This window comes from Streptomyces sp. NPDC048171 (assembly GCF_043202655.1).
Lineage (GTDB): Bacteria > Actinomycetota > Actinomycetes > Streptomycetales > Streptomycetaceae > Streptomyces.
The window spans coordinates 374,682-601,480 of sequence record NZ_JBIDAU010000002.1; the positions used below are offsets into that span (position 1 = coordinate 374,682).

A 226,799-nucleotide genomic window follows, 5' to 3' on the forward strand; every position below is an offset into this window, starting at 1 on the left:
GAACGAGCCGCAGCTGGTCCCCTTGGTGAGGCAGTCCAGGGCGGCGTTGACCACCGACGGGGCCACGTAGCCGCCGCCCGCCGCACGGCTGGAGGCCGGGAGGCCGAGGCCCACCTGGGACGGGTCGAGGCCGTTCTCCAGCTGGATGCAGGCGAGCGCGGTGAGGAAGTCCACCGTGCCCTGGGCGTAGACCTTGCCGTCGCAGCCCAGCATCGTGCCGCTGTTGTAGTACTGCATGTTGACGACCGTGAGGATGTCCTTCACGTTCAGCGCCGTGCGGAAGTAGCCGCCCGAGGTGGACTGCATGTCGATCGTCTGCGGGGCCATCGTGAGGATCATGTCCGGGCCCGCCTTCGCCGACAGCGCGCGCAGGGCCTGCGTCATGTAGGTCGGGTTGAGGCCGTTCTCCAGGTCGATGTCGACGCCGTCGAAGCCGTACTCCTGCATCACGGCGTAGACCGAGTTCGCGAAGTTGGTCGCGGAGGCCGAGTCGTTCACCGAGACGGTGCCCTTCTCGCCGCCGACCGAGATGATGACCTTCTTCCCCGCGGCCTGCTTCGCGCGGACGTCCGCCTTGAACTGGTCGACCGTGTAGCCGCCGAGGCCGGCCGAGTCCAGGTTGAAGGTGACCGCGCCCGGCGTCGTGGTCGCGTCGGCGAAGGACACCGCGATGATGTCGTACGCGGCCGGCACGTCGGAGATCTTCTGGACCGCCGCCCCGTTGTTGAAGTTCTGCCAGTAGCCGGTCACCGCGTGCTTGGGCAGGTCGCCGCCGCCCCCGCCGCCCTGCTCCGTGGTCCGGGCCGTCACCGCCGCCGACTTCGCGGACTCACCGGCCGCGTTGACCGCCGTGACCTGGAAGGAGTACGACGTCGAGGCCGCGAGGCCGGTCACCGTGGCCGACGTGCCGGTCACCGCCGTCACCTTCGTACCGCCGCGGTAGACGTTGTACCCGGTGGCGCCCGACACCGCGTTCCAGGCCAGCGACGCCGTCGAGGACGTCGTACCGGAGACGCTCAGGCCGGCCGGGGTCGACGGGACGGTGGGCTCGGGGTCCGTGCCGCCGCCTCCGTCGGGGCCGAAGACGGAGAGGTCGTCGACGTGGTAGGCCGACTGCCCGTACCAGCCGTGCGTGTACACCGAGACCGAGGTGGTCGAGGAGCCGGTGGTGAAGGTCGTCGTCAGCTGCTTCCAGGAGGCCGAGTCCGGCGTCCAGGTGGACACGTCCGTCGTACCCGTGCCGGTCACGCCCAGGTAGGCGTAACCGCCCTGCACCCACGCGCTCATCTTGTACGTCGAGTTGGGCTTGACCGCGACGCTCTGCGAACAGCGTGCGTTGTCCTGCCCGGCCGGTGTGGCCTTCAGCGCGGCGGAGCCCGTGCGTGCGGGGGAGGAGACGGTCGTACCGCTGTTCGCGGAGCAGGTCCAGTTGGAGAGGCCGGCCTCGAAGCCCGCGTTCTTCGCGTTGTTGACGTCGGCGGCGGACGCCTGGCCGACGGCCGTGACCGAGAGGGCGAGCGCGGCGGTGACGGCTCCCGCCCAGAACTTCGTCCGTCTGCCGAGCCGTCTGCCGAGCTGTCTGCGTACGGGCTCCACTGGGGCCTCCGGTGGGGGAGTGGGGACGTTGACGTACAAGTTGGTCCAGACCAATTACGGTGTCAAGAGGTAGGTCCGGACCAGGTCCGTGGTCCAGTGGTTGACTCATGGAAATGCTCAACCTGCCCCGTTTTGAAGCGGCTTGTGCAACATAAGTTGTTCTACAGCTACACAAACGCTGTTCTCCGGTCACAGGCGCGTGGTTAGAGTGCTCACGTAGTCACGCAGTGAAGTCATCCGGGTCTGCCGGGGCACCGCCGACGGACCGATCGGGCAGGGGAGACGGGGAGCCGCGCGTGCCAACTGCCATTGCCGTGACCAGTGCCGACATGGCACTGCCGCCGCAGGACGAACGGACCCTGCCCGCGGTCGTGCTCCAGGACGTCGACCAGCGTCCCCTGGAGCACGTACTGGCCGAGTTCCAGTCCCTCCTCGATCAGTACGGGCACCTCATCGTGGTGTGCTCGCAGGCCGCCCCGGTGAGCGTGGAGCGACGGCTGCACACCGTCCGCGGCCTCCTGGAGAGCGATCGCATCGCCCTGTTCCGGCCGTCTCTGCCGCCGCTCGGACTCGCTGTGCTGGCCCGGCAGTTGCGCCAGCTGGCCTCCTGCGACCTCAGCCCCGGCGTACTCGCCTCGGCCGGCCGCCTCCTCACCCACTACATCCACGCCGGCGCCCTGCTCGGCTCCGTCGCCCGGCTCGACCACGTCCCGGTGGGCCTGAAGACGCACGCCAGGTCCTGGATGCCCGGCAGCCAGTTCGGGGTCGTGGCCCACCCCGTGCCCCAGCTCGTGCGGATCGGACCCGAAGCGGGCCTGGACGGCCCCGAGTTCGGCACCTGGCTGCTGGTCGCCAAAGGACAGCAGGGGCAGCAGCACCCGTCCGACTGGGTCACCGGCACCCTCGCCCCGTCCTGGCGCGTGCAGGGGCTGCGCGAGATGCCGCTGCCCGCCGAGTCGCCCGGCTGGTGGGGGACCGGCCGGCTGACCGAGTTCTGCGCCTACCTGCCCGACCTCTCGGTCCTCTACCAACTGGTCACCTCGGTGCGGCAGAGCGTCTGCCACTGGTGCGGCATCGACGTCATCGGCGACCGCTGCGTGTTCTGCTCGGCCACACCGCCCGTCTACGACGCCCCCGGCGGCAAGGCCCCGGGCCGCGGCGCCGACCCCGCCCTCGGCCACCGCCGCGATCCTGCCCTCGGCCGCCGCCGTGAGAGACGGGCTCTCACCGGGTAGGTCCCCAGCGCCCCCGTCCGCCCCGCCATCCGATCCGGTCCGACCGATTCCCCCAATGAGGTTGCACGGCTCATGAACTCCCGTCAGCGCCGCGGCATCATCCTGCTGATCCTGTCCGTCCTCTGCGCCCTGGGCGCGTTCGCCGGCGTGCTGTCCGTCGTGAACGACGTGAAGTCCAAGGTCGGACCGGAGGTCGCCGCCTACCGCCTCAAGTCGGACGTGGAGCCCTACACGCCGCTGAGCGAGGGGCAGTTCGAGGAGACCGAGATGCCGGAGCGCTGGCTGTCGAAGAACGCCGTCACCGACCTCGACCAGGTCCGCGGCAAGATCGCCGTGACGAGACTGAAGGCCGGGTCCCTGCTCCAGACCGACATGATCGTCGACCAGCCCGCCCTGCGGCCCGGGCAGCAGGAGGTCGCCATCATGATCGACGCGGCCACCGGAGTGGCCGGCAAGATCACGCCGGGCTCCGCCGTCAACGTGTACGCCACCTTCGAGGGCGAGCGCGAGGGCGACCCCGCCCAGTCGAAGATCATCGTCACCAACGCCAAGGTCATCGACGTCGGCGAACTCACCTCACTGGAACCCGACGAGAACAGCCGCGACCGGGAGCCCACCGACGCCGTCCCCATCACCTTCGCCTTGTCCACCATCGACGCCCAGCGCATCACCTACGCCGAGTCGTTCGCCCAGCGGGTCCGGCTCGCGCTGGTCGCGCCCGGCGGCGACACCACGGTCCCGGACAAGGACCGGACGTACGAACTCGCGAAGGACAAGTGAGAGCCCGTATGGCCACGAGGATCCTCCCCGCAGTCGGCGACGCGGACGCCGTACGGTCCCTCACCACCCTGCTCAGCCAGCTCCCGGACGCCGAACCGGTCGCCCCGGTGGCCGACTCCACCCAGCTCGTCGACACCCTCGCCCGCCTCGCCGCCGAGTCGGTCGACGAACTGCCCGAGGTCGTCGTCGTCCACGAGCGGATCGGCCCGGTGCCGGCCCTGGAGCTGATCCGCGAGGTCGCTCTCCGCTTCCCCGCCGTCGGCGTCATCCTCGTCACCTCCGACCCCGGCCCCGGCCTGTTCCAGGCCGCCATGGACTACGGCGCCCGCGGCCTGGTCGCCCTGCCGCTCGGCTACGAGGAACTCGCCACCCGCGTCCAGGCGGTGGCCCAGTGGTCGGTGGGCGTACGCCGGCACCTGGGCAGCGGCGGCGACGTGTTCACCGGCGCCGGCGGCACCGTCGTCACCGTCAGCGGCGCCAAGGGCGGCGTGGGCACCACCCTCACCGCCATCCAGCTGGCCCTGGCCGCGCAGGCGTCGGGCCACCCCACCGCGCTGCTCGACATGGACCTCCAGGCCGGCGACGTCGCCTCCTTCCTGGACGTCCAGTTCCGCCGCTCCGTGGCCGACCTCGCCGCCATCACCGACCTCTCCCCGCGGGTCCTGGCCGACGCCGTCTTCCGGCATGACAGCGGCCTCGCCCTGCTGCTGGCCCCCGGCGAGGGCGAACGCGGCGAGGAGGTCACCGACCGCGCCGCCCGCCAGATCGTCGGCGCACTGCGCCAGCGCTACGAGGTCGTCGTCATCGACTGCGGCGCCCAGCTCGGCGGGGCCGGGGCGGCCGCCGTGGAGATGGCCGACACCGCGCTCCTGGTCACCACGCCGGACGTGGTCGCCGTACGGGGAGCCAAACGGGCGGTGCGGATGTGGGACCGGCTCCAGATCCGCAAGGCCGAGGAGACGACCGTGGTCGTCAACCGGCACACGCGGGGTACCGAGATCCAGCCCCAGCTGATCCAGCGGATCACCGGCACCGCGATCGCGGGCACCGCCGTCCCCGCCAACTTCAAGGAACTCCAGGGCGCCGTGGACGCCGGCCGCGTCCACGCACTCGACTCCCGGAGCACGGTGAAGCAGGCCCTGTGGGCCCTCGCCGGTGAACTGGGCCTGGTCAGCGCACCCGAGGAAGCCCGCAAGAGCCACGGCCGCTTCCGCGGCGACCGGGGTTCGGCGAGCTTCCGGCGCCGGAAGGACGGGGCGGGATGAGCGGGTTACGGGACGGCTCGGGCCGATCGGCCGCATCGGGCGGAGCCGGGGACTCCGGCCAGGTGACCGTCGAGTTCCTCGGCATGATCCCGGCGATCGTCGCCACGCTGGTGGTGCTGTGGCAGCTCGTCCTCGTGGGATACACGTACACGCTCGCGGGGAATGCTGCGGACGAGGCGGTACGGGCGGCCACCGCGGCCGACCGGGGGGCGAGGCAGGGAGCCTGCCAGGACGCGGGCCGGGACAAGCTGCCGGGCGCGTGGGAGGGGGGCGCCGGAGTGGACTGCGGCACCGCGGGCGGCTATGTCACCGCCGACGTGCGCATCGAGGTCCCCATCCTCTTCCCGGGCACCGTCAGCTTCCCGTTCACCGTGCACGGGCACGCGGGGGCGGTCGAGGAGGAGGACGACTGAGATGGCGTACTCCAGGGGCCCGGGCGGCGGGCGACCGAGGGACCGGGGCCAGGCGGCCATCGAGTACCTCGGCTTCGTCCCGATCCTGATCATCGTCGGCATGGCCGTCGTACAGCTCGGCCTGATCGCCTACACCGCCCAGCAGGCGGGCACCGCGGCCCGCGCCGGGGCCCGCAGCGCCTCGCTCCAGGAGAGCGCCCAGGGCGCCTGCGCGGCGGCCGTGAGCAGTTGGCTGGCGGACGGCACCGACTGTCCGCCCTCGTACGGCGGTGACGAGGTGACGGTCACCGCCACCGTCGACATCCCCTCGATCGTCCCCGGTTGGGACTTCGACCCCGCCACCCGGACGGCCACCATGCCGCTGGACCACTGACCGAGGAGCCGAGGACGCATGAGCCTGCGCGCACGCATCCACTCGCCCGAGGAGCACGGCGGCCGGGGCGAGGACGGACACCTGGTCGCCTCCTACCGGGCTAAGCTCCTGGAGGAGATCGACCTCGCGGAGATGAGTTCCCTCGCGATGGCCGAACGCCGGGCCCGCCTGGAACGGGTCCTCGGCCACATCATCAGCCGCGAGGGCCCGGTCCTGTCCACGGTCGAACGCTCCCAGCTGATCCGCCGGGTGGTGGACGAGGCCCTCGGCCTCGGCATCCTGGAACCGCTCCTGGAGGACGCGTCCGTCACGGAGATCATGGTCAACGGCCCCGACGCGATCTTCGTGGAGCGCGGCGGCCGCGTGGAGCAATTGCCCCTCCGCTTCGCCTCCCACGACCAGCTGATGCAGACCATCGAGCGGATCGTCTCCACGGTCAACCGCCGCGTGGACGAGTCGAACCCCATGGTCGACGCCCGCCTCCCCTCCGGCGAGCGCGTCAACGTCATCATCCCCCCGCTCTCCCTCACCGGCGCCACCCTCACCATCCGCCGCTTCCCGCGCTCCTTCACCCTGCACGAGCTGATCGGCCTCGGCTCGCTCGACGAACACATGCTGTATCTGCTGGCCGGCCTCGTGCAGGCCCGCTTCAACATCATCGTCTCGGGCGCGACCGGCACCGGGAAGACGACGCTCCTGAACGCCCTCTCCGGCCTGATCCCAGAGTCCGACCGCATCATCACCATCGAGGACTCGGCGGAACTCCAGCTCCAGCAGGCCCACGTCATCCGCCTCGAGTCGCGCCCGCCCAACGTCGAGGGCCAGGGCCGCGTCACCATCCGCGACCTGGTCCGCAACTCCCTCCGTATGCGCCCCGACCGCATCGTCGTCGGCGAGGTCCGCGGCGGCGAGTCCCTGGACATGCTCCAGGCCATGTCGACGGGCCACGACGGCTCGCTCGCCACGGTCCACGCCAACAGCGCGGAGGACGCCCTGATGCGCCTCCAGACCCTGGCCTCGATGTCGGACGTGGAGATCCCGTTCGTCGCCCTGCACGACCAGATCAACAGCTCCGTCGACGTCGTCGTCCAGCTCACCCGCTTCGCCGACGGCGCCCGCCGCATCACCGAGATCGCCCTGCTGGCCAGCCACGGGGGCGAGCCGTACCGCCTGGCCACGGTCGCCCGCTTCAACGCCCGCCCGATGACCGCGGACGGCCGCGTGCACGGCGCGTACGAGTACTTCCCCCTCCCGCACCGCACCGCCGAGCGCCTCTACATGGCCAACCAGCCCGTCCCGCAGGCCTTCGGCGTCGCCCACTCCCTGGACCAGCTCACCACCCGAGAGGCCAGGTAGGACGCCCGATGGAACCAGGTATGACGCACACGACGAAACCAGCTAGGACCGCCCGATGAAACTGGAATCGCTCGTCACGCTCACCACCGGCATCACGCTGCTGACCTGCGTCCTGGCGGTCGTCGGCCTGCACTCCTACGCGGCCGGCCGGGCCCAGCGCGCGGCCCTGGTCGACCGCCTCGCGGCCACCGGGCAGATACCCGTCATCGGCCGGCGGCGCCGCTTCCCCACCCTGGACCGCCGCCTGCGCCGCACCAAGCTCGGCAGGAAGCTGGAACTGCGCCTGGCGGCCACCGGCCTGGACGTCACGCCCGGCGAGTTCTTCGCCTGCATGGTCGCGGCGGTCGCCGGCCTGTGGCTGGTGGGCCAGGCCGTCCTGGCCCCGTTCTTCGGCCCGCTCGCCGGACTCCTGGGCATCGGCGCCGCCGTGCAGTTCCTCAACTGGCAACGCCAGAAACGCATCGAGAAGTTCATCAACCAGCTCCCCGAACTCGCCCGCATCCTCGCCAACGCCACCCAGGCCGGCCTCGCCCTGCGCACCGCGATCGGCATGGCGGCGGAGGAACTGGAGGCTCCGGCCGGCGAGGAACTCGGCAAGGTCGCCGACCAACTCGCCATCGGCGCCTCGATGGACGACGCCCTCGGGGAACTCGCCGAGCGCCTCCCCTCCCGCGAACTCGTCGTCCTGGTCACCACGCTCGTCCTCTCCAACCGCGCGGGAGGCCAGGTGGTCAGCGCGCTGCGCAACCTCACGGAGACGCTGGAGGAGCGAAAGGAGACCCGGCGGGAGGTCCGTACCCAACTCTCCCAGGTCAACATGACCTCGTACGCCGTCCCCGTGCTGGGCGTCGGCTCGTTGTTCCTGATGAACGGCGTGAAGGACGGCGCCCTGGAACGCATGACGGGCTCGTCGGTGGGCCAGGCGGCAGTGATCATCGCCTTCGCCCTCTACGCCGTCGGCTTCATCCTCATCCGCCGCCTCTCCCGCATCGACGTCTGAGGGGAGCTGGAATGGGATCCGGAATCGAATGGCTCCTCGCCCTCCTCATGGGCGCCGCCGTGTGGGGCGCCTTCGCGGGCGTCCGCATGTACCGGGCGGAGGCGAAGCTCCCCGACGACCTCGCCCTCGCCCTGGAGGTCGGCTCCACCCGCACCGGCGCGGTGGACTCCCTCATCGACCGCATGGGCATGCGCTACGCCCCCGCCGTCCTGCGCCTGATGGGCCCCGCCCTGGTCGCCAAGTACCGCCGCAGGATCGACCTGGCGGGCAACCCCGGCGGCCTGACCATCGACCGCTACGCCGCCCGCCGCGCGGTCTACGGCTTCCTGGGCGCGCTGGGCTTCCTGGTCTTCCTCCTCCGCGGCCAGTTCGTGGTCGCCCTCCTCCTGCTGGCCTTCGGCGCGTTCTGGACGGAGGTCGGCATATGGTCGGCGATCCGCATCCGCAAGGACGTCATCGAGCGCACGCTCCCGGACTTCCTGGACGTACTCGCGGTCGTGGTGAGCGCGGGCCTCGGCTTCCGCCAGGCCCTGGACCGCGTGGCGATGCGCTATGAGGGCCCCTGGGCGGACGAACTCCGCATCACGCTCCGCCAGATGGACCTCGGCATGAGCCGCCGCCAGGCCTTCGCGGAGCTGCGCCGGCGCAACGACTCCGAACAGGTGGCGATGTTCGTGACGGCACTCCAGCAGGGCGAGGAACTGGGCGCCCCCATCGTCGAGACCCTGGTCTCCCTGGCCAAGGACATGCGCCGCACCGACGCCCAGAACGCCCGCCGCAAGGCCGCGCGGGCGGTGCCCAAGGCCACGATGATGATCACGACCTTCATGGTCCCGGCCACGATGATCCTCCTCGGCGCGGGCCTGATCCTGGGTTCGGGGACGGACTTCGGAACGATCACGGGCGAGTAGGGAGGGAGGAGGACGCCATGTCGAACACGCAGCCGGCGAAAGGGGGCGGCGTAAACCATCACGGTGCGACTGCACACGAAGCGATGACGTCAACAACCAATGATCTATGGCCCAGTCGGGCTACTTCCGTGCAATACCTTTCGCACTTGCAATCTGCTGTGGGAGAGTCGTTGTCTGGTACTCCCGACAGGTCGGGGTCCCAACGGAGCGCGAGGGGGGTGGAGTTCGTGGACGACACGGCACCCGGCACGACCGGCCGGCGGCCCACTCCCCACATCCGCCGCGCACCGGGGGCGACCTCGATGGACCGACCCACAGCAGCCGTCCACCCTGGAGGGGAACACCATGACCAACTGGCTCCACACCACAGCCGCCTACTTGCACTCCCGCGCCGCCGCCCGCAACGACAGGGGCCAGACGGCTGTGGAGTACCTGGGGATCATCGCGGTGGTGGTGGCGATCGTGTTGGCGATCACGGGGACGGATATCGGGCAGACGATCTTCGACGCGATCACATCGAAGATCGCCGAAGTCACCGGTGGCTGAGTCAACTCCGTAACCGCGGCGACACAGGGCAGGCGTTCCCCATCTACATCACGGTGGTGGGGGGCCTGCTCTTGCTCGCACTCGCGTACTTCGCGGTCGGACAAGCCGCGGCGACCCGAAGCGAGGCGCAGACGGCGGCAGATGCTGCCGCCCTGGCCGCGGCTCTGGAAACACGAGACCAGCTTGCCGGCCAGTGGCTCACGGACATCCTCGACCCCGACTCATGGCAGGCCATCTTCGACGGTGAGGCACCGGTGGCCAGCGGATGCTGGCGGGCACACGAACTCGCGGCCCGCAACGACGCGAGCGTGACATGCCGTCCGGACGGCCTGCTGGGTTACACCGTCGTCGCTGAAACCAATGAGACCGTCGGAGACAGCATCGTCCCGGGTACGGAGGAGCAGAAGGCCACGGAGTCTGCCACAGCTGTCATCGAGGCCCGATGCTCGTTCGAACTGCCCGCCGAGGACGCCGGTGACAAAACGCTGCCCAGCCTTTCGTGCGAGGGGGAGGAATGGGATCTGGACCCCGAGGATCTCGTGGATCTGCCGAAACCCGAGGATCTGTTCGACGTCCACCTGGCCGACTCATAGGCGAATGACGAGTGACTAAGGAATCAAGACATGAGCATTCGGATCACGAAGACGGCCCGTAGGGGGGCCCTCGTGGTGGCCGCCCTGGCCGGACTGACCCTCGGCGCTGTCGGCTGCGGCGGTGGTGGCGACGATGAGAAGCCGAAGGCTTCGGCGTCAGCCTCGAAGGAGGACGGGTCCGGACCGAGTGCCCAGGAGGGCGAATCGGAGGAGCCCTTGGCCGAGTTGCGCGGCAGCAACGGGCTGCTCCTGCAGATCACCTCCGCCGAGCGTGATTCAGGTGGCTTCGTGACGGTCAACGGCGAGCTGAAGAACGATGGTGACAAGAGCGTTGCGATTCCATCCGGTCTGAGCGGCAACGAGACCGAGATCATCAGAAACGGCAGGTCGCTCGGTGGCGCGACACTCGTCGATTCCAAGAGCAAGAAGCGGTACTACGTGCTGCGGGACACGGATGGTCGTCCGCTGACGACCACGGGCTTCTCGACGATCAAAGCCGGTGACCGCATGGCCGTATTCATGCAATTCCCAGCCCCGCCGACGGACACCACCGAAGTCACCTTCCAACTGCCGACCTTCGCCAGCGCGACCATCTCCCTCTCCGGGTGAGGCACACAATGACCCCAACCCCGCGCCTCACCCGCACCCTGGCCACCGTCACCCTCATGCTCGCCACGACTTTGTACGGCACGACGACCTCCCACGCCGACGACGACCCCAACGACCCCCCAGGTACCGAACCCTCCGCCTCCGCCCCCATGGACGTGGACCCCAACGACCCGGACCTGAAGCTCCCCGACGGGGCCACGCTGGCGCAGGCGAAGGTGCTGGACATCAAATCCGTCGTGGAGGAGCAGAGCGGCGACGAACGCCGCGAGGACACCAACACCAGCGTGACCCTCGCGCTCCAGGCGGAGGTCCTCTTCGGCAAGGACAGCGCGAAACTCGGCGCGGAGTCGAAGTCCCGTATCACCGGCATCGCCGAGGAGATCAAGACCCAGAACGCCACCCGAGTCCGAGTCTTCGGATTCACCGACAACCTCGGCTCCTCGGCCCACGGCGACGTCCTCTCCAAGAAGCGGGCCAACGCCGTACACGACGTCCTGTCCCAGACCCTGAACGACGCCGGCATCACGTACGAGGTCCGCGGCTACGGCGAGCAGTACCCCATCGCCGACAATTCGACCGAGGCCGGCCGCAAGAAGAACCGCAGGGTAGAGGTCTCCTTCCCCCGCACGGAGGGATGAGATCCCGATGCCGAACAGGGGATGGCCACTAGCCCTCACCGCCCTGACGACCCTCACGCTGACCGCCTGCACCTCTTCCGCGGAGCCCACCGCCACCCCGCCCGCGTCGACCCCCTCGCCCTCGCCCTCCCCCTCTCCCTCAGACGGCAACGACATCGCGGCCTGCACCGACGGCGACTGCGAGATCACGGTGACCAAGCCCGTGACGATCCGCCTGGCAGGCCCGGACGGCAGGCCGACAACGCTGTCGGTCACCGACGTGGGCCCGAACAAGATTGAGTACGAAGTGAAGTCGGGCAACGGCCGGTCGAAGGGCGGCGCGAGCGGCAAGGGCCAGGGCTGCCTCACGGTCCTGCGGGCGAACGGCAGCGGCAACTCCTGCGGCCCCCTCACGGACACCCGCCCGGCCGCACAGCAGGACGCGGTGGTCATCCAGGCAACGACGAGCGCGGACGGCACGGCGACCCTCCACGTGGTCTCCCCCTGAACCGGCCCTACCCCTCCCGTCCCCCCACATCCCCCAGGACCTCCACTCGCGCCCCCGCCCGCACCCCCCACCCGGCCATCACCCCGGCCTCGGCCTCCAGCACATGCCGGGAACGCACCCGGGGCATTCCAAGCCGGCCCGGCCGCATGGTGCGTACGGCGATGACGCGGAACCGCCGGTCGAGGTAGGCCACGTCGATGGGCATCCGCATCCGGAAGGTGTGCACGCCACTGGCGGGGGTGAGGAGCATCGCCCCGTCGAGGGAGTCCCGCCCCAGCAGCCCCCGGGCACGCGCACGGTACGACCGGGCGACCTCCAGCGGCACCCGCACTCCAGGGCTCCCATCCTCCCCCTCCACCACCAGCACACCCGTCCCGTCCCGCCACAGCCGCCGTCCCATCCCGACACGCCTCCCCGCCACGTCCTGAGCCTTTGCTGCTTCCTCTACGAAATGTTCTGGAACAACACGGGGACCCTGCAACCGGAGCGCGGACCCTCTCGTGTTACGGAACCGTTATGGCCGAAGAAGCCACACGTAAGGCTGATTTGGCCCCATAGGGCACCGTGGGCATACCGGTTTCGCCCTGGTGCCACCGGAGCCCGGTGGATAGCGTTGCTTCGCTGAAGAGAACCCTCGTCCCACCCAGGAGCCCACCGTGACTCGCCGCCGCCCCGCCCTACTCGCAGCGCTCACGCTGACCGCCGCTGCGGCCCTGACGCTGTCCGCATGCGGAGGCGACGACAACTCCTCCGACGAGAAGGACAAGATCGCGGGAGCGGACACCGGTGACTCGTCTCCCTCGGCCTCAGCCACCACGTCCGAACCGTCGACGGCAGACCGGCCGAAGATCGACCTGCCGTCGGACCTGTCCTACAAGTTCGAGTGGCCCAAGACGGGCGACAAGGACAAGGACGCGGTGCTCGCCGACAGTGAGCAGTCCATCAAGGCCGTGGACCTGGCCATCGTGAACCAGGACGCACTCGACAAGGCGTACCTGACCTACTACGAGGGTGAAGCGGCCGCATCCACGCAGGAGTTCATCCAGGCATACGTCAAGGAGAACGCGCGGGTAACGGGGGCCTACCGCTACTACGACGCTGTCGTGAATGTCCGCGCGAAGGACACGGCTTCGCTCGTGTACTGCGAAGACCAGAGCAGGGCCTATGACATGTATCTGAAGCCCAAGAAGGTGAACAAGACCCCAGTCACCAAGAACAGCTACGTGCTGTACAACACGCAGCTGGCCAGGAACGACAATGGAATCTGGGTCGTCGAGAAGATGCTTTCCCAGAGGGGGAGTGACAAGTGCCAGCCCTGAGCGCAGTCACCCGCACACTGGCCCTGCAGGTTGTGATCGGCGCAGTCGTCCTGTCGGCGGCAAGCCCGGCCGCGGCGGACAACGTGATCGGTGGCGGAGCACAGACGCCGGGTGCGGACGCTCACGGCGGCTCTGACGGCAAGGGCAACCTGTCGGCCACGGCCGGTGCCGTCGTCTTCGACCTTTCCAAGAACGGCTCCGGTCAGTCCGCGGGTCCCGTCGCCGCCGCCTCCAACTGGACGCCACCCGCTTGCTACTACGCCCCGAAGTACACCCCCGAGCAGCTTGAGAAGACCCTGGAGCCCATCTGGCAGGCCGAATCCACGGGCTACCAGTGGGACGCGGAGCAGCGTGACAGGTATGTGAACGGGAAGCCGTACAAGGACTTCAACAAGGACAAGGCCGGCGACGGCTACTGGTGGGATTCCTACGTCACTGCAGGGCGGGAGGGTGACCCGGGAGCGCTCGACTGCGAGGAAGACATCTTCTGGGTGGACACCAACGACGACCCGCCCGCGGACATCCCGCAGGCGATCACGCCCGAGATCCTCGCCCAGCTCGCCTACGCCGAGATACGCGTACCCACAACCGAAGTGGATCTCGCGCCCGCCAATGCCACCAAGGTCAATCTCCCGACCTGGGCCTGGCTGGATGCCGCGAAGTTCAAGCCCGTCTCGGTGACGGCCTCCGTTCCTCTGCTGGGCGTCCAGGCGACGACCACTGCCGAACCCGTGTCGGTGAAGATCGACCCGGGGACCGCCGACGCCCAGACCTACCCTGCCTCCGGCGTGTGCGAGCTGGCAGGCGACAGCATCGGCGAGCCCTATGCCAAGGGAAAGGCCGAGGAGACCCCACCGTGCGGAGTGAAGTATCTGCGTTCCTCCGGCGACGGGTCGTACCAGCTGAGGGCGACGGTCACCTGGAAGATCCACTGGACCGGCACGGGCGTGAACACTGAACAAACGCTTCCGGATGGCGAGTTCGGCGGAGATCAGGACGTGGTCGTCCAAGAGATCCAGGCCGTCAACCGCTGAAGCCAAGCCCCGTCCTAGTTCAGGGAGCCGAACGACCGTGATGCACCCCCGCGTGTCTCTGCCCGCATCGCTCGTGCTGACCGCGGTCTCCGCCTTGACCCTGTCGTCCTGCGGAACAGGAGACCGCTCCGACAGCAATGGCAAACCCGCGGCGGCGGACACGGTCGGCACCCCTTCTGCCTCACGCACCGCACCCGAGCCGTCCAGGATCGATCGTCCGCAGATCTCGCTCCCCGCCGACCTCTCCTACGCCTTCGACTGGCCGCGGACGGGAGACAAGGAGAAGGACGCCGTTCTTGCCGACAGCGAGCAGTCCATCAGGGCGGTGGACCTCGCCATCGTCAAACAGGACGCCCTCGACCCGGCATACCTGCACTACTACGAGGGTGAGGCCGCGGCCGGCACGGAGAAGTTCATCCAGACATACGTCGATCAAGAGGCGACGATCACGGGAAGCTACCGGTTCTACGACCCACGGTTGGCCGTCCGCGAGGACGGTACGGCCTCCTTCACGTATTGCGAGGATCAAGGGAGGGCATACGTGAAGTACCTCAGGGACAGTAGGATCCGGAAAACTGAGGTCACGGCGAAGAGCTATGTCGAATACCACACCTCTCTGAAGAGAGACACCGATGGAGTGTGGAAGGTTCAAGGTGTCTCCTCGAAGAGCGGCAGCGCGGCTTGTCAGCCATGACCTGTGCTGCGGAACCGTCAACCGGTGAGCGGCCGCGCTGATGTGGTCACCAGGGCGGTGTCGGACAACGAATTTCAGCCCGGATACCCCAGAGACCCGGTGGGCAGCTTTTGCTTCGCCGAAGAGAACCCTCGTCACAGGAGCCCACAGTGACTCGTCGTCGCCGCCCCGCCCGCCTCGCGGCGGTCACCCTGACCGCCGTTGCGGCCGTGGCACTGTCCGCATGCGGAGCTGGCAGTGGCAGCGCTTCGAATGAAAATGACAAGGTCTCAGGTGCTGACAACGCAAACGAGCCGTCTGCGCCACCGAGTGAGCCCGAGACGGCCGAGGCGCATCGACCGAAGATCGAGCTGCCGACCGATGTGACGTACAGGTTCGAGTGGGGCCAGAGCGGTGATCCGGCAGAGGATGCCGTGTTGCAGGACGCCGAGCAGCGCATCAGGGCCGTGGACATGGCCATTGCGCAGCAGGATCCGCTTCACGAGGCGTATCGCTACTATTCCGAAGGCGAAGCCGCCGCCGGCAGTCAGAAGTACATCCAGGAATTCGTTGATCACAAGGCGCGTACGACCGGTATGACTCGCTTCTACCGAGAAAACGTGCACGTGAAGAATGACGGCACCGCTTCACTTGCGTACTGCGAGGACCAGAGCCAGGCGTTCAACAAGTTCCTTGATACGGGGAAGACCGACGTCACATCGGCTGCGAAAGGCAGCTATGTCATGTACGCAGGTACTCTGCGCAAGAACAGCAAGGGCGTCTGGGTGACGGAACGACTGGCCTCCGAGCGGGGGAGTTCTAGGTGTCAGCCGTGAACCGAACAGGTCGCTGCGCGCTGCGGGGTGTGCGTGCGACGAGATGAGTGGCTGAAGAGAACCTCGTCCTACCAGGAGCCCCAACCGTGACTCGTCTGTCCATCCTGCCCGCAGCGCTCGTGCTGACCGCCGTTGTGGCCCTGACGCTGTCCGGATGCGGAGGTGAGGACAGCTCCTCCGATGGGGAGGGCAAGGGCCCGGGTGTAAGCGCGGGTGACGGACCGTCTGCCTCGACCAGTCCCAGCGATTCGATCGCAGAAGGCCGGCCGGAGATCGAATTTCCCTCAGATGCCAAGAACGTCTTCGAGGGCCAGAGGACAGGTGACTCCGCGAAGGATGCCGTGCTCGCCGACAACGCGTCCAGTATCAACGCGGTGGACGAAGCCATCTTCAAAGGGAGTGCCGAAACTAAGGCTCTCGGCTTCTACAACGTCGACACGGCACTGAGTTCGTCGATCGCCTATGTGCAGGGCTACATCGACGACAACGACACCTGGATCGGTGTGACGAGATACTTCGACCGGAAGGTCACGCTCAAGGGCACGGACAAGGCCTACGTGACCTATTGCTCCGATGAGAGCAAGTCCTACATCAAGAACAAGAAGAGCGGCAAGGTCGACAAGTCGCCCGCGTCCGCGGACAGCTTCGTGCTCTACAACACCGCCCTCACCAAGAACGCCGGCGGCGTATGGCAGACCACCGACATCTCGTCCAAGAGAGGCGACGCTGCGTGCCAGCCGTAAGGACGGCGTCGGTACCACCGGCTCTGCGAGAGCGTTGACTTCGTCCGCGTCGTCCAGGGGGTCCAAGCCGTCAACCGCTGATCGCCCTCCACCAGCCCGCAGTGCGGAATGTGAACCCTGCCGAGGGACCGCGTGGGGATGAGCGCTACGAAAGTCGGAGGACGTCGTTCCTCACATCGGTGCGGGTAGGCCGGTGAGAGGGGACGGGGTACGTGGCGGAGCGGCTGGCTGTCGATGGGGACGAGCTCGGGCGGTTCATGAAGTCGCTGAAGCGGTCGTCGAGCTCGCTCAGGGGTGTGCGCAAGGCGTTGTCCGACGCGACGATCGTCGGGCTCGGTACGGATGATCTCGACTCCGCGTGCGAGTCCTTCCAGGAGGACTGGAAGTACGGCTCCGAGGAGATCGGCAAGCAGACGGAGGACCTCGCCGAGATCATCGGCAAGAGCAAGGACAGCTACCTCGAGGTGGACAAGGCGCTCGAGGAGGCGGTGCGGGCGTCGCGCGACGGCAAGGGCGGTGGCGCGAAGTGAGCGCCACAGCCGGGAACGACCCGTACGGTGCCGCGCTCGATCCGCGGTCCCGGGCGGATCTGGACAAGCCGCAAGGGTTGAAGTCCGCGCCGCGCATGCCGAACCCGAGCTATCCGCATCTCGGGTTCAATCCGGTGCCGGGTGACACGGAGGCCGTGCGGGGGCTGGAGAAGAAGCTCAGCGGATGCGCCAAGGTTCTCCAAGAGGCGTACGACCTCGTCACCAAGCTCCTCGACGGCAGCTACTGGAAGGGCGACGCCGCCGTCGCCTTCCGCGAGCAGCTCGACGGCGGGCCCTTGCCGCTCAACCTCAAGAACGCGGCGCACTCCGTCCGCAAGGCGGCCCGGCAACTCGACCGCTGGGAAGGCGAACTCGGTGACTTCCAGCGGCGGGCCAGGAAGCTGGAGGAGGACGCGAGGGACGCTCGGGCGGAGGTGGAGCGGGCGCAGGGGCGCGTGGACAAGGTGGGTGACGATCCCGACCCGAAAGTCCTCACCCGTGCGAAGGGTGACCTGGACGATGCCCAGGCCGAGCTGAACAAGGTCATCGGTAAGGCGAAGAGGCTGGCCGGGGAGCACGAGGAGAAGGCCGGGTACCGGGCGCGCAAAATCCGTGACGCCACGAAGAAGCTGGTGCCGCATGAGCCCGGTTGGTTCGACGAGGCTCTGGACTGGCTGGGCGACAACCTGCCGGACATCCTCAGCTTCACGGCGGGGTTGGTGGGGGTGGCGGCGCTGCTGCTGGCGGGGCCGATGGGAATTGGGCTAACGGCAGTGGCGGCGTTGATGCTGTCGACATCAGGGATCAGTGCTGTCGCGCTTGCACTGCGTCTTGGTGACCCAGAAACACGGGCGTCACTGCTGGATGGCCTCACCAAAGGGGAACTTGACGCCGACTTTTGGAGCAATGCCGTCTCTGTGGGCGCAGATCTTGCTGGCGCGTTGCCGGGATTGGGAGCCGTGGCCAGGGGGAGCATCGAAGCCACGGATGCCATCCAGACGGGTTCCGTAGCACTTGGCTTCTGGCCGAAGGCATCGGCATACGGCGTGAAAACCTTGGATGAAGCAAAAGCCATCGTAGGTATTGAGAACCAATTACTTGCGCGTGCGGTGCGAGGGTTCAGTAACCCGGAGAAGGCCGCGCAATCCGTAGCGGCGGCCTCAGGTCTGGCCGGGGTCGGCACTGGTGGTATGGGCTTGTACAGCAAAGCAGTGGATGCTGACGACGATGGCATCAAGGATGGTGCTGTCGCGGGAATTGACGGAGCCCGTCTCGTTCTGGACAACGGCGGAATCGTGAGCCTTGTCCGTCATGTTTTTTGATGTCGCACAGGAAGAGTACCGACAGTGAACTGCGACGCGGCCGCCACTGCCTGGCATCACCTCCCCACCCGACAGGCGTGGCTTGCGCATATGTTCATGAACGTCCTCGGGTTAATGGGCTGGGCTGGTGGGTGGATCCTCCTTCTGGAGATCTCCATCCGCACACCCAACTGGGTCGTGTGGCTTTTTATGCCGTACTTCATCTATGGTCCGTACCGGATGCTGACTCAGTTCAAGTATTTCGCGGCAGGATTCCTGATGTTGCGCATTCTGCGAACGTATCATTGGGTGGTGATCGAGAATGTTCCGCGGGGGCTGAGCAGGAGATCCGAAGTGCGTAGTAAGCAATATGGTTGGTTTGAGTTTCCGAACCCGGCTCACCCAGAACAGAGGTTGCCTGTTGTGTTTCCTCGCCACTTTCGAAGGTGGTGGTGGGCTCGCCGCATGACCCCTCAAGCCAAGCCCAAGTTGAAAGCTGATATCGCAACCATCTGGTTCGCCGGTGATCCGCGATTCATCGGAGTAGTCGCTGCACCCACCCGGAAAGGTAACGCTCCTCGCCGCCTGCATGTCGTAGAGCAGCGAATCGCTGCACAGAGCGGATGGCGCTTCGCGGACTGGGGTGCCACGCCGGAAGACGTCGAGCGTGGACGGCGCGTCGGCGTATACCCGGTGAACCCAGGGTCCGTTGAGGGAGGCGTGTCGTGAAATCGGGCGCGATCGTCATCCACGAATCTGTCAAGGATCCCTACGCTGAACTCTGGTTCGCAGAACCGGCAGGATTCAACGCTCTGCCACTGGACGCACTGCTTCCCGAGCCGGGCACGGGGGTAGCGGAAAGTCTGCGTGCAGCCGTTGCTCCGTTGCTCGAATCGGCCGGTAGTGAGATTGTCCGGCAGGATTTCATCGCACAAGTAGCCTCAGGCCAGCAGCTACTCGCGGCTCTACGCGAGTTCGGAACGGTCCACTGTTCCGTCGGTCTGCACCGCGACGACATCGGTGGCAGGCCCCGTCCTCTGCTCTCCTTGTTCTCCATCACCTGGCACGCCACCGCGGCCGCCCCGCGAGCGGTGACCGCGGCCCGCGCCGTGACCGCATCCCTCGGGCACAGCCGCATCGAGTACGTCGACCTGCCCAGCGGCCCCGCCACCCTCAGTGAGACCACCGTGGGCGCCACCTCCGGCAGCGGTCTCCCCCAGCTCCCCCTTCTCCAAGTGCACGCACACCTCCCGCACCCCGACTGCAAGCGCATGGCCGTTCTCACCCTGGGCACCACGGCCCTCGCGCGTCGGGGTGAGTACCGGGCGATCCTGCGGCAGGTTGCCGAGACCGTCAGGTTTGCGGATCCGCTGGCGGTGGAGGCGTAATGCTGTTGTCCGGCGGGGCGGGGCGCGGGTAGGAAGAGGGGCATGACTGGACTCGGTGCCGTATTCCGCCCTCAGCTCGCCCCCGAGCGGCTGCGTTCCGTGGCTCGTGTCGCCGACGAGGCCGGGCTGGAGGAGCTGTGGCTCTGGGAGGACTGCTTCCGTGAGGGTGGGATCTCCACCCTCGCTGCCGCGCTCGCGTGGACCGAACGGGTCCGGGTCGGGGTCGGACTGCTCCCCGTACCCCTGCGCAACGTGGCCATCACCGCGATGGAGGCCGCCACCCTGCACCGGATGTTCCCCGGCCGGGCCGTTCTCGGCGTCGGGCACGGGGTGCAGGACTGGATGGGCCAGGTGGGGGCGCGGGTCGAGTCGCCCGTGACTCTGCTGCGCGAGTATCTGCTGGCTCTTCGGGGCCTGTTGGACGGACAGCGGGTGACGGCCGAAGGGCGCTACGTCCGGCTCGACGACGTCGCGCTCGACTGGCCGCCCGCCGGAGCCGTCGACGTGTTCGCCGGCGCCACCGGGCCCCGTTCGCTGCGGCTGGCCGGTGAAGCGGCCGACGGGACCGTGCTCACGGCGTCCACCCCGCCGGACGGGGTCCGACGGGCCCGGCGGCTCATCGACGAGGGGCGGGAGGCCGCCGGGCGGACGGACCCGCACACGGTCGTCGTCTATCTCCTCACGGCCACCGGGTCCGGCGCGGCCGAGCGGCTGCGGGCCGAACTCGTCGCCGAGGGCGACGCGGACGTGCCCGGTCTCGGGGTCGCGGGGGACGCGGGGGTCGTTGCCGAGGCCGTTGGGCGGTTGGCCGAGGCCGGGGCCGACACCGTGATCCTCCAGCCGACCGGGGACGAGCCCGACCCGGAGGCGTTCGTGCGGTTCGCCGCCGAGGAGGTCCGGCCCCTGGTGAAGTAGCCCGTCTCCTCCGCCTCGTCAGCCTCCTCCGGCTCCTCCGCCTCGTCCTCTCGAGCCGCCTGATCCTCCTGGTCTTCGTAACCCCTCAGCTCATTGAACGGATTCGCCCGCATGTCCTCCCAGCCTCGCCCCCGTACCTTCGACGAGCTCCTCGCCGAAGGCGCCTCCGTGTCCACCGAAGGATGGGACTTCTCCTGGTTCGAGGGGCGGGCCACCGAGGCGCGGCCGTCCTGGGGCTACGCGTCGTCCATGGCGGGGCGGCTGACCGGGGCCACCGCCGTGCTCGACGTGCAGACCGGGGGAGGGGAGGTACTGGACTTCGCCCACCAGAAGGGCGGGGGCGAGGGCCGGCCGCAGCTCGTCGTCGCCACCGAGGGCTGGGGGCCCAACGTCGCCAAGGCCACCCGGCTGCTCCGGCCGCGCGGTGTCCCCGTCGTGGCCTCGCCCGACGACGCGCCCCTGCCCTTCGCCGACGAGGCCTTCGATCTCGTCGTCAGCCGGCACCCGGTCCAGCCGCACTGGGACGAGATCGCCCGCGTACTCGCGCCCGGCGGCACGTACTTCGCCCAGCACGTCGGTCCCGCCAGCGTCTTCGAGCTGATCGAGTACTTTCTTGGGCCGCTGCCCCAGGAGAGCTACGGCCATCGCGACCCCGGGCGCGAGCGCGCCGACGCCGAGGCCGCCGGGCTCGAGGTCGTCGGTCTGCGGGCGGAGCGGCTGCGGATGGAGTTCCTCGATGTCGGAGCCGTCGTCCACTTCCTGCGCAAGGTCGTCTGGATGGTCCCCGGCTTCACCGTCGAGGAGTACCGCGACCGGCTGCGCGACCTGCACGAGCGCATCGAGGCCGAGGGGCCCTTCGTGGCGCACAGCGCGCGGCACCTCTTCGACCTGCGCAAGCCGCACGGCAGCTGAGTTCACCGGCGACGGCGGCGGAGCCGGAATTCACGCGTGCGCGCCCACCCGTACCTCTCCGATGACCAGCTCCGCCCGCGCCTCCAGGACCGCCCCCACCCGTTCCGCCCGCACCGCCAGTTCCCGTTCCTGCCGTGCCGTCAGGCGGCCGAGCGGTTCCACCGTGACCGTCGTCCGGCGGCCCCGGCGCAGCTGGTGCCAGACGCCCGCCGCGACGCCGTCGACCAGCAGTACGGGGAAGTTGCCGGCCTGCCCGCCCGCGAGTGCCCGCTCGTAGGCCGCGCCGGGGAAGAGCAGCTCCCGCGGCTGGGCGGCGATGAGGTACGCGTCGAAGTACGGGAGCAGGCGTACCCCGCGTACCAGGTCGTCCCGCTCCGGGGCGGCGGGGAAGCCGGTGTCGCCGGCGGCCACCCACGCCGGTGTCCCCTCGAAGTCGACCTCCTCGATCTCGCCCGCGCCGGCCAGCTCCTCGTACAGGCCCTTCGCCCAGGCGGGTGGCGCGGCCAGCCAGCGGGCGAAGTGCTGGGGTGTGGCGGGGCCGTACGCCCGCAGGTAGCGGCGGACCAGGAGACGTGTCGCCTCCTCGGGCGGGAGCGGGGTGAAGTGCGGTGGGCGGGTGTACGTCACCTTGCGGCCGCGGTTGGGGCCGAAGGAGAGGGCGCCGCAGTGGCCGGCCCGGTGCAGGACCTGGCGCCAGCGCGGCCACATGGTCTGGAACGCGGGCATCACCAGGTCGCCGGCCCAGGGGCCGGTGCGGGCGACGACCTCCTCGCCGAGTTCGTCGATGGTCAGGAAGCTGCCGTCGAGCGCGTCGCCGATCGCCGTCACGACCTGCTCGGCCTGGTCCTCGGTGAGGCGTACGCCGGGCGGGAAGGAGCCCGAGCCGTCGGGGATCGCGGGCAGCGCCGCGCACCACATCGGGAGGTCGCGGGCCGGGAGCAGGTGCACCGTGCCGCGCGGGCCGTGCGTCTTGATCAGTGACGGAGCCGTGCCGGGCGCGGTGGGTGAGGCGGGCGGCCACAAGGCGTTCCGTACGTCCACCCGGGTGATGTCCTCGGTCCGCAGACCGACCGACAGTTCGGCCGCGGACAGGACCTGGGCGTGGACGCCGAGCATCGCGGCGGCCACGTCGGCGGGCACGTCGGCGGCCGGGGTGCCCGTTCGGGCGGACTTGGCCAGGAACTGTCGTTCGAGGCGCCGTGCGCTCGCGGCGGCCCAAGTGATCCGCGTCGTCCTCGTCATGAGGTGACGTTAGGGGAGCGGTAGGACCGATCTCGTCCCAGTGGGCCGGGGTGGCCGGGGTGGGATGGGAGTTATCCGGGCGTATGGGGAGCGCCTTCGCAAAGGTCGTGGTGACCGGAGCCAGGGTACGAAATCACCCTCGGGTCCTCACAGAGGCTCCACATCGTTATTCATCGTTGTCCTCCGCGGGTCCGTTCCGTATGGGCGATCACGTAAATTCGAGCCAGGTAATTCGCGTGAGCAAAGCTGCGCGGGTGGCACCGCGCAGTGGAGGGGGCTGCGCGGTGCCGGGTCAAGCGGGCGTGCGCTCCACGCGTCACCCGGTCGGGGGATGGGGGGCGGCTTCGGGGCCGGCCTTCTCGTCACTCCACTCACCTGTGAATCAGCGGTGTATTCGCTGTGTATCCGGTGTGTGCCCGGGGAGCGGCCGTGTTTTGGCCATGATTCAGGGCGGAATGAGCGCTTCCGAGGGCATCTCGGCGTCGCGGGCCGACTCCGGAGAGTAGTTTTTGCACGCCGATGCACGCAGCATCACTTACAAAGGGTTATGGTGGAAACCCCCCCTCGGGCCGGTCCGTATCCCCCCCCACGGACCGGCCCGTTTTTTCTGCCCGGACGCAGGGCCCCCGGTGAGTGCCGCCCGGACGTCCTCCGAGAGGCCGCAGCGGGGCGTCGCGCGGTGCGCCCGTAACGAGGAGTTCACCGGTGCGCCCTCCTGGGCCGTGGCATGGCTGCGCTCGTTCCAGGGCATAAGGCAAGCAGGTCGACGCCCGAACCACGGGTGTCGGATCCTCAGCGGACGGCACGGAGCCGTCCGCCCGGGAGGCCCTTTGCACCAGCCCCACCGTGCGGTCACGGCACGGGAGACGCGGCGGAGGACCGGCCCACGGTCCGCGCCAGTGCAGGGCGGCCCCAAGGGTCTGCGTCCGCCAGGTCCTGGACCCGTCGGCTCATTCACGCCCTCCCGGCCCAGCGTCCACTCCGTCGCTCCCCGACCTCATCCGAGGGGGTACGTCCTTCCGTGGTGACCAGCACAAAGCGCCACAAGCCAGATCGGCGCACCTACGTTCTCGACACCAGCGTCCTGCTGGCCGACCCGAACGCTCTGCACCGCTTCGACGAGCACGAGGTCGTGCTCCCCATCGTCGTGGTCACGGAGCTGGAGGCCAAACGGCACCATCCCGAACTCGGCTACTTCGCCCGGCAGGCCCTGCGCCTGCTCGACGAGTTCCGGGTCCGGCACGGTCGCCTCGACGCCCCCATTCCGATCGGGGACCTCGGCGGCACCGTCCGTGTCGAGCTCAACCACTCGGACCCCAGCGTGCTGCCCAGCGGCTACCGCCTGGGGGACAACGACTCCCGCATCCTCGCGGTCGCCCGCAATCTGCAGGCGGAGGGGTTCGACGTCACCGTCGTGTCCAAGGATCTCCCGCTCAGGATCAAGGCGTCCTCCGTCGGTCTGCTCGCCGAGGAGTACCGCGCCGAGCTGGCCATCACGGACGCCTCCGGCTGGACCGGGATGTCCGAACTGACGCTGCCCGGCGAGCAGGTGGACATCCTCTTCGAGGAGGGGCACGTTTACGTCCCCGAGGCCACCGAGCTGCCCGTGCACACCGGTCTGACCATCCAGTCGGAGCGCGGCAAGGCCCTCGGCCGGGTCACGCCCGACGGCAACGTCCGGCTGGTGCGCGGCGACCGCGAGGCGTTCGGCATCAAGGGCCGCAGCGCCGAGCAGCGGATCGCGCTCGACCTGCTCCTCGACCCGGACGTCGGCATCGTGTCGATGGGCGGCCGGGCCGGCACCGGCAAGTCGGCGCTGGCGCTGTGCGCGGGCCTGGAGGCGGTCCTGGAGCGCCGGCAGCACCAGAAGGTGATGGTCTTCCGTCCCCTCTACGCGGTCGGCGGGCAGGAGCTGGGCTATCTGCCCGGGTCCGAGGCCGAGAAGATGAGCCCGTGGGCGCAGGCGGTCTTCGACACGCTGTCGGCGGTCACCAGCCGCGAGGTCATCGAGGAGGTCACCGCCCGCGGGATGCTGGAGGTCCTGCCGCTCACCCACATCCGCGGACGCTCCCTGCACGACGCGTTCGTCATCGTGGACGAGGCCCAGTCCCTGGAGCGGAACGTCCTGCTGACCGTGCTGTCCCGGGTCGGCGCCAATTCACGGGTCGTGCTGACCCACGACGTGGCCCAGCGGGACAACCTGCGGGTGGGGAGGTACGACGGAGTCGTCGCCGTGGTCGAGAAGCTGAAGGGGCATCCGCTCTTCGCGCACGTCACCCTGACGCGCTCCGAGAGGTCCCAGATCGCGGCGCTGGTGACCGAAATGCTGGAGGACGGTCACATCTGACCCGTCTCTGAACCATCCGCGAACTCCGACCCGTGACGGGTCGGTTGTCCGACAATCGGCGCCGTCCGGAAAGGCCAAGAGCCTAGCCGGGCGGCGCCGCGGCGTGTGTGCGTTTCCGGGAATCCCTTGGGCCAAACGAGATGTGAGCTTTCACACGCAGCACAGAATTGCCTCACCCCGTCGGGTTACGGCAGAGTCTCATTCCTGTCAGGCCCCGCATACGACACACCTGTACCCCCAGCGGTACGGCACCACAGAAGCACCAGCCTCAACTCCATAGCAGCGTCGTATGCCGCCCGAGCACCACACGGCGCTCTCCGCGAGGGGAGTTGTCCACCGGGCCCGTGCCTCCCGTGACCAGTAGTTGGGGAGGCCAGCGTCAGGGGCACGATTGCGTCCGCGAGGGTCACCGAAGCGGGCGATGCTGGAAGGAAACCGTGTGAGCCGGATCTCGGTCCGGGGATTCGCAGTGGCCTCGGCCACGGCGGTCACCGCTGTCGGAAGCGTCGTCGGAGTTGCCTCGGGCAGCACCGCGCAGAACAACGACGCGGAGGCGACGGCAGCCGGCACGACGCTGCTCGCGGACATCCCCATGGGTGAGCAGGCGCAGGTGCAGACCGCGTCCCTGACTCAGCAGGCCGACGTGCAGGCCATCGCCGCGGACGCGACCGCCAAGAAGGGCGCGGAGGAAGCCGCCCGCAAGGCAGCCGCCAAGACCGCCGTGGCCAAGCAGGAGAAGGCCAAGCAGGCTGCCGAGGAGGCCGCCAAGAAGCGCCAGGAGGAGAAGGAGGCGGCCAGTCGCGACGCCCAGCGCGACTCCACCAGCTTCGCCGTCCAGAGCTCCTACAGCACCGGCCAGATCCAGGCGATGGCCCGTCAGATGGTGCCCAGCGGCCAGTTCCAGTGCTTCAGCAACATCGTGGACCACGAGTCCAGCTGGAACTACCAGGCCGTCAACCCCTCCTCCGGTGCCTACGGTCTCTTCCAGGCCCTCCCCGCGGGCAAGTACTCCTCCGCGGGTGCCGACTGGCGCACCAACCCGGCCACCCAGATCAAGTGGGGCCTCAGCTACATGGACGGCCGCTACGGCAGCCCGTGTGAAGCCTGGGCCTTCTGGCAGGCCAACCACTGGTACTGAGCCCGCCGTCCGCCCGGCGCGGACACCGCTCAACCTCGCGCGGCCCCTCTCCGTCCTACGGTGAGGGGCTTTCGCGTTGCCGCCATGTACGGTCGGACCGGACGACTCCGGGGGGAGTGGTGGGGCAAGACGGGGGAAGAGGACGGATCATGTCGCGAGTGCCAGGGTGGCTCGGCCGGCTCGGCGCCGGACTGACGCAGATGAGCGGGCGGTTGGAGCAGCGCCGCCAGGAGGCGCGGCGGGACGCCGCCGACGACACCGGGGTGGGTGCCTCCGACCAGGGGCGCCCGACCCCCGAGGAAGCGGCGTACGAGTACGCCGCCACGCATCACGCGGTCGTGTTCCGTGACCGCCCCGACCCCGCGCAGGCCGTGCCCTGGGGCGTACGCGTCGCCGCCGAGGCCGGGTGGCGGCTGCTGGTGCTGGCCGGCACCGTGTGGGTGCTCATGCGGGTCATCAGCGCCGTACAGCTGGTGGTGCTGGCGTTCGTCGCCGCCCTGCTGATCACGGCGCTGCTCCAGCCGGCCGTGGCGTGGCTGCGCCGGCACGGGGTGCCGCGCGGGCCGGCCACCGCCCTGACCGCGATCCTCGGTTTCGTGGTGATGGGCCTGATCGGCTGGTTCGTCACCTGGCAGGTCATGGAGAACATCGACAATCTCTCCGACCAGGTCCAGGACGGCATCGACGAACTGCGCAACTGGCTGCTGAACAGCCCCTTCCACGTCACCGACAAACAGATCAACGAGATCGCCAAGAACCTGCGCGAGGCGGTCGGCGCCAACACCGACCAGATAACGTCCGCCGGTCTGGAGGGCGTCACGGTCGTCGTCGAGGCACTCACCGGCATCCTGCTGGCCGCCTTCTCGACGCTCTTCCTGCTCTACGACGGCAAGCGCATCTGGCAGTGGACGCTGAAGCTGGTGCCCGCGGCGGCCCGGCCGGGCGTCGCCGGTGCCGGTCCGCGCGCCTGGCGGACGCTGACGGCGTACGTGCGGGGCACGGTGATCGTGGCGCTGATCGACGCCATCTTCATCGGCCTCGGCATCTACTTCCTCGACGTGCCGATGGCCGTGCCGCTGGCCGTGTTCATCTTCCTGTTCGCCTTCATCCCGCTGGTCGGCGCGGTGGTGTCGGGCGCGCTCGCGGTCGTCGTGGCGCTGGTGACGCAGGGCGTGTTCGCGGCGGTGATGACCCTCGTGGTGGTGCTGGCGGTGCAGCAGATCGAGGGGCACATCCTCCAGCCGTTCATCCTCGGGCGCGCGGTGCGGGTCCACCCGCTGGCCGTGGTGCTGTCCGTGGCCGCCGGCGGCATGATCGCCGGCATCGGCGGCGCGGTGGTCGCCGTACCGCTGGTGGCGGTGACGAACACCGTCGTGGGCTATCTGCGGGCGTACTCCCGCGAGGCCGCCGTACGGCAGACGCCCAAGCCGCACGGGGCGACCGCCGTGGATGCCTCACCGGGGGCGGATCCGTCGCCGAAACCGCCGCCGCCGGAGGCGGAGCCGCAGGCGGACGCCTCCCCGGCGTAGGCCCCTGCGGCACGACGGTCCCGACGACGCGACGGGCCCCGCCCACCGGAAGGTGGACGGGGCCCGTCGTATGCGTGGAGCCCGGCGGGACTACTGGTCGGCCAGGGCCGCCTCGGCGTCCAGCGTGACGCCGACGGCCTCGATGACGGCGGCGATCTTGAACGCCTCCTGGACCGTCTCCCGGTCCACGCCCGCCTTGCGGAGTACCTGCTCGTGCGAGTCCAGGCACATGCCGCAGCCGTTGATGGCGGAGACCGCGAAGGACCACAGCTCGAAGTCGACCTTGTCGACGCCCGGGTTGCCGATGACGTTCATCCGCAGACCGGCGCGCAGGGTGCCGTACTCGTGGTCCGACAGCAGGTGCCGGGTGCGGTAGAAGACGTTGTTCATCGCCATCACGGCGGCGGCCGACTTGGCGGCCTTGTACGCCTCCGGCGTGAGGTTGGCCTTCGCCTCCGGCTCCAGCTCGCGCAGCACGATGGGGGAGCGCGAGGCGATGGCGGTCGCCAGCACGGTGCCCCACAGCTGCTGCGCCGGGAGGTCGGAGTTGCCGATGACCGAGCCCAGGTTGAGCTTGAGGTCCTTGGCGTAGTCCGGGACGGCGGACTTCAGGGAGTCGAGGGACACGTCAGATCACTCTCCCGAGAGCAGCGCGACCGGGTCGAGGGTCTCGTCGCCCTTGCTCCAGTTGCACGGGCAGAGCTCGTCGGTCTGCAGGGCGTCGAGGACCCGCAGGACCTCCTTGGGGTTACGGCCGACCGAGCCGGCGGTCACCATGGAGAACTGGATCTCGTTGTTCTGGTCCACGATGAACACGGCGCGCTTGGCGAAGCCGTCCTCGCCCTCGATGCCGAGGTCGCGCATCAGCTCGTGCTTGGAGTCCGCCATCATCGGGAAGGGCAGGTCACGCAGGTCGTCGTGGTCCTTGCGCCAGGCGTGGTGGACGAACTCGGAGTCGCCGGAGAAGCCGAGGACCTGGGCGTCGCGGTCGGCGAACTCGTCGTTCAGCTTGCCGAAGGCGGCGATCTCGGTCGGGCACACGAAGGTGAAGTCCTTGGGCCACGCGAAGATGACCTTCCACTGACCCTCGTAGGTCTTGTGGTTGATCTGCTGGAACTCCTCGCCCTTCTCCAGCGAGACGCAGGCGGTCAGATCGAACTCGGGGAACTTGTCACCGACAGTGAGCACGCGCTCTCCTTGCAGCGAGGAAACACCCGTTTTGCCGGTGTTTCCCATGGGTTGGACGTTCTTGATGTTGGCACAGGGTGCATTGATTAGTGAAATAGCTACACTCGGTCGAGTTGATCGGAGGTGGCTATTAGTGTCCGGTAAGAAGAGGCAGCCCAGCCTCGCCCAGCTGCGGGCTTTCGACGCGGTCGCGGAGCACCTGCATTTCCGAGACGCCGCGGCGGCGATCGGGATGAGCCAGCCCGCGCTCTCGGGCGCCGTCTCCGCGCTGGAGGAGGCACTGGGTGTCACCCTCCTGGAGCGCACGACGCGCAAGGTGCTGCTCTCCCCGGCCGGCGCCCGGCTCGCGGTGCGAACGAAGGCGGTCCTGGCGGAGGTCGGCGCGCTGCTCGAGGAAGCGGAGGCGGTACGGGCGCCCTTCACCGGCGCGCTGCGGCTCGGTGTCATCCCGACCGTGGCGCCGTACCTGCTGCCGACGGTGCTCCGCCTCGTCCACGACCGCTACCCCGACCTCGACCTCCAGGTCCACGAGGAGCAGACCTCGAGCCTCCTGGACGGCCTCACCACCGGCCGCCTCGACCTGCTGCTGCTCGCCGTCCCGCTCGGTGTGCCAGGGGTGACGGAACTCCCCCTCTTCGACGAGGACTTCGTACTCGTCACCCCGCTCGACCACCGGCTCGGCGGCCGGGAGGGGATCGACCGCTCGGTGCTGCGCGAGCTGAACCTGCTGCTCCTCGACGAGGGCCACTGCCTGCGCGACCAGGCGCTGGACATCTGCCGGGAGGCGGGCCGCGCGGGTGTCCCCGCGACGACCACGGCCGCCGGCCTGTCGACCCTGGTCCAGCTGGTGGCGGGCGGCCTCGGGGTCACCCTGCTGCCGCGCACCGCGGTCCGCGTGGAGACCTCCCGCTCCACCCAGCTCCTCACCGCCTCCTTCACCGACCCGGCCCCGACCCGCCGCATCGCCCTCGCCATGCGCACGGGCGCGGCCCGCAGTGCGGAGTACGAGGAGCTGGCGGCGGCGCTGAGGGAGGCGATGGGAGACCTGCCGGTCCGGACGGTGCACGACTGAGGGACCGCACGGCCACCCGGCGGGCGGTCGTGCGGTCCCTCAGTCGTGCACCGGAGGGGCTACTCCGTGCGCAGCCCTTCCGGCCGCATCAGCCGCAGCAGCGGAGGCAGGCTGCACAGCGTCACCGCCAGGACGACCGCCGCGCCGATGCCGGTCATGGACAGGACGCCGGTCCAGTCGACGCGGACCGGGGTGTCCGTCATCTTCAGGAGGACGGTGCCCAGGGTCAGGCCGACCACCGAGGCCAGCAGCAGGCCCAGCGCGATCGGGATCGCCGTCTGCCACAGCACCGACAGGCTCAGTGTGCGGCGCCGGGTGCCGAAGGCGACCAGGGCCGACAGGAGCCTCTTGCGCTCGCGCAACTGCTCCAGCTGCGAGATCAGCAGACTGGCACCGATCAGCGCCAGCACGCAGGTCGCCCCGACGAACAGCCCGGTGCGGATGGCGTCGAACCGGTCGGTGCGCTCCGTCGCGGACCACGTCACGGCGTCGGCCAGCGGGTGGACGGCCTCCGTGGTGTTGCGGACGTAGTCCTTCACGTCCGGCACCGACTCGTCGAGCCGGAGGTAGGCGTGCCCGTCGAGGGCGGGAGCCATCGCGGACGACATCGCCTTCGGCGTGAGCAGGAACCCGCCCCGGTCGGTCCCGGCCAGCAGCCCGAGGCGCGGCTTCGCCGTCTTCACGCCCTGCGGCACCGTCCAGGGGGCCTCCCGGCTTCTCGGGCCGCCTTCGTAGGACGGGTCGACGTACAGCTTCCGGCCCGCCACGGCCATCTGCGTGGGGTCCACGTCGCCGTCCCACTCGGCACCCCGGACGGCGAACACGTCCCCGTCCGCGCACGAGTCCAGCTTGGCGATCTCCCGCAGTGACGCGCAGGTGCCCACCGTCATCGTCGTGCCGTTCTCCGGGTCCCGGGCACGGTCGCCGACCCAGCCCTCGGAGTAGTCGAAGACCGCCTTCACGCCCTTGGTGTCCCGCAGCTTCTCGGCGGCCGGGGCCACCGGCACGTCGCTCGGCAGCTGCACCTCCATCTGCGCCAGCGACACGTCCTGCCCGGTGGGTTTGGTGTAGTCGCCGTCGACACCGGTGAACAGCATCTGCAGCGCGATCGCCCCGGCGACGGCCACCGCGATGCCGTTGACCATGCGGGCCGCCGTACCGCTGCTCATCTGCAGTCTGCGTACGGCCAGTTGCCAGGCCACCCCGCCGGCGCCGAGCCGCGCCACGACCCTCTCCACGATCCACGGCAGCAGCGCGGTCACACCGACCAGGAGCAGCACCACACCGCCGGTGACCATGTACTGGTTGAAGTCACCGCCGTCGCGCCCGTTGCCGATCATCGGGTAGAGCAGCGCCAGCCCGGCCAGCGGCAGCAGCAGCCGCCACCACAGCCGGCGCCGGGCCGGCCGCCCCGAGCGGACCACGCCGAGCGGTTCGATGACCACCCCGCGCAGCGCGAGCAGCGTCACCAGCACCGCCGCCGCCGGCACCGCGACCGCGACCAGCAGCGCCAGCACCGGAGACGGGTTCAGGTAGCTCGGGAACACGCTGATGTCGAACACCTCGGCCGAGCCCGCCAGCTGGCGCCCGACCAGGAAGAACGCGGCGCCGAAGACCAGCCCGAGCACCGCGCCCGCCAGGGCCTCGCCGGCGGCGATCCGCCGGGTCATGCGGCTGTCGGAACCCACCAGCCTGAGCGCGGCCAGCCGCCGGTCCCGCCGCTCGCCGCCGAATCGCACGGCCGCGGCGATGAACACGGCGACCGGCATCAGCAGCACCACGAAGACGACCAGGATCAGCAGCAGGAGTACCGGATCGGACTCCTCCTCGCCCGGATCCGGGTCCCCGAACCGGTCGATACGGGTGACCATGCTGCCGTCGATCCGCGGAGCGAGCCCGTCGCCGCCCCGGTAGAAGGCGAGTTCGCTCGAGCCGATCAGCCCGCTCTCCCCGATGGTGCCGACGATCCGGTCCGGCAGCCGCTCACGCAGCAGCGCGCCCGAGTCCGACTCCAGCAACTCCTTCAGCGCGGGGGAGACCGTCATCTCGCCGACCGCCGGGAACTTCTCCAGGCCCGGCGGCAGCGGAGCCCGCGGCCCCTCGGCCTCCAGTGCCCGGCCCCGCACGTTCTTGTCCCGGAAGTCGGTGTCGACGTCGGCGACCACGAGGGTGTCGTCGGCCTTCGGTATCCGCTCCAGGGAGAAGTTGAAGTCGGTTCGGTCGCTCTCCCGTTCGTGCCGGACCTCGAGCGCGTTCGGGACGGCGGTCGTCAGCAGGAGCAGCGCCACGCCGAGGCCGACGCCGACGGCCGTCAGCGCGGCCCGGGTCCACCCCTCGCGGCCGCCGGTGAAGGCGAAGCGGACGCCCAGCATGAGGTCCGCGGCCCACTGGCGCAGGTTCATACGACGCGCTCCATGTCCCGGGACTTGCCGTCCCGTACGACGATCTCGCGGTCGGAGTAGGCCGCCACCCGCGCCTCGTGCGTGACCAGGACCACGGCCGCGTTGGTGGAGCGCGCGGCGTCCGTGAGGAGTTCCATCACGCGCTCGCCGTTGAGGGAGTCCAGCGCGCCGGTCGGCTCGTCGGCGAAGAGCACGCGGGGGTTGGTGACCAGGGACCGCGCCACCGCGACCCGCTGGCCCTGGCCGCCGGAGACCTCGCCGGGCCGCTTCTTGCGCAGGTCGTCGACCTCCAGCCGCTCCATCCAGGACAGCGCGGCCCGCTCGGCCTCCTTGCGGGAGGTGCCGTTCAGACGCAGCGGGAGGGCGACGTTCTCGACGCAGGTCAGCTCCGGCACCAGCTGGCCGAACTGGAACACGAACCCGAACTCGGAGCGGCGCAGGGCGCTGCGCTCGGAGTCGCTCATGGCGGACAGCTCACGCGCGTTGTACGTGATGGTCCCCGAGTCGGGCGGCACGATGCCGGCGAGGCAGTGCAGCAGCGTCGACTTGCCGGAGCCGGAGGGACCCATCACGGCGACGACCTCGCCTGGGTGGATGGAGAACTCCGCGCCGTCGAGGGCGAGGGTGGGGCCGTACGCCTTGCGCAGCTGTTCGGCCGAGAGCAGGGAACCTGCGGGGGGAGTCATCGGGCCACCGCCTCACGGAGCTTGTCGAGTCGCGCCGCGGTCAGCTCCAGCCACCGCAGGTCGGCCTCCAGATGGAACAGGGCGTGGTCGCAGACGAGCTGGTCGGCGAGGTCGCCCTTGCGCTTGCGGTCGGTGAGGATGCGCATGCTGCGCAGGTGCTCCGACCGCTGGGTGTCGAGGATGTCGGCGGCGTCGCGGTGGGTGAGCAGCGCGAGGACGACCTTGGTGTACAGCGTCGACTGGAGGTACGGCTCGGGCTTCTCCGGCGTGGCGAGCCACTGCTGTACGTCGGTGATCCCCGCGTCGGTGATGGCGTACCGCTTGCGCTCGGGACCGTCGCCCGCCTCTATGCCGTCGACGACGACAAGGCCGTTCTTCAGCAGGCGGGACATCGTCGAATAGACCTGGCCGTAGTGGAGCGGCCGGTCGTGACCGAACTTCTCGTCGAAGGCGCGCTTCAGGTCGTAACCGTGGCGTGGCCCCGACTCCAGGAGTCCCAGAAGGGTGTGACCGATGGACATGCGGAGCACTCTACACACGGTGTATACGCCGCATGTATACGCCCTGTGCAGAGTTCGTGCCCGGGGGTACGGGACCGCAGGTCGGAGCCGATTGTCACGGTTCCGAAACGACGGAAGCCGCGCCTCCGCGAGGTGCGGGGCGCGGCTCTCCGTCGGGGTCGGTCACGCCTGCGGCGTGGGTCCGGGGCCGCCTCTCGGCGGGCGGCCCCTGCGTGGCAGCGGCCCCGTGTCGCCGGGCAGTCGGCCGGCCTCCGCCAGCGCCCTGCGCAGCAGGAACTCGATCTGGGCGTTGGCCGAGCGCAGGTCCTCGCCCGCCCAGCGGGCCAGCGCCTCGTACACCTGGGGGTCCAGCCGCAGCAGTACCTGCTTGCGCTGCTGCGGCCGGCGCTTCGGGGCGGGGCCCCCGGACGGGGGGCCCTCGGGCGGCGTGCCCTCGGACGGGGGCGTCACTGGTAGAGCGTCCCCGTGTTCAGGACCGGCTGGGCGGCGCGGTCCCCGCAGAGCACGACCATCAGGTTGGACACCATGGCGGCCTTCCGCTCGTCGTCCAGTTCCACGATGTCCTGCTCGCTGATCCGGGCGAGCGCGGCCTCGACCATGCCGACCGCGCCGTCCACGATCTGCCGCCGCGCCGCGACCACCGCGCCGGCCTGCTGCCGCTGGAGCATCGCCGAGGCGATCTCCGGCGCGTACGCGAGGTGCGTGAAGCGGGACTCGATGATCTGCACGCCGGCCGCCTCCACGCGCGCGTGCAACTCGACGGCGAGCTTCTCGGTGATTTCCTCCGCGTTGCCGCGCAGCGAGAGGCCGTCCTCCTCGTGGGCGTCGTACGGGTACTCGATGGCGATGTGCCGTACGGCCGCCTCGGTCTGGGTGGAGACGAACTCGATGTAGTCGTCCACCTCGAAGGTGGCCTGCGCGGTGTCCTCCACCCGCCACACCACGACCGCGGCCAGTTCGATCGGGTTGCCGTAGGCGTCGTTGACCTTCAGGACGGCCGTCTCGTGGTTGCGCACCCGGGTCGAGATCTTGGTGCGCGAGGTGAACGGGTTCACCCAGCGCAGGCCGTCCTGCCGGATCGTCCCGCGGTACCGGCCGAAGAGCTGCACCACGCGGGCCTCGCCCGGCGCGACCATGTTCAGCCCGCACATCGCGAGGAAGGCCGCGATGGCGACCACGATGCCTCCGATGATGAGCCCGGCCTTCCCGCCGGTGGCGGACACCGCCGTGGCGGAGGCGATCAGGCCGGCGCCGACGAGCAGCCCGACCAGCCCCAGCAGCAGCGCGAGGCCGCCGCCGATGCTGTGGGCCTGGGTCTCCCGTACGCGGGGTGCCGGCATCTCGGGCACATCCGCGGTGACCTGCGGGGCATCGTGCGTGGACATGGGTGGTCCCCCTTATCTTCGGTCTAGCTAAGTGATATCACTTTACATGAGAGCGGCAACCTTGAACCCCCTTCGTACGTCGGTTCCTAGGGAACGGGTGCTGATTCTCACGTCCGTACAAGGCCGGATCAGTAGGCGTTTGTCATATCTCCCGGTGTTAGCTTTCTGAGCTGACCTGAGCGACGAACCTGTGTGACGCGTGAGCGAGGCGTGCACACGGATGACCGAAGCGGAGCGGATCGGACCCATGGGACGAGCGGAAGAGAGAAAAGCGCGACAGCGCGGTGGCCGCCGCGCGGCGCCCAAAAACCGCCGTTCGTCGGGCGCGGGCGGGAAGAGCGGCATACGCCGCCTGTTCACCTGGAAGAAGATCGTCGGCACGTTCTTCGGCCTCTGCCTGCTCGGCATGGGCGCCTTCATCGTGCTGTACATGGTGATCGACATCCCCGAGGGCAACCCCGAGGCCGATCTCCAGAGCAACGTCTACAAGTACAGCGACGGCAGCGTCATGGCCCGCACGGGCGAGCGCAACCGCGAGATCGTGGACCTGGCCAAGGTGCCCAAGGACGTCCAGCGCAGCTTCGTCGCCGCCGAGAACAAGACCTTCTACAACGACGCGGGCGTCGACCTCAAGGGGACCACGCGTGGCGTGCTCAACACGCTCTCCGGCAAGGGCGCGCAGGGCGGCTCGACGATCACCCAGCAGTACGTCAAGAACTACTACCTGTCCCAGGAGCAGACCGTCTCCCGCAAGCTCAAGGAGCTGGTCATCTCCCTGAAGCTGGACCGGGAGAAGTCCAAGGACTACATCCTCGCCGGCTACATGAACACCAGCTACTACGGCCGCGGCGCCTACGGCATCCAGGCCGCCGCCCAGGCGTACTACCGGGTCGACGCCGAGGACCTGACGGTCGAGCAGGGCGCGTACCTCTCCGCGCTGCTCCAGGCCCCGAACCAGTACGACTGGGCGATCGCCAGCGAGACCGGCAAGAAGCTGGCCCAGGACCGCTGGAACTACGTGCTGGACAACATGGTCGAGCAGAAGTGGCTGGGTGCGAGCGAGCGCCAGGGCATGAAGTTCCCGGTGCCCAAGGAGCCCAAGGCCGCCGCCGGGATGGAGGGCCAGACCGGGTATCTGGTGGACGCGGCCAACTACACGCTCAAGAAGCAGCTCGTCGCCCAGGGCGCCGCCGAGGACATGGAACAGGCCAAGGCCCTGGTGGACCTCGGCGGTTACACGGTCACCCTCAACATCGACAAGAAGAAGCAGGCCGCGCTGGAGAAGTCGGTCAAGGCCAAGCTCACCAGCAAGCTCGACCCGAAGAAGCGCGACGTCGACGCCGACGTCCAGGCCGGCGCCGCGTCCGTCGACCCGAAGACGGGCGGGGTCCTGGCGATGTACGGCGGCGTGGACTACGTGAAGCACTACACGAACAACGCCACCCGCGACGACTACCAGCCCGCCTCCACCTTCAAGCCGGTGATCCTCGCCGCCGCCGTCGACCAGGACGCCGAGACCCAGGACGGCGTGCCGATCACGGCCAACACCATGTACGACGGCACCAGCAGGCGCCCCGTGATGGACGGCGACCAGAAGGTCGGCTTCGCGCCCCCCAACGAGGACGACGTCGACTACGGCGACATCGACGTCCAGGAGGCGATGAACAAGTCCGTCAACTCCGTCTTCGCCCAGATGGGCATCGACGTGAGCATGACGGAGGTGATGAAGGTCGCGGGCGAACTCGGCATGGACACCGAGGGCGAGCAGGCCGTGCCCGCCCAGACCCTGGGCAGTATGGGGGCGAGCCCCCTGGAGATGGCCGGCGTCTACGCCACCCTCGACAACCACGGCAAGAAGGTCACCCCGCAGATCGTCAAGTCGGTCGAGCACAAGGACCGCACCATCGAGATACCCGAGGCCATCGGCGAGCAGATCATCAGCAAGCAGGCCGCCGACACGGTGACCTCCGTGCTCACCGGCGTGGTCGACGACGGTACGGCCAAGACGTCCGTACGGGAGAACCCGCTGCGCGACGGCCAGCAGGTGGCCGGCAAGACCGGTACGTCCGACGACAACAAGTCGGCCTGGTTCACCGGCTTCACCCCCGGCCTGGTCACCTCGGTCGGTCTGTTCGGCGAGGACGCCAAGAGCCACGCCCAGGTCCCGATGTACAAGGCCGGCGGCGTCGACCACCGCGTCAACGGCGGTGGCTTCCCCGCGGAGATCTGGGCGGCGTACACCTTCGGCGTCATGGACGAGGTCACCAAGTTCAAGCTGGACACCAAGCAGGGCGCCGCGGTGAAGCCGAGCACCTCGCCGTCGGTCAGCCAGTCGCCGAGCCAGTCGCCGACGCAGGAGGAGACCCAGGAGGAGTCGCCCTCCCAGGAGCCGACGACCCAGGAGCCGTCGTCCGAGGCGCCGACGTCCGAGGCGCCCTCCCAGTCACCGTCCCAGTCGCCGTCGAACAGCCCGTCCACCGAACCGCCCACGGGCGGCGGCGGGACGACGGAGCCGGAGAACCCGCTCCTCCCCGACCGGGACCGGGAGTAGGGCCGGCGGCAGGTGCGGAGACACGCGAAGGGGCGCCCGGTGCTCACCGGTCGCCCCTTCGCCTACGTCTCAGCCCCGGTTCAGCTCGAACCAGACCACCTTGCCCGTGCTCAGCCGGGTCGCGCCCCAGCGCCGGGCCAGCCGGTTCACCAGGTACAGCCCCCGCCCGCCCTCGTCGGTGGCCCGCGCCTGCCGCAGCCGGGGCAGCTGGGGCACGTCGTCGCCGACCTCGCAGCGCAGCACGTCCGTACGCAGCAGCCGCAGGGTGACCGGCCGGGAGGCGTACCGCACGGCGTTGGTCACCACCTCGCTGACGAGCAGCTCCACGGCGTCCGTGAGGTCCTCCATGCCCCAGCGGGCCAGCGCGCGCCGAGCCAGCCGACGGGCCCGGCCGGGCGCCGCGTCCTCCGGGTCGAGGAACCAGTACGCCACGTCGCTGGGCGCGATGCCGTCGAAGCGGGCGGCGAGCAGCGCGATGTCGTCGTCCCGGTCGCCGGGCCCGAGCATGTCGAGCACCTCGTCGCACAGGGCTTCCAGGGGCGGCGGGTGGTCCGGGCCGGTGAGCTGCGCGGTCGCCGCGAGGCGCTCCCGCAGCTGCTCTATGCCGGTCCACACGTCCCGCAGCCGGGACTCGACCAGCCCGTCCGTGTAGAGGAGCAGGGTCGCGCCGGCGGGCGCGTCCAGCTCCACGGCCTCGAAGTCCACGCCGCCCACTCCGATGGGGGCGCCCGCCGGCACCCGCAGCACCTCGGCGTGGCCGCCCAGGTGCAGGAGCACGGGCGGCGGATGGCCGGCGTTGGCGACGGTGATGCGGTGCGACACCGGGTCGTACACCGCGTAGAGGCAGGTCGCCATGCGGTCGGTGCCCAGGCGCTGGGCCTGCTCGTCGAGGTGGTGCAGCACCTCCTGCGGGGGCAGGTCGAGCCCGGCCAGGGTCTGCGCGGTGGTCCGCAGCTGGCCCATGATGGCCGCCGACGTCATGGAGTGGCCCATCACGTCCCCGACGACCAGCGCGACCCGGCTGCCGGGCAGCGGGATGGCGTCGTACCAGTCGCCGCCGACCCGCGCGGTCTCGGCGGCCGGGAGGTAGCGGGAGGCCAGCCGCACGCCGGTGCAGCGCGGCAGGTTCTCCGGGAGCATCGTGCGCTGCAGCTCGTCGGCGATGTACGCCTCACGCCCGTACAGCACCGCCTTGTCGATGCCGAGGGCGCTGTGCGTGGCGAGCTGCGCGGCGACCAGCAGGTCGTCGGCCTCGAAGGCGACGCGCTCCGGGCCGCGCAGGAACAGGGCGGCACCGATCACGCGGCGCCGGCCGCGCAGCGGCGCGAGGATCGCCCGGCGGCCGTCGGGCACGGCGAACTCGCCTCCGTCGCCCAGCAGTTCAGGCAGCGCGGCGCGGGCGGCCGGGGTGTCCGTGAAGACCGGGCGGACCCCGCGCAGCACCTCGGCGAGCGCGCTGCCCGGCCGCACCTCGCACAGCTCGGAGCCGACCGCCTCCAGCTCGGAGGGTTCCGGCTGGGCGGCCGGGATGAAGCCGCCCTCGGTGTCCCGCTCGGCCGGTATCCGGTCGGTGCGCCGCAACCGCAGCACCAGCGGGCCGGTGGGGCGCTCGTCGCCGACCGGCAGCGGCTCGCGCAGGTAGACGAGGATCGCGTCGGCGAACGTCGGCACGGTGGCCCGGCACAGGCCCATCACGATCTCGTCCAGGTCCATGCCCCGGGCGATCCGCCGGGTCGCGGCTCCCACGAACCGCAGCCGGTCCCCGTCCCGCCGCATCGGCGTGGGCTGCCCGGGCGCGGTGGGCTGACCGGTCCGCCGCTCCGGCTCCGGTGCGGCCCGGCGGTCCGTACCGGGCGGCGGCGCGGGCGTGGACGGCACGCCGCCCGGCTGCACCGGGACGCCCTCGGCGACGGGCCGCGGGCGGTGCGTGTCGGGCTCGGCGGCCTGCTCGGCGCCCGGCTGGGCGTGCTCGTAGGCGCCGGGGGAGTCGGTGCCCGCCGTGGGCGGTGTCTCTCCCGCGCGTCCCTGTGCCGGTAATCCGGACCCGGAGGCGCGCGGCTCCACGGGGGTACGCATGAGCGCCCCGCGGGGATCCGTGGGGTCGGCGCCCGTCATCGGGCGGTCGAAGGAGGTCGGGTGCTCCGTCACGCGTGTCGAATCCATCCGTCCGGGACTGCGCGCGGCGCGTGCAGTTCGTCCCGCAGAAATCCCGATACCCGGAATACGTGCCCGAGGAACGGGGTTCCCGCGTGGTCAGAGGCTGTTGCTGTGTCACCGGCGGGCCGTCCGCGGCCCGTCTCCGTGTTGCCCTCGTACCCCTCGCTCACGTCCTGCCGCCCCTCGGTGACGATCGGTCAAGCACAGCGCACGCTCCGCCGGTTGCCGTTGCCGCGCTCCCTTGCGGAGGACGATCCTACGTTTCTTGCCCGGGGGCACTTCAAGGGTCTCACGAGGACACGTGCGCGGGCGTGCGATCCCAGTCCCCCGGCAGCGACGGTACCGCCCACGCCGGATCGGGGCGCCAGTCCTCCCAGCCGTCGGCGAACGGCGAGCCCCAGGCACGGATCTCCGCGACCGCGGCCCGGCCCGCCGCCCGCACCCGCTCGGCCTGCCCGGAGTCCATCAGCCGGTCCCGCAGGGCCTGCGCGAACTCGTCCTCGTCCCGCCAGTACCAGGTGCGGTCCGGGTGGACGGAGATGTCCAGGAAGTGGTCCTCGGAGTCGACACCGCCCTCCCAACGGGTCAGCGGCTCCTCCAGGTTCACGTACCAGTTCTTGAACCGCCAGCCCGGGTCCCAGAACAGCCACACCGACCAGGGCTCGCCGGGCCGCGCCAGCTTCAGCACCCCGGTGCCGAACCACCGGTCGCGCTGCACGGTGCGCGGCTTGGTGTAGCGCGAGGCCAGCGGCTCCAGGTGCACGGGCGTCCCGTCGGCCAGCACCGGCTTCACGCACTCGGTGCCGGGCGCCAGCCACACCGCGAGCAGGTCGGCGTCGTCCCGTACGACGGTGACGGGGCGCGCGATGTGGAAGCGCGGGCCGCCGTTCTCCCGGTACCGCCACAGGATGTGACTCCCGGGCTCCCAGAACTCCGCCGGGGCCGCCGCACCGCCCGCCTCCGTGGCCTCGCTCACCGCTTCACCGTCTGCCATGCACAGATATTAGGTGCCGTGGCCATCCGGCGCGCCGAAGATCGTGAGAGCGTCCGCGCGCACGACAGCGGCCGGGGCGCTCACGGGTCGCTACGGGGGCCGGCCCGCGGACGGGTCGTCACGGCTGGCCGGCCCGCGGACGGGTCGTCACGGCGGTCAGGTCACGGACGGGTCATCCGCAGCACGTCCAGCGCCTCGTCCAGCTGCTCGCCGGTGAGGTCGCCGCGCTCGACGTACCCGCCCTCCAGGACGACCTGACGGATCGTCTTCCGCTCGGCCAGCGCCTTCTTCGCGACCTTCGCCGCCTCCTCGTACCCGATGTACTTGTTGAGCGGCGTGACCACGGAGGGCGAGGACTCGGCGTACTCGCGCGCCCGGTCCCGGTGGGCGGTGACGCCGTCCACGGTCCGGTCGGCGAGCAGCCGCGAGACGTTGGCGAGCAGCCGCACCGACTCCAGTACGTTCTTGGCGATGACCGGCAGCATGACGTTCAGCTCGAAGTTGCCTGCCGCGCCCGCCGCCGCGACGGTCGCGTCGTTGCCGGTGACCTGGGCGGCGACCATGAGGACCGCCTCGGGGATCACCGGGTTGACCTTGCCGGGCATGATGGACGAGCCGGGCTGGAGGTCGGGCAGCGAGATCTCCGCCAGCCCCGTGCGCGGGCCGGACGCCATCCACCGCAGGTCGTTCGCGATCTTCGTCAGTCCGACGCCGATGGTCCGCAGCTGTCCGCTCGTCTCGACGATGCCGTCCCGGGCACCCTGTGCCTCGAAGTGGTCGCGCGCCTCCGTCAGCGGCAGCCCGGTCGCGCGGGCCACCTCCTCGATGACGGCGGCGGAGAAGCCGGGCGGGGTGTTGATGCCGGTGCCGACGGCGGTGCCGCCCAGCGGCAGTTCGGCGAGGCGGGGGAGCGAGGCGTTGAGCCGCTCGACGCCGTACCGCACCTGCGCCGCGTACCCGCCGAACTCCTGGCCCAGGGTGACCGGCGTCGCGTCCATCAGGTGCGTACGCCCGGACTTCACCACGTCGGCGAATTCCTCCGCCTTGCGCTCCAGGGCGTCCGCGAGGTGGTCGAGGGCCGGGATCAGGTCGCGGGTGACGGCGGCGGTGGCGGCGATGTGGATCGAGGACGGGAAGACGTCGTTGGACGACTGGGAGGCGTTGACGTGGTCGTTGGGGTGCACGTCGCGGCCGAGGCGTTCGGTGGCCAGGGTGGCGAGGACCTCGTTGGTGTTCATGTTGGACGAGGTGCCGGACCCCGTCTGGAACACGTCGACCGGGAAGTGCTCGTCCCACCTGCCCTCGGCGACCTCGCCGGCCGCCTCCTGGATCGCGGCGGCGACGTCCTTGTCCAGGACTCCCAGCTCGGCGTTGACCTTCGCCGCCGCGCCCTTGATCCGGGCCAGCGCCTCGATGTGGGCGCGCTCGATCCGCTGACCGGAGACCGGGAAGTTCTCGACGGCGCGCTGCGTCTGCGCCCGCCACTTGGCGTCGGCGGGGACGCGGAACTCGCCCATGGAGTCGTGCTCGATGCGGTAGTCGCTCATACCGGGTACAGCGTGCGGGGCGGTGCGGATGTTCCGGCACCGCCCCCGTTCGTGAGCGCCTAGGCGAGGCCGGGGCCCCGCACCGGGATGCTCGTGAACGTCGGCGCGGGCGCCGGGTCCTGGAAGAAGTCGTTGCCCTTGTCGTCCACCACGACGAACGCCGGGAAGTCCTCCACCTCGATCTTCCAGACCGCCTCCATGCCGAGCTCCTCGTACTCGACGACCTCGACCTTCTTGATGCAGTCCTGCGCGAGCCGCGCGGCCGGCCCGCCGATGGAGCCGAGGTAGAAGCCGCCGTGCGCGTCGCACGCGTCGGTGACCTGCTTGCTGCGGTTGCCCTTGGCGAGCATCACCTTGGAGCCGCCCGCCGCCTGGAACTGCTCGACGTAGGAGTCCATCCGCCCGGCGGTGGTCGGGCCGAAGGAGCCGGAGGCGTAGCCCTCGGGGGTCTTCGCCGGGCCCGCGTAGTACACCGGGTGGTCCTTCAGGTACTGCGGCATCTCCTCGCCCGCGTCCAGCCGCTCCTTGATCTTGGCGTGCGCGATGTCGCGGGCCACGACCAGGGGACCGGTCAGGGAGAGCCGGGTCTTGACCGGGTGCCTGGTCAGCTCGGCGAGGATGTCGTCCATGGGCCGGTTGAGGTCGATCTTGACGACGTCCCCCGCCTCGTCCAGCTGCTCGTCCGTCGTCTCCGGCAGGAAGCGCGCCGGGTCGGTCTCCAGCTGCTCCAGGAAGACGCCCTCGGCGGTGATCTTCGCGACGGCCTGCCGGTCCGCCGAGCACGACACGGCGATGGCGACCGGGCAGGAGGCGCCGTGCCGCGGCAGCCGCACCACGCGCACGTCGTGGCAGAAGTACTTGCCGCCGAACTGCGCGCCGATGCCGATCTTCTGCGTCAGCTCGAAGACCTTCTCCTCCAGGTCCTTGTCCCGGAAGCCGTGCCCGAGCGCCGAACCCTCGGCCGGGATCTCGTCCAGGTAGTGCGCGGAGGCGTACTTCGCGGTCTTCAGCGCGTACTCGGCCGACGTCCCGCCGACGACGATCGCCAGGTGGTACGGCGGGCAGGCGGCCGTACCGAGCGAGCGGATCTTCTCCTCCAGGAACTTCATCATGGAGGACTCGTTGAGGACGGCCTTCGTCTCCTGGTAGAGGAACGACTTGTTGGCCGAGCCGCCGCCCTTCGCCATGAACAGGAACTTGTAGGCGCCGCCGTCGGTCGCGTACAGCTCGATCTGGGCGGGGAGGTTGGAGCCGGTGTTCTTCTCCTCCCACATGGTGAGCGGGGCCATCTGGGAGTAGCGCAGGTTCAGGTTCTGGTAGGCGTCGTAGATGCCGCGGCTCAGGGCCGCCTCGTCGCCGCCCTCGGTGAGCACGTTCTGGCCGCGCTTGCCCATGACGATGGCCGTGCCGGTGTCCTGGCACATGGGCAGCACGCCCGCCGCCGCGATGTTCGCGTTCTTCAGGAGGTCCAGCGCGACGAACTTGTCGTTGCCCGAGGCCTCGGGGTCGTCGACGATGCGGCGCAGCTGCGCGAGGTGGGCGGGGCGCAGGTAGTGCTGGATGTCGTGGATGGCCTCCTCGGCCAGCTTGCGCAGCGCCTCCGGCTCCACCTTGAGGAAGGTCCGCCCGTCGGCCTCGAAGGTGGACACGCCCTCGGCGGTCACCAGCCGGTACGGAGTGGTGTCCTCACCCTGGGGAAGCAGGTCGGTGTACGCGAACTCAGGCATCTCGCCCATTCCTCACTAGACATCGCGCGCGGCTGGATTTCGCTGGATCTCTCAGCAACGACGGCTGGCCTCCGTTGGCAGCGCCAACCAGCGTAGGACCTGGCCGGCGGGCCCGGCTTGTGAGGTAAGGCTCAGTTCGCCGCGACAAGGTTGTCCACAGGGCTAGTCGCGATCTATCGCGTTTCGGTACGCTGCTGCCGTGGACCTTCAGAAGCACGCCCAGCCCGCACCGCGCACCTCTGACCTGCGCGCCTCGGACGCCGACCGCGACCGCGTCGCCGACATGCTCCGGGACGCCCTCGCGGAGGGGCGGCTCACCGCCGACGAGCACGCCGAGCGGGTCGAGGGCGTGCTGGCCGCCAAGACCGTGGGCGAGCTGGACGTCTTCGTGCGCGACCTGCCCGCCGCGCACCGCGACCGCCCGGCCGCCGCCCCGGCCCCCAACCGGCCGACCGCCGGTGCCATCCCGCCGGACGCCGACGAGAACGTGGTGGCGGTCTTCAGCAGCGCCGTCCGCAAGGGCCGCTGGCGGGCGAGCCGCCGCATCCACGCGTACGCGGTCTTCGGCAGCGTCGAGATAGACCTGAGCGAGGCCGTCTTCGAGTACCAGCAGGTCGTGATCAAGGCCTTCTCCGTCTTCGGCAGCGTCGAGGTCCGCGTCCCGGAGAACGTGTCGCTGCGCGGCACCGGCGGCGGCGTGCTCGGCAATTTCGAGGTGCACACCCTCGACTCCGACGAGCCCGAGGCCCCCGTCGTCTACGTGGACGGCTGGGCCGTGCTGGGCCATGTCGAGGCGCGTCCGAAGCGCGGCAAGGTCGTCGCGGACCTCCTGGACCGGGTGCACCGCAGGGTCGAGAAGGGTTTGCGCAAGCACCTCTAGCGCACCGGCGGCAGCCGTTGGGAACCCAGTGCATAGGCGCGCGCACAACGGGTAAGCCTTGACGCATCGTCTCTCGCTCGCGAAGCCGTCGTCAGGAGTAGACCGTGCTGCAACCGCCGCATTCGTCCCTGCAGGTAGCTGCCGTTCCGGCCCAGCGGGGGCCGGTGCGGGACAGGGACCAAGACGCTCCGTGGCACACCGAGGCGGTGTGCCGGCGCGACGAGGCCGGACTGTTCTTCGCCCCCTCCAAGGAACCGACCGCCGCCCGGCTCTCCCGCGAGGAGGCCGCCAAGCGCGTCTGCGCCCGCTGTCCGGTCATGGTCGAGTGCCGCGAGCACGCCCTCCTCCAGCCCGAGCCCTACGGCGTCTGGGGCGGCCTCACCGCCGCCGAACGCCGCGTGGTCCTGGCCAGGCGCCGCCGCCGCGAGGCCGAACTGAAGAAGCCCCCACGCACGTCGGCGGCCCCCATAGCCGCGGCGGGCTAGCCCGCACCACGCGAAAAGGCACCCTCTCCGCACAGAGGGTGCCTTTTTCACGCCGGGGGGCTCAGCGCCCCGAAGGGGCGCGGGGAACTGCGCGACCAGCCACACCCCACCCGCACCCGCCGACGGACAGGCGCCCCCACTTCGGAAGGCGCCCCCCGGACCGACGGAGTCACTTCGCCCGGTCGAAATCCACCGCGCTGTACGCCCGCAGCTTGCTCAGCCGGTGCTCGGAATCGATCCTCCGCACGGTCCCCGACTTGGACCGCATCACGATCGAGTCGGTCGTCGCCGTCTCCGACCGGTACCGCACTCCGCGCAGCAGTTCCCCGTCGGTGATGCCGGTCGCGACGAAGAAGACGTTGTCCCCGGAGACCAGGTCGTCGGTGGTCAGGACGCGGTCCAGGTCGTGCCCGGCACTGATCGCGCGCTGCCGCTCCTCGTCGTCCTTCGGCCACAGCTTGCCCTGGATGGTGCCGCCCAGGCACTTCACCGCGCAGGCCGAGATGATGCCCTCGGGGGTGCCGCCGACCCCGAGCAGCAGGTCGATGCCGGTGCCCTCGCGCAGCGCCAGGATGGAGCCGGCCACGTCGCCGTCGGAGATCAGCTTGATGCGGGCGCCGGTCTCCCGGACCGCCTTGATCAGGCCCTGGTGGCGGGGCCGGTCGAGGATGACGACGGTGACGTCCTCGGGGGTGCGCCGCTTGGCCTTGGCGATCCGGCGGATGTTCACGGACACCGGCGCGTTGATGTCGACGAAGTCCGCGGCCTCCGGGCCGGTGACCAGCTTGTCCATGTAGAAGACGGCGGACGGGTCGAACATGGAGCCGCGCTCGGCGGCGGCGAGCACCGCGATGGCGTTGGTCATGCCGTTGGCGGTCAGCGTGGTGCCGTCGATCGGGTCGACGGCGATGTCGACCTCGGCGCCGGTCCCGTCGCCCACCCGCTCCCCGTTGAAGAGCATCGGGGCCTCGTCCTTCTCGCCCTCACCGATGACGACGACGCCGTTCATCGAGACGGTGTGGACGAGGGTCCGCATGGCGCGCACGGCGGCACCGTCGGCGCCGTTCTTGTCACCGCGCCCGACCCAGCGGCCGGCGGCCATCGCCGCGGCCTCGGTGACCCGCACCAGTTCCATGGCGAGGTTGCGGTCGGGGGCCTCTGAGGGGACGTCCAGCTCGGACGGCAGATGATGCTCGGTCATCGGAGCGCACCTTTCTGATACGACGACGGCCGGATGAGGGTATGGCCATGACTCTATCGTCAGTCCGACAAAATGAGCAGGGGACCCCACGTTTGAGCGGATCAGGCACCTGCGACGATAGGGGGCGTGGCAGGTATGAAAGGCAAGCAGAAGTCGGCCCGGGACATGATTCTCTCCCTCGGGCTCATCGTCCTCGCGGCGGGCGTGATCTGGATCTTCATTCCGCACGACGACGGCGAACCGGACGTCAAGCGGGTCGACTACCGGGTGGAGCTGCTGACCGCGCAGCGCGCCGCGGCGTACCCGGTGGCGGCGCCCGAGGGTCTGTCCGAGGACTGGAAGCCGACCTCGGTCCGCTTCCAGGGCGACGACTTCGACGCCTGGCACCTGGGTTTCCATGCCCCGGACGGCGAGTACGTGGCGGTCGAGCAGTCCACGCAGAAGCCCGCCTCGTTCATCGAGGACGCCAGTCAGGGGTCGCGGGCCACCGAGCGGACCGAGGAGATCGGCGGCCGCACGTGGACCCGGTACACGGGTGGCCGGTACGACGCGCTGGTGCTGGAGGGTGACTCCGCCATGAAGGGCGCGACGACGGTCGTGGCCGGCACGGGGTCGTTCGAGCAGCTGGGGAAGATGGCGGCGGCGCTGAAGCTGGCGTGACCCCTCGCACGGCGAAGCCCCCGGCCGCTTGGCCGGGGGCTTCTTCATGTGTCCGTGCGGACCGTGCCGGGGGTCAGACCGTCGTGACGACCTGGTCGTAGGAGAGGCGCGGGGAGCGCGGGAACCAGGCGTCCGGGCCCGGGCGGCCGATGTTGACGACCATCAGCGGGGTGTGGTCGTCGTCCAGGAACTCCTTGCGGACGCCCTCGAAGTCCAGACCGGTCATGGGGCCGGCGGCCAGGCCCGCGGCGCGGACGCCGACGATGAAGTACGCGGCCTGGAGGGCGGAGTTCAGCAGGGCGGCACCCTCGCGCGCCGGGCGCTCGCTGAAGAAGGCGTCCTTGGCCTGCGGGAAGTGCGGGAAGAGGTGCGGCAGTTCGTCGTGGAACTCGTTGTCCGCCGAGAGGATCGCGACCAGCGGGGCGGCGGCGGTCTTGGGCCGGTTGCCCTCGGCCATGTGCTGGACGAGGCGCTCGCGGGCCTCGGCGGAGCGGACCAGCGTGATGCGCAGGGGGGACTGGTTGAAGGCGGTCGGGCCGTACTTGACCAGGTCGTAGATCGCCTGCACCTGCTCGTCGGTCACCGGCTCGTCGGTGAAGGTGTTCGCGGTGCGGGCCTCGCGGAACAGCAGGTCCTGAGCGGCGGGGTCAAGAACGAGAGACATGCGTGATCTTCCTCGATGGTGCGTCGGCTGCACGCCGGTGGGGCGCCGGGAGCCGTTGACGGGACCGACCGTACGGCAAAGAAGTTCAAGGTTCAACCAAAAGGGGAGTGCGGTGATCCGCTTCACATCGTCGGTGAAGGGGGAGTGGCGTGGATCACACCGCGTCGCCGGTTACTTGTCGCGGGCGCCGGGGTCGTAATGGGCGGTACACCGCCGCACACAGATGGGACCACTCGACATGACCGCCACCGTGAAGGGCCCGGCCTCCTACTTCCCCGCCATCGAGAAGAAGTACGGCCGTCCGGTCGCCGAGTGGAAGGAGCTCATCCGCTCCTCGCCGCTCACCAAGCACATGGAGCTGGTCGGCTGGCTCAAGACCGAGCACGGCCTGGGCCACGGCCACGCGAACGCGCTGGTCGCACACACGCTGGCAGAGGGCACGGCGAAGGAGGGCTAGCGGGCCCCGTCCCCCTCGTCGCCCTCGTCCTCCGAGCCCGCCTCCTCGGCCAGCGCCGCGTCCAGGCGGGCCCGGGCGCCGTCCAGCCGGCGGCGGCACACCTTCGCCAGCTCCTCGCCCCGCTCCCACAGGGCGAGGGACTCCTCCAGCGTCGTACCGCCGGCCTCCAGCCGCCGGACGACCTCGATCAGCTCGTCCCGCGCCTGCTCGTACCCGAGCGCCTCGGACATGGCCGTCGGCTGCTCCACCTCGCTGGTCATCCACCCACCCTATGCGTCGACTCGTACGGAGAAATCGCCCTCGGCGACACGCGCCCGCAGCGCCTCGCCCGGCTCCACCTCGCCGGGATCCCGGACGGCGTGTCCGTCCGCCCGCTGAAGCACGGCGTACCCCCGCTTGAGGGTCGCGGCGGGGGAGAGGGCCACCACGCGCGCGTGCGTGTGCGTCAACTCGGAGTCGGCCCGGTCGAGGTGGTGCCGCAACGAGCGGCGGCCCCGGTCCAGCAGGGCCGTCACCTGCTCGGCCCGCTCCTCGATCATCCGGTGCGGATCCTGTATCGACGGCCGGGCCAGCGCGTGGGCCAGCCCCCGCTCCTCCCGGTCCACGTAGGCCGCGACACACCGCCGCGCGCGGTCCCGCAGCTGCCGGACCCGCTCGTACTCCTCGCCGACGTCCGGCACGACCTTCTTCGCGGCGTCGGTCGGTGTGGAGGCGCGCAGGTCGGCGACGTGGTCGAGGAGTGGATTGTCCGGTTCGTGCCCGATCGCCGAGACGACCGGCGTGCGGCACGCGGCGACCGTACGCACCAGCTGCTCGTCGGAGAAGGGCAGCAGATCCTCGACGCTGCCGCCGCCGCGCGCGACGACGATCACGTCCACGTCGTCCCTCGCGTCCAGGTCCTTCACCGCCTGCACCACCTGCGCCACCGCGTGCACGCCCTGCACGGGGACGTTGCGCACCTCGAAGCGGACGGCCGGCCAGCGGTGCCTGGCGTTCTCCAGGACGTCCCGCTCGGCCGCCGAGGCGCGGCCGCACACGAGGCCGATCAACTGCGGCAGGAACGGCAGCGGCTTCTTCCGCTCCGGCGCGAAGAGCCCCTCCCGCGCGAGGGCCTTCTTCAGCTGCTCCAGCCGCGCCAGCAGCTCCCCGACACCCACGGGCTTGATCTCGGCGGCCCGCAGCGACAGCTGCCCGCGCGGTGCGTACCACTCCGGCTTGGCGTGCACCACCACCCGGGCGCCCTCGCCGACCACGTCCGCCACCGCGTCGAACACCTGCCGGTAGCAGGTGACGCTCACGGAGATGTCGTACGACGGGTCGCGCAGCGTCAGGAACACGACCCCCGCGCCCGGCCGCCGCGACAACTGCGTGATCTGCCCCTCGATCCAGACCGCGCCGAGCCGGTCGATCCACCCTCCGATCAGCCGTGACACCTCACCCACGGGCAGCGGGCTTTCGGGAGTGGAGTTGACAGCCATGCGCCCGAGCGTAACGGCCGGGTACGACATCCCTGCGGGGCTTGAGCGGCTGGGCCTCGGCACGCACGCGTGCCGGCCGGCGACGGAACCGTGCCTCACGCGCGGTGACCGCCGCCTACGTACGCGTCCGAGCACGCCGCCGCGCGGGCGGACGAGGTTCGGGTGGCGTGCCTGCGCACACGGCTCGGGTGGTGCGCGGTGCGTTCGGCGTGTCCGTGAGCCTGGGCCGGGGCGTGCCGGCCCGCAGCTCCGTCCGGCCCGTGTGCCCGGCGCGGCCTGGAGTGCCCGGCCTGGCCCGGAGTGCCCGGCGCGGCCTGCGTGCCCGGCCCGGAGTGCACGCACGCGCCTGCATCCGGTGCGCGTCGCGCGTGCCGACCGCCTTCGTCGTGGAGCGCACCCTCGTCGCGGGCGCCGCCCACCCCGGCCGCGGCGGGTCACGCCCCCGCCGCGCGCCTCCCGCGTGCCTGGGCCGCCAGGACCACCAGGCCCACCGCCAGCCAGATCGCCCCGACGACCTGCGCCGACCCCGACGCCTCCACGATCACGGCGACGGTGATCGCCGCGCCCAGGACCGGCACCACCAGGTGCTTCCACCAGTTCACCGGCGCGTCCCCGCGCCGCCGGACCACGAACCAGCCCACCACGCTCGCGTGCAGCAGCGTGAACGCGGTCAGCGCGCCGACGTCGACCACCGAGACCAGGTGGTCGAGGCCGTCGTCCCGGCGCGCCGCCCACACCGCCGCCGCCATCGTGATCACCGCCGAGACCAGGATCGCCACGCGCGGCACCCCGGAATCCGTCCGCGACAGCACCCCCGGCAGCCGCCGGTCGCGACCCATCGCGAACAGCAGCCGCCCGGCCGCCGCCTGCCCGGCCAGCGCCGCGAACGCCGCGCCGATCGCCTTGCTGACCGCGACCAGGTCGTGCAGCCACGTGCCGACCGACGCGTCCACGGCGTCGTAGAAGGCCGACCCCTGCCGCTCCGGCTCCGCCGCCAGCTGCGCCGACGACACCGGCTCCAGCAACGCCACCAGGTACGTCTGCGCGACGAACAGCACACCCGCCAGCGCCAGGCAGAACAGCAGGGCCCGCGCGACCTTCGCCGACCCGCCGGTGACCTCCTCCGCGAACGTCGCGATCGCGTCGAAGCCCAGGTACGACAGCACCGCCACCGACACCGCGCCGACCACCGCCGACAGCGCGAAGGCCCCCTGCGTGCCGTCCCCGGACAGTGGCGACAGCCAGTCGCGCGCGGCCCCGTCCTGCGCCAGGACCACGACCGCCGCCACCACGAACACCACCAGGACCACGATCTCCATGGCCAGCACCAGGAAGCCCACCCGGGCCGCCGCCCGTACCCCCCACAGGTTCAGCAGCGTCGTGACGATCACCGCGATCGCGGTCCACACCCACCGGGAGACCTCCGGGACCAGCGCCTCCATCGCGATCCCGGAGAACAGGTACGCCACCGCCGGGATGAGGACGTAGTCCAGCATCGCCATCCAGCCCGCGACGAACCCCGCCCCGTTGCCGAGCCCCACGCGCGCGTACGCGAACACCGACCCGGCCTGGGGGACCACCCGCACCATCTGCGCGTAGCTGAACGCGGTGAACGCCATGGCGATCGTGGCGACGACGTAGACCAGCGCCACCGCGCCGTGCGACTTGGCGTCCAGCGTGCCGAACACGCCGACCGGCGCCATGGGCGCGATGAACAGCAGGCCGTAGACGACCAGGTCCCTGAAGCCCAGACTGCGCCGCAGCTGGTGTTCCTCACCGGCCCCCGGGGCCGTCGTACCGGTCTCCGACATCGTGCCTCCGCCAGCGCCTCGGACTCCGTCCCGAACTCCGCCTCGAACCCCGCACAGAACTCCGACTCGGAACGTTCCCGTCAGTCTCCCCGGCAACGCCGTACCCACGCGATCTTTGACCCGCCGAACGCGGCCTTACGATGGGTGCCATGACTGCTTCGCCTGGCCGCCGTGTCCTGCTCGCCGCCCCCCGTGGCTACTGCGCGGGTGTGGACCGCGCCGTGATCGCCGTCGAGAAAGCCCTGGAGCAGTACGGGGCTCCGGTGTACGTCCGGCACGAGATCGTTCACAACAAGTACGTCGTCCAGACCCTGGAGAAGAAGGGCGCGATCTTCGTCGAGCAGACGGAGGAGGTCCCCGAGGGGAACATCGTGATGTTCTCCGCGCACGGCGTGGCGCCCGTCGTCCACGAGGAGGCCGAGCGCGGCCGGCTCGCCACCATCGACGCCACCTGCCCGCTCGTCACCAAGGTCCACAAGGAAGCCGTCCGCTTCGCCAACGACGACTACGACATCCTCCTGATCGGCCACGAGGGCCACGAGGAGGTCATCGGCACCTCCGGGGAGGCCCCCGACCACATCCAGCTCGTCGACGGCCCCGAGGACGTCGCGAAGGTCGAGGTCCGCGACCCCTCCAAGGTGGTGTGGCTCTCCCAGACGACCCTGTCCGTCGACGAGACCATGGAGACCGTCGACGCGCTCAAGGACAAGTTCCCGCAGCTCATCTCCCCGCCGAGCGACGACATCTGCTACGCCACGCAGAACCGCCAGCTCGCGGTCAAGCAGATGGGCGCCGAGGCCGACCTGGTGATCGTGGTCGGCTCGCGCAACTCCTCCAACTCCAAGCGGCTCGTCGAGGTCGCCAAGCAGGCGGGCGCCCGCGAGGCGTACCTCGTGGACTTCGCCGACGAGGCCGACGAGGCCTGGTTGGAGGGCGTGACCACGGTCGGCGTCACCTCCGGCGCGTCCGTCCCGGACATCCTGGTCGAGCAGGTCCTGGAGTGGCTGTCGCAGCGCGGCTTCGAGGACGTGGAGATCGTCAAGGCCGCCGAGGAGTCGATCACCTTCTCGCTGCCCAAGGAGCTCCGCCGCGACCTGCGCGAGGAGGCCGCGAGCCTGGTGGCGGAGCGGGGCGGCTCGGGTACCGCCGGGGCGTGACCGTCAGTCGCAGGCCGTAACGTGGGTGCCATGCAGATCTTCGGCGTGGACATCGGCGGATCCGGGATCAAGGGCGCTCCTGTGGACCTCGACAGGGGCGACCTGGCCCAGGAGCGCTGCAAGGTGCTGACTCCGCAACCGGCGGACCCGGACGGCGTGGCCGACGGGGTCAAGGGGGTCGTCGAGCACTTCGGCTGGACCGGCCCGGTCGGGCTCACCTTCCCGGGCGTGGTGACCGGCGGCGCCATGGTCCGCACCGCGGCCAACGTCGACAAGAGCTGGGTCGACACGGACGCGCGGAGCCTGTTCGCGGAGCGGCTGGGCGGGCTGGACGTGACGGTCGTCAACGACGCGGACGCGGCGGGCGTCGCCGAGATGAACTTCGGCGCCGGGCGCGGCCGGCAGGGCACGGTCATCCTGCTCACCTTCGGCACGGGCATCGGCAGTGCCGTCTTCCACGGCGGCGTCCTCGTCCCCAACACCGAGCTGGGGCACCTCGAGCTGGACGGCCACGACGCGGAGAAGCGGGCCTCCAGCAAGGTCAAGGAGGACCACGACATGTCGTGGGAGCACTGGGCCCACCGGGTGCGGAAGTACCTCGCCCACGTCGAGATGCTGTTCTCGCCGGAGCTGTTCATCATCGGCGGCGGGGTCAGCCGGAAGTCGCACAAGTTCCTGCACTACATCGAGGGCATCCAGGCGGAGATCGTCCCGGCCCAGCTCCAGAACAACGCGGGGATCGTCGGCGCGGCGATGCACGCGTCCCGCTGACCGCGGCCCTCGCGCCGTCCGCCGCGGGTCAGCCCGGCGGACGGTTCCGGGCGGCGGCCCGCCGGCGGCGCACCAGCCGGATCCTGCGGACGATCACCGTCGAACCCGCGACCAGCGTCCCGCCGTACAACCACCCGGCCTCGGTGGCCAGCGCGGTCACGATCCCCATCAGCCGTCCCCCGAGGCCGCCGTCCCCGCTCTCGGCCACGGTCACCAGCCCCACCGCGAAGGCGATCGGCACGACGACGGGGGCGGTCAGCAGGTCGCCGCGGCGCACCCAGACCGCGGTGAGCAGGCACACCGGCACGAACAGCACGCCGTAGACGGTCAGGGACGCTCCGAAGAGCAGCGCGTCGAGGTAGCCGAGCACGACCATGACGGCGGCGCAGAACAGACCGCTGCCCAGCCCCGTCAGCCGCGGGTTGGGCAGCGGGCGCCGGGCACCCACCTCCCGCGCCGCCGCCGTCGCCGCCGACGACGGAGCGGGCCGGCCTGCCTGCCGCCCGCCGGCCGCCCGCGCCGTACCGCCGCCCGCCCCCGGGCCCGCCGTCCGCCCGGCCGGACGGCCGGCAGCGGCGCCGCCCCGCCCCTGCGGGGGCAGCGCCGCCCGGCTCCGTCGCGGTCCGTACTGCGCAGGTCGCGTCCCGTGTTGCTCCACTGGACCAACTTAGGTCGGTTTATGTGCCGAATAGGCCGACAGACACGCCGTCGGCCGGACCTTGGCCAAGCGTTCGACACCACGCGGGGGTGGTACCGGACACCCCGTAGACTGGTGGATCGGCCCCTGCCTGGCCCGCCCCACCTCCTCCGCATCCTCACGTACGGGAAGTCGCAACGTGTCGCTCACGATCGGAATCGTCGGTCTGCCGAATGTCGGCAAGTCGACCCTGTTCAACGCCCTGACCAAGAACGACGTGCTCGCGGCCAACTACCCGTTCGCCACGATCGAGCCCAACGTCGGCGTCGTGGGCGTCCCCGACCCCCGCCTGACGAAACTGGCCGAGATCTTCTCCTCGGAGAAGGTCCTCCCGGCCACGGTCGACTTCGTGGACATCGCGGGCATCGTGCGCGGCGCGAGCGAGGGCGAGGGCCTGGGCAACAAGTTCCTCGCGAACATCCGCGAGTCCGACGCGATCTGCCAGGTCATCCGGGCCTTCAAGGACGAGAACGTCGTCCACGTCGACGGCAAGGTCTCGCCCAAGGACGACATCGAGACGATCAACACCGAGCTGATCCTCGCCGACCTCCAGACCATCGAGAAGGTCCTCCCGCGCCTCCAGAAGGAGTCCCGGATCAAGAAGGACGTCGCGCCGAAGGTCAAGGCCGTCGAGGAGGCCAAGGAGATCCTGGAGAAGGGCGACACGCTCTTCGCCCACGGCATCGTCCAGGGCACCGAGCGCAACGAGCTCCTCCACGACCTCCACCTCCTCACGACCAAGCCCTTCCTCTACGTCTTCAACGTCGACGAGGACGAGCTGACCGACGAGTCCTTCAAGAACGAGCAGCGCGCGCTGGTCGCCCCCGCGGAGGCGATCTTCCTCAACGCCAAGCTGGAGTCGGACCTCGCCGAGCTGGACGAGGACGAGGCCCTGGAACTCCTCCAGTCCGTCGGCCAGGAGGAACCCGGCCTCGCCACCCTCGCCCACGTCGGCTTCCGCACCCTCGGCCTGCAGACCTACCTGACGGCCGGCCCCAAGGAATCCCGCGCCTGGACCATCAAGAAGGGTGCCACGGCCCCCGAGGCCGCGGGAGTCATCCACACCGACTTCCAGAAGGGCTTCATCAAGGCCGAGGTCATCTCCTACGACGACCTGGTCGCCACGGGCTCGGTGACGGAGGCCCGCGCCAAGGGCAAGGCGCGGATGGAGGGCAAGGAGTACGTGATGCGGGACGGGGACGTGGTGGAGTTCCGCTTCAACGTGTAGTGGCTGACGTCCCGCCACGTCGCTGATCTGGCAGACGTGCAGGTCAGGTAGGGTCCGGCTCTTCGGAGTCGGGCCCTTTGGCGTACGGGGCGAACGACTCTCACCGGCTCCTGGCCGCCTCGCGTTCCTGGTACTCGCGTGGGGAGAGTCCGTGGAAGCGGGAGAAGGCGGCGCTGAACGTGGGGAGGTGGGCGTACCCGATCCGGCGCGCGACGGCGCTGGGCCGGGCGCCCCCGGCGAGCAGGTCGCGGGCGATGCGCATGCGGGCGGCGTAGCGCCAGCGGCCGAGTGTCATGCCCGTCTCGTCGCGGAAGGCGCGGTGGATCTCGGCGCGGATGTCGGCGTCCTGCGTCCCGCCGGGCTCGGCGATGCGCCGCAGGCACTCCATCGCGACGGCACGCGCGCGCGGATCGGTGGGCATCGGCACCGACAGAGCTCGCTGTGCGGCGACCTGTTCCGCGAACAGGCCGAGGATGTGGCGAGGGTTGTGGTCGGCGGGGCGCAGAGCGGATCGGGCGCTGATCGAGCAGAACATCAAGTAGTCGTCCCACGCCGGCGAGAACCGCACCTGCAGCGGCGCGGTCAGGTGGAGGTCGGCGGTGCTCGCGTTGCCCAGCGGCAGGGAGACGGAGTTCTCGCGGAGACCGGTGACGTGCTCCAGTTCTGCCGGGATCCAGGTCGCCACCCCTCGCTCCCGCTCGTAGCGCTGGTCGCCGATGTCCAGGTACCCGCTGCCCCGGTACATCCAGCTCAGGACGTGGATGTCGTTGGTGTGTGACGGCGTGCTCGCCGGGGGGAGCATCTCGGGCGGGGCGGGTGTGTCCGTCTCGCGCATCATCCGGATCAGGTCGTCGGTCCGCCGTGCCGCCGCCGCCCGCTGGGTCAGCCCACCGGCGCCGGGCCGGGCGCGGAGCTTGCGTCCGAACTCGTGGGGGGTCAGTCCGAACCGTCCCTTGAACGCCCGCGTGAGGCCGTTGCGGCTGGCGAAGCCCACCAGGGCCGTCACCTGGTCGACGTCGTAGCCGGCGGCGAGGAACTCCGCGGCGGCGCCGAGCCGGCAGTGCAGCCGCCACTGCTCGAAGGTGAGCCCGGTGCCGGCGAGGAAGTCACGGCGAAGGGTGCGTGCGCTGGAGAGCACCCGCGCCGCCCATCGCTCGACCGTGAGGTCGAGCCCGGGGTCGCGCATCAGTTCCTCGGCGACCGCTCTGGCGCCGCGGGCTCGCGGCATCGCCGGCGACGCGAATTCCTCCGGGCTCGGGTCGTGCCCGAGCGCGGCGGGCGTCGGCGGGCGTGGGCCGGGGCGCCGAAGGAGCTCCGTGATCGCCTCGGGGGAGTACCCGTGGCCGCTGAACGGAGTGACCTGGAGGTTGAAGAGCTGGATCAACCAGTCCTGCCAGCCGCTGGGAACGTCGAACCGCGTCAGTTCCGTCAATCCCCGGGCGCCGACGCCGGCGTGGGGGCACAGCGGGAAGGCGACCGTGCCCGGCTCGGTGGTGATCGTCCGCTCCGACCGGCCGGCTGCGGGAATCTCCGCCCCGCCGTCCGCTGGAATCCAGGCGCCTTCGCCGGCCCTGAGGTGGAGCACCGGCCCGTCGTCGAGGCGTATATGCGCCGTGCCGGTGCGCACCCACAGCAGCAGCGGTCGGACGTGCGCGTCCGCCGGACTCCACCGCGCGCCCGGAATCGCCGGAGGACAGCCGGAATCGACGGCGAGCGACGAGGGCAAGGTCATGCCCCAACCGTATGCCCTAACTGCACGGCAGTCTGCGCACACCTTTCGAGGTAAGGTTCCCCTAACCTTACCGGAGTGCGCCCCCTTCGACGCCGGCGTGCGGCTCCCTCCCTCGAAGCGATGAGAAAGCCCGGTTCCCCGTATGCCCAAGACCTCGCGCCGGCTCACCGTGCACCCGCCGACCCTGCGTGAGGTCGGGGTGGTCCGGATCGCCGACCTCACCCCGGGGATGCGGCGGGTCACGCTGAGCGGCGAACAGCTGCGCGCGTTCACCACCCCGGACGGCTTCACGCGGCCTGCCTTCGCGTCCCGGGGCTTCGACGACGACCTCGCGCTCTACTTTCCCCACCCGGGCCTCGGTGACCCGGTGCTCCCGGTCCAGGGCGAGGCGAAGCTGGTCGTGCCCAAGGATCCCCGGCCCCTGTCGAGGGCCTACACCGTCCGCCGGTGGGACCCGGAAACCGGCGAGCTGGACGTGGACTTCGTCAGGCACGGGGTGGGCGTGGGAACGACATGGGCCTACCGCGCCGCGCCGGGTGACCGGATCCACCTCAGCGGGCCGCGCACCTCGAAGACACTCCCGGCCGGCGCCGACTGGTGGCTCGTGGCGGGCGACGACACCGCGCTTCCCGCGATCGGCCGCCTGCTCGACGAGCTCCCGGCCGACGCCCGGGCACAGGTGTTCGTCGAGATCGCCGAGGATGCCCACCGCCAGGAGCTGCGCGAACTGCCCGGGGTGGACGTGACGTGGCTGGTCCGCCCCGGCGCGACGTCCGGGACCGTGTCGCCGCTCACCGACGCCGTACGCGGTACGGGGTGGTGGCCGGGCCAGGCGTTCGTGTGGCTGGCCGGCGAGCACACGGTCGTCCGGGACATCCGCCGCTACCTGGTCGAGGACCGCGGTGTGCCCAAGGAGGACATCGACTTCACCGGATACTGGCGCCGCTCCGCGGTCGTCGCCCTGGAGACCGACGGGGCGGTGCCCGATCCGGAGCGGACGGTCACCCCGTTCCAGCGGCTCCACGACCTGACCGAGCTCGTCGCGCCGATCGCGATCCGTACCGCCGTCGAGTTGGGCGTTCCCGATCTGCTCTCCCGCGGCACGACCGGCGTGGCCGAGCTGGCCGCCGGGGCGGGTGCCGACGAGCGCGCTCTGGGCAAGCTGCTGCGTTATCTGCACACCCTGGACGTGGTGACCGAGACGGAGCCCGGTCGCTACGCACTGACTCCGGTCGGCGACGTCCTCACGCTCGACTTCATCGCCGACAGACTGCACTCCGCGGGGGTGGTCGGTCGCGAGATGCTCGGGCTGTACGGACTTACGGAGTCGGTCCGCACCGGCCGGCCCGCCTACGCCTCGGTCACCGGCCAGACCTTCGCCGAAGTGCGGGCCGAGCAGGACTACGAGGACCGTCACCTGGAACGCCTGGCGAAGTTCCAGCCCGCGCTGGCCGGATCGATCGCCACGTCCGGTCTGCTCGACGGAGTCCGGCACCTGGTGATCCACTCCGGTGGCGCGGGCGCGCACGCCCGTGAGTACGTCGCGGTCCACGAGAGCCTGCGCGTGACGATCTGCGCCCTGCCCGCCCAGGCCGACTGGCTGCGCCGCGACCTGCCCGACACGATTCCCGACGAGCGGCAGCGCGGCCGGGTCGGCGTTGTTGAGCAGTCCGTCCACGAGCCAGGCCCGGCAGCCGATGCCGTGCTCATCAGCCGCGCCTTCAAGACCCTGCCCGACGCCGACGCCGCCCACGCGCTGCGCCGGGCGGCCGAGAACCTCACCCCCGGCGGACGCGTGCTGCTGATCGAGGAGGTCCTCGACACCGACGACCTGGACGAGCACGAGGGCGAGGAAGACCTCATCGGGCTCGTCTGCCACGGCTCCGGCCTGCGTACCGCGGCCGAGCTGGACGCGGTCATCGCACGGGCGGGCCTGACGCGCGGGTCGGCGCGGACCGTCGGCCTGGGCACCACCGTCCACGAACTCGTCCGCTCCACCGCTGACTGATCCCCTCAACTCCCCTCCACCCGGGCACATCCCTCCCCCGGGGCAGAAGAGAAAGACAGACCACCATGAGCAGCACCCTGACAACGAGGCGCGGCACGGCCGTCGCCGCCGCGTTCCTGAGCGCGGCGCTCCTCCTCACCGCCTGCGGCAGCGACGGGAACGGCACCGGCGACAAGGCCGCCGCCGGGACCAGCGGCGACAAGTCCGCGGAGACCCGCAGCGTCAAGGCCGAGAACGGCACCGTCGAGGTTCCCGCCGACCCCCGGCGGATCGTCACGATCGGCAACACGAACCTCCCCTTCATCGATCTCGGCGGCAAGCCGGTGGGCGTCACCGAGGTGTCCGACTCCGACCTCGCCGTACTGCCGAAGGAGCAGAAGGCCGCGTACGAGGCGGCCGAGGTCGTCGGCAGCAGCGGTGGTGACGTGGACCTCGAGAAGCTCGCCGCCCTCAAGCCGGACCTCATCCTGGTCCAGTTCCACTCGAACGACTGGGACAAGGTCGGCAAGCGACTCGAGTCGATCGCCCCGACGGTGCTCTGGGGCCTCGACACCGAGTGGAAGGCCTTCGCCGGGGAGATCGCCACAGCCGGCAACGTCACCGACGAACTCGGCCGGCAGAAGGCGGAGTTCGAGAAGAAGATCGTCAAGATCAAGAAGACCTACGGCAAGACCATCGACGACACCAAGTTCGTCGACGTCTCCCGCGGGGACTGGAGCGACCCCGGAACGTTCTACATCGCGGACATCGGCTGCTCCGAGATCGCCCGGGACGACATCGGGCTCGACCTGCCCGAGGCGGCCGAGGGCAAGGACCCGCTGGCGTACGAGTCCCTGCCGTTCGAGCAGGTCGCCGAGCTCACCGAGTACGACGTGATCACCTACCCCGTCGATGCCGAAGGCCGGCCGACCGAGCCCTTCGTGCCGGTGACCAAGACCAACACCTGGAAGGCGCTGCCCACCGTGACCTCCGGTCGCGCGCTCGGAGTCTTCTGCCCCGGCAACAACTCCTACGGGCCCGTCCTGCAGTACCTGGACTCGCTCGACAGCGCACTGGCGACTCTCGCCGGCAAGCTGTGACAACCCTCGCCCTGCGCGGGCGCGGCCGGAGCACCGAGACGGTGCCCCGGCCGCGCCGGCGTCTGCTCGGCATGGTCCTCGCGCTGGCGGTGCTGACGGCCCTGCTGATGCTGAGTGTCATGATCGGGTCCACGGCGATCGCGCCGTCCGTGGTGTGGGACGCGCTGTTCAACCCGTCCGCCCACCCCGACCAGTTCGCCATCCGCGACTTCCGGCTGCCGCGCACGATCGTCGGCCTGGTCGTCGGCGTGGCACTCGGTCTGTCGGGCGCGCTGATCCAGGCGCTCATCCGCAACCCCCTGGCCGATCCGGGTGTCCTCGGCGTCCACGCCGGGTCGTCCTTCGCGGTGACGGTCGCCGTGGGCCTGCTGGGCGTCCGCGAGGCCCGGGACTACATGTGGTTCGCGTTCGCGGGGGCGCTGATCGTCACGCTCCTGGTGCTCGCCCTCGGGGCGACACGGAAGGGCTCCTCGCCGGTGGTCATGGTGCTCGCGGGGGTCTGTGTCGGCGCGGTGCTCGGCGGCGCCAGGGAGGCGCTCCAGTTGACCAACCCGGACGCCTTCGACGCGATGCGGTACTGGAACGCCGGGTCGATCACGGGCCGGCCGCTGGACGTCGTATGGCCGATCGTGCCGTTCTTCGCGGTGGCACTCCTCCTGGCCTTCGCGGTGTCGGGCCCGCTCAACGCGCTGGCTCTGGGCGACGAGCTGGCCCGCGCCCAAGGGGTCCGGCTGGGCCGCACCCGTGTGCTCGCGGTGATCGCGCTCACCTTCCTCGCCGGGGGCGCCACCGCGATCGCCGGACCCATCGCATTCGTCGGACTCATGGTGCCGCACGTGGCCCGCTGGATCGTCGGACCGGACCAACGCTGGATCTTCGCGTACAGCGCTCTGCTCGCCCCGAGCCTGTTGCTGGTCTCCGACATCCTCGGCCGCGTCGTGATGCGACCCGGCGAGATCCCCGTGGGGATCATCACCGCCTTCGTCGGCGCTCCCGTCCTGGTCGTGCTGGTGCGGCGGAAGAAGGCGAGCGGGCTGTGAACGCGAACACGCGCCTGTCGTGGGCGGAGGAAGGCGAGCGGACCGTGAAGCCGAACGCGCACCTCCCACGGGTGGGCTTCGGGCGGCGGGCGCTGGTGCTGCGGCGCGGGCGGATCGCGGTTCGGCTGCAGTGGCGCTCGGTCGTCGTCTGCACGGTGCTCGCGGTCGCGGGCGCCGGTATGGCGCTGCTCGCGCTCATGACCGGCTCGTACGCGCTGAGTCCCGGGCAGGTGCTCTCCGCGCTGACCGGCCGGGAGACCGGCTTCGTCCAGGAACTCGTGGTCGAGTGGCGGCTGCCCCGGGTGGCCGCGGCGCTGGTGTTCGGCGCGGCTCTGGGGGTGAGCGGCGCGGTCTTCCAGTCGCTGTTGCGCAACCCGCTCGCGGACCCCGGCATCATGGGGTTCACCCAGGGCTCCTACACCGGCGCGCTGATCGTGATCCTGGTCGTCAACGGCACCTACGCGCAGCTGGCCGGCGGGGCGCTGCTCGGCGGGATGGCCACCGCCGTGGCCGTCTACGTACTGGCCTACCGGCGAGGGGTGAAGGGGTTCCGGCTGATCGTCGTCGGCATCGGCGCGTCGGCGATGCTCGATTCGCTCAACACCTGGCTGATCCTCAAAGCCGACCTGGACCAGGCGATGTCCGCGGCCGCCTGGGGTGCCGGGTCGCTCAACGGCGTGTCCTGGAACCAGGTGGCGGTCGGCGGCGCCTGTATCGCCGTACTCCTGCTGCTGGCCGGGATGTTGAGCCGGTCACTGCGGCAGATGCAGCTGGGCGACGAAGTGGCCGCCTCGCAAGGAGTCCGGGTCTCGCCGGTACGCCTGGGCCTGATCCTGGTGGGAGTGGCGCTGACGGCGACGGTCACGGCCGCGTCGGGGCCGATCCTGTTCGTCTCCCTGGTCGCCCCGCAGATCGCACACCGGCTCGCCCGCGGCGCGGGGGTCACCCTCGCTCCCGCCGCCTTCGTCGGGGCGCTGCTGTGCCTGGCGTCGGACTACCTCGCCCAGCATGTCGCCCCCACCCCGCTGCCGGTCGGCATCATCACCGTCGTGCTCGGCGGCGGCTACCTCGGACACCTGCTGTTCACCGAAGCAAGGAGACGCCTGTGAGCGCGACCCCGACCGCCACCGCGCGCCCGACGGCGGAGCCGGCGCTCGCGCGGCACACCGACAACACCGACGCAGAGAGCGCGATACATGTCTGATCCGACTGTCGAGAAGCTGTCGACCGGTGAGTGGAGCCCGGAGAGGTTCAGACGGCATCTCCGGGAGGCGGGAACACCACTCGTCGAGCGGGTCTGCGCCGACGAGGTGCAGGTGACGTTCGTCGACGAGCCCGGAGACGGCTCGACGGCCGCCCTCTCGGTGGTGATCGGCCCCCGAATCGGCTTCAACCCGATCGAAACGGAGTTCGCCCCGGTGGCGGGGACGCCGTTTCACGTGCTCACCCTGCGGATGCGTTCCGACCTGCGCTTCTCGTACGTGTTCACGCGACGCGGGCCGGCGGGTACGGGGGAGGGCGAACAGGTCCCGGACCCGTTCAACCCGCCGCCGAGGTTCTCGGAGTGCTCGGTGGAGCGGTTCTCGGGGGCCTCGGTGGCAGCGCTGCCCGACGCGGAGCCGCTGCCCTGGCTCGACCGGGCCGAAGCGCGCCCGGCCCCGGCGATGGACTCCGCCGTGCTGGCGAGTGAGTTGCTGGGAAACGAACGCCGCATCTGGGTCTCGATGCCCCCCGGCGAGTTCTCGGACGACAGCGCGCTGCCCTTCGTGATCCACCTGGACGGGACCCCGGAGCACAGCGCGCCGGGCGTGCGTGACGCCCTGGTCGAGGCGGGACTGATCCGGCCCTGTGCGGTGGTCCTCGTCGACCAGCTCGGACAGCGGCGCGACCAGGAGCTGCTCTGCGATCCGGCGTTCTCCCGGATGCTGGTCGAAGAACTGCTGCCGTGGCTCCACGACCGGTATCCGCTCGCGCGCGACCCAGCCGACGTGGCCCTTGCCGGTGAGAGCTTCGGCGGCCTGTGCGCCGGCTGGACGGCGCTGCATCACCCCGGTGCCTTCGGCAACGCCATCCTCCAGTCCCCGTCGTGCGGGTACCACCCCGACCTCACGTGGGGCACCGGAGCGGGCGAGCTGCTGCGGCGCTCCCCCGTGCCGACACTGATCGCCGACTGCCTCGCCGTGGAAGCGGCGCCGGTCCGCGTCTTCCACGACGTCGGTGAGCTGGAGGGATCGAACACCCACAGCCGATGGCTGGACCACGTGCTCACCGCGAAGGGCTACGACACCCGCTACCGGGAATTCGCCGGCGGACACGACTACGCATGGTGGCGGGGACTCCTCGCCGACGCCCTGCTCTGGTGCTTCCCGCCCAAGAGCGGGGACGGGAGCCCCGCGTGAGCGCATCCTCGCGTTCCCCGGGCGCCGACACCGCCGGACTGGGGCGAGGGCCGCTGACCCGCCGGCTGCCCGTGCTGCTGCAGGCGCCCCCCGAACCGGTCGAGGCTCCCGCGTTCGAGGCCGGGGCGGGGATCACACCGGGGCGGTTCCTGCTGCGCGCGATCTTCTCGGTGAAGCGGGTCACCGTCCCGGCGATGCTCCTCGCGGTCGTGTGGCAGGTGGGCGAGTCGGCGGTCCCCGTGGTCATGGGTGTCGCCATCGACCGGGCGCTCGCGACCGGGAGCGCGTCGCAGCTCGTGCTGTGGCTCGGCGTGCTGACGGCCCTGTACATCGCGTTGACGGTGGCGGCGAAGCTGGCGAACCGGCTGACCTCCTACGCGGTGCAGCTGCTGCAGCACCGGTTGCGGAGCACCCTGTCGACCGCCGTGCTGCACCCGGTCGGCGGCGTGGCCCGGGCGCCGGACGGCGGCGTCGTCTCGGTGATGACCAGCGACGTCGCCCGCCTGGCCAACGCGGTGATCCTGCTGATCATGCCGGTGTCGAGGATCGCCGCCATCGGGTTCATCGCCGTGTCGCTGCTGGCGACGCACTGGCTGCTGGGGCTCGTGGTGCTGCTCGGGGCGCCTGCCGCGGTGTGGCTGATGGGCGTGCTCAGCGAGCGGCTCTCCCGGGACACCCGCGCGTACCAGGAGCTCTTGGCCTCCACCGTCGGGCGGGCCACGGATCTGGTCGCGGGCTACCGGGTGGTCAAGGGGATGCACGCCGAGGCCGAGGCGACCAGGCGGTACCGGCAGGCGAGCCAGGAGACCCTCGTCGGGGCCAAGCGCAACGCGGGGCTCCTCGGGAGGTTCCTCGTGGGCTCCGGTGCGGTCAGCGGCGTGTTCGTCGCCGCCGTGATGGGGCTGGCGGGCTGGTTCGCCGTGGAAGGGCGCCTCAGTATCGGCGAGTTGATCGCCGCCGTCGGCCTCACCCAGGCACTGCTGCCGCAGATCCAGTCGATCGCGCGCATCTCCATCCCCAACCTCGCCGGGGCCCGCGCCGCGTCCGCGCGCGTCATCGACGTGCTGCGCGGCAACGGCGGCCGGAAGCCGGGACAGGACGACGCGGCAGGGGCGGAGGCCGCGCCGGAGCCCGTCCTGGACGTGGCCGCGCCGGCCGCGACGATCCGGGTGGCCCCCGGAGAGCTCGTGGGAGTGCGCGCCGACGACCGGACCGCCGCCCGCATCGCGCGGGCGCTCCTTGACCCGTGCGCCTCCGACGCGGTGGAGGTGCGGCTCGACGGGCATCCGGCACGAGAGCTGACCCCGCACGCATACCGCTCCCGGGTCACGGTCGCCCCGCACCGGGCCACACTCTTCAGCGGGACGATCCGCGACAACCTCACCGCCGGCTCCGGTGCCGGGCGGTCCGAGCCGGTCGATGCCGCGGTGCGAGCCGCGGCGTGCGACGACTTCGCCGCCGACCTCGACCTCCCGGTCGGCGAGGACGGCAACCGCCTCTCCGGCGGCCAACGCCAGCGGATCGCCCTCGCCCGCGCACTGGCGAGCAACGCACCGGTGCTCGTGCTGCACGACCCGACCACGGCGGTGGACCCGGTCACCGAGCACGCGATCGCGGAGCGTCTGCCCGGCGTCCGCGCGGGCCGCTCGACGCTGCTGATCGCCTCGTCCCCCGTGCTGCTCGGACGCTGCGACCGCGTCGTCGACCTGTTCGAGGACGCACCCCCGCAAGAAGCGGACGTACCCCTGCACGGAAGGACGGTGGGATGAGCGTGGCAACCGCTGCGCCCGGGCACGCGCTGCCCGTCGCGGGCGCCCGGGATACGGCGAGGGAGGTGTGGCGGCTCAGCCGCGGACACCGGCTCCGGCTCACCGCCGTCGGCCTGGCCGGGATCGTCAGCACCGCCGTCGACCTGATCCCGCCGGTGGCGATCGGGTACCTCGTCGACCGGGTGCAGGCGGACACCGCGGACATCGGCACCGTGCTGACCGTCACGGGCGTGATGGCGCTCTCGGCCGTCCTCGGTGCCACGGGCACCGCGGTGACGATCGCGCACGCCACCCGCATCTACCACACCGTCCTCGCCGAGCTGCGCGAACGGCTGGTGAGCCGCGCGATGCTGCTCCCACAGCACCTCGTGGAGCGCGCCGGCACCGGGGACCTGATATCCCGGTCCAGCGACGACGTCACCGCCGTCGCCGATGCCGCCCCCGCGGTGATCCCCGCGCTCACCGTCACCGCGTTCACCATCGCCGTGTCGGTGGCCGGGCTGGCGGCCCTGGAGTGGCCCTACGCGGCCGCGTTCGCCGTCGTACTGCCCGTCTACGCGTTCGCCATGCGGTGGTACCTGCGCATCGGGCCTCGGGTGTACCGGGCCGAGCGTGCGGCGATGAGTGCGCGGGCCCAGCAGATCCTCGAGTCCCAGCGCGGTTACGCCACGGTGCTCGGCTTCGGGCTCGCCGAGCACCGTCATCGCGCCGTGCTGACGGACTCCTGGGGCGTCGCGGTGCAGTCGATTCGGGCGCGCACCGTGCAGAGCATGCTCAACGCCCGGCTCAACCTCGGCGAATGCCTGAGCCTGGCCGCCGTGCTCGTCGTCGGCTTCGTCCTCGTTGACCACGGTCTTTCCACCGTCGGCGGCGCCACCACCGCCATGCTGCTCGTGCTGCGCCTGCTGGGGCCGGTCAACCAGCTGCTGTTCGTCATCGACACCCTTCAGTCGGCCCTCGCCTCGCTGAGCCGCATGATCGGAGTGGTCACGATCCCGACGGTGGAGGCTGCCGGCGCGCCGACGACGCAGGCAGACCCGGCAGACCCGGCAGACCCGGCAGACCCGGCAGTCGCCGGGGAGACACCCACCGCCGTCCGGCTCCGCGGGGTCGCGTTCCGCTACGCCGACGGTCCACCCGTACTCGACGGCATCGACCTCGACATCCCGGCCGGCCAGCACCTCGCGATCGTCGGCCCGTCCGGGGCGGGGAAGACCACGCTCGCCTCCGTGATCGCGGGCGTTCACCGGCCCGACGCCGGGACCGTGACCCGTCCCCGCCGCACCGCGGTGATCACCCAGGAAGTACACGTGTTCGCCGGGACGCTGCGGGAGAACCTCACACTCGCCGCCCCCGACGCCACCGACCGCGAGATCCGCGCCGCGCTCGAAACCACCGGCGCGGCCGATCTGCTGGAGCTCTCGGGGGACCCCCTCGACACGGTGCTCGGCAGCGGCGGACACCCGCTCACCGAGGCGCAGGCGCAACAGCTCGCCCTCGCCCGGTTGCTCCTTGCCGACCCCGAACTGGCGATCCTCGACGAGGCCACCGCCGAGGCCGGTTCCGCCCACGCCGAGCGGCTCGACCGCGCCTCGGAAGCGGTCCTCGCCGGCCGGTCCGGGATCGTGATCGCACACCGGCTCTCCCAAGCGGCTCCGTGCGACCGGATCGTGGTCATGGACGCCGGCCGCGTCATCGAGACCGGTACCCATGACGAACTCCTCGTCGCGGGCGGCACTTACGCCCGGCTGTGGGCGGTGTGGCGGGCCGGGCAGCACATCCGCGAACCGGTGAGGGCGGCGCCGGACCCCCTTGACCCGACGACGCCCTGACCGCTCGTCCGCCGCGACCGGTGCCCAGGTGGCCGCGGCGGCGCGTATTCTGCCGCCGTGTCGCTGCGCTTTGAGACCCGTGGGTCCGACTCGTCGTGGGTCGACGCCGTGTGGACCTGCCGGAGCGAGCGGGTGACGGGGATGACGTCCGTCGCCGGGGTGCGCTGGGGGCTGGTGTTCTGGGAGCAGGGCGGGCGGGCGTTCGCGGGGGTGACCGGGCCCGGGACCCGGGCGGGTACGGCGCCGGTGCCGGAGGGGGCGCGGTTCACCGGGATCGAGTTCGCCGTGGGTACGTCGTTGCGGGCCGTGCCCGTGCCGGGGCTGGTCGACGGGGGTGTGGTGCTGCCCGACACCACGCGGCGGACGTTCCGGCTGGACGGGGGGCGCTGGGAGACGCCCGGGGCCGATGACGCCGAGGCGCTGGTCGAGCGTCTGGTCAGGGACGGAGTGCTGGTGCGGGATCCGGTCGTCGCCGAGGTGCTCCGGGGGGCTCGGCCGGACGTCTCCGGGCGCACGGTCGAGCGGCGGTTCCGGGCCGCGACCGGGCTGACGCGGGGCGCCGTCCGGCAGATCGAGCGGGCCCGCACGGCGGCGGAGCTGCTGGCGGCCGGGGAGCCGGCCGCCGACGTCGTCGGCAAGCTGGAGTACTTCGACGAGCCGCACCTGGCTCGGGCCCTGCGCGCCTATGTCGGGCGCACCGCCGGGCAGTTGCGCGACGGTGCCGGCGGTGCGATCGCCCTCGACCTGGATCGGCGCGCGGATCAGCGTCTGACGTCGTAGACCAGCTTCAGGATGCCGTTGGAGTAGCTCTGCGACTCCCGCAGCGTCAGCATCTGCTTGTCGCGGTCGGACCGGCCGAACAGGCTCTTCCCGGCACCGAGCAGCGTGGGGAAGACGAGCAGGTTGTACTGGTCGATCAGGCCCGCGTCCGACAGCCGCCGGGCCAGTTCCGCGCTTCCGTGGATGAAGATCCCGCCTCCCTCGCCCTCCTTGAGCGCGGCGACGTCCTCGGTCGATCGCAGGATGGCCGTCGGCCCCCACCCGTCGACGAGGGCGTCCTCGGACAGCGTGGTCGAGACGACGTACTTGGGCATGTCCTTGTAGGCGGCGTGGTCCTCCGAGCCGGGCCAGACCGGCGCGAACGCCTCGTAGCTGCGGCGGCCGAACATCAGCGCCGTCGTGTCGGCCAGCTCCTCGGCCTTCAGCGACCAGGCTTCCGGCACGAACTCGAGGTCCTTGAAGACCCAGCCGCCGCTGCGGTGCCCCTCGCTCGGCCCGCCGCCGGGTGAGTCCACGACGCCGTCGAGTGACATGAAGCCGGTGTAGACCAAGTCACGCATGATGCTGTCTCCTCGGGGTGGTCGGCGAGCTGTTGAGGCCACGTTAGAGGGCGGTCCGGGGGCCGGTCTTGGACAGAAACGACACGGAGGAGGGCCGGGCCGGCTCTCCGGCGGGAGCATCGGGGCGGCGCTGCCCGCGGGTGCCGGTCCCCGGGGAGCCCGCCGGCCCGCCGCGGCTCGCCGGGAACCCCTACCGGGTGAGGGGCGTGTCCAGCGCGCTCTCGGCGGCGGCCACGACCGTCCGTGCCTGGTGTTCCACCTGACGGGACACGGGCACCCAGCGCAGCCGCAGCGCCTGCTCGAAGTCTTCGCACCACGCGGTGTACAGGCCGCTCAGCTCCCGGTGCAGTCCCGGGGCGGCCCGGTCGTCCGACGCATCGAGGAGTCTCAGCAGCAGGCCCGCCGCGCGCAGTGGCTGACGACGGGCGACGACGTCGAGGGCGCAGACCCCGGCCCTGGTCAGCGGGGCGGGCCCGCCGGTGCGGGAGGCGTCGGCCGCCTGCCGGGCCAGCCGGGTCCAGGAGTCGGCGACCAGGTCGTACAGGTCGTCGGCCATCCACTCCAGTACGCGCCGGGGCGGGTCGTCCTCGGCCGGGGGCAGGAATCCGCGGGCCCGGTCGAAGACGGCGGTCACCTGCCGGCCGCTCCCGCGGACCAGCCCGGACAGGTCGCGCAGGACGTGCGCGGCCTCCGGATGCGGAGAGAGGTCGTCGGCCAGGTCGGTGGCCCACATGGGCACTTCGACGATCGCCGTGACCCCGCCGTACCGCTGGGGCGCGCACCAGGTGGACAGCCCGATGTTCTCGGACCCGGCTGCCAGGCGCGCGGCGCTGTCCGGCGGGGGCAGGACGTGGATCCCGGGAGCGGGGTTGTCCCAGTACAGGGCGTCGTACGTGCCGTGCTGGACCGGGATGCGGAGTTCGGCCGCGGAGGCTTCGAAGGGCGCGGCGAGTGCGGGGAGGCCGCGGGTCAGCTGGACCCAGGTGCCGCCCGCGTCGACGTTGTGCAGGGAGCACTGGAGGTGGGGCCGCAGCTCGTCGATGACGTCGAACAGGGCCCGGCTCTCCGGGAGCTGCCGCGAGACGATCGGCGCCCACTCCGGCTGCTCCGCGGCGACGGGACGGAAGGCGGCCCGGAAGTAGCCGGCCAGAGTGTGGTCGGGGCCGGCGGTCGCCGCCTCGACGCCGTCGCTCAGCGCGGCGCCGTCCGGGTCGAGGCACAGGACGATGTCCCAGGTGACGAGGGAGGGGTCGGTCGCCGCGGACCGCCCGTCGCCCCGCGCCACCCACTCGGCCAGTACGAGAGCGGTGGCGCCGCCGACCGGCTCGTCCGGGTGCGGCCGCGCGACCACCAGGACGTGGCGCGGCCCGTGCCCCACGGACAGCATCTCGATCGCTCGTCCGGCGCGGGACACGCCGATGCGGCGCAGGCGGCAGGCTCCGGGGAACCGGGTGGCCAGCCGCCGCGCCGACTCGGTGACTTCCGCGACCGTGGGGTAGCGGTTCATCGTGCGGTGCGTCGCCACGTTCGTCGCGCGGTTCATCGCGTACGGCTCCGCGTCGACTCGCCCGACAGGTCAGGAACCGCCGTTGCCACCGCTGTCGCCGGTGGTCTCCTTCTTGTCCAGCGGACGGATCTCGATCTTGTTCGCCATGCCGTCTCCTCCCCGTGGGATCGTGGCGCACCGTGACCGGTGTGCTCTTGTCAGCGTTCGCTCATCAGGTCACTGTTGTCAATGTCCGTTGTTGTCGGGGTAGTTGGGGCTGGCGAGATTGGCGCGAAAATGACGGTGCCCGCGATGCGGCTGCCTCGCATCAAGCCGGAGCACCGGGCCTACCGCACGGTGGACGGCCACGTACGGATCGGCAGCGTCGTCCACGGCATCGGCGCCGAGGTCCGCGACCCCGACGGCTGGGTGTGGACGCTGGTCGAGGCCATGGACGGGACGCGCGACGCCGTCGGGGTCGTCGCCGAGGTGGCCCGCCGCCACCCCGGACTCCGGCTGCCGGAACCGGACATCGCCCAGGCCATGGCGGACCTGACCGGGGCGGGGTACGTCGAGGACGCCGGTGCCGAACCGCCCGCGGAGCTCTCCGAGCGGGAACGCGAGCGGTACAGCCGGAGCATGACCCTCATGCGCTGGATGGACCTCACGCCCCGGCCGAGCGCCTGGGAACCGCAGGTGCTGCTGCGCCGGGCCCGGGTCCTGCTGGTCGGCGTGGGCGGTACCGGCGGAGCCGCTGCGCGGGACCTGGTGGCCTCCGGGGTGGGGCGGCTGCACTGCGTGGAACCGGACGTCGTCGAGCTGTCCAACCTCAACCGGCAGACTCTCTTCCGTGAACACGACCTCGGCCGGCCCAAGATCGACGCGGTGCTCGCGTCGCTGCGCGCGCTGAACCCGGACACGGTGGTCACCGGGGAGCGCCGTGAGGTGCGCGGCCCGGCGGACCTCGCGGACCTGCTGACCGGCGGTCCCGCCGCCGGTGCCGGGTACGACGCGCTGCTGCTGGCCGCCGACCGGCCCCCCGCCATCCGCAGATGGGCCAACCAGGTCTGCCTCGCCTCCGGCACCCCGTGGGCCGAGGCGGGATATCGCGGGCCCCTCGTCGGCGTCGGGGTCTTCACGCCGGGCCGGGGCGCCTGCTGGGAGTGCCTGCGCGACGCCGAGATCGAGCGACGGGACCTGCGGCTCGCGCCCGGCCAGGACGAGGACGTCGCCTCTCCCCGGATGCCGTGGAATCCGGCCAACGCGGTGACTGCCGGCATCTCCGGAGGACTGCTGGCCCACGCCGCTCTGATGCTGCTGTGCGGCGTCCCGAGGATCGAGCCCGGATGCCGGTTCGGCCTCAACCTCATGCTGCCCGGCGAACCGGTCGAGCAGCGCGCGGAGCGGCGCCCCGGCTGCCCGGCCTGCGGGGCGCGTCAGGCGGACGGCACCCCCACGGACCCCTCGTGACGGTCACCGCCGCCGACGACCGGCCCCGGATCGACCCGTCGACCCGGGTCCGGCTGCACGACCTGGCGGTACGGCGGGACCGGGACGAGTGGATCGTCGGCCGCATGAGCACCCGCACCTTCGTCGCGCTTCCGGCGGCCGGGGCGCGCGCGGTGGAACTCCTGGGCGAGGGGTGCAGCGTGGCCCGTACCGCCCGGACCCTGCGCGCCGAGACCGGCGAGGAGTTCGAGGTCGCGGAATTCGTCAGGGATCTGACCGCGCTGGGCTTCGTGGCGCGGATCGGGGACCGCCCGGTGCCGGACGCGACACCGCCGCGCGCGTCACTGCCCTGGCTGCGCCCGCACCAGGTCCGGCTCACCCTGCACGCGGCGCTGCCGGTACTCGTCGGCGTACTGCTGACGGCGGCCGTCGTCGTCCTGTTCCGCCGGCCCGACCTGGTACCGGGCTACCGCGACCTGCTGTGGAGCCCGCACGGCAGCGTGGTGCTGCTCAGTGGGGCGGCGGCCGGGTGGACGCTGCTGCTCGCCCACGAGCTGGCCCATCTGGTCACCGCCCGTGCCGCGGGTGTGCCGGGACGGATGCGGCTGGGCACCCGGCTCCAGTTCCTCGTCATGCAGACAGACATCAGCGGCATCGAACTCGCCCCGCGCCGCCACCGGTTGACGGCATACCTGTCCGGCATCGCCCTCAACCTGTCCGTCGCCTCGTCCCTGATCCTCGCCCTCACCCTGACCGACACCAGCACGACCGCCCACCGGCTGCTGGCCGCGGCCCTGCTGCTGGCCCTCCTGCCGCTGCCCTTCCAGTGCATGGTCTTCACGCGCACCGACCTCTACTTCGTCCTCCAGGACCTCACCGGCTGCCGGGACCTGTACGGCGACGGTCTCGCGTACGCCCGGTACCGGTGGCGGCGGCTGGTGCGGGCGCCACGGGTCCGTCCTCGGTCCCGCCGGATCACCCGGGCCGACGATCCGAGCACCCGGCTGCCCCCGCACGAACGCCGGGCCGTGCGCCTCTACAGCGTCGTCCTGGTGGTCGGCACGGCCGCCTGCCTGACGTTCATGGCCGTCGTCACGGTCCCCCTCGACGTCGCGCTGCTGGTGCGGGCGGCGCGGGGACTGGGGCCGGAGCACGGCCTCGCCCGCAACGCCGACGCGGCGGCGGTGCTGGTGACGCTGGGCGGGGTCAACGTCCTGTGGCTGGTCACCTGGTGGCGCAACCGCCGCGCCGCCGACCGCCGTACGCGCCGCTGACCGGCGTACGAGCTGATCACCGCCCCGTCGCGCCGTCGATCAGCTCGCGCAGGATGTCCGCGTGCCCGGCGTGGCGGCCGGTCTCCTCGATCATGTGGGTCAGCGCCCAGCGGACGCTGGGGGCGGGCTTGCCGGGCGGGTGCCGGGGGAGTGGAGCGGCGAGGTCGGTGCAGGCGTCGAGGACCCTGTTCGCGCGCTCGACGGCCTCCCGGTAGCGGGCGACGACCTCGGCCACGCCGTCCTCCGGCGCGGCCCGGAACGTCGCTTGCCAGTTCCGTACCTCCGCGCCGAGGAAGAGCGCGCGCTCGACGTGGGTCAGGTGGTGGAGCAGGCCGAGCAGGTTCGTGCCGGACGGCACGGCAGCGGTACGGACCTGGGGCTCGGGGGCGCCGTCGACCTTGCCGGCGACCGAGGTCCGGAGGTAGTCGAGGAACCCGCGCAGGGTCTCGGCCTCGCTGCCTCCGGTCCGGGGCGGCGGGGCGTCCCGGCGACGGGTTCGTGGAGTGGCGGGGGGCATGGTGGCCTCCTTGGCCGGGGTCGGGGCGACCGACCGTTTCCGGCCGCTCGGTCGGGCGTCGTCCGGTCGGAGTTTTCTCCGTCGGGCGTCGCCCGGTCGGACCTCCCTCCGCCGGGCGTCGCCCGGTCAGGCGTCGCGTCTCCGCCGCCGCGTCAGGCGGCGCGACGGACGAGCAGGACGTGGTCGACGACCTCGGCGGTGCGGCCGCCGGGGCCGGTCGCGCGGCGGCGCGGGGAGTCGGCCCGCTCGACCGGGTACGCCGCCGGGTCGAGGCCGATGTCCGCAGCGACCTCGCGCGGGCCCGGGTACCGGGCGTCGGGGTCCTGGTTCCACGACCACGGCGCGGTCGAGCCGTGGTCGACGACCAGCAGCCGTCCTCCCGGGCGCAGCGCGTGTGCGGCCGTGCGCAGGAGCGCGGCCCGGTCCAGGTCGAAGGGTGTGTGCAGGTAGTGGGCGCAGACCAGGTCGAACCGGCCCGCCGGAAAGGACGCGCGCAGGTCGTGCCGTTCGGCGGTGACCAGGTGGCCGAGGCCCTGCGCGTGGGCGTGGGCGGCGAGCCGTTCGGTCGCCACGGCGGAGATGTCGACCGCGGTGACCCGCCAGCCCCGCCGGGCGAGCCAGAGCGCGTCGCCGCCGTTGCCGCACCCCAGGTCCAGCGCGTCGCCGGGCGGCACCTCGGAGACCGCCTCGACGAGCCGGTGGTTCGGCCGCGCGTCGTCCGCCGCGGGCCGGGCCGCGTAGAGCCCGTCCCAGAACGTGACCTCGTCGGTGGTGGCGCTCATCGGAACTCCTTCCTCTCGCGTCGGAACGCTCGTGTCGTGCTGCTCATGTCGTGCTGCTCGTGTCGTGGCGCTGATGTCGTGGTGCTGACGGCGTGGTGCTCGTGCCGTGATGCCGCCAGTCTCACCGGGACCACGGCCGGCTGGCACGAAAACTTGCCGTTGTGGCAAGGTGGCCGGATGGACGCCGGAACGGACGAGGTACTCGACGCGGTGGGTCCGAGACTGCGCGCGCTGCGCCGGGACCGGGGCATCACCCTGGCCCACCTCGCGACGGCGACCGGGGTGTCGGAGAGCACCCTGTCGCGGCTGGAGAGCGGACAGCGCCGGGCCACCCTGGAACTGCTGCTGCCGCTCGCGCGGATCTACGACGTCCCGCTGGACGACCTGGTCGGCGCTCCGCGCACGGGAGATCCGCGGATCCACCTGAAGCCCGTCCGGCGCTTCGGCATGGTCTTCGTGCCGCTGTCCCGGCGGCCCGGCGGGACCCAGGCGTTCAAGATGATCATCCCGAGCCGGCCGGCGCCGCTCGAACCGACCCCGCAGACGCACGAGGGCTTCGAGTGGCTGTACGTGCTGAGCGGCAGGCTGCGGCTGCTGGTCGGGGAGCGCGACCTGACGCTGTCCTCCGGTGAGGCCGCCGAGTTCGACACGTCCCTGCCGCACTGGCTGGGCAGCGCCGACGGGGGCGCGGTCGAACTGCTCGTCCTGTTCGGGCTGCAGGGAGTGCGCGCGCATGTGCACAGCGGCTGAACGGCGGGCCGGGGGGACGGCCGAGGAGCGGCCTGGAGGGGGCGCGGTACCGGATGGGGCGCGATGAGCGGGAGGCGGTCGCACGCGGCACGCGGCTGCACGAGGCGGCCCGGTCGCTGGCCGGTGACCACGAGCGGGCCGTCGACGCGGTCCGGGCGGCGCTGAAGCCGCTGCACGACGAGGCGGTGGAGCAGGCCCTCGACGCCATCCCCGTGGCCCGGTTGCAGGACGTCACCGGCGGGCGGCTGCGGCTCGGGGCCGTCGAGAAGAGCGGCCTGAACAACGTCCGCGCGGTCCTGGACGCGGGCCCCTACCGGCTGCGGCAGATCCCCGGCGTGGGACAGCGCACCGTCGACCAGATCATCGCCGCCGCACGGCAGTTGGCGGAGGCGGCAGGAGAGGCCGCCGCGGTGCACCTGGACGTGGACCGGCCCGAACCGCGCACGACAGCCCTGGTCGCCGCCCTGCACGTGCTGGTCGGGGCGGGCCCCGAGGCGCGGCGCGCGCTCGACGCGGCGGCCGGGCTGACGCGGCGGCTCGGCCCGCTGCTGGCCGACGCCCGTCCGGTCGCCGGACGGATCGGGCTGCTGCTGGCCGGGCGGGCGAAGAAGGCCCGCGCGCTGGAGGCCGTGGCGGAGATCCGGTCCGTCACCGAGGAGGCCGAGCGGGCGGACACGCCCGGACTGCTGGCCCAGGCCTCGGTGGACCTGCTGCGCGGACCGGCGGGAGACCTCGCGGCCTGGACGGACTTCGAACTGCGCTCCGCCGAGTACTACGGCGTGCTGGGCGAGATCGCCGGACACGCCTCCGACACCGCCGCGGCCGAGGGGTTCCTGCCGGACGACATCGCCGAGCGGGTCCGCCGGCTGCGGCTCGACGACTCCCGGCGCCGGGTCTCCCTGCGCGGCTACCAGGCGTTCGGCGCGCGGTTCGCCCTCGCGCGGCGCCGGGTGATCCTCGGCGACGAGATGGGCCTCGGCAAGACCATCCAGGCCATCGCGGCCATGGCGCACCTCGCGGCCGGCGGGCACACGCACTTCCTGGTCGTCTGCCCGGCCGGCGTCCTGGTCAACTGGACGCGCGAGACCGAGGCCCGCAGCACCCTGCCGGTCCGCCCGCTGCACGGCCCCGACCGGCAGGACGCCTTCGCCGACTGGTGTGAGCGGGGCGGGGTCGCCGTGACCACCTTCGACTCCCTGCGCGGGCTCCCGGACCCGGGCGGCGACGGCGGGCCGGAGGGCGCCGGGCCGGCCGGGCCGCCCGCACCGGCGATGCTCGTCGTGGACGAGGCGCACTCCGTGAAGAACCCGCAGGCCCTGCGGTCGCAGGCGGTCGAACGGTGGGCCGGCCGGTGCGAGCACGTCCTGTTCATGACGGGTACGCCGATGGAGAACCGGGTCGCCGAGTTCCGCAACCTGGTCCGGATGCTCGACCCCGCGGTGGCGGACCGGCTGGGAGACGGCACCGGGCTGACCGGCTCGGTCGCCTTCCGCAAGGCGGTCGCCCCCGTCTACCTGCGCCGCAACCAGGAGGACGTGCTCACCGAACTGCCCAGCCTCCAGCACACGGACGAGTGGGAGGAGCTGAGCGCCGCCGACGAGGACGCCTACCGGGAGGCCGTGCGCGAGGGCAACTTCATGGCGATGCGCAGGGCGGCGTACGCCCGCCCCGAGAAGTCCGCCAAGCTCGGCCGGCTCCGGGAGATCGTGCGGGAGGCCGGGGAGAACGGGCTGAAGGTCGTGGTCTTCTCGAACTTCCGGGACGTCCTGCGCGTGGTCGAGGACGCCCTCGGCGCTCCCGACGACGCGGAACCCCGGCCGTACGGACCGGTGTTCGGCCCGCTCACCGGCGCGGTGCCGCCCGCCCGCAGGCAGGCGCTCGTCGACGCGTTCACGGCGGTGACCGGCCCGGCGGTGCTGCTGGCGCAGATCCAGGCGGCGGGGATCGGGCTCAACATGCAGGCCGCCTCGGTCGTGGTCGTGTGCGAGCCCCAGATCAAGCCGACCATCGAGCACCAGGCGGTCGCGCGGGCCCACCGCATGGGCCAGGTCAGGCCGGTGCGCGTGCACCGTCTCCTCGCCACCGGCGGGGTGGACGAGCGCATGGTGCGGCTGCTGGAGAAGAAGACCCGCCTCTTCGACGCCTACGCCCGGCGCAGCGCGGTGGCCGAGGCGACGCCGGACGCCGTGGACGTGTCGGACACCGACCTGGCACGCAGGATCGTCGAGGAGGAACAGGCCCGCCTGGGCATGAACGACGAGCAGACCGCGACGTCCTGAATTCCCGTCACCCTTCCTCACTCCCGGCCCGCATCCGCCGGTAGGCCTCCACGTACCCCCGCACCAGGGGCAGCCCCTCGTCCTCCCGGCGCCGGGCCAGGGCGTAGCGGCAGGGGCTCAGGCCGCGGACCGGGCGGGTGGTCACGCCGCCCAGGGTGATCAGCGGAGCGTTGCCCGCGGCCACGAGGCAGATGCCGAGGCCCGCGACCAGCGCCTCGTACGTCTCCTCCGTGCCGGCGATCTCCGCGCCGACGCGCGGCGGCCGGGCGGCGGCACCTCCCAGGGCTCGCCGTTCCTCCAGCGCCAGCCAGAAGTCGCGCAGCACGCCCGCCTCCGGCGGCAGGGCGAGGAACGGCTCGTCGGCCAGGTCGGCGAAGTCGAGTACCGGGCGCGCGGCGAGAGGATGGGTCTCGGGGAGGGCGACCAGTCGGGGTTCCTCGGCGACCACGGTCCAGGCGTAGCGGTCGGCGTCGGGCAGCGGCAGCCACACGTACGCGACGTCGGCCGTGCCGTCGGCGAGGCCCGCAGTCGGGTCCTCCCAGCGCGTCTGCCGCAGCCGTACCAGCGCCTCCGGGTGGTCGGCCGTGAAGCGGGAGCGGATGGACGGCAGCAGACCGTCCCGTCCGGGGCTGGTGCTCATGCCGACCACCAGGGTGCCGCGCCGCGCCGCCCGGACCGCCTCCACCGCCGCCGCACCCTCGCCCCAGCCGGCCAGCACCCGCCGGGCGTGCGGCAGCAGCGCGGCGCCCGCCTCGGTGAGCGACACGCCCCGCGGTTCGCGGCGGAACAGTTCCGCCCCCAGCTGCCGCTCAAGTGCCCGGATCTGCTTGCTCAGCGCGGGCTGGGACACGTACAGCCTCTCCGCGGCCCGCGTGAAGTGCAGTTCCTCGGCCACCGCCGTGAAGTAGCGCAGCTCCCGCACATGTACGTCCGTCGTCATGCCCGTTGGCTATCAGCGTGGGTCTTGGACGGGCAACCGGGTTTCCCCGCAATGTAGTTGGCGGTTGCAGGGATGCGACGGACGCGAGTGACGGACGAGTGGCGAGGGAGTCGGCATGAACAAGGTGTGGCTGGTGACCGGTGCGAGCAGTGGCTTCGGACGGGCGATCGCCGAGGCGGCCCTGGCCGACGGCGACGTGGTGGTCGGCGCGGCGCGGCGCCCCGAGGCGCTCGACGACCTCGTGGCCGCGCACCCGGACCAGATGGAGGCGCTGCGTCTGGACGTCGCGGACACGGCCGCCGCCGCCGGCGTCGTGCGGGACGTGGTGGCGCGGCACGGACGGATCGACGTCCTGGTCAACAACGCGGGCCGGACCCACGTCGGTGCCTTCGAGGAGACCGGCGAGGAGGAGCTGCGGGCGCTGTTCGACGTGCACGTCTTCGGGCCGGCCGCGCTGACCCGGGCCGTGCTGCCGCACATGCGGGAGCGGCGCTCGGGCGCGATCGTGCAGATGAGCAGCATGGGCGGGCAGATGTCGGTCGCGGGCTTCTCGGCGTACAGCGGCACGAAGTTCGCGTTGGAGGGGATGTCCGAGGGGCTCGCGGACGAGGTGCGGGAGTTCGGGATCAAGGTGCTGATCGTCGAGCCGGGCGCCTTCCGGACCAGCCTGTTCGCGGCCGGCAACGCCGGGACCAGCGCGGACAGCGGTGTGTACGCCAAGGTCGGCGAGACCCGCGGGATGGTGGCCGGCGGCGACGGCGGCCAGCCCGGTGACCACGCGAAGGCGGCGGCCGTCATCCGCGCCGCCCTGGCGGCCGAGCACACCCCGCTGCGCCTGCCGCTCGGCGACGACGGGGTCGGCGCGGTCCTCGGCCATCTCGACCAGGTGCGGGCGGACGTCGAGGCGTGGGAGAAGCAGACCCGGGCCACGGCGTTCGAAGACTGAGCGACGACTGAGCGACGACTGAGCGACGACTGAGCGCCGGTCGACTCGGCCGGCGACTCGGGGTGCTCAAACGACACAGGGGCCTGCACATCCGTGCAGGCCCCTTGTGCAATTCCTCTGGAAGCCTCAATCTTTCGGCTGACGCACCAAAACCGCCCCACTTTGACATGGTCATGACCTAATGACCTCCGGTGGGCGGTCTGCTCGGCGTGCACGAACCCCACCACGCACCACCGACTGAGGAGGACCCCTCACATGGCAGTGCTGCGTCACAACCCCCCTCGCACCAACCGGCGAAGACTGTCCGCCGTCGGCGCCGTGGCCACCGCGGCCCTCGCCGCGAGCCTCGTCTCCGCGCTCCCCGCCACCGCGGCGGAGGGCCACGTCCAGTACGCGGACGCGGCGAACGCGGTCGCCGGCAGCTACATCGTGACCCTGAAGGCGGACGAGGCGAAGTCCGGCTCCGCGGAGGGCCGCGCCCTGGCGAAGAAGTACGGCGCCGACATCGAGCGCACCTACACCAAGGCCCTGAACGGCTACGCGGTCGAGGCCTCCGAGACCGAGGCGACACGTCTCGCCGCCGATCCGGCCGTCGCCTCCGTCGTCCAGAACCGCACCTTCCACGTCACCGGCACCCAGCCCAACCCGCCGTCCTGGGGCCTGGACCGCATCGACCAGCGCAACCTCCCGCTGAACAGCTCGTACACCTACCCGGACAGCGCCGGACAGGGCGTGACGGCGTACGTCATCGACACCGGCGTCCGCATCACCCACAGCGACTTCGGCGGCCGCGCCTCCTACGGCTACGACGCCATCGACAACGACAACACCGCCCAGGACGGGCACGGCCACGGCACCCACGTCGCCGGCACCGTCGCGGGCAGCGCCTACGGCGTCGCCAAGCAGGCGAAGGTCGTCGGCGTGCGCGTGCTGAACAACTCCGGCTCCGGCACCACCGCCCAGGTCGTCGCGGGCATCGACTGGGTCGCCCGCAACGCGGTCAAGCCGGCCGTCGCCAACATGTCCCTCGGCGGTGGCGCCGACAGCGCCCTCGACACGGCGGTGCGCAACGCCATCGCGTCCGGCGTCACCTTCGTCGTCGCGGCCGGCAACGAGTCCACCAACGCGTCCACCAAGTCCCCGGCCCGGGTGACCGAGGCGATCACGGTCGGCGCCACCACGTCGAGCGACGCCCGCGCGAGCTATTCCAACTACGGCTCGGTCCTCGACCTGTTCGCGCCGGGCTCGTCCATCACCTCCGCCTGGAACAGCGGCGACTCGGCCACGAACACCATCTCCGGGACGTCCATGGCCAGCCCGCACGTCGCGGGCGCCGCCGCGCTCCACCTGGCCGCGAATCCCACGGCCACCCCGGCGCAGGTCGCCACCGCCCTGACGTCCGCGGCCACCACCGGCGTCGTCTCGAACCCGGGCAGCGGCTCGCCCAACCGCCTGCTGAACGTCGGCGGAGGCGACACGCCCCCGCCTACCGGGGACCGCTTCGAGAACACCGGCGACTACACCATCCGGGACAACGCCACCGTCGAGTCCCCGGTGACCGTGTCCGGGGTCTCGGGCAACGCCCCGTCGTTGCTCGCCGTCGAGGTGAACATCGTCCACACCTACATCGGTGACCTCCAGGTCCAGCTGGTCGCCCCGGACGGCACGGCGTACACCCTCAAGGCGTACGGCACCGGCGGCAGCGCGGACGACATCAACACCACGTACACCGTGAACGCCTCCTCGGAGACCGCGAACGGCACGTGGAAGCTCCGCGTCAGCGACAACGCGACGTGGGACACCGGGCGGATCGACGCCTGGGCCCTGCAGTTCTGACGGAGTCCTGACGGTGCTCTGACGGCAGCTCAGTGAACGAACTCGTCCTCGCGGTAGGGCTCCGGGTCGCCGACCCAGCCCGCCGCGAGGACGAGGCGCGATGCCGGAGCGCGGCGCGGAGGCCGAAGCGGCGGTCGCTTACCATGCGCTGAGTGATCGGCCGGCCACCGCGTGGGGCCCGGCCGCAGTTCCGCGGCGCCTTCGCGTCACCGTCCGAAACAGGAGCACGGTACACGTGTCCATACCGCCGCCGCCCGGGCCCCAAGGGCCCCATTCCCAGGGGCCGTACCCGCCGGGACAGCAGCCGCCGCCGGGGCCGTACCCGGTGCCTCCGCAGCCGTACCCGGGTGCCTGGGGGTACCCGCCGGCCGGGCAGCCCTACGGGCCCTACGGGGCGTACCCCGCGCGGCCGTCGGTCAACGGGCTCGCGATCGCGGCCTTCGTGCTCGGTGTCCTGTGCTTCGTGCCGGCGGTCGGGCTCGTGCTGGGGCTGGTCGCGCTGGCGCAGATCAGGAAGCGGGGCGAGCGCGGCAAGGGGTTCGCCGTGGCCGGTTCCGTGCTGTCCTCCGTGGGGCTGGCCCTGTGGGCCGTCGCCCTCGCCACGGGTGGCGCCGCCGACTTCTGGGACGGCTTCCGGGACGCCGCGCGCGGCGAGGGCACCGCCCACGGCCTGGAGAAGGGCCAGTGCTTCACCACCCCCAGCGGCTCCCTCCAGGGCGTGACGTACGACGTCGACGAGGTGTCCTGCGACGAGGAGCACGACGGCGAGGTGTTCGCCGCCTTCGAGCTGCCGGGCGGCTCCTTCCCCGGCGACGCGGAGATCACGCGGGCCGCGGACGACCAGTGCTACGCCCTCCAGGACACCTACGCGATGGACCGGTGGGCGCTGCCGGCCGACGTCGACGTGTACTACCTGACCCCGACCTCCGAGAGCTGGCGGACCGGCGACCGGGAGATCACCTGCCTGTTCGGGAACACGGACGAGCGGGCCACGCTGACCGGTTCGCTCCGCAACGACGGCGCCGGACTCGACCCGGACCAGCACACGTACCTGCTGGCGGAGGGGTACCTCAACCGGGCGATGGACGAGGTGCCCGACGCCGAGGCCGTCGAGGACGACCTCGAGGGCTACCGGGTCTGGGCGGGGCAGGTGGCGGAGGCGCTCAGGGGCGAGGTCACGATGCTCGACCGGCACGACTGGCCCGCCGACGCCGACCGTCCGGTCGCCGAACTGGTCGAGGACCTCGAGGCGGCGCAGAAGGAGTGGGCGCTGGCCGCGAAGGCCTCCGACGCCGACGCGTACTACGAGCACTACGGCAAGGGCTACGACCTCGTCGTAGCCGAGACCACGGTCACCGCCCGCAAGGCTCTGGGGCTGGCCACCACGCCGCCGGAGTACGGGAGTGGTGGAGACGGCGGCGGGGGTGACTCCGGTCTGGAGGTGTGACCGCTCCTATAACGGGGAGAAAGTGCCTGCGTAAAGCCTCCGGGCGGCGCAAGTCATCACATCGAGTGATTCTCTGGCCTTTGCTTGCCTGGTACAACCCACGGTTGCCACGCTGTTGCTGTCTGTACAACCTGATGGGAGTGGCCAGTGACATTCGGTGAGCAGCCGGCGTATTTGCGTGTCGCGGGTGATCTCCGCAAGAAGATCGCCGACGGCCTGCTGCCGCCCCATACGCGCCTGCCGTCGCAGGCGCGGATCCGCGAGGAGTACGGCGTCTCGGACACCGTCGCCCTGGAGGCGCGCAAGGTGCTGATGGCCGAGGGTCTGGTCGAGGGCCGCTCCGGTTCCGGGACGTACGTGCGCGAGCGGCCCGTGCCCCGCCGCGTCGCCCGCTCGGGGTACCGGCCGGCCGGCGGCGCCACCCCCTTCCGGCAGGAGCAGGCCGACGGCGACGCGCACGGCACGTGGGAGTCGCGCAGCGAACAGGCCGAGGCGAGCGTGGCCGTGGCCGAGCGGCTCGCCATCAAACCCGGCGACCGCGTGATGTGCACGCGGTACGTCTTCCGGGAGGCGGGCGAGGCCATGATGCTCTCCACCTCCTGGGAGCCGCTCGACCTCACCGGCCGCACGCCGGTGATGCTGCCCGAGGAGGGGCCGCTCGGCGGCATGGGCGTCGTCGAGCGGATGGCCGCGATCGACGTCGTCGTCGACAACGTCACCGAGGAGGTCGGTGCCCGCCCCGGCCTCGCCGAGGAGTTGCTCGCCCTCGGCGGTGTCCCCGGACATGTGGTCCTGGTCGTCCAGCGCACGTTCTACGCCTCGGGCCGCGCGGTGGAAACGGCCGAGGTGGTCGTCCCCGCCGACCGGTACCGGGTCTCCTATCACCTGCCGGTGAGGTAGCGCCCGCTTCCACCGGCAGGCGCTGCCGCCCGCCCGCCCGGCGCTCGCGGTCCCGGCCCGTCACCCGATGGGCGTCCCCCGCCCGTCCGCCGGCGGCGCGTCCGTCCGTCCGCTGGTTGCGGCCGTCGCTCGTCATCTGGTGGCGGCCCCTACCCATCACCTGGCGGCCTCACCCAAAACCTGGCGGCCCCCGCCCATCACCTGGCGGCCCCCGCCCAGCACCTGGTGGCGTCCCCAGCCCCCTTTCGCCCGTCCGCCACCCGAAGGCCCCCAATCCGTCTGCCGGTCACGGCCTCGCCCGCCGCCCGCCGCGGCCCGCGCCCGTCACCCCGGCGGCGCCCCCGCCCGTCAACCAGCAGCGCCGCCGGGCGAGTTGGGGCGCCTCCTAGAGGTGTGAGATGGCGCACGCCTCCCGTGCGCCTCCCGCGCCCCTCTCCACTGCCCGTCGGCCCGCCCGGCCGCCCGGTCCCGCCCTTCGCGCGGCGTATGAATCCGGTCAATCCGGTCGTTCCCGCAGGTGGCCTCCCTCGGCTCCGGCATGCCTCCGACCGGACGCATCGGAGCGCGGAGGCGGCGCGTTCCGCATCGTGCGCCCCCTGCGTTCTGGCTGGTTGCGTACCTCTTTGTGCAAAGCCGTATTCGCTCCGTGAAGGTTGGGCGTAGGCTCGGGCATATGCGGATCGGGGTTTCCTTGGCGGGCGGGGCGCGGCACGAGCCGCGGGCGGGAAGTGGAGGGGCGCGATGAACGACAGCACGGTCACTCTTCCCTGGCTGGTCTTCCGGCAGGACGACAACGGCAATCGCTACCGCGTGGGCAGGTACGCGACCCGGGCCGAGGCCCAGAAGATCGCGGACACCCTCGACGGCCGCGGCCACAAGCAGCTCTACTGGGTCGAGCGGCTCGGCGCGAACGGACAGGGCGGGGTGGACTGACCGGGGCCGACGAGCCCGGCCGGCAGCCCGTAGGCTCCGGCGCATGACGGAACGGATCGTGGTGGGCGCCGCCCTGGTCGACGGCGGACGCCTGCTCGCCGCGCGCCGCAGCGCGCCGGCCGAACTGGCCGGACGCTGGGAGCTGCCCGGCGGCAAGGTCGAGGCGGGCGAGACGCCCGAGGCCGCCCTCGTGCGGGAACTGCGCGAGGAACTGGGGGTGGCGGCCGAGGCCGGGGAGCGCGTCCCGGGTCAGTGGCCCCTGAGATCACCCTTCGTCCTGCACGTGTGGACGGCGCGACTCCTCCCCGGTTCCCCCGACCCCGAACCCCTCGAGGACCACGACGTCCTGCGCTGGCTGACCCCCGCCCGCGTCTGGGACGTGCCCTGGCTCGACCAGGACGTGCCGGCCGTCGAGCGGGCGCTCGCGCACCTGGGGCTGGGCGCCACGGACGCGGGGCGGGCGTGAGCGGGTCGACATGAGCGCCCCGCACGCCGCGCGTGACACCGTGCGCCCTCCCGAGCGGTACCGAGCCCGAATCCAGGGTATGTGCCCATTAACCCCATGAAACCGGACATGGGTGGGGGATCGCCGGCCAGGAAGTGAGCGGCGTGATCGACAGCGAGGGCGGCCGTGCGGAGTGGGTCTTTCCCGCGGTGCCGGACGCCGTGCGGACCGCCCGCCGGCAGGTGCGCGGTGCCCTGCGCGAGTGGGACCTCGACTGTGTCGGCGACATCGCCGTCCTGCTGGTCAGCGAACTGGTGACCAACGCCCTGCGGCACGCCACCGGCCCCATAGGCGTCTGCCTGCTCCGCCGCCCCGCGGCACCGCCCGGGATCCTGCTGGTGGAGGTCTCCGACCCGGTGCCCGACCCGCCGCGCGAGCGCGTCGCCCGCCCCGAGGACGAGGACGGCCGCGGTCTCCAACTGGTGGCATCGTCCGTGCACCGCTGGGGCACCCGGGCCGGGGACGCGGGCAAGACGGTGTGGTTCGAACTCACGCTCCCGGGGTGACGGAACGGCCACAACTGGTTCAGGCCAGTGGCAGTTGTGGAACAGCGTGATTCGATGCCGTGTCCGCTGGTTAGAAGACTGGAAGTGTTGGCGCGGTCCGGACCGAAAACCATCGGGACCGTGCTGTGATCGTGAACACCGTGTTGTGCGGCGCCGTAGTGCTGGATACTGCGGGCAGCCGCCTTTGGTGACCGGTGCCGGACGCGGTGAGCTGGAGGGGACGGTTCGCGTGAGCGAGATACCAGCGAGGCCCACGAAGTCGGAGGGCCCGTCGGAGGACGCGCCACTCGGTGACGCGGTGTGGCAGAGCAGCCCGCCCGGCTCCATCTACGACTACATCAAGGTCGCGTCCTTCTCCATCGGCCCCGACGGGCTCGTCGACCAGTGGAGCCTGCGCGCGGAGCAACTGCTCGGCATCCCCGCCGAACACGCGGTCGGCACCGACCCCATCGACGCCTTCATCGACCCCGACCTGCGGGAGCGCGGCCAGCGGAAGATGGCCGAGATCCTCGACGGCCGGGAGTGGACCGGCGTGGTCCCCTTCCGCGCGCCGGACGCCGACGGCGGCCACAGGACCGGGACCGGTCGCGGAACACGCGGCCTCGCCGAGGTGTACGTCATGCCGACGCGGACGGAGGACGGCGAGAAGGCCGCCGTCTGCATCGTCGTCGACGTGCGCGTCCTGCGCAGCATCGAGACCGATCTCGCCGCCTCGCAGGCCATATTCGGCCAGTCTCCGTTCGGCTTCCTGCTGATCGACCCCGACCTCCGGGTGCGCCGCGCCAACCAGCGGTTCGCCTCCACCTTCGGCGGCACACCCGACGACCACCGCGGCAAGGGCGTCCACGACTACCTGCCGCGCGCCGAGGCCGACCGGGTCTCCGCGACCCTGCGCCGGGTGCTGGAGAGCGGCGACTCCATCACGGACATGCACGTCACGGGATTCGTGCCCGGTTCGGAGGAACGCCGCCACTGGTCGGTCAACCTCTACCGCGTCCACAGCGGTTCGGGCCGCCCCATCGGCGTCGCCTGGCTGGGAACCGACATCACCGCCCGCCGCGCCGCCGCCCGCGAGGCCGCCGCCGCCCGCCGCAACCTCGCGCTGCTCAACGAGGCCGGCGCCCGCATCGGCAACTCCCTCGACCTGGAGACCACCGCCCGCGAACTCCTCGACGTCGTCGTCCCCGGCTTCTGCGACCTCGCCACCGTCGACCTCTACCAGGGCCTCCTGGTCGGCGACGAGACCCCCGCCGGCCTCGCCGACGGCAGCGCGGAGCTGCGCCGCGTCGCCTACTCCAGCGCCGTCTCCGACGCGCCCCTGCACGGCGCCGGCGAGCGCGTGCAGCTCGGCGCCGTCCACCACTACCCCTTCAACTCGCCCTGCGCGGACGCCCTGCGCACGGGCCGCCCGCGCACCGTCCCCGCCGAGGACGGCAGCCTCGTACAGTCCACGCTCGCCGTGCCGATGGTCGCCCACGACACGGTCGTCGGACTCGCCCAGTTCGCCCGGACCAAGGGCAGCGAACCCTTCGGCGACCGGGACCGCGACCTCGCCGTGGAGCTGGCCGCGCGCGCCGCCGTCTGCATCGACAACGCCCGCCTCTACCGGCGCGAGCACGAACGCGCGCTGATACTGCAACGCTCACTCCTCCCGCCCGGCGACCCCGAGGCCTCCGGGCTCGACATCGCCTGCCGCTACCTGCCCGGCGAAGCGGCCACCGGCCGGGCCAGCGAGGTCGGCGGCGACTGGTTCGACGTCATCGAACTCCCCGGCCACCGCACCGCGCTGGTCGTCGGCGACGTCATGGGCCGCGGGCTGCGCGCGGCCGTCGCGATGGGCGAACTCCGCACCGCCGTCCGCACCCTGGCCCAGCTCGACCTCGAACCGGCCGAGGTGCTCTCCCAGCTGGACGAGATCGCGCGCGGCCTCGGCGCACCCGGCGGCGTCCAGCAGGCCACCCGGGCCGCCCGCCGACCCCGCGAGGCCGACCTCTCCGAGGTCTACCTGGCGACCTGCGTGTACGCCGTCTACGACTCGGTGACCCGGCGCTGCACCTTCGCCAACGCCGGCCACCTGCCGCCCGTCCTGGTCGAGCCCGGCGAGTCCGCGCTGATGCTGGACGTGCCGCCCGGCCTGCCGCTCGGCGTTGGCGGGGAGCCCTTCGAGGAGGTGGAGGTCGAACTGCCCGAGGGCGCCCTGCTCGCCCTCTACACCGACGGCCTGGTCGAGAGCCGCGACCACCCCCTCGACGAGGGACTCCAGGCCTTCGTGGGAGCCCTCACCGACCCCACCCAGCCGTTGGAGGACGTCTGCGACCAGGTCCTCAACACCCTCGACAGCCACCACGGCGAGGACGACATCGCCCTGCTGATGGCCCGCGTCCAGGGCCTGCCCACGGAGTCCGTCGGCGACTGGACCCTGCCGCGCGAGCCGCGCAGCGTCGGCCGGGCCCGCGAGCTGGCCCGCGCCCAGCTGCTCGACTGGGACATGGAACCGCTGGTCGACACGACGGAGCTGCTGGTCAGCGAACTCGTCACCAACGCGCTCCGGTACGGCGAGGGCGAGATCAGGCTCCGCCTGCTGCTCGACCGCACCCTGGTCTGCGAGGTCTGGGACTCCGGCCTGGTCCAGCCCCGCAGGCGCCGCGCCCGTGACACCGACGAGGGCGGCCGGGGCCTGCAACTGGTCGGGCTGCTCAGCGCGGCCTGGGGCTCCCGCCGTACGCCACGCGGCAAGACGGTGTGGTTCGAACTGCCCCTGCCGGGCGGCGACACCCAGCTCACGGACCCGGCGGAGGCCCTGCTGAGCCTGTTCTGACCCACCGCGCCCCCTGACCGCAACCGGAACACCGGTTCGACTCGTCCCCGCAGGCAACACGCGGGGCGCGTCGCGTCGGCGCTCCGCAGGGAGGGGACCCGGTGGGACACACAGAAGCGAAGGCCGACGGCGAGAGCGAGGGCCCGAGCCAGAGCGAGGGCCAGAGCGAGAGCAAGGGCAGGAGCCAGAGCGAGGGCCAGAGCGAGAGCAAGGGCAGGAGACGGAGACGGCTGCGCCGCATCACCCTCGCCGTCCTCGTGGTCCTGCTCCTCCCCCTCCTCACCGCCGAGGCCGCCCTCCGCGTCAACTACATGGGCGACCCCGCCGACGGCACGTACACCAGGAACCGCGACGCGATCTGGCTCGGCCACGCCTGGGTCGACGGCCGCAAGGACGACGCGGACCTCGCCGCCTTCGCCCGCCGCGTCGAGTCCACCGGCATCCGCGACCTGTACGTCCACACCGGCCCGATGGAGCACGACGGCACCCTGCCGAAGTCGCTGTACCCGAAGGCGCGCTGGCTGATCGACGGCGTGCACCGCGAACTGCCCGGCGTCCGCGTCCAGGCGTTCCTCGGCGACGTCCTCGCCACCGAAAGTCCCGACGGCATGCGACTGGAGAAGGCGGCCACCCGCGCCGCCGTCGTCGACTCGGCCCGCCAGGTCCTGGACGCGGGCTACGAGGGCGTCCACCTCGACCTGGAGCCGCTGCACTCCGGGGACCGGGACTACCTCTCCCTCCTGGACGACGTACGCGCCGTCACCCGGGACCGGGACGCGCAACTCTCCGTCGCCGCCCACCAGATCGACCCGCTGCCCGGCTTCCACTCCTTCTGGGGCACGGTCGCCGGGCACCCCAAGTGGTGGTCGCAGAAGTTCTTCGGCCAGGTCGCCCGCCGCGTCGACCAGATCGCCGTCATGTCGTACGACACCATGCAGCCCCTGGAGAGCCTGTACGGCGGGTACGTCGCCCAGCAGACCTCGCTCGCGCTGGAGGTGACCCCGCCCACCACTCACCTGCTGATGGGCCTGCCCTTCTACCACGAGAACCGCTTCGGACACTGGAATCACGCGGAGACCGTCGCCGCCGCCGTGCGCGGCGTCCGCCTGGGCCTGTCCCGCACCGACGCCGACCGCGAGCGCTTCGGCGTCGCCGCGTACATCGACTTCGCGGCGACGGACGAGGACTGGACGTCGTACCGGAACGGCTGGGTGCGCTAGGACCGGCGCCTGATCTTCGAACCCAGCCAGACCAGCGGGTCGTACTTGCGGTCCACGGCCCGTTCCTTGAGGGGGATCAGCGCGTTGTCCGTGATCTTGATGCCCTCGGGGCAGACCTCCGTACAGCACTTGGTGATGTTGCAGTAGCCGAGGCCGTGCTCGTCCTGGGCCGTGCGCCCGCGGTCCAGGCCGGTGTCGTCGGCCGCGTCCAGCGGGTGCATGTCCAGTTCGGCGACGCGCATGAGGAAGCGCGGCCCCGCGAAGGCCGGCTTGTTCTCCTCGTGGTCACGCACCACATGGCAGGTGTCCTGGCACAGGAAGCACTCGATGCACTTGCGGAACTCCTGCGAGCGGTCCACGTCCTCCTGCGCCATCCGGTACTCGCCCGGCCCGAGGTCGGCGGGCGGGACGAAGGACGGGATCTCGCGGGCCTTGGTGTAGTTGAAGCCGACGTCCGTCACCAGGTCGCGGACGACGGGGAAGGCGCGCAGGGGCGTGACGGTGATCGTCTCCTCGCGGGTGAAGACGGACATCCTGGTCATGCACAGCAGCCGGGGCCGCCCGTTGACCTCCGCGGAGCACGAACCGCACTTGCCCGCCTTGCAGTTCCAGCGCACGGCGAGGTCGGGGGCCTGGGTGGCCTGGAGGCGGTGGATGATGTCGAGGACCACCTCGCCGTCGTTCACCTCGACCTTGAAGTCCTCCAGCCCGCCGCCCCCGACGTCACCGCGCCACACCTTGAAGCGGGCCTGGTAGCCGCTCATTCGGACCGCCCCTCCAGTTCCTCGTCGGCGAGGTACTTCACCAGCTCCTCCTTGTCGAAGAGGGCGAGCAGGTCGGGCCGGATCGGCTCGGTGGTCTGCCGTTCCAGGGTGATCTGGCCGCGCTCCGGGTCCGTCGCGCCCAGGGCGCCCGCCGGGTCGGCGAGCGTGCACAGCAGGTTGGCCGGGCGCCAGCGGCGGTCCATCGACGGATGGTCCTCGCGGGTGTGCCCGCCGCGGGACTCGGTGCGTTCCAGCGCGGCCCGGGCCACGCACTCGCTGACCAGCAGCATGTTCCTGAGGTCCAGGGCGAGGTGCCAGCCGGGGTTGAACTGCCGGTGCCCCTCGACGCCGGCCCGGCGGGCCCGTACCCGCAGCTCGGCCAGTTTCTCCAGGGCCTGCTTCATCTCCGGCTCCCGCCGGATGATGCCCACCAGGTCGTTCATCGTCTGCTGGAGTTCCTGGTGGAGGGTGTACGGGTTCTCCGGCGGGCCGTCCCCGGGCGCCTCCGCCTCGGCGGAGAACGGCCGCAGCGCCTCGGCCGCGGCGGCGTCGACCTGGGGGTCGTCCACCCGCGGACGCGTGCCGGACGCGCTGCCCGCCGCGTACTCGGCGGCGTGCCGGCCCGCCCGGCGCCCGAAGACCAGCAGGTCGGAGAGGGAGTTGCCGCCGAGTCGGTTGGAGCCGTGCATGCCGCCGGCCACCTCGCCGGCCGCGTACAGCCCCGGTACCCCGCGCGCGGCGGCCGTGTCGGAGTCGACGGCGATGCCGCCCATCACGTAGTGGCAGGTGGGCCCGACCTCCATCGCCTCGGCCGTGATGTCGACGTCGGCCAGCTCCTTGAACTGGTGGTACATGGAGGGCAGCCGGCGCCTGATCACCTCGGCGGGCATCCGGGTCGACACGTCCAGGAAGACCCCGCCGTGCTGGGAGCCCCGGCCCTCCTTGACCTCGGCGTTGATCGCGCGGGCGACCTCGTCGCGGGGGAGCAGCTCCGGCGGACGCCGGTTGTGGTCGGGGTCGTCGTACCAGCGGTCGCCCTCTTCCTCGGACTCGGCGTACTTCTCCTTGAAGACGTCCGGGACGTAGTCGAACATGAACCGCTTGCCGTCCGAGTTCCTCAGCACCCCTCCGTCGCCGCGCACCGACTCCGTGACGAGGATGCCCTTCACCGAGGGCGGCCAGACCATGCCCGTCGGGTGGAACTGCACGAACTCCATGTTCAGCAGGGGTGCTCCGGCGAGCAGCGCCAGGGAGTGGCCGTCCCCGGTGTACTCCCACGAGTTCGACGTCACCTTGAAGGACTTGCCGATCCCGCCGGTGGCGATGACCACAGAGGGCGCCTCCAGCACGAAGAAGCGGCCGGTCTCCCGCTCGTAGCCGAAGACGCCGGACACCTGGCGGCCGTCCTTGAGCACGCGGGTGACCGTGCACTCCTGGAAGATCCGGAGCCGGGACTCGTGGTCGCCGGTCTCCCGGAAGTCCTCCTGCTGGAGGGAGACGATCTTCTGCTGGAGGGTGCGGATCAGCTCCAGGCCGGTGCGGTCGCCGACGTGGGCGAGGCGCGGGTACTCGTGGCCGCCGAAGTTCCGCTGGGAGATCCGGCCGTCCTCGGTCCGGTCGAACAGCGCGCCCCAGGTCTCCAGCTCCCACACCCGCTGCGGCGCCTCCTGGGCGTGCAGCTCGGCCATCCGCCACTGGTTGAGGAACTTGCCGCCGCGCATCGTGTCGCGGAAGTGGACCTGCCAGTTGTCCCCGGAGTTGACGTTGCCCATGGCGGCCGCGATGCCGCCCTCGGCCATCACGGTGTGCGCCTTGCCGAACAGCGACTTGCAGATCACGGCCGTACGGGCGCCCCGCTCGCGGGCCTCGACGGCGGCGCGCAGCCCGGCGCCGCCCGCGCCCACCACGACGACGTCCCATTGCTGCCGGTCGACCACGGACATCAGAAGAACCTCGGATCGTCGAAGGCACCGGACGCGACGAGATACACGTAGAGGTCGGCGACCCCCACGCTCACCAGCGAAGCCCACGCGAGCTGCATGTGCCGGGCGTTGAGCTTCCCGACCCACTGCCACATCCGGTAGCGCACGGGATGCCGGGAGAAGTGCTTGAGCTTGCCGCCGACGATGTGCCGACAGGAGTGGCAGGAGAGGGTGTACGCCCAGATCAGCACGATGTTGGCGAGGAAGACCAGGGTGCCCAGGCCCATGTGGCCCCACGCGTAGTCCTCGTCGCGGAAGGCGAGCACGGTGTCGTAGGTGAGGATCAGGGCGACCAGCAGTGCCGCGTAGAAGAAGTACCGGTGGACGTTCTGCAGGATGAGCGGGAAGCGGGTCTCGCCGGTGTACTTCTGGTGCGGCTCGGCCACGGCGCAGGCGGGCGGGGAGGCCCAGAAACCGCGGTAGTAGGCCTTGCGGTAGTAGTAGCAGGTCAGGCGGAAGCCGAGCGGGAAGATCAGGATGATGACGGCGGGGGAGATGCCCCACCACCCGCCGAAGATCTCCCAGTTGGGTCCGCCGCGCATCGGCTCGCAGTTCTCCGCCAGACAGGGGGAGTAGAAGGGCGAGACGTACGGGGCCGCGTAGTAGTCCGCGTTGGCGAAGGCCCGCCAGGTCGAGTAGGCGACGAAGGCCAGCAGGCCCGCGGCGGTGGCGGCCGGGGCCAGCCACCAGCGGTCGGTGCGCAGGTGCGGGGCGCGGATGGCGGCGCGCGTCGGGGTGTGGACGCCGCCGCCCCGGGGATGGGGTTCGGTGTCTGGAGGTTCGGTGCCAGTGGCCACTGGGCGACTCCGGTTGTCGGGGCGGGTTCAGGGGGCGTGGCGGTCGCGGGCGCCCAGTCCCTCGTCGTCCGTGTCCGTCCACAGCGAGAGGTCGTACGGATCGTCGGAGATGGTGACGAGGTCGGGCCGCTTCGGCGCGCCCGGCGAGGCGGCGGCCTCCCGCAGCAGCGCGACGCTCTCGCGCAGGTGCCCGGCGTCGGTGCGGACCCGGCGGATCTCCAGGCCCCCGCTGCCGAGCTGCTGTTCCAGGCGGCCCACCGAGCGGGACAGGTCGTCGAGGGTGTGCTGGATCCTTGTCAGTTCCTCGTGCACGGACATGACGTGACCTCACTTCCTTCGGCCGCGGCCAGGGGCCGGCCTTGGATGGCGACGTTCATGCGCCTGCGAGTGTTGCGCGTCACACCCGCCGGTGGGAAGGGATGTGCACCGATTGACCGAGGCGCGTGGATGCACTCCTGGGTCCGTTGCTCCACTCGGGTGGCCTTACCCGCCGTCGCCGCCGTGTCGCCCTCCGTTGCCGAATCCTTTCCCCTTCAGTGGCCACAGACCGGCTGAATACAAATGATCAACTCCAAATACCGCTAAAGCGATCACCACGCCCGCGGCCTTCCGGAGGTAGCAGAGATGTCCCACGTCGGCGTCGGACCGCGCGCTGTGATGCGCTCGGTCGCCTTCCTCACCGCGGGCGCGCTCGCGGTCCCCGCGCTGGCCGCCTGCACCTCCGAGGAACCGAAGGGCAAGCCGCTCGCCGGGCAGGACACCGCCGCCGCGGCCCGCGCCCGGATCTCCGACGGCGGCACGCTGCGCTGGGCCGCGGACTCCGTGCCGGAGACCCTGAACTCCTTCCAGTCCGACGCCGACGCGACCACGACCCGCGTCGCGCAGGCCGTGCTGCCCTCGATGTACCGGATGGACGAGACCGGCCGCCCGGTCCGCAACCCCGACTACCTGGAGTCGGCCGAGGTCGTCGACACCGAGCCCAAACAGGTCGTCGTGTACAAGCTGAACCAGCAGGCGGTCTGGAGCGACGGCCGGGAGATCGGCGCCGCCGACTTCGCCGCTCAGTGGCGCGCCCTGTCCGGCAAGGACAGCGCGTACTGGACCGCCCGCAACGCCGGCTACGACCGCATCGAGAAGATCGAGCGCGGCGGCGACGACCTGGAGGTCAAGGTGACCTTCAGCCGCCCCTACGCCGACTGGAAGTCCCTGTTCACGCCGCTGTACCCGAAGGACGTCATGGGCACCCCCGACGCCTTCAACGACGGCGCGCGCCGTGAGCTGAAGACCACCGCCGGGCCCTTCGCGGTCAAGAAGGTCGACACCAAGGAGGACGAGGTCGTCCTCACCGGCAATCCGCGCTGGTGGGGCGAGCCGGCCAAGCTGGAGCAGATCGTCCTGCGCGCCGTCCCCCGCGAGAAGCGGGTCTCCCAGCTCGCGGCGGGCAAGCTCGACCTCGCGGAGATCGACCCGGACACCGCTGAGGAGGTCACCGTGGCCGCCGGTCCCCGCGACGCCGGCACCGGCACCCCGCTGATGGGGCCGGAGGACAGCCCGGCCGCAGACCCGGAGGACAGCCCCGCCGCCGGACCGCAGGGCAGGTCGGCCGCGCGGGCGCTGCGGTCCTGGGCCATCGCCAAGGGCTCCGACGAGGACGCCGCCGAGGAGGAGACCCTCGCCCGCGAGGAGCGGGAGGAGGCACTGGCCAAGCGGGAACGCAGGCAGCGGGCGCTGAGCGGCTTCGAGGTGCGCAAGTCCCTGGAGCCCGCCTACACCCAGCTCGCCCTCAACGGCGCCGACGGGCCCCTCGCCGACGAGCGCGTCCGCCGCGCCGTGGCCCGCGCCCTGGACCGGGGGAAGCTGGCCAAGGCCGTCCTGGGGCCGCTGGGCCTGCCGGCCGAGCCGGTCGGCAGCCACGTCGCGCTGGCCGGCCAGCCCGCCTACGCCGACGGCAGCGGCGCGCTCGGCGAGCAGAACGCCAAGGAGGCCCGGGCCCTGCTCGCGGACGCCGGCTGGGTGCCCGGCGGGCCGGTGAAGAAGCCCAAGGAGGCCGAGAAGGCGGCCGGCGCCGAGGGCGACAAGGAGAGCGACGGCAAGAAGAAGTCCGAGGACGGCGACGACGACGGGACGTACATCGTCGGCGAGGACGAGAAGAACGACGGCGAGAACGATGGCGGCGCCAAGAACGAGGACGACGGCACCGACCAGGAGAGCGGCGAGAAGCACAGCAGCGGCAAGAACACCGCGCAGGGCGGCGCCACCGGCGCGTACGCCCCCAAGGGCACCGCCGCCCCCGCCGCCGCCGAGGCCCCCGTCGCCAAGGACGGCAAGGCGCTCACCCTGCGCTTCGTGCTCCCCTCGGGTCCGGGCTCCGACGCGCTGCGCACCGTCGCCGACCGTGTCTCGGACATGCTGGAGAAGATCGGCGTCGGCACCGACATCACCAAGGTGCCGGACGAGAGCTACTTCAAGGACCACATCGCCTCCGGCGAGTACGACCTGGCCCTCTACTCCTGGCCCGCCTCCGCCTTCCCCGCCACCGACGCCCGCCCCATCTACGCCAAGCCCGTCCCGGCCGCCGACGGTTCCCTGAACGTCGCGCAGAACTACACCCGGGTCGGCACCGACCAGGTCGACCAGCTCTTCGACCGGGCCATGGGCACGCTGGACGAGGGAGAGGCGCGGGACCTGCTGCGCAAGGCCGACTCGCGGATCTGGGCGGCGGCCGGCTCCATTCCGCTCTACCAGCGGCCCCAGCTGATCGCGGCCCGCAAGAACCTCGCCAACGCGGGCGCCTTCGGCTTCGAGACGCCGGTCTACCAGGACATGGGCTTCCTGAAGAAGGGCGCGAACGGCTCCCGGCCCTCGGCCACGCCCTCGTCCTGACGCGGCCCCCACCCCCTCCCGGCAAGCCCCAGCCCCCGGAGCCCCGTACCATTGGGTGAGGCCGTGGCATGTACCGCCCGGCAGGCCCGCGTGACACGGACGTACGCGAGGGCCGTCCACACACCCTCCGGGAGTACGCCTCATATGGCCACGCGCCACGACATCCGCAACGTAGCCATCGTCGCCCACGTCGACCACGGCAAGACCACCATCGTCGACGGCATGCTGAAGCAGGCCGGTGCCTTCGCCGCCCACCAGCTCGAGGGCGTCGACGACCGCATGATGGACTCGAACGACCTGGAGCGTGAGAAGGGCATCACGATCCTCGCCAAGAACACCGCGGTGAAGTACCACCCGAAGGACGGCGGGGACCCGATCACGATCAACATCATCGACACCCCCGGCCACGCCGACTTCGGCGGCGAGGTCGAGCGCGGTCTGTCGATGGTCGACGGCGTCGTCCTGCTCGTGGACGCCTCCGAGGGCCCGCTCCCGCAGACCCGCTTCGTGCTCCGCAAGGCGCTCAGCCAGCGGCTGCCGATCATCCTCTGCATCAACAAGACGGACCGCCCGGACGCCCGGATCGACGAGGTCGTCAACGAGACCTACGACCTCTTCCTGGACCTGGACGCCGACGAGGAGCAGATCGAGTTCCCGATCGTCTACGCCTGCGGCCGGGACGGCGTCGCCTCCCTGACCAAGCCCGACGACGGCACGGTCCCCTCGGACTCCACCAGCCTGGAGCCGTTCTTCTCGACGATCCTCGACTACATCCCCGCCCCGGTGTACGACGAGGCCGCCCCGCTCCAGGCGCACGTCACCAACCTGGACGCGGACAACTTCCTCGGCCGCATCGCGCTGCTGCGCGTGCACCAGGGCGAGCTGAAGAAGGGGCAGACCGTCGCCTGGATGAAGCGCGACGGCTCCGTGGCCAACGTGCGGATCTCCGAGCTGATGATGACGGAGGCCCTCACCCGCAAGCCCGCCGAGAAGGCCGGCCCGGGCGACATCTGCGCGGTCGCCGGTATCCCCGACATCATGATCGGCGAGACCCTGGCCGACCAGGAGAACCCGGTCCCGCTGCCGCTGATCACGGTGGACGAGCCCGCGATCTCCATGGTCATCGGCACCAACACCTCCCCGCTGGTCGGCCGCGGCGCCACCGGCAAGGGCGCGGACAACAAGGCGGCCGTCAAGGACCGCAAGGTCACCGCCCGCCAGGTCAAGGACCGCCTGGACCGCGAGCTGATCGGCAACGTCTCGCTCCGCGTCCTGGACACCGAGCGCCCCGACGCCTGGGAGGTGCAGGGCCGCGGTGAGCTGGCGCTGGCCATCCTGGTCGAGCAGATGCGCCGCGAGGGCTTCGAGCTGACCATCGGCAAGCCGCAGGTCGTCACCAAGGAGGTCGACGGCAAGACGCACGAGCCCGTCGAGCGCATGACGATCGACGTGCCCGAGGAGCACATGGGCGCGGTCACGCAGCTCATGGGCGTGCGCAAGGGCCGGATGGACAACATGTCCAACCACGGTTCGGGCTGGGTCCGCATGGAGTTCGTGGTGCCCTCCCGCGGTCTGATCGGATTCCGGACGGAGTTCCTCACCCAGACCCGCGGCACGGGCATCGCCCACTCCATCCACGAGGGCCACGAGCCCTGGTTCGGCGCCCTGACGACCCGCAACAACGGCTCCCTGGTCGCCGACCGCTCCGGTGCCGTCACCGCGTTCGCGATGACCAACCTCCAGGAGCGCGGCGTGCTCTTCACGGAGCCCGGCACCGAGGTGTACGAGGGCATGATCGTCGGCGAGAACTCCCGCGCCGACGACATGGACGTCAACATCACCAAGGAGAAGAAGCTCACCAACATGCGGTCGTCCTCGGCCGACTCGTTCGAGGCGATCGTCCCGCCGCGCAAGCTCTCCCTGGAGCAGTCCCTGGAGTTCTGCCGCGACGACGAGTGCGTCGAGGTGACCCCGGAGGCCGTCCGCATCCGCAAGGTGAACCTGGACGCCCGTGAGCGCGCCCGCGCCGCGAGCCGGGCCAAGCACGGCTGACCCTCCCCGTAGCGAACGGCACCGGACACCACGGCTGACGTGGTGTCCGGTGCCGTTTCGTATGGCTGAAGGGAACAGGTAGGGAAAACCCTCGATTTTGCCGCGGACCGGCACCGGGCGGTCCCGTCGGCACTAACCTGCGCGGGAGCACCCGGGGCATCGCGCTCGAGGACGAGGTTCGAGTCCGACGCGAGACAGAGCTGTCTGTCAGCTTGCACCTCCCGAGGGTCACGCGCAATCAATTTCTGTCGCGCGGACGTCCGTTATACGGACAGTGACTCCCGTTAGATGTGTAACAAGTCCGTTTCGCAGCGATCTCGCACCAAACCCTTTGTCCGGATTTTGAAAGATCTGGCCCCTATCTGTGATCGAACCGAGACCTCGAACCTGTGGTTCGTTAGCCGGAGGATGGCAGATAGTTAGGCGCGTAGAGCTCGGATAAACGGGTCACGCGCTGACGGGGCGCAGGCTCGCGAGCACGAGGACGCCAGGCGATCTCCGGTCACCGGTGAGTGGCCGGGATGTGTCGCGTGCTCCTCTTTGCGGTGAACCAGCGGATTCATGAGGAGGAACCCATGCGAGGTGCCACAAGCGCCATATGGGTCGCATCGTTCCCGATGGCAGGTGTAGGCCCCGCGGGTACGTTCCGTGCCGTCACGGTAGATGCGGCAGCGGCGAGGCGTCGCCAACTTCCTTGACGACGCGTGCCGTCGGTCGGTGGTTCCGACCGCGAGCCAGGGTTCTCCAGGGGGCGGTGCCGCCCCTGAGTCGTTGTTCCCCTCGCGCGCTGCGAAAGACGTACGCCGTGCGAAGGCCGTCGGACTCGTGCACTCCCGACGACCTCCAACCTGTGAAATGGACGAATCATGACGAGTCCAATCGAGATTGAGGGTGCTGAAGCCTCTTCCGTCTTGGACAAAGAGAGCGCGCCGCAGGGTGACGCCCCGGAGACCAAGGAGCCGGAAGGGCGCAAGCCCGGACAGTTGATGTGGGCGCGCTTCAAGCGCGACCGCGCCGGTGTGATATCTGCCTTCGTCGTCCTGTTCTTCTTCGTGATCGCGGCGGCGGCTCCGCTGATCTCGATGGTGTACGGCAAGGACCCGTACACGCTCTACGGGCAGGTCAACCCCGATCTGCTGGACATGTTCACCATGCCCGCCGCGCCGTTCGGCGGCATCGACGGCGAGTTCTGGTTCGGTATCGAACCGGGCCTGGGCCGGGACGTGTTCACCCAGCTGCTGTACGGCATGCGCAACTCGATGGCCACGGCACTGGCCGCCACCCTCATCATGACGGTGCTGGGTGTCCTGATCGGTCTCGCCGGCGGCTACTTCGGCGGGAAGATCGACTACTGGCTCGGCCGGATCACCGACTTCTTCATGGCCCTGCCCAGCCAGCTGTTCTTCGTCGCGGCGATGCCCGTCATCACCACGGTGTTCGTCGCCCCGGACAAGGAGACGCCCACCTACGTGCGCGCCTGCGCGATCATCATCGTGCTGTCCTTCCTGGGATGGATGAGCATGGCCCGCATCGTCCGCGGCGCCACGATGTCCCTGCGCGACCGGGAGTTCATCGAGGCGGCGCGGATCTCCGGGGCCTCGCCCTGGCGCATCCTCCGCAAGGAACTGCTGCCCAACATCGTCACCCCGACGCTGGTACAGGCGACGCTCACGCTGCCGAGCACCATCCTCAGCATCGCCTTCCTGTCCTTCGTGGGCGTCGGGTACGTCGAGCCCACGCCGGACTGGGGACGGATGTTCGCCATCGGCGCCAACATCGTCGAGCAGGATCCGTACTACATGCTCTTCCCCGGAGTGGCCATGGTGATCTTCATTGTGGCCTTCAACCTCCTCGGTGACTCGGTGCGGGACGCCTTCGATCCCAAGACGAACCGCTGAGATCCAGGGGATATCCCCCCACATCCTCGCCCGGCCGGTTCGGTGCCGCTCAGCCCGGCCCCGGCCACGTACCAGCAGTGCTCACTACTCACAGGCAGGTGGATTCGTCCCTATGAGCATCTTCCGTAACCGCACCGCCACGGCCGCCATAGTCGCGGTCGCCGCCGGCGCACTGACTCTCACCGCCTGCGGTGGTGGCAGCGACAGCTCCTCCAAGGACAACAGCAAGCAGAAGGAGGACGCCAAGTCGCAGTCGAAGCCGGTCAAGATCGGTGACGCCGCGGCGTCCACCGGTCCGGCTCCCGACGTCGAGGGCGCCAAGCCGGGCGGTGTCGCGACCGTGTACCAGGAGGCGGACTTCTCGCACCTGGACCCGGGTCAGATCTACGTCTCGGACGGCAAGCTGCTCAGCCGCCTGATCTTCCGCGGCCTGACCCAGTACGACGAGGACGAGAACGGCAACCTGACCGTCGTGGGCGACCTCGCCACCGACGCGGGCAAGTCCTCCGAGGGTGGCAAGACCTGGACGTACACCCTCAAGGACAACCTGAAGGACGCGAACGGGAACCCGATCAACTCCGCGGACATCCGCAACACGGTCGAGCGCCTGTACTCGAACTACATCACCGACGGCCCGACCTACCTCCAGCAGTGGCTGTCCGGTGACGGCACCACCTACCGCGACGCCTACGCGGGCCCGGACAAGGGCAAGCACCTGCCCGACACCGTCCTGGAGACGCCGGACGACAAGACGATCGTCTTCCACTTCAAGGAGGCGCGTCCCGACGTCCCGCAGATGCTGACCATGCCCGGTTACAGCGTCGTGCCCGAGGAGACGGACACCAAGGCGAAGTACGACAACGCCCCCGTCGCCGTCGGCCCGTACAAGATCGCCGACTTCAAGCCGGGCAAGTCGATGAAGCTGGTCAAGAACACCCAGTGGGACCCCAAGTCCGACTCGGTGCGCCACCAGTACGTCGACGGGTTCAACATCTCGATGAACCACGACGACGAGGACCAGACCAAGACCCTCCTCGCCGACCAGGGCGAGGCCAAGAACGCGATGATGTTCACGGGCCAGGTCGCCACCACCCAGCTCCAGAAGGTCGTCGGCGACAAGCAGGCGATGCAGAACCGCACGATCCAGGGCTACGCCCCCTACGTGTGGCAGCTGAACTTCAACCTGGACCGCATCAAGGACAAGAAGCTCCGTGACGCGATCACCCTGGCGCTGCCCTCGGACTCGGTCTTCAAGGCCGACGGCGGTGCCTACGGCGGTGAGGTCGCCAACTCCCTGATGTCGCCCACGACCCCGGGCTACGACGGCGAGTTCGACCCGTTCAACCGCGCCAAGAAGCCGAACGGTGACATCGAGGCCGCCAAGAAGCTGATCAAGGAGGGCGGCTTCGAGGGCAAGAGCCTCGTCTACGCCTACGGCAACACGCCGACCCGGCAGAAGCAGGCCGTCCTGATCGCGACCGCGCTGGAGAAGATCGGTCTGGACATCCAGAAGAAGGAGATCGACTCCGCCACCTGGTACGAGCAGGTCGGCAAGGTCAAGAACGGCTACGACCTCTACATGACCGGCTGGGGCCAGGACTGGCCGTCCGCCTCCACGGTCATCCCGCCGGTGTACGACGGCACGCAGATCCAGGACGGCGCGTCGAACTACTCGCACATCAACGACGACCACGTGAACGCCGAGGTCAAGCGCATCCAGAAGATCGCTGACCCGGCGGAGGCCACGAAGGCCTGGGCCGAGCTGAACGAGTACATCTCCAAGGAAGTCAACCCGGCCGCCCCGATCTACTACACCAAGGTCTTCCAGATCTTCGGTTCGAACATCGGCGGCATCCGCTACAGCTCGGACTCGAGCTACGTGGACGTGACGCGGGTCTTCCTCAAGAAGTAGTCCGTTCGGTCGGGAAACCGGTGGGGGCGCGCGGCGGAGCGCCCCCACCGGGCCCGGATTCCTCCAGACCTCCCCATCCGACTGCCGCAGTCCTGAGAGCAGCTGTCTGCCATGCTTCAATTCCTCATTCGCCGGTCCTTCGGCGCGGTGCTGATCCTGGTGTTGATCAGTGCCTTCACCTTCTTCATGTTCTTCGCGATCCCGCAGGACCCGGCCCTGCTGGCCTGTGGCAAGAACTGCACTCCGGACGCGCTGGACGTCATCCACAAGAACCTCGGCCTCGACAAGCCGGTCACCGTCCAGTACTGGAACTTCCTGATCGGCATCTTCGCCGGCCGTGACTTCGCCGTCGGACACTGCGACGCCCCGTGCTTCGGTGTCTCCTTCGCGAACAACCAGAACGTCTGGGACACGATCATGGACCGCTTCCCGCTGACGGTCTCGCTGACCGTCGGAAGCCTCGTGGTCTTCCTCATCGTCGGCCTCGGCGCCGGTCTGCTTGCCGCCAGGAACCGCGGTACGTGGATCGACAAGGTGTTCAGCTCCGGTTCGCTGGTCATCAGCTCCCTGCAGATCTACTTCCTCGGCCCGCTCGTGCTGCTGGCCCTCGTCTACAGCACCGGCTGGCTGGAGAAGCCGAAGTACGTGCCGATCTCGGAGGACGCCGCCGGGTGGTTCGCGGGCCTGCTGATCCCATGGCTCGTCATGGCGACCATCTTCACCGCCAACTACACCCGCATGAGCCGCTCGTCGATGATCGAGCAACTGCAGGAAGAGCATGTGAAGGCGGCCCGCGCCAAGGGCATGTCGGGCAACTACACCTTCTTCCGCTACGCCTGGCGCGGCTCGCTCGTCCCCATCGTCACCATCCTCGGTATCGACCTGTCCGCCCTCATGGGCGGCGGCATGGTGACCGAGATGACGTTCGGCCTGGCCGGCATCGGCCGGCTCGCGCTGGAATCCGTCATCAACAAGGACCTGCCGATGCTGATGGGCGTCATGCTGGTCAGCGCCGCGCTCATCATCGTCTTCAACCTGATCGTGGACGCCCTGTACGCCGTCATCGACCCGCGCGTGCGCCTGTCCTAGGAGAACCACCGTGACCACTCAGACCAAGCCCGAAGAGGCCCCGGCCGCCGCCGCGGGGGACGCGTTTCTCTCGGTGCGCGACCTCAAGGTCCACTTCTCCACCGAGGGCGGCGTCGTCAAGGCGGTGGACGGACTCTCCTTCGACCTGGAGCGCGGCAAGACCCTCGGCATCGTGGGCGAGTCCGGCTCCGGCAAGTCGGTGACCAACCTGGCCGTCCTCGGCCTGCACGACCGCCGCAAGACCGCCATCGACGGCTCGATCACCCTGGACGGCCAGGAGCTGACCGACGCCGGTGAGAAGCAGCTGGAGAAGCTGCGCGGCAAGAAGATGGCGATGATCTTCCAGGACGCGCTCACCGCGCTGTCGCCGTACTACACGGTCGGCAGGCAGATCGGCGAGCCGTTCATGAAGCACAACGGCGCGTCCAAGCGGGACGCCCGGGTGCGCGCCATCGACCTGCTCCAGAAGGTCGGCATCCCGAGTCCGGAGAAGCGGGTCGACGACTTCCCGCACCAGTTCTCCGGCGGTATGCGCCAGCGGGCCATGATCGCCATGGCGCTCTCCTGCAACCCGGACCTGCTGATCGCCGACGAGCCGACCACGGCCCTCGACGTGACGGTGCAGGCGCAGATCCTCGACCTGCTCAAGGACCTCCAGCAGGAGTTCGGCTCCGCGATCATCATGATCACCCACGACCTCGGCGTGGTCGGCAACATGGCCGACGACATCCTGGTCATGTACGCGGGCCGGGCCGTCGAGCGCGGCTCGATGCGTGAGGTACTCAAGTCGCCGCAGCACCCGTACACCTGGGGTCTGCTGGGATCGATGCCGAGTCTCTCCTCGGACATCGACGAGCCGCTGATGCCGATCCCGGGGTCGCCGCCGTCGCTGATGAACCCGCCCTCGGGATGTGCTTTCCACCCGCGGTGCGGCTTCACCGACCTGGTCTCCGGCACCCGGTGCTCCGGTGAGCGTCCGGTGCTCCCCGAGGGCCGCGCCGCCGCCTGTCACCTGACGGGAGACCAGCGGCAGCAGGTGTTCATCGAGAAGATTCAGCCCCGGCTGGGCTGAGCGGAAACCGGCGACTGGGGCATCACCATGAGCGACAACACCAAGACGACAACGGCGGTGGCCGACTCCTTCCCGCAGCAGCGGGACGGCGACACCGCACCGCTTCTCCAGGTCAGGGGCCTGACGAAGCACTTCCCCATCAAGGGCGGCTTCCCGATCAAACGCACCGTCGGCCACGTCAAGGCCGTCGACGGCGTCGATTTCGAGGTCTACCCCGGGGAGAGCCTGGGCCTCGTCGGCGAGTCGGGCTGCGGCAAGTCGACCACCGGCCGGCTGCTGACCCGTCTCTACGAGCCCACGCAGGGCACGATCGAGTACAAGGGCCGGGACATCACCCGCGCCAACCGGCGGCAGCTGGCGCCGATCCGGTCCGAGATCCAGATGATCTTCCAGGACCCGTACGCGTCGCTGAACCCCCGGCAGACCGTCGGCACGATCATCTCGGGCCCGATGGAGATCAACGGGATCAACCCGCCCGGCGGCCGGGAGAAGCGCGTCCGCGAGCTCCTGGAGATCGTCGGTCTCAACCCGGAGCACTACAACCGCTTCCCGCACGAGTTCTCCGGCGGTCAGCGCCAGCGCATCGGCGTCGCGCGCGCCGTCGCACTCGAGCCGAAGCTCATCGTCGCCGACGAGCCGGTCTCGGCCCTCGACGTGTCGATCCAGGCCCAGGTGGTCAACCTGCTGCAGGAAGTGCAGCGGGAGATGGGCATCGCGTTCGTGTTCATCGCCCACGACCTGGCGATCGTGCGGCACTTCTCGCAGCGCGTCGCGGTGATGTACCTCGGCAAGGTCGTGGAGATCGCGGACCGCGACTCGCTCTACAACCGGCCCCGTCACCCGTACACGCACGCCCTGCTGTCGGCGGTGCCGGAGGTCGACGTCGACGCGGAGAAGCGGGAGCGGATCCGCCTGCAGGGCGACGTGCCCTCGCCGGTCGCCCCGCCGTCCGGCTGCCGGTTCCGCACCCGGTGCTGGAAGGCGCAGGACAAGTGCGCCACCGAGGAGCCGCCGCTGGTGCAGCTCTCCGGCAACCGCGCGGGCCACCTGACGGCCTGCCACTTCCCGGAGGAGCCGACGACCGAGGCCAGGGACGTGGACATCGTCATGGACCCGGGTCTGAAGGCGCTGGAGGAGGACGCGGACGGCGGCACGAAGCTCACCAAGAGCTGAACCGGCACCTGCGACACGAGGGGCGGGGACGGGAGCACACTTCCGTCCCCGCCCCTCGTCGTGCCCTCCCACCGCCGGCACCCGTCCGACACCCGTCCGGCGGACATCCGCAACCCGTACGGACCGTACGGGTGTGCGCCGTGCCACCGGCCCCCCGAAGCTGACCTGGAACGCACCAGCGGACGAGTCAGGGCACGAGGAGGCACTCCATGCGCGGAGCGACGCACGCCAAACGGGCCGCATGCGCGGCGGCGGTAGCCCTCGCGGCGACGGCCTGCGGCGGCGGGGGCGGGGACAGCGGTGGGGACAGCGGCGCCGTGCTCAGCTCCTCGTGGGGCGACCCCCAGAACCCGCTGGAGCCGGCCAACACCAACGAGGTGCAGGGCGGCAAGGTCCTCGACATGATCTTCCGGAACCTGAAGAAGTACGACCCGAAGACCGGCGAGGCCAAGGACATGCTCGCCGAGAAGATCGAGACCTCCGACTCGCAGAACTACGACATCACCGTCAAGGACGGCTGGACCTTCAGCAACGGCGAGAAGGTCACCGCCCAGTCCTTCGTCGACGCCTGGAACTACGGCGCGAGCCTGAAGAACAACCAGCGCAACGCGTACTTCTTCGCCTACATCGACGGCTACGACAAGGTGCACCCCGAGGACGGCGGCGACCAGAGCGCCGACACGCTCTCCGGGCTGAAGGTGACCGGCGAACGCACCTTCACCGTCAAGCTCAACCAGAAGTTCTCCAGCTTCCCCGACACCCTCGGCTACAACGCCTTCGCGCCGCTGCCGAAGGCGTTCTTCGACGACCACGACGCCTGGCTCCAGAAGCCCGTCGGCAACGGCCCCTACCAGGTCGACAACTACACCCGCGGCAACCAGATGTCGCTGCGCACCTGGGACCAGTACCCCGGCGACGACAAGGCCCAGAACGGCGGCGTCGACCTGAAGGTCTACACCGACAACAACACGGCCTACACCGACCTGATCGCCGGCAACCTCGACCTCGTCGACGACGTCCCGGCCGCCCAGCTCAAGAACGTGAAGAACGACCTCGGCGACCGGTACATCAACACCCCGGCCGGCATCATCCAGACCCTCGCCTTCCCGTTCTACGACGAGGACTGGAACAAGTCCGGGTCGGAGAAGGTGCGCAAGGGCCTGTCCATGGCGATCGACCGCAAGCAGATCACCGACACGATCTTCCAGCAGACCCGCACCCCGGCCACCGACTGGACCTCACCGGTCCTCGGCGAGGACGGCGGCTACAAGGCGGGCCTCTGCGGCGACGGCTGCGACTACAACCCCGAAGAGGCGAAGAAGCTGGTCAAGGACGGTGGCGGGCTCCCCGGCGGCCAGGTCAAGATCACGTACAACGCGGACACCGGCTCCCACAAGCAGTGGGTCGACGCGGTCTGCAACTCCATCAACAACGCCCTGGACAACGACCGCGCCTGTGTCGGCAACCCGGTCGGCACCTTCGCCGACTTCCGCAGCCAGATCACCGACCGGAAGATGAGCGGCCCCTTCCGCGCCGGCTGGCAGATGGACTACCCGCTCATCCAGAACTTCCTCCAGCCGCTCTACTACACCAACGCCTCCTCCAACGACGGCAAGTGGTCCAACCAGGAGTTCGACGACCTGGTCGACAAGGCCAACGGCCAGACGGACGAGGCCGAGGCCGTCAAGACCTTCCAGCAGGCCGAGGAGGTCGTCCGCGACAACATGGCCGCCATCCCGCTCTGGTACCAGAACGGCAGCGCCGGCTACTCGGACCGCCTCTCCGACGTGGAGCTGAACCCGTTCAGCGTCCCGGTGTACAACGAGATCAAGGTGAGCTGAGGGGGCGCCATGGGACGCTACGTCGTCCGGCGGCTGCTCCAGATGATCCCGGTCTTCATCGGGGCCACGCTGCTGATCTTCCTGATGGTCAACGTGATGGGCGACCCCATCGCGGGACTCTGCGGCGACCGGGAGTGCGACCCGGCCACCGCGGCCCAGCTCCGGAAGGAGTTCGGCCTCGACAAGCCCGTCTGGCAGCAATACCTGACCTACATGGGCAACGTCTTCACCGGCGACTTCGGCACCGCCTTCAACGGCCAGCCGGTCACCGAGCTGATGGGGACCGCGTTCCCGGTCACCATCCGGCTCACGATCATCGCCATCCTCTTCGAGATCGTCGTCGGCATCGTCCTCGGCGTCGTCACCGGCCTGCGCCGCGGCCGCCCCGTCGACACCGGGGTGCTGCTGCTCACCCTGGTCGTCATCTCCGTGCCCACCTTCGTCACCGGCCTGCTGCTCCAGCTCCTGCTCGGCGTGAAGTGGGGCTGGATCGACCCGGCCGTCTCCTCCGAGGCGCCCTTCGACGAGCTGATCGTCCCCGGCTTGGTCCTCGCCTCGGTGTCCCTGGCCTACGTCACCCGGCTGACCCGCACCTCCATCGCGGAGAACCGGCGCTCCGACTACGTCCGCACCGCCATCGCCAAGGGCCTGCCGCGCCACCGGGTCATCACCCGGCACCTGCTGCGCAACTCCCTCATCCCCGTGGTCACCTTCATCGGCACCGACATCGGCGCCCTGATGGGCGGCGCCATCGTCACCGAGCGGATCTTCAACATCCACGGCGTCGGCTACCAGCTCTACCAGGGCATCCTGCGCCAGAACACGCAGACCGTGGTCGGCTTCGTCACCGTCCTGGTCCTCGTCTTCCTCATCGCCAACCTCGTCGTCGACCTCCTGTACGCCGTACTCGACCCGAGGATCCGCTATGCCTGAACAGGAGCCCTACGAGCCCGAGCGCGCCATCGCGGGCACCGGCATGGGCGGCACCATGGACCTGGGCGCGAGCGAGGCCGTGACCCTGGAGAAGGCACCGGGCCCCGACGGCGGCAGCCCGCAGGACAAACCCCGCAGCCTCTGGTCCGACGCCTGGCACGACCTACGCCGCAACCCGGTCTTCATCATCTCCGCCCTGGTGATCCTCTTCCTGGTCGTCATCTCCATCTGGCCGTCCCTGATCGCCTCCGGCAACCCCCTCAAGTGCGACCTCGCCAAGGCCCAGGAGGGCTCCCAGCCCGGCCATCCCTTCGGCTTCAACGGCCAGGGCTGCGACGTCTACACCCGCACCGTCTACGGAGCCCGTACGTCGGTGGCGGTCGGTGTCCTCGCCACCCTCGGGGTCGCCGTCCTCGGCAGCGTCCTCGGCGGCCTCGCCGGCTTCTTCGGCGGGGGCGGGGACGCGGTCCTCTCCCGGATCACCGACATCTTCTTCGCGATCCCGGTCGTCCTCGGCGGCCTGGTGCTGCTCTCCGTGATCACCAGCAACACCGTCTGGCCGGTCATCGGCTTCATCGTGCTGCTCGGCTGGCCGCAGATCTCCCGCATCGCCCGCGGCTCCGTCATCACCGCCAAGCAGAACGACTACGTGCAGGCCGCCCGCGCCCTCGGCGCCTCCAACTCCCGGCTGCTGCTGCGGCACATCGCGCCCAACGCCGTCGCCCCCGTCATCGTCGTGGCGACCATCGCGCTCGGCACCTACATCTCCCTGGAGGCGACCCTGTCCTTCCTCGGCGTCGGCCTGAAGCCGCCCAGCGTCTCCTGGGGCATCGACATCTCCGCCGCCGCCCCCTACGTCCGCAACGCCCCGCACGCGCTGCTGTGGCCGTCGGGCGCGCTGGCCATCACCGTCCTCGCGTTCATCATGCTCGGCGACGCGGTGCGCGACGCCCTCGACCCGAAGCTGAGGTGAGCCGGCGCCATGCTGCTCGAAGTGCGCGACCTGCACGTGGAGTTCCACACCCGGGACGGCGTCGCCAGGGCCGTCAACGGCGTCAGCTACGGCGTCGACGCGGGCGAGACCCTGGCCGTGCTCGGCGAGTCCGGCTCCGGCAAGTCCGTCACCGCCCAGACGATCATGGGCATCCTCGACATCCCGCCGGGCCGGATCACCTCCGGCGAGATCCTCTTCGAGGGCCGGGACCTGCTGAAGCTGAAGGAGGAGGAGCGCAGGAAGGTCCGCGGCGCCGAGATGGCGATGATCTTCCAGGACGCGCTGTCCTCGCTGAACCCCGTCCTGACCGTGGGCGACCAGCTCGGCGAGATGTTCACCGTGCACCGGGGCATGTCCCGCAAGGACGCCCGCGCCAAGGCCGTCGAGCTGATGGACCGGGTCCGCATCCCGGCCGCGAAGGAGCGGGTGCGGCAGTACCCGCACCAGTTCTCCGGCGGCATGCGCCAGCGCATCATGATCGCCATGGCGATGGCCCTGGAGCCCAAGCTGATCATCGCCGACGAACCGACCACCGCCCTCGACGTCACCGTCCAGGCCCAGGTCATGGACCTGCTCGCGGAACTCCAGCGCGAGCTGCACATGGGCCTCATCCTCATCACCCACGACCTGGGCGTGGTCGCCGACGTCGCCGACAAGATCGCCGTCATGTACGCGGGCCGCATCGTCGAGACCGCCCCCGTCCACGACATCTACAAGAACCCCGCCCACCCCTACACCCGCGGCCTGCTGGAGTCGATCCCGCGCCTGGACCAGAAGGGCCAGGAGCTGTACGCCATCAAGGGCCTGCCGCCCAACCTCACCCGCATCCCGCCCGGCTGCGCCTTCCATCCGCGCTGCCCGATGGCCCAGGACGTCTGCCGCACCGACGTACCGCCGCTGTACGACGTCACCGAGTCCGACGCGGAGCGGGGCAGCGCCTGCCACTTCTGGAGGGAGTGCCTGCATGGCTGAGCCGATCCTTCAGGTCACCGGCCTCGTCAAGCACTACCCGCTGACGACCGGCATCCTCTTCAAGAAGCAGGTCGGCGCGGTGAAGGCGGTCGACGGCGTCGACTTCCACCTCGACCGCGGCGAGACCCTCGGCATCGTCGGCGAGTCCGGCTGCGGCAAGTCCACGGTCGCCAAGATGCTGGTCAACCTGGAGAAGCCGACGGCCGGCGAGATCCGCTACAAGGGCGAGGACATCACCAAGCTGTCCGGGAAGGCCCTCAAGGCGGTCCGCCGGAACATCCAGATGGTCTTCCAGGACCCCTACACCTCCCTCAACCCCCGCATGACGGTCGGCGACATCATCGGGGAGGCGTACGACATCCACCCGGAGGTGGCGCCGAAGGGCGACCGGCGGGCCCGGGTCCAGCAGCTGCTGGACGTGGTCGGCCTCAACCCGGAGTACATCAACCGCTATCCCCACCAGTTCTCCGGCGGCCAGCGCCAGCGCATCGGCATCGCGCGCGGCCTCGCCCTGCGCCCGGAGATCATCGTCGCCGACGAACCCGTCTCGGCCCTCGACGTCTCCGTCCAGGCCCAGGTGATCAACCTGATGGGCCGCCTCCAGGACGAGTTCGACCTGTCCTACATCTTCATCGCGCACGACCTGTCGATCGTCCGGCACATCTCCGACCGGGTGGGGGTGATGTATCTCGGCCGCATCGTGGAGACCGGCCGGGACGCCGAGATCTACGACCATCCGACCCACCCCTACACCCAGGCCCTGCTGTCCGCCGTACCGGTGCCCGACCCGGAGGCCCGGGAGCACCGGGAGCGGATCATCCTGGCCGGCGACGTCCCGTCCCCGACGAACATCCCCTCCGGCTGCCGCTTCCGCACCCGCTGCTGGAAGGCGCAGGAGCGCTGCGCGCTGGAGGTGCCGGCCCTCGCCGTCCCCGCGGAGTTCCGCTCGGTCTCCGGACCCGCGGCCCACGACTCGGCGTGCCACTTCGCCGAGGAGAAGCAGGTGGTGCCGCCCGAGAGCGAGGGCGACGGCACCGGGGGAGACGGCAGCGGGCCGGGGTGACATGGCGATCCCCGGCCCGCTTACGGCACCCGCACGGCCGTACGCTGAAGAGCTTCACCCGTCCGTATATCGGAGCCGCTTCGGCGAAGTTGCCTGTGTGTTAAGCCGGTTGGCGTACGGGTGACGCGTCCTACGACGGTGCGGGCAGCGACCGCTTGAGGAAGTCGACCTGGAGCCGCAGCAGGTTCTCGGCGACCGACTCCTGCGGGGTCATGTGCGTGACGCCGGACAGCGGCAGCACCTCGTGCGGGCGGCCGGCGGCCAGCAGGGCCGAGGACAGCCGCAGGGAGTGCGCGACCACCACGTTGTCGTCCGCGAGCCCGTGGATGACCATCATCGGGCGGTGCGGCTCGGCGGCGTCCACCAGCCCGGCGTCGTCGATCACCGAGTTGCGCCGGTAGACGTCCGGCTGCTCGCCGGGGTCGCCGAGGTACCGCTCCTGGTAGTGGGTGTCGTAGAGCCGCAGATCGGTGACCGGCGCCCCGACCACGGCCGCGTGGAAGACGTCTGGCCGGCGCAGGGCCGCCAGCGCGGCCAGGTAGCCGCCGAAGGACCAGCCGCGCACGGCGACCCGGTTCAGGTCCAGCGGGAAGTCCGCGGCGAGCGCCTGGAGCGCGTCGACCTGGTCCTGGAGCACGACCGCGGCCACGTCGTCCTTGATGGACTTCTCCCAGGCGGGGGAGTGCCCGGGCGTGCCCCGCCCGTCGGCGACGATCACCGCGAACCCCTGGTCGGCGAACCACTGCGAGGTGAGGTGGGCGTTGTGCGCCGCGACCACCCGCTGGCCGTGCGGGCCACCGTACGGGTCCAGGAGGACCGGGAGGAGGGTGTCACCGTGGTAGTCCGTTGGCATAAGCACGGCGCACGGGACAGCGCGTGCGCCCCCTTGGGTGAGTGTCACGCGCGGGGACAAACCGGGGTCTTCGGCATACGAGGCGACGGTGGCCGCCGTCTTGCCGTCCCGAAGAACCCGCGCTGTGGCGCCCGGGCGGTCGAGCGTCGCGGTGACGAGAACGGACACGCCCCCGGAGCGCACCGCGGTGTGCACGCCGGGCTCCTGCGAGACGCGCTCCACGCCGAGTTCGTTCACCCGGTAGACGTGTACCTCGCCCGTCTCCGGGTCGGCCGCCTCCGCGCCCGCCGACGCCGAGACCAGCACGTCGTCGTCCCCGACGTCCAGTACCGCCCGCAGGTGCAACTGCCCTCCGGTCAGCAGCCGTTCACCGACCGCCAGTACACGCGCACCGCCCTCGTCGGCGATCCGCACCAACTGCCCGGACGGGCTCCAGCAGGGCACGCCGGGGAAGAGTTCCAGCCAAGTTGGATCTTCGTCTGCGTGCACCATCCGGGTCGTCCCGGACACGGTGTCCACGGCCAGGAACAACTGGCTGCGCTGGTCGCGCGCCTGTACGAGAAGGAGCGGCGCTCCCGACGCTGACCAGTGCACTCGCGCCAGATACGGATACCGCGCCCGGTCCCACAGAACCTCCGTGCGCCCCCCGTCGAGGCCCAGGACGAACAGGCGTACGTCCGCGTTGGCGGTGCCGGCCGCCGGGTACGGCACGTGTTGTGGATCACGTTCGGGGCGGGCCGGGTCGGAGATCCACCAGCGCTGCACGGGCGTGTCGTCCACCCGTGCCACCAGCAGCCGGTCCGAGTCCGGGCCCCACCAGAAGCCCCGGCTGCGGCCCATCTCCTCGGCGGCGATGAACTCGGCGAGCCCGTACGTGACGCCCTCGCCGTCCGCCTCCGCCAGGGCCCTGTCCCCGTCACCCTCGGCGCCCACGACCCGCAGGCCGCCCCGCGCGGCATACGCGATGTGCCGTCCGTCGGGGGAGGGGCGGGGGTCGATCACCGGTCCGGGCGTGGACAGTTCGCGGGCGGTGCCGGCCCGCAGTTCGGCGGTGAAGAGCCGACCGGAGAGGGCGAAGGAGGCCAGCTCGACGGCCGAGTCGGTGGCGTAGCCGACGATGCCCGCACCTCCCTCGCGGCTGCGCTCGCGCCGTGCCCGTTCCTCGGGCGACAGGGCCTCCTCGGCACCGCCGAGCAGGGCCCGCGGGTCGGCGGCGACGCGCTCCGTGCCCTGGTCGATGTCGAGAACCCAGAGGGAGTTGGCCCGGTCCGTGCCGGTGCCGGAGCGCAGGAACGCGACCCGTGAACCGTCGGGCGCCACGGTGAACGAACGCGGCGCGCCGAGCGTGAACCGCTGGGTGCGGGCGTGCCGTTTGGGGAAGGAGTCGGACTCGGTCGTCATGCCTCGACCATATTGGCCATGCGCCCCCTTGTGCGGCCGTGCGCCGAGAGATGCGCGCGCACGGATAGTTATGATCACTAGCGCATAGTGGGTATCAACCAGGTGCCCGCAGCGTGGATTTATCTGCGTGCACTGTCCCAAGATCCGACTGCGACCGACCCCCCATGTCCCTGGGCCCATTGGAGGTGAGCCGCCGTGGCACTCTCGATTTCGGCGGTTGTGCTGCTGGCGATCATCGTCTTCCTGCTGGTCAAGAAGTCCGGTCTGAAGGCGGGGCACGCGGTGGTGTGCATGCTGCTCGGCTTCTACCTGGCTTCCTCGACCGTCGCACCCACGATCAGTGAGCTGACGACGAACATCGCGGGGATGATCGGGAGCATCAACTTCTGACGGCGGCCACGAAGTCCGCCCAGGCCCCCGGAGCCAGCGCGAGCCGGGGGCCGGCGTCCGGGCGGTTCTTGGAGTCGCGGACGTGGACGGCGCGGGGTTCGAGAGCGACCTCCACGCAGGAGTCGCCCTCGCTGCTGCTGCTGTAGCTGCTCTTGAACCACGCGAGATCGTTCGTGCGGGTCATGTCTCCCCCAGCAGTCGTTCGATGAACGCGGCCGAATCACGCGGCGTGAAGGCCTGCGCCCGGATGATTCCATACCGGAGTTCCAGGATACGTAGCTGCCTGGGGTCAGAGACCGGACGGCCGAAGGCGACCACGGGGGAACGTCCGACCATCGAGCCGTCCTGGAACTTGAGTACCTCGATGCCGCCCGCCAGGCCGGCGTGCTCCTCGCGGTCCATCGGCATGACCTGCAACTCGACGTTCCTCGACTGCCCGATCTCCAGCAGGTGTTCAAGCTGGCCGCGCAGGTTCGCCCTGCCGCCCAGCGGACGCCTCAGCGTCCACTCCTCAAGGACGAAGCTCAGCTCCGGCGCCGGGTCCCGGTCGAAGACCGCCTTCCGGGCCACGCGCGCGGCGATGAACCGCTCCACCTCGTCCGCCGAGTACGCAGGGCGGCGCATCAGGAGCAGCCCTCGTGCGTACTCGGGAGTCTGCAACAACCCATGCACGTTCAACGGGTCGTACAGCTGAAGCTCCACCGCCCGCGCCTCCATCTGCGCGAGATCCCGCACCTTCTTCGGATACCGGACCCTCCGCACGTCCTCCTTCATCGCGGAGATGAGCCCGCCCGCGTCCAGCACGCGGTCCGCCGTGTCCAGGTAGTCGAGCCGGGGGATCCGCTTCCCGCCCTCGACCTTGTAGACCAGGTCCTCCCCGTACCCGACCGCCACCGCGAAGTCCGCGGCCCGCATCCCCACCGCCTCGCGCCGCAGCTTCAGCTGCCGCCCCACCGTGGCGATCACGGCGAGCGCCCAGTCGTCGTTGGGGTCCACCTCCCACCCCGGCTCGTCCACCTGTTCGGTCTCGACGTCCACCGACATGTCGCGCCCCTCCGTACTCCCGTGCCGTACCGCCACGCCTTACCCGGGGCAACGCGAGGACAGCCCGGACGGCACTGGACAAGCCCTGGACAGTTACGAGAACGGGGGCGCGGCCTCATAGGGTGGCCCCCATGAAGGCACTCCCCGCCCGGCGTCTGCTGCTGGTGCACGCGCACCCGGACGACGAGTCGATCAACAACGGCGTCACCATGGCCAGGTACGCCGCCGAAGGCGCCCACGTGACGCTGGTGACCTGCACCCTCGGTGAGCGGGGGGAGGTCATCCCGCCCGAGCTGGCGCACCTGGCCGGTGCGGCCCTGGGCGGACACCGCAGGGGCGAGCTGGCGGACGCGATGCGCGCGCTCGGCGTCGAGGACTTCCGGCTGCTCGGCGGGCCGGGCCGGTTCGCGGACTCCGGGATGATGGGGCTGCCCGACAACGACGACCCCGGCTGCCTGTGGCAGGCGGACCTCGACGAGGCCGCCGCGCTCCTCGTCGAGGTGATCCGCGAGGTACGCCCCCAGGTGCTCGTCACCTACGACCCCGACGGCGGCTACGGCCACCCCGACCACATCCAGGCCCACCGCATCGCCATGCGCGCGGTGGAACTGGCGGCCGAGGCGGGCTGCCCGGTGGAGAAGGTGTACTGGAACCGCGTCCCGCGCTCCCGCGTCGAGGACGACTTCGCACGCCTCCGTGCCGAACTGCCGGGCACGCCGTTCGACAGGGCGGCCGCCGTCGAGGACGTACCGGGCGTCGTCGACGACGGGAAGATCACCACCGAGATCCGAGGCGAGGGCACCGCGTACGCCGCCGCCAAGGCCGCCGCGATGCGCGCCCACGCCACGCAGATCACGGTCGCCGGACCGTACTTCGTCCTCTCCAACGACCTGGCCCAGCCGGTCCTCACCACCGAGTACTACGAACTCGTGCGGGGCGAGCGGGCCGGTGAGGGGCGGGAGAGCGACCTCTTCGCCGGGATCGGGACCGGAACCGGGACCCACGAGACAGAGGAGGCGTCGTGAGCGGACGCACCCCGCCGACCACCTCCGCGCTGGCCCAGCCCCTGCGCCCGCCCTCGCTCGGCCGTGCCGCCCTCTATGTCGGGCTCTTCGTACTCGGCGCCGTGATCGGCGCCGCCGGGGCGCTGCTCCAGCCGGCCTGGTTCCCCGGGGGGCTGCTGCTGGCCCTGGCCGCCGAGGCCGGGCTGTGCCTCGGGGCGGGCCGTGCCGTGGGACGCCGGGGCGGCGCCGTCGCGCCGGCCGCCGGCTGGGCGCTCGCCGTGGTGCTGCTCACCACCAGCCGCCCCGAGGGCGACTTCGTGTTCGCCGCGGGGATCGGCTCCTATCTCTTCCTGCTCGGTGGGATCGCGGTTGCTGTGATGTGCGCCACCCTCGCGCCGGTGAGGCAACCGGACGGCGACGCCGCCCGACTTCGCAAGTGACGTACTACTTCGCCATAGCGTGCTCGTGCGAGTCCCGTGTGGGTTTCCCCGGCGGTCACGGGATACGCGTGAGAAGTGGCCAGTATGGTGGTGCGCGCCGCCGAGCCGCCCGCTCCGAAGGGGTGACGGGCGGCGGAGCCAACCGGGAGAACCTGCCTTGAGTCGTGAAACTGACAGTTCGTCCTCCGGGCCCCACGGGCGCGGCGGAGCCGCGTACCCGTCGGGCACCCCGCCCTACGGGACACCCACGGCTTCCGACGCCGGTGCGGACGCGGGCCGTTCGGCCGCGCGACCGGAGGACCGCAAGACCGAGACGACGCTGACGACCCGTATCCGGATCAACATCCCCGGGTCGCGGCCCATCCCGCCCGTCGTCGTGCGCAAGCCCGTCACGGATGCCGAGAGCGGCGCGGGCGACGCGGAGACGACGGCCGAGCAGCCCGCGCCCGGCGCGGCCGCGCCCGCGGGCGCGCCCGAGGCTCCCGCCGAGCCCGCCGGGCCTGCCGGGACTGCCGAGGAGAAGCCGACCAGCGACTGGTTCGCGCCCCGCAAGTCCGGTCCCGGCAAGGGCACTCCGGGCGGCGGCTCCACCAACGGCGCTGGTGTGCCCGGTGGTTCGGGCCCGGCCCCCGGTGCCCCGGCCGGCACCCCCGGCACGGGCGCGTCCGGCGCCGGTGCCCGTCCGGGAGGCGGCAGCGGCCGCCCCGGAGGCGTCGTGGGCTCCATGAACGTGCCCGGCGGCTCCCGGCCCGGCTCCACGAACGGCGCCGGTCTCCCCGGGGCGACCGGCGGCCCCGTGGCGCCCGGCCACGGCGGAGGCACCGGTTCCTTCGACGTGACCGAGGCGCTGGCGGCCGGACCGCTCGGCGGCAACGGCGCCCGCCCCGGCACCGGCCCCGACGGCGAGCCGCGCCGCGACGACCTGCCGTACTTCTCCGGCGACGGACCGGGCACCCAGGGCGGCGGCCCGAACGGGCAGTCCCCCTACGGAGGCGGCCCGGGTGGCCCCGCGGGTCCGACCGGCGGCCCGGTCACCGGAGAGGGCCGGCTCTCGCCGCCCCCGGTGGGCGACCTCGGAGACCTCGGCGACTTCAACGCCCCCGCGGCGCCCCCGGCCCAGCGCGGGCCCGCGCCGACCGGCGTACGGGGCCCGGGAGGTCCCGCCGCCCCGGGCAGGACGCAGGGCCCCGGCACCGGCCCCGGCGGTGGGCTCAGCGACGACACCGCCATCCTCACCCCGCAGAAGCCGGCCCCCGAGCCGGGCACGCCGGGCTACGGCAACCCGGACAACATCTCCGGCAACACCGTCACCAGCGGCATCCCCGTCGTACCGAGCGAGCGCACCGCGCCGTTCCAGGGCGGCCAGCGCCCCGGCGGCGACGGACCCCTGCCGCACACGCCGCCCAAGCTGCCCGAACCGGTCTCCACGCCCCCGGCCGCCTCCGCCAAGCCCGCGAAGAAGAAGGGGCGCGGCAAGCTGCCGCTGCTCGTCGGCGGCGTGGTCGTGATCGCCGGTGTCACCTACGGCGCCGGCCTGCTGATGAACCGCTCGGACGTGCCCAAGGGCACCACCGTGCTCGGCGTCGACATCGGCGGCGGCACCCGCGACGACGCCGTCGAGAAGCTGGACGACACCCTCGGCGCCCGCGCGGGCAAGCCGCTGAAGCTCACGGTGGGCGGCGAGACCGTCTCCCTCAAGCCGGACCAGGCCGGGCTCCAGCTCGACTCGCAGGCCACCGCCAGCGCGGCGGCCACGAGCGACTACAACCCGGTCTCCGTGATCGGCTCGCTCTTCGGGCAGAAGCGGGTCGTCGAACCGGAGATGCCCGTCGACGAGGAGAAGCTGCACGCCGCCCTGGAGGACGCGGCGGGCGGCGCCGGCTCCGTGACCGAGGGCTCGATCAAGTTCGAGTCCGGCAGGGCCGTGCCGGTCTACGGCAAGGCGGGCAAGGGTATCGACGTCGCCAAGTCGACCGAGTCCGTGCAGGCGGCGTACCGCACCCAGGTGGAGACCGGCACCGCCGCCGCGGTGAGCGTGCCGACGACCACCCAGCAGCCGACGGTCTCCAAGGCCGAGGTCGACCGGATGCTGAAGGAGTTCGCCGAGCCGGCCATGTCGGGCATAGTGACGGTCCGGGCGAGCGGCGCCGAGGTCAAGTTCAGCCCCGAGAAGTCGCTCTGGAAGTTCCTCGGTGTCACGGCCGTCGGCGGCAAGCTGGTCGACAAGCCCGACCTGAACGCCCTCAAGGGCCTCTACGGTCAGACGTTCGACGGCGTGCTCATCACCCGCGCCGACGGCAAGAAGACGGCCGTCACCCCCGAGGACGTCTACGGCGCCCTGCGCCAGGCCCTGAAGAGCAAGACCGACCGGGTGGCCGTCATCGAGACCAACCCGAGCTGACGAGCGGCGCCGGGCACCTGCCCGGCGCCCCGAAGGGGCGCGGGGCCATCTCGATGTGTGGCTCCACCACGTGGGCGCGACGAGCCACACACGACCGTCAGCCGCAAGACGACAGCACCCCCACGGCGCCCTGGCGCACGCCTCAGTTCAGCATCGCGCGAGCGGCCCGCGCCTCCCCCCGAACCTCCTCAGCGACCCCCTCGTCCACCGCCCCCACGACCTCCGCGTACGCCTCCAACTCCCCGGCCCCCGCCGAGAACTCGCCCCGCCCCACCAGCAACCGCGCCCGCTCGTACCGCAACCGCGCCGCATGCGCCGGCAGCAGCAGCGCCAGCTCGATCGCCCACAGCCCGACCGCGGACTCCTCGGGCCGCCCCGCCGCCCACGCCCGGATGTTGTTGAGCACCCGCGCCACCACCTCCAACGGCGCCGCGGGCTCCAGCATCGACGGCCGCAGCCCCGTCCCCGTCGCCCCGGCGACCAGCACCTCCGCGTCCCCGCCGTCGAGCACCCGGCCGCCGTCGAACGGGTCGGCGAGCACCCGCTCCTCCTCCGGCCCGAACTCCGGCCCGAACCCGACCACGAAGTGCCCCGGCAGGGCGACCCCGTACACCGGCGCCCCCGCCCGCCGGGCGACCTCCAGCCACACCACCGACAGCATGATCGGCAGCCCGCGCCGCCGCCGCAGCACCTCGTGCAGCAGGGACGACTCCAGCCGCTGGTAGTCCGCGGCGACCCCGTGGAATCCGTACCGCTCGCCGAGCAGATCCCGCAGCGCCACCGCCCAGGCCCGCGGCGAACCCGGCCGGAAGGGCAGCTCCCCGGCCAGCCGGTCCAGCTCCACCTGCGCGGCGTCAAGACCCGCCTCGTCCAGCGCCCCGTCCGCCTCCGCGCCCAGCAGCAGGAGCAGCGTGGCCAGGTCGGGCCGCTCGGACCGCGCCTCCTCGGCGAACCGACGCCGCACCTCGGCGGAGCGCTCCGGCGAGGGCGGCCGCACGTGCCCCGTCACGGCGTGGCCGTCCCGGCGCCCGCGGGCTCCCGGTAGTGGTGGTACGCGTGGTGCGCCGAGAAGCCCATCCCGGCGTACAGCGCCCGCGCCCCCGCGTTCTCCGTCTCCACCTGGAGCCACGCCGCCGACGCGCCCTCGTCCAGCGCCCGCCGGGCCAGCGCGGCCATCACGGCGGTCGCGAGCCCCCGGCGCCGCTGCGCGGGGTCGACCTCGACGGCCGCGAAGGAGGCCCACCGCCCGTCCACCACACAGCGCCCGATGGCGGCCGGGGCGTCCGCGCCGGGCACCGTGGCGAACCACACCGAGGGACCGCCGCCCAGCACCCGCAGGGCCACGTCGGAGACGCCCTTGCGCTGGTAGCGGGCCAGCCACGCCTCGTCCGCGTCCCGGGACAGGACCACGCCGGCGCCCTCGGCCAGGTCGGCCACCGGCGCCAGGCCGCCGGTCCACACCTCGGCCGACACCTCACGCACCCAGCCCCGGCGCTCCAGCTCCGCGCACAGCCGCTCCTGGGTGCCCTCCGCACCGGTGGCGGTCTGCACGAACGCGGGCAGCCCGCGCGCGCCGTACCAGCGTCGTACGGCGCTCAGCGCGTCGTCGAGCGGCAGTCCCGGATCGCCGAGCGGGAGCACGGAGTTGGCCCGCCGCGTGAACCCGGCGGCCGCCCGCAGCTGCCACTCGCCGAGCCACTCGCTCTCGACGGGCGGCCAGGCCCGCGCCGCGATCCGCGCCAGCTCCTCGTACGACGCGGCGGGACCGCGCCGGCGCGCGGGCGCGGACGGCACGACCTTCCCGGCGACCAGCGCCGACTCCGCGATCCGCACCGACTCGCCACTCTTCCGTGTGATCAGCAGCACACCGTCGGTCCACGATGTGAGAACACCAACCGTGTCGGTGAACTTCTCACCCGCGCCACCCGGTTCGCTCAAGCGCCGCACGGATACTCGTTTGCCCACGTCAGCAGTGGTGATACGGACCTCAAGACGCCCGGCGGCAGAGATTTCCACGGGTCTGTCCACCCCTCCTGTTCGGATCATGCCCAAGAACGGAGATACTAGGGGCGGGCATCGACGACGCCGCGCTCCCGCGCGCCAGGCGGCGGAGCCTGAGGAGGCCCGCCAGCGCCCTATCGAGGAGGAACGACAGCGTGACCTACGTCATCGCGCAGCCTTGTGTCGACGTGAAGGACAAGGCGTGCATCGAGGAGTGCCCGGTCGACTGCATCTACGAGGGCCAGCGGTCCTTGTACATCCACCCGGACGAATGCGTCGACTGTGGTGCCTGTGAGCCGGTCTGCCCGGTCGAGGCGATCTTCTACGAAGACGACACTCCGGAGGAGTGGAAGGACTACTACAAGGCGAACGTCGAGTTCTTCGACGAGCTCGGTTCGCCGGGCGGCGCCAGCAAGCTGGGCCTGATCGAGCGCGATCACCCCTTCGTCGCCGCGCTGCCGCCGCAGAACCAGTAAAAGCGGCCCGCACCAGCGCCGCCTCGGTCCCGTACGGCCTGATCGTCCCGATCGGCGCGGTACGGGACCGAGGCGTTTGCCGCAGGACGAAGACGAAAGAGAGCCAGCATCGTGTCCGCAGTCTCCGACCGGCTTCCCACCTTCCCCTGGGACAAGCTGGAGCCGTACAAGAAGACGGCCGCGGCCCACCCCGACGGCATCGTCGACCTCTCCGTCGGTACGCCCGTCGACCCGGTCCCCGAGCTGATCCAGAAGGCCCTGACCGACGCGGCGGACTCTCCGGGCTACCCGACCGTCTGGGGCACCCCGGCGCTGCGCGACGCGATCACCGGCTGGGTGGAGCGCCGCCTCGGCGCCCGCGACGTCACCCACCGCCATGTGCTCCCCATCGTCGGCTCCAAGGAACTCGTCGCCTGGCTCCCGACCCAGCTGGGCCTCGGCCCCGGCGACCGGGTGGCCTTCCCCCGCCTGGCCTACCCGACCTACGAGGTCGGCGCGCGCCTGGCCCGCGCGGAGTACGAGGCCTACGACGACCCGACCGCCCTGGACCCGGCGGGGCTCAGGCTGCTGTGGCTCAACTCGCCGTCGAACCCGACCGGCAGGGTCCTGCCGAAGGCGGAGCTGACCCGGATCGTGGCGTGGGCCCGCAAGCACGGCGTCCTCGTCGTCTCCGACGAGTGCTACCTGGAACTGGGCTGGGAGGCCGACCCGGTCTCCGTGCTGCACCCTGACGTCAACGGCGGTTCGTACGACGGCCTGGTGGCCGTGCACTCGCTCTCCAAGCGCTCCAACCTCGCCGGCTACCGCGCGGCCTTCCTGGCCGGCGACCCGGCCGTCCTGGGCCCGCTGCTGGAGATCCGCAAGCACGGCGGCATGATGACGTCGGCGCCGACGCAGGCGGCCGTGGTGGCGGCCCTCGGTGACGACGAGCACGTGCGCGTCCAGCGCGAGCGGTACGCGGCCCGCCGCACGGCGCTGCGCGAGGCGCTGCTCGGCCACGGCTTCCGCATCGAGCACAGCGAGGCCAGCCTCTACCTCTGGGCCACCCGCGACGAGTCCTGCTGGGACACGGTCGCCCACCTGGCCGACCGCGGCATCCTGGTGGCCCCCGGCGACTTCTACGGCCCCGCGGGCGACCACTTCGTCCGGGTGGCCCTGACGGCAACGGACGAACGCGTCCAGGCAGCGACAGCCCGCCTGAAGTCCTGACGGCGTCGGCCCGGCTGTGGGCAGTCGTTCCGCAGGGCGGAACGGGTGGGCACAGCCACCGACGCCGGGCCACGGCCAACCGACGCCCACCGCACCGACGCATGCAAGCAAAACGCCGGGGCCCAGGAGAAAGAACCCTGGGCCCCGGCGCCGTACAAGCCCGGCGCTAGCCGATCGGCAGCCCCTGCACCGGCAGCCCACCCTTGCCCAGCGCGCTCGTCGGCAGCCCGCCCTTCGTGGCGGTCTGCGCCGTGTCACCGACGATGTCCCCGGTGAGACCCGCCACCTGCCCGGCGGCCCCCTGCGCGGCCGGGGTGGCCTTCTTGACGACCGAGCCACCGGTCTTGCCGGCCTTGGGCACGGCCTTCTTGACGGCCTTGCCGCCGGTGTCGCCCGCGGTCGCGGTCAGGCTCTGGGCGGCGGAGTCCACGGTGTTGCCGACGTTCGCGCCGTCCAGGGCGGTCAGTCCCCCGAGGTTGGGGGTGGCGGGCAGTTCGGGAGCCGCGCTGGCGGAGCCGGCCGCACCGACCCCGGCGGCCGCTCCCGCAGCGACGAGCAGCGCGGCACGGGCGATCCGGCGGGTCAGGGGGAGGGACATGATGCTCCTTCGACGGAAGTCAACTGGTGAGGTACCGAACCGATCCCGGCGGGTGATCCATCGGGCTCGGACGCAGTGACTACCGCTCGAAGGCGGCGAAGGTTGCGGCGGCGCAGTGTAAAGAGTTGGCAATGTGTCGCATTATCGGGTGCACAGAAAAACGGGCAAAAGGGCTCCGGTCGGAAAGTCTGCCGAATCCTTACAGCCCTTGATTTTCCCGAGCTGCGGAGCACTCGGGGGTGACCACGCGAAAAGGCGCGCCCCGCGTCGACCCGGGGCCCGTGCGCGCAACCCGCGAGAGTGACGGATCGTACGGGTGACCGCTACCGCATGGACGTGATGCGCACCGAGCCCGCCGCCCGCTCCGCGCCCTGGGTGCCGCGGGTGCCCGACGGGGCCCACTTGCTGTCGGTGTTGCCCGCGGTCCACTCCCGGCCCGCGTACGAGACCCGCTCGACGTGCAGCGAGGAGGCGTTGGCCACCGCCCAGTGCGCCAACTGCCAGCCGCGCTGCCGAGGGTCCTCACCGGCGTCCTGGGCGGCGTCGGCGGCCACGGGCAGCGTCACGGTCCGCTCGTCGTCACCGTCGCCGGAGGCCGCGGCCGGTTCCGCCGAGGCGTCGCCCACCGTCGCGCCGGCCGGCTGGAACACCGCGCGCCCGAAGTCCCGCACCAGCGCGGCGCGTACCGCGTCCGGTCCCTTCTCCCGCGTCGCGCCGGGGCGTCCGTCGCAGGTCAGGGTCGCCGCGGACCGTCCGGTCAGGGCGGCCGCGAGCAGCGTGGCGTCCGGCTCGTGCTTGGCGTACGCGTCCGGGAAGGCGCTGCGCTGCACGCGCTGGGCGGCGTCGGTCAGTTCGAGGTCCTGGTAGCCGGGGATCTCGACCAGGTGGTCGTAGAAGAGGCCCGCCGAGTACGCCGGGTCCATGATCTTCTCCGGCGTGCCCCAGCCCTGCGACGGGCGCTGCTGGAACAGGCCGAGCGAATCCCGGTCGCCGTGGTCGAGGTTGCGCAGCGTGGACTCCTGCAGCGCGGTCGCCAGCGCTATGGTCACCGCCCGCTCCGGCAGCTTGCGCGCGGTGCCCACGGCGGTGATCGTCGCCGCGTTGACCGCCTGCTCCGGCGTGAACTCGTACGTCGTCCCCTCGCTCCCGCCGGAGACCACCTTGCAGCCGGGAGCGCCCGCGCCCCCGGTGACGTACTGCACCGCCAGGTATCCGGCGACGGCGAACAGGGCCATGGCGGCCGCGCCGGTACGGACGAGACGGCCACGGCGCTTGGGCGACGGGGAGGGCTGAAGCACGCGTACAAGGTACTGGAGGGTAGGGTCCGGTGTACGCCGGGTACGCACAGTGCCCGAACGGGCAGGGGCGCTAGGGTCGGAGCCATGGCCGACACCCCGCTTGACCTCACGCTGGACGCCGCCGAGCTTACCGCGCGGCTGGTCGACTTCCCCTCCGAGAGCGGCACCGAGAAGCCGCTGGCGGACGCGGTCGAGAGCGCCCTGCGCAGCCTGCCCCACCTGTCGGTCGAGCGGTACGGCAACAACGTCGTCGCGCGGACCGACCTGGGCCGCGCGGAGCGCGTGATCCTGGCCGGCCACATCGACACCGTCCCCATCGCGGACAACGTGCCGTCCCGGCTCGACGAGGACGGCGTCCTGTGGGGCTGCGGCACCTGCGACATGAAGGCGGGCGTAGCGGTGCAGCTGCGCATCGCGGCCACCGTCCCGGCCCCCAACCGCGACCTGACCTTCGTCTTCTACGACAACGAAGAGGTCGCCGCCGACCTGAACGGCCTGAAGCACGTCGCCGAGGCGCACCCCGAGTGGCTGGAGGGCGACTTCGCGGTGCTCCTCGAACCGTCGGACGGGCAGGTGGAGGGCGGCTGCCAGGGCACCCTGCGGGTGCTGCTCAGGACGTCGGGGGAGCGGGCGCACTCGGCACGGAGCTGGATGGGCTCCAACGCCATCCACGCCGCCGCCCCGATCCTCGCCCGCCTGGCCGCGTACGAGCCCCGCTACCCGGTGATCGACGGCCTGGAGTACCGCGAGGGACTGAACGCGGTCGGCATCACGGGCGGAGTCGCCGGCAACGTCATCCCCGACGAGTGCGTGGTCACGGTCAACTTCCGCTACGCCCCCGACCGCAGCCCCGAGGACGCCCTCGCGCACGTGCGCGAGGTCTTCGCGGACTGCGGGGTGGCCGAGTTCGTGGTCGACGACCACAGCGGCGCGGCCCTGCCCGGCCTCTCCCACCCGGCCGCGGCCGCCTTCATCGAGGCGGTGGGCGGCACCCCGCAGCCCAAGTACGGCTGGACCGACGTGTCCCGCTTCTCGGCGCTCGGCGTACCGGCGGTGAACTACGGCCCGGGCAACCCCCATCTGGCGCACAAGCGGGACGAGCGGGTCGAGGTCGCGAAGGTGCTCGCGGGCGAGGAGCGCCTGCGGTCCTGGCTGACGGCTTGATCCAGCCTCGCCGGAAACGGGTTTACCCCGGTGCGTGGCGGACATGCTGATGTCCCTCGTACGTAACCCGCGTAGATCTACGCTGAGGTGGAAGAACCTGCAACTGGAGGGAGCGCGCATGGCTACCGGCAACCCCGAGGGCAAGAAGCGGCCACCGGAGGAGCAGCGCCTGGGCCCTGTCCTCCGGCGGCGGACTCAGGTCCAGAAGAGCACCACGGACCAGCGCCTGCTGGACGAGCGCGCTCCGACGGACTGGGTGCACACCGACCCCTGGCGGGTCCTGCGCATCCAGTCGGAGTTCATCGAGGGCTTCGGCACGCTCGCCGAACTGCCCCCCGCGATCAGCGTCTTCGGCTCCGCCCGCACGCCGGTCGACTCGCCGGAGTACGACGCCGGTGTCCGGCTGGGCCGCGGCCTGGTCGAGGCGGGCTTCGCGGTCATCACCGGCGGCGGGCCCGGCGCCATGGAGGCCGCCAACAAGGGCGCCCTGGAGGCGGAGGGCACCTCGGTCGGCCTCGGCATCGAGCTGCCCTTCGAGCAGGGGCTCAATCCCTACGTCGACATCGGCCTGAACTTCCGCTACTTCTTCGTCCGCAAGATGATGTTCGTGAAGTACGCGCAGGGCTTCGTGGTCCTGCCCGGCGGCCTCGGCACCCTCGACGAGCTCTTCGAGGCCCTCACGCTGGTGCAGACCCAGAAGGTCACCCGCTTCCCCATCGTCCTCTTCGGCTCCGAGTACTGGGGCGGCCTGATCGACTGGCTCCGGGGCACCCTGGTGGCCCAGGGCAAGGCCGCCGAGAAGGACCTCCTGCTCTTCCACGTCACGGACGACGTGGACGAGGCGGTCGCCCTGGTCTCCAAGGAGGCGGGCCGCTAGGGCCCGGCCCTCCGGCGGGGGGCGGGCAGCGCCGGGAGCGCCCCGCCCCTACGCCAGGCCCCGCCGGGCCACGGCCGGCTCCCGGTGTCCCGCGATCGTCGCCACCATGTCCAGGACCTGCCGGGTCTCCTCCACCTCGTGCACCCGGTACACCCGCGCGCCCAGCCACGCCGAGACCGCCGTGGTCGCCAGGGTCCCGAGCACCCGCTCCTTCACCGGCCGGTCCAGGGTCTCCCCGACGAAGTCCTTGTTCGACAGGGACACCAGCACCGGCCACCCCGTCTCCACCATCTCCCCGAGCCGCCGCGTCGCCTCCAGGCTGTGCCGGGTGTTCTTCCCGAAGTCGTGCCCGGGATCGATCAGCACCGACTCCCTCGGCACCCCCAGCGCCACCGCCCGCTCGGCCAGCCCCAGCGTCACCCGCAGGATGTCGGCCACCACGTCGTCGTACGTCACCCGGTGCGGCCGCGTCCGCGGCTCCGCGCCTCCGGCGTGCGTGCACACCAGGCCCACCCCGTACCGCGCGGCGACCTCCGCCAGCTTCGGGTCGACCCCGCCCCACGCGTCGTTCAGCAGGTCGGCCCCCACCTCGCACACGGCCTCGCCGACCTCGTGCCGCCAGGTGTCCACGCTGATCACGACGTCCGGGAACCGCCGCCGCACCTCCGCGACGAACCCCACCGTCCGCCGCGCCTCCTCCTCGGCCGACACCTCGTCGCCGGGCCCGGCCTTCACCCCGCCGATGTCGATGATCGCGGCCCCCTCGGCCACCGCCCGCTCCACGCGCGCGAGGGCTGGCTCGTCGAGGAACGTGGCCCCCTGGTCGTAGAAGGAGTCCGGGGTCCGGTTCACGATCGCCATGATCACCGGCTCGTGCGCCGCGAATTCACGCCTGCCCAGCCTGAGCATCCCCTGTGACATCTCCTCGTCCATACCGTTCTCTCGTACCGGTGCCGCTGGCTGTCAGACTCGCATGGCACGATCGGACCCGACACAACCGACCCGACCCAACCGATCCGACCGTGGGGGCCCCAGCGATGGTCATGTTCCTGTTCCTCGTCATCGCGCTGGTCGTCGTGGTGGCAGGAGTGACGCTGGCCGTGGTGAGCGGCGGCGACAGCGGGCCGCTGCCCGACGCCGACCCCGAACGGCTCCGGGACTCCCTGCCCCCCGACCGCCCGGTGGGCCGCCCGGACGTGGAACGGCTCCGCTTCCCGCTCGTCCTCCGCGGGTACCGCATGACGGACGTGGACGACGCCCTCGCCCGCCTCGGCGCCGAGCTGGCCGAGCGCGACTCCCGCATCGCCGACCTGGAGTCCGCCCTGGCCGGTGCCCGGGCGGCCGCCGCCCACCAGCACGTGGTGATGGACAAGCCGGCCCCGGAGGAGCAGCAGTGAGCACCGGCGAGGCCGTCGCCGGCCCGGACGGCGCGCCGCGCTGCCCCTGGGCCCTGTCCACCGCGGACTACGTGACGTACCACGACGAGGAGTGGGGCAGGGCGGTCCACGGGGACGACGCCCTGTTCGAGCGGCTCAGCCTGGAGGCCTTCCAGTCCGGCCTGTCCTGGATCACCATCCTGCGCCGCCGCGCCGGCTTCCGCGCCGCCTTCGCCGGCTTCGCGATCGCCGACGTGGCCGCCTTCACGGACGAGGACCGCGAGCGGCTCCTCGCCGACGCGGGCATCATCCGCAACCGCGCCAAGATCGACGCGACCCTCGCCAACGCGCGCGTGCTCGCCGGCTGGGCGCCGGGCGAGCTGGACGAGCTGATCTGGTCCCACGCCCCCGACCCGGCGTCCCGCCCCGCCCCGAAGACCCTCGCCGACGTCCCCGCCGTCACCCCGGAGTCCACGGCACTGTCCAAGGCGCTCAAGAAGCAGGGCCTGCGCTTCGTCGGCCCGACGACGGCGTACGCCTTGATGCAGGCATGCGGCCTGGTCAACGACCACCTCTCGAGGTGCGTGGCAAGAAGCGCCCCTTAGGGGCGCGGGGAACTGCGCGACCAGCCACGACGCACCCGCACCCCGCGACGGCGCTCACACCCCCTGATCTCACCGCCCCAAATACTCCGGCTTCCGCTTCTCGACGAACGCCCGCACCGCGATCGCGTGGTCCTCCGAGGACCCCGCCCGCGACTGCAGCTCGTCCTCCTTCTCCAGCGTCTCGGCGAGCGAGTGCGTCAGCCCGTACGCCATCGCCTCCTTCAGCGCCGCGTACGCCACCGTCGGTCCCTCGGCCAGCGCCCGCGCCGTCCGCTCGGCCTCGGCGCGCAGCTCGGCGGCGGGCACGACCCGGGTGGCGATGCCCAGCTCGTACGCCTCCTGGGCGGGGATGCTGCGCGGGAAGAGCAGCAGGTCGGCGGCGCGCCCGGGGCCGACGACACGCGGCAGCGTCCAGGAGATGCCCGAGTCCGCGGTGAGCGCGACCCCGGCGAAGGACGTGTTGAAGGCGGCGGTGTCCGCGACGATCCGGTAGTCCGCCGCCAGGGCGAAGCCGAGGCCCGCCCCGGCCGCCACGCCGTTCACCGCGGCGACCACCGGCTTCTCGGCGTCCGCGAGCGCCCGCACGATCGGGTTGTAGTGCTCGCGCACCGTGCTCATGGTCTCGCCCGAGCCCGTCTCCCGGTCGGCGGCCAGCAGCCCGATGTGCTCCTTGAGGTCCTGGCCGACGCAGAACGCCCGGTCGCCGGCGGCCGTCAGCAGCACCGCGCGGACGGCCCCGTCCGCCGCCGCGGAGCGCACCGCGTCCCGGAGCGCGACCTTGGTCTCGATGTTCAGCGCGTTCATCGCCTCGGGGCGGTTCAGCGTGATCGTCGCGAGCCCGTCGCTCACCTCGTAGAGCACGGTGTCGGCCATGGAATTCCCCTCCGCTTCGTCGCGTGTGTCGGGCAACAGCATGACGGAGATCGCCGCCGACGCGGGGCTGCGGAGATGTGACCTGCGTCAAAGAATTCCGGTCCGTATCCATTCGGTGGAAGTGGGTGAGGGCGCGCAGTATCGCAGTCACATCCCCGAATTGAGTGGTTTTGCTCGCGCGCGTTGCCCAAGCGATGCCGACCGATGTTGGTCATCGGGTCCTGGGATGCGGGATAATGGCCGGGAAGCAATGTGTTCGATGCCGGTGTCGCGCGTCCGGGCCGGACTGCGCGTGCCCTCACGGGCCGTCGGCGGTGACGGTGAGCTGGTATCAGGAAGGGGAACGAGCATGGCGGCCATGAAGCCGCGGACGGGCGATGGCCCGCTCGAGGTGACCAAGGAGGGGCGGGGCATCGTCATGCGCGTTCCGCTCGAAGGCGGCGGGCGGCTCGTCGTCGAGCTGACCCCCGATGAGGCCGACGCGCTCGGCGACGCCCTCAAGAAGGTCGTCGGCTGACGCGCGAGCGACCATACCCGTTCAGTCGCCCCGGTGCCGCACGCGGTGCCGGGGCGACTGTCCGTCTCAGGTGTTGCCCCAGGTGTGCCGCTCAGCGCTTCACGGCGCAGAGCAGCCCGTCGCCGACCGGCAGCAGCGACGGCACCAGCTCCTGGCTCTCGCGCACCGCGCGCAGGACCTCCCGCAGCCGCAGCACCTCGGTGGGCTGCGGTCCGGAGTCGATCGTTCGGCCGGCGCCGAAGACGCCCTCGAACGCGACCAGGCCACCGGGGCGCAGCAGGCGCAACGATTCAGCGAGGTAGTCCAGGTACTCCAGGCGGTCGCCGTCGCAGAAGACGAGGTCGTAGCCGGAGTCCGCGAGCCGGGGCAGCACGTCCAGGGCGCGCCCGGGGATGAACCGGGCCCGGTTGCTGGCGAAGCCCGCCGCGCGGAAGGCCTGGCGGGCGAACTGCTGGTGCTCCGGCTCCGGGTCGACCGTGGTCAGCACGCCGTCCGGCCGCATTCCGTGCAGCAGATGGATCCCGGAGACGCCGCAGCCGGTGCCGATCTCCGCGACCGCCTTCGCGTCCACGGCAGCGGCGAGCAGCCCCAGGGCCGAACCCGTGCCCGGGGTCACCGAGCGCAGACCCGCCTCGCGGGCCCGGTCACGTGCCCAGAGCAGCGCGTCGTCCTCGGCGACATAGGCGTCGGAGAACGCCCAGCTCGTCTGCCGGTTGCCGGTAATGACCCTCTCCTGTCCCCGTTGTTGCCTCGGCGTGACTGTATCCGTTGGCGTCGGGAACCCGCAGATGGGACCGGTCGTTTAAAGGGGAGAGCAAAGAGGCGGACGAGCGGTCGGGGCTGGGAAGGGGGCGGCGAATGCAGCAGGGCGTCGAGCAACTGCTGACGCAGCCGTACGAGCCGTGCCAGCACAGATCAAATTCTCGTAAAACCGCTTATCCGGAGCTAACGGGCGAGGTGGCTATGGTAGGGGCTCCACTGGACACCACCAGAGCCGACAGGGGAGGTGCGGCCGCACCCGCGGATCGGGGCGGAGTGCTGCGGCGCTTCCTCGGATCGGCAGGCAGGCCGAAATCCGTGAACGACACCGCTGCTGACCCCAGCCACGCCGCCGGTCCCGCCACGGGATCCGCACAGACCGCGACCTTCACCAGCGACGCGGACGGACAGGCGTGGACTCCGCCCACCTGGGAGGAGATCGTCAGCACCCACAGCGGCCGGGTCTACCGCCTCGCCTACCGCCTCACCGGCAACCAGCACGACGCCGAGGACCTCACCCAGGAGGTCTTCGTCCGCGTCTTCAGGTCCCTGTCGACGTACACACCGGGCACCTTCGAGGGCTGGCTGCACCGCATCACGACCAACCTCTTCCTGGACATGGTGCGCCGCAAGCAGCGCATCCGCTTCGACGCGCTCGGTGACGACGCGGCCGAGCGGCTGCCCAGCAAGGAGCCCACCCCGCAGCAGATCTTCCACGACGCCCACTTCGACGCGGACGTCCAGCAGGCGCTGGACACCCTCGCGCCCGAGTTCCGTGCCGCCGTCGTCCTGTGCGACATCGAGGGGCTGTCGTACGAGGAGATCGCCGCGACCCTCGGCGTCAAGCTCGGCACCGTCCGCTCCCGCATCCACCGCGGCCGCTCCCAGCTCCGCAAGGCGCTCGCCCACCGTTCACCCAAGGCGCGCGCCGAGCGTCGTCCCTTCGTGGCCGGCGTTCCCGCGCTGGGAGGAGGGGGCACGAGCGCGTGAGTGGGTCACGGCCTGAATCCGAGGGGCACCTCGCAGAGCAGCATCTGGGAGACCGACTCTCCGCCCTCGTGGACGGAGAGCTCGGTCATGACGCGCGTGAGCGCGTACTGGCGCACGTGGCGACCTGCCCGAAGTGCAAGACGGAGGTCGACGCGCAGCGCCGGTTGAAGAACGTCTTCGCGGAAGCCGCCCCGCCGGCCCCCTCCGAGAGCTTCCTGGCCCGCCTCCAGGGGCTGCCCGCAGGAAGTGACGGGGACGGTGGCGGCCTGCCGCCGTTCGGCGGCGGGTTCGCCGACGACCTGACGGGGCTGCCCGGAAGGCTCGGCGGCCCCGGCACCCTCGGCCCGAAGCGCGGCGAGCGGTTCGAGTTCGACTACGCGCCGCTGCGGCCGCACGCCTCGGTCCTGCCGCCGTCCGCACCGGGGCGGGGCTTCCGGATCCACGACGTGAGCCGCCAGGAGTCCGAGCGGTCGGCCTCGCGCGGACTGCGGTTCGCCTTCGCCGCCGCAGGCGCGGTCTCGCTGGCCGCCATCGCCCTCGGCGGCGTCACCCTCGGCACGCCGGACCTCACCACCGACGCCCGCGGCTCGGGGAACGGCAGCAATGTGACGCCGACCCGGACCCAGGGCGCGGGAGCGGCCGCCACGTCCGAGAACCAACGCCGCCGCACGGCCGGTCCGCTGCTCGGGCAGGCCCAGGGGCAGCGGTCGCTCGGTGACGTCCCCGTCGCGCCCACCAGCGCCTCCGCGCCGCTGGTGCCGGGGCTGCCCGCGGCCGACGCCCGCCGGCAGGCCGTGCACGCGCTGACCGCCCCGGTGACGGCCGGTGCCGCGGCGATGTCCCCGTTGATACGTCCGCTGGAAGCGGTGCCGCCGCTCTCGCTCGCGTCCTGGTCGACGGCGCCCGAGGTCCGGCCGCCCGGCCTGTTCGCAGCCCCCGCCCCCGCTCCGGCCGTCTCTCCGGCCCCGACGGCGTCCTCGGCGCCCTCGCACCGTCCGGTCCGCTGACGGGCTCTGCGCGCCGGGCCCGGAACCTGATTGAATCCGGGGTGGCGCCAGAGCCCTTGGAGCCGACGATCTGCGGCCAGCTGCGGGGGAGAACATGAACGAGGCGAAGCCCACGAAGGCGAAGTGGTGGACTCGTCCCCGCTCGTCCGAGGACGCGACGGACGGCGACTTCGAGCTGGAACGGCCTCGCGGTACGGGTCCCGAGCACACCGACGGCGGCGACTTCGAACTCGAACGCCCGCTGCCGCCCCGCGCGGCCGACGAGGGGGACTACGAGCTGGACCGCCCGGCGCCCGGCGGCGAAGCGCGCCCGAAACCCCTCCACGAACCCGACCCGTACAGCACCCCGCCGTACGGCGAACCGGGCCCCTGGGCACCCGCCCCACCCGTCCAGCACCCGGCGACAACCCCGGCCCACGGCACGGCGACACCCCCTGCGCCCGCCCTCCCCACGCCCCCGCCCGGCGCGACGCCCGACCCGGCCCTGACCGACGCCCCGCCCCCGGTCCCGCCGGCCGGACACCCGGCGCCGCCCGTACCCCACGGAGCGACCCCGCTGCCCGCGCCCGCCCACCCCACACCCCCGCCGGGCGCGACGCCCGACCCGGCGCCGGCCGACGCCCCGCCCCCGGTCCCGCCGGCCCGGCAGCCCGCGGGGACGGGTGACGCGGCGTCCCCCGGCGTCCCCGCGCACGCGGCCGCCCCGGGAGGCGAGCCCGTGGGAGCGGCCGGCCACGCTCCCGAGCCGACGGCGGTACAGGGCGCCGAGCCTCCGCTCGACCCGTGGGGCCGCTACGACCCCTGGGCCGCATCGCCCGCCCCGGAGCCCCTCCAGCACAGCGGCAGGCCCCCGGGGGCGCCGGACGAGCGGCGCAGGGGGATCAGGAAGGCGCTGATCGGCGGAGCGCTGCTCATCGCGCTGATCTCCGGCACCGCGGGTGGCGCCATCGGTGTCTACCTGGAGCGCAACGGCGGCGTGGGCACCGTGGAGCTGCCGCAGGCCGGCGCCGAGTCCGCCGAGCGGGCGCCCGGCAGCGTCGCGGCGCTGGCCGGCCGCGCCCTGCCCAGCGTCGTGACCCTGCACGTCAACGGCAGCGACGCCGCGGGCACCGGCACCGGCTTCGTCCTCGACGGCCGCGGCCACATCCTGACCAACAACCACGTCGTGGACCCCGCCGGAGACGGCGGCGAGATAACGGTGACCTTCAACAGCGGCGACACCGCCCAGGCCACCGTCGTCGGCCGCGACAGCGGGTACGACCTCGCCGTGGTGAAGGTGAAGGGCGTCAGCGGCCTCACCCCCATGCCCCTCGGCAACTCCGACAACGTCCGGGTCGGCGACCCCGTCGTGGCCATCGGCGCCCCCTTCGACCTGGCGGGCACGGTCACCTCCGGCATCATCAGCGCCAAGGAGCGGCCCATCACCGCCGGCGGCGAAGAGGGCGACGCCAGCGACGTGTCGTACGTCGACGCCCTCCAGACCGACGCGCCCATCAACCCGGGCAACTCCGGCGGCCCCCTCCTGGACTCCCAGGGCCGGGCCATCGGCATCAACTCCGCCATCCGTTCCGCGGGCGGCGGCAGCGACGAGTCGGACGGCGGCCAGTCCGGCTCCATAGGGCTCGGCTTCGCCATCCCCATCAACCAGGGCAAGCGCGTCGCCGAGGAACTGATCAACACCGGCAAGGCCAGCCACCCGGTCATCGGCATCACCCTCGACATGAACTACACGGGTGACGGCGCCCGGGTCGGCGCCGACGGATCAGCGGTCACCAAGGGCGGTCCGGGCGCCAAGGCCGGCATCAAGCCGGGTGACGTCATCACCGCGGTGGACGGACAGCGCGTCCACTCCGGCGAGGAACTGATCGTCAAGACCCGCGCCCACCGCCCCGGCGACCGCCTCGAACTCACCCTTGAACGCGGCGGCAAGGAAACAAAGCTCTCCCTGGTCCTCGGCTCCTCCGACGGCGACTGAGCGGAAGGCAAACAATTCGGAAAGCGCTCGCATACACGCACTCGGGACTCACGGGACGGTACCGGTCACGCCGGGTCGGCGGGTACCGTGGTGGCGGCCCGGACATCCCAAGGAGCTTCAGGTGTTCAATGACATAGGACCACTCGAGCTGGTCGCGCTCGTTGTTCTCGCCGTGCTCGTCTTCGGTCCGGACAAGCTCCCCAAGGTCATCCAGGACGTGACGCGCACCATCCGGAAGATCCGGGAGTTCTCGGACAGCGCCAAGCAGGACATCCGCCAGGAGCTGGGCCCCGAGTTCAAGGACTTCGAGTTCGAGGACCTCAACCCCAAGACGTTCATCCGCAAGCAGATGGAGAACGACGAGCTGGGGCTCAAGGAACTCCGCAACGGCTTCGACCTGAAGAAGGAGATGGCCGAGGTCACCGACGCGGTGCACAGCCGCGACACGGAGTCCTCGTCGTCCGGGTCCGGGTCCGCGGCCTCCTCCGGTTCGGGCGGCGGCCGTATCGACATGTCGAAGAAGCCCGAGAAGCCCGAGAAGCCGGCCGCCGAGGACCGTCCGCCCTTCGACGCCGACGCCACCTGAGCCCACCCGCCGCCGCATCGCGGGTGACGCACCTCATACTCCGGACGGGGCGTACCGGGCCCGATGGCGGTCTCCGGGCGACCACGCGCCGGGCGCTTTCCCGGCTGCCGCCAGTGGTGTGGCTATGCTTCCCGAGTTGTTGTGCGGACCGGACGAGTGCGCCCGAAGGGGGGCGGGCCGTTCCGGCCCGACGAGCGCGAGGAGGCGTCCGGGCACATGGAGACGACGAGTCAGGCGGTCGCACAGGCGCCGGCCGCGGAGGGCGGACCCCAGTCCCCGTCCGGCCGGCAGACGGTCGACGGCTACCTGAGTGCGCCCTTCCCGTGGTACGGCCTCGATGAGGCGTTCACGGGACCGCGCAGGCTGATGCAGCTCGGTACGGCCGCCGACGGCACCGTCGAGCACGGCTCGATCGGGCACGGCGACGAACCGTCGGTGCGCAACGAGCACGTGGCGGGCGACGAGCAGGACGCCAAGGAGAAGTTCGCGGTCGTCGTGACCGTGGCGGCCAACCCGGACCGGCGCAGCGCCGACGGCACGGGCCTGCTGGAGGCGACCTCGGTCTCCTCGGCGGCCTGGCTCGCCGGCGTGGGCCTGCTGTCCTTCACCTGGCCCGGCCAGATGGACCACTCGCTGCGCGACGACTGGCTGGAGCAGCAGACGGAGACGGCCTGGGTCCTCGCGGACGACCTCGACGGCGAGGACTGGACGACCCTGTCGCTTCCCGTGGACGGCGTGCCGACGCCGTTCCACTATCGGGAGTCCGAGTTCGGCTGGGTCCTCGCGGGCTCCACCGAGCAGGGCGTGCACCTCGGCGCCTACGGCCGGGGCATGAGCGCGTACGGCCTGGCCTTCTCGGTGGTCAAGGACATCGCCGCCTACGTCTGACGCCCGGCGGCCGCCCGTACACGACGAGGGGCGCCGTCCCGCCGGACAGCGCCCCGGTCACCTCGCGGGGAGGGTCAGAACTTGTTCTTCGGCGTGATCCCCAGCGACAGGCCCGAGAGTCCGCGCTGACGGCCGCCCAGCTTGCCCGCGATCGAGCGCAGGGCCGCGCCCGCCGGGGAGTCCGGGTCGGACAGTACGACGGGCCTGCCCTCGTCGCCGCCCTCGCGGAGCCGGACGTCGATCGGGATGGCGCCGAGCACCGGCACGGAGGCGCCGGTGGTGCGGGTGAGGCCGTCGGCGACCGACTGGCCGCCGCCCGTGCCGAACACGTCGACCATCTCGCCGCAGTGCGGGCAGGGCAGGCCGGACATGTTCTCGACCACGCCGACGATCTTCTGGTGGGTCTGCACGGCGATGGCCCCGGCTCGCTCCGCCACCTCGGCGGCGGCCTGCTGAGGGGTCGTCACGACCAGGATCTCGGCGTTCGGCACCAGCTGGGCCACCGAGATCGCGATGTCACCGGTGCCGGGCGGCAGGTCGAGCAGCAGGACGTCCAGGTCGCCCCAGTACACGTCCGCCAGGAACTGCTGGAGCGCGCGGTGCAGCATCGGGCCGCGCCAGACGACCGGCGCGTTGCCCGGGGTGAACATGCCGATGGAGATGACCTTCACGCCGTTCGCCGACGGCGGCATGATCATGTTCTCGACCTGGGTGGGACGTCCGTCGGCGCCCAGCATGCGCGGCACGGAGTGGCCGTAGATGTCGGCGTCGACGACCCCGACCTTGAGGCCGTCCGCCGCCATCGCCGCCGCCAGGTTCACCGTCACCGACGACTTGCCGACGCCGCCCTTGCCGGACGCGACCGCGTAGACCCGGGTGAGGCTGCCGGGCTTGGCGAAGGGGACCTCGCGCTCGGTCTGGCCGCCGCGCAGGGCGCTCGCCAGCTCCTTGCGCTGCTCGTCGCTCATCACGTCCAGCTCGACGTCGACGCGCGTGACACCCTCGACCCGCGCCACCGCGTCGGTCACGCGCTGTGTGATGGTGTCCCGCATGGGGCAGCCGGAGACGGTCAGGTACACGGCGACCGCGACCGCTCCGTCCGCACCGATCTCCACCGACTTGACCATCCCGAGCTCGGTGATGGGCCGGTTGATCTCGGGGTCGTTCACCGTCGCCAGTGCTTCGCGCACCGCGTCTTCCGTAGCCATAGTGACGATGGTACGGCGCCGCACACCGGGCAGGGTAAGCCCCGTCAGCGGTCGTGTACGTCACGCCCCTGCGGGCGATCCGCCGGGAATACCCCGCGGTCGGGGTGGTGGCCGTTCTGCCGCTCCTCCAGGTCCCGGAGCACATCCTGCAGCTCGGAGCGGATCCAGTCCCTGGTGGCGACCTCGCCCAGGCCGATGCGGAGTGCCGCGATCTCCCGGGTCAGGTACTCGGTGTCGGCGATCGACCGCTCGTTCTGCTTGCGGTCCTGCTCGAGATTGACCCGGTCCCGGTCGTCCTGCCGGTTCTGCGCGAGCAGGATGAGAGGGGCCGCATAGGAAGCCTGCAGCGAGAGCATCAGCGTCAGGAAGATGAACGGGTACTCGTCGAACCGCAGCCCGCTCGGTGCGGACACGTTCCACACCACCCACAGGATGATGACGAACGTCATCCAGACGATGAACCGCCCGGTGCCCAGGAACCGCGCGACCCGTTCCGAGAGCCGGCCGAAGGACTCCGGGTCCCACTCGGGCAGGATGCGGCGGCGCGGCGCGCGGGGCTGGTCCAGGCGGGCCCGGGAACGGGAGGCCGTGGCTCCCGACGTGGCCCGCTCCCGGGTCGCCGTCTCACGATCGGGCACCATCGGCGCTCCCCTCCTTCGCCGCCCCGGCCGGCTCGTCGAGGTGGTACTCGGTCTCCCGCCAGTCGTCGGGCAGCATGTGATCCAGTACGTCGTCCACGGTGACCGCGCCGAGGAGCGACCCGGAGTCGTCCACGACCGGCGCCGCGACCATGTCGTACGCGGCGAAGAACCCGGCGACCACGGGCAGCGCGGCGTCCGGGTCCAGGGGCCGCAGATCGTCGTCGAGGATCGACCCGACCAGGGTGTACGGGGGGTCGCGCAGCAGGCGCTGGAAGTGGACGGTGCCCAGGTACTTGCCGGTCGGCGTCTCCTCCGGCGGCCGGCACACGTAGACCTGGGCGGCGTGCGCCGGGGACAGGTCGGGGTTGCGGATCCGGGCCAGGGCGTCGGCGACGGTCGCGTCGGGCCGCAGCACGATCGGCTCGGTGGTCATCAGACCGCCGGCCGTGTGCTCCTCGTACGCCATCAGGCGCCGCATGTCGGCCGCGTCGTCCGGCTGCATCAGGCTCAGCAGCCGTTCCTTGTCAGCCTCGGGCAGCTCGCCCAGCAGGTCGGCGGCGTCGTCGGGGTCCATCGCCTCCAGCACGTCCGCCGCGCGCTCCTCCTTGAGCTTGCCGAGGATCTCGATCTGGTCGTCCTCCGGCAGCTCCTCCAGTACGTCGGCCAGCCGGTCGTCGTCTAGGGCGGCGGCGACCTCCGCGCGGCGCTTGGCGGACAGGTGGTGCAGGACGTTGGCGAGGTCGGCGGGGCGCAGCTGCTCGAAGGTGGCGAGGAGGTTCTCGGCGCCCTGCCCGTGCTCCTCCACCGAGAAGCCGGTGACGCCGGACCACTCGACGGTGAGGGTCTCGCCCTTGGCCCGCCGGAAGGCGCCGCCCTTCCTGCCCTTGCGCACGAAGACCTTGTCGATCTCCCAGTCCCGGCGGGCCGGCAGCTGCTGCACCGACAGGTCGAGGACCGTCACCTCCTCGCCCGTCTCGGCGAGCGAGACCCGCCGGTCCAGCAGTTCGCCGAAGACGAGGCGCTCGGTGGGCCGCTGCTCGAAGCGCCGGACGTTGACCACCCCGGTGGTGATGACCTGGCCGGACTCGATGCCGGTGACCCGGGTCATGGGCAGGAAGATGCGGCGGCGGGTGGTGAGTTCGACGACCAGCCCGAGCACCCGCGGGGGTTTGCGGCCGACCCGGAGCATGACGACCAGGTCGCGTACCCGGCCCACCTGGTCGCCGGCCGGGTCGAACACGGCGATGCCGGAGAGATGGGAGACGAAGATCCGGGGTGCGCCCGCTGCCATGGCCGCGGCTCCTTTTCGTAAGCGTGCCTCAGAGTGCGTGGCTCAGAGTGCGTGACGGCTGATGCGTGACGGCTGATTCGTACGGTGTCTCTTTTCCGAATTGCCCGCTCGGACGGGCTTCAGGCTAGCCCGTCCCGATCGGCAGCGCCCTGGCGGCCGGTCCGGACGGACTGACTCCGTTCGCCCTCCGGGGCCCCGGTACGCTGCGGTACGCCGCCCGGGCGGTCAGCCCGCCACCGGCGTCCCGTCCGCGTCGTGTCAGCCCCTGTCAGAAAGGCAGTTCCACCTGTGTCTGTGACTCCCCGGCGCCGTGTCCGCAGGGCCGCTCTCAAGGGCGTGGTGTGTGCCCTGGCCGCGGTGACGGGCGCGGGGCTGACGGGATGCGGCGGCGAGGACCCGGACGCGGGGACCAACGGCCTCGGGAAGCTTCCGGCCGACACGATCCAGACCAAGTCCCGCGCGGTCGCCCAGTCCGCCGAGGCGGTGCGCCTGCACGGCTCCGTGGCCGCCGGCGGGAGCACGTACCGCCTCGACATGCGGCTGAAGGCCGACGGAGGCACCGGCTCGGTCGCCGCCGAGGGGACGACGTTCGGGCTGCTGCGCGTCGGGGAGCAGCTCTTCCTCAAGGCCGACGCCGGGTTCTGGAGCCACGACGGCGGTGACGCCAAGGCCGCCGAGAAGCTGGCCGGCAAGTACGTGAAGGTGCCGCAGGGCGACCCCGTGTACAAGAAGTTCAGCGGCTTCACGGACAAGGACGTCCTCCTCGGAGGTCTGCTGACGCTGCACGGCGCGGTCAAGACCGACGGCCGACACGAGCAGGCGGGCATCCGCACCATCCGGATCACCGGCGACGACGGCGCCGGCGGCTCGCTCGACGTCTCCCTGGAGGGCGCGCCGTACCCGCTGCGGCTGGTGCGTGCGGGCAGCGCGGGCACGCTGAGCTTCTCGGACTGGAACAAGGACTTCGCACTCAAGGAGCCACCGAAGGACGACACCCTGGACTACGGCAAACAGCTGCCGTCGTCCTAGGGCCGGACAGGTCACGGGGCTGTGCGGCCCTACCGGCGGCGCCGCTTCAGCAGCAGGCGGGGGAGTCCGGCCGGTGCCGGGTTCCGGGTGGTCGCCGAGGTCGGCAGGGGCGGCTCGGACAGCGCGCCGTCGGGCAGCGGGGCCGTGGTCCCGGTCGGTTCCAGCCGGAGCACCCGGCACTCGCGGGCCCAGCGGTCGGTCATCGCCTCGCCGTCGGGGGCGTTGAGGCGCTTGCCCTTGAGGTCGGCGACCGCGGCCTGCCATGCCTCGGAACCGGACGGCAGCTCCACGACCCGGGCCGCCCAGGTGACCAGCCGGCCGCCCTTGTCCTTGCTGCGCACTGTCACCTCGGCCGCGGCCCCGTCCGTCAGCCCCGGCAGCGGCTGCTCGCCGGGCCCGTCGCCGACGACGCAGGCCGCGCCCTCGTGCCAGACGTGCCACAGCGCGCGGGCGGGCACCCCGGGGCCCTTGGCCCAGATGAGGCCGGACTTCTTCGTGGCCTCCTCGACGAGGGCCTGGTCGAGCAGCTCGCGTGTCATGCGGTCAGCCTATCCAGCGCCCGTGGGCCCCTCTCAGAGCCAGCCGTTGCGCTTGAGCGTGCGGTGGATGCCCAGGCAGAGGACGACGGTGACGGACAGGACCAGCGGATACCCGAACTTCCAGTGGGTCTCCGGCATGTAGTCGAAGTTCATCCCGTACACCCCGCACACCATCGTCGGTACGGCGATGATCGCCGCCCACGAGGTGATCTTGCGCATGTCCTCGTTCTGCGCGACGGACGCCTGGGCGAGGTTGGCCTGGAGGATGGAGTTCAGCAACTCGTCGAAGCCCACGACCTGTTCCTGCACCCGGGCCACGTGGTCGGCGACGTCCCGGAAGTACTTCTGGATCTCGGGGTCGATCAGCCGCATCGGCCGCTCGCTCAGCAGCAGCATGGGGCGCAGCAGCGGCGCCACCGCACGCTTGAACTCCAGCACCTCGCGCTTGAGTTGGTAGATCCGGCCGGCGTCCGTGCCGCGCGGGCTGCCCTTGCGGCCCGGCGAGAACACCTCCGTCTCGACCTCGTCGATGTCGTCCTGCACCGCGTCGGCGACCGCGATGTAGCCGTCCACGACGTGGTCGGCGATGGCGTGCAGCACCGCGGAGGGGCCCTTGAGCAGCAGCTCGGGGTCCTCCTGGAGCCGGTGCCGCAGCGCCCGCAGCGAGCCCTTGCCGCCGTGCCGGACGGTGATGAAGAAGTCCCGCCCGGTGAAGCACATGACCTCGCCGGTCTCCACGACCTCGCTGCTGGCGGTCAGCTCGTCGTGGTCGACGTAGTGGATGGTCTTGAAGACCGTGAACAGGGAGTCGTCGTACCGCTCCAGCTTGGGCCGCTGGTGGGCCTGGACGGCGTCCTCCACGGCCAGCGGGTGCAGCCCGAACTCCCGGGCGATGCCGGCGAACTCGTCCTCGGTGGGCTCGTGCAGACCGATCCACACGAAGCCGCCGTCGCGGCGCACCTGGCGCATCGCCGTGTGCGGGGTCAGCGGCGTGTCCGTCTCGACGCGGGCACCGTCGCGGTAGACGGCGCAGTCGACGACGGCGGACGGGTTCCCCGGGTCGCGGGTGGTGTCGTAGGCGCCGTTGTCCTTGCGCAGAGAGACGCGGGACGGGCGGACCGCGGCGCGCAGGTCACGGATCATCGACATGGCAGGCTCCTTCGCGACGGGCAGCGAACGGGGCCGGAGACGGGTGGAACCGCCCGGAATGGGGACGTCCTGGTTACGCGTGCTCGGCGCGTCCACAAAGCGGGGGGCACCGCACCGTCGCGGTGGCCGGCTTCGCTGCTGATTCAGCTGCTGACACGGATCGACGCGAGGGGCGTCGATGGATCGGATCAGGCACTACGAGACGAAGTGCTCTTCCGCGTGGAGGGCGCGCGGACGGAAAGCGGCAGCGGCAGGAACCGGAACAGCTGCGTCAGAGGCCGGAAGAGCGGGTGGTACTGCACGGTCGACTTCGGTCCATGCCGCCCACCTCCTCCGGCCGGTCCCTCGTGAGGGACGATCCATACCCCTTGTTTGGAGGGGTTCCCCGTAGGGGAGTCTTCATAGCGTCGGGTGCTTGATCGCGATGCGCTGAGCGCTGCCCCGAACCGCTGGCCCAGAGTACCAGTCACCCAAGGTGTCAAGGCGCCGCTTTGCCGGTTCACGACGAGTTCTATGCTCGCCGCATGGCTGATGTTCTTCCTCTGGTGGAGGCCCGGTTGCGCAGCGCGCTGGGCGAACCGGACGCACGCGCGGCGGTCACCTTCCTCGGCACCGACCGCATCGAGGTGCTGCGCTTCCCCGCCGCGGGCCAGGAGGGCGACATCGTCCGCTACGCCACCCTCGGCATGTCGGCGCAGCCCATGGCGGATCCGACGGCCCCGCTCGCCGACCCGGTCAAGGGGCCCCGCGCCGAGCTGGTGCTCTCCGTCCGGGCCGGTGTGGCCGACACCGGCAAGGTGCTGCGGCCGCTCGCCGTGCTGGCGGCCTCCCCGCAGGTCGAGGGCGTGATCGTGGCGCCGGGCGCCTCGCTGGACGTGGGGGAGGCGCTGTGGCCCGGGGCGCCGTTCACCTCGGTGCTGGTCGCCGAGCCGGGCGGCCTGGTCGAGGACCTGGAGCTGGACGCCCCGCTGGACCCCGTGCGGTTCCTGCCGCTGCTGCCGATGACGCCGAACGAGGCGGCCTGGAAGCGCGTGCACGGCGCGCAGGCCCTCCAGGAGCGCTGGCTGACGCACGGGACGGACCTGCGCGATCCGTCCCGCAGGTCCGTCCCGCTGGAGTGACGGAACTCACCAAGTGAGCCTCCCTGCTCCTCAGTTGGCGAAGACGGTGACGCTGTCCTCGGTGGCGTGCCCGGTCTCCAGCTCCTCGGCCTCGTGGGTGAGCGCCCTGCGCCGTACGAGGACCACGACCGCGCCCAGCACGGCGGTGACGGCCGCCACCACGAACGGGATGTGGATGTCCGTCCACTCCTCGATCTTCGGCGCGAAGTAGGGCGCGGCCGCCGCCGCGAACCAGCGCACGAAGTTGTACCCGGCGCTCGCCACCGGCCGCGGCGCGTCCGACACCCCGAGGGCCAGCTCGGTGTAGACGGTGTTGTTCACGCCGATGAACGCGCCGGACAGGATCGTGCAGACGATCGCGGCGGTGTGGTTGCCGTAGCCGAGGACCAGTACGTCGGCCGCGAGCAGCACCAGCGAGCCGCCCAGCACCTTCAGCGAGCCGAACCGCTTCTGCATCCGCGGCGCCACGAGGACCGAGAAGACGGCGAGCAGCACACCCCAGGCGAAGAAGACCGCGCCGGACTTGTACGGGGTCATGTTCAGCACGAACGGGGTGAAGGCCAGCACCGTGAAGAACGTGTAGTTGTAGAAGAAGGCCGAGACCGCCGCGGAGGCGAGGCCGCCGTGGCCGAGCGCCCTGATCGGGTCGAGCAGTGAGGTCTTGCGGGCCGGCTTCGGCTGTTCCTTGAGGAACACGGTGATGCACAGGAAGCCGATCGCCATCAGGAAGGCCGTGCCGAAGAACGGGTAGCGCCAGCTGGCGTCGCCTAGCAGCGCGCCGAGCAGCGGGCCGCACGCCATGCCGAGGCCGAGCGCGGACTCGTAGAGCAGGATCGCCGCCGCGCTGCCCCCGGCCGCGGCGCCGACGATGACGGCGAGGGCGGTCGAGACGAACAGCGCGTTGCCCAGGCCCCAGCCGGCCCGGTAGCCGACGAGCTGGCCGACCGTGTCGGAGGTGCCCGCGAGGCCCGCGAAGACCACGACGAAGGCCAGGCCGAGCAGCAGGGTCTTGCGTCCGCCGATGCGGCTGGAGACGAAGCCGGTGACCAGCATCGCGAGCGCGGTGATGAGGAAGTACGAGGTGAACAGCAGGGAGACCTGGCCGGCGCTCGCGTCCAGGCCCTTCGCGATGGACGGCAGGATCGGGTCGACGAGCCCGATGCCCATGAAGGCCACGACGGAGGCGCCGGCCGTCGCCCACACCGCCTTGGGCTGTCGCAGGATGCCGCCCGCACCCGCGTCGAAGGGGTCCATGCCAGTGCTCCAATGCCGACGAGATGGTTGGTATTTACACATACTAAGTTAGCTCCGCTAATTAATGCAACGTACACCTAATCTCGCGGGTGCAAGCCGGGGTGCGGGCTTCCGTCCGGATGGGTGATCGTCCTTGACGTGGGGGAGCGAGGGTAGGACCGTGGGGCTGTATGAGGGGCGAACCCAGTTGCCCGAAGTGTGGTGGCCGGGTCAGGGCTCCCGGTCTCTTCGCCGATTCCTGGCAGTGCGACCTGCACGGCACCGTGCATCCGCTCCAGCCCGTGCTCCCGCCCAGCGTCGAGGCGCTCGGTGTCGTGGTGCACCGCACCCAGGTGCCGGTCTGGATGCCCTGGCCGCTGCCGGTCGGCTGGCTGTTCACGGGGGTGGCCTGCGCGGGTGACGACCGCACCGGTGGCCGCGCGACCGCGGTGGCCTGTTCCGGACCGGGACCGCTCGGCGGCATCGGTGAGCTGATCCTGATCGCCGAGGAACTCGGTGTCGGTCTGGGTGCGCGCTACGCCGGTCTCGACGCCCCCGACCCGGGGCCGTACATGAACGTGGAGAAACCGCCCCAGGCCAAGGTCCTGGCCGCCGGCCGCCCGACCCCCCTCTGGCACGTCTCGGGCGGACCCGTCGACCGCGCGGTCTTCGCCGGGGAGGCCCTGGGCATGTGGCTGTGGGCCGTCGTCTGGCCCGAGCGTTCGGGGCTGCTGATGTACGAGGAACTGGTGCTGACCGACCTGCGGGACGCGGGCGCCGAGATCGACCTGGTGCCGTGCGGGGCCCTGTCGCCTCGGCTGATCCAGCCCTAGCCGCCTTGGCGCGGGTGTGCTGTAGGGGGCGCAGGGCGGCTGCGGGTGTGACAGGGCCGGGTGCGGCACCGGTTATCCTTGAGCGTCCCCTTCTTGTCCTTTCCTGTCCTTGAGTCTCCCCATTCCGTCCGGTCACCGTTTGGAGTCAGCGTCGTGCGCATCGATCTGCACACCCACTCCACCGCGTCCGACGGCACGGACACCCCGGCCCAGCTGGTGCGCAAGGCCGCCACGGCCGGTCTCGACGTCGTCGCGCTGACCGACCACGACACCACCCGCGGCCACGCCGAGGCCCTCGCCGCGCTGCCCGAGGGGCTGACCCTGGTCACCGGGGCCGAGCTCTCCTGCCGGCTCGACGGCGTCAGCATGCACATGCTGGCCTACCTCTTCGACCCCGAGGAGCCCGCCCTGCTCGCCGAGCGCGAGCTGGTCCGGGACGACCGCGTGCCGCGGGCCCGTGGCATGGTCGCGAAGCTCAACGGCCTGGGCGTGCCCGTCACCTGGGAGCAGGTCGCGCGCATCGCCGGCGACGGCTCGGTCGGGCGGCCGCACGTGGCCACCGCGCTGGTGGAACTCGGCGTGGTGCCGACGGTGGGCGACGCCTTCACGGCGGACTGGCTGGCCGACGGCGGCCGGGCCTTCGTCGAGAAGCACGAGACCGACCCCTTCGAGGCGCTCCGGCTGATCAAGGGCGCCGGCGGGGTCGCCGTCTTCGCCCACCCGGCCGCCGTCAAGCGGGGCCGTACCGTGCCGGAGTCCGCGATCGCCGACCTGGCCGCCGCCGGGCTCGACGGCATCGAGGTCGACCACATGGACCACGACGCGGACACCCGGGCACGGCTGCGCGGGGTCGCGAAGGAGCTGGGGCTCCTGACGACCGGCTCCAGCGACTACCACGGCAGCCGGAAGACCTGCGTGCTCGGCCAGTACACGACCGACCCCGAGGTGTACGGGGAAATCACACGACGGGCGTTCGGGGCGTTCCCCGTGCCGGGGGCCGGCGGGGCCTGAGCCTTACCTCCCGCGCACCTTCCCCTCTCCCGTCCTCTCTCGCAAGGCCAGTAGCTCACCCATGTTCGACCTCGCCGTCTTCGGCTCCCTCTTCCTGACCCTGTTCGTCATCATGGATCCCCCGGGGATCACCCCGATCTTCCTCGCGCTGACCTCCGGGCGCCCCGCCAAGGTGCAGCGGCGGATGGCCCTCCAGGCGGTCTGCGTCGCCGGTGGCGTGATCACCGTGTTCGGTCTGCTCGGGCACCAGATCCTGGACTACCTGCACGTGTCCGTGCCCGCCCTGATGATCGCGGGCGGGCTGCTGCTCCTGCTGATCGCCCTCGACCTGCTCACCGGCAAGACGGACGAGCCCAAGCAGACCAAGGACGTCAACGTGGCGCTGGTGCCACTGGGCATGCCGCTGCTCGCCGGGCCCGGGGCGATCGTGTCGGTCATCCTCGCCGTGCAGAAGGCGGACGGGGTGACCGGCCAGGTCTCGGTGTGGGCGGCGATCCTCGCCATCCACGTGGTGCTGTGGCTGGTGATGCGGTACTCGCTGCTGATCATCCGCGTCATCAAGGACGGCGGTGTGGTCCTGGTGACCCGGCTCGCGGGCATGATGCTCTCCGCGATCGCGGTCCAGCAGATCATCAACGGTGTCACGCAGGTGATCCAGGGCGCCTGACCGCGGTCCCGGACGCCCACCCGACACGCACGGGGCCCCCGTACGGCGTTCCGTACGGGGGCCCCGGGTGTGTGTGAAGGGTCCGCGCTACAAGGCCGAGGGTTCGGCGGGGCGGATCCACAGGCGCTGTCCGATGGCGGCGGCCTGCTGGACGATCCGGTTTACGGAGGCGGCGTCCACGACAGTCGTGTCGACGGGGGTCCCGTCGACGTCGTCGAGTCGCATGACTTCAAAGCGCATGGCCTCTCCCTTGATCTGGTCATCCTCCTGAGGAGAACTACTGGTGTGGCTCCTGGGTCGTCGGTGCCCGGGCTTCCACAGGAGTCAACGGGATGCCCGATGCAAACATTCCCTACGCTAAGGAAATTTTTCGAACGACTAATTACTGACAGGTAAGCGGCTTGTTGCAGTGCGACCAGTGTCCGTTACAAGACTGACGGGGACCAGTTGTGTTCGTAGCGTGACCGCCGGGACAATGGAGGCGATGAACGCCGACCTCGCGTCCTTGAACGCTCGTATCGACCGCACCAACGAGCTGCTGCTGCGCATGCTCGCCGAGGTGGCGAAGACACCCTCGACCCACGCGATCTTCGTCGACGCCGGATATCTGTACGCGGCGGCGGGGCGGCTGGTGACCGGGACCGAGGACCGCCGGGCCTTCGACCTGGACGCCGAGGGGCTGATCGAGGCGCTCATCGACAAGGCGCGCACCATCTTCGCGGACAGCCGCCTGCTCCGCGTCTACTGGTACGACGGCGCCCGCCGCCGCATCCACACCGCCGAGCAGCAGTCCATTGCCGAACTGCCGGACGTCAAGGTGCGCCTGGGCAACCTCAACGCCAACAACCAGCAGAAGGGCGTCGACTCCCTCATCCGCTCCGACCTGGAGTCCCTCGCCCGGTACCGCGCCATCAGCGACGCGGCGCTGCTCGGCGGCGACGAGGACCTGGTCTCCGCGGTCGAGGCGGCGCAGGGGTACGGCGCCCGCGTCCACCTGTGGGGCATCGAGGCCCCCGACGGCCGCAACCAGGCCGACCCGCTGCTCTGGGAGGTCGACAGCCAGCGCACCTTCGACCTGGAGTTCTTCAAGCCGTACGTCTCCCGGCGCGCGGCCCAGGCCTTCGACGCGACGGGCACCCGGCCGGCCCGCGAGGACGTCCGTTTCGTCGGCGCGCAGATCGCGGCGAAGTGGCTCGCCGCCCGCGGTCGCGACACCCTGCTGGAACTCCTCCCCGGCCACCCCTACCTCCCCGGCTCGGTCGACCAGGACCTGCTGGTGGAGGCCGAGGGCCTGCTCCAGTACTCGCTGCGCGGCCAGGCCGATCTGAGACGGGCCCTGCGGGACGGCTTCTGGGAGCACCTGCGGGCGCAGTACTAGGGTCCGGCCTCCGCGGACTGCTGGGGGACGCCGTCCCAGAAGTCGGCGAGCGCGCGGGCGGTCGGCAGCGGCTGATCGGTGTTGGGGGAATGCTCGGCGCCGACGATCACGGTCCGGCGCGCGTCCAGGCGTACGGCCATCTCGTCCAGGAGGGGTACGGGCCAGGTGTCGTCGTAGGCGCCGGACAGCACGTGGTACGGCAGCGCCAGTGCGGCCAGCTCGGCGACCCGGTCCGGCTCCGTGCACAACTGCCGTCCCGTGGCGCGCAGTTGGGCGGGTCTGGTACCCAGCCAGCGCTCGCGCAGCCGCACCGGGTCCTCCGGGCCGTGGGCGGGGGCCGGGGCGCCGACCTCCTCGGGCGGCCCCATGGCCTGCATCACCTGCCAGACCTCGGCCATCGTCATGGTGTCCAGCGCGTCCCGCAGCAGCTTCACCCGCAGCCGCTGGGACTCGGAGATCCGCGCCGGACCCGAGGAGACCAGCGTGAGGGAGACGAAGGGGGCGTGGTCGAGCAGGACGGCGGCCCGCGCGATCTGGCCGCCGAGGGAGTGCCCGACGAGATGGACGCGCGTCCCGAGAGCGGCGACCTGCGCGAGCACGTCCCGGGCCAGCTCGGGGCGCGCGTAGCCGGCCTCGTCGTCCTCGGGGCCGTCCGACTCGTACTGCCCCCGTCCGTCGACGGCGACCGTACGGTACCCGCGCGCCCCCAGCGGTGCGTGCAGCAGCGTGAAGTCCTCCTTGCTGCCGGTGAACCCGGGCAGCATCAGGACCGTTCCCCGCGTCGCCACCCCGTCTGCCACGGGCGAGTCGACGACGGCGAACTCACCGCGCGCGGTGGACATCCGGTACGCGCGGGCGCCCGGCGGTGGACTGAAGGCGGCGTTCCTGCTCACGGGCAGAGGCTATCGGTCGATGGCGCGCGGGAACGCCGTCGGCCCGGCCCCGCCTGGGTGGCGGGACCGGGCCGACGTCCGGGTTGCGCGGTGCGGATCAGCTCTCGCCGGACTCCGCGGGCTGCGTGGCGGCCGCGGCCGCCTTACGGGTGCGGCGAGCCTTCGGCTTCGCCTCGTCCGGCGCCTCAACGGCCTGTGCCGGGATACCGGCGGCGGCCTCGGCCGGCTCCGCGGCCTGGGTGGCCTTGCGGGTGCGGCGGCGGGGCTTGGCCTCGGTGCCTTCGGCGGTGTCCGTGACGGCCTCCGCCTTGGCGGCGGCGGTCTTGCGGGTGCGGCGGGGCTTGGTCTCTACCGCTTCCTCGGCGGCCACCACGGGCTCGGCGGTGGCGGCCTTGCGGGTGCGGCGGCGGGGCTTGGTCTCCGTGCCCTCCGCGGTGTCGGCGACGGCCTCCGCCTTGGCGGCGGCCGTCTTCCGGGTGCGCCGGGGCTTGGCCTCGACCGCTTCCGTCTCCGGCGCCGTCTGTGCCGGGATACCGGCGGCGGCCTCGGCCGGCTCCGCGGCCTGGGTGGCCTTGCGGGTGCGGCGGCGGGGCTTGGCCTCGGTGCCTTCGGCGGTGTCGGCGACAGCCTCCGCCTTGGTGGCGGCCGTCTTGCGCGTGCGGCGGGGCTTGGCCTCGGCGGTCTCCGGGGCCTGGGTGGCCTCGGTCGCCTCGGCCGGCTCCGCGGCCTGGGTGGCCTTGCGGGTGCGGCGGCGGGGCTTGGTCTCCGTGCCCTCGGCGGTGTCGGCGACAGCCTCCGCCTTGGTGGCGACCGCTTCCGCCTTGGTGACGGCCTCCGCCTTCGGGGCGGCCGCCTTGCGGGTGCGGCGCGGCTTGGTCTCCACAGGGGCCTCGACGACCGGTGCCTCGACGACCGGTGCCTCGACGACCGGTGCCTCGACGACCGCCGTGGCCGTGGCCGCCGGCTCGGTCGCGGGCGTGGTCGCCGACGGAGCGGCCGGCGCCTCGGCCGACTTGCGGGTACGGCGGCGACGCGGCTTGGCCGGGGTCTCCACGACCTCCGCGGCCTGAGCCACGTCGGTCACCTCGGAGACCGCGACCGCGCTGTCCTCGGCGGCCTGCGCGACCGGGGCGTCGGCGGTGCCGGTCTGCACCGGACGTCGCGACGGCTCACCGCCACGCGTACGCCGGCGGCGGCGCAGCGTACGGGGCGCACCGGCCTCGTCCGTGCCCGTGGCGCCGTCGGCACCGCCGGTCACGGCCTCGGTCGCGGCGCTCGCGGAGGTGTCCGCGTCCACCGGAGCCCCGCCGCGCATCCGGCGGCGGCGACGCGGCGTCTCACGCGGGGAACGCTCGCGCTCGGCGGAGCGGGACTCGTCCCGGCCGCCACGGCCACCGCGGGTACGGCCACCGCGGCCGCCCGGCTCGCCCAGGTCCTCCAGCACCTCGGCGTCGAGCCCGGCGCGGGTGCGCTCCGAGCGCGGCAGCACACCCTTGGTGCCCGCGGGGATGCCGAGGTCGGTGTACAGGTGCGGGGAGGTGGAGTACGTCTCCGGCGGGTCGTTGAAGCCCAGGTCCAGCGCCTTGTTGATCAGCTGCCAGCGGGGGATGTCGTCCCAGTCGACCAGCGTGATCGCCGTACCCTTGGCGCCCGCGCGGCCGGTGCGGCCGATGCGGTGCAGGTACGTCTTCTCCTCTTCCGGCGACTGGTAGTTGATGACGTGCGTCACGCCCTCGACGTCGATGCCGCGGGCGGCCACGTCGGTGCAGACGAGCACGTCGACCTTGCCGTTGCGGAAGGCGCGCAGGGCCTGCTCGCGGGCGCCCTGGCCGAGGTCGCCGTGGACCGCGCCGGAGGCGAAGCCGCGCTGCTTGAGCTGGTCGGCCAGATCGGCCGCCGTGCGCTTGGTGCGGCAGAAGACCATGGCCAGTCCCCGGCCGTCGGCCTGCAGTATGCGCGCCACCATCTCGGGCTTGTCCATGTTGTGCGCGCGGTAGATGAACTGCTTCGTGTTCGCGACCGTCGCGCCCGCGTCGTCCGGCGAGGTGGCGCGGATGTGCGTGGGCTGCGACATGTAGCGGCGGGCGAGTCCGATGACCGCGCCCGGCATGGTCGCCGAGAACAGCATGGTCTGGCGCCGCGTCGGCAGCATGTTGATGATCTTCTCGACGTCGGGCAGGAAGCCCAGGTCGAGCATCTCGTCGGCCTCGTCGAGGACCAGGCACTTGACGTGCTTCAGGCTGAGCTTCTTCTGGCCCGCGAGGTCCAGCAGGCGGCCCGGGGTGCCGACGATCACGTCGACGCCCTTCTTCAGGGCCTCGACCTGCGGCTCGTAGGCCCGGCCGCCGTAGATCGCGGTGACGCGCACGTTGCGGACCTTGCCGGCGGTCAGGAGGTCGTTGGTGACCTGCTGGCACAGCTCGCGCGTCGGGACGACGACGAGGGCCTGCGGGGCGTCGGTCAGGGCCTCGGGCGCGGCACGGCCGGCCTCGATGTCCGCGGGGACGGTGACGCGCTCGAGGAGCGGAAGGCCGAAGCCCAGCGTCTTGCCGGTGCCGGTCTTGGCCTGGCCGATGACGTCCGTGCCCGACAGGGCCACGGGGAGCGTCATCTCCTGGATGGGGAAGGGGTTGATGATGCCGACGGCTTCGAGGGCTTCGGCGGTCTCGGGGAGGATCCCGAGGGATCGGAACGTCGTAGTCAGGGTGCTGCCTCTTCTGTGTACGTGGTGCGAGGCGAGCGCGCGGGTCTTGACGGATCGTGTCGGGGACGTCGGCTGCCCGTACGGGTGAGCCGTAGGACACGGGACCTCTGTCGACGCTCCAGCGCTCGTACCACTGAGGGTCCCCCTCCGGATTCCGTACGCAGCGTGGCGTACGGCAGGGAGGGCTGTCGGGTCGGAGCCGATCGGGCCACCGACCGGGCATCCTCATGCGTGCGGCCCGACGACGATGTCACGTACCCGTACGTCACATACTCGGCAGGCGCATTACCACCATACCCCGGATTCGCGCACATGCGATGGCCGGATTGGTCACGTAGTCGTCGTCACACTGACTGACCAGGGCCTTACCGTTCTCGAAGAGCGGGCTATTGTGCGCTGCATGACGAGCTCTGACAAGCCTGGCACCGCCGCAGACGCCCCCGCCGAAACCACCGGAGCAGCCGAGACCGGCGGAGCCACCGCGGTGGCCTCCCGGGACTGGGCGTCGGCCGCCGCCGACCCGCAGTACCGCGCCGCCGTCGTGGACCTGCTCGGCGCGCTCGCGTACGGCGAGCTGGCGGCGTTCGAGCGGCTGGCGGAGGACGCCAAGCTGGCGCCCACGCTGGCGGACAAGGCGGAGCTGGCGAAGATGGCCTCGGCGGAGTTCCACCACTTCGAGCGGCTGCGTGACCGGCTCGCGGAGATCGGCGAGGAGCCGACCGCGGCGATGGAGCCGTTCGTGGCCGCCTACGACGGCTTCCACAAGCAGACGGACCCTTCGGACTGGCTGGAGGGACTCGTCAAGGCCTACGTCGGCGACTCCATCGCCAGTGACTTCTACCGCGAGGTCGCGGCCCGCCTCGACGCGGACACCCGTGAGCTGGTGCTGGCCGTGCTCGACGACACCGGGCACGCCGGTTTCGCCGTGGAGAAGGTCCGTGCGGCGATCGACGCCGACCCGCGCGTGGGCGGACGGCTCGCGCTGTGGGCGCGGCGGCTGATGGGCGAGGCCCTCTCGCAGTCCCAGCGGGTGGTGGCCGACCGGGACGCGCTGTCGACCATGCTCGTGGGCGGTGTCGCGGACGGCTTCGACCTGGCCGAGGTCGGCCGGATGTTCTCCCGGATCACCGAGGCGCACACCAAGCGGATGGCGGCGCTGGGCCTGGCGGCCTGACCGCTGTCGGCTCGGGCCCGCCCCGGAGCCTCGGCGGCCGGTCAGGCGGTCGCCGAGCTGCGGTGGAGTCGTCCCGCGGGGCGCAGCAGCAGCGACAGCGAGGCCGCGGAGAGCGCGGCCGAGCCCAGGAGCACCAGCAGCAGGCTGCCGGCGCCCAGCGCGGTGTGCGTGACGAACGCCCCGAAGAGCGCTCCGGCGATGCCCGTCGGCAGGACCAGGACCCGGGCCGGGAGGCGGTGCGGCAGGCGATGGACGGCCGCCCATGCCAGGGCGAGTCCGAGGATCGCGGCGCTGAGCGCTTCCAAGAGCATGTCGGGGTCCCTCCCACACGGCCGGCGTGCCCGAACGGTCACAGCCGTCTTACCCCTGACCTGCGGAATACAACCCTCCCCCTGTGGGTGAACTGTGCTCCGGCCGTGTACGGGAAGACTCCGTCGACTCCGCGGAAACGGGAGGGGCCCGGCGGTGACACGCACCGCCGGGCCCCTCCCGCGACTTCGTCCGTCGTCCCGCTTTCGGGCTACAGAGCGCCGAAGCCCACCTTGCGCGGGGACGGCTCGCCGATCTCGACGTAGGCGAGCCGGTCGGCCGGCACCAGGACCTTGCGGCCGTGTTCGTCCACGAGGCTCAGCAGCTGCGACTTGCCGGCCAGTGCCTCGGCCACCACACTCTCGACTTCCTCGGCACTCTGACCGCTCTCCAGAACGATCTCGCGGGGCGCGTGCTGCACGCCGATCTTGACCTCCACGGCTATGTCCCTCCGACGGTCAGTGAAGTGCGCGATCTTCCGCGCCGTACCCAGCACACATTAGCCCGGTGAGGGGACGTACACGGTGCGTCGGAGAACGCCAGGAGCGAACAGCGGGTGGGAACAGACCCGCCGCGCGCCCCTCGTACCGCGACCGACAGTGCTGCTGTCAGTGCTGCTCGATGCCGTGCAGCGGGAAGCCGGCGATGCCGCGCCAGGCCAGCGAGGTCAGCAGCTGCACCGCCTGGTCGCGCGGCACGCTGCGGTCGCTGTGCAGCCAGGAGCGGGCCACCACCTGGGCGAGGCCGCCGAGACCGGAGGCCAGCAGCATCGACTCGGCGCGCGACAGGCCGGTGTCCTCGGCGATCACCTCGCAGATCGCCTCGGCGCACTCGTTCGTGACCTTGTCGACGCGCTCGCGCACGGCGGGCTCGTTGGTCAGGTCCGACTCGAAGACCAGGCGGAAGGCGCCGCCGTCGTCCTCGACGTACGCGAAGTACGCGTCCATCGTGGCCCGGACGCGCTGCTTGTTGTCGGTCGTCGAGGCGAGCGCGCTCCGCACGGACTGGATCAGCGCCTCGCAGTGCTGGTCCAGCAGGGCGAGGTAGAGGTCGAGCTTGCCCGGGAAGTGCTGGTAGAGCACGGGCTTGCTGACGCCGGCCCGCTCGGCGATGTCGTCCATCGCGGCCGCGTGGTAGCCCTGGGCCACGAACACTTCCTGTGCGGCGCCCAGCAGCTGGTTGCGTCGGGCTCGGCGGGGAAGGCGTGTGCCCCGCGGGCGTACCGCCTCTGTCTGCTCGATGGCTGTCACGCCGCCTCCCATAGTCGTCCTCGTGCGGTGTGCGCCGCGTCGTCATCGTACTTTTCGGTAACCGTGGTGTGTGTGCTGCGAGCGCAGAATTTCACGGACCGGACGGTGCCGAAAGCCGCACAACAGGTTTCAAAAGGGGCCAGGCCGGGCAGGAATGCGCCTTCCTTCCGTTCGACGCTCAGCGGTAGTCGTCCTCGCCGCTGGAGACGACCCGGGCCTGTTCGGCCAGGTCGGCCTCGTTGGCGCGGTCGGTGTCGGCGCCGGTGAGCGGGTCGTCGTGCTCGGGCGCGAGGTCCGCCTGCTGCTCGGCCGCGTCGGCGTCGGGTGCCTCGACATCGATTTCCTCGGGGTCCGGTGTCTCGGCGTCGAAGGTCTCGGGATCGGTCGGGTCGACGGTCATGATGGGCTCCCTTCGTACGAACGTCCCCGCGGACGCGGGGGCCACATGCGGGTGCCCACCCCACGAGCCTAGGAGACACCCGATCCGGACGCCATGCGTCGCGCACGTTCCGGTCCCGTCCGCTCGTCCCGTTCACCCGACCCGTTCGCCGGTCGGGTGCCCGGCTCTGCGCCGCCTGTGACTGCCGACACACGAGGTGCGGCGTGATCGTCTCGTAACATTGCCGCATGCCTTCGACCGAGCCGTACTCCGAGCCGCCCACCGCGCCGCCCGCGAACGTGCTGCCGAAGGTCGGATCCGTCAAGGTCGCCGACGGCGAGCGGCTACGGTCGGTCCACCTGCCCGGCATGTCCCTGACGGTGCGCTCCAGGCGACCGCTCCGCGACGGCCTGCCGCCCGCCCTGTACGTCCACGGCCTCGGTGGCTCCTCCCAGAACTGGTCGGCGCTGATGCCGCTGCTGGACGGTGTCGTCGAGAGCGAGGCGCTCGACCTGCCCGGCTTCGGCGACTCCCCGCCGCCGGACGACGGCGACTACTCGATCACCGGCCACGCCCGCGCGGTCGTCCGGCACATCGACGCGTCCGGGCGCGGCCCGGTGCACCTCTTCGGCAACTCGCTCGGCGGCGCCGTCGCCACGCGGGTCGCCGCGGCCCGGCCCGACCTGGTGCGCACGCTGACCTTGATCTCGCCCGCGCTGCCCGAGATCCGCGTGCAGCGCAGCGCCGTGCCCACGGGGCTGCTGGCCCTGCCGGGGGTGGTGGCGCTCTTCTCGCGCCTCACCCGGGAGTGGACCGCGGAGCAGCGGGTTCGCGGGGTGACGGCGCTCTGCTACGGGGATCCGGGTCGGGTGTCGCCGGAGGGCTTCCGCAACGCCGTCGAGGAGATGGAGCGGAGGCTGCGGCTGCCGTACTTCTGGGACGCGATGGGGCGTTCCACCCGCGGGATCGTGAACGCGTACACGGTGGGTGGCCAGCACGGTCTGTGGCGACAGGCCGAACGGGTTCTCGCACCGACCCTGCTGGTCTACGGTGGACGCGACCAACTCGTCGGCTACCGCATGGCCCGGCGGGCCGTCCGCGCCTTCCGTGACTCCCGGCTGCTGACCCTGCCGGACGCGGGTCACGTGGCGATGATGGAATACCCGGAGACCGTGGCCACGGCCTTCCGCGAACTCCTCGCGGACACCGAGCGGCCGGCGGTCGGCGAGCGGACCGACGGGATCGTCGACGACGAACCCGCCAACCAGAGCACAGGAGGCTGAGGCGCGACGTGGGACGCCACAGCCGCCGTGGACCCGCCCCGAAGGCCGACGCCGCGGACACCGCCAAGGCACGGGGTGGGCCCCGCGGCCCCCAGAGCGGGCCCCAGGGACGCCAGGTCCCGGGGCGAGGTATCGATCCACGGTTCCCGGACGGTACGCCCGCCCATGGTTATCCGACGCTTCCGGGCGGCGGCGGACCGGCGCGCGGTTTCCCGGGTGCGCAGGGCGCCCCGGGGGGTACGCCGGCGTACGGGGGCCCGCGGTTCGCCGAGGGCACTCCGGCGCACGGGGTGCCAGGGTTCCCCGACGGCACGCCCGCCCATGGGATGCCACGCTTTCCCGACGGCACGCCCGCGCACGGCGTCCCGAGGTTTTCCGACGGCACTCCCGCGCAGGGGGTGCCGCGGGTTCGGGGCGGTCACCCCGAGCAGCGTGAAGCGGGCGGCGGCTGGGGCGAGTTGAACGGCGGGGCAGCGGCTCCCGACCGGTTCACCCGGCCGGGTCCGTCCCTCCCACGGCAGCGGCAGGCGCCTCAGGGCGGGCCGCGCCAGGACTACCTGGACGCCTTCACCGAGGACGACGACGTCTTCGCCGCCCGCTCTCCGCGCCGTACCCCCGCCCCCGCGCCGTCCGCCGACCCGTACGCCTCCGTCACCGACTGGAGCGCGGACGGCGGCGGCCGCCTCGGCGCGGACGCGGGACCGGGCGTGGACGGCGGCGACGACGGCGCCCCGCCCACGGGCGCGCCCGCGCCGGCCAAGGGCGGCAAGGGCAGGGCCTTCACCGGCATCGCGGCGGCCGCCGTCACCACCGTGCTCGCGGTGGTCGTCGCCGGCCAGGTCGCCGACGGGGCGGACGGAGACGGCGGTACGCGGTCGCAGTCGGCCGCCGGCCAGGCCCGCGACGCCCACGACCCGGCGTCCCGCGACGACGAACGGCCGACACCCTCCGCGCCCGAGGCCGCCGCACCCCTGACGTACGAGCAGAAGCTCGGCAAGAGGTACCCGCTCAGCCCCGAGCTCAAGGCGTCGGGGAAGTTCGACGCGATCCCCGGCATCGCCAAGGCGCCCGGCAAGGGACAGAAGTACACCTACCGTGTGGACGTCGAACAGGGGCTCGGCCTCGACGGCGACCTCTTCGCGGAGGCCGTGCAGAAGACTCTCAACGACGAGCGGAGCTGGGCCCACGACGGCGCCCGCACCTTCGAGCGCATCCACTCCGGACAGCCCGACTTCGTGATCACGCTGGCCAGCCCCGGCACCACCGCCGACTGGTGCGCCAAGTCCGGCCTGGACACGACCGAGGACAACGTCTCCTGCGACTCCGCCGCCACCGAACGCGTGATGATCAACGCCTACCGGTGGGCACAGGGCGCGGAGCCCTACGGTGACGCGATGCTCGCGTACCGCCAGATGCTGATCAACCACGAGGTCGGCCACCGCCTCGGCTACAACCACGTCACCTGCGACAAGGACGGCGAACTCGCCCCGGTCATGCAGCAGCAGACCAAGTTCGTCGACCACGACGGGATCGACTGCCGCCCCAACGCCTGGGCCTTCCCGAAGGGCTGACCGGGCTTGGCCGAGGTGTCACGCGCGGTGACCCCTTGATCTCTTAGCGCGACGGAACGCGCCCCGCACGGGAAAGTTACGACCGTTCACCCCTTCTGGTGGCGCGACGGACAACCGTCCATCGCGCCACCGCCTTGTCCGCATACGTTCGTCCCGCTGCGAGCCGCCGGGCCAACGGCGGCTCCCCAGACGGGAGATCGGGGGTGCGCGCGTGCGCATCGGACTGCTTACGGAGGGTGGCTATCCGTATGTGAGCGGTGAGGCCGGACTCTGGTGCGACCGGCTCGTGCGCGGGCTGGCCCGGCACGAGTTCGACGTCTACGCGCTCAGCCGCAGCGAGCACCAGGAGTCCGAGGGGTGGGTGCCGCTGCCGCCGCAGGTCAGCCGGGTGCGCACCGCCTCGCCGTGGGAGGCCGAGGACGACGGGATCGTGCTCGGGCGACGCGCGCGCCGGCGCTTCGCCGACTGCTACGGCGACTTCGCCACGGCCCTGTGCACGGCCGCACCCGGAGATCCGTCCGGGGTCTCGGCGGAGGCGTCGGCCCTGGAGGCGGACCGTTTCGCCAGCGCGCTGTACGGCCTCGCCGAACTCGCCCGCGACGAGGGCGGGCTGCCCGCCGCGCTCCGGTCCGACATCGCCGTGCGCGCCCTGGAACGCGCCTGTCGCGCGCCCGGCGCCCACCGCTCCGCACGCGAGGCGCGCGTCCCCGATCTGCTCGCCGTCGCCGCGCGCCTCGAACGCGCCCTGCGCCCCCTGTCGCTCGACTGGTACGAGGACGACGGCCTCGGCGCCGTGGACCTGTGCCACGCGGCCTCCGGCGGCCCGGCCGCCCTGCCCGGTCTGCTCGCCCGCCATTTCCACGACGTGCCGCTGCTGGTGACCGAGTACGGGGTCCGGCTGCGCTCCCACTACCTCACGGAACCCGACGCCCCGCCGTCCACACGGACCCTGCTGGCCGCGTTCCACGGGCGGCTGGCCGCCGAGACCTACCGGCGCGCGGCCGTGATCACCCCCGGCAACACGCACGCCCGCCGCTGGCAGGAACGCTGCGGTGCGGACCGTGCCAAGCTCCGCACGGTCCACCCGGGCATGGACGCCGCGCCCTTCGCCGAGGCGGGGGAGTCGCCGGAGTGCGCCGATCCGCAGACCCTCGTCTGGGTCGGCCGCGTGGAGCCGGCGAAGGACCTGGTCTCGCTGCTGCACGCCTTCGCGGAGATCCGCAGGGCCGAGCCCGGGGCGCGCCTGCGGGTCGTCGGTACGCCGTCCGGCCCCGAGGGCGCCGCCTACCTCGCCCACTGCAAGGGCCTGGCCGCGCAGCTCTTCCCCGACGAGGCCGACGGTCCGCACGCCGTCGGCCGCAACCCGGTCTCCTTCGAGGAGACCGGCGGACCGGAACTGCCGTCCCGCGCCGACGCGTACGCCTCCGCCGCCCTGGTGGTGCTCTCCAGCGTCGTCGAGGGCTTCCCGGCCGGGCTGGTCGAGGCCATGTTCTGCGGTCGCGCGACGGTGTCCACGGACGTCGGCGCGGTGGTGGAGGCCATCGGCGGCACCGGACTCGTCGTGCCCCCGCGCAATCCGCGGGCGCTCGCCGAGGCGTGCGTCGCCCTGCTGCGCGACCCCGAGCGCCGCGAGCGCCTCGGAGCCGCCGCGCGCGCCCGCGCACTGGAGCTGTTCACCGTCGAACAGAACGTCGCGGCATTTCACGGCATTTACCTGGAGATCCTCTCGCGCACACCGGTACGGCGCGTCCTCCTCGACGACATGGGCGCACCGCTGCCGTTCGGCGTACCGGCCGAGGCCCACGTCCCGGGCCGGTGGGCCGACCCCGCGGCCCGGATCGCCGTCCGCGGCGGCCCCGGCTGGGCGACGGACACACCCGTCGCGGCCACGACCCCCGTCTCCGCCGCGCCCGAGGGAGCGTCCCGATGAGCGGCCTCGGCGAACTCGACCGGCCCGAGACGCCCCGCAGCCCGGGGGCATGGGACGAACGCTCACGCCGGTCCCTGACGGACGTCGGCGGCGATGAGGGTGGGACGGACGAGAGCGGGAGCCGTGGCGCGGGCACGACGGCGTCCTCGCGGGACCGGCAGTCGCCCACCCGCGCCCGCCGGTCCAACGCGGACCCTGTGAAGGCCCTGATGCACCGTCACCGCGAACTGTGCGAACGCGCCGTGGACCCGCTGGAGATCGCGGCCGGTCTGGAGGCGCACGGCGTCACCGACCGGACAGCCGCACGCTTCCGGCACCGGGACGTCTTCTCCCTCGCGGAGGAGATGTACGCCCGCGTCCCGCGCGACGACGACCCGGCGCCGCGCCCCGCGGACCCGTCGGCCCCGAGGATCGGCGCGGCCTGGCTCGTGCTCGCCCTGCTGCCCGGCGTCCTGTGCGCCGCCGCAGTGGCCGGCCTGCGCCTCACCGACGGGAGGCCACGCCTGATCGCGGCCGCAGTCGGCGCGCTCGCCGTCACGCTGGCGCTGCGCGCGGCACTGCGCCGGGGGCCGCTGAGCGCCGCCACCCGCACCACCGGTACCTGGACCTGCTGGCTGGTCGGCTACGCCCTCCTCGGCGACGGACTCCTGCGCACCGCCCTCGCCGGCGGCCCCGACGCCCTGCCGGACGGCACGGCCGACGGGGCGTGGCCCCTCACCGCCGCCCCCGTCGTGGCGCTCGCGCTGTCCTGCGCGCCCGCCGCGGTCAGCGCCCACCTCTTCGCCGTGCGCGCCCGGCGCAAACTGACGTCCAGTCGCGGCCTCGCCGACTTCTCCGCCTCCGTACGCCCCCTCCTGCTCGGCACGTTCGCCCTGTACTTGGGCGCTCTGACGGCCCTGCTCACGCTGACCGGCGCGGTCCTGGACGAGCCCGCGGCCCACCCTCAGGCCCTCGCCCTGGGCGCGCTGCTGCTGCTCGCCCGGCTGCTCACCGTGCACGGCCACGCCCACTCCGCCACGCTCGTCCTCACCGCCACGGCCGCCGCCGAGGGAGCCGCCCTGGCCACGCTCTTCGCCGGCCGCCTCCCCGGCTGTGACTTCCTGGCCGTCCCCGTGGAGGCCTTGGTGGCCGTCTGCGGCCCGGCCGGTGTGCCCACGGCGGCCTGCGGCGTCGGCGCGCTGACCCTCCTGGTGCACGCGTCCCGTCGCCTGACCAGGGCGTCCGCCCACGCCCATGCCGACGCAGCGACGGGGCGGCCGGAATGAGCGCCTCCCGGGCAGCCCTCCACACGTCCGCAAACACCCCCTGAAGGAGCCCTCAGATGACCACCTCCCGACCCGACGCCTCGGCACCGGGAGCCGCCCGATGAGAGTCCTGCTGATCGGAGCCAACGGCTACATCGGACGCTTCGTCGCCGACCGTCTCCTCGCCGACCCGGCCGTCCAGCTCACCGCTCTCGGCCGCGGTGACGACGCCGACGTCCGCTTCGACCTCGCCACCGGCAGCCCCGGCGCCCTCACCCGCTTCCTGGACGCGGTCCACCCCGGCGTCGTCGTCAACTGCGCCGGCGCCACCCGGGGCGGCGCCCGCGAACTCACCCGGCACAACACCGTCGCCGTCGCCACCGTCTGCGAGGCCCTGCGCCGCAGCGGGTGCGGCGCCCGGCTGGTGCAGGTCGGCTGCAGCGCGGAGTACGGGCCCAGCCAGCCCGGCTCCTCCACCGCCGAGGACGCCGTGCCCCGCCCCGGCGGCCCCTACGGCGTGAGCAAACTCGCCGCGACCGAGCTGGTCCTCGGCTCCGGCCTGGACGCCGTCGTCCTCCGCGTCTTCTCACCCGCGGGACCCGGCACCCCCGCGGGCTCCCCGCTGGGCCGCCTCGCCGAGGCCATGCGCCGCGCGATGCAGTCCGGCGACGGTGAGCTGCGGCTCGGCGGACTCGGTGCCCAGCGCGACTTCATCGACGTCCGCGACGTGGCCCGCGCCGTGCACGCCGCCTCGCTCTCCGCCGCCCAGGGCGTCATCAACATCGGCTCCGGCCGCGCCGTCCGCCTGCGCGACGCCGCCGCCACCCTCGCCCGCGTGGCCGGCTACGGCGGCGCCCTGCACGAACTCGACGGTCCGCCCGGCGCGCTGCGGCCCACCATCGGTCATCCCCGCACCGAATCCGCCGGGCACCGCGTCGACGCCCTGGGCCACCACCGCGCCGACGCCCTCGGCCACCACCGTCCGGAACCCCTCGGGCACCGCGGCGACCGCGCCGACACCGAGCACGCCGCGCCGGTCGCCTACCCCTATCCGGACGGCTGCGGCAGCTGGCAGCAGGCCGACGTGCGCACCGCGCGCGACCGGCTCGGCTGGCGGCCCCGGATCGGTCTCGAAGAGTCCCTCGCGGACATCTGGATGGAGGCGGCATGTCGTATCTGACCAGCACGAGGACAGGCGCCGCGAGCACCGGCATACGCACCGGCCTCGGCGTCCCCGGGCTGGCCCACCCCCTCGTCGCCCCCGACGAGTGGGCCGGCCTCACCTGCCCCGGCACACCCCTGCACTGGGTCGTCCTCAACATCGCCGACGGCCCCGGCGCCCACCCCGATCCGCGCTGCCTGGAGGCCGCCGGCCGCCTGCGCAACGCGGGCGTCCGCGTCCTCGGCCACATCGACGCCGCGTACGGGGCACGAAGCCTCGGCGATCAGATCTCCGAGGCCCATCGGTATCTCGACTGGTACCAGGTCGACGGCTTCCTCCTCGACCGCTGCCCGTCCGAGCGGGCCGCCCTTCCCGAGGTCCGCCGCACCGTCGGAACCCTCCGCGTGATCCGTGACGACGCTCACATCGTCCTCGGCCACGGCACCCACCCCCACCCCGGCTACGCCGAGAACGCCGACCAACTCGTCACCTTCTCCGGCACCTGGGCCGACTACCGCTGGTCGCAGGCGGCCGAGTGGAGCGCCGACTACCCGCCCGAGCGCTTCTGCCACTTCGTCCACGGCGTCCCGCGCGGGCACCTGGAGGAGGCGCTGCGCATCGCCCGCTGGCAGGGTGCCGCGACGATCTACTTCACCGATCGCACGGACCTGGGCGGCCGGGTGGACCCCTGGGAGACGATGCCCGGCTACTGGGACGAAATCGTCTCGCGGGTCGGGACGGGTGTCTCGGAATGAAAAAGGCCATGGCAGTGTTACTGGCAGAGCAACCGTAATCACTGACCGACCAACGGAGTCCCCGTGTCGCTGCCACCCCTGGTCGAGCCGGCCGCCGAGCTCACCGTAGACGAGGTCCGCAGGTACTCCCGCCACCTGATCATCCCCGACGTGGGGATGGACGGGCAGAAGCGGCTGAAGAACGCCAAGGTGCTCGCCGTGGGCGCGGGCGGCCTCGGTTCGCCGACCCTGATGTACCTGGCGGCAGCCGGTGTCGGCACGCTCGGCATCGTCGAGTTCGACGAGGTCGACGAGTCCAACCTGCAGCGGCAGGTCATCCACAGCCAGGCCGACATCGGCCGCTCGAAGGCCGAGTCCGCCCGCGACACCATCAAGGGCATCAACCCGTACGTGGACGTGATCCTTCACGAGGAGCGGCTCGAGGCCGACAACGTGATGGACATCTTCCGCGAGTACGACCTGATCGTCGACGGTACGGACAACTTCGCGACCCGCTACCTGGTCAACGACGCCTGTGTGCTGCTGAACAAGCCCTACGTCTGGGGCTCGATCTACCGCTTCGACGGCCAGGCGTCCGTCTTCTGGTCCGAGCACGGCCCGTGCTACCGCTGCCTCTACCCGGAGCCCCCGCCCCCCGGCATGGTCCCCTCCTGCGCCGAGGGCGGCGTCCTGGGCGTGCTGTGCGCGTCCATCGGCTCCATCCAGACCAACGAGGCCATCAAGCTCCTCGCCGGCATCGGCGAGCCGCTGGTCGGCCGTCTGATGATCTACGACGCCCTGGAGATGCAGTACCGCCAGGTCAAGGTCCGCAAGGACCCCGACTGCGCGGTCTGCGGCGAGAATCCGACCGTCACCGAACTCATCGACTACGAGGCCTTCTGCGGCGTCGTGTCCGAGGAGGCCCAGGCGGCGGCCGCCGACTCCACGATCACTCCCAAGCAGCTCAAGGAGTGGATGGACGACGGCGAGAACATCGAGCTGATCGACGTCCGCGAGCCGAACGAGTTCGAGATCGTCTCCATCCCGGGCGCCAGGCTGATCCCGAAGAACGAGTTCCTCATGGGTTCCGCCCTGGAGAGCCTGCCGCAGGACAAGAAGATCGTCTTGAACTGCAAGACGGGTGTCCGCAGTGCGGAAGTCCTGGCAGTCCTGAAGTCCGCCGGCTTCTCGGACGCCGTGCACGTCGGCGGCGGCGTGATCGGCTGGGTCAACCAGATCGAGCCGGCGAAGCCGGTCTACTGACCGAAGCCGGTCCACCGGCCGGGCCTCTTCATGCGGACGGCGGGGGTTTCGCGCACCACGGGTGCCCGAAGCCCCCGCCGCCGTCATGAGCAGACCTTGCCGTCCTCGGGCACCGTCCCCTTCAGCAGGTAGGCGTCCACCGCGGAGTCGACGCAGTCGCTCCCGCTCCCGTACGCCCCGTGCCCCTCGCCCTTCCAGGTGAGCATCACACCGACGTCCTTGCCCAGTTCGTCCGCCATCCTGCGGGCGCCCTCGTAGGGCGTGGCCGGGTCGCCGGTGTTGCCGACCACCAGGATCGGGGCCGCGCCGGCCGCGCTCACCTCCGGGTTCTGGTGCTGTCCGGGAACGGGCCAGTCGTGACACCAGCCGGCCGTGTCCCAGCCCAGGAAGGCTCCGAAGACCGGAGAGACCTTCTCGAACCTCGGCAGCAGCGCCTTCGTCTCCTCCGCGGTCGGCCGCTGCTTGTCGTCCAGGCACGATATGACCCGTTGGGAGTGGGTCGTCGTGCCGTAGCGCCCCGAGTCGTCCCGTTCGTTGTAGCCGTCGGCGAGGGCGAGCAGCTCGGAGCCGTCGCCCTCCTCGGCCGCCGCCAGCGCGCTGGTCAGCGTCGGCCAACTGGCCTTGCTGTAGAGCGGCAGCACGATGCCGGTGAGCGCCAGCGTCTGCGTCAGCTTCCGTCCCGGCGACGACGTCGACAGGGGCTCCGCGTCCAGCCGCTCCAGCAGGGCGGCGATCTTCCGCGATCCCTCCCGTGGGTCCTGCCCGGTCGACTTCAGGTAGTCGTCCAGGGCCCGCTGGAAGCCCCTGGCCTGGTTCTCGGCGTGACCCATCGTGTCGGCGCCCGGGTCCACGACGGCGTCGAGGATCATGCGGCCCACCCGCTTCGGGAAAAGGTGGGCGTACACCCCGCCCAGTTCGGTGCCGTACGAGATGCCGAAGTAGTGCATCTTCTCGTCGCCCAGTACATGGCGCATCAGGTCCATGTCGCGGGCCGTGTCCGTGGTCGAGACGTGTGCCATCAGCTTGCCGGCGGCCTTCTGGCAGCCCTTGCCGAAGTCGGCCGCGTCCTTCAGATACGCCTGTTCCTCGGTGGCGGTGTCCGGCGTGGAGTCCACCGTCTCGGCCGCGTCGATCGCCTCGTCGCTGCGGCAGCGGACGCCCTCGCTGGCGGCCACCCCGCGTGGGTCCCAGCTCACCAGGTCGTACCGCTCGTGCAGCGAGGAGACGCTCTCGCCGTAGGACGGCATCATGGAGACGCCGGAGCCGCCGGGGCCGCCGAAGTTGAAGAGCAGGGAGCCGACGCGCTTCTCGCCCTTGGCCTCGGCCCGGATCAGCGCGAGGTCGATGGTCTCGCCGTCCGGGTCGGACCAGTCCAGCGGCGCCTTGAGTGCGGCGCACCGCCAGTCACCGCCCGGTGCGGGGGAATCGGCGGTGCCTTCGCAGCGGCCCCAGTGCAGCGACTGGGAGGCCAGCGCCTCGGGCACCCCGGACGGTGCCGCCGCCGAGGGCCCTGCGCTGCTCGTGCCCCCCTCCTCCCGGTCCTCGCCGGACGAGCCGCCGCTGCAGCCCGCCGTCAGCAGTGCGGCGGCGGCCGTCAGAGCCGTCCACCGTACGAGACGCGCCATGTCCTCTCCCCCCACGCAAGCCGTCCGCGCCGTGCGGCGGATGGCGGTCATGCCATGGTAGGCGGATCACGCAGCGCCCGCGGAAGCCTGTGGATAACGCTTTGACCTGGAGTTTTCCCAGTGCTGGGGCGATGTCGTGGTCAGGGGCAGACGGTGCCGGCCGCGGGTACCTTCCCGTCCAGCAGGTAGCCGTCCACCGCGTTCCGCACGCACTTGTCCTTGCTGTCGTAGGCACCGTGGCCCTGGCCCTTGTAGGTCAGTTCCACACCGACGTCCTCGCCCAGCGCCTCCGCCATCCTCCCGGCTCCCTCGTACGGCGTCGCCGGGTCACCGGTGTTGCCGATCACCAGGATCGGCGGCGCACCCGGAGCGCTGACGTCCGGATGGTCGGCGGCGCCGGCCACCGCCCAGTCGGTGCAGCTGAGCATGGACCAGGCGAGGAAGTCGCCGAACAGCGGCGAGGCCTTGCGGAATTCGGGCAGCTTGCCCTCCACGTAGGCGGTGTCGTACCGGGGTTTGTCGTCGGCGCAGTTGATGGCGACGTTGGCCGCGGTGATGTTGCTGTACTGGCCGTTCTCGTTGCGCCCGTTCAACGAGTCCGACAACACCATGAGGACCCGGCCGTCACCGTCGTAGGCCTGCTCCAGGCCCTCGGTGAGGTACTCCCAGAAGTCCTTCGAGTACAGCGCCTGTGCGATGCCGCCGGTCGCCGCGGTCTCGGTCAGTTCGCGGGGGAAGATGCCGGGGATCGGTTTGCGGTCCAGGTCCTTCAGCAGCCGGGCGATACGGGACTTGACGTCGTCGGCGGTGTCCCCGATCGGGCAGTCCTCGACCTTGGACACACAGTCCTCGGCGAAGTTGTCGAGCGCGAGCTGGAAGCCCTCGGCCTGTCCGAGCGAGCCCTGTTCCGGGGTCTGTGTGGGGTCGACGACCGCGTCGAAGACGGCCCGGCCCACCCGCTTCGGGAACAGGTGGGCGTAGACGCCGCCGAGTTCGGTGCCGTAGGAGATGCCGAAGTAGTACAGCTTGTCGTCGCCGAGGACCTGGCGCATCAGGTCCATGTCGCGGGCCGCGTCGGTGGTCGGCACATGTGGGAGGACCTTCTTCGAGTTCTTCTCGCAGGCCGCGTTGAACTTCTCGGTGTTGTCCACCAGTTCGGTGCGCTCGGCGGCGTCGTCGGGGGTGGCGTCCTGCTGGAAGTAGGTGTCCAGCTGCTTGTCGTCCAGGCACTCCACCGGGGCACTGCGGCCGACGCCGCGCGGGTCGAAGCTGACCAGGTCGTAGCGCGTGCGCAGCTTCGCGTAGTCCTGCCCGAAGGCGGGCAGTGTGGTCACGCCCGATCCGCCGGGGCCGCCGAAGTTGAAGATCAGCGAGCCGATCCGCCGGTCGGCCGCACCGCTCGACTCGGCCCGGATCAGCGCGAGGTCGATCGTGTCGCCCTCGGGGTCGTCGTAGTCGAGGGGCGCCTTCATGGTGGCGCACTGCCACTCGTCGCCGTCCGGCAGCGGGGAGGGGGCGGCGCCACCGCCCTCGGCCTCGGACGGTGCGGGGCACTCCTTCCAGCTGAGCTTCTGCTGCGAGAGGTTCTCGTCGTCCTCTTGCGAACCGCCGCCGCACCCTGCCAGCAGGGCGGACAGCGTGACGGCGGTGGCGGTCAGGGCGGCGGCGCGCAGCCGGGAGGGATTCGGCATGCGTCCATCGTGCGGTCGCGCCGGGCGGTGCGCTCGGGGCAGGGGCCGTACGAGGGACGGGCGGGTTGCCGCGCGGTCCGACGCGTGGTGCGACGCCTGGGTCAGAGCGCCTCTTTCCGCGTCAGGTGGTTGAACATCAGCCAGCCCGGCAGGACCGGCAGCCACAGCGTCAGCAGCCGGTAGAGCAGCACCGCGGGGGCGGCGACCTCCTTCGGGAGGCCGACGGCGATCAGGCCGACCGTCAGCGTCGCCTCGACCGCGCCCACACCGCCCGGCGTCGGCGCGGCGGACCCCAGGGCGTTGCCCGCGAGGAAGACGACCGCGACGCTCGCCAGGCTGATCGACGTCGAGTCGTCGCCGAAGGCCCGGATCGAGGCGTCCAGGCACATCACGAAGCAGGCGGTGAGCAGCAGCATGCCGCCGATCCCGGTGATCAGCTTCTGCGGACGCTGCAGCACGTCCAGCATGCGCGGTACGACCCCGGCGAAGAGCGACCGCACGCGCGTGACGACGAATTTGCGCAGGAACGGCACCGAGGTCACCACGAGCACGAGCACCGCCACGGTCAGCAGGCCCGCGATGACCGTCCGGGACGGGGACAGCGACGGCGTCTTCTCCGTGCCGGTCAGATAGCCGAAGGCCATCAGCATCAGGATGTGGCAGCCGAGCCCGAACAACTGGGAGGCCCCGACACTCGCCACCGCGAGCCCCGGGCGCACGCCCGCGCGCTGGAGGAAGCGGGTGTTCAGCGCCACGCCGCCGACCGCCGCCGGGGCGACGATCTTCACGAACGAGCCGGCGACCTGCGCGGCCACGGTCCGCAGGAACGGTACCCGCTCGGGTACGAAGCCCAGCAGGGCCATCGCCGCCGCGATGTAACTCGCCGCCGAGAACAGCACGGCCGCGGCCACCCAGCCCCACTGGGCGTTCGAGATCAGCGGACCGAACTCGATGTGGGTGAGCTGCGTCAGCAGGAAGTAGGCGCCGATCGCGCCGGCGATGAAGCTGATCAGCGTGCGCGGACGCACCCGTTCCAGCCGGGCGGGCTCGACCGGGGCCTGCGGCCTGATGCGCAGTACGGCGTGCCGGATCAGGGTGAGCAGGTCCTCCTCGCGAGCCTCCTCCAGCGCCTCTTCCACGGCCCGCTTCTCGGCCCGCTGTTCCGCACGCGCGGCCTTCTTGTCGCTCTTGTCGGACTTGTCAGCCTTCTCGGCCTTGCCGGTGTCTTCCGTCTTGGTGAGCTGGACACTCTTCTCGGGTGTGTCGCCCGCGTCCTCGCCGGCGGCCGCCTCGGCACGGGCCAGCTTGGCCTGCCGGGACGACTCCAGGACCGCCTCGCGCTCCCGCTCGGCGCGTTCCCGCGCGAGTCTGCGCAGTGTCGCGCGTGTGGAGCGGCTGAGCGCGATGGGCTGGAGCATCGGCAGGCAGTCCGCCACGGCGTCGGGACCCAGCACGCCCACCGCCGAGGCGACCGCGCGTTCGGCGCCCACCCGCAGGCCGAGCGTCACCAGGAGCTGCGAGATGTCCATGCGTAGCAGCAGGTCTCCGGCGGCGATCTCGCCGATCCGCAGGTCGGTGAGGATCACCGCGCCGGAACGATCCACCAGGATCGCGTCGCCCACCAGCCTGCGGTGTGCGATGCGCCGGGACTGCAACGCCTGGACCTGCTCCCACGTGCCGCGCAGCAGCTCGTCGGTGATCTCCTCGTCCGGCAGGGAGTCGAGGGTGCGTCCGCCGGTGTGCTCGTAGACGAGCATGACCGCGTCGGGACCCAGCTCGGACGTCGCGATCAGCTTGGGGGCGTTGGCGCCGGCACCGATCGCCGCGTAGGCGAGCAGCGCCTCCTGCTCGAGGGCCTGCCGCAGAGAGGGGAGGCTGCTGCGGGTGGCGAAGCCGCGCAGCGTCAGATTGCGCCAGGCGCGGTAGAAGAAGCCCTGCGCCTGCTGCTCCCGGTCCACCACCGTCACGTCGAGCGGATGCCCGTCCTCCAGCGTGACGAAGTAGCGGCGGCCGCGGTCGCCGGTCTCCACACTGTCCGCCGGTGCCTCCTCGCGCGCGGCGGTCACCGGGCGGAAACCGACGTGCCGCAGGCCCGCCATCAGCGTCCGACCGGTGGGCCGGACGTTGGGGGAGCCGACCGCGTACAGCGTGCCGTAGGCCACGGTCCAGCCGATGAGGACGGTCAGGATGATCGAGAACGGCGTGGTGTAGCCGGTGACGAGCATCGAGAACGCGTCGAGGAGCAGCACGATCCACAGCACCGCGCGCCAGCGGGGTCTGCGGGACATGCCGACCGCGGTCATGTACGCGATGACCGGGGCCAGATAGCCGTGCACGGGGTCGGTGAGCGCGTGGATGTCGCCCGGGGACGGCTGGGTGAGCGCCTCCTGGATGGATCCCGGGGCGGCCTTGGCGACCCACAGGTCCGTGGCCAGGGTCACCCCGTGGGCGAGGACCGCCGCCAGTACGCCGTCGGCGATCCGCAGCCCGTCCCGTTTGATCAGCCGTTCGATCGCGAAGGCGACCGGCACCAGGAGGATCGCGATGCTGGACGCCAGCCCCGCGATCTTGATGAGCAGGTCGGGAGCCTGCCCGGTGCCCTTGTTGATGTCCTGTTCGAGGCCGGAGGTGGTGCCGTGCGCGAAGGCGGCCACGGCGAGGAGCACGGCGACGGCGAGTACGCCCACCAGCAGCCGCATGAGGTCGGAGGGGCGGTGCACGCGCGCGGGGAGGAGCGGTTCGTCGCCCTCCACCTCGTCGATGTGGGCCACGTCGTCGGGATCGGCGGCCGTGGCCGACCTGCCCGCCGCCGCGCGCCGGGCGGGCTTCCCGCCGCTGTCGTCCGCGGTGTCCGGGCGCGACGAAGCGTCAGAGGTGCCCTCGGCGTCCTCGGGGTGCACACCCTGCTGCTTCATCGCCTCTTCTTGCTCTCGTATCACTGGTCACCGCCCGCACGATGGTGGCATGCCGCGCCGGTCTCGGCAGGCATCAGGGTGCCCGTGCGGGCCGCACAGTCTGCCCGAAGCGCCGCGTCCGGGCGAGGGAATCGCAGCCTCGGGAGCGCGTCGCGTTGTCGCAGGGGTGCGGCAGGATGGGGCGGATGAGCGAGCAGAGCCTTCCGGACGGCGCCCGCGCGGAGCACGCGGACGCGCTGCCCGAGTATGCCGAGCGGGTCCTCGACGTGACCGAACTGATCCCGCCGGGCCGCGTCATGACGTACGGGGACGTCGCCGAGTACCTGGAGGAGGGGGGACCCCGTCAAGTCGGCCGCGTGATGTCCCTCTACGGGGGAGGCGTCCCCTGGTGGCGTGTCGTCCGCGCTGACGGGGCGCTGCTCGCCGGGCACGAACTGGAGGCCCTCGACCGCTACCGGGACGAGGGCACGCCCCTGAAGGAGGCGAGCAGGGCCGCGGAGGGCCATCTGCCGCGCCTCGACCTGAAGCGGGCGCGGTGGGACGGCGGCGGACGTGCGCAGGGTCACACCTGACAGCTTCCGCCATGAGGCCGGTCGGCGTGTGACCTGTGATCCGGATGAGGGAAACGGGGCACAACGGACATGTCTGTGGCATGACGTACGTTCGTGGGGCGGGGGACACGCGCGTCGCGAGTGACCCGAGGGAGGAGAGGGAAGAAGAGGAAGCTCTGCTTCCACCTCGTCCGTCGGCGTAGCGTCGGCCGCACGCGTCCCCCTCATCCCGCGGTCACCGCCGTGCGCGCGGCGCGGACGGCCCACCAGTACACCCACCAGGACCGGCGAACCACGTGAGCTCCTCTTCCTCCACCGGACACCCGTCGCACCCCCAGGTGCGACGGGGGAGCCGCGGCGCTTACCGACTGGTGCGTACCCCTCCGGCGCGAAGGGACCCCCCTCATCTGGACGCCGCACAGCGTGCCGTGGTTGACCACGCCGCCGGGCCGCTGCTCGTCCTCGCGGGTCCGGGCACCGGCAAGACCACCACGCTCGTCGAGTCCGTGGCGGACCGGATCGCCAAGGGCGGCGACCCCGAGCGCATCCTGGTGCTGACCTTCAGCCGCAAGGCTGCCGTCGAACTGCGCGACCGCATGGCCCTGCGCATGGGCGCCGCCCGCGCCCCGCGGGCGACCACCTTTCACTCCTTCGGTTACGCCCTGGTCCGCGCCCACCAGGACAGCGACCTGTTCGTGGAGCCCCTGCGCCTGCTGTCCGGCCCGGAGCAGGACGTCACGGTGCGCGAGCTGCTCGCCGGGCAGGTCGACCTGGAGCGGCTCGGACTCGCCCACGTGCGCTGGCCCGACGAACTGCGCGCCTGCCTGACCACCCGCGGCTTCGCCGACGAGGTCCGCGCGGTGCTCGCCCGCAGCCGCGAACTCGGTCTCGGCCCCGAGGCGCTGGGAGACTTCGCCCGGCGCATCGGCCGCCCCGACTGGCGGGCAGCCGCCGTCTTCCTCGCCGAGTACCTCGACGTGCTCGATCTCCACGGCGTGCTCGACTACGCGGAACTCGTCCACCGCGCGGTGCTCCTCGCCCGCCGCCCCGAGGTCGCCGCACGCCTCGCGGGTCAGTACGACGCGGTCTACGTCGACGAGTACCAGGACACCGACCCGGCCCAGGTACGGCTGCTGCACGCCCTGGCCGGCGGGGGGCGCACCCTCGTCGCCTTCGGCGACCCCGACCAGTCGATCTACGCCTTCCGGGGTGCGGACGTGAACGGCATCCTGGACTTCCCGTCCGCCTTCCCGCGCGCGGACGGCCGTCCGGCGCCGGTCGAGGTACTGCGGACCTCGCGGCGCTCCGGGGCGGCCCTGCTGGCCGGTACCCGCCTGCTGACCCAGCGGATGCCGCTGACCCGCCTGCCCGCCGCCAAGGTGCGGGCCCACCGAGAGCTGACCCCGGTGCGGGACGGGGGGCGCGTCGAGGTGTACACGTACCCGACCTCCGGTACCGAACTGGACAACGTCGCCGACATCCTGCGCCGGGCCCACCTGGAGGACGGCGTCCCCTGGGGCGACATGGCCGTCCTGGTGCGCGCCGGCTCACGCACCATCCCCACGATGCGCCGGGCCCTCACCGCGGCCGGCGTCCCGCTGGACATCGACGGCGACGACCTTCCCCTGCGCCACGAGCCCGCAGTGGCCCCCCTGCTGACGGCACTGCGGGCGGTGGCTGAGGCGGAGGCGGGCCCGGGTGCGGGGGAGCCCCGGCACGCGGCCGGTGCCGGTGCCGGTGCGGACGGCGCCCGTGACGTGGGTGCGGGCGAGCCCGGTACCGGTACCGGTACCGGCACTGGTACCGCGGTGGACGCGGAGACTGCGGCGGCCCTGGAAGCTGGGCCGGACCCGCAAGCCGGGCCGGACCCGGAAGCCGGGCCGGGCCTGGAAGCCGGGTCGGACCCGGAAGCAGAGCCGGACCCGGGGACGGAGACAGGATCGGACGCCGAGGCGGCGACCCCCTGCTGGCTCCCCACCGAGACCGCCCTCACCCTCCTCACCTCCCCCCTCGCCGCCATGGACGCGGCCGACCTGCGCCGCCTGGGCCGCGCCCTGCGCGACGAGGAGCGGGCCGCCGGCAACGCGCTGCCCGCGCCCTCGGACGAACTGCTCGCGCGTGCGCTGGCCGAGCCCGAGCGGCTGGCGGTCCACGACCCCGCCTACGCGCGCGGGGCCCAGCGTCTGGGCGCGTTGCTCCGCCAGGCCCGCGCGCGCCTGGCGGACGGCGGCAGCGCCGAGGAGGCTCTGTGGGACCTCTGGAACGGCACCCCGTGGCCGACCCGCCTGGAACGCTCCGCCCGGCGTGGCGGCGCCGCCGGACGCAACGCCGGCCGCGATCTCGACGCCGTGTGCGCGCTGTTCGCGACGGCCGCCCGCGCGGAGGAGCGCACCGGTGGCCGGGGCGCCCTGAACTTCCTGGAGGAGATCGACGCCGAGGACATCGCCGCCGACACCCTCACCCGGCGTGCCGTACGCCCCGACGCCGTCCGCCTGATGACCGCGCACCGCTCGAAGGGGCTGGAGTGGCGGCTGGTCGTCGTCGCGGGCGTCCAGGAGGGGCTCTGGCCGGACCTCCGGCGCCGCGGCTCCCTGCTGGAGGCCGACCGGATCGGCCGCGACGGCCTCGCCGAACCGCTGACCCCCGGAGCCCTGCTCGCGGAGGAACGGCGCCTGTTCTACGTGGCCGCCACGCGCGCGCGTGAACGCCTCGTCGTGACCGCGGTGAAGGCACCGGCCGACGACGGCGACCAGCCCTCCCGGTTCCTGACCGAACTCGGCGTCGAACCCGCCGACGTCACGGGCCGCCCGCGCCGCCCTCTCGCCGTCGCGGCGCTCGTCGCCGAGCTGCGTGCCACCACCGTCGACCCCCGCGTCTCCGAACCCCTCAGGGAGGCCGCCGCCCGCCGCCTGGCCAGGCTGGCCGCCCTCGCCGACGAGGACGGCCGCCCACTGGTGCCGTCCGCCCACCCGTACCGCTGGTGGGGCATGTGGGACCCGACCGAGAGCAAGGTGCCGCTGCGCGACCGCGACCACCCCGTCACGCTCTCCGGCAGCGCTCTGGACCAGTTGGCCAACACGTGCGCCCTGCAGTGGTTCCTGGGCCGTGAGGTCAAGGCGGACGCGCCCGCGACGGCCGCCCAGGGCTTCGGCAACGTGGTGCACGTCCTGGCCGACGAGGTGGCCTCCGGGCGCACCCCGGCAGACCTCGCCGTCCTGATGGAACGCCTCGACTCCGTGTGGAACGCGCTCGCCTTCGACGCGCCGTGGAAGTCCGCGCAGGAGAAGGCCAACGCGCGCGTGGCGCTCGAACGGTTCCTGAAGTGGCACGTCATGGACCGCGCCGGGCGCACGCCGGTGGCCAGCGAGCACGACTTCGACGTGACCCTGGAGGCGGGCGAGTACGAGGTGCGCATCCGCGGCCAGATGGACCGCGTCGAGAGGGACGGCGACGGCCGCGCCTACGTCGTCGACTTCAAGACCGGCAAGCAGGCGCCCACCGCGGCCGAGGTGGCGCACCATCCGCAGCTCGCCGTCTACCAGCTCGCGGTCCGCGAGGGCGCCGTCGACGAGGCCTTCGACGGCGTACGCCCCGAACCCGGCGGAGCCGAACTCGTCCAGCTCCGTCAGGGCGCGGCCCGGCGGGACGGCGGCGAGACCCTGCCCAAGGTGCAGGCGCAGGAGTCGCAGGAGGGGGCGGAGGGCGAGTGGGTCGGCGACCTGCTGGCCACGGCCGCCGGCAAGGTCCTCGACGAACGCTTCACTCCTACCGCCGGCCAGCACTGCGCGCACTGCGCCTTCCGCGCGTCGTGCAGCGCGCGGCCCGAGGGACGGCACGTCGTGGAGTAGGCGGGGCCGGTGCGACCGACGGCGTGCCGAGCCCCGCCGCGACCGGTGTGACGAGCCGCACCACAGACCGGTGTGACGAGCCGCACCACAGGTGCTGACCAGCGCTTCCGCCGCCTCCTGGGGCCGTCGGGCACCGGCTGTCAGTGGCCGCCGCTAGCCTCTCTGACGTGCCTGCCCATCTCACCGATCCCGATCAGCTCAAGGAACTCCTCGGGATCCCCTTCACCCCGGAGCAGACGGCCTGCATCGTCGCGCCGCCCGCCCCGCAGGTGATCGTGGCCGGAGCCGGGTCGGGAAAGACCACGGTCATGGCGGCACGTGTGGTGTGGCTGGTCGGCACCGGCCAGGTCGCCCCGGAGCAGGTCCTCGGCCTCACCTTCACCAACAAGGCGGCCGGTGAACTCGCCGAGCGGGTCCGCAAGGCCCTGATCCGCGCGGGCGTCACCGACCCGAACGTGATCGACCCGGACCACCCGCCGGGCGAACCCGTTATCTCGACGTACCACGCCTTCGCGGGCCGTCTCCTGACCGACCACGGCCTGCGGCTCGGACTGGAGCCGACCTCCCGGCTCCTGGCCGACGCCACCCGCTACCAGCTCGCCGCGCGGGTACTGCGCGAGGCCCCCGGCCCCTACCCGGCCCTCACCCGTTCGTTTCCCGACCTGGTCGGCGACCTCCTCGACCTCGACTCCGAACTCGCCGAGCACCTCGTACGCCCCGAGGAACTGCTCACCTGGGACGCCGGACTCCTGGACGCCCTCCAGGGAGTCCGGCTCAGCAACGCCGAGCTGCGCAAGGTCCCCGAGGCCGCGGCCTCGCGACGCGAACTGGCCGGCCTGGTGATCCGCTACCGCGCCGCCAAACGCGAACGGGACCTGTTGGACTTCGGCGACCAGATCGCCCTCTCCGCGCGGCTCGCCGGGCTCCCGGAGGTCGGCCGCGTACTGCGCGACGAGTTCCGGGTCGTGCTGCTCGACGAGTACCAGGACACCTCGGTGGCCCAGCGCGTCCTCCTGGCGGGCCTGTTCGGCGGCGGCACCGGCCACCCGGTGACCGCCGTCGGCGACCCCTGCCAGGCGATCTACGGCTGGCGCGGCGCCTCCGTGGCCAACCTCGACGACTTCCCCGCCCACTTCGAGAACGCGGACGGCCGCCCCGCCACCCGGCAGGCGCTCAGCGAGAACCGCCGCAGCGGCGGCAGACTCCTCGACCTGGCCAACGGCCTCGCCGAGCCCCTGCGCGCCATGCACGCGGGCGTGGAAGCACTGCGCCCCGCGCCCGGCGCCGAACGCGACGGCATCGTCCGCTGCGCCCTGCTGCGCACTCACGCCGAGGAGATCGACTGGATCGCCGACTCCGTCGCCCACCTCGTGCACACCGGGCAGGCGCCCGGGGAGATCGCCGTCCTGTGCCGTACCGCGACCGACTTCGCCGAGATCCAGGGCGCGCTGGTGGCCCGCGACGTCCCCGTCGAGGTCGTGGGCCTCTCCGGGCTGCTGCACCTGCCCGAGGTGGCCGACCTGGTCGCCGTCTGCGAAGTACTCCAGGACCCGGGCGCCAACGCCTCCCTGGTGCGGCTGCTCACCGGCCCCCGCTGGCGCGTCGGCCCGCGCGACCTCGCCCTCCTCGGCCGCCGCGCACGGCGTCTGGTGAGCCACGCGCGCGTGGACGGCGACGACGACCCCGACCGGAGGCTCGCCGAGGCCGTCGAAGGAGTCGACCCCTCCGAGGTGATATCGCTCGCCGACGCGCTCGACACCTTCCTGGAGACCCCGCTGGACGGCACCGGGGACGACGACGGGCTGCCCTTCTCACCGGACGCGCGCGTACGGTTCGCCCGGCTCGCCACCGAGCTGCGGGAACTGCGCCGGGCCCTGTCCGACCCCCTCATGGACGTGCTGCACCGCGTCCTCGCCGTCACCGGCCTCGAGGTCGAGCTGTCGGCGTCCCCGCACGCCCTGGCCGCCCGCCGCCGCGAGACCCTGTCGAACTTCCTGGACGTCGCCGCCTCCTTCGCCGCGAGCGACGGCGAGGCCACCCTGCTCGCCTTCCTCGGTTTCCTGCGCACCGCCGCCCAGTACGAGAAGGGCCTCGACAACGCCCTGCCCGGCGGCGAGAACACCGTCAAGGTGCTCACCGCGCACCGCTCCAAGGGCCTGGAGTGGGACGTGGTCGCCGTACCCGGCCTGGTCACGGGCGTCTTCCCCAGTGGCCGGGGCCGCGAGAAGTGGACCGCCCAGGGCAAGGTGCTCCCGCACGGGCTGCGCGGCGACTCCGACACCCTGCCCGACGTCGAGTCCTGGGACTCGCGCGGTCTGAAGGCCTTCCACGAGGCCATGAAGGAGCACCAGCACACCGAGGAACTGCGGCTCGGCTACGTCACCTTCACCCGCCCCCGCTCCCTGCTGCTCGGCTCCGGCCACTGGTGGGGACCCAGCCAGAAGAAGCCCCGGGGGCCGTCCGACTTCCTCACGGCCCTGTACGAGCACTGCGCCGCCGGGCACGGCGAGATCGAGGCCTGGGCGGACGAACCCGCCGAGGACGAGGAGAACCCGGCCCTGCACCGGGCCGACGCCGACCAGGTCTGGCCGCTGCCCCTGGACGACGAGGCCCTCGCCCGGCGCCGGTCCGCCGCCGAGACCGTCCTCGCCCACCTGGACCGCCTCGCCACACAGGAGGACACCGCCCCGCACGACCCGGACACCTACGACGACCCCGACTGGCCGCCGCCCCCCGAGGACGACGAGCCGCCCCTGGAGGAAGCGGATCCCGCAGGGACCGAGAACCCGGCCGGCGACTGGGACTCCTGGACCACGGACCGCCCCACCGTCCCGCACCAGGCGACCGCGCCCGGACGGCCCGGCGGTCCCGGCCTGCCCCGACCCGCGTCCGGCGAGCACGCCCCCGTACAGGACACCCGCGAGCACGGCCCCGTACAGGACGCCCGCGAGCACGGCCCCGTACAGGACGCCCGCGAGCACGCCCCCGTACCGGACGCCCCCGCCCGCCTCACCCCGGAGGAGTCGCGCACCGTCGCCTCCTGGGACCGCGACCTCGACGCCCTCACCGGCGAACTGCTGCGCGCCCGCGAGAGCGTCACCGAGGTGCCCCTCCCGGCGTCCCTGACCGCCTCCCAGCTGCTGGACCTGGCGGCCGACCCGGACGGCTTCGCACAGGAGCTGGCCCGCCCCATGCCCCGCCCGCCCCGGCCCGCCGCCCGCCGCGGCACCCGTTTCCACGCGTGGGTCGAGGCACGCTTCGAACCGCTGACGCTGCCCCTGCTGGAACCCGGGGAGCTGCCCGGCGCCGACGCCGAGATCGCCGACGAGCAGGACCTGGAGTTCCTCAAGGTGGCCTTCGAGCGGACCGAGTACGCTCGCCGCACCCCCCACCGCGTCGAGGCGCCGTTCCAGCTCACGCTCGCCGGCCGGGTCGTGCGCGGCCGTATCGACGCCGTCTACAAGGAGGGCGACGGCACCACGGCGACGTACGAGATCGTCGACTGGAAGACGAGCCGATCCCGCACCGCGGACCCGCTCCAGCTCGCGCTCTACCGCCTTGCCTGGGCCGAGCAGCAGCACGTACCGCTGGAGTCGGTGACGGCCGCTTTCCTCTACGTGCGCACCGGGGAGGTAGTCCGGCCCGACCGGCTGCCGGACCGCGCCGCGCTGGAGAACCTGCTGCTGGCCGATCCGGTCGGTGACGAACCGCACGATCGGGGTGTCCGCGCGGGCCGATAGGCTCGTGAGTATGAGCCACCCCGTTGACAATGCTGTCAGCGCTGTCCGTACGTACATCGAGCAGCACCGTGCCGCCTTCCTCGACGATCTCGTCGCCTGGCTGCGCATCCCGTCGGTGTCCGCGCAGCCCGACCACGCGACCGATGTGCGCCGCAGCGCCGACTGGCTCGCCGCCAAGCTGAAGGAGACCGGCTTCGGGACCGCCGAGGTCTGGCCCACCCCGGGCGCCCCGGCCGTCTTCGCCGAGTGGACCTCCGAAGACCCCCAGGCACCGACGATCCTCGTCTACGGCCACCACGACGTGCAGCCCGCCGCCCGCGAGGACGGCTGGAGCAGCGACCCCTTCGAACCGGTCGTCCGCGAGAACCGCCTCTACGCGCGCGGGGCGGCGGACGACAAGGGGCAGGTGTTCTTCCACACACTCGGCGTCCGTGCCCACCTGGCCGCCACCGGTCGCACCACCCCCGCGGTGAACCTCAAGCTGCTCATCGAGGGCGAGGAGGAGTCCGGCTCCCCGCACTTCCGCGCCCTGGTCGAGGAGCGCGCCGACCGGCTCGCCGCCGACGCGGTGATCGTCTCCGACACCGGCATGTGGTCCGAGGACACCCCCACGGTGTGCACCGGCATGCGCGGCCTCGCGGAATGCGAGATCCGGCTGCACGGACCCGACCAGGACATCCACTCGGGCTCCTTCGGCGGCGCGGTCCCCAACCCCGCCACCGCGATCGCCCGCCTGGTGGCGGCCCTGCACGACGAGCACGCGCGCGTGACGATCCCCGGCTTCTACGACGGCGTGATCGAACTCAGCGACGAGGAGCGCGACCTCTTCGCCGAGCTGCCCTTCGACGAGCAGCGGTGGCTGGACACGGCCAAGTCGTACGCCGCCCACGGCGAGGCCGGCCACACCACACTGGAACGTGTCTGGGCCCGCCCCACCGCTGAGGTCAACGGCCTCGGCGGCGGCTACCAGGGCCCTGGCAGCAAGACGATCATCCCGTCGTCCGCCATGGTGAAGCTCTCCTTCCGGCTGGTCGCGGGCCAGGAGCCGGAGCACGTGGAGAAAGCCGTCCGCGCGTGGATCGCCGAACAGGTGCCCGCCGGGATCCGCTGCGAGATCGACTTCGCCCCGGCCACCCGCCCGTGCCTGACGCCGCTCGGCCACCCGGCGCTGCGGTCGGTGGCCCGCGCGATGGGCCTGGCCTTCGGGAAACCGGTCCGCTACACGCGGGAGGGCGGCTCCGGACCCGCCGCCGACCTCCAGGAGGTGCTCGGCACCCCGGTGCTGTTCCTCGGTATCTCCGTCCCGTCCGACGGCTGGCACGCACCCGACGAGAAGGTGGAGTTGGATCTGCTGCTCAAGGGCGTGGAGACCGCCGCCCACCTGTGGAGCGACCTGGGGGAGCACTGGCGCCACGCACCCTGAGCGCCCCGCCGCCCCGCCGCCCCACGACCCGCCGAACCCGCCTGCCGAACCGAACCGCTCACCGGGGGAGTTGGAAGCACCCGTGACAACCTGGACCGACCGCACCGCCGACCGTCCCATCTCGCTCACCGCGCCGAGCGGCATCGACCGCGCCGCCCACCACCGTCTCGACGAGGCCTGGCTCGCGGCGGCGTGGAGCCACCCCTCGACGCGCTGCTTCGTGGTCTCCGGCGGCCAGGCCCTCATCGACGAGACGCCCGACGGGCGCACCGAGCTCGTCATGACCCCCTCCTTCGAGGCCCCGCTCACCGAGGCGCACCGCTACTTCCTGGGCACCGACGAGGACGGGGTCAGCTACTTCGCCCTCCAGAAGGACTCCCTGCCCGGCCGCATGGACCAGTCGGCGCGCCCGGCGGGCCTGCGGGAGGCGGGCCTGCTTCTGGCCCCCCGTGAGGCGGGCCTGATGGTCCACGCGGTCGCCCTGGAGAACTGGCAGCGCCTGCACCGGTTCTGCTCCCGGTGCGGCGAGCGCACGGTCATCGCCGCGGCCGGCCACATCCGCCGCTGCCCCGCCTGCGGCGCCGAGCACTACCCGCGCACCGACCCCGCCGTGATCATGGCCGTCACGGACGACGACGACCGCATACTGCTCGGTCGCCAGGTCCACTGGCCCGAGGGCCGTTTCTCCACGCTCGCCGGCTTCGTGGAGCCCGGCGAGTCCATCGAGCAGTCGGTGCGCCGCGAGGTCCAGGAGGAGGTCGGGGTCACCGTCGGCCCCGTCGAATACGTCGCCAGCCAGCCCTGGCCCTTCCCGTCCAGCCTGATGCTCGGCTTCATGGCCCGCGCCACGTCGACCGACATCGAGGTCGACGGCGACGAGATCCACGAGGCGCGCTGGTTCTCCCGCGACGAACTGGGCGCCGCCTTCGAGTCGGGCGAGGTGCTCCCGCCCTACGGCATCTCGATCGCGGCCCGCCTCATCGAGCTCTGGTACGGCAGGCCACTGCCGACGCGCGCGGCGTTCTGAGGTCGGTCGGCGGCCCGGTTCGGCCGCGCGCACGCCGCTTCGATCGGGCCGCTGACCGTACTGCCGACAGCACGGCGGTCGGCGCGTCCGGGGCCAACGCGTGCGGTTGCCGGCTGCTGCGTCCGGCCGGCCCGGCGCACGAAGCACCGCAGCCCCCGACCGGCACGAGGCCGGTTCGGGGGCTGCGTCTCGCGGAGGTCAGGCGCCCAGCGCCTGCTTCACCTGGGCGAGGCTCGGGTTCGTCATGACGACCTCGGTGCCACCGTTGGTGGGAATCACCTGAACCGTGGGGACCGTCTGGTTTCCGCCATTGGCCTTCTCCACGAAGGCCGCGGAGTCCGGGTCGTGCTCGATGTTGATCTCGTTGTACGCGATGCCCTCGCGGTCCAGCTGGCTCTTCAGCCGGCGGCAGTAGCCGCACCACGTGGTGCTGTACATCGTCACAGTGCCCGGCATGTCTCTCGCGCTCCTTCGGCGACTCGGGGATCCGGCGGCTCGGGGATGAGGTCGCAGGAGGTGAACGTCCGCGACGGCGCCACCATTCCCGCCCCGGGAGAGCCTCACATCAGCATGGGTACGACTATCGGAGCGTGCCTGTGGACAACCGGCTCACGCGTCCCGCGAGACCTGGCAGCATGGCTGTGTGACAGCAGCAACGCACTCCACCCTCTTCCCGCAGGTACCGGACTCGGCCGACGCGGTGCTCGAAGGGCTCGACCCCGAGCAGCGCGAGGTGGCGACCGCCCTGCGCGGACCGGTGTGCGTGCTGGCGGGTGCCGGCACGGGCAAGACCCGGGCGATCACCCACCGCATCGCCTACGGGGTGCGGGCCGGGATCCTCCAGCCCACCAGCGTGCTCGCCGTCACCTTCACCAACCGCGCAGCGGGGGAGATGCGGGGCCGGCTGCGCCAGCTCGGCGCCTCCGGTGTCCAGGCCCGCACGTTCCACTCGGCGGCGCTGCGTCAGCTCCAGTACTTCTGGCCGAAAGCGATCGGCGGCTCCCTGCCCAGGCTCGTCGACCGCAAGATCCAGCTCGTCGCCGACGCCGCTGCCGCCTGCCGCATCCGCCTCGACCGGGGTGAGCTGCGCGACGCCACCGCGGAGATCGAGTGGTCCAAGGTCACCCAGACCGTCCCCGCCGACTACGCCGCCGCGGCCGCCAAGGCCGGTCGCGAGACGCCCCGCGACCCGGCGGAGATCGCCCAGCTCTACGCCGCCTACGAGGACCTCAAGCGCGGTCGCGGAGTCATCGACTTCGAGGACGTGCTGCTGCTGACGGTGGCCGTCCTGCAGGACCGGCACGACGTCGCCGACCAGGTCCGCGCCCAGTACCAGCACTTCGTGGTGGACGAGTACCAGGACGTCAGCCCGCTCCAGCAGCGCCTGCTGGAGCTGTGGCTCGGCGACCGCGACGACCTGTGCGTGGTCGGCGACGCCAGCCAGACGATCTATTCGTTCACGGGAGCAACGCCCGACCACTTGCTCGACTTCCGCGTCCGGCACCCCGGGGCCACCGTCGTCAAACTGGTCCGCGACTACCGCTCCACCCCCCAGGTGGTCCACCTCGCCAACGGGCTGCTGGCCCAGGCCCGGGGCCGGGCCGCCGACCACCGGTTGGAACTGGTCTCCCAGCGACCGGTCGGCCCCGAGCCCGCCTACACCGAGTACCCGGACGAGCCGGCCGAGGCCGAGGGCGCGGCCCGCCGCATCCGCGAACTCGTCGACGCGGGCGTTCCCGCCGCCGAGATCGCGGTCCTGTTCCGGACCAACTCCCAGTCGGAGACCTACGAACAGGCCCTCGCCGACGCCGGTGTCCCGTACCAGTTGCGGGGCGCGGAGCGCTTCTTCGACCGCCCTGAAGTGCGCAAGGCCCACAGCGCCCTGCGGGCGGCGGCCCGCTTCGGCGGCAACGACTCCCTCCTGGACGACGTCGTCGACCTGCCCTCACAGGTGCGCGCGGTGCTCTCGGGGGAGGGCTGGACCTCGGAGCCCCCGGCAGGCTCGGGCGCCGTCCGGGAACGCTGGGAGTCGCTGGCGGCCCTGGTCGGGCTCGCCCAGGACTTCGCCGCCGCGCGAGCGGGCGTCACGCTGAGCGACCTGGTGGTGGAACTCGACGAGCGGGCGGGCGCCCAGCACGCCCCCACGGTGCAGGGCGTCACCCTCGCCTCCCTGCACTCGGCCAAGGGCCTGGAGTGGGACGTCGTCTTTCTGGTGGGCGTCGCCGAGGGAATGATGCCGATCACCTACGCAAAGACCGACGAGCAGATCGAGGAGGAGCGCCGCCTGCTCTACGTCGGTGTCACCCGCGCGCGTGAACGTCTGCACCTCTCCTGGGCGCTCGCCCGCTCGCCCGGCGGCAGGCCGAGCCGCCGGCCCAGCCGCTTCCTCAAGGGCCTGCGGCCAGGCTCCGGCACGGCGGGCGGGCACGCCGCGGCGGGCGGCACCGGAGGAGTCGAGCGCGGACGCGGAGGAGGCGGCGTCGCGGCCGCCGTCCCGAGGCGGACACCGCGGACGCCGGCCCGCTGCCGTGTCTGCGGGCGCACGCTCACCGACGCCGGCGAGATGAAACTGATGCGCTGCGAGGACTGCCCGTCCGACATGGACGAGGGCGTCTACGAGCGGCTGCGCGAGTGGCGGGCGGTCCAGGCGGGGCGCAGCGGGCAGCCCGCGTTCTGCGTCTTCACCGACAAGACACTGATGGCGATCGCCGAGTCCGTCCCCGATGACGAGCGGGAACTGGCCCGGATCCCGGGCGTCGGAGCACGCAAGCTCAACCGCTACGGAGCCGACGTCCTGGCCATCTGCGCAGGTCAAGAGGGAGTGGGGCTGGACGAGGACGACTGATGCAAACTCGTCGAGAAAATAGTTTGCGCATGCCCCGGGAATCCCCATAGGTTCTTGGTCACGGGAACAGCGGCCTTCCCGAAGGCCCTGACTCCGTGTTGTACTTGCATATACACGGACTGGTTCACCCCAGTCCCCCGAGACGCCGAGAGGAGGCGAGTCCAGTGATCAGCATCAACACCAGCAGCAACGTCGGCTTCACCGCCAAAATGACCGATCGCTCGGCCGTCTCCCTGTGCATCCTCGGCGCCTCGAACTCGGGCACCGGTCTGTCCGGCATCCGTGCCGTGCGTCCGGCCGCCTCCTCCGTTGCCCCCGCGGGCCTTCCCGTCCGTGAGCGCAATGAGCGACCGACCAAGGCACTGGAAGCAGCTGTAACGGCACAGGCGCAGGCCTATGCCTTTACCGCGACCGGTGCCGGATTCCGGAAGCAGACGACGCAGCACCACCTGATGTGGGCCTTCCGTGGGCCAGAACCCTGGAGTGATCCAGCCTGATCGTCGATCAGGCCGGCGCCTTCAGGGCCGCGGAACCCCACCCGGGATCCGCGGCCCTTCTGTTTGTCCCCGAACGGACGACAGCACGAAGGAGCCTCGGGACAAGAAAAGAACCCGGTACCAAGCCGCCAACCGGCCAACCGGCCGGAACGACCAGACGAGGAAGACCACCCGTGCAACTCGAAGCGCACGCCCCGTCCGTACCGCCTTCCGACACGATCCCCAAGCCCTGTTCCACGGAGGACTCCACCTTGACCCCGCTCACCGCGCTCACCGCGCTCGACGACGCCATCGAGAACCTCGGCGTGCCCGTCCCCTGCCGTTCCTACGACCCGGAGGTCTTCTTCGCCGAGTCGCCGGCGGACGTCGAGTACGCCAAGTCCCTCTGCCGCACCTGCCCGTTGATCGAGGCCTGCCTCGCCGGTGCCAAGGAGCGGCGTGAGCCCTGGGGCGTCTGGGGCGGCGAGCTGTTCGTCCAGGGTGTCGTCGTCGCCCGGAAGCGGCCCCGTGGTCGCCCGCGCAAGAACCCGGTTTCGGCATGAACATCACCGGAACGATCGATCGCCCTCTCACGTACGACCCCCAGAAGCAGGCCCCGATGAAGCCGTCCCCCCACGACACCGCAGGCTCCGCGCCTGAAGACTTCACCACCACCGGCGCGAAGGACTCGCGTCAGAACAGGACCCGCGAAATGCAACTCATCCCAGAAGCCCTGGCACGTGCGCATATGCACGACCGCCTGATCGAGGCGGAGCAGGAGCGCCGGGCGATGCGCCTGGCGACCGCTCGCCGCATGCAGCGCCGGGCGGAGCGCGCCTCGATGCGTGCCCGGCGTGCGCTCGCCATGGCGGTCATGCAGTAACCGACACACCTGAAGCGGTGGTCTCCCGGTCCGGGGGACGAAGCTCTGCCCTTGGGGGCCGGTCCGTCCGAACGGACCGGCCCCCAAGGTCCGTTCGGAGCGGGCGGCTCAGGCCTCCGCCGCCTTCTCCTCCTCCTCGTACTCCTCGTACGCGTCCTCGACGGACGCGGCTTCCTCTTCGTCCGTCTCCTCCTCGGGGACGAAGCCCACCAGCCAGTCGGCCAGCTCGTCACGGAGCCGGACCGTCGCTCCCAGCTGGCACAGCACCCCGATCGTGCTCAAGGTCACTCGATGGATCAGGAGGTAGGACGGCGGCAGATTCAGTTGCTTGGCCAGCTGGTAGGCGGGGGAGCGGGGGTCGCCGATGCGGGCCGCCTGACTCCGCATCCAGCCGCGGGTGAAGGTGAACTCGTCGACCCGGGCCGGCTCGATGATCGGCAGGAGATAGTCCAGGACGGCGTCGGGGTCCAGCTCTATCGACTCCCTGACGAACCCCTCCGTGCAGAGCATCTCGTAGACGGCGTCAGCCTCGCCGTCCAGCGTCATCCGCAGGGCATCCCCGATGGGCTCGGGCAGACCGCCCGGGAGCCGGTCGACCGTGCCGAAGTCCAGGACGCCCAGGCGCCAGTCGTCCTCGCCGTCCGGGCCACCGGGGAGCAGGCGGAAATTGCCCGGGTGCGGGTCGGCGTGCAGGAGACCGGTGCGCGCCGGGCCGGAGAAGAGGAAGTGGGCCAGCAACTGGCCGGCGCGGTCGCGCTGCTCCTGCGTGCCCTCCGAGATGATCTCCGACATCGGGATGCCGTCGATCCACTCGGTGATCAGTACCTGGTCGCACTGGTGGACGACGTCCGGCACCAGGATGTCCGGGTCGTCCGCGAACTCCTCCGCGTGGATCCGCTGGGCCTGCGCCTCCAGGTCGTAGTCCAGCTCCTCCGAGACCCGGTCCTTCAGCTCCGTGATCAGCGGCTTGACGTCCATGCCGGGGACCAGCGGGCCGAGCAGGCGGGCGAAACGGCTGAGCTGGTTGAGGTCCGACAGCAGAGCCTCGCCCGCGCCCGGGTACTGCACCTTGACCGCCACCTCGCGGCCGTCGTGCCACACCCCCCGGTGCACCTGGCCGATCGAGGCGGCCGCGGCGGGCTTGTCCTCGAACTCCAGGAACAGGTCCTGCCAGCTCTCCCCGAGGCGCTCCGCGAGCACGGCGTGCACCGTGCGCGTCGGCATGGGCGGAGCCGCCTCCTGGAGCTTGGTCAGCGCCGCCCGGTAGGGCCCGGCGACCTCCTCGGGCAGCGCCGACTCGAAGACGGACAGCGCCTGCCCGAACTTCATCGCCCCGCCCTTCAGCTCGCCCAGTACCTTGAACAACTGCTCCGCGGTGCGCTGCTGCAACTGCTGGCCGACGAGCTCCGCCGACTCGCCCACGATCCGCTTGCCGAGCCCCCAGGTCGCCCGCCCGGCGAAGCCGAGCGGGAGCGCGGCGAGCTTGGCGGTCCGGGTGACCGCCTTGCGGGGAAGATCAGACATGAGCCCTCCAAGTCGCAGCCGGCCGCGCGGGTTCCGCCTCACGGCGTACTCCTGCTGACGGCCCTTGCCCCGCCATTGTCGCGCGCCACTCCCCGTCCTCGGCGATGTGTTCCTCCTTACCCTTCCCCGCCGCGCCGCACGGGCACTCGGGGTGGGCCCGGACCGGACGGGACTGCCAGCACAGACCGGGCAGCGAGACCTCCCAGCGGACGCCGGTGCTCGACGGGCTCCCGCCGTCCAGGAAGGCGAGCGCGTGGGCCGCCGCGAGTCCGGCGACGGTCGCCGCGAGGGTGAGGTCGCAGGGCCGCACCTCGGGCCGGCGGCCGGAACGCCACTGGGCCACCAGGCGGGGCCAGACCGGATCCCGGTCCGTGCGCTCCGCGTGCAGACAGCCCGCGCACCCGGTCTCGCCGGGCAGGACCAGAGGGCCGACGACACCCGTCCCCTCCACTACCCCGGCATACAGGTGGGGTGTGCCGGAGGCCATGAGGGATTCGGCCGCGACGGGATCGGGTGTGTGCACCGCCACGTCGTCGCGTGGGGTGACGATCACCAGGGAGAAGCCCGCGGTGTCCGCCTCGGACGGCGCCGCCGGGCCACGTCGCGGCGGCCGGTCGGGAGCGGCCCGGCGCACCACCCGACGGGCGGCCTCGTCCCGCCGGTCGCCGACGGAGTCGGCGGGCAGCCCGCCCGGGGCGACGTCCCACGGCTCGACCCGTCCGCCGTCGCGGACGTCGACATCGCCGATCCCCGCCCCCGACAGCAGGCCGGCGAGTACCGCGCCCACCCGTCCCGCACCCCTCACGCTCACCCGCAGGGCGCGGCGGGCCGCCAGGTGTCTGATCGCGTCCCCCGGTTCGGAGGTCGTCAGGGACAGGGAGGCCAGGTCGGGACGGAGCCGGTCGAGGACCGCCTTCTTCCCCCGCAGGGCGTCGGCGGCCGGTCCGCCGCCCGTGGCGTCGTCCAGCAGCCCGGCCCGCGCCAGTCCCTCCACCACCCCGTCGACGTGCCCCTCCGGCAGGTCCATGCGGTGCCCCTCCTCACGCAGGAGCTCCGGTCCTCGGGTGCCGTTGAGCAGTTCGAGGAAGCTGCCCGTCGCCGTGTCCACCGGGGCGAGCGTCAGCGCGTGCGCCGGTGTCATCCCGAACTGCACGGTGTTCAGACCGCGCCAGCCGCGCCGGAGCGCGGGCTTCACCATCGGATGCATTCCGGATCCCCCGTGATCTTCGAATGTGCGGGCACGCGGTCGGTCGTGAATCGGCCGACGAGTGCCAGCATGCCCGGCCGTGAGAAAAGGCGGCGAAAGTTGTCCACAGGCGGTGGGTATTCGTCGTACAAGTCCGACGGCCATCTCGGCGTACAACTCGGCCGTCCATCGCAGTCCTCTCCAGGGAGGGGCGGCGGATCGGCACCGAACCGTCCCGGAGCCGGGACTTCCCCGTGTGCAGCGGGTAACGTCGTGGCGTGTCCGCCGACCCACTGCACCGTGCCGGGGCGCCCCAGCGCACGCCCACGAATCCGCCGCCGAACGGCTCGGGGACGAGCGCGATCGAGGTCCGCAGGAGCACCCGGCGCCGCCGGACCGTCTCCGCGTACCGCGAAGGCGATCGCACCGTCGTGCTGATCCCCGCCAAGATGTCCGAGGCGGAGGAGCAACGCTGGGTGAGCGTGATGCTGGACAAGCTGGCCGCCCAGGAGAGCAAGCGGGTCCTCGGCGACGCCGAGCTGGCCGAGCGCGCGCAGCGGCTGTCGGGCCAGTACTTCGGGGGGCGGGCCCAGCCCACCTCGGTCCGCTGGGTCACCAACCAGAACACCCGCTGGGGCTCCTGCACCCCCTCCGAGGGAAGCATCCGGTTGTCACACCGGCTCCAGGGCATGCCCGAGTACGTCGTCGACTACGTCCTGCTCCACGAACTGGCGCACCTGCTCGTCCCCGGCCACGGGCCCCGGTTCTGGCGCCTGCTGGAGGCGTATCCGCGCACCGAGCGGGCGCGGGGCTACCTGGAGGGCGTGGTTGCCGCGGAGCGGCTGCCGCACGTACCCGGCGCCCGCAACGAGTAGCCAGGCCCCCGGCCGGGGCCTCCGACACGGCGGCGCACGGGTTTCGTACCGGGTCTGTACCGACTTCCTCCGGTGTCGGCCTTTGCCGTTAGCCTGTCGCGACGCACTCGCATTCGGATGGGGGACGGTCGACACGCATGGCCAGGGAATTTCAACGCGGCCACAAGGCCAGGATCAGTGACCTCACCGCGGGCACGGATCTGTACGTAGGCGTGCAGATCTCCGGCCCCGGACTGAGCTTCGACATCAGCTGCTTCGGTCTCGACGCCGAGGAGCGATTGTCGGACGACCGGTACTTCGTGTTCTTCAACCAACCGAAGACCCCCGAGGAGTCCATCCAGCTCCTGGGTGCGCAGGCGGGCGACACGGAGTCCTTCCGGGTCACCCTCGACAGGATTCCGCAGGGCGTCCAGAAGCTGTCCTTCACGGCGACGATCGACGGCGCGGGGCAGATGTCGCAGGTGGGGCCCGGTTACATCCGTATCGTCGCGGGCGGCGAGGAGGTGGCCCGGTACCCGTTCAACGGCTCCGAGTTCTCCACCGAGCGCGCGGTGATGCTGGGCGACTTCTACCTGAAGGACGTGTGGCGTTTCGCTGCCGTCGGCCAGGGCTTCGACGGCGGGCTGGACGCGCTGCTGCGCAACTTCGGCGGCGAGGTGGCCGAGGAGGAGGCGCCCGAGCCGCAGGCACAGCAGCCGCAGACCGGCGCCGCCCCCGGCTTCGCGCCGCCCGCCCAGGCCTCGGCCCCGCCGGCCTTCGGCGCCCCCGCCGCACCGGCGCCGACGCCCCCGCCCGCGCAGCCCGCGCCGCAGGGCTTCGCCCCGCCGCCCGCCGCCACCCCGCCGCAGGCTCCGGCTCCGGACGTACACGCCGCGCAGACCATCGTCGCGCCCATGCACACGCCGCCCGGTGGCGCCCCGGTACCGCCACCGGCCCCGGCGCCCGCGCCGCACGGCCAGGTCCCCGGCCAGACGGCGCCCCTGCCCCCGGGCTACGGCCAGCCCCAGGCACCTCAAGCCCCCCAGGCACCGACCCCGCCCCCCGGCTACGGACAGCCGACCGCGCCCCCCGGCTACGGACAGCCGACCGCGCCCCCCGGCTACGGACAGCCCACCCCGCCTCCGGGCTACGGCCAGCAGGCCCCTCAGGGCGCACCCCAGGGAGTGCCCTCGGGCGCGCCGCAGGGCGCCGGCGTCACCGCGGCGCTCCAGCAGTTCCGCGAGACGCCGACCGGGCAGCGCTGGACCCAGCAGAACAAGAAGCTGGTCCGCGTCGACCTCGGCGCCGAAGGCCAGCCGGTGCTGGCGCGGCAGGGCAGCATGGTGCTCTACCAGGGCAAGGTCGACTTCAGCTACAAGGGCGCCGGGTTCGCCGGGCGGGTCGTGGGCAACGCGACCGGCCAGGAGATGCAGCTCATGCGCTGTACCGGCAAGGGACAGGTGTTCCTCGCGGACAACTCCGCGATGCTGCACCCCATCGAGCTCCAGGGCGACGCCGTGTGCGTCTCCGCGGAGAACGTCCTGGCCTTCGACGAGAGCCTTCACTACGAGGTCCGCCGCATCGAGGGGCACGGCATCCCCGGTGGCGCGCTGTTCACCATGCAGTTCCAGGGCACCGGCACGATCGTCGTCAAGACGCGCGGTGTGCCCGTCGTCCTGCCGGTCACGCCCACGACGTTCGCCGACTGCAACGCGGTGGTCGCGTGGTCCGCCGCCGCCCAGGTGGTCGTCTCCAGCCAGGTGCGGATGCGCCGCAACTCCTACGCGGGCGACACCGGCGAAAGCGTCAACCTCCAGTTCCGGGCGGCGCCCGGCAGCTTCGTCGTCGTCCAGCCGTACGAGATCTGAGGGAGAGCCCGAGATGAACCAGCCGCTCGCGGGCTACGCCCCCGCCCCCGTCACCGCCCGCATGGAGAACCACGGCAACCACATGCTGAAGGTCGCCATGCAGACCGGAAACGACCTCCTCGCGCGCGTGGGCTCGATGGTCGCCTACGAGGGCTTCGTCCAGTACGAGCCCAACCCGCCGGCCGTCCGCCAGATCGCCAAGGACTGGATGACCGGCGAGGGCGCGCCCCTCATGAAGTGCTCCGGCGACGGACTGCTCTACCTCGCCGACTACGGCGCCAACGTCGTCGTGATCAACCTCAACGGCGACGGGATCTCCGTCAACGCCACCAACCTCCTCGCCTTCGACGCCCACCTGACGTGGGGCGTGGAGCGGGTCAAGGGCCTGGCGAAGTTCGCCGGGCAGGGCCTGTGGAACACCAGGATCTCCGGGCAGGGCTGGGTCGCGCTCACCTCACGGGGCAAGCCGATCGTGGTGGACTGCGGCGGCGGTGAGGACGAGACGTACGTCGACCCGGACGCCCTGGTCGCCTGGTCCCCGAACCTCAAGGTGAAGGGCAAGCGCAGCTTCAAGGCGCAGTCGCTGATCGGCCGCGGCAGCGGCGAGGCCTTCCAGATGGCCTTCTCCGGTCAGGGCATCGTCGTCGTCCAGCCCAGCGAGGACAGCACCGACCGCCTCCGGGCCCGGGGCTGAGGGGGAGCCACCATCATGCAGAGCCCGATTTTCGCCTACAACGACCAGCAGACCCAGGAAGCCTGGAGCCTGCAGAACAAGCACATGCTCCGCGTCGCCCTGGAGGGCCACGACGACGTGCTCGCCCGCAAGGGCACGATGGTCGCCTACCAGGGTCTCGTCGAGTTCGACGCCGAGTACCAGAGCAACAACCAGTCACGCGCGCGTGCGCACACCGGTGAGGGCCTGGACCTGATGCGCTGCCACGGGCAGGGCACGGTGTTCTTCGCCAACCTCGCCCAGTGCGTGCACGTGGTCGATGTCGACCAGGACGGTCTCACCGTCGACAGCAGCTACGTGCTGGCGATGGACTCGTCCCTGCACCACGAGGTCATCGCCGTGGACAGCCTCTACGGCATCTCCGGCTCGGGGAAGTACCAGCTCAACATCACGGGGCGCGGCAAGGTCGCCCTGATGACCTCGGGCGTGCCCCTGTTCATGCAGGTGACGCCGGACAAGTACGTCAACTGCGACGCCGACGCGATCGTCGCCTGGTCCACCGGCCTGCGGGTGCAGATGCAGGCCCAGACGCACTCCTCCGGGGTGTGGCGGCGCCGCGGCAACACCGGCGAGGGCTGGGAGCTGAGCTTCATGGGCAGCGGCTTCGCGCTCGTCCAGCCCAGCGAGCTGCTGCCGCCGCAGAACGCCCAGGTCGGCTCCGGTGTCGCGGCCCAGTACGGCATGGGCCAGCAGGGGGCGCGAGGGCAGAACCAGGGCAACGTCTGGAGCTGAGTGCGCGGCGCGTGCGGTAAGGAGCGTCGGTAAGGGGTGATCGCCCAGGCGGTCACCCCTTACGGCTGAGGCGACGCGGCCGTGGCGGTCGCTCCCGTACGCCCCGCACGGCTCAGATCCGCGCGAGCGTCGCCTCCAGCAGACGTACCACCGAGTCGTCGGCGACATCCGCGACCTCCGCGTACGGGAACCAGCGCAGGTCGAGGGACTCGTCGCTGATCGCCTCCACGGCCCCGGCCGGGGCCACCGCCGCGTACTGGACGTCGAGGTGCCAGGCGCAGGGCGTGTGGTGCCGGTCCAGCCGCACCGGACCGCCGGGGGTCAGCGTCAGGCCGTCGATCCCCGACTCCTCGGTGGCCTCGCGCAGGGCCGCCCGCGCCAGCGTCGCGTCGACGGGTTCGCAGTGGCCGCCCATCTGGAGCCACATCCGCAGCTTCTTGTGCAGGGTCAGCAGGACCCGCCCGCGCGAGGGGTCGACCACCAGCGCGCTCGCCGTGATGTGCCCGTCCCCGCAGGCCTTCCACACGCCGTCCGGGTGGGCGGCCAGATGGTCCAGGTAGACCTGACGCAGCTCGTCCTGGCCCGGGTGGTCCTTCAGGACCAGGACCGCGTCGTCATGGAGGCTCACTCGGTGTCGTCGCCCTTGCCGTCGCCCTTGCCGTCGGCCTTCCCGTCGGAGTCGTCCCGGCCCTTCTCGTCCTGGCCCGGCGCGTCCTTCTTCTTCAGGTCGGGCTTGCCGGCCGCCTCGCCGAGCATCTTGTCCAGCTCAGAGAAGTCGAGCTGCTCGCGGTGCACGAAGCCGTCCGGGTCGTTCAGGTCGTCGGCGGTCGGCAGCATGTCCGGGTGGGCCCACAGGCCGTCCCGGCCGTCGACGCCGTGCGCGTCCGTGAGGGAGGCCCACAGGCGGGACGCGTCCCGCAGCCGGCGCGGGCGCAGCTCCAGACCGATCAGCGTGGCGAAGGTCTGCTCCGCCGGGCCGCCCGAGGCGCGACGGCGGCGCAGCGTCTCGCGCAGCGCGTCGGCCGAGGACAGCCTGGGCTTGGCGGCGGAGTGCACCACCGCGTCGACCCAGCCCTCGACGAGCGCCAGGGCCGTCTCCAGCCGGGCCAGGGCAGCCTTCTGCTCCGGCGTGTCCTCCGGCTGGAACATGCCCTGCTGGAGCGCCTCCTGCAGCTGCTCGGGGTTCTGCGGGTCGAACTGCCCGACCACGTCCTCCAGCTTGGCCGTGTCGACCTTGATGCCACGGGCGTACCCGTCGACGGCGCCGAACAGGTGCGAGCGCAGCCACGGCACGTGCGCGAAGAGACGCTGGTGGGCGGCCTCACGCAGGGCGAGATACAGCCGCACCTCCTCCTGCGGCACACCGAGGTCCTGACCGAAGGCCTCGATGTTGGCCGGCAGCAGCGCGGCCTTGCCCGACGGACCGAGGGGCAGGCCCACGTCGGTCGAGCCGACGACCTCGCCGGCGAGCACGCCGACGGCCTGACCGATCTGCGTGCCGAACATGGCGCCGCCCATGGACCGCATCATGCCGATCAGCGGGCCGGCCATGGCCTGCATCTCCTCGGGCAGCACGTCGCCCATGGCGTTGCCGACGCGCTCGGCGACCGGGTCGACCAGCTCGCGCCAGGCCGGCAGGGTCGCTTCGACCCACTCCGCGCGGCTCCAGGCCACCGCGGTGCCCGAGCCCGACGGGAGCGCGGTCGCGTCGTCCAGCCACAGGTCGGCCAGGCGCACGGCCTCCTGGACCGCATTGCGCTCGGCGGGGCCGACGCTCGCGTCCTTGCGGCCGTCCGGCGTGCCCTGCGAGACCGTCTGGCGGGCGATCTGCTTGGCCATGTCCCAGTTCACCGGGCCGCCCTCGTAGGAGAGCATCTGGCCCAGCTGCTGGAACGCGGCGCCCAGGTCGTTGGGGTTCATGGAACCGAACATGGCAGCGAACGGGTTGTCCGCACCGGGGCCGCCCAGGCCACCGGCTCCGGGCATCCCGAATCCGAACGGGTTGGCCGGTCCCTGACCACCGCCGCTCTGCTGGTCCTTCTTCTTGCCCTCGTCGCCGTCGTCCGGCTCCTCCGGCGGAAGGCCGAATCCGAATGGGGTGTCACTCACGGGGTTCCTCGGCTGGTAGGGCCGCCGGTTCTTTCCGGCGGCACGGCTGCCCGACTTCACCACCCAGCGTAGACACCCGGGGCGGTTCGGGCCTCGGTGCTTCGCCGACTGACGGCCTGCGGCAGGATGGATGCCACCTGGTACGCACGCGTCGCTCGCGCTCGTACTGAAGACAACCGCTGGAGACGCCCGGTGAGTTCCCCAGATCCGCAGGTTCGCGCAGCGCGAAACCAGTCAACCAGTTCCCCCCGCCCCGGCGCGCGCGGACCCGTGGTCGCGGTCACCGGTGCCGCGTCCGGGGTCGGGGCGCTGCTCACCGCGAGGCTGGCCGCGTCCGACGAGGTCAGACAGGTCGTGGCCATCGACGAGCGACGCGGCGAGTGCGAGTCGGCGCGATGGCAGATCCTGGACGTACGGGACCCCGCCATCGCGGAGAAACTCCGTGGTGCGGACGTCGTCGTGCACCTGGCACTCGACCTCGACCTGGAGACCGACGCGGGCGCCCGGACGGCTTACAACGTCCGGGGGACGCAGACCGTCCTGACCGCCGCCGCGGCGGCCGGCGTGCACCGGGTGGTGCTCTGCACCTCGGCGATGGTCTACGGCGCCCTCCCCGACAACGAGCTGCCGCTGTCGGAGGACGCCGAGCTGCGCGCCACGGCCGAGGCGACGGGCGTCGGGGACCTGCTGGAGATCGAACGGCTGGCCCGGCGCGCCCCGCGGGCGCACCCCGGACTCAACGTGACCGTCGTCCGGCCCGCGGTTCTGGTCGGAGGCATGGACACCGCGCTGACCAGGTACTTCGAGTCGCCCCGTCTCCTTGTGGTGGCCGGTTCGCGGCCGGCCTGGCAGTTCTGCCACGTCGACGACCTGTGCAGCGCCCTGGAGTACGCCGTCCTGGAGAAGGCCGACGGCGAGCTGGCCGTGGGGTGCGACGGCTGGCTGGAGCAGGAGGAGGTCGAGGAGCTGAGCGGCATCCGGCGCATGGAGCTGCCGTCCGCGGTCGCCCTCGGCGCGGCGGCCCGGCTGCACCGGATCGGACTGACGCCCTCCCCGGCCGGTGACCTGGCGTACACGATGTACCCCTGGGTGGTGAGCGGCAGCCGGCTGCACGACGCGGGATGGCGTCCGAAGTACACCAACGAGGAGGTGCTCTCGGAGCTGCTGGACGAGGTCTCCGGACGGCACACCGTCGCAGGGCGGCGCCTCGGCCGCAAGGACGCGACGGCCGCGGGGGCCGCGGGCGCGACGGTGGCGCTGCTGGGCGCGGCGGCGGTGGTACGGCGGGCCCGCAAGGCCCGGCGCCGCATCTGACGTCCCGGCCACCGCGCGGGCGCCGCATCCGGCACCCGCGGTGGTCCGCACCCCTGTAGGACGCTCCAACGCGCTACGCGCGCGTGCCGGGCGATCACGCTATTCCGTGCCGTGCGCGACGTGCGGCACGATGGGCGTATGGCAACCAACGACCACCCCGGTGAGCTGGCCGCAGCGGACCCCGTCAAGCTGATCGGCGTCCGGGAGACGCCCCTGTCCGTGGACGAGGTCTTCCGGGCCGTCGGGGACGACGCGGCCGGCGGGACCGCGCTGTTCGTGGGGACCGTCCGCAATCACGACGGGGGCACCGACGTCGACCGGCTCGGGTACTCGTGCCACCCCAGCGCCGAGGCCGAGATGCGCCGCATCGCCGAGAAGGTCGTCGCGGAGTACCCCGTACGGGCGCTCGCGGCGGTCCACCGCGTGGGGGACCTGGAGGTCGGGGACCTCGCCGTGGTCGTCGCCGTCTCCTGCCCGCACCGGGGCGAGGCCTTCGACGCCTGCCGGAAGCTGATCGACGACCTGAAGCACGAGGTGCCGATCTGGAAGCACCAGACGTTCTCCGACGGCACCGAGGAGTGGGTGGGCGCCTGCTGAGGGGTGCCGCCGACCCTCGCCCGGCCCTGCCGTTCTCCCCTCCCGGCTCCGGTTGCGTAACCCGCCCCCCGGCGTGAGCGTTGTCACTGCGGATGGTTAATCTGCTGATCAGTCAGTAGCGGACGTTCATGGGGCTGGGAGGTCGGGCATGGCAGCGCTTGCCTGGTTGCTGATTCCGCTTGTGGCCGCCGTCGGCGCCGGGCTGTGGGGCAGCTGGGCCAACCGGACCCGCAGGGCCCGCAGCGACGGTCCCGAACTGGACGGGTACGCCCGGTTCCGCGAGGCCATGGAGAAGCCCCGCACCGGTGCCTGACGGGACCCGCCCTGACGGTGTTCCGACAGCCGCGTCCCGTACTGTCGTGCCATGCCACGCCGCACCGCGACGATGCTCGCCTCCACCCTGATGCTGATCGCGATCCTGTGCGCGGGTGTGTTCATCCCCGTGCCCTACTCGGAGATGTCACCCGGGCCGACGGTGAACACCCTCGGGGACCACGACGGCGAGCCGGTGCTGCAGATCTCCGGCCGCAAGACCTACGAGGCGAGCGGTCACCTGAACATGACCACCGTCCGGGTCACCAGCGCCGAGTACAAGATGAACCTGGTGGAGGCGGTCTACGGCTGGCTGGCGCACGACAACAGTGTGGTGCCCCACGACACGATCTACCCGGACGGCAAGACGGAGGAAGAGGCCACCCAGGAGAACGCCGAGGAGTTCAGCCAGTCCCAGGAGAGCGCCAAGGTCGCCGCCCTGGAGGCGCTCGACATCCCGGTGAAGTCCTGGGTGGTCGTCTCCACGGTCGTCAAGGACTCCCCGTCGCAGGGCAGGCTGCACGCCGGTGACGTGATCAGGGCCGTGGACGGTACGACGGTCAAGGAGCCCACCGACGTCGCCGAGCTGGTGACCAAGCACAAGCCCGGAGAGGACGTCGTCTTCACGATCGTGCCCGCCGACGAGCAGGCCGACGCGGAGAAGGAGCGCCGGACGCCCACGAAGACGGAGCAGGTCAGGATCACCACCGAGGCCTCCGACGACAAGGGGGAGCAGCGGGCCATCGTCGGGATCTCCGCCGGGACCGACCACACGTTCCCGTTCTCCATCGACATCAAGCTGGCCGACGTCGGCGGTCCGAGCGCCGGCCTGATGTTCGCCCTCGGCATCTACGACAAGCTCACGCCGGGCGACCTCACCGGCGGCAGCTTCGTCGCCGGCACCGGGACGATCGACGACACCGGCAAGGTCGGTCCGATCGGCGGCATCAGCATGAAGACCATCGGCGCGCGCGACAAGGGCGCCCAGTACTTCCTGACGCCCGCCGACAACTGCGCGACCGCCGCCGCGGACGTCCCCGACGGGCTCACCCTCGTGAAGGTGGACACCATCGACGACGCCCTCGGCGCGCTGCGCGACATCCGCTCCGGGAAGACCTCCGACCTGCCCGAGTGCGCGAAGGGGTAGCCGGCGGGCGGCCGCAGGGCGGCCGGGCTACTCGGCGAAGGTCGCCGTCAGCGCCTGGGCCAGACCCGGTACCAGGTCGGAACCGGTGAGTACCTCGGTGGCGGTGTCCTTCTCGCGCAGCCGCAGGGCCGAGTCGCGGGCACCGTCGCGCAGGACCGCGACCGTCATGCGGACCTCCTGACGGTCCGGGTGCTCCGCCACCCACCGCGCCAGCTTCGCCTCGTTCAGGCCCTCCGGGACCTGAGCCTCGGCGGACGGCGGCAGCATCAGGCGTTCCACGGCGAGCGCGCAGCCGACCACCGCGTCGGGCCAGGCGATGGTGCCCAGGAACTCGTCGAGGGGCTGGTCCGTTGGAATCTCGTCCTGCTCGATCGGGGTCAGGCCGGAAGTGTCCGGTTCGTCCTGAAGGCCGAGCCGGTCCGCGAGTGAGGGCTGATCGGTCCTCAGCCGTGCGGTGTCGACAAGTGCAAAGAGGCGTGCGGGCTGGTCCCAGCCGAGCCCGGAGACGTACTCGTCGATCTCGAGTACGGCCCGGGTGAGGGGGCTCGCAGCCATGGGGGTGTTGGACATGGTCACAATCCTGCCTCGTTACTGGCCCGAATCGGGAACCGAGTAAACGATGAGTAAGTTGCATAAGTGTGGGCCCACGATTACGGGGGCGCACGGGGGGCCCGCGAACCCGAGGGCCTGACGGATCAACAGCGAACTTCGAGGTGCGCACCTTGGCTTTCCAGATGCCGGACCGCGGCGGAGGCCCCCCGTCGGGGCCGCGGATCAGAGTGGGCCGCCCGTCCCGGCGTGTCCGAACCCTGCTGCTGACACTTGGTGTCCTCGCCGTGCTTCTCATGGCGTTCACCATGTTCGCGGGGTTCTGGACGGACTGGCTCTGGTACCGGTCGGTCAACTACTCGTCGGTGTTCACGACGACCCTGTGGACCAAGATCGGGCTCTTCTTCGTCTTCGGCCTGCTGATGGCGCTCGCCGTCGGGTTCAACATCTGGTTGGCCCACCGCCTGCGCCCGCCGCTCAGCGCCATGTCGATGGAGCAGCAGAACCTCGACCGGTACCGGATGGGCATCGCCCCGTACAAGAAATGGCTGCTGCTCGGCATCACCGCGCTGGTCGGCCTGATCGCCGGCGCCTCGGCGTCCGGCCAGTGGCGGACCTGGCTGATGTGGGTCAACGGCGTGCCCTTCGGGCAGAAGGACCCCCAGTTCAAGCTGGACGTCTCCTTCTACGCGTTCGACCTGCCCTGGTACCGGTTCCTGCTCGGCTTCGGCTTTGCCGCCGTGATCATCTCGGTGATCGCCGCCGCGCTCACGCACTACCTGTACGGCGGGCTCCGCGTCACCAGCCCGGGCGCGCGCGCCACGGCCGCCGCCACCGGGCACCTGTCGGTGCTCCTCGGCGTCTTCGTCGCCTTCAAGGCGGTCGCCTACTGGCTGGACCGGTACGGGCTGGCGGTGAAGTCCAGCGACTTCAAGGCGACCGACAACTGGACCGGCCTCAGGTACGTCGACGCCAACGCCTACCTGCCGGCCAAGACCATCCTGTTCTGCATCGCCGTCATCTGCGCGCTGCTGTTCTTCGCCACCCTGTGGCGGCGCACCTGGCAGCTGCCCGTGATCGGCTTCGGCCTGATGGTCCTCTCCGCCATCCTCATCGGCGGCCTGTACCCGGCGCTGGTCCAGAAGTTCCAGGTCCAGCCGAACGAGCAGGCCAAGGAAGCGCCGTACGTCGAGAAGAACCTGGCGGCCACGCGCGACGCCTACGGCATCGAGGGGACCGAGGTCTCCGAGTACGCGGGCAGGAGCGAGACCAAGGACAAGACCAAGCTCCGGGACGACGCGGACGGAGCCGCGTCCATCCGGATCATGGACCCGAACATCATCTCGCCGACCTTCCAGCAGCTCCAGCAGATGCGTAACTACTACGCGTTCCCGACCAACCTGGACGTCGACCGCTACGCCAAGGACGGCAAGGACCAGGACACGGTCATCGGTCTGCGCGAGCTGAACCTGGCCGGCATCCCGAAGAAGAACTGGATCAACAACCACTTCCGCTACACCCACGGCTACGGCGCGGTCGCGGCCAAGGGCACCCAGGTCGACTCCGAGGGCCGCCCGGTCTTCACCGAGTCCGACCTGCCTTCCGAGGGCGACCTCGGAAAGTACGAGCAGCGGATCTACTACGGCGAGAAGACCACCACCTACTCGATCGTCGGCGGTCCCCAGAAGGAGATCGACTACTCCGACGACACCGGGGAGAAGACCTTCAGCTACAAGGGGGACGGCGGGGTCGACCTGTCCAGCCCGGTCAACCGGGCGGCGTACGCCGCGGCGTTCAGCGAGCCGCAGATCCTCTACTCCGGTGCGATCGGCGAGGGTTCGAAGATCCTCTACAACCGCACGCCCAAGGAGCGCGTCGAGGCGGTCGCCCCGTGGCTGACCATCGACGGCGACGCCTACCCGGCGGTGGTGGACGGCCGCATCCAGTGGATCGTCGACGCGTACACCACGACGAACGGCTATCCGTACGCCTCCCGTACGACGCTCGGCGACACCACGGCGGACTCGCTGACCGCGGCCAACGACCAGCGCGCGGTCGTGGCCCAGCAGAACCAGGTCAACTACATCCGCAACTCCGTGAAGGCGACCGTCGACGCGTACAGCGGTGACGTGAAGCTCTACCAGTGGGACACCAAGGATCCGGTCCTGAAGACCTGGATGAAGGCGTTCCCGGGCACGGTGAAGGACAAGAGCGAGATCTCCGGCGAGCTGATGGCGCACATGCGCTATCCGCAGGACCTGTTCAAGGTCCAGCGCGAGCTGCTCACGCGCTACCACGTGAAGGACGCCAACACGTTCCTCAGCGGCAGCGAGGTGTGGCAGGTCCCGGACGACCCGACCAACAAGTCGGGGGACGCGGTACCGCCGTACTACCTGAGCATGAGGATGCCCGACCAGAAGCAGCAGGCGTTCTCGCTGACGACGACGTTCACGCCCAACGGACGTGACAACCTCAGCGCGTTCATGTCGGTCGACGCCGAGGCGGGCACGAGCGACTACGGCAAGATCAGAATCCTGAAACTGCCGACCAGCACCACCGTCGACGGACCCAAACAGGTGCAGAGCCAGTTCAACTCCGAACAGGACATCGCCGAGTCCATCAGGCTGCTGAGAGGCGGCGACTCGGAGGTCGAGTACGGCAACCTGCTGACCGTCCCGCTCGACGGCGGACTGCTGTACGTCGAGCCGGTCTACGTCCGCGGTGGCGACCTCAAGTACCCCTTGTTGCGCAAGGTGTTGGTGAGCTACGGCGGCAACACGGCCTTCGAGAACACACTCGACGAAGCGCTCAACAAGGTCTTCGGAGCGCAGGCGGCCGAACCGGAGCCACCGGAGGACACCGGCGAGGACCCCGGCCAGGACACGACGGAGCCACCGCCGACGTCCACCAACCCGACGGTCCGGGAAGCGCTCGCTGACGCGCAGGAGGCCTTCGACGCCGGCCAGAAGGCGCTGGAGCAGAAGGACCTGACCGGGTACGCCGAGGCGCAGAAGGACCTGGAGAAGGCGCTGCAGCGCGCCGAGGACGCACAGGCCAAGGCGGACCAGGGCGCCGGGGACAAGAACGGGGACGACAAGGCCAGTCCCAGCGCCTCCCCGAGCAAGGAGGCCGGCGGAGGCTCGGACACCGGCTGACACCCGGTGGCGGTCGCTGCCGACCGGCGTTCGAGCTGGTCAAAGCCCATCCCGCGCCGTGCTAGGGTTGTGAACACAACGGCGCGGGGTGGAGCAGCTCGGTAGCTCGCTGGGCTCATAACCCAGAGGTCGCAGGTTCAAATCCTGTCCCCGCTACTGAAATCGTGGGCCATGCGCACACGACCTCGAAGGCCCGGATCCCACAAGGGATCCGGGCCTTCTCTGGTGTGCGAACGCATGTGCCGGTGAGCGCGACGGCCGCGCCGCCAGGGGGAGTTGGGCCGATCTGTGTTTGACTTGTCGTCCTGTGGGCATGTCGACAAAACGCTGAAGTGACCTCACTGGCTGCGGTATACCGGGTGTACCAAGGTTGCAGGTGGTGCGACGATGAACGTTATGGGGGACATGGCAAATCTGTTCGGGACAGGGCGTTTTGCGCTTCCGTCCGGTCAGGAGGAGGCCACGGACGAGGCTCAGGAGGCCGCCGACGAGGCCGCGGAGGAAGTGCGCCTGCGGCTGGCCGTCGACGGCGGTGACGTCGAGGCGATGAGCATGCTCGGCGCGATGCTGCTGCGCCGGGGCGACTTCGACGGAGCCGAGTCGCAGCTGCGGGCCGCCACCGCGGCCGGAGACCGGGCGGCCGCGAACAACCTCGGCGTTCTGCTGCACCAGCGCGGATACGCCGACGAGGCCGCGGGCTGGTGGCGGATCGCCGCGGTCGCCGGATCCGCGGCCGCCGCTCACGCGCTGGGGCGGCACTTCCGCGAGCGCGGGGACGAGCCCGCCGCGGAGTACTGGCTGTGCCAGTCCGCCGAGCAGGGGCACGTCCTGGGCGCCTATGCCCTCGCCGACCTGCTGGAGCACCGCGGCGACGACGCTGGGGCCGGGCGCTGGATGCGGGCCGCGGCCGAGCGCGGGCACCGGGAGGCCGCGTACCGGCTGGCGCGGACGCTGGACCGCGGCGCCGGGCCGCACCGCGACGGCGACGACGCGGCCGCCGCCGGCGAGGAGGTCGAGCAGTGGTACCGGCAGGCCGCCGCACGCGGTCACCGGCGGGCCGCACTGCACCTCGGGACGATCCTGGAGAAGCGGGGCGAACTGAAGGAGGCCGGCCGCTGGTACCTCACGTCCGCCAAGGAGGGTGAGGCCCGCGCGGCCTGCGCGCTGGGCTTCCTGCTGCGCGACGCCGGGGACACCGAGAGCGCCGCCGTGTGGTGGCTGCGCGCCGCCCAGGACGGCGACGGCAACGCCGCCAACGCCCTGGGCGCGCTGCACGCCGAGCGCGGCGAGACCCAGACCGCCGAACGCTGGTACCGGGCCGCGATGGACGCCGGGGACGACAACGGGGCGTACAACCTCGGCCTGCTCTGCGCCGAGCAGGGCCGCACCGCGCAGGCCGAGCAGTGGTACCGCCGGGCCGCGTACGCCGGGCACCGGGAGGCGTCCAACGCGCTCGCCATCCTGCTGCTGCGCGGCGGGGACGAGACCGGCGCCGAGCCGTGGTTCTCCAAGGCGGCCGAGGCGGGCAGCGTGGACGCCGCCTTCAACCTCGGGATCCTGCACGCGGGTAGGGGTGCGGAGCGGACTGCGCTGCGCTGGTACGAGCGTGCCGCGGCCGCCGGGCACACGGAGGCGGCGCTGCAGGTCGGTATGGCCCGCCTGCGTGCCGGGGACGAGCGCGAGGCGGAGCGGTTCCTGCGGTGTGCGGCGGGGGGTGGCAGCGCGGAGGCCGCGTACCGGCTGGCGACGGTGCTGGACGCGCGCCGGCCGCCCGCGCCCGCGCACGAGCTGGGCGAGCCGGCACAGGAGAAGTCGGAGTGCGAGGAGTGGTACGAGCGGGCGGCCTCCCAGGGCCACCGCCGGGCCCAGGTGCGGGTCGGGATGCTCGCCGCGGCGCGGGGTGACGTGGTGGAGGCGGCGCGGTGGTACCGGGAGGCGGCCGAGGCCGGGTCCCGCAACGGGGCCTTCAACCTGGGCCTGCTGCTGGCCCGCGAGGGCAGCGAGCCCGAGGCCGTCGTGTGGTGGCGCCGCGCGGCCGACGCCGGTCACGGACGGGCCGCGCTGCGGCTGGCGCTGGTCTGCGCGCGACGGGGGGAGCTGGCGGAGGGGCAGCGCTGGGCGGACCGGGCGGTATCGCTGGGTCCGGCGGAGGTGGGCGAACGGGCGGCCCGGCTGCGCGACGCCCTGCGGCAGGAGCTGTCGGCCTGAGCTCTGCCCGGGCGGGACGCCGAGACGGAAGCGATTTGCTTCTGGTCGTGGGGGTGACGTAATGTTCCATTCATCGACGCGGGGTGGAGCAGCTCGGTAGCTCGCTGGGCTCATAACCCAGAGGTCGCAGGTTCAAATCCTGTCCCCGCTACTGAAGGCCGAGGGCCGGAATCCGAAAGGGTTCCGGCCCTCGGTGCGTTCGCGGCGAGCACGAGGGCGAAGCCCCGGCCGCGGTCATGACGAAGCCCCGGCACCATCGGTGCCGGGGCTTCGTGAGTGCGGGTGGGACCTATGCCGCCGCGCAGTTCGGGCAGGTGCCGCGGTAGGTCACCTCGACGTCCGAGACGGTGAAGCCGAAGCGCTCCGAGTCCGGGAGGTCGGCCATCGGGTTGCCCGTCGGGTGGACGTCGCGGATCGCGCCGCACTGGGCGCAGACCAGGTGGTGGTGCGGCGTGTGCGCGTTCGGGTCGTAGCGCTTGGCGCGCTTGTCCGTCGCGACCTCCAGCACCTCACCGAGCGAGACCAGCTCGCCCAGGGTGTTGTAGACCGTCGCCCGGGAGATCTCCGGGAGCCTGCCCACGGCCCTGGCGTGCACCTCGTCGGCCGTCAGATGGACGTGTTCGCCGTCGAGGACCTCGGCCACGACGCGACGTTGCGCGGTCATGCGCCATCCGCGACCGCGCAGCCGTTCCAATAGGTCACTCATACAGACCAGCCTAGCAGCTAGGGGGACCAGGTCCCGAACGGGTGTGACTTTGGAGCCGTACTTGACTTAGACATTGTCTATTGTAGGATCGAGAACGGCATTAGCCAAGGGACAGGTTTTGCAGGATTGGCGCAGGAGGCGTACGTGACTCAGGGACCGCTCACTACGGAAGCCGGTGCACCGGTGGCCGACAACCAGAACAGCGAGACCGCGGGCGTCGGCGGCCCCGTGCTCGTCCAGGACCAGCTCCTGCTGGAGAAGCTGGCCCACTTCAACCGGGAGCGCATCCCGGAGCGCGTCGTGCACGCCCGCGGCGCCGGCGCGTACGGCACCTTCACGGTCACCGCCGACGTCACCAAGTACACCCGTGCGAAGTTCCTCTCCGAGGTGGGCAAGGAGACGGAGACCTTCCTCCGCTTCTCCACCGTGGCCGGCAACCTGGGCGCGCCGGACGCCGTCCGGGACCCGCGCGGCTTCGCGCTGAAGTTCTACACCGAGGAGGGCAACTACGACCTCGTCGGCAACAACACCCCGGTGTTCTTCATCAAGGACGCCATCAAGTTCCCCGACTTCATCCACACCCAGAAGCGCGACCCGTACACGGGCTCGACCGAGATGGACAACGTCTGGGACTTCTGGGGTCTGTCGCCGGAGTCGACGCACCAGGTGACCTGGCTCTTCGGTGACCGCGGCATTCCGGCGTCGTACCGCCACATGGACGGCTTCGGCTCGCACACCTACCAGTGGAGCAACGAGGCCGGCGAAGCCTTCTGGGTGAAGTACCACTTCAAGACGGACCAGGGCATCAAGACCCTCACCCAGGCCGAGGCCGACAAGCTCGCCGGTGCGGACCCCGACTCGCACCAGCGCGACCTGCGTGAGGCGATCGAGCGGGGCGAGTTCCCCTCCTGGACCGTCGGCGTGCAGATCATGCCCGTCGCCGAGGCGGCGAAGTACCGCTTCAACCCGTTCGACCTGACCAAGGTGTGGCCGCACGCGGACTACCCGGTCATCGAGTTCGGCAAGCTGGAGCTCAACCGCAACCCGGAGAACGTCTTCGCCGAGGTCGAGCAGTCGATCTTCTCCCCGTCGCACTTCGTGCCCGGCATCGGCCCGTCCCCGGACAAGATGCTCCAGGGCCGCCTCTTCGCGTACGGCGACGCCCACCGCTACCGCGTCGGCATCAACGCCGACCACCTCCCGGTGAACCGCCCGCACGCCACAGAGGCGCGCACCAACTCCCGTGACGGCTTCCTGTACGACGGCCGCCACAAGGGCGCGAAGAACTACGAGCCGAACAGCTTCGGCGGCCCGTTCCAGACGGACCGCGCGCTGTGGCAGCCGGTCGCGGTCTCCGGTGTCACCGGCGAGACCGAGGCTCCGTCGCACGCCGAGGACAACGACTTCGTCCAGGCGGGCAACCTCTACCGGCTGATGACGGAGGAGGAGAAGGGGCGGCTGATCGACAACCTGGCCGGCGCCCTCTCCGGTGTCTCGCGCGACGACATCGTCGAGCGCGCGGTGAACAACTTCCGTCAGGCCGACGGTGACTTCGGCAAGCGGCTGGAGGCCGCGGTCCAGGCCCTGCGCGGCTGACGTCCAGTACTGGACCGCTTGTCGCGGCGGCGGGCCGGATCCCCGGGTACGGGGGTCCGGCCCGTTTCGTCGTTCAGTCCGTCAGTCCGTCAGTCCGTCGGCCCGTCAGGCCGTCACCGCCGGGGCGCCCGGCCGCGAACGCTCCGGCGCCCAGCAGCGGATGATGTCGCGCACCGAGACGATGCCGGCCGGCTCGCCGCCCTCGAGCACGATGAGGTGGCGGAAGCCGCCGTGCGCCATCGCCGCGGCCGCCTCCTCCACGGTCCAGGAGGGTGCGGCGAAGACGACGTCGGTGGTGGTGTGGGCGTGGGCGCGCTCGGTGTCCGGGTCCTGGCCCTGGCCCACGGAGACCAGGACGTCGCGTTCGGTGAGGATGCCGATGCCGTCGGCGTCGGGGTCGTACACCACGGCCGCGCCGACGCCGCGTGCGGACATCAGGGCGGCGGACTGACGGAGTGTGTGGGCGGGGCCGATGGTGAGGACTACCTTGCTCATGACTTCGCGGACGAGCATGGGGTGGAGCCACCTCCTGCCGGTGATCCATGAGTTAGTTCATGGATTCACAAGTTCACAAGTGGGGGAACTCTCAGGGTGGCAGGTAAAGCGGGGGTCAACAAGGGGGCGTGGAGGCGGAGTCGGCGGGCGCTCAGTAGCGCTGGTTCAGATAGCCGAGGAGTTCGTCGTGCAAGCGGCCGTTCGACGCCGCCGCGTTGCCGCTGTGCGGGCCGTGGCGCCCGTCGAGGCCGGTGAAGGTGCCGCCGGCCTCCGTGACGATGATGGCGTTCGCGGCCATGTCCCAGAGGGACAGCTCGGGTTCGGCGCAGATGTCCACCGAGCCCTCGGCGACCATCATGTACGGCCAGAAGTCGCCGTACGCGCGTGTGCGCCACACCTCGCGGGTGAGGTCGAGGAAGCCGTCCAGCCGTCCCTGCTCCTCCCAGCCGCTGAGCGACGAGTACGCGAACGACGCGTCCGAGAGCGTGGACACCTGGGAGACCTGGAGCCTGGAGGCGGAGGTCAGGCTGCGGCCGGTGAAGGCGCCGTGGTCCTGGACCGCCCACCAACGGCGCCCGAGGGCCGGGGCGGAGACCAGCCCGACCACGGGCTGGTAGCCGCCCTCGCCGGCCTCCATGAGCGCGATCAGGGTGGCCCAGACGGGGACGCCCCGGACGTAGTTCTTGGTGCCGTCGATCGGGTCGATCACCCAGCGACGGGTGCCGGCGCCCGTGGTGCCGAACTCCTCGCCCTGCACCGAGTCGCGGGGGCGGGCGCGGGCGAGGTGGCCGCGGATGAGTTCCTCGGCGGCCTTGTCCGCCTCGCTCACCGGGGTCATGTCCGGCTTCGTCTCGACCTTGAGGTCGAGGGCCTTGAAGCGGTCCATCGTCGCCGCGTCGGCGGCGTCGGCGAGCACGTGGGCGAGGCGGAGGTCGTCGAGGTAGTCGGGCATGCGGCAACCGTATCGGCCCGGGACGCGCGGGAGCCACCAGGGGTTTGGCGGGCGTGGCGGATCGCGGACGGGGAGCCGCGGGGGCGGATGCGCCCCGTCGGCCGTGTCCGCCCCGGCGCGAGGACCCTTGACAGTGACCCCATACCCGTCAAATCTGGGCACGAAGCCGCTCGGCCCGAGGGAGGCGACGGTGCCCGCAGCCCGGGAGTCCCTGCTCGACGCCGCTTACCAGGCGTTGGCGCGTCGGCCGTGGTCCGCCGTGCGGATGGTGGACGTCGCGGCGGCGGCCGGGGTGTCCCGGCAGACGCTGTACAACGAGTTCGGCAGCAAGGAGGGCCTCGCGCGGGCGCTCGTGCGGCGGGAGGCCGACGGTTATCTCGCGGGCGTGGACCGCGCGCTCGCCGGGCCCAGCGACCCGCGTGAACGGCTCACCGCGACCGCCGAGTGGACGATGTCCGCCGCCCGCGAGAACGCGCTGGTCCGGGCGCTGCTCACCGGCTGCTGGGGTGAGCGGCTGCCCGCACCGGAGCTGACGGCCGTGCCGTCCTCCTCCGCCGCGCCGGCCCAGCGCCGGGCCGACGGTGCGCTGCCCTCGCCCGGCGACTTCGTGGCTCTCGTCCGCGACCGTGCCGTGGCCGTCCTGTACGGCGCCGACCCACTCGCCCCGCCGGACGCCGCCGAACTGGCCCGCTCCTGCGAACTGGCCGTGCGGCTCGCCCTGTCCTGCGTCGCGGCACCGCCCGGCGAGGGCGGCGTGGCCGACCTCGTACGCACCGCCCTGCCGCGCCGGTCGATGGCGTAGGGCCTGCTCAGTGCGCCGAGCCCGACAACTGGAGCCCGACCACGCCGATGATGACGAAACTGATCGAGACGATCTTCAGGGTCGAGACCAGGTCGCCGAGGAAGACCATCCCGTAGATGGCGGTGCCCGCGGCGCCGATGCCGGTCCACACCGCGTAGGCGGGGCCGACGTCGAGCCTCTTCAGGGCCAGGGTCAGCAGTCCGAAACTGCCCAGGGCGAAGGCGCAGAAGGCGACGGTGGGCCAGAGCCGGGTGAAGCCGTGCGACAGCTTCAGGCACACGGCGAAGCCGGTCTCGAGCAACCCGGCCACTATGACCAGCAGCCACGCCATGTCTTGTCCTCCCGTAGTCCCCTACCGTGACCGCTGCTTCGTCCGGTGCTGTGTCCGGTGCTCTTTACTGGGTCGCTTCGTCCGGATTTGCACGGGCTTGATTCCGGCTTGGTGCGATTATGCACTTACCGGTACCACGGCACGGCAAACAACGCGGAGGTCAGTCGCCTTCCTTCCGTTCGCGCGTCGACAGGAGCCGGCGCAGCGAGTACAGCCGTGCCGGGTCGGCGTGGCCCTCGGCGACCCACGCATCCAGCGCGCAGTCCTGCTCGTCGTGGCTGCACGCGCGGGGGCACCCCTCCGTGCCGGGCACCAGGTCGGGGAAGGCGTTGATGACCCGCGACGGATCGATGTGCGCCAGCCCGAACGACCTGATGCCCGGGGTGTCGACGACCCAGCCGCCCGCCTCGGACGACAGCGGCAGGGCCAGGGCCGAGGTCGTGGTGTGCCGGCCGCGGCCCGTCACCGCGTTCACATGGCCCGTCACCCGGCGGCGGTCCTGCGGCACCAGAGTGTTGACCAGCGTCGTCTTGCCGACGCCGGAGTGGCCGACGAAGGCGGTGATCTTCCCGTCCAGATGCTCGCGCACGAGGCCCGCCGCGGCGCCGTTCTCCAGCTCCTCGCGACTGGTGACGACGTACGGGATGTCCAACGTGCCGTACAGCTCCAGGAGTTCGTCCGGCGGCGCCAGGTCCGACTTGGTCATGACCAGCAGCGGGGTGAGGCCGCCGTCGAACGCCGCGACCAGGCAGCGGTCGATCAGGCGGGGGCGCGGCTCCGGGTCGGCCAGGGCGGTGACGATGGCGAGCTGGTCGGCGTTGGCGACGACCACGCGCTCGTAGGGGTCGTCGTCGTCCGCGGTGCGGCGCAGCACGGACGCGCGCTCCTCGATCCGGACGATGCGCGCGAGGGTGTCCTTCTTGCCGGAGAGATCACCGACCAGGGCCACCCGGTCGCCGACCACCGCCGCCTTGCGGCCCAGTTCCCTGGCCTTCATCGCCATCACGACCCGGTCCTCGACCAGGCAGGTCAGCCGGCCGCGGTCCACGGTGAGGACCAGGCCCTCGGCGGCGTCCTCGTGCTTGGGCCGGATGTGGGTGCGCGGCCGGTTGCCCTTGCGGTTGGGGCGCGAGCGGATGTCGTCCTCGTCGGTGTGCTTGCCGTAGCGGCGCATCGCGAACAGTCCCTACGCCCCGAGCATCCCGGTCCACAGGTCGGGGAAGTCGGGCAGGGTCTTGGCCGTCGTCGCCACGTTCTCGATGCGCACTCCCTCGACCGCGAGACCGAGGATCGCGCCGGCGGTGGCCATGCGGTGGTCCTCGTACGTGTGGAAGACGCCGCCGTGCAGGGGGCGCGGGCGGATGTGCAGACCGTCGGCGGTCTCGGTGACGTCGCCGCCGAGTTCGTTGATCTCCTTGGTGAGCGCGGCCAGGCGGTCCGTCTCGTGCAGCCGCAGGTGCGCCACCCCGCGCAGGGTCGAGGGGGAGTCCGCGAGGGCGGCGACGGCCGCGATGCCCGGGGTCAGCTCGCCGACCTCGCCGAGGTCGACGTCGATGCCGTGGACGGCGCCCGATCCGGTGAAGACCAGTCCGTAGTCGGTCAGTTCACAGGAACCGCCCATCTCGGTGAAGATCTCCCGCAGCCGGTCGCCGGGCTGGGTGGTCTGGGACGGCCAGTCGGGGATCATGACCTTGCCGCCGGTGATCAGGGCCGCGGCCAGGAACGGCTGGGCGTTGGAGAGGTCCGGCTCGACCGTCAGGTCCCGGCCCAGGAGCGCGCCCGGCGTGACCCGCCAGACGTTCGGCTCGCCGCCCGACTCCGGGGTGTCGACCTGGGCGCCCACCGAGCGCAGCATGTCGACGGTCATCCGGATGTGCGGCATTGACGGCAGCGCGGAGCCGGTGTGGCGGACCTCCACGCCCTGGTTGAAGCGCGGGCCGGACAGCAGCAGGGCGCTGACGAACTGCGAGGAAGACGACGCGTCGATCTCGACCGGGCCGCCCTCCAGCGCGCCCCCGCCGTGCACGGTCAGCGGCAGCGCGCCGCGCCCGTCGTCGTCGACGCGGGCACCCAGGACGCGCAGCGCGTCGATCACACCGTGCAGCGGGCGCTCGTAGGACCGCGGATCGCCGTCGAAGCGGACGGGGCCGTCCACGAGCGTGGCGACCGGCGGGAGGAAGCGCATGACCGTGCCCGCGTTGCCGACGTCGACCGTGGCCGGGCCGCGCAGTCCCGCCGGGATGACCCGCCAGAACTCACCGCTGCCCTCCGGGCCGACGCCCTCCTCGATCTCGACGCCCATCGCGCGCAGCGCCTCGGCCATCAGCAGGGTGTCGCGGGAGCGCAGCGGACGGCGCAGCCAGCCGGGCTCGGAGGCGAGGGCGGCCAGCACCAGGGCGCGGTTGGTGACCGACTTGGACCCGGGCACCTGGACGGTCGCGTCGACGGCTCCGCTCGCGTGCGGTGCGGGCCAGAGGGCGGTGTGCGTGGGGTTCACGGTCATGGGCCCCACTTTAATGGCTGAAGCCGAACGGAGATCTTGATCAAAAGCGGCGAAACCTGACCGAAATCGCGACAGTGCACATGCCGTGCATATATGCGGGCGCGTGCTCGGGGCGCGTGTCTCGAGGCCCGGGCGGGTGCCCGTGCGTCACAGCTCCAGCAGCCAGCGTCCCCCGCCGACGAGCGAGCACAGCGACACCGCGTGGAACAGGAAGAACCAGACCCCCGCCGGCGCGTGGGTCAGCCGGGCCAGCTGGTCCGCGTCCGAGTCGCCCGCGCCGCCCCGGGCCCGCTTGGCCTGCAGCTCGAAGGCCGGACGCACCCCGCCGAGCAGCAGGAACCAGACCACCGCGTACGCGAACGCCGCCTGCACCTGCGGTCCGGCCAGCCAGGAGACCAGGACGAACGTGCCGCCCGTGAGCACCACCGTCAGCATCCCGTACGCGTTGCGGACCATCACCAGCAGGGCGACGAGCAGCGCCGTCGCCAGCCACAGCAGCAGGGTGATGCGCCCCGCGGCCAGCAGCGCGGCGCCGCCGAGGCCGAGCAGCGGGGGAGCGGTGTAGCCGGCCACCGCCGTCAGGATCATCCCGACGCCGGTCGGCTTGCCGCGGCTCACCGTCAGGCCGCTGGTGTCCGAGTGCAGGGTGATCCCGGTCAGGGTGCGGCCGGTGAGCAGCGCCACGAGCCCGTGGCCGCCCTCGTGCGCGATGGTGATCGCGTTGCGCGCTATCCGCCACGGGCGGTGCGGTACGACGACGACCAGCGCGGCCACCAGCGTCGCGACCACCACCCACAGGTCGGGGTCGGGCTGGGTGCCGGATACCTCGTCCCACAGAGAGGGGAGCGAGGCCGTTGCGAGGTGGTCCATGTTCGGTGAGGGCTCCTCGTGTCTGCGCGGGGTCTGGCAGTGTGGCACGTATGTGCGGACGGTATGCGGCGAGTCGTCGACCCGAGGATCTCGCGGGAATCTTCGAGATCGAGAAGTGGGAGCCCAAGGAGAGCTTGGAGCCCGACTACAACGTGGCGCCCACCAAGGAGGTCTACGCCGTTCTGGACCGTCCCCTGAAGGACGCCGAGGACCCGGATCCGGTTCGGCAGCTGCGGAAGCTGAAGTGGGGGCTCGTCCCGTCCTGGTCCAAGACGCCCGAGGGCGGGGCGCGGATGATCAACGCCCGCGCGGAGACCGTCCACGAGAAGCCCTCCTACCGGCGCGCCTTCAGCAGCAGGCGCTGCATCCTGCCCGCCGACGGCTACTACGAGTGGGTCACCGGCAAGCAGGAGCGGGACCTGGAGGTCGAGGGGCGCAAGAAGCGGCCCCGCAAGCAGCCGTACTTCGTCACACCGGCCGACGGGTCCGTGTTCGCCATGGCAGGGCTGTACGAGTTCTGGCGGGACAGGACGCTGCCGGACGACCACCCGCAGGCCTGGTGGGTGACGTGCTCGGTGATCACGACCGAGGCCGAGACCACCCCCCTGGCGGTCGCCCCGGCCGACGGGCCGCACGCGCTCGCCGACATCCACCCCCGGATGCCCCTGATGCTGACGCCGGACCGCTGGGACGACTGGCTCGACCCGGCGCGCACCGACCCCGACGAGCTGACCGCGCTGCTGGCGCCCCCGCCCGCCGGAATGATGCGGGCGTTCCCGGTCTCCACAGCGGTGAGCAACGTGCGCAACAACGGGCCGGAGCTGCTCAAGGAGCTGGAGGCGCCGGAAGAGGGCACACTCTTCTGACGTGACGCACGTGACGAAGGAGACGCCCGAGATGCCCGAGGCGGTCGAGGCGGTCGAGACCGACGCAGGGACCGCCCGCATCACCTGGCACCGGGCGAGGAAGCCCCGCCTCGTCCTCGCCGCGAGCCACGGCGCCGGCGGCGGCATCGAGGCGCGCGACCTGCGGGCGCTGGCGGCCGCGCTGCCCGCCCACGGAGTGAGCGTGGCCCTGGTCGAGCAGCCCTGGCGGGTGGCCGGCAAGAAGCTGGCGCCCGCGCCGAAGACCCTCGACACCGGCTGGCGCGGCATCTGGCCCGCGCTGACCGCACCGGGACCGCCCGTGATCGCGGGCGGCCGCAGCGCCGGCGCCCGCGTCGCCTGCCGCACCGCCCGCGAACTGGGCGCCCACGCCGTCCTAGCCCTGAGCTTCCCCCTGCACCCACCGGGCAAGCCCGAGAAGTCCCGCGCCGACGAGCTGCTGGGGGCGGGCGTCCCCACCCTCGTCGTGCAGGGCGGCAACGACCCCTTCGGGAGGCCGGGGGAGTTCCCCGAGGCCCCGGAGGGCACGTACGACCTCGTCGAGGTGCCGTACGGCGATCACGGCTTCGCCGTCCCCAAGCGGGCGGAGATCACCCAGGAGGCGGCCCTGGAGCTGATCACCGAGAGTGTCGCGAAGTGGGTCGGCTCACTCGGGTGAACGCCTGGGAATGACCGGCGTGCGCCCACTGTTGAGGCGGACGTACGTTGCTGAGAATCAGCACCGACGCCGTAGGAAAGGAAGTCCGCCGCATGGGTTCAGCCTTCTGCCCGAGTCGCAGCAGCCGATCCGACCTGGACTGGACTGTGCTGCACGCGGCGAAGACCGCCCCTATTCGGGCGGCGGGCGGACCGGATCGTCGTCTATCCTCCGATTCGAGTGGGGCCGGTCTCGGTTTCACGACGTCACTGGAGGAGGTGGGTCCGGTCACTGGGACCGACGCAGGGACCGAACACGGCCAGGCGGAGCAGCCCGAGGGACGGGGCGAGAGCGCGGAGTCGACCGCCGAGCGCAGCGCGCGCTTCGAGCGGGACGCGCTGGAGTTCCTCGACCAGATGTACTCGGCCGCGCTGCGCATGACGCGTAATCCGGCCGACGCCGAGGACCTGGTGCAGGAGACCTACGCCAAGGCGTACGCGTCCTTCCACCAGTTCCGCGAGGGCACCAACCTCAAGGCGTGGCTGTACCGCATCCTCACCAACACCTTCATCAACTCGTACCGCAAGAAGCAGCGCGAGCCCCAGCGCAGCGCGGCCGAGGAGATCGAGGACTGGCAGCTCGCGCGTGCCGAGTCGCACATGTCGACCGGTCTGCGCTCCGCCGAGTCGCAGGCGCTGGACCACCTGCCCGACTCGGACGTGAAGCAGGCGCTCCAGGCCATCCCCGAGGAGTTCCGCATCGCCGTCTATCTGGCGGACGTCGAGGGGTTTGCCTACAAGGAGATCGCCGACATCATGGGGACACCCATCGGTACGGTCATGTCCCGGCTGCACCGTGGACGCCGTCAGCTGCGCGGCATGCTGGAGGACTACGCCCGCGACCGCGGTCTGGTCCCGGCCGGCGCCGGAGAGTCGAACGAAGCGAAAGGCTCGGGGTCATGAGCTGCGGAGAGCCGCACGAGACGGATTGCAGCGAAATCCTCGATCATCTCTACGAGTTCCTCGACAAGGAGATGCCGGACTCGGACTGCGTGAAGTTCGAGCACCACTTCGAGGAGTGCTCGCCCTGCCTGGAGAAGTACGGGCTGGAGCAGGCCGTGAAGAAGCTGGTCAAGCGGTGCTGCGGACAGGACGACGTGCCGGGTGACCTGCGTGCCAAGGTCATGGGCAGGCTCGATCTGATCCGGTCGGGACAGTCCGTGCCCGAGCACGACGTCACAGCCGCACCGCCGACTCCCCAGGAGTCCTGAGCCCTCCCGAGTCACTCGTACGTGCTAATCCGCGGGTTATCTGCCCGCGGCCTCCCCGCCGCCGCCCTAGGCTCCGGAGCCTGACAGGCGTGGTCGGGGGAGGGGATCATGGACGCGGTACCGGCTCGGGCGCGCGTGTACGTCGCCGGTGTCGTCCTGGCCGCCCTGCTCTGCGTGCGGCCACTGCCCGCGACACCCACGCCCTGGGCGGCGGTGCTGCTGCTCGCCGGGCTGTACGCGGGCTCCGAGCTGGTCGCGCGGTCCCGCTCCGTCGGTACCTGCTACCCCGTCCTGCTCGCCGGTGCCTTCCTGCTCCCGCCGTCCGCCGCGGCGCTCGTCGCGGTGCCGGGAGCCCTGCTGTCCCCGGTGCCGAGGCGGCCCTACGCGCTGCGGCGGGTCTGGCGGGCCGCACAGCTGACGTCCGCCGTCTGGGCCGCCGCGTACCTCCACCGGCGGCTCGGCGGGCCGGACGCGCTCGTCGAGCCCGACTTCCCGTACGCGCTCGTGCCGGCCGGGGCCGCGGTACTGGCGTTCTGCCTGGTGCTCACCCTGCTGGACGGCGGCATCCTGGCGCTCGCCGACCACGCGCCGGCGAGCCGGGCGTGGCGGGGGCTGTTCACGAGGACGCTCGGACCGGTCGCCGTGCACGGGCTCGCAGGGCTGATGATGGCCGTCCTGTGGCGCAGCCCGTACGGTCCGGTGGCCGCGCTGCTCGTGCTGCTGCCGATGTGTGTCGCGTGGTGGGCGTTCGCCCAGTACCACCGGGAACGGGCCGCGCACCAGGCGACCATCCGCGCGCTCGTGCAGGCCGTCGACATCAAGGACGGCTACACCCGCGGACACAGCGAGCGCGTCGGCCGGGCCACCATGATGATCGCCCGCGAGCTGGGCATGGACGACGAACGGGTCGAGACCCTCCGCTTCGCCGGCATCCTGCACGACGTGGGCAAGCTCGGCGTGCCCACCCGGCTCCTGCGCAAGGAGGGGGCGCTGACGCCCGAGGAGCGGCGGGTGATCGAACTGCACCCGGAGTACGGGCACGAGATGGTGCGCGGCATCCGCTTCCTGGGGGAGGCCCGGGCCGCCGTCCTCCACCACCACGAAAGACTGGACGGCAGCGGCTACCCCTACGGCCTGGTGGGCGACCGCATCCCCGAGTCGGCCCGTGTGGTGGCCGTCGCCGACGCCTTCGACGCGATGACCTCCACCCGCTCCTACCGCAGGGCCCGCCCCGTCGCCGCGGCGGTGGCGGAGCTCCAGCGGTGTGCCGGGAAGCAGTTCGACCCCCGGATGGTGGGTGCGCTGGTCCGCGCCCTGGGCCGGCACGGGTGGCACCCGTCGGTCACGGCCGACGGCACCCCCGCACTCCCGACGGCCGCGGCGATTCCCGGCCGGGCACGTGGGGAGGACGCGCGCGACAGCGTCGGGAGGCGTGCCGTATGAGCGAGCCACCGGTGCCCCGGCCGCGGGGCCGGCCTCCGCTGGTGCCCGGCCTCGTCCGCGCCGCCGCCGGACTCGTCGCCGTGGTCTGCCTCACCTCCGTACTGTGGGCGGGGCTCGTCCACCGGCCCGTCGCGCTCGCCTTCGGTGTGCTGGTCGCCCTCGGTGAGCTGACCCGCCGTGCCGACGCCGAGGCCCGTGAGGCGGCCCCGCTCGGCGCCGCCGGGGCACTGGCGTACGCGCTGCTCGGGGAGGTCGCCGGGCGGCCCGCCCCGCACGGCGTCGCCCAGACCGTCACCGTCGTCCTCGCCGCCTCGCTGGCCGGCAGCGTGCCCTACATAGCCCGGGGCAGCGGGCCCGTCCTCGACCACCTGGCGCGGCGCGTGCTCACCGTCGCCTTCGCCGCCGTGTGCTTCCAGCCGCTGTCCGGCCAGGGCACCTTCCGCGACTGGAGCGGCCCCGCGTACGCGCTGCTGCTGGTCGCGCTGCTCGCCCTGACCACCCTGTGCGACGCCGTGCTCGCCGCGGCACCCGCGCACGCCCGCACCGGCTGGCCCTTCGGCCCGCTGCTGCGCGAGGAGCTGCGCGGCATGGTCGGGATCACCTCCGCGGTGTGCGCGACCGGGGTGGTGATGGCGCTCGCGGTGGGCGTCGCGGGCCTCTGGGCGCTCCCCGTCTTCTGCGTGCCCCTGCTGCTCGCCCAGCTGTCCTACCGGCGCTACGCGGCCGTCCGGGCCACCTACCGGCAGACCATCGCGTCCCTGGCCAGGGCCACCGAGATCGCCGGGTACACCCCGGCCGGACACGCGCGCCGCGTCGCCGAGCTGAGCGGGGCCGTGGGCCGCGACCTGGGGCTGTCGGGGCCCGAGCTGACCGTGCTGGAGTACGCGGCCCTGATGCACGACATCGGCCAGCTCAGCCTGGTCGACCCGGTACCCGCGGGAGCCACCGCCGGCCTGCCCGCCCCGGAACAGCGGCGGATCGCGCTGCTGGGCGGCGCCGTGGTCCGCCAGACCGGCGTCGACCCGGCCGTCGCGGTGGTCGTGGAGCGCCAGGCCGACCCCTGCCGGGAGCAGCCGCAGGCCGCGCGGATCGTACGGGTGGTGAACGCCTACGAGGAGAAGGCGCGGGACGCCGGTCCCGGCGGCGGCCTCACGGCCCTGGAGGAGCTGCGCCTGGCCACCGCGGACGACTACGCTCCGGACGTGGTGGAAGCACTGGCCCGAGTGCTTTCGCGAGGCAGTCTTACCTCGCCCTCGGCTGGGTAACCCATGGGTAATGAGCGCCTCTGCAGCCGTACGTGGTTTGATGCGCAGGAAAGGGTGTCCGGGGGCGCGAAAGGCACAGCCAGCCCACAGAACGGAACTGGCAGGCGGGAATCGTGAGGATCTTCGGCAAGGCACGGCACCGGCCCTCCGCCTCCTGGCGGCAGGCTACCGACCGCGCGTTCACGCTGATCGGCGACGGTCGCTACGAGGACGCGGGGGCGCTGCTGACGCGGGCCGCCGACCTGGAACCCTGGCTGTCGGAGTCGTGGTTCAACCTCGCCCTGCTGCACAAGTTCCGGCACGACTGGGAGCAGGCCAGAGCGGCCGGGCTGCGGGCCGTCGCGCTCCTCGACCGGGACACCGGCGCCCCCGACTGGTGGAACGTCGGCATCGCGGCGACCGCGCTGCAGGACTGGCCGCTGGCCCGCCGGGCCTGGCAGGCGTACGGACTGCGCACCCCCGGGGACGCGACGGACGCCGGTGAGCCACTCGGCATGGAACTCGGCAGCGCGGCCGTACGGCTGTCCCCCGAGGGGGAGGCCGAGGTCGTGTGGGGGCGGCGCCTGGACCCCGCCCGCGTGGAGGTGCTGTCCATCCCGCTGCCATCCTCAGGGCGGCGCTGGGGCGAGGTAGTCCTGCACGACGGGGTGCCGCACGGAGAGCGGTCCACCGCGGCCGGGCACTCCTACCCGGTCTTCGACGAGATCGAGCTGTGGGCGCCGTCGCCGGTGCCCACCTGGGTCGTCCTCCTGGAGGCGGCCACCGAGTCCGACCGGGACGCGCTGGAGCAGCTGGCGGCCGACGCCGGGTTCGCCGCCGAGGACTGGTCGTCCTCCGTCCGGCTGCTGTGCCGGATGTGCTCGGAGTCCCGGATGCCGTCCGACGAGGGCGAGGGCGAGCACCTCGACCCGCACGACCACAGCGAACCGGGACACCCCGGTCCCCTCGGGCACCGTACGGACGGGCAGCTGTGGGTGCCGGAGCGGGAGTGCGGGGTGGCTGCGCCGGCCGCGTTGGTGAGGGGGTTGTTGGACGGGTGGGTCGCCGACAGTCCTGATTCTCGGGATTGGCGGGACCTGGAAGAGGTCTGCTGAGGTCGTTCTTCGTCGTCCGGTCCGTCGTGGCTGGTCGCGCCCACGCGGCGGAGCCGCATATCGACACAGTCCCGCGCCCCTGACGGGGCGCGTCCCCCGTACCCTGTATCAGGCATCAACCCCCTGTTTCATCCAGGAAGGCATACGTCGGTCATGGCCCAGCAGGACACCGATCAGCAGCACGTGGGCGTGCTCCCCGTGGACGACGAGGGCTTCGTCGTCGACACCGAGGACTGCGAGGAGCGCGAGGCGGCCTGGCGTGAGCGGGGCGCCTCCCGGCCGATCACCGTGGTCGGCAATCCGGTGCTGCACACGGAGTGCGCGGACGTCACCGACTTCGGCGAGGAGTTCCAGCAGCTGGTGGCGGACATGTTCGCCAGCCAGCGCACCGCCGAGGGCGTGGGCCTGGCCGCCAACCAGATCGGCGTCTCCCAGAAGGTCTTCGTCTACGACTGCCCCGACGACGAGGGCGTCCGCCACGTCGGCGTGGTCTGCAACCCGGTCCTCGTCGAACTGCCCGCCGACCGGCGCCGCCTCGACGACAGCAACGAGGGCTGCCTCTCCGTGCCGACCGCCTACGCGCCGCTGGCCCGCCCCGACTACGCCGAGGTGACCGGGCAGGACGAGAAGGGCAACCCGGTCAAGGTGCGGGGCACCGGCTACTTCGCACGGTGTTTGCAGCACGAGACGGACCATCTGTACGGGTACCTGTACATCGACCGGCTCTCCAAGCGTGAACGCAAGGACGCGCTGCGGCAGATGGCCGAGAACGAGCCGCGTTACCCCGTGGTCGCAAACGACTGACACCGCCCCACCCGTCACACATCTCCCTTGCGCACGGCGCCTGTTCGGGTCTCTCCCCGGGCGGGCGCCGTTCGTCTGTCGAAACCTGCCACACAACAGGAGAATTCAGGCATCTGGGGGTAGTGAATGGAGCAAATCCGTTCCCAGAACGGTCAGTTGTGGTGCTGAATGGGAAGTGCGGGGATTCGCAACGGCGCACGCCCCGCTCAGCGAGAGGGGTGCGCCACCGGCGGCTGAGAGGGGTTTGTTCGTGCATGCTTTCCCACACGGCACCACAGCGACACCGACCGCGATCGCAGTACCGTCATCGCTCCGTCTTCCGGTGATCGAGGCGGCATTTCCCCGGCAACTGCACCCGTATTGGCCGAGGCTCCAGGAGAAGACACGCACCTGGCTGCTCGAAAAGCGGCTCATGCCGGCGGACAAGGTCGAGGAATATGCCGACGGCCTGTGCTACACGGACCTCATGGCGGGGTACTACCTGGGTGCCCCCGAGCCGGTCCTGCAGGCGATAGCGGACTACAGCGCGTGGTTCTTCGTCTGGGACGACCGGCACGACCGGGACATCGTCCACGGCCGGGCCGGCGCCTGGCGGCGACTGCGCGACCTGCTGCACACGGCACTGGACTCACCCGGGGAACACCTGCACCACGAGGACACCCTGGTGGCCGGGTTCGCCGACAGTGTGCGGCGCCTGTACGCCTTCCTGCCGACGACCTGGAACGCCCGGTTCGCCCGGCACTTCCACGCGGTGATCGAGGCGTACGACCGGGAATTCCACAACCGCACCCGAGGAATCGTGCCCGGAGTCGAGGAGTATCTCGAACTCCGCCGGCTCACCTTCGCCCACTGGATCTGGACCGACCTGCTCGAGCCGAGCGCGGGCTGCGAACTGCCGGACGCGGTACGGAAACACCCGGCATATCGCAGGGCGGCGCTGCTGAGTCAGGAATTCGCCGCCTGGTACAACGACCTCTGCTCCCTGCCCAAGGAAATCGCGGGCGACGAGGTCCACAATCTCGGGATCAGCCTCATCACACATCAGGGGCTCACCCTGGAAGAAGCCATTGTGGACGTCAGGCGACGCGTCGAGGAATGCATCACCGAATTCCTCGAGGTGGAGCAGGACGCGTTACGGTTCGCCGACTCACTCGCCGACGGAACCGTACGCGGCAAGGAACTGAGCGGCGCCGTGCGGACCATCGTCGGCAATATGCGGAACTGGTTCAGTTCCGTCTACTGGTTCCATCACGAGTCCGGCCGGTACATGGTCGACAGCTGGGACGACCGGTCCACACCCCCTTACGTCAACAACGAAGCGGCAGGTGAGAAATGACCGTCGAGTCCGTCAACCCCGAGACCCGCGAGGAAGCGGCGCCGGAGCTGCGCGAGCCGCCCTTCGCGGGTGGCGGCGTACCCCTGCTCGGCCACGGCTGGCGGCTGGCCCGCGACCCGCTGGCCTACATGTCCCAGCTGCGCGACCACGGCGACATCGTGCGCATCAGGCTGGGCCCGAAGACCGTCTACGCGGTCACCGCCCCCGAACTCACCGGCGCCCTGGCGCTGAGCCCCGACTACCACATCGCCGGTCCGCTGTGGGAGTCGCTGGAGGGCCTGCTCGGCAAGGAGGGCGTGGCCACCGCCAACGGCCCACTCCACCGGCGCCAGCGGCGCACCATCCAGCCGGCCTTCAAGCTCGACGCGATCCCCGCGTATGGGCCGATCATGGAGGAGGAGGCGCACGCGCTGACCGAGCGCTGGCAGGCGGGCCGGACCGTCGACGCCACCTCCGAGTCCTTCCGGGTCGCGGTGCGCGTCGCGGCCCGCTGCCTGCTGCGCGGGCAGTACATGGACGAGCGCGCCGAGCGGCTGTGCGTCGCGCTCGCCACCGTCTTCCGGGGCATGTACCGGCGCATGGTCGTCCCGCTCGGGCCGCTCTACCGGCTGCCGCTCCCGGCCAATCGCAAATTCAACAACGCGTTGGCCGATCTGCATCTGCTGGTGGACGAGATCATCGCCGAGCGCCGCGCGTCCGGTCAAAAGCCGGACGATTTGCTCACGGCATTGCTGGAGGCGAAGGACGACAATGGCGACCCGATCGGGGAACAGGAGATCCACGACCAGGTCGTCGCGATACTCACCCCGGGCAGTGAAACCATCGCCTCCACGATCATGTGGTTGCTGCAGGCACTTGCCGACCACCCGGAACATGCCGACCGCATACACGACGAAGTCGAAGCGGTGACCGGCGGACGCCCCGTGGCATTCGGCGACGTCCGCAAGCTCACGCACACCGGCAATGTCATCGTGGAAGCCATGCGTTTGCGCCCGGCCGTATGGGTATTGACCCGCCGCTCGGTGGCCGACACCGAACTCGGTGGCTATCGCATTCCGGCCGGTTCGGACATCATCTACAGTCCGTACGCAATCCAGCGCGATGCGAAGTCGTACGCCGACAACCTGGAGTTCGACCCGGACCGCTGGCTTCCGGAGCGGGCGAGGAATGTGCCGAAATACGCCATGAAGCCGTTCAGCGTGGGCAATCGCAAGTGCCCCAGCGATCACTTCTCCATGGCGCAGCTGACGCTGATCACGGCCGCGCTCGCCTCGAAGTACCGCTTCGAGCAGGTGGCCGGCTCGAACGACGCCGTCCGGGTCGGCATCACCCTGCGCCCGCACGACCTGCTGGTCAGGCCGGTGGCTCGGTGATGCTCAGGCGGCGGCCTCCGGGCCCCGGAAGGTGCGCCGGTAGGCGTGCGGGGTGGTGTCCAGGGCCCTGACGAACTGGTGCCTGAGGGCCGCCGCCGTACCGAAACCGGTGCGCCAGGCGATCGTGTCCATCGTCTCGTCCGTCGCCTCGAGGAGACGCTGGGCCAGCAGCACGCGCTGGCGCAGGATCCAGCGGTAGGGAGTCGTGCCCGTCTCCTGCTGGAAGCGGCGGGCGAAGGTGCGGGGGGACATGTGCGCCCGGGCCGCGAGCTGCTCGACGGTGACCTCCTCGTCGAGGTGCTGCTCCATCCAGGACAGCACCTCGCCGACGGTGTCGCAGGAGGAGCGCGGCAGCGGGCGTTCGATGTACTGCGCCTGTCCGCCGTCCCGGTGCGGCGGCACCACCATGCGCCGGGCGATCCGGTTGGCGACCTCGGGACCCTGTTCCTTGCGCACGATGTGCAGGCAGGCGTCGATCCCGGCCGCGGTGCCGGCGGAGGTGATCACCGGGTCCTCGTCGACGTAGAGCACGTCGGGCGCGACGACGGCTCGCGGGTACTGGCGGCTCAGCTCGGCCGCGTGGTGCCAGTGCACCGCGCACCGCCGCCCGTCCAGCAGCCCGGCGGCGCCCAGTACGAAGACCCCCGAGCACACGCTCAGGACGCGTGCGCCCCGGTCCACCGCCTGCCGCAGGGCGTCAAGGAGGTCGGGCGGGTACTCCCGGCGCACGAAGTCGCTCCCGGCCGGTACGGCGATCAGGTCCGCCTCGGCCAGCCGGTCGAGACCGTACGGCGTGGAGACGGTCAGTCCGCCGACATGGGTGCCGAGCGAGGGGCCCTCCGCGGAGACCACCGCGAAGTCGTACCCCGGCAGCCCCTCGTCGCTCCGGTCGATGCCGAAGACCTCGCAGACCACGCCGAGTTCGAAGGGATGCACACCGTCGAGCAGGACGGCGGCCACGTTTTCGAGCATGGTCCCAGTGTGCACCGGGAGTGGCAGGAAATCGAGGCCCTACGGCAGTCCTGCCACTCCCGGTAAGGAGTATCCGGCGCGACAGTGGTGTCATGAACGGAAACCAGATCGAAGCCCTGATCGGAATGCTCGTGACCTTCGGACTCCTGGTCCTCATGGTCCTCCCCTCGGTGATCGGCATCGTGCGCGACCGGCGCGTCGACCGTCAGATCAGGGAGGCCCAGGAGGGGAGGAGGGGAGAGGCGGTGACTCAGAAGTCCTCGTCCAGGTCGACGGTGCCCTCCACCGCCACCTGGTACGCCGAGGGACGGCGCTCGAAGAAGTTGGTCAGCTCCTGAACCCCCTGCAGCTCCATGAAGGAGAAGGGGTTCTCCGAGCCGTACACGGGGGCGAAGCCGAGGCGCGTCAGGCGCTGGTCGGCGACGCACTCCAGGTACTCCCGCATCGAGTCGGTGTTCATGCCCGGGAGGCCGTCACCGCACAGGTCGCGTGCGAACTGCAGCTCGGCCTCGACGGCCTCCCGCAGCATGTCGGTGACCTGCTGCTCGAGCTGCTCGTCGAACAGCTCCGGCTCCTCCTTGCGCACGGTGTCGACCACGTCGAAGGCGAAGGACATGTGCATCGTCTCGTCCCGGAACACCCAGTTGGTGCCGGTGGCCAGACCGTGCAGCAGACCCCGGCTGCGGAACCAGTAGACGTACGCGAAGGCGCCGTAGAAGAACAGGCCCTCGATGCAGGCGGCGAAGCAGATGAGGTTCAGCAGGAAGCGGCGGCGGTCGGCCTGGTTCTCCAGGCGGTCGATCGACTCGACCGAGTCCATCCACCTGAAGCAGAACTCGGCCTTCTCGCGGATGGACGGGATGTTCTCCACGGCCGCGAAGGCGGCGTTGCGGTCCTCCGGGTCGGGCAGGTAGGTGTCCAGCAGCGTCAGATAGAACTGGACGTGGACGGCCTCCTCGAACAGCTGCCGCGACAGGTAAAGGCGCGCCTCGGGGGAGTTGATGTGCTTGTAGAGGGTGAGCACCAGGTTGTTCGCCACGATCGAGTCACCGGTGGCGAAGAAGGCCACCAGCCGGCCGATCAGGTGCTGCTCCTCGGGGCTGAGCTTCGCGAGGTCGGCGACGTCCGAGTGGAGGTCGACCTCCTCGACGTGCCAGGTGTTCTTGATGGCGTCCCGGTAGCGCTCGTAGAAGTCCGGGTAGCGCATGGGGCGCAGGGTCAGTTCGAAGCCCGGGTCGAGCAGGTTCTTGGTAGTCATCACAGTCGGCGCGGAGCGCCGTCCTCCAGGGGTGGTGGTCGGGCGACGGGCGGGCATTACTGGCAGGCCTCGCAGGACTCGGGGTTTTCAAGGGAGCAGGCGACCGCTTCGGGGTCCGGGGTGGCCTGGGCGGGGACGGTGGCGCGGCCGGCGGCACGGGCGATCCTCGTCGCCGGGCGCGAGCGTAGGTAGTACGTGGTCTTCAGGCCCTGCTTCCAGGCGTACGCGTACATCGAGGAGAGCTTCCCGATGGTCGGCGTCTCCAGGAACAGGTTCAGCGACTGGGCCTGGTCGAGGTACGGGGTGCGGGCGGCGGCCATGTCGATCAGGCCGCGCTGCGGGATCTCCCAGGCGGTGCGGTACAGCGCGCGGACGTCCGCGGGGATCCAGGAGAACTCCTGGACCGAGCCGTTGGCCTCGCGCAGCGCCTCGCGGGTGCGGGCGTCCCACACGCCGAGCCGCTTGAGGTCGTTCACCAGGTACGAGTTGACCTGGAGGAACTCGCCGGACAGCGTCTCGCGCTTGAACAGGTTGGACACCTGCGGCTCGATGCACTCGTAGACGCCCGCGATGGAGGCGATGGTGGCGGTCGGCGCGATGGCGAGCAGCAGGGAGTTGCGCAGCCCGGTGGTGGCCATGCGCTCGCGCAGCGCCGCCCAGCGCTCCGGCCAGGTGGTCTCGACGCCGTAGTGGTCGGGGTGCAGCACGCCCCGGGCGGTACGGGTCTTCTCCCAGGCCGGCAGCGGGCCGTTGCGCTCGGCGAGGTCGGTGGACGTCTCGTACGCGGCGAGCATGATCCGCTCGGCGATGCGGGTGGACAGGGCCTTCGCCTCGGGCGAGTCGAAGGGGAGGCGCAGCTGGAAGAAGACGTCCTGGAGACCCATCGCGCCCAGGCCCACCGGGCGCCAGCGGGCGTTGGAGCGGCCCGCCTGCTCGGTCGGGTAGAAGTTGATGTCGACGACCCGGTCCAGGAAGGTGACGGCGGTGCGGACGGTGGCGTCCAGCCGCTCCCAGTCGATGTCGCCCCGGGCCGCGTCGACGAACGCGCCGAGGTTGACCGAGCCCAGGTTGCAGACCGCGGTCTCGCCGTCGTCCGTGACCTCCAGGATCTCCGTGCAGAGGTTGGAGGAGTGGATGACGTTGCCGGGCTCGGCCGTCTGGTTGGCGGTGCGGTTGGCGGTGTCCTTGAAGGTCATCCAGCCGTTGCCGGTCTGCGCGAGGGTGCGCATCATGCGGCCGTACAGTTCGCGGGCGGGCAGGGTCCTGCGGGCGAGCCCGGCGGCCTCGGCCTTGCGGTAGGCCGCGTCGAACTCGGCGCCGTACAGGTCGGTCAGCTCGGGCACGTCGGCGGGCGAGAACAGCGACCACTGGCCGTCGGCGTCCACGCGGCGCATGAACTCGTCCGGGATCCAGTGCGCCAGGTTCAGGTTGTGCGTGCGGCGGGCGTCTTCGCCGGTGTTGTCCCGCAGCTCCAGGAACTCCTCGATGTCCGCGTGCCAGGTCTCCAGGTAGACCGCCGCCGCGCCCTTGCGCCGGCCGCCCTGGTTCACGGCCGCCACCGAGGCGTCCAGCGTCTTCAGGAACGGGACGATGCCGTTGGAGTGCCCGTTGGTGCCCCGGATCAGCGAACCCCGGGAGCGGACGCGGGAGTAGGCGATGCCGATGCCGCCGGCGTGCTTGGAGAGCCGGGCGACCTGGTGGAGGCGGTCGTAGAGGGAGTCCAGCTCGTCCTTGGGGGAGTCGAGGAGGTAGCAGGACGACATCTGGGCGTGCCGGGTGCCCGAGTTGAACAGGGTGGGGGAGGAGGGCAGGTAGTCGAGGTGGCTCATCAGGCCGTAGAGCGCGGTGACCTCGTCCACGGAGCGTGAGGTGTCGTCCTCGGCGAGGCCGGCGGCGACCCGCAGCATGAAGTGCTGGGGCGTTTCGACGACCTTGCGGGTGATCGGGTGCCGCAGCAGGTAGCGGCTGTGCAGGGTGCGCAGCCCGAAGTAGCCGAAGCGGTCGTCGGCGGCCCGGTCGATCGTCGCGTCCAGCCGGTCCGCGTGCTGCCGTACGAACTCGGCGGTGCGGTCGGCGATCAGGCCCTCGCGGTGCCCGGTGGCGACCGACTCGGTGAAGGACGTGACGCCCTGGGAGGCGGCCTCCACGCGGATGCCGATGGTCAGCAGCCGGGCGGCCAGCCGGGAGTAGACCGGGTCCTCGGAGATGAGACCGGCCGCCGCCTCCGTGGCCAGCTCGCGCAGCTCGGCCTCGTCCGCGTGGGCGGACCGGCCGCGCAGCGCGGCGGCGGCGACCCGGCCGGGGTCGGCGTCGGGGAGGTCGGCGGTCAGCTCGGTCAGGGTCCGCAGCAGGGCGGCACCGGGTCCGTCGGACTCCTCGGTCACCGGCATCGCTGAAGTCGTCACCGGGGTCGCTGCGGCCGGATCGGCTGGCGCGATGGTCACGTGGGGGCACTCCCTCGCTCGGCACGGGGCCTGGCGGAGGGCAGGGGGCAGCACACGAGCGCACGCGGCGTCGCGTCCACCGGCCCACTCCACGAGGCCCGGACGTCATGGCACCCGGGCCGGGAGGCCGGGCACACTGTCGGCAGGTCCTCGGACTGAGGCACGCGTGCACGTACGTCCGAGAACGTACGGATACACGCATGTACACCGTTGCGGGACAGTTCCGGATTCACACCGGATTCCCCTGCGACGACAGCGAGCACGAGCATACATCTTGTGCCGGGCTCCGCCAGCACCCCCAGATGTTGTGTCCGCCAGCGTGTCGGGGTGGTGTCAGAGCGTCAGTTCGTAGGTGAGGAGAGTGATGTCGTCCAGCTCCGGCAAGGGGTTCCAGTCGCGGTCCGGGGTGCGGGTGAAGCCCAGGCGCGCGTAGAGGCGGTGGGCGGTGCGCATGGTGGCCTGGGTGGACAGCACGACGCGCACGCAGCCCTCCACGGACCGGGCGCGGTCGACGCAGGCCCGCACGAGCGCCTCGCCGGCCCCGCGTCCGCGTGCCTCGCGGGCGACGGCGAGCATGCGTATCTCGGCCTCACCGGGCCGGGCGATGTCCGCCATGGGCCCGCCGGAGGGCACGAAGGTCACGCCGCCGAGCACCCCGCCGTCCGCCGCGGCGACCAGCACCTCGGCGGCCGCCGCCCGCTTGGCCACGGCGCGCAGCTCGTGCAGGTACGCGTCGTCGTCCCCGAAGTCGAGGAGGCCGTCGCGCAGATAGGCCTGTGCGGTGATCTCGCCGAGGGTGTCGTACTCCTCGGCCGCCGCCCGCCGGATCACGAAGTCCATGACCCCGAGTGTGCCCGACGGGTACGACAACGGGCCGCCGGATTTCTCCGACGGCCCGCTGACGAGGAAGACCTCTGCGAAGGACCTCTACGAAGGACCTAGTGCGAGGTACCCGCCGTGGCCGGCGGCAGTTCGACCTCGACGCCCGGGTCGCCCGCGTCCGCCGTGTAGTCGCTCGGCTTGGTCTCGTCGACGCCGTCGGGCGCCTTGACCGCCCGCAGGACGAAGGTCAGGACCACGGTGA

204 protein-coding genes, 2 tRNA genes, 1 pseudogene and 1 riboswitch (2 of these 208 cut by a window edge) are annotated in these 226,799 nt (G+C 71.5%); of the genes and pseudogenes, 133 read left to right on the plus strand and 74 right to left on the minus strand.

All coding sequences use genetic code 11. The features are described from left to right. A protein-coding gene (locus ACGF3J_RS06130) for a glycosyl hydrolase family 18 protein (protein ID WP_161332144.1) crosses the window boundary here: on the minus strand, positions 1–1,596 show its 5' portion. It extends 120 nt beyond the left edge of the window; 1,596 of the gene's 1,716 nt are visible here — the first part of the coding sequence; its start codon is at positions 1,594–1,596; its stop codon lies off the left edge, out of view. A gap of 329 nt (positions 1,597–1,925) precedes the next feature. Between ACGF3J_RS06130 and ACGF3J_RS06135 the strand changes: the two genes are divergently transcribed. The 13 genes from ACGF3J_RS06135 to ACGF3J_RS06195 all read left to right on the plus strand — a co-directional run bounded on the left by ACGF3J_RS06135 (position 1,926) and on the right by ACGF3J_RS06195 (position 11,802). Then, on the plus strand, positions 1,926–2,831 hold the full coding sequence (locus ACGF3J_RS06135) for a hypothetical protein (protein WP_161332149.1): 906 nt from the start codon (positions 1,926–1,928) through the stop codon (positions 2,829–2,831). A gap of 72 nt (positions 2,832–2,903) precedes the next feature. Further along, positions 2,904–3,611, plus strand: coding sequence for a Flp pilus assembly protein CpaB (cpaB, locus tag ACGF3J_RS06140; protein ID WP_125495105.1), 708 nt, complete (start codon positions 2,904–2,906; stop codon positions 3,609–3,611). Between the two features lie 8 nt (positions 3,612–3,619). Continuing rightward, positions 3,620–4,876, plus strand: coding sequence for an AAA family ATPase (locus ACGF3J_RS06145; RefSeq protein ID WP_161332143.1), 1,257 nt, complete (start codon positions 3,620–3,622; stop codon positions 4,874–4,876). After that, positions 4,873–5,289, plus strand: a complete 417-nt coding sequence (locus ACGF3J_RS06150) for a TadE/TadG family type IV pilus assembly protein (protein WP_161332142.1) — start codon at positions 4,873–4,875, stop codon at positions 5,287–5,289. Before ACGF3J_RS06145 ends, ACGF3J_RS06150 begins: the two co-directional genes overlap by 4 nt. Before the next feature lies 1 nt (position 5,290). Beyond that, the gene (locus ACGF3J_RS06155; RefSeq protein ID WP_393853539.1) at positions 5,291–5,662 is read left to right on the plus strand and encodes a TadE/TadG family type IV pilus assembly protein; all 372 of its coding nucleotides are present in this window, start codon (positions 5,291–5,293) and stop codon (positions 5,660–5,662) included. An 18-nt stretch (positions 5,663–5,680) separates the two neighbouring features. Continuing rightward, positions 5,681–7,018: a CpaF family protein gene (locus tag ACGF3J_RS06160; protein ID WP_122615988.1), complete on the plus strand. Its 1,338-nt coding sequence runs from the start codon at positions 5,681–5,683 to the stop codon at positions 7,016–7,018. A gap of 55 nt (positions 7,019–7,073) precedes the next feature. Further along, positions 7,074–8,018: a type II secretion system F family protein gene (locus tag ACGF3J_RS06165; protein WP_161332140.1), complete on the plus strand. Its 945-nt coding sequence runs from the start codon at positions 7,074–7,076 to the stop codon at positions 8,016–8,018. 11 nt (positions 8,019–8,029) lie between these two features. Next, entirely contained in the window at positions 8,030–8,929 is a 900-nt protein-coding gene (locus tag ACGF3J_RS06170) for a DUF5936 domain-containing protein (RefSeq protein ID WP_161332139.1), read from the plus strand. Positions 8,930–9,274: 345 nt separating this feature from the next. Further along, positions 9,275–9,475, plus strand: coding sequence for a Flp family type IVb pilin (locus ACGF3J_RS06175; protein ID WP_125495112.1), 201 nt, complete (start codon positions 9,275–9,277; stop codon positions 9,473–9,475). Beyond that, positions 9,472–10,068 (plus strand): pilus assembly protein TadG-related protein, encoded by a 597-nt coding sequence (locus ACGF3J_RS06180; RefSeq protein WP_161332148.1) that lies wholly within the window; start codon positions 9,472–9,474, stop codon positions 10,066–10,068. The genes ACGF3J_RS06175 and ACGF3J_RS06180 overlap by 4 nt, the downstream gene beginning before the upstream one ends. A 30-nt stretch (positions 10,069–10,098) precedes the next feature. After that, positions 10,099–10,677, plus strand: coding sequence for a hypothetical protein (locus tag ACGF3J_RS06185; RefSeq protein WP_161332138.1), 579 nt, complete (start codon positions 10,099–10,101; stop codon positions 10,675–10,677). An 8-nt stretch (positions 10,678–10,685) separates the two neighbouring features. Then, positions 10,686–11,315: an OmpA family protein gene (locus ACGF3J_RS06190; RefSeq protein ID WP_161332137.1), complete on the plus strand. Its 630-nt coding sequence runs from the start codon at positions 10,686–10,688 to the stop codon at positions 11,313–11,315. A gap of 7 nt (positions 11,316–11,322) precedes the next feature. Next, on the plus strand, positions 11,323–11,802 hold the full coding sequence (locus ACGF3J_RS06195; protein WP_393853540.1) for a hypothetical protein: 480 nt from the start codon (positions 11,323–11,325) through the stop codon (positions 11,800–11,802). A gap of 7 nt (positions 11,803–11,809) precedes the next feature. Here the strand turns inward: ACGF3J_RS06195 and ACGF3J_RS06200 are convergent, their stop codons facing one another. After that, positions 11,810–12,202, minus strand: a complete 393-nt coding sequence (locus tag ACGF3J_RS06200) for a DUF192 domain-containing protein (RefSeq protein WP_393853541.1) — start codon at positions 12,200–12,202, stop codon at positions 11,810–11,812. Between the two features lie 256 nt (positions 12,203–12,458). Here ACGF3J_RS06200 and ACGF3J_RS06205 point away from each other — a divergent pair, with 256 nt between their 5' ends. The 11 genes from ACGF3J_RS06205 to ACGF3J_RS06255 all read left to right on the plus strand — a co-directional run bounded on the left by ACGF3J_RS06205 (position 12,459) and on the right by ACGF3J_RS06255 (position 21,453). After that, complete coding sequence (locus tag ACGF3J_RS06205; protein ID WP_393853542.1) at positions 12,459–13,121, plus strand: hypothetical protein; 663 nt, start codon at positions 12,459–12,461, stop codon at positions 13,119–13,121. Continuing rightward, positions 13,109–14,155 (plus strand): hypothetical protein, encoded by a 1,047-nt coding sequence (locus tag ACGF3J_RS06210; protein ID WP_161332134.1) that lies wholly within the window; start codon positions 13,109–13,111, stop codon positions 14,153–14,155. Before ACGF3J_RS06205 ends, ACGF3J_RS06210 begins: the two co-directional genes overlap by 13 nt. Before the next feature lie 40 nt (positions 14,156–14,195). Further along, a complete protein-coding gene (locus ACGF3J_RS06215) occupies positions 14,196–14,849 on the plus strand; it encodes a hypothetical protein (RefSeq protein ID WP_393853699.1) in 654 nt (217 codons plus the stop codon). Between the two features lie 149 nt (positions 14,850–14,998). Then, positions 14,999–15,664: a hypothetical protein gene (locus ACGF3J_RS06220; RefSeq protein WP_393853543.1), complete on the plus strand. Its 666-nt coding sequence runs from the start codon at positions 14,999–15,001 to the stop codon at positions 15,662–15,664. 86 nt (positions 15,665–15,750) lie between these two features. Beyond that, positions 15,751–16,407, plus strand: coding sequence for a hypothetical protein (locus ACGF3J_RS06225; RefSeq protein WP_393853544.1), 657 nt, complete (start codon positions 15,751–15,753; stop codon positions 16,405–16,407). A gap of 212 nt (positions 16,408–16,619) precedes the next feature. Beyond that, on the plus strand, positions 16,620–16,937 hold the full coding sequence (locus ACGF3J_RS06230) for a hypothetical protein (protein WP_393853545.1): 318 nt from the start codon (positions 16,620–16,622) through the stop codon (positions 16,935–16,937). Then, entirely contained in the window at positions 16,934–18,259 is a 1,326-nt protein-coding gene (locus ACGF3J_RS06235; RefSeq protein WP_393853546.1) for a hypothetical protein, read from the plus strand. Before ACGF3J_RS06230 ends, ACGF3J_RS06235 begins: the two co-directional genes overlap by 4 nt. 90 nt (positions 18,260–18,349) lie before the next feature. After that, positions 18,350–18,967, plus strand: coding sequence for a hypothetical protein (locus ACGF3J_RS06240; RefSeq protein ID WP_393853547.1), 618 nt, complete (start codon positions 18,350–18,352; stop codon positions 18,965–18,967). A 317-nt stretch (positions 18,968–19,284) separates the two neighbouring features. Then, positions 19,285–19,626: a hypothetical protein gene (locus ACGF3J_RS06245; RefSeq protein ID WP_393853548.1), complete on the plus strand. Its 342-nt coding sequence runs from the start codon at positions 19,285–19,287 to the stop codon at positions 19,624–19,626. 42 nt (positions 19,627–19,668) lie between these two features. Continuing rightward, complete coding sequence (locus ACGF3J_RS06250) at positions 19,669–20,541, plus strand: LLM class flavin-dependent oxidoreductase (RefSeq protein ID WP_393853549.1); 873 nt, start codon at positions 19,669–19,671, stop codon at positions 20,539–20,541. A 111-nt stretch (positions 20,542–20,652) separates the two neighbouring features. Beyond that, positions 20,653–21,453, plus strand: coding sequence for a class I SAM-dependent methyltransferase (locus ACGF3J_RS06255; protein WP_393853550.1), 801 nt, complete (start codon positions 20,653–20,655; stop codon positions 21,451–21,453). 30 nt (positions 21,454–21,483) lie between these two features. Here the strand turns inward: ACGF3J_RS06255 and ACGF3J_RS06260 are convergent, their stop codons facing one another. Then, positions 21,484–22,695: a winged helix DNA-binding domain-containing protein gene (locus ACGF3J_RS06260; RefSeq protein WP_393853551.1), complete on the minus strand. Its 1,212-nt coding sequence runs from the start codon at positions 22,693–22,695 to the stop codon at positions 21,484–21,486. Between the two features lie 1,021 nt (positions 22,696–23,716). Here ACGF3J_RS06260 and ACGF3J_RS06265 point away from each other — a divergent pair. From ACGF3J_RS06265 to ACGF3J_RS06275, 3 genes are all read left to right on the plus strand, one after another. After that, positions 23,717–25,042, plus strand: a complete 1,326-nt coding sequence (locus ACGF3J_RS06265) for a PhoH family protein (protein WP_161332124.1) — start codon at positions 23,717–23,719, stop codon at positions 25,040–25,042. 439 nt (positions 25,043–25,481) lie between these two features. Next, positions 25,482–26,180 carry a transglycosylase SLT domain-containing protein gene (locus tag ACGF3J_RS06270; protein ID WP_346346310.1) on the plus strand — a complete coding sequence of 233 codons (699 nt, stop codon included), beginning with the start codon at positions 25,482–25,484 and terminating at the stop codon, positions 26,178–26,180. Positions 26,181–26,329: 149 nt separating this feature from the next. Then, positions 26,330–27,709: an AI-2E family transporter gene (locus ACGF3J_RS06275; RefSeq protein WP_393853552.1), complete on the plus strand. Its 1,380-nt coding sequence runs from the start codon at positions 26,330–26,332 to the stop codon at positions 27,707–27,709. Between the two features lie 90 nt (positions 27,710–27,799). Here the strand turns inward: ACGF3J_RS06275 and ACGF3J_RS06280 are convergent, their stop codons facing one another. Both ACGF3J_RS06280 and ACGF3J_RS06285 read right to left on the minus strand, forming a co-directional pair. Beyond that, positions 27,800–28,336, minus strand: coding sequence for an alkyl hydroperoxide reductase (locus tag ACGF3J_RS06280; protein ID WP_393853553.1), 537 nt, complete (start codon positions 28,334–28,336; stop codon positions 27,800–27,802). A 6-nt stretch (positions 28,337–28,342) separates the two neighbouring features. Further along, a complete protein-coding gene (locus ACGF3J_RS06285) occupies positions 28,343–28,897 on the minus strand; it encodes a peroxiredoxin (RefSeq protein ID WP_122616009.1) in 555 nt (184 codons plus the stop codon). 133 nt (positions 28,898–29,030) lie between these two features. On the opposite strand from ACGF3J_RS06285, the gene ACGF3J_RS06290 reads away from it, so the two are divergent. Continuing rightward, positions 29,031–29,969 (plus strand): LysR substrate-binding domain-containing protein, encoded by a 939-nt coding sequence (locus ACGF3J_RS06290; protein ID WP_161332120.1) that lies wholly within the window; start codon positions 29,031–29,033, stop codon positions 29,967–29,969. Positions 29,970–30,028: 59 nt separating this feature from the next. On the opposite strand, the gene ACGF3J_RS06295 is transcribed toward ACGF3J_RS06290, so the two are convergent. From ACGF3J_RS06295 to ACGF3J_RS06315, 5 genes are all read right to left on the minus strand, one after another. Next, positions 30,029–32,371: an ABC transporter permease gene (locus ACGF3J_RS06295; protein WP_393853554.1), complete on the minus strand. Its 2,343-nt coding sequence runs from the start codon at positions 32,369–32,371 to the stop codon at positions 30,029–30,031. Beyond that, positions 32,368–33,057: an ABC transporter ATP-binding protein gene (locus ACGF3J_RS06300; protein WP_161332118.1), complete on the minus strand. Its 690-nt coding sequence runs from the start codon at positions 33,055–33,057 to the stop codon at positions 32,368–32,370. The genes ACGF3J_RS06295 and ACGF3J_RS06300 overlap by 4 nt, the downstream gene beginning before the upstream one ends. After that, positions 33,054–33,578 carry a PadR family transcriptional regulator gene (locus tag ACGF3J_RS06305; RefSeq protein ID WP_122616012.1) on the minus strand — a complete coding sequence of 175 codons (525 nt, stop codon included), beginning with the start codon at positions 33,576–33,578 and terminating at the stop codon, positions 33,054–33,056. Before ACGF3J_RS06305 ends, ACGF3J_RS06300 begins: the two co-directional genes overlap by 4 nt. A 162-nt stretch (positions 33,579–33,740) precedes the next feature. Then, positions 33,741–34,028 (minus strand): hypothetical protein, encoded by a 288-nt coding sequence (locus ACGF3J_RS06310; protein WP_393853555.1) that lies wholly within the window; start codon positions 34,026–34,028, stop codon positions 33,741–33,743. Beyond that, positions 34,025–34,963 (minus strand): SPFH domain-containing protein, encoded by a 939-nt coding sequence (locus ACGF3J_RS06315; RefSeq protein ID WP_161331292.1) that lies wholly within the window; start codon positions 34,961–34,963, stop codon positions 34,025–34,027. The genes ACGF3J_RS06310 and ACGF3J_RS06315 overlap by 4 nt, the downstream gene beginning before the upstream one ends. Before the next feature lie 247 nt (positions 34,964–35,210). On the opposite strand from ACGF3J_RS06315, the gene ACGF3J_RS06320 reads away from it, so the two are divergent. After that, positions 35,211–37,514: a transglycosylase domain-containing protein gene (locus tag ACGF3J_RS06320; protein WP_161331291.1), complete on the plus strand. Its 2,304-nt coding sequence runs from the start codon at positions 35,211–35,213 to the stop codon at positions 37,512–37,514. A 69-nt stretch (positions 37,515–37,583) separates the two neighbouring features. Here the strand turns inward: ACGF3J_RS06320 and ACGF3J_RS06325 are convergent, their stop codons facing one another. From ACGF3J_RS06325 to ACGF3J_RS06340, 4 genes are all read right to left on the minus strand, one after another. Then, positions 37,584–39,677 (minus strand): SpoIIE family protein phosphatase, encoded by a 2,094-nt coding sequence (locus tag ACGF3J_RS06325; protein ID WP_386932267.1) that lies wholly within the window; start codon positions 39,675–39,677, stop codon positions 37,584–37,586. 283 nt (positions 39,678–39,960) lie between these two features. Continuing rightward, positions 39,961–40,665: a DUF402 domain-containing protein gene (locus ACGF3J_RS06330; protein WP_161325876.1), complete on the minus strand. Its 705-nt coding sequence runs from the start codon at positions 40,663–40,665 to the stop codon at positions 39,961–39,963. A 161-nt stretch (positions 40,666–40,826) separates the two neighbouring features. Continuing rightward, positions 40,827–42,212 (minus strand): class II fumarate hydratase, encoded by a 1,386-nt coding sequence (locus tag ACGF3J_RS06335; RefSeq protein ID WP_393853556.1) that lies wholly within the window; start codon positions 42,210–42,212, stop codon positions 40,827–40,829. Positions 42,213–42,271: 59 nt separating this feature from the next. Then, positions 42,272–43,939, minus strand: a complete 1,668-nt coding sequence (locus ACGF3J_RS06340) for a fumarate hydratase (RefSeq protein ID WP_161325874.1) — start codon at positions 43,937–43,939, stop codon at positions 42,272–42,274. A gap of 199 nt (positions 43,940–44,138) precedes the next feature. On the opposite strand from ACGF3J_RS06340, the gene ACGF3J_RS06345 reads away from it, so the two are divergent. Further along, positions 44,139–44,819, plus strand: coding sequence for a DUF1707 and DUF2154 domain-containing protein (locus tag ACGF3J_RS06345; protein ID WP_161325873.1), 681 nt, complete (start codon positions 44,139–44,141; stop codon positions 44,817–44,819). Positions 44,820–44,923: 104 nt separating this feature from the next. After that, positions 44,924–45,304 carry a WhiB family transcriptional regulator gene (locus ACGF3J_RS06350; RefSeq protein ID WP_161325872.1) on the plus strand — a complete coding sequence of 127 codons (381 nt, stop codon included), beginning with the start codon at positions 44,924–44,926 and terminating at the stop codon, positions 45,302–45,304. A gap of 169 nt (positions 45,305–45,473) precedes the next feature. Here the strand turns inward: ACGF3J_RS06350 and glpX are convergent, their stop codons facing one another. Next, complete coding sequence (glpX, locus tag ACGF3J_RS06355) at positions 45,474–46,505, minus strand: class II fructose-bisphosphatase (RefSeq protein ID WP_161325871.1); 1,032 nt, start codon at positions 46,503–46,505, stop codon at positions 45,474–45,476. Positions 46,506–46,631: 126 nt separating this feature from the next. Here glpX and ACGF3J_RS06360 point away from each other — a divergent pair, with 126 nt between their 5' ends. Next, a complete protein-coding gene (locus ACGF3J_RS06360; protein ID WP_346345919.1) occupies positions 46,632–47,165 on the plus strand; it encodes a DUF4245 domain-containing protein in 534 nt (177 codons plus the stop codon). Positions 47,166–47,238: 73 nt separating this feature from the next. Here the strand turns inward: ACGF3J_RS06360 and ACGF3J_RS06365 are convergent, their stop codons facing one another. Then, entirely contained in the window at positions 47,239–47,829 is a 591-nt protein-coding gene (locus ACGF3J_RS06365; RefSeq protein ID WP_161325870.1) for a malonic semialdehyde reductase, read from the minus strand. Between the two features lie 238 nt (positions 47,830–48,067). Here ACGF3J_RS06365 and ACGF3J_RS06370 point away from each other — a divergent pair, with 238 nt between their 5' ends. Further along, positions 48,068–48,286, plus strand: a complete 219-nt coding sequence (locus ACGF3J_RS06370; protein ID WP_122616024.1) for a DUF4287 domain-containing protein — start codon at positions 48,068–48,070, stop codon at positions 48,284–48,286. Here the strand turns inward: ACGF3J_RS06370 and ACGF3J_RS06375 are convergent. The 3 genes from ACGF3J_RS06375 to ACGF3J_RS06385 form a co-directional block, all read right to left on the minus strand. Then, positions 48,283–48,546, minus strand: coding sequence for an exodeoxyribonuclease VII small subunit (locus tag ACGF3J_RS06375; RefSeq protein WP_161325869.1), 264 nt, complete (start codon positions 48,544–48,546; stop codon positions 48,283–48,285). The two genes, ACGF3J_RS06370 and ACGF3J_RS06375, sit on opposite strands and share 4 nt — an antisense overlap. A 9-nt stretch (positions 48,547–48,555) precedes the next feature. Continuing rightward, a complete protein-coding gene (xseA, locus tag ACGF3J_RS06380) occupies positions 48,556–49,764 on the minus strand; it encodes an exodeoxyribonuclease VII large subunit (protein ID WP_161325868.1) in 1,209 nt (402 codons plus the stop codon). Between the two features lie 434 nt (positions 49,765–50,198). Continuing rightward, the gene (locus ACGF3J_RS06385; protein WP_161325867.1) at positions 50,199–51,575 is read right to left on the minus strand and encodes an APC family permease; all 1,377 of its coding nucleotides are present in this window, start codon (positions 51,573–51,575) and stop codon (positions 50,199–50,201) included. A 140-nt stretch (positions 51,576–51,715) separates the two neighbouring features. Between ACGF3J_RS06385 and ACGF3J_RS06390 the strand changes: the two genes are divergently transcribed. Together ACGF3J_RS06390 and ppgK are read left to right on the plus strand one after the other, a co-directional pair. After that, positions 51,716–52,732: a 4-hydroxy-3-methylbut-2-enyl diphosphate reductase gene (locus ACGF3J_RS06390; RefSeq protein WP_202557348.1), complete on the plus strand. Its 1,017-nt coding sequence runs from the start codon at positions 51,716–51,718 to the stop codon at positions 52,730–52,732. Positions 52,733–52,762: 30 nt separating this feature from the next. After that, on the plus strand, positions 52,763–53,503 hold the full coding sequence (gene ppgK / locus ACGF3J_RS06395; RefSeq protein ID WP_161325865.1) for a polyphosphate--glucose phosphotransferase: 741 nt from the start codon (positions 52,763–52,765) through the stop codon (positions 53,501–53,503). 28 nt (positions 53,504–53,531) lie between these two features. On the opposite strand, the gene ACGF3J_RS06400 is transcribed toward ppgK, so the two are convergent. After that, a complete protein-coding gene (locus ACGF3J_RS06400) occupies positions 53,532–54,161 on the minus strand; it encodes a DUF6542 domain-containing protein (RefSeq protein WP_393853557.1) in 630 nt (209 codons plus the stop codon). Positions 54,162–54,339: 178 nt separating this feature from the next. Between ACGF3J_RS06400 and ychF the strand changes: the two genes are divergently transcribed. Then, a complete protein-coding gene (gene ychF, locus ACGF3J_RS06405; protein ID WP_161327735.1) occupies positions 54,340–55,428 on the plus strand; it encodes a redox-regulated ATPase YchF in 1,089 nt (362 codons plus the stop codon). Positions 55,429–55,528: 100 nt separating this feature from the next. On the opposite strand, the gene ACGF3J_RS06410 is transcribed toward ychF, so the two are convergent. After that, positions 55,529–57,160, minus strand: a complete 1,632-nt coding sequence (locus ACGF3J_RS06410) for an AraC family transcriptional regulator (RefSeq protein WP_202557816.1) — start codon at positions 57,158–57,160, stop codon at positions 55,529–55,531. A 142-nt stretch (positions 57,161–57,302) separates the two neighbouring features. Between ACGF3J_RS06410 and ACGF3J_RS06415 the strand changes: the two genes are divergently transcribed. From ACGF3J_RS06415 to ACGF3J_RS06450, 8 genes are all read left to right on the plus strand, one after another. Further along, complete coding sequence (locus ACGF3J_RS06415; RefSeq protein ID WP_161327734.1) at positions 57,303–59,168, plus strand: siderophore-interacting protein; 1,866 nt, start codon at positions 57,303–57,305, stop codon at positions 59,166–59,168. A gap of 65 nt (positions 59,169–59,233) precedes the next feature. Continuing rightward, positions 59,234–60,247 (plus strand): ABC transporter substrate-binding protein, encoded by a 1,014-nt coding sequence (locus ACGF3J_RS06420; RefSeq protein ID WP_161327733.1) that lies wholly within the window; start codon positions 59,234–59,236, stop codon positions 60,245–60,247. Further along, complete coding sequence (locus ACGF3J_RS06425) at positions 60,244–61,287, plus strand: iron chelate uptake ABC transporter family permease subunit (protein WP_346346025.1); 1,044 nt, start codon at positions 60,244–60,246, stop codon at positions 61,285–61,287. The genes ACGF3J_RS06420 and ACGF3J_RS06425 overlap by 4 nt, the downstream gene beginning before the upstream one ends. After that, the gene (locus ACGF3J_RS06430; RefSeq protein WP_393853558.1) at positions 61,284–62,396 is read left to right on the plus strand and encodes a FecCD family ABC transporter permease; all 1,113 of its coding nucleotides are present in this window, start codon (positions 61,284–61,286) and stop codon (positions 62,394–62,396) included. Before ACGF3J_RS06425 ends, ACGF3J_RS06430 begins: the two co-directional genes overlap by 4 nt. An 87-nt stretch (positions 62,397–62,483) precedes the next feature. Then, on the plus strand, positions 62,484–63,686 hold the full coding sequence (locus tag ACGF3J_RS06435) for an esterase family protein (protein ID WP_161327732.1): 1,203 nt from the start codon (positions 62,484–62,486) through the stop codon (positions 63,684–63,686). Then, a complete protein-coding gene (locus tag ACGF3J_RS06440) occupies positions 63,683–65,455 on the plus strand; it encodes an ABC transporter ATP-binding protein (RefSeq protein ID WP_346346024.1) in 1,773 nt (590 codons plus the stop codon). The genes ACGF3J_RS06435 and ACGF3J_RS06440 overlap by 4 nt, the downstream gene beginning before the upstream one ends. Then, complete coding sequence (locus tag ACGF3J_RS06445; RefSeq protein WP_161327731.1) at positions 65,452–67,287, plus strand: ABC transporter ATP-binding protein; 1,836 nt, start codon at positions 65,452–65,454, stop codon at positions 67,285–67,287. Before ACGF3J_RS06440 ends, ACGF3J_RS06445 begins: the two co-directional genes overlap by 4 nt. 57 nt (positions 67,288–67,344) lie before the next feature. Then, positions 67,345–68,067 (plus strand): helix-turn-helix domain-containing protein, encoded by a 723-nt coding sequence (locus tag ACGF3J_RS06450; RefSeq protein WP_161327730.1) that lies wholly within the window; start codon positions 67,345–67,347, stop codon positions 68,065–68,067. On the opposite strand, the gene ACGF3J_RS06455 is transcribed toward ACGF3J_RS06450, so the two are convergent. Together ACGF3J_RS06455 and ACGF3J_RS06460 are read right to left on the minus strand one after the other, a co-directional pair. Next, complete coding sequence (locus ACGF3J_RS06455) at positions 68,049–68,627, minus strand: dihydrofolate reductase family protein (protein WP_161327729.1); 579 nt, start codon at positions 68,625–68,627, stop codon at positions 68,049–68,051. The genes ACGF3J_RS06450 and ACGF3J_RS06455 overlap by 19 nt on opposite strands. Positions 68,628–68,817: 190 nt before the next feature. Further along, positions 68,818–70,134 carry a M14 family zinc carboxypeptidase gene (locus ACGF3J_RS06460; RefSeq protein ID WP_161327736.1) on the minus strand — a complete coding sequence of 439 codons (1,317 nt, stop codon included), beginning with the start codon at positions 70,132–70,134 and terminating at the stop codon, positions 68,818–68,820. A 276-nt stretch (positions 70,135–70,410) separates the two neighbouring features. On the opposite strand from ACGF3J_RS06460, the gene ACGF3J_RS06465 reads away from it, so the two are divergent. Beyond that, complete coding sequence (locus tag ACGF3J_RS06465; protein WP_161327728.1) at positions 70,411–71,583, plus strand: ThiF family adenylyltransferase; 1,173 nt, start codon at positions 70,411–70,413, stop codon at positions 71,581–71,583. Further along, complete coding sequence (locus tag ACGF3J_RS06470) at positions 71,580–72,836, plus strand: hypothetical protein (protein ID WP_161327727.1); 1,257 nt, start codon at positions 71,580–71,582, stop codon at positions 72,834–72,836. The genes ACGF3J_RS06465 and ACGF3J_RS06470 overlap by 4 nt, the downstream gene beginning before the upstream one ends. A 16-nt stretch (positions 72,837–72,852) precedes the next feature. Here ACGF3J_RS06470 and ACGF3J_RS06475 read toward each other — a convergent pair whose 3' ends face one another. Next, positions 72,853–73,353 carry a DinB family protein gene (locus tag ACGF3J_RS06475; protein ID WP_161327726.1) on the minus strand — a complete coding sequence of 167 codons (501 nt, stop codon included), beginning with the start codon at positions 73,351–73,353 and terminating at the stop codon, positions 72,853–72,855. A gap of 152 nt (positions 73,354–73,505) precedes the next feature. Next, on the minus strand, positions 73,506–74,135 hold the full coding sequence (locus tag ACGF3J_RS06480) for a bifunctional 2-polyprenyl-6-hydroxyphenol methylase/3-demethylubiquinol 3-O-methyltransferase UbiG (RefSeq protein ID WP_161327725.1): 630 nt from the start codon (positions 74,133–74,135) through the stop codon (positions 73,506–73,508). A gap of 177 nt (positions 74,136–74,312) precedes the next feature. Here ACGF3J_RS06480 and ACGF3J_RS06485 point away from each other — a divergent pair, with 177 nt between their 5' ends. After that, the gene (locus ACGF3J_RS06485) at positions 74,313–74,885 is read left to right on the plus strand and encodes a helix-turn-helix domain-containing protein (protein ID WP_125492664.1); all 573 of its coding nucleotides are present in this window, start codon (positions 74,313–74,315) and stop codon (positions 74,883–74,885) included. A gap of 53 nt (positions 74,886–74,938) precedes the next feature. Further along, entirely contained in the window at positions 74,939–77,164 is a 2,226-nt protein-coding gene (locus tag ACGF3J_RS06490; protein WP_161327724.1) for a DEAD/DEAH box helicase, read from the plus strand. 7 nt (positions 77,165–77,171) lie between these two features. Here ACGF3J_RS06490 and ACGF3J_RS06495 read toward each other — a convergent pair whose 3' ends face one another. Then, entirely contained in the window at positions 77,172–78,104 is a 933-nt protein-coding gene (locus ACGF3J_RS06495; RefSeq protein WP_161327723.1) for a LysR family transcriptional regulator, read from the minus strand. Positions 78,105–78,219: 115 nt separating this feature from the next. Between ACGF3J_RS06495 and ACGF3J_RS06500 the strand changes: the two genes are divergently transcribed. From ACGF3J_RS06500 to ACGF3J_RS06540, 9 genes and pseudogenes are all read left to right on the plus strand, one after another. Further along, positions 78,220–79,050: an SDR family NAD(P)-dependent oxidoreductase gene (locus ACGF3J_RS06500; RefSeq protein WP_161327722.1), complete on the plus strand. Its 831-nt coding sequence runs from the start codon at positions 78,220–78,222 to the stop codon at positions 79,048–79,050. Positions 79,051–79,305: 255 nt separating this feature from the next. Beyond that, complete coding sequence (locus tag ACGF3J_RS06505) at positions 79,306–80,886, plus strand: S8 family peptidase (protein WP_161327721.1); 1,581 nt, start codon at positions 79,306–79,308, stop codon at positions 80,884–80,886. A gap of 235 nt (positions 80,887–81,121) precedes the next feature. After that, positions 81,122–82,333 (plus strand): DUF4190 domain-containing protein, encoded by a 1,212-nt coding sequence (locus ACGF3J_RS06510; RefSeq protein WP_161327720.1) that lies wholly within the window; start codon positions 81,122–81,124, stop codon positions 82,331–82,333. A 147-nt stretch (positions 82,334–82,480) separates the two neighbouring features. After that, positions 82,481–83,233, plus strand: coding sequence for a GntR family transcriptional regulator (locus ACGF3J_RS06515; protein ID WP_161327719.1), 753 nt, complete (start codon positions 82,481–82,483; stop codon positions 83,231–83,233). Positions 83,234–83,950: 717 nt separating this feature from the next. Beyond that, a pseudogene (locus ACGF3J_RS06520) lies at positions 83,951–84,166 on the plus strand (hypothetical protein); the annotation flags it as partial. Positions 84,167–84,209: 43 nt separating this feature from the next. Further along, entirely contained in the window at positions 84,210–84,632 is a 423-nt protein-coding gene (locus tag ACGF3J_RS06525; RefSeq protein ID WP_161327717.1) for a (deoxy)nucleoside triphosphate pyrophosphohydrolase, read from the plus strand. Between the two features lie 134 nt (positions 84,633–84,766). Next, entirely contained in the window at positions 84,767–85,177 is a 411-nt protein-coding gene (locus tag ACGF3J_RS06530; RefSeq protein WP_161327716.1) for an ATP-binding protein, read from the plus strand. Between the two features lie 229 nt (positions 85,178–85,406). After that, complete coding sequence (locus ACGF3J_RS06535) at positions 85,407–87,995, plus strand: SpoIIE family protein phosphatase (protein ID WP_161327715.1); 2,589 nt, start codon at positions 85,407–85,409, stop codon at positions 87,993–87,995. 101 nt (positions 87,996–88,096) lie between these two features. Further along, a complete protein-coding gene (locus ACGF3J_RS06540; RefSeq protein ID WP_393853559.1) occupies positions 88,097–89,215 on the plus strand; it encodes a glycoside hydrolase family 18 protein in 1,119 nt (372 codons plus the stop codon). Here ACGF3J_RS06540 and ACGF3J_RS06545 read toward each other — a convergent pair. The 4 genes from ACGF3J_RS06545 to ACGF3J_RS06560 are packed head-to-tail and all read right to left on the minus strand — an operon-like array spanning position 89,212 to position 93,076. After that, entirely contained in the window at positions 89,212–89,979 is a 768-nt protein-coding gene (locus tag ACGF3J_RS06545) for a succinate dehydrogenase/fumarate reductase iron-sulfur subunit (RefSeq protein WP_161327714.1), read from the minus strand. The two genes, ACGF3J_RS06540 and ACGF3J_RS06545, sit on opposite strands and share 4 nt — an antisense overlap. After that, the gene (locus ACGF3J_RS06550; RefSeq protein WP_161327713.1) at positions 89,976–91,922 is read right to left on the minus strand and encodes a fumarate reductase/succinate dehydrogenase flavoprotein subunit; all 1,947 of its coding nucleotides are present in this window, start codon (positions 91,920–91,922) and stop codon (positions 89,976–89,978) included. Before ACGF3J_RS06550 ends, ACGF3J_RS06545 begins: the two co-directional genes overlap by 4 nt. Then, positions 91,922–92,758 carry a hypothetical protein gene (locus tag ACGF3J_RS06555; RefSeq protein ID WP_161327712.1) on the minus strand — a complete coding sequence of 279 codons (837 nt, stop codon included), beginning with the start codon at positions 92,756–92,758 and terminating at the stop codon, positions 91,922–91,924. Before ACGF3J_RS06555 ends, ACGF3J_RS06550 begins: the two co-directional genes overlap by 1 nt. Before the next feature lie 27 nt (positions 92,759–92,785). Then, positions 92,786–93,076 carry a hypothetical protein gene (locus ACGF3J_RS06560; RefSeq protein ID WP_161327711.1) on the minus strand — a complete coding sequence of 97 codons (291 nt, stop codon included), beginning with the start codon at positions 93,074–93,076 and terminating at the stop codon, positions 92,786–92,788. Positions 93,077–93,382: 306 nt separating this feature from the next. Between ACGF3J_RS06560 and ACGF3J_RS06565 the strand changes: the two genes are divergently transcribed. The 12 genes from ACGF3J_RS06565 to ACGF3J_RS06620 all read left to right on the plus strand — a co-directional run bounded on the left by ACGF3J_RS06565 (position 93,383) and on the right by ACGF3J_RS06620 (position 110,640). Next, positions 93,383–95,641, plus strand: coding sequence for an ABC transporter substrate-binding protein (locus ACGF3J_RS06565; RefSeq protein ID WP_393853560.1), 2,259 nt, complete (start codon positions 93,383–93,385; stop codon positions 95,639–95,641). Between the two features lie 144 nt (positions 95,642–95,785). Next, the gene (gene typA / locus ACGF3J_RS06570) at positions 95,786–97,693 is read left to right on the plus strand and encodes a translational GTPase TypA (RefSeq protein WP_161330857.1); all 1,908 of its coding nucleotides are present in this window, start codon (positions 95,786–95,788) and stop codon (positions 97,691–97,693) included. 866 nt (positions 97,694–98,559) lie between these two features. After that, positions 98,560–99,591, plus strand: a complete 1,032-nt coding sequence (locus tag ACGF3J_RS06575; RefSeq protein ID WP_393853561.1) for an ABC transporter permease — start codon at positions 98,560–98,562, stop codon at positions 99,589–99,591. Between the two features lie 112 nt (positions 99,592–99,703). Continuing rightward, the gene (locus ACGF3J_RS06580; protein ID WP_393853562.1) at positions 99,704–101,503 is read left to right on the plus strand and encodes an ABC transporter substrate-binding protein; all 1,800 of its coding nucleotides are present in this window, start codon (positions 99,704–99,706) and stop codon (positions 101,501–101,503) included. Between the two features lie 111 nt (positions 101,504–101,614). Further along, on the plus strand, positions 101,615–102,592 hold the full coding sequence (locus ACGF3J_RS06585; RefSeq protein WP_161330860.1) for an ABC transporter permease: 978 nt from the start codon (positions 101,615–101,617) through the stop codon (positions 102,590–102,592). A gap of 10 nt (positions 102,593–102,602) precedes the next feature. Next, positions 102,603–103,664, plus strand: coding sequence for an ABC transporter ATP-binding protein (locus tag ACGF3J_RS06590; protein WP_161330861.1), 1,062 nt, complete (start codon positions 102,603–102,605; stop codon positions 103,662–103,664). 27 nt (positions 103,665–103,691) lie between these two features. Beyond that, positions 103,692–104,837, plus strand: coding sequence for an ABC transporter ATP-binding protein (locus ACGF3J_RS06595; RefSeq protein WP_161330862.1), 1,146 nt, complete (start codon positions 103,692–103,694; stop codon positions 104,835–104,837). Positions 104,838–105,046: 209 nt separating this feature from the next. After that, positions 105,047–106,678 carry an ABC transporter substrate-binding protein gene (locus tag ACGF3J_RS06600; protein WP_161330863.1) on the plus strand — a complete coding sequence of 544 codons (1,632 nt, stop codon included), beginning with the start codon at positions 105,047–105,049 and terminating at the stop codon, positions 106,676–106,678. Positions 106,679–106,687: 9 nt separating this feature from the next. Further along, a complete protein-coding gene (locus ACGF3J_RS06605; protein ID WP_161330864.1) occupies positions 106,688–107,611 on the plus strand; it encodes an ABC transporter permease in 924 nt (307 codons plus the stop codon). After that, positions 107,604–108,584: an ABC transporter permease gene (locus tag ACGF3J_RS06610; protein WP_161330865.1), complete on the plus strand. Its 981-nt coding sequence runs from the start codon at positions 107,604–107,606 to the stop codon at positions 108,582–108,584. Before ACGF3J_RS06605 ends, ACGF3J_RS06610 begins: the two co-directional genes overlap by 8 nt. Positions 108,585–108,593: 9 nt before the next feature. Further along, positions 108,594–109,577, plus strand: coding sequence for an ABC transporter ATP-binding protein (locus tag ACGF3J_RS06615; protein ID WP_122616062.1), 984 nt, complete (start codon positions 108,594–108,596; stop codon positions 109,575–109,577). Then, positions 109,570–110,640 carry an ABC transporter ATP-binding protein gene (locus ACGF3J_RS06620; RefSeq protein WP_161330866.1) on the plus strand — a complete coding sequence of 357 codons (1,071 nt, stop codon included), beginning with the start codon at positions 109,570–109,572 and terminating at the stop codon, positions 110,638–110,640. Before ACGF3J_RS06615 ends, ACGF3J_RS06620 begins: the two co-directional genes overlap by 8 nt. A gap of 130 nt (positions 110,641–110,770) precedes the next feature. Here ACGF3J_RS06620 and ACGF3J_RS06625 read toward each other — a convergent pair whose 3' ends face one another. After that, positions 110,771–112,894, minus strand: a complete 2,124-nt coding sequence (locus ACGF3J_RS06625; RefSeq protein WP_161330867.1) for a S9 family peptidase — start codon at positions 112,892–112,894, stop codon at positions 110,771–110,773. A gap of 195 nt (positions 112,895–113,089) precedes the next feature. On the opposite strand from ACGF3J_RS06625, the gene ACGF3J_RS06630 reads away from it, so the two are divergent. Continuing rightward, positions 113,090–113,284, plus strand: a complete 195-nt coding sequence (locus ACGF3J_RS06630) for a hypothetical protein (protein ID WP_029393692.1) — start codon at positions 113,090–113,092, stop codon at positions 113,282–113,284. On the opposite strand, the gene ACGF3J_RS06635 is transcribed toward ACGF3J_RS06630, so the two are convergent. After that, positions 113,274–113,468: a DUF397 domain-containing protein gene (locus ACGF3J_RS06635; protein ID WP_122616065.1), complete on the minus strand. Its 195-nt coding sequence runs from the start codon at positions 113,466–113,468 to the stop codon at positions 113,274–113,276. The two genes, ACGF3J_RS06630 and ACGF3J_RS06635, sit on opposite strands and share 11 nt — an antisense overlap. Continuing rightward, complete coding sequence (locus ACGF3J_RS06640; RefSeq protein ID WP_393853563.1) at positions 113,465–114,328, minus strand: helix-turn-helix domain-containing protein; 864 nt, start codon at positions 114,326–114,328, stop codon at positions 113,465–113,467. Before ACGF3J_RS06640 ends, ACGF3J_RS06635 begins: the two co-directional genes overlap by 4 nt. Positions 114,329–114,459: 131 nt before the next feature. Here ACGF3J_RS06640 and mshB point away from each other — a divergent pair, with 131 nt between their 5' ends. The 3 genes from mshB (at position 114,460) to ACGF3J_RS06655 (ending at position 118,173) form a co-directional block, all read left to right on the plus strand. Next, positions 114,460–115,353 (plus strand): N-acetyl-1-D-myo-inositol-2-amino-2-deoxy-alpha-D-glucopyranoside deacetylase, encoded by an 894-nt coding sequence (gene mshB / locus ACGF3J_RS06645; protein ID WP_393853564.1) that lies wholly within the window; start codon positions 114,460–114,462, stop codon positions 115,351–115,353. Then, positions 115,350–115,772 (plus strand): DUF6113 family protein, encoded by a 423-nt coding sequence (locus ACGF3J_RS06650; RefSeq protein ID WP_161330871.1) that lies wholly within the window; start codon positions 115,350–115,352, stop codon positions 115,770–115,772. Before mshB ends, ACGF3J_RS06650 begins: the two co-directional genes overlap by 4 nt. Positions 115,773–115,929: 157 nt before the next feature. Further along, positions 115,930–118,173: a hypothetical protein gene (locus ACGF3J_RS06655; protein WP_393853565.1), complete on the plus strand. Its 2,244-nt coding sequence runs from the start codon at positions 115,930–115,932 to the stop codon at positions 118,171–118,173. 142 nt (positions 118,174–118,315) lie between these two features. Here the strand turns inward: ACGF3J_RS06655 and ACGF3J_RS06660 are convergent, their stop codons facing one another. Both ACGF3J_RS06660 and ACGF3J_RS06665 read right to left on the minus strand, forming a co-directional pair. Then, entirely contained in the window at positions 118,316–119,182 is an 867-nt protein-coding gene (locus ACGF3J_RS06660; RefSeq protein WP_393853566.1) for a transglutaminase-like domain-containing protein, read from the minus strand. Then, the gene (locus tag ACGF3J_RS06665; protein WP_393853567.1) at positions 119,179–120,189 is read right to left on the minus strand and encodes a GNAT family N-acetyltransferase; all 1,011 of its coding nucleotides are present in this window, start codon (positions 120,187–120,189) and stop codon (positions 119,179–119,181) included. The genes ACGF3J_RS06660 and ACGF3J_RS06665 overlap by 4 nt, the downstream gene beginning before the upstream one ends. Positions 120,190–120,329: 140 nt before the next feature. Between ACGF3J_RS06665 and fdxA the strand changes: the two genes are divergently transcribed. After that, entirely contained in the window at positions 120,330–120,650 is a 321-nt protein-coding gene (fdxA, locus tag ACGF3J_RS06670) for a ferredoxin (protein WP_003973842.1), read from the plus strand. 111 nt (positions 120,651–120,761) lie between these two features. Beyond that, the gene (locus ACGF3J_RS06675; protein WP_393853568.1) at positions 120,762–121,859 is read left to right on the plus strand and encodes a bifunctional succinyldiaminopimelate transaminase/glutamate-prephenate aminotransferase; all 1,098 of its coding nucleotides are present in this window, start codon (positions 120,762–120,764) and stop codon (positions 121,857–121,859) included. A gap of 166 nt (positions 121,860–122,025) precedes the next feature. On the opposite strand, the gene ACGF3J_RS06680 is transcribed toward ACGF3J_RS06675, so the two are convergent. Both ACGF3J_RS06680 and ACGF3J_RS06685 read right to left on the minus strand, forming a co-directional pair. Then, positions 122,026–122,457, minus strand: a complete 432-nt coding sequence (locus tag ACGF3J_RS06680; protein ID WP_161331091.1) for an ATP-binding protein — start codon at positions 122,455–122,457, stop codon at positions 122,026–122,028. Positions 122,458–122,780: 323 nt separating this feature from the next. Beyond that, positions 122,781–123,692: a heavy metal transporter gene (locus ACGF3J_RS06685; protein ID WP_202558715.1), complete on the minus strand. Its 912-nt coding sequence runs from the start codon at positions 123,690–123,692 to the stop codon at positions 122,781–122,783. Positions 123,693–123,839: 147 nt separating this feature from the next. On the opposite strand from ACGF3J_RS06685, the gene dapE reads away from it, so the two are divergent. Continuing rightward, on the plus strand, positions 123,840–124,919 hold the full coding sequence (dapE, locus tag ACGF3J_RS06690; protein WP_393853569.1) for a succinyl-diaminopimelate desuccinylase: 1,080 nt from the start codon (positions 123,840–123,842) through the stop codon (positions 124,917–124,919). Between the two features lie 118 nt (positions 124,920–125,037). Continuing rightward, on the plus strand, positions 125,038–125,796 hold the full coding sequence (locus tag ACGF3J_RS06695; RefSeq protein WP_161331088.1) for a TIGR00730 family Rossman fold protein: 759 nt from the start codon (positions 125,038–125,040) through the stop codon (positions 125,794–125,796). A gap of 48 nt (positions 125,797–125,844) precedes the next feature. Here the strand turns inward: ACGF3J_RS06695 and folP are convergent, their stop codons facing one another. Continuing rightward, positions 125,845–126,705, minus strand: coding sequence for a dihydropteroate synthase (gene folP / locus ACGF3J_RS06700; protein WP_122616356.1), 861 nt, complete (start codon positions 126,703–126,705; stop codon positions 125,845–125,847). 128 nt (positions 126,706–126,833) lie between these two features. Here folP and ACGF3J_RS06705 point away from each other — a divergent pair, with 128 nt between their 5' ends. Then, positions 126,834–127,193: a DivIVA domain-containing protein gene (locus ACGF3J_RS06705; protein WP_122616075.1), complete on the plus strand. Its 360-nt coding sequence runs from the start codon at positions 126,834–126,836 to the stop codon at positions 127,191–127,193. Beyond that, entirely contained in the window at positions 127,190–127,777 is a 588-nt protein-coding gene (locus ACGF3J_RS06710) for a DNA-3-methyladenine glycosylase I (protein ID WP_393853570.1), read from the plus strand. The genes ACGF3J_RS06705 and ACGF3J_RS06710 overlap by 4 nt, the downstream gene beginning before the upstream one ends. Positions 127,778–127,846: 69 nt before the next feature. Here the strand turns inward: ACGF3J_RS06710 and ACGF3J_RS06715 are convergent, their stop codons facing one another. Beyond that, complete coding sequence (locus tag ACGF3J_RS06715; RefSeq protein ID WP_161331086.1) at positions 127,847–128,650, minus strand: enoyl-CoA hydratase/isomerase family protein; 804 nt, start codon at positions 128,648–128,650, stop codon at positions 127,847–127,849. A 349-nt stretch (positions 128,651–128,999) separates the two neighbouring features. On the opposite strand from ACGF3J_RS06715, the gene ACGF3J_RS06720 reads away from it, so the two are divergent. Continuing rightward, entirely contained in the window at positions 129,000–129,167 is a 168-nt protein-coding gene (locus ACGF3J_RS06720) for a DUF3117 domain-containing protein (RefSeq protein ID WP_003966491.1), read from the plus strand. A 91-nt stretch (positions 129,168–129,258) separates the two neighbouring features. On the opposite strand, the gene ACGF3J_RS06725 is transcribed toward ACGF3J_RS06720, so the two are convergent. Continuing rightward, complete coding sequence (locus tag ACGF3J_RS06725) at positions 129,259–129,957, minus strand: O-methyltransferase (protein ID WP_161331096.1); 699 nt, start codon at positions 129,955–129,957, stop codon at positions 129,259–129,261. A 287-nt stretch (positions 129,958–130,244) separates the two neighbouring features. On the opposite strand from ACGF3J_RS06725, the gene sigE reads away from it, so the two are divergent. The 5 genes from sigE to ACGF3J_RS06750 all read left to right on the plus strand — a co-directional run bounded on the left by sigE (position 130,245) and on the right by ACGF3J_RS06750 (position 135,372). Further along, the gene (sigE, locus tag ACGF3J_RS06730; protein ID WP_161331085.1) at positions 130,245–130,916 is read left to right on the plus strand and encodes an RNA polymerase sigma factor SigE; all 672 of its coding nucleotides are present in this window, start codon (positions 130,245–130,247) and stop codon (positions 130,914–130,916) included. Further along, positions 130,913–131,923: a zf-HC2 domain-containing protein gene (locus ACGF3J_RS06735; RefSeq protein ID WP_161331084.1), complete on the plus strand. Its 1,011-nt coding sequence runs from the start codon at positions 130,913–130,915 to the stop codon at positions 131,921–131,923. The genes sigE and ACGF3J_RS06735 overlap by 4 nt, the downstream gene beginning before the upstream one ends. Before the next feature lie 94 nt (positions 131,924–132,017). Further along, positions 132,018–133,898, plus strand: coding sequence for a trypsin-like peptidase domain-containing protein (locus ACGF3J_RS06740; RefSeq protein ID WP_393853571.1), 1,881 nt, complete (start codon positions 132,018–132,020; stop codon positions 133,896–133,898). Positions 133,899–134,019: 121 nt separating this feature from the next. Continuing rightward, complete coding sequence (locus ACGF3J_RS06745) at positions 134,020–134,484, plus strand: sec-independent translocase (protein ID WP_161331889.1); 465 nt, start codon at positions 134,020–134,022, stop codon at positions 134,482–134,484. Between the two features lie 216 nt (positions 134,485–134,700). Next, entirely contained in the window at positions 134,701–135,372 is a 672-nt protein-coding gene (locus ACGF3J_RS06750; protein WP_161331888.1) for a hypothetical protein, read from the plus strand. A gap of 74 nt (positions 135,373–135,446) precedes the next feature. Here the strand turns inward: ACGF3J_RS06750 and ACGF3J_RS06755 are convergent, their stop codons facing one another. Genes ACGF3J_RS06755 through ACGF3J_RS06765 form a run of 3 tightly spaced genes read right to left on the minus strand, consistent with a single transcriptional unit; the run spans position 135,447 to position 138,512 of the window. Then, entirely contained in the window at positions 135,447–136,580 is a 1,134-nt protein-coding gene (locus tag ACGF3J_RS06755; protein ID WP_161331887.1) for an Mrp/NBP35 family ATP-binding protein, read from the minus strand. Between the two features lie 44 nt (positions 136,581–136,624). After that, positions 136,625–137,221, minus strand: a complete 597-nt coding sequence (locus tag ACGF3J_RS06760) for a DUF1003 domain-containing protein (RefSeq protein ID WP_161331886.1) — start codon at positions 137,219–137,221, stop codon at positions 136,625–136,627. Beyond that, positions 137,205–138,512, minus strand: coding sequence for a magnesium transporter MgtE N-terminal domain-containing protein (locus tag ACGF3J_RS06765; RefSeq protein ID WP_386933642.1), 1,308 nt, complete (start codon positions 138,510–138,512; stop codon positions 137,205–137,207). The genes ACGF3J_RS06760 and ACGF3J_RS06765 overlap by 17 nt, the downstream gene beginning before the upstream one ends. Positions 138,513–138,800: 288 nt before the next feature. Here ACGF3J_RS06765 and ACGF3J_RS06770 point away from each other — a divergent pair, with 288 nt between their 5' ends. After that, positions 138,801–139,541, plus strand: coding sequence for a hypothetical protein (locus ACGF3J_RS06770; protein ID WP_161331884.1), 741 nt, complete (start codon positions 138,801–138,803; stop codon positions 139,539–139,541). Positions 139,542–139,570: 29 nt separating this feature from the next. Here ACGF3J_RS06770 and ACGF3J_RS06775 read toward each other — a convergent pair whose 3' ends face one another. Together ACGF3J_RS06775 and ACGF3J_RS06780 are read right to left on the minus strand one after the other, a co-directional pair. Continuing rightward, positions 139,571–140,080: a hypothetical protein gene (locus ACGF3J_RS06775; RefSeq protein WP_161331883.1), complete on the minus strand. Its 510-nt coding sequence runs from the start codon at positions 140,078–140,080 to the stop codon at positions 139,571–139,573. A gap of 33 nt (positions 140,081–140,113) precedes the next feature. Beyond that, the gene (locus ACGF3J_RS06780; protein ID WP_161331882.1) at positions 140,114–141,229 is read right to left on the minus strand and encodes a magnesium and cobalt transport protein CorA; all 1,116 of its coding nucleotides are present in this window, start codon (positions 141,227–141,229) and stop codon (positions 140,114–140,116) included. 524 nt (positions 141,230–141,753) lie between these two features. On the opposite strand from ACGF3J_RS06780, the gene ACGF3J_RS06785 reads away from it, so the two are divergent. Further along, positions 141,754–142,350 (plus strand): suppressor of fused domain protein, encoded by a 597-nt coding sequence (locus ACGF3J_RS06785; RefSeq protein WP_161331881.1) that lies wholly within the window; start codon positions 141,754–141,756, stop codon positions 142,348–142,350. Between the two features lie 30 nt (positions 142,351–142,380). Here ACGF3J_RS06785 and ACGF3J_RS06790 read toward each other — a convergent pair whose 3' ends face one another. Beyond that, entirely contained in the window at positions 142,381–143,604 is a 1,224-nt protein-coding gene (locus ACGF3J_RS06790) for an MFS transporter (protein WP_393853572.1), read from the minus strand. A gap of 170 nt (positions 143,605–143,774) precedes the next feature. On the opposite strand from ACGF3J_RS06790, the gene ACGF3J_RS06795 reads away from it, so the two are divergent. From ACGF3J_RS06795 to ACGF3J_RS06805, 3 genes are all read left to right on the plus strand, one after another. Further along, positions 143,775–144,416: a DUF6758 family protein gene (locus ACGF3J_RS06795; protein ID WP_125492214.1), complete on the plus strand. Its 642-nt coding sequence runs from the start codon at positions 143,775–143,777 to the stop codon at positions 144,414–144,416. Positions 144,417–144,569: 153 nt separating this feature from the next. After that, entirely contained in the window at positions 144,570–145,427 is an 858-nt protein-coding gene (locus tag ACGF3J_RS06800) for a PHP domain-containing protein (protein ID WP_161331879.1), read from the plus strand. 61 nt (positions 145,428–145,488) lie between these two features. Next, positions 145,489–146,094: a MarC family protein gene (locus tag ACGF3J_RS06805; RefSeq protein WP_122616094.1), complete on the plus strand. Its 606-nt coding sequence runs from the start codon at positions 145,489–145,491 to the stop codon at positions 146,092–146,094. Between the two features lie 87 nt (positions 146,095–146,181). Here the strand turns inward: ACGF3J_RS06805 and ACGF3J_RS06810 are convergent, their stop codons facing one another. Continuing rightward, positions 146,182–146,334 carry a hypothetical protein gene (locus tag ACGF3J_RS06810; RefSeq protein WP_087807363.1) on the minus strand — a complete coding sequence of 51 codons (153 nt, stop codon included), beginning with the start codon at positions 146,332–146,334 and terminating at the stop codon, positions 146,182–146,184. A gap of 244 nt (positions 146,335–146,578) precedes the next feature. On the opposite strand from ACGF3J_RS06810, the gene ACGF3J_RS06815 reads away from it, so the two are divergent. Continuing rightward, on the plus strand, positions 146,579–147,472 hold the full coding sequence (locus tag ACGF3J_RS06815; protein ID WP_161331878.1) for an NYN domain-containing protein: 894 nt from the start codon (positions 146,579–146,581) through the stop codon (positions 147,470–147,472). On the opposite strand, the gene ACGF3J_RS06820 is transcribed toward ACGF3J_RS06815, so the two are convergent. Next, entirely contained in the window at positions 147,469–148,365 is an 897-nt protein-coding gene (locus tag ACGF3J_RS06820; protein WP_393853573.1) for an alpha/beta fold hydrolase, read from the minus strand. The two genes, ACGF3J_RS06815 and ACGF3J_RS06820, sit on opposite strands and share 4 nt — an antisense overlap. Before the next feature lie 97 nt (positions 148,366–148,462). Further along, entirely contained in the window at positions 148,463–150,976 is a 2,514-nt protein-coding gene (locus tag ACGF3J_RS06825) for a DEAD/DEAH box helicase (RefSeq protein WP_393853574.1), read from the minus strand. Positions 150,977–151,469: 493 nt separating this feature from the next. Here ACGF3J_RS06825 and ACGF3J_RS06830 point away from each other — a divergent pair, with 493 nt between their 5' ends. Then, positions 151,470–152,243 (plus strand): ferritin-like fold-containing protein, encoded by a 774-nt coding sequence (locus ACGF3J_RS06830; protein ID WP_161328106.1) that lies wholly within the window; start codon positions 151,470–151,472, stop codon positions 152,241–152,243. A gap of 41 nt (positions 152,244–152,284) precedes the next feature. Here ACGF3J_RS06830 and ACGF3J_RS06835 read toward each other — a convergent pair whose 3' ends face one another. From ACGF3J_RS06835 to ACGF3J_RS06850, 4 genes are all read right to left on the minus strand, one after another. Next, positions 152,285–152,554, minus strand: a complete 270-nt coding sequence (locus ACGF3J_RS06835) for a hypothetical protein (protein ID WP_393853575.1) — start codon at positions 152,552–152,554, stop codon at positions 152,285–152,287. Between the two features lie 209 nt (positions 152,555–152,763). Beyond that, a complete protein-coding gene (locus ACGF3J_RS06840) occupies positions 152,764–152,991 on the minus strand; it encodes a DUF3107 domain-containing protein (RefSeq protein WP_125492221.1) in 228 nt (75 codons plus the stop codon). Between the two features lie 169 nt (positions 152,992–153,160). Further along, the gene (locus ACGF3J_RS06845) at positions 153,161–153,802 is read right to left on the minus strand and encodes a TetR/AcrR family transcriptional regulator (RefSeq protein WP_161328108.1); all 642 of its coding nucleotides are present in this window, start codon (positions 153,800–153,802) and stop codon (positions 153,161–153,163) included. Positions 153,803–153,980: 178 nt separating this feature from the next. Beyond that, complete coding sequence (locus tag ACGF3J_RS06850; protein WP_161328109.1) at positions 153,981–154,202, minus strand: hypothetical protein; 222 nt, start codon at positions 154,200–154,202, stop codon at positions 153,981–153,983. A gap of 227 nt (positions 154,203–154,429) precedes the next feature. Between ACGF3J_RS06850 and ACGF3J_RS06855 the strand changes: the two genes are divergently transcribed. The 7 genes from ACGF3J_RS06855 to moeZ all read left to right on the plus strand — a co-directional run bounded on the left by ACGF3J_RS06855 (position 154,430) and on the right by moeZ (position 163,368). Then, positions 154,430–155,464 (plus strand): alpha/beta fold hydrolase, encoded by a 1,035-nt coding sequence (locus ACGF3J_RS06855; RefSeq protein ID WP_393853576.1) that lies wholly within the window; start codon positions 154,430–154,432, stop codon positions 155,462–155,464. 8 nt (positions 155,465–155,472) lie between these two features. Next, positions 155,473–157,035 (plus strand): DUF3152 domain-containing protein, encoded by a 1,563-nt coding sequence (locus ACGF3J_RS06860; protein ID WP_393853577.1) that lies wholly within the window; start codon positions 155,473–155,475, stop codon positions 157,033–157,035. Between the two features lie 211 nt (positions 157,036–157,246). Continuing rightward, positions 157,247–158,965 carry a DUF3492 domain-containing protein gene (locus ACGF3J_RS06865; protein WP_393853578.1) on the plus strand — a complete coding sequence of 573 codons (1,719 nt, stop codon included), beginning with the start codon at positions 157,247–157,249 and terminating at the stop codon, positions 158,963–158,965. Then, positions 158,962–160,230: a hypothetical protein gene (locus tag ACGF3J_RS06870; protein ID WP_393853579.1), complete on the plus strand. Its 1,269-nt coding sequence runs from the start codon at positions 158,962–158,964 to the stop codon at positions 160,228–160,230. The genes ACGF3J_RS06865 and ACGF3J_RS06870 overlap by 4 nt, the downstream gene beginning before the upstream one ends. A 100-nt stretch (positions 160,231–160,330) precedes the next feature. Beyond that, on the plus strand, positions 160,331–161,389 hold the full coding sequence (locus tag ACGF3J_RS06875) for an NAD-dependent epimerase/dehydratase family protein (RefSeq protein ID WP_161331529.1): 1,059 nt from the start codon (positions 160,331–160,333) through the stop codon (positions 161,387–161,389). Next, entirely contained in the window at positions 161,377–162,126 is a 750-nt protein-coding gene (locus ACGF3J_RS06880) for a spherulation-specific family 4 protein (protein ID WP_161331530.1), read from the plus strand. The genes ACGF3J_RS06875 and ACGF3J_RS06880 overlap by 13 nt, the downstream gene beginning before the upstream one ends. A gap of 63 nt (positions 162,127–162,189) precedes the next feature. After that, on the plus strand, positions 162,190–163,368 hold the full coding sequence (gene moeZ, locus ACGF3J_RS06885) for an adenylyltransferase/sulfurtransferase MoeZ (RefSeq protein WP_161331531.1): 1,179 nt from the start codon (positions 162,190–162,192) through the stop codon (positions 163,366–163,368). An 83-nt stretch (positions 163,369–163,451) separates the two neighbouring features. Here moeZ and ACGF3J_RS06890 read toward each other — a convergent pair whose 3' ends face one another. From ACGF3J_RS06890 to ACGF3J_RS06900, 3 genes are all read right to left on the minus strand, one after another. After that, positions 163,452–164,993, minus strand: coding sequence for an alpha/beta hydrolase (locus ACGF3J_RS06890; protein ID WP_161331532.1), 1,542 nt, complete (start codon positions 164,991–164,993; stop codon positions 163,452–163,454). 140 nt (positions 164,994–165,133) lie between these two features. Then, a complete protein-coding gene (locus tag ACGF3J_RS06895; RefSeq protein ID WP_161331533.1) occupies positions 165,134–166,684 on the minus strand; it encodes an alpha/beta hydrolase in 1,551 nt (516 codons plus the stop codon). A 101-nt stretch (positions 166,685–166,785) separates the two neighbouring features. Next, the gene (locus ACGF3J_RS06900) at positions 166,786–169,599 is read right to left on the minus strand and encodes a lysylphosphatidylglycerol synthase transmembrane domain-containing protein (RefSeq protein ID WP_161331534.1); all 2,814 of its coding nucleotides are present in this window, start codon (positions 169,597–169,599) and stop codon (positions 166,786–166,788) included. Positions 169,600–169,784: 185 nt separating this feature from the next. On the opposite strand from ACGF3J_RS06900, the gene ACGF3J_RS06905 reads away from it, so the two are divergent. From ACGF3J_RS06905 to nudC, 5 genes are all read left to right on the plus strand, one after another. After that, positions 169,785–170,171, plus strand: coding sequence for an MGMT family protein (locus tag ACGF3J_RS06905; RefSeq protein ID WP_275942212.1), 387 nt, complete (start codon positions 169,785–169,787; stop codon positions 170,169–170,171). A gap of 275 nt (positions 170,172–170,446) precedes the next feature. Further along, positions 170,447–173,998, plus strand: a complete 3,552-nt coding sequence (locus ACGF3J_RS06910; protein ID WP_393853580.1) for an ATP-dependent helicase — start codon at positions 170,447–170,449, stop codon at positions 173,996–173,998. Positions 173,999–174,165: 167 nt separating this feature from the next. After that, positions 174,166–177,738 carry a UvrD-helicase domain-containing protein gene (locus tag ACGF3J_RS06915; protein WP_393853581.1) on the plus strand — a complete coding sequence of 1,191 codons (3,573 nt, stop codon included), beginning with the start codon at positions 174,166–174,168 and terminating at the stop codon, positions 177,736–177,738. A 10-nt stretch (positions 177,739–177,748) separates the two neighbouring features. After that, the gene (locus ACGF3J_RS06920) at positions 177,749–179,161 is read left to right on the plus strand and encodes a dipeptidase (protein ID WP_161327918.1); all 1,413 of its coding nucleotides are present in this window, start codon (positions 177,749–177,751) and stop codon (positions 179,159–179,161) included. Between the two features lie 82 nt (positions 179,162–179,243). Next, entirely contained in the window at positions 179,244–180,188 is a 945-nt protein-coding gene (gene nudC / locus ACGF3J_RS06925) for an NAD(+) diphosphatase (RefSeq protein WP_161327919.1), read from the plus strand. A gap of 198 nt (positions 180,189–180,386) precedes the next feature. Here nudC and ACGF3J_RS06930 read toward each other — a convergent pair whose 3' ends face one another. Beyond that, on the minus strand, positions 180,387–180,644 hold the full coding sequence (locus ACGF3J_RS06930; protein ID WP_161327920.1) for a mycoredoxin: 258 nt from the start codon (positions 180,642–180,644) through the stop codon (positions 180,387–180,389). Between the two features lie 187 nt (positions 180,645–180,831). On the opposite strand from ACGF3J_RS06930, the gene ACGF3J_RS06935 reads away from it, so the two are divergent. The 4 genes from ACGF3J_RS06935 to ACGF3J_RS06950 all read left to right on the plus strand — a co-directional run bounded on the left by ACGF3J_RS06935 (position 180,832) and on the right by ACGF3J_RS06950 (position 184,392). Next, positions 180,832–183,033, plus strand: coding sequence for an ATP-dependent DNA helicase UvrD2 (locus ACGF3J_RS06935; protein ID WP_161327921.1), 2,202 nt, complete (start codon positions 180,832–180,834; stop codon positions 183,031–183,033). 164 nt (positions 183,034–183,197) lie between these two features. Next, positions 183,198–183,530, plus strand: a complete 333-nt coding sequence (locus ACGF3J_RS06940) for a hypothetical protein (RefSeq protein WP_161327922.1) — start codon at positions 183,198–183,200, stop codon at positions 183,528–183,530. A gap of 173 nt (positions 183,531–183,703) precedes the next feature. Further along, on the plus strand, positions 183,704–184,072 hold the full coding sequence (locus ACGF3J_RS06945; protein WP_003973786.1) for a WhiB family transcriptional regulator: 369 nt from the start codon (positions 183,704–183,706) through the stop codon (positions 184,070–184,072). Next, on the plus strand, positions 184,069–184,392 hold the full coding sequence (locus ACGF3J_RS06950; RefSeq protein WP_161327923.1) for a hypothetical protein: 324 nt from the start codon (positions 184,069–184,071) through the stop codon (positions 184,390–184,392). Before ACGF3J_RS06945 ends, ACGF3J_RS06950 begins: the two co-directional genes overlap by 4 nt. A gap of 108 nt (positions 184,393–184,500) precedes the next feature. Here ACGF3J_RS06950 and ACGF3J_RS06955 read toward each other — a convergent pair whose 3' ends face one another. Together ACGF3J_RS06955 and ACGF3J_RS06960 are read right to left on the minus strand one after the other, a co-directional pair. Then, positions 184,501–185,916 (minus strand): AarF/ABC1/UbiB kinase family protein, encoded by a 1,416-nt coding sequence (locus ACGF3J_RS06955; RefSeq protein WP_161331554.1) that lies wholly within the window; start codon positions 185,914–185,916, stop codon positions 184,501–184,503. Continuing rightward, positions 185,909–187,123: a TOMM precursor leader peptide-binding protein gene (locus ACGF3J_RS06960; protein WP_161331555.1), complete on the minus strand. Its 1,215-nt coding sequence runs from the start codon at positions 187,121–187,123 to the stop codon at positions 185,909–185,911. Before ACGF3J_RS06960 ends, ACGF3J_RS06955 begins: the two co-directional genes overlap by 8 nt. A 257-nt stretch (positions 187,124–187,380) precedes the next feature. Here ACGF3J_RS06960 and ACGF3J_RS06965 point away from each other — a divergent pair, with 257 nt between their 5' ends. The 4 genes from ACGF3J_RS06965 to ACGF3J_RS06980 all read left to right on the plus strand — a co-directional run bounded on the left by ACGF3J_RS06965 (position 187,381) and on the right by ACGF3J_RS06980 (position 191,289). Continuing rightward, positions 187,381–187,977, plus strand: coding sequence for a M48 family metallopeptidase (locus ACGF3J_RS06965; protein WP_161331556.1), 597 nt, complete (start codon positions 187,381–187,383; stop codon positions 187,975–187,977). Between the two features lie 137 nt (positions 187,978–188,114). Next, positions 188,115–189,824, plus strand: coding sequence for a TerD family protein (locus tag ACGF3J_RS06970; protein ID WP_393853582.1), 1,710 nt, complete (start codon positions 188,115–188,117; stop codon positions 189,822–189,824). A gap of 13 nt (positions 189,825–189,837) precedes the next feature. After that, entirely contained in the window at positions 189,838–190,518 is a 681-nt protein-coding gene (locus tag ACGF3J_RS06975; RefSeq protein WP_064729728.1) for an AIM24 family protein, read from the plus strand. 15 nt (positions 190,519–190,533) lie between these two features. Then, positions 190,534–191,289 (plus strand): AIM24 family protein, encoded by a 756-nt coding sequence (locus ACGF3J_RS06980; protein ID WP_161327570.1) that lies wholly within the window; start codon positions 190,534–190,536, stop codon positions 191,287–191,289. A gap of 112 nt (positions 191,290–191,401) precedes the next feature. Here the strand turns inward: ACGF3J_RS06980 and ACGF3J_RS06985 are convergent, their stop codons facing one another. Both ACGF3J_RS06985 and ACGF3J_RS06990 read right to left on the minus strand, forming a co-directional pair. Further along, a complete protein-coding gene (locus ACGF3J_RS06985; protein ID WP_161327569.1) occupies positions 191,402–191,917 on the minus strand; it encodes an NUDIX hydrolase in 516 nt (171 codons plus the stop codon). Further along, positions 191,914–193,398: a zinc-dependent metalloprotease gene (locus ACGF3J_RS06990; RefSeq protein WP_161327568.1), complete on the minus strand. Its 1,485-nt coding sequence runs from the start codon at positions 193,396–193,398 to the stop codon at positions 191,914–191,916. The genes ACGF3J_RS06985 and ACGF3J_RS06990 overlap by 4 nt, the downstream gene beginning before the upstream one ends. A gap of 192 nt (positions 193,399–193,590) precedes the next feature. Between ACGF3J_RS06990 and ACGF3J_RS06995 the strand changes: the two genes are divergently transcribed. The 4 genes from ACGF3J_RS06995 to ACGF3J_RS07010 all read left to right on the plus strand — a co-directional run bounded on the left by ACGF3J_RS06995 (position 193,591) and on the right by ACGF3J_RS07010 (position 196,768). Continuing rightward, positions 193,591–194,712: an SDR family oxidoreductase gene (locus ACGF3J_RS06995; protein ID WP_393853583.1), complete on the plus strand. Its 1,122-nt coding sequence runs from the start codon at positions 193,591–193,593 to the stop codon at positions 194,710–194,712. Positions 194,713–194,850: 138 nt separating this feature from the next. Continuing rightward, a complete protein-coding gene (locus ACGF3J_RS07000; RefSeq protein WP_125491918.1) occupies positions 194,851–195,309 on the plus strand; it encodes a molybdenum cofactor biosynthesis protein MoaE in 459 nt (152 codons plus the stop codon). Between the two features lie 148 nt (positions 195,310–195,457). Continuing rightward, positions 195,458–195,622, plus strand: coding sequence for a hypothetical protein (locus ACGF3J_RS07005; RefSeq protein ID WP_202557768.1), 165 nt, complete (start codon positions 195,458–195,460; stop codon positions 195,620–195,622). 51 nt (positions 195,623–195,673) lie between these two features. Continuing rightward, positions 195,674–196,768 carry a PDZ domain-containing protein gene (locus ACGF3J_RS07010; RefSeq protein WP_161327566.1) on the plus strand — a complete coding sequence of 365 codons (1,095 nt, stop codon included), beginning with the start codon at positions 195,674–195,676 and terminating at the stop codon, positions 196,766–196,768. Positions 196,769–196,795: 27 nt separating this feature from the next. Here the strand turns inward: ACGF3J_RS07010 and ACGF3J_RS07015 are convergent, their stop codons facing one another. Then, positions 196,796–197,338, minus strand: a complete 543-nt coding sequence (locus ACGF3J_RS07015) for a PPA1309 family protein (RefSeq protein ID WP_161327565.1) — start codon at positions 197,336–197,338, stop codon at positions 196,796–196,798. 164 nt (positions 197,339–197,502) lie between these two features. Here ACGF3J_RS07015 and ACGF3J_RS07020 point away from each other — a divergent pair, with 164 nt between their 5' ends. The 4 genes from ACGF3J_RS07020 (at position 197,503) to ACGF3J_RS07035 (ending at position 202,831) form a co-directional block, all read left to right on the plus strand. Continuing rightward, entirely contained in the window at positions 197,503–200,472 is a 2,970-nt protein-coding gene (locus ACGF3J_RS07020) for a UPF0182 family protein (protein WP_161327571.1), read from the plus strand. A gap of 82 nt (positions 200,473–200,554) precedes the next feature. Beyond that, positions 200,555–200,628, plus strand: a tRNA-Met gene (locus tag ACGF3J_RS07025). A gap of 240 nt (positions 200,629–200,868) precedes the next feature. Then, on the plus strand, positions 200,869–202,680 hold the full coding sequence (locus ACGF3J_RS07030) for a tetratricopeptide repeat protein (RefSeq protein ID WP_386933233.1): 1,812 nt from the start codon (positions 200,869–200,871) through the stop codon (positions 202,678–202,680). 77 nt (positions 202,681–202,757) lie between these two features. After that, a tRNA-Met gene (locus tag ACGF3J_RS07035) sits at positions 202,758–202,831 on the plus strand. Positions 202,832–202,969: 138 nt separating this feature from the next. On the opposite strand, the gene ACGF3J_RS07040 is transcribed toward ACGF3J_RS07035, so the two are convergent. After that, positions 202,970–203,386: a Fur family transcriptional regulator gene (locus ACGF3J_RS07040; RefSeq protein WP_125491922.1), complete on the minus strand. Its 417-nt coding sequence runs from the start codon at positions 203,384–203,386 to the stop codon at positions 202,970–202,972. Positions 203,387–203,530: 144 nt separating this feature from the next. Here ACGF3J_RS07040 and ACGF3J_RS07045 point away from each other — a divergent pair, with 144 nt between their 5' ends. Then, positions 203,531–204,982: a catalase gene (locus ACGF3J_RS07045; RefSeq protein WP_393853584.1), complete on the plus strand. Its 1,452-nt coding sequence runs from the start codon at positions 203,531–203,533 to the stop codon at positions 204,980–204,982. 105 nt (positions 204,983–205,087) lie between these two features. Here ACGF3J_RS07045 and ACGF3J_RS07050 read toward each other — a convergent pair whose 3' ends face one another. Beyond that, complete coding sequence (locus ACGF3J_RS07050; protein ID WP_161329940.1) at positions 205,088–205,495, minus strand: cyclic nucleotide-binding/CBS domain-containing protein; 408 nt, start codon at positions 205,493–205,495, stop codon at positions 205,088–205,090. A 133-nt stretch (positions 205,496–205,628) separates the two neighbouring features. After that, a complete protein-coding gene (hisN, locus tag ACGF3J_RS07055; RefSeq protein ID WP_161329941.1) occupies positions 205,629–206,429 on the minus strand; it encodes a histidinol-phosphatase in 801 nt (266 codons plus the stop codon). A gap of 190 nt (positions 206,430–206,619) precedes the next feature. Between hisN and ACGF3J_RS07060 the strand changes: the two genes are divergently transcribed. Beyond that, complete coding sequence (locus ACGF3J_RS07060) at positions 206,620–207,231, plus strand: TetR/AcrR family transcriptional regulator (RefSeq protein WP_161329942.1); 612 nt, start codon at positions 206,620–206,622, stop codon at positions 207,229–207,231. A gap of 7 nt (positions 207,232–207,238) precedes the next feature. Here ACGF3J_RS07060 and ACGF3J_RS07065 read toward each other — a convergent pair whose 3' ends face one another. The 4 genes from ACGF3J_RS07065 to ACGF3J_RS07080 all read right to left on the minus strand — a co-directional run bounded on the left by ACGF3J_RS07065 (position 207,239) and on the right by ACGF3J_RS07080 (position 210,935). Further along, complete coding sequence (locus ACGF3J_RS07065) at positions 207,239–207,562, minus strand: multidrug efflux SMR transporter (protein WP_122616136.1); 324 nt, start codon at positions 207,560–207,562, stop codon at positions 207,239–207,241. A gap of 160 nt (positions 207,563–207,722) precedes the next feature. Next, positions 207,723–208,736, minus strand: coding sequence for a ribosome small subunit-dependent GTPase A (gene rsgA, locus ACGF3J_RS07070; protein WP_161329943.1), 1,014 nt, complete (start codon positions 208,734–208,736; stop codon positions 207,723–207,725). Positions 208,737–208,748: 12 nt separating this feature from the next. After that, the gene (aroA, locus tag ACGF3J_RS07075; protein WP_161329944.1) at positions 208,749–210,065 is read right to left on the minus strand and encodes a 3-phosphoshikimate 1-carboxyvinyltransferase; all 1,317 of its coding nucleotides are present in this window, start codon (positions 210,063–210,065) and stop codon (positions 208,749–208,751) included. 147 nt (positions 210,066–210,212) lie between these two features. Continuing rightward, positions 210,213–210,935 carry a M50 family metallopeptidase gene (locus tag ACGF3J_RS07080; protein WP_161329945.1) on the minus strand — a complete coding sequence of 241 codons (723 nt, stop codon included), beginning with the start codon at positions 210,933–210,935 and terminating at the stop codon, positions 210,213–210,215. Between the two features lie 50 nt (positions 210,936–210,985). Here ACGF3J_RS07080 and ACGF3J_RS07085 point away from each other — a divergent pair, with 50 nt between their 5' ends. From ACGF3J_RS07085 to ACGF3J_RS07130, 10 genes are all read left to right on the plus strand, one after another. Further along, on the plus strand, positions 210,986–211,801 hold the full coding sequence (locus tag ACGF3J_RS07085) for an SOS response-associated peptidase (protein WP_161329946.1): 816 nt from the start codon (positions 210,986–210,988) through the stop codon (positions 211,799–211,801). A gap of 31 nt (positions 211,802–211,832) precedes the next feature. Further along, positions 211,833–212,477: an alpha/beta family hydrolase gene (locus ACGF3J_RS07090; RefSeq protein ID WP_161329974.1), complete on the plus strand. Its 645-nt coding sequence runs from the start codon at positions 211,833–211,835 to the stop codon at positions 212,475–212,477. A gap of 257 nt (positions 212,478–212,734) precedes the next feature. Further along, positions 212,735–213,418: an RNA polymerase sigma factor SigR gene (gene sigR / locus ACGF3J_RS07095; protein WP_064729748.1), complete on the plus strand. Its 684-nt coding sequence runs from the start codon at positions 212,735–212,737 to the stop codon at positions 213,416–213,418. Next, a complete protein-coding gene (gene rsrA, locus ACGF3J_RS07100) occupies positions 213,415–213,726 on the plus strand; it encodes a mycothiol system anti-sigma-R factor (protein ID WP_125491929.1) in 312 nt (103 codons plus the stop codon). Before sigR ends, rsrA begins: the two co-directional genes overlap by 4 nt. Positions 213,727–213,834: 108 nt before the next feature. Then, positions 213,835–215,169, plus strand: a complete 1,335-nt coding sequence (locus ACGF3J_RS07105; RefSeq protein ID WP_161329948.1) for an HD-GYP domain-containing protein — start codon at positions 213,835–213,837, stop codon at positions 215,167–215,169. Then, positions 215,166–216,434, plus strand: coding sequence for an HD-GYP domain-containing protein (locus tag ACGF3J_RS07110; protein ID WP_161329949.1), 1,269 nt, complete (start codon positions 215,166–215,168; stop codon positions 216,432–216,434). The genes ACGF3J_RS07105 and ACGF3J_RS07110 overlap by 4 nt, the downstream gene beginning before the upstream one ends. Before the next feature lie 113 nt (positions 216,435–216,547). Then, the gene (locus tag ACGF3J_RS07115; protein WP_161329950.1) at positions 216,548–217,528 is read left to right on the plus strand and encodes a hypothetical protein; all 981 of its coding nucleotides are present in this window, start codon (positions 216,548–216,550) and stop codon (positions 217,526–217,528) included. A 153-nt stretch (positions 217,529–217,681) separates the two neighbouring features. After that, positions 217,682–218,332: a peptide deformylase gene (def, locus tag ACGF3J_RS07120; RefSeq protein ID WP_125491931.1), complete on the plus strand. Its 651-nt coding sequence runs from the start codon at positions 217,682–217,684 to the stop codon at positions 218,330–218,332. A 250-nt stretch (positions 218,333–218,582) separates the two neighbouring features. Further along, complete coding sequence (gene cyc1, locus ACGF3J_RS07125; protein ID WP_346346164.1) at positions 218,583–219,668, plus strand: epi-isozizaene synthase; 1,086 nt, start codon at positions 218,583–218,585, stop codon at positions 219,666–219,668. Further along, entirely contained in the window at positions 219,665–221,041 is a 1,377-nt protein-coding gene (locus ACGF3J_RS07130; protein ID WP_161329952.1) for a cytochrome P450, read from the plus strand. The genes cyc1 and ACGF3J_RS07130 overlap by 4 nt, the downstream gene beginning before the upstream one ends. Positions 221,042–221,044: 3 nt before the next feature. Here ACGF3J_RS07130 and ACGF3J_RS07135 read toward each other — a convergent pair whose 3' ends face one another. After that, positions 221,045–222,013, minus strand: coding sequence for a GlxA family transcriptional regulator (locus ACGF3J_RS07135; protein ID WP_161329953.1), 969 nt, complete (start codon positions 222,011–222,013; stop codon positions 221,045–221,047). Between the two features lie 92 nt (positions 222,014–222,105). Here ACGF3J_RS07135 and ACGF3J_RS07140 point away from each other — a divergent pair, with 92 nt between their 5' ends. Beyond that, a complete protein-coding gene (locus ACGF3J_RS07140) occupies positions 222,106–222,351 on the plus strand; it encodes a hypothetical protein (RefSeq protein WP_161329954.1) in 246 nt (81 codons plus the stop codon). Here ACGF3J_RS07140 and ACGF3J_RS07145 read toward each other — a convergent pair. The 4 genes from ACGF3J_RS07145 to mctP form a co-directional block, all read right to left on the minus strand. Next, positions 222,264–223,271: a ribonucleotide-diphosphate reductase subunit beta gene (locus tag ACGF3J_RS07145; RefSeq protein ID WP_161329955.1), complete on the minus strand. Its 1,008-nt coding sequence runs from the start codon at positions 223,269–223,271 to the stop codon at positions 222,264–222,266. The genes ACGF3J_RS07140 and ACGF3J_RS07145 overlap by 88 nt on opposite strands. Before the next feature lie 56 nt (positions 223,272–223,327). Further along, positions 223,328–225,715 carry a ribonucleoside-diphosphate reductase subunit alpha gene (locus ACGF3J_RS07150; protein WP_161329956.1) on the minus strand — a complete coding sequence of 796 codons (2,388 nt, stop codon included), beginning with the start codon at positions 225,713–225,715 and terminating at the stop codon, positions 223,328–223,330. Between the two features lie 123 nt (positions 225,716–225,838). Next, a riboswitch (cobalamin riboswitch) is annotated at positions 225,839–226,001 on the minus strand. 47 nt (positions 226,002–226,048) lie between these two features. After that, a complete protein-coding gene (locus ACGF3J_RS07155) occupies positions 226,049–226,555 on the minus strand; it encodes a GNAT family N-acetyltransferase (RefSeq protein ID WP_161329957.1) in 507 nt (168 codons plus the stop codon). Positions 226,556–226,653: 98 nt separating this feature from the next. Beyond that, positions 226,654–226,799, minus strand: partial view of a monocarboxylate uptake permease MctP gene (gene mctP, locus ACGF3J_RS07160; protein WP_161329958.1) — the final stretch only. 1,465 nt of this gene lie beyond the right edge of the window; 146 of the gene's 1,611 nt are visible here — the last part of the coding sequence; the start codon falls outside the window, past its right edge; its stop codon occupies positions 226,654–226,656.

Coding starts and splice junctions, on each gene's coding strand:
- ACGF3J_RS06640 (WP_393853563.1), bottom strand. CDS start 114,328: ATGTCGGTGGACGTCGAGACCGAACAGGTGGACGAGCCGGGGTGGGAG.
- ACGF3J_RS06465 (WP_161327728.1), top strand. CDS start 70,411: ATGACGGTGCCCGCGATGCGGCTGCCTCGCATCAAGCCGGAGCACCGG.
- ACGF3J_RS06565 (WP_393853560.1), top strand. CDS start 93,383: ATGTCCCACGTCGGCGTCGGACCGCGCGCTGTGATGCGCTCGGTCGCC.
- ACGF3J_RS06460 (WP_161327736.1), bottom strand. CDS start 70,134: ATGAACCGCTACCCCACGGTCGCGGAAGTCACCGAGTCGGCGCGGCGG.
- ACGF3J_RS06240 (WP_393853547.1), top strand. CDS start 18,350: ATGTTCATGAACGTCCTCGGGTTAATGGGCTGGGCTGGTGGGTGGATC.
- folP (WP_122616356.1), bottom strand. CDS start 126,705: ATGCTCAGGCTGGGCAGGCGTGAATTCGCGGCGCACGAGCCGGTGATC.
- ACGF3J_RS07155 (WP_161329957.1), bottom strand. CDS start 226,555: ATGGACTTCGTGATCCGGCGGGCGGCGGCCGAGGAGTACGACACCCTC.
- ACGF3J_RS06975 (WP_064729728.1), top strand. CDS start 189,838: ATGAACCAGCCGCTCGCGGGCTACGCCCCCGCCCCCGTCACCGCCCGC.
- ACGF3J_RS06500 (WP_161327722.1), top strand. CDS start 78,220: ATGAACAAGGTGTGGCTGGTGACCGGTGCGAGCAGTGGCTTCGGACGG.
- ACGF3J_RS06300 (WP_161332118.1), bottom strand. CDS start 33,057: ATGACTCCCCCCGCAGGTTCCCTGCTCTCGGCCGAACAGCTGCGCAAG.
- ACGF3J_RS07040 (WP_125491922.1), bottom strand. CDS start 203,386: ATGAGTGACCTATTGGAACGGCTGCGCGGTCGCGGATGGCGCATGACC.
- ACGF3J_RS06580 (WP_393853562.1), top strand. CDS start 99,704: ATGAGCATCTTCCGTAACCGCACCGCCACGGCCGCCATAGTCGCGGTC.
- ACGF3J_RS06830 (WP_161328106.1), top strand. CDS start 151,470: ATGACGAGCTCTGACAAGCCTGGCACCGCCGCAGACGCCCCCGCCGAA.
- ACGF3J_RS06420 (WP_161327733.1), top strand. CDS start 59,234: ATGAGCAGCACCCTGACAACGAGGCGCGGCACGGCCGTCGCCGCCGCG.
- ACGF3J_RS06170 (WP_161332139.1), top strand. CDS start 8,030: ATGGGATCCGGAATCGAATGGCTCCTCGCCCTCCTCATGGGCGCCGCC.
- ACGF3J_RS07050 (WP_161329940.1), bottom strand. CDS start 205,495: ATGCTCGTCCGCGAAGTCATGAGCAAGGTAGTCCTCACCATCGGCCCC.
- ACGF3J_RS06680 (WP_161331091.1), bottom strand. CDS start 122,457: ATGTCCCTCCCCCTGACCCGCCGGATCGCCCGTGCCGCGCTGCTCGTC.
- ACGF3J_RS07005 (WP_202557768.1), top strand. CDS start 195,458: ATGGCAGCGCTTGCCTGGTTGCTGATTCCGCTTGTGGCCGCCGTCGGC.
- ACGF3J_RS06815 (WP_161331878.1), top strand. CDS start 146,579: ATGAACGCCGACCTCGCGTCCTTGAACGCTCGTATCGACCGCACCAAC.
- xseA (WP_161325868.1), bottom strand. CDS start 49,764: ATGGCTGTCAACTCCACTCCCGAAAGCCCGCTGCCCGTGGGTGAGGTG.
- ACGF3J_RS06750 (WP_161331888.1), top strand. CDS start 134,701: ATGGAGACGACGAGTCAGGCGGTCGCACAGGCGCCGGCCGCGGAGGGC.
- ACGF3J_RS07085 (WP_161329946.1), top strand. CDS start 210,986: ATGTGCGGACGGTATGCGGCGAGTCGTCGACCCGAGGATCTCGCGGGA.
- ACGF3J_RS06155 (WP_393853539.1), top strand. CDS start 5,291: ATGGCGTACTCCAGGGGCCCGGGCGGCGGGCGACCGAGGGACCGGGGC.
- ACGF3J_RS06850 (WP_161328109.1), bottom strand. CDS start 154,202: ATGACCGTCGACCCGACCGATCCCGAGACCTTCGACGCCGAGACACCG.
- ACGF3J_RS06330 (WP_161325876.1), bottom strand. CDS start 40,665: ATGGCAGACGGTGAAGCGGTGAGCGAGGCCACGGAGGCGGGCGGTGCG.
- ACGF3J_RS06950 (WP_161327923.1), top strand. CDS start 184,069: ATGAACATCACCGGAACGATCGATCGCCCTCTCACGTACGACCCCCAG.
- ACGF3J_RS07030 (WP_386933233.1), top strand. CDS start 200,869: ATGGGGGACATGGCAAATCTGTTCGGGACAGGGCGTTTTGCGCTTCCG.
- ACGF3J_RS07080 (WP_161329945.1), bottom strand. CDS start 210,935: ATGGACCACCTCGCAACGGCCTCGCTCCCCTCTCTGTGGGACGAGGTA.
- ACGF3J_RS06795 (WP_125492214.1), top strand. CDS start 143,775: ATGAGGGGCGAACCCAGTTGCCCGAAGTGTGGTGGCCGGGTCAGGGCT.
- ACGF3J_RS06215 (WP_393853699.1), top strand. CDS start 14,196: ATGCACCCCCGCGTGTCTCTGCCCGCATCGCTCGTGCTGACCGCGGTC.
- ACGF3J_RS06740 (WP_393853571.1), top strand. CDS start 132,018: ATGAACGAGGCGAAGCCCACGAAGGCGAAGTGGTGGACTCGTCCCCGC.
- ACGF3J_RS06880 (WP_161331530.1), top strand. CDS start 161,377: ATGTCGTATCTGACCAGCACGAGGACAGGCGCCGCGAGCACCGGCATA.
- ACGF3J_RS06595 (WP_161330862.1), top strand. CDS start 103,692: ATGAGCGACAACACCAAGACGACAACGGCGGTGGCCGACTCCTTCCCG.
- ACGF3J_RS06165 (WP_161332140.1), top strand. CDS start 7,074: ATGAAACTGGAATCGCTCGTCACGCTCACCACCGGCATCACGCTGCTG.
- ACGF3J_RS06765 (WP_386933642.1), bottom strand. CDS start 138,512: ATGGCAGCGGGCGCACCCCGGATCTTCGTCTCCCATCTCTCCGGCATC.
- ACGF3J_RS06480 (WP_161327725.1), bottom strand. CDS start 74,135: ATGAGCGCCACCACCGACGAGGTCACGTTCTGGGACGGGCTCTACGCG.
- ACGF3J_RS06455 (WP_161327729.1), bottom strand. CDS start 68,627: ATGCGTGACTTGGTCTACACCGGCTTCATGTCACTCGACGGCGTCGTG.
- ACGF3J_RS06505 (WP_161327721.1), top strand. CDS start 79,306: ATGGCAGTGCTGCGTCACAACCCCCCTCGCACCAACCGGCGAAGACTG.
- ACGF3J_RS06195 (WP_393853540.1), top strand. CDS start 11,323: ATGCCGAACAGGGGATGGCCACTAGCCCTCACCGCCCTGACGACCCTC.
- ppgK (WP_161325865.1), top strand. CDS start 52,763: ATGCAGATCTTCGGCGTGGACATCGGCGGATCCGGGATCAAGGGCGCT.
- ACGF3J_RS06200 (WP_393853541.1), bottom strand. CDS start 12,202: ATGGGACGGCGGCTGTGGCGGGACGGGACGGGTGTGCTGGTGGTGGAG.
- ACGF3J_RS06190 (WP_161332137.1), top strand. CDS start 10,686: ATGACCCCAACCCCGCGCCTCACCCGCACCCTGGCCACCGTCACCCTC.
- ACGF3J_RS07090 (WP_161329974.1), top strand. CDS start 211,833: ATGCCCGAGGCGGTCGAGGCGGTCGAGACCGACGCAGGGACCGCCCGC.
- ACGF3J_RS06715 (WP_161331086.1), bottom strand. CDS start 128,650: ATGGCCGACACCGTGCTCTACGAGGTGAGCGACGGGCTCGCGACGATC.
- ACGF3J_RS07020 (WP_161327571.1), top strand. CDS start 197,503: ATGCCGGACCGCGGCGGAGGCCCCCCGTCGGGGCCGCGGATCAGAGTG.
- ACGF3J_RS06255 (WP_393853550.1), top strand. CDS start 20,653: ATGTCCTCCCAGCCTCGCCCCCGTACCTTCGACGAGCTCCTCGCCGAA.
- ACGF3J_RS06905 (WP_275942212.1), top strand. CDS start 169,785: ATGAGCGAGCAGAGCCTTCCGGACGGCGCCCGCGCGGAGCACGCGGAC.
- cpaB (WP_125495105.1), top strand. CDS start 2,904: ATGAACTCCCGTCAGCGCCGCGGCATCATCCTGCTGATCCTGTCCGTC.
- ACGF3J_RS06635 (WP_122616065.1), bottom strand. CDS start 113,468: ATGACCCGCACGAACGATCTCGCGTGGTTCAAGAGCAGCTACAGCAGC.
- ACGF3J_RS06980 (WP_161327570.1), top strand. CDS start 190,534: ATGCAGAGCCCGATTTTCGCCTACAACGACCAGCAGACCCAGGAAGCC.
- ACGF3J_RS06870 (WP_393853579.1), top strand. CDS start 158,962: ATGAGCGGCCTCGGCGAACTCGACCGGCCCGAGACGCCCCGCAGCCCG.
- ACGF3J_RS06315 (WP_161331292.1), bottom strand. CDS start 34,963: ATGTCCACGCACGATGCCCCGCAGGTCACCGCGGATGTGCCCGAGATG.
- ACGF3J_RS06620 (WP_161330866.1), top strand. CDS start 109,570: ATGGCTGAGCCGATCCTTCAGGTCACCGGCCTCGTCAAGCACTACCCG.
- ACGF3J_RS06575 (WP_393853561.1), top strand. CDS start 98,560: ATGACGAGTCCAATCGAGATTGAGGGTGCTGAAGCCTCTTCCGTCTTG.
- ACGF3J_RS06145 (WP_161332143.1), top strand. CDS start 3,620: ATGGCCACGAGGATCCTCCCCGCAGTCGGCGACGCGGACGCCGTACGG.
- ACGF3J_RS06135 (WP_161332149.1), top strand. CDS start 1,926: ATGGCACTGCCGCCGCAGGACGAACGGACCCTGCCCGCGGTCGTGCTC.
- ACGF3J_RS06605 (WP_161330864.1), top strand. CDS start 106,688: ATGGGACGCTACGTCGTCCGGCGGCTGCTCCAGATGATCCCGGTCTTC.
- rsrA (WP_125491929.1), top strand. CDS start 213,415: ATGAGCTGCGGAGAGCCGCACGAGACGGATTGCAGCGAAATCCTCGAT.
- ACGF3J_RS06370 (WP_122616024.1), top strand. CDS start 48,068: ATGACCGCCACCGTGAAGGGCCCGGCCTCCTACTTCCCCGCCATCGAG.
- ACGF3J_RS06970 (WP_393853582.1), top strand. CDS start 188,115: ATGGCCAGGGAATTTCAACGCGGCCACAAGGCCAGGATCAGTGACCTC.
- ACGF3J_RS06835 (WP_393853575.1), bottom strand. CDS start 152,554: ATGCTCTTGGAAGCGCTCAGCGCCGCGATCCTCGGACTCGCCCTGGCA.
- ACGF3J_RS06435 (WP_161327732.1), top strand. CDS start 62,484: ATGTCTGATCCGACTGTCGAGAAGCTGTCGACCGGTGAGTGGAGCCCG.
- ACGF3J_RS06875 (WP_161331529.1), top strand. CDS start 160,331: ATGAGAGTCCTGCTGATCGGAGCCAACGGCTACATCGGACGCTTCGTC.
- ACGF3J_RS06385 (WP_161325867.1), bottom strand. CDS start 51,575: ATGTCGGAGACCGGTACGACGGCCCCGGGGGCCGGTGAGGAACACCAG.
- ACGF3J_RS06250 (WP_393853549.1), top strand. CDS start 19,669: ATGACTGGACTCGGTGCCGTATTCCGCCCTCAGCTCGCCCCCGAGCGG.
- ACGF3J_RS06550 (WP_161327713.1), bottom strand. CDS start 91,922: ATGTCCGTGGTCGACCGGCAGCAATGGGACGTCGTCGTGGTGGGCGCG.
- typA (WP_161330857.1), top strand. CDS start 95,786: ATGGCCACGCGCCACGACATCCGCAACGTAGCCATCGTCGCCCACGTC.
- ACGF3J_RS06955 (WP_161331554.1), bottom strand. CDS start 185,916: ATGTCTGATCTTCCCCGCAAGGCGGTCACCCGGACCGCCAAGCTCGCC.
- ACGF3J_RS06720 (WP_003966491.1), top strand. CDS start 129,000: ATGGCGGCCATGAAGCCGCGGACGGGCGATGGCCCGCTCGAGGTGACC.
- ACGF3J_RS06365 (WP_161325870.1), bottom strand. CDS start 47,829: ATGTCTCTCGTTCTTGACCCCGCCGCTCAGGACCTGCTGTTCCGCGAG.
- ACGF3J_RS06340 (WP_161325874.1), bottom strand. CDS start 43,939: ATGCCTGAGTTCGCGTACACCGACCTGCTTCCCCAGGGTGAGGACACC.
- ACGF3J_RS06705 (WP_122616075.1), top strand. CDS start 126,834: ATGGTCATGTTCCTGTTCCTCGTCATCGCGCTGGTCGTCGTGGTGGCA.
- ACGF3J_RS06810 (WP_087807363.1), bottom strand. CDS start 146,334: ATGCGCTTTGAAGTCATGCGACTCGACGACGTCGACGGGACCCCCGTC.
- ACGF3J_RS06920 (WP_161327918.1), top strand. CDS start 177,749: ATGAGCCACCCCGTTGACAATGCTGTCAGCGCTGTCCGTACGTACATC.
- ACGF3J_RS06760 (WP_161331886.1), bottom strand. CDS start 137,221: ATGGTGCCCGATCGTGAGACGGCGACCCGGGAGCGGGCCACGTCGGGA.
- ACGF3J_RS06295 (WP_393853554.1), bottom strand. CDS start 32,371: ATGAACCTGCGCCAGTGGGCCGCGGACCTCATGCTGGGCGTCCGCTTC.
- ACGF3J_RS06790 (WP_393853572.1), bottom strand. CDS start 143,604: ATGGACCCCTTCGACGCGGGTGCGGGCGGCATCCTGCGACAGCCCAAG.
- ACGF3J_RS06775 (WP_161331883.1), bottom strand. CDS start 140,080: ATGACACGCGAGCTGCTCGACCAGGCCCTCGTCGAGGAGGCCACGAAG.
- ACGF3J_RS06695 (WP_161331088.1), top strand. CDS start 125,038: ATGGCTACCGGCAACCCCGAGGGCAAGAAGCGGCCACCGGAGGAGCAG.
- ACGF3J_RS06545 (WP_161327714.1), bottom strand. CDS start 89,979: ATGAGCGGCTACCAGGCCCGCTTCAAGGTGTGGCGCGGTGACGTCGGG.
- ACGF3J_RS06475 (WP_161327726.1), bottom strand. CDS start 73,353: ATGCCCCCCGCCACTCCACGAACCCGTCGCCGGGACGCCCCGCCGCCC.
- ACGF3J_RS06260 (WP_393853551.1), bottom strand. CDS start 22,695: ATGACGAGGACGACGCGGATCACTTGGGCCGCCGCGAGCGCACGGCGC.
- ACGF3J_RS06855 (WP_393853576.1), top strand. CDS start 154,430: ATGCCTTCGACCGAGCCGTACTCCGAGCCGCCCACCGCGCCGCCCGCG.
- ACGF3J_RS07135 (WP_161329953.1), bottom strand. CDS start 222,013: ATGCTCGAAAACGTGGCCGCCGTCCTGCTCGACGGTGTGCATCCCTTC.
- ACGF3J_RS06960 (WP_161331555.1), bottom strand. CDS start 187,123: ATGCATCCGATGGTGAAGCCCGCGCTCCGGCGCGGCTGGCGCGGTCTG.
- ACGF3J_RS06390 (WP_202557348.1), top strand. CDS start 51,716: ATGGGTGCCATGACTGCTTCGCCTGGCCGCCGTGTCCTGCTCGCCGCC.
- dapE (WP_393853569.1), top strand. CDS start 123,840: ATGGCCGACACCCCGCTTGACCTCACGCTGGACGCCGCCGAGCTTACC.
- ACGF3J_RS07145 (WP_161329955.1), bottom strand. CDS start 223,271: ATGACTACCAAGAACCTGCTCGACCCGGGCTTCGAACTGACCCTGCGC.
- ACGF3J_RS07015 (WP_161327565.1), bottom strand. CDS start 197,338: ATGTCCAACACCCCCATGGCTGCGAGCCCCCTCACCCGGGCCGTACTC.
- ACGF3J_RS06585 (WP_161330860.1), top strand. CDS start 101,615: ATGCTTCAATTCCTCATTCGCCGGTCCTTCGGCGCGGTGCTGATCCTG.
- ACGF3J_RS06890 (WP_161331532.1), bottom strand. CDS start 164,993: ATGGCGCGTCTCGTACGGTGGACGGCTCTGACGGCCGCCGCCGCACTG.
- rsgA (WP_161329943.1), bottom strand. CDS start 208,736: ATGCGCCGCTACGGCAAGCACACCGACGAGGACGACATCCGCTCGCGC.
- ACGF3J_RS06150 (WP_161332142.1), top strand. CDS start 4,873: ATGAGCGGGTTACGGGACGGCTCGGGCCGATCGGCCGCATCGGGCGGA.
- ACGF3J_RS06490 (WP_161327724.1), top strand. CDS start 74,939: ATGGGGCGCGATGAGCGGGAGGCGGTCGCACGCGGCACGCGGCTGCAC.
- ACGF3J_RS06900 (WP_161331534.1), bottom strand. CDS start 169,599: ATGAAGCAGCAGGGTGTGCACCCCGAGGACGCCGAGGGCACCTCTGAC.
- ACGF3J_RS06780 (WP_161331882.1), bottom strand. CDS start 141,229: ATGTCGATGATCCGTGACCTGCGCGCCGCGGTCCGCCCGTCCCGCGTC.
- ACGF3J_RS06610 (WP_161330865.1), top strand. CDS start 107,604: ATGCCTGAACAGGAGCCCTACGAGCCCGAGCGCGCCATCGCGGGCACC.
- ACGF3J_RS07105 (WP_161329948.1), top strand. CDS start 213,835: ATGGACGCGGTACCGGCTCGGGCGCGCGTGTACGTCGCCGGTGTCGTC.
- ACGF3J_RS06825 (WP_393853574.1), bottom strand. CDS start 150,976: ATGACGCTCCCCGTGGCCCTGTCGGGCACGGACGTCATCGGCCAGGCC.
- ACGF3J_RS06445 (WP_161327731.1), top strand. CDS start 65,452: ATGAGCGTGGCAACCGCTGCGCCCGGGCACGCGCTGCCCGTCGCGGGC.
- ACGF3J_RS06320 (WP_161331291.1), top strand. CDS start 35,211: ATGGGACGAGCGGAAGAGAGAAAAGCGCGACAGCGCGGTGGCCGCCGC.
- ACGF3J_RS06755 (WP_161331887.1), bottom strand. CDS start 136,580: ATGGCTACGGAAGACGCGGTGCGCGAAGCACTGGCGACGGTGAACGAC.
- ACGF3J_RS07130 (WP_161329952.1), top strand. CDS start 219,665: ATGACCGTCGAGTCCGTCAACCCCGAGACCCGCGAGGAAGCGGCGCCG.
- def (WP_125491931.1), top strand. CDS start 217,682: ATGGCCCAGCAGGACACCGATCAGCAGCACGTGGGCGTGCTCCCCGTG.
- ACGF3J_RS06495 (WP_161327723.1), bottom strand. CDS start 78,104: ATGACGACGGACGTACATGTGCGGGAGCTGCGCTACTTCACGGCGGTG.
- ACGF3J_RS06685 (WP_202558715.1), bottom strand. CDS start 123,692: ATGGCCCTGTTCGCCGTCGCCGGATACCTGGCGGTGCAGTACGTCACC.
- ACGF3J_RS06325 (WP_386932267.1), bottom strand. CDS start 39,677: ATGGATTCGACACGCGTGACGGAGCACCCGACCTCCTTCGACCGCCCG.
- ACGF3J_RS06625 (WP_161330867.1), bottom strand. CDS start 112,894: ATGACGACCGAGTCCGACTCCTTCCCCAAACGGCACGCCCGCACCCAG.
- ACGF3J_RS06560 (WP_161327711.1), bottom strand. CDS start 93,076: ATGTCCGTGCACGAGGAACTGACAAGGATCCAGCACACCCTCGACGAC.
- ACGF3J_RS06895 (WP_161331533.1), bottom strand. CDS start 166,684: ATGCCGAATCCCTCCCGGCTGCGCGCCGCCGCCCTGACCGCCACCGCC.
- hisN (WP_161329941.1), bottom strand. CDS start 206,429: ATGCCCGACTACCTCGACGACCTCCGCCTCGCCCACGTGCTCGCCGAC.
- ACGF3J_RS07110 (WP_161329949.1), top strand. CDS start 215,166: ATGAGCGAGCCACCGGTGCCCCGGCCGCGGGGCCGGCCTCCGCTGGTG.
- ACGF3J_RS06785 (WP_161331881.1), top strand. CDS start 141,754: ATGGCTGATGTTCTTCCTCTGGTGGAGGCCCGGTTGCGCAGCGCGCTG.
- aroA (WP_161329944.1), bottom strand. CDS start 210,065: ATGACCGTGAACCCCACGCACACCGCCCTCTGGCCCGCACCGCACGCG.
- ACGF3J_RS06375 (WP_161325869.1), bottom strand. CDS start 48,546: ATGACCAGCGAGGTGGAGCAGCCGACGGCCATGTCCGAGGCGCTCGGG.
- ACGF3J_RS06275 (WP_393853552.1), top strand. CDS start 26,330: ATGTCGCGAGTGCCAGGGTGGCTCGGCCGGCTCGGCGCCGGACTGACG.
- ACGF3J_RS06615 (WP_122616062.1), top strand. CDS start 108,594: ATGCTGCTCGAAGTGCGCGACCTGCACGTGGAGTTCCACACCCGGGAC.
- ACGF3J_RS06805 (WP_122616094.1), top strand. CDS start 145,489: ATGTTCGACCTCGCCGTCTTCGGCTCCCTCTTCCTGACCCTGTTCGTC.
- ACGF3J_RS06600 (WP_161330863.1), top strand. CDS start 105,047: ATGCGCGGAGCGACGCACGCCAAACGGGCCGCATGCGCGGCGGCGGTA.
- ACGF3J_RS06175 (WP_125495112.1), top strand. CDS start 9,275: ATGACCAACTGGCTCCACACCACAGCCGCCTACTTGCACTCCCGCGCC.
- glpX (WP_161325871.1), bottom strand. CDS start 46,505: ATGACCGAGCATCATCTGCCGTCCGAGCTGGACGTCCCCTCAGAGGCC.
- ACGF3J_RS06335 (WP_393853556.1), bottom strand. CDS start 42,212: ATGAGCGACTACCGCATCGAGCACGACTCCATGGGCGAGTTCCGCGTC.
- ACGF3J_RS07010 (WP_161327566.1), top strand. CDS start 195,674: ATGCCACGCCGCACCGCGACGATGCTCGCCTCCACCCTGATGCTGATC.
- ACGF3J_RS06185 (WP_161332138.1), top strand. CDS start 10,099: ATGAGCATTCGGATCACGAAGACGGCCCGTAGGGGGGCCCTCGTGGTG.
- ACGF3J_RS07140 (WP_161329954.1), top strand. CDS start 222,106: ATGAACGGAAACCAGATCGAAGCCCTGATCGGAATGCTCGTGACCTTC.
- ACGF3J_RS06160 (WP_122615988.1), top strand. CDS start 5,681: ATGAGCCTGCGCGCACGCATCCACTCGCCCGAGGAGCACGGCGGCCGG.
- ACGF3J_RS06525 (WP_161327717.1), top strand. CDS start 84,210: ATGACGGAACGGATCGTGGTGGGCGCCGCCCTGGTCGACGGCGGACGC.
- ACGF3J_RS07000 (WP_125491918.1), top strand. CDS start 194,851: ATGGCAACCAACGACCACCCCGGTGAGCTGGCCGCAGCGGACCCCGTC.
- ACGF3J_RS06930 (WP_161327920.1), bottom strand. CDS start 180,644: ATGCCGGGCACTGTGACGATGTACAGCACCACGTGGTGCGGCTACTGC.
- mshB (WP_393853564.1), top strand. CDS start 114,460: ATGAAGGCACTCCCCGCCCGGCGTCTGCTGCTGGTGCACGCGCACCCG.
- ACGF3J_RS07065 (WP_122616136.1), bottom strand. CDS start 207,562: ATGGCGTGGCTGCTGGTCATAGTGGCCGGGTTGCTCGAGACCGGCTTC.
- ACGF3J_RS06485 (WP_125492664.1), top strand. CDS start 74,313: ATGGACGCCGGAACGGACGAGGTACTCGACGCGGTGGGTCCGAGACTG.
- ACGF3J_RS06305 (WP_122616012.1), bottom strand. CDS start 33,578: ATGTCCATCGGTCACACCCTTCTGGGACTCCTGGAGTCGGGGCCACGC.
- ACGF3J_RS06410 (WP_202557816.1), bottom strand. CDS start 57,160: ATGACCTTGCCCTCGTCGCTCGCCGTCGATTCCGGCTGTCCTCCGGCG.
- ACGF3J_RS06415 (WP_161327734.1), top strand. CDS start 57,303: ATGCCCAAGACCTCGCGCCGGCTCACCGTGCACCCGCCGACCCTGCGT.